A 230,686-nucleotide genomic window follows, 5' to 3' on the forward strand; every position below is an offset into this window, starting at 1 on the left:
AGAAGTAGTATCCGTCGTTCTTTATATATATGGAATCTATGGACTGATTTATTATGCATTAAGAGCACGAATTCATAGATTGTTTTACAAATCCTTAGCTGTCATTTCATTTGCTTCCTTAGGTGTAACCATTTTATTTTCTGTTGCCTATATCATAAGTCGATTTGGTGGAAATGAAGGGATTACTATTCCTTTCATGCTTCAATTTCATGGTATAACGAATAGTGTCTTTTTTGCTTTATGTGGTTGCTTAGCTTGGTTTTTTATCCGACCCCAAAGTCGTTTTGTTAAGCATAATATCCCATTGAGTCATGTGAGAGGTGGCATGATGGTTGGTGAAGAAGTTTTAACTAAAGTGAAAGACAATAGAAAAGTAGAGGGACTTGTTGAAGAACTACAAAGTTATTCATCCCGTTCGATTCCAAAACCATACCGAGATTTTTATGAACATACGGGCGAGTTTCACTTGTATGCAACTGTACATTGGGCTAAATGGTTTAAACCATTTGCTTTCTGTTATTACCAAGTGAGCCGCTTCGTTAAACAAATCCATTTACCCCTCCATAGCAATAAAATAGAAATGAACGGTGAGTTGGTATCGGTCTCATCTAAAGTCGATGGGCGAACAAATCCCCGAGCGTGGGTGAGAAAAATAAACAATGACGTTTGCTTTATTGCTTTATATGCAGCACATGAACATTTAGGGAAAAAATATATGAATATAAGTCTACCCCTTCCTTTCTCTGCTATGACCGGTATTCTTTCACTGAAGATGGATAAAGAGAACTTAGTATTAACTAGTTTTCAAGAAAATGAGCAGTCGCATGAAGGGATATATTTTCAATGGAGAAATCACTTCTTCCGTTTGCCATTAAATGAAAAATTTACGATGTTTGTTTCAAAAGATGGCAAGTTAATGGCGAATCATCATATGTGGATATTCGGAATCTCTTTTCTATTTATCTCCTATGAGATTGAAAATAGGCAGGAAAAAAATACTTAGAGTAGAACTATATTAGCATGATTAAATGATAGGTTGCTAAGGAGTGCCTTAAATGGGAAAGATGTTAATAAAAGGATTTCGTATGTTAGATGGGAAGAAATTTTATATACGACATGCTGAAAGCTCGGATGCCAATGAGTTGCTACTGTTTACTAAGGATGTCATAGAGCAATCTCCTTATTTATTGATTGAGCCCAATGAATATCAGCTTTCCTTCAAACAGCAACAGCAAAAAGTTCAGCAAATACTTGAAGGTCCAAGTAAGTTATTGTTAATTGCTGTTTTTGGAGAGGAGATTATTGGCAGGTTAGATTTTAGTGTAGCCAGTCGAAAGAAAATTGCGCATACAGGAACTTTCGGGATGAGTGTGAGTCAATCTTTTCGTGGAAAAGGGGTAGGAAAAGCGTTACTTTCAAGTTTACTTTTATGGGGTAGACAACATCCAAAAATAGAAAAAATAGAGTTAGAAGTGCTGGCTGAAAATAAAGCTGCTATCCACTTGTATGAGAGTGCGGGTTTTGCAGTCGAAGGTGTTAAAAGGCAGGCAGTGAAAAATCGTTATAATGAGTATGATGATCTCATCTTAATGAGTTATTTTTTCGATAATAGCAGAATGTAAAGAAGAAAAAAGGTGATGAAAGGAATCATCACCTTTTTTCTTACTTTTGTTTGTTAAAAGCTTCCTTCACATCGCCGAACTTTTCTTTAACTGTTCCTTTCACTTGATCCATCTTACCTTCAGATTTTTTTGATGTATTATTTGTACTATTACCATATTCTTCTTTCATTTTTCCTTTTACTTTATCTTTAAGACCATCCATCTGCTCTTTATTCATTTGTACCACTCCTTTTGAAGTTTGTTACATTTATTCCCTTTATCAAAAAACTGAAACCTTTTTCTTCGATTATTCGTTTATGAAACTGATAAACTATTGAAAAGAGACAACTTTGTGTGGGGGAAAAGAAAAGGTGAAGATGGTGAAAGTTTTTAGGGCGTTTGTATTTGTGCTCATATTAATTATTATTCTATTATTATTTATCCAATATTTATTTGGTTCATTATTTAAGTATAAAGATGTACCTTTACCAGTTGAGGTTCATCCCGAAGTAAGAGCTAAGACAGAACAGCTAATCACATCATTAGAAGACAAAGGAATCACTATATTGATTACAGATGATTATCGCAGTTTACATGAACAAGATGAGCTGTATGCAAAAGGGCGAAATGAAGAAGGACAGATTGTCACACATGCCAAAGGTGGAGAATCTTATCATAATTATGGGTTAGCTGTTGATTTTGCACTAGTCACAAAAGGTGGAGAGGTTGTATGGGATATGACATATGATGGGAATGGAAATGGCCAAGCTGACTGGGATGAAGTAGTTGCAGAAGCGAAAAAGTTAGGATTTGAATGGGGTGGGGATTGGCAGCATTTTAAAGATTACCCGCATCTGCAATATGACTTTGGTTTATCGATTAATGAATTACAAAGGGGGAAAAGACCACCAGAAGAAGAATAATTATCGTTAAGGGAGGGATTGAGTGTGTTGGATATTGCTGCTGTAACTAAAGAGGAAGGTTTTGATCTGCATTTGCATACGACTGCCTCAGATGGTGAACTAACACCTCTTGAGTTAATGCAATATGCTGTTGAAAAAAGATTAAAGACTATCAGTATTACAGATCACGATACGATTAATGGTGTGGAAGAGGCATATAGCATCTCCCACAATCTCCCTATTCAACTTATTAGAGGGATTGAGCTATCATCATCATATAAAGACAGAAGAATTGATATATTAGGTTACGGTATTCACCCAACTAATCATCTTAAAAAAAAGCTTGCATTAATTTTTGAAAATCGGTTAGATCGTGCCAACAAGATGTTAAAACTGTTAAACTCTTATGGCGTGCATATTAATATGAGAGATATTAGAAAACAGATGGTAGGAGAGCTTATTTGTCGTCCCCATATTGCCATGGCTATAGTTGAAAAGGGCTATGCATCGTGTAAGATTGATGCTTTTCGGCGATACATCAGTGATGATAGCCCAACACATGTTCCACTCGATACGATGTCTGCGGAAGAGGCGATTGCCACTATTCATGAGGCTGGTGGACATGCTGTGCTAGCTCATCCCCGGCTCATAAAAGATGACCAATTAGTGTTAGAATTACTGCATTTAGGTCTCGATGGTATTGAAGTTTGGCATCGCAGGCATACGAGTAAAGATGTGAAAAAATACAAAAGAATGGCAAAAAAATATGAGATTCTGCAAACAGGCGGATCAGATTTTCATACATACGCCCACTATTTGGGTGAATTTGGTTATAAACGATAATGGAATTATGGAGGTTTGTCATGCCTATTTGTCAACATTGCCATCACAAGTGGAGTTGGATGCAAACATTTAAAAGGCTATTTACTATTAGAAGGGCAATAAAGTGTATGTATTGCGGTGAAAATCAATATCAAAGTGTAAGGTCAAGAAAAGTTACTTTCTTTTTACCGCTCGTTTCCTCATTTATGATCGCTTTTATTTATCTTTTTAACCCTTCGCAAACCATTGTATATCTATTCAGTGGCTTCGTATTTATCCTTATTTGTCTTGTCATGCCTTTTTTTATCCGATTCATTAAGGATGATTATGTAATGTAGTGAACTAATGAAGAACTAAAATTTTGCTTGCTATGATGATATGGTAAATACCATTGCATCATAGCTTTTTTTCATTATATATACTCCACTGCCTTCGCCCCTTTTAGGTATATGTTTCAATTTTATCTTTCAAAGACTTGCCTATAGCAAAGTCGAGATACAAGCATAAATTAATATTAGATAAAAAAAGTGCTATGGTCTAGTAATGGAAAGGAAAGGGAGTGAAGGGATGAAGATCATGACAATTTTGGGGACAAGGCCAGAAATTATTCGCTTAAGTTTAATCATAAAAAAACTCGATCAATTAATTGATGAACATCTTATTGTACACACTGGTCAGAATTTTACAAACGAATTAAGCGATATCTTTTTTAAAGAACTAGGCTTAAGACAACCTGATTATATATTAGCATCAAAACAGCAATCACTAGGGAAACAATTAGCCAAAATGTATAGCGAGCTAGAAGGTATATTACAAGATGAGGCACCAGATAAAATTCTCGTATTAGGAGACACCAATAGTGGACTCAGTGCTATTTTAGCTGAGCGCATGGGAATTCCAGTATACCATATGGAGGCAGGGAATCGTTGTTATGATTTAGAAGTGCCTGAAGAGAAAAACCGCCGTGTAATTGATGCGATTTCAACAGTTAACCTTCCTTATACACCAGGAAGTAAAGAAAACCTATTAAGAGAAGGGATTGCCCCACAAAGAATTTATACTTCAGGCAATCCGATTAATGAAGTCATCCAACACTATTCGGTCCAAATTAATCAAAGTAATATCTTAACCTCATTATCACTACAAAAAGGAAATTATTTGTTACTTACTGCACATAGAGCTGAAAATGTCGACCATCAAGAAAGGCTGCTTGAGATATTAAATGGCGTTAATCAAGTAGCTGACCATTTTAATAAACGTGTCATTTGCAGTATTCATCCCCGCACAAAATCCAAAATCGATCACCTTACCGATTTCGTTTTACATCCATTAGTCGAATTCCATCAGCCATTTGGTTTTTTTGATTTTGTACAGCTTGAGAAAAATGCTTTCTGTGTATTAACGGATAGTGGAACAGTCCAAGAGGAGTGCTGTTTATTCTATATTCCAACTGTAACGATCCGCCATACAACAGAAAGACCTGAAACATTAGCCTGTGGAAGTAATATGATTTCTGGTATTGATGCAGAAAGAATACTTTCCTGTGCAAAAATAATGACGAGTCAGCCGACAAGTTGGAAATTGCCTGAAGGCTACGAAGCAGAGGATGTTTCAGATAAAGTAATCAAACTACTATTAGGGGGACTGACAGTTGTTTAAAGATAAAATCATCTTAGTAACCGGCGGAACAGGGTCATGGGGCTATGAACTCGTCGAGCAATTACTTTTCTTACAACCGAAAGAGATAAGAATACTATCTAGAAATGAGTCTAATCAATTTTCAATGAAAGAAGCATTTGATCATCATCCTTCATTACATTTTTTAATTGGAGATATAAAAGAAAAAGATGCAATGATTGAAGCAACACAAGGAGTACATTATGTTTTCCATCTTGCGGCACTTAAGCATGTTCCTGTATGTGAAGACCAACCGATTGAGGCATTAAAATCCAATGTAATTGGAACACAAAATGTCATAGATGCAGCGATTATTAATAAAGTAGAAAGAGTTGTATATATATCCACAGATAAAGCTTCTAACCCGTCGAACTTCTACGGTTTATCTAAAGCGATGGGGGAGAAATTGATTATCCATGCCAATACATTAAACTCGGCTACAAAGTTTGTTTGTATAAGAGGCGGAAACGTACTTGGTACAAATGGAAGTGTCATTCATGTGTTTAAGAGACAAATACAAGAAAAGGGAAAGGTAGGTATCACCGATCCAAGAATGACAAGATTTTTCTTAACAGTAGAGGAAGCAATTAAATTGGTATTTAAAGCAACTTTTGAAAGTATCGGTGGTGAAACATTTGTAATGAAAATGCCTGCATGCAAAATTACTGATCTCGCTGACTTATTAATTGAGGCATCAGGAAAACCGAATATTGGAACAGAAATTCTTGGAGTAAGACCAGGAGAAAAAATCCATGAACTTTTACTATCAGATTATGAAAGTACAATGACCGTCACTTATGATGATGAATACTATGTTATCCTACCCTCTATTCATATCGATGGTTTGAAGGCTTATTATAAAGATTATCAACCGATTAATCTAGAAGAATATAATTCTGGTCAATCGTTAATGGATAAAGAGGAGCTGAGGAAGATGTTGAAGAAGGGCGGGTTTATTTAAAATGAAATTATTAATTTTGGGAGGGAAGGGCATGGCAGGTCACATGCTTGCCTCCTATTTTCATGCGTATTCAACCTTTGACGTCTACACAACTTCAAGAGGACATTCAGAAAGTGATCATCAACTATATTTAGATGTGACCCGTACAACAGATGTCGAAGCGGTTATAGATAAAGTACAACCAGATATCGTTATAAATTGTGTTGGTATCTTAAACGAGCATGCGAGCGCTAATACAAAGCTTGCCTTTCAAGTGAATAGTCTGCTGCCACAAGCGTTGGCAGGTATTATGGAAAAAAGGGGCGGTCGTCTCATCCATATTAGTACTGACTGTGTGTTTTTAGGCGATAAGGGTGGATATACTGAAGAAGACATAACAGATGGTACATCTATTTATGCGCAATCGAAACAATTAGGTGAAGTATCTTCACCTCCCCATTTAACTGTAAGAACATCAATTATAGGTCCGGAGTTAAAGCAGGACGGTATTGGCCTATTCTTATGGTTTATGGAACAAACAGGTACCATAAAAGGTTTCAGTAATGTGTATTGGAATGGCGTAACAACTTTAGAATTAGCGAAAGCGATTCATCAAATGATCCAGGAGGATATACAAGGACTGTATCATTTAGGTATGCCTCAAGCTGTTTCAAAATATGAGCTCTTATCTTTAATAAAAGAAGTATTTCACAAAGATGATATATCGATTATCTCTGATGATGTAGAAAAGTTAGATCGTACAGTGCAAACGGTAAGGAAAGATTTTTCCTATCTATTCCCAACATATAAAGAAATGCTTATTGAGCTTAAAGCAGAGATGGAAAGAATGAAGGAAAGAGAATAATTGTCATCAACTATAAGGAAAAACTGCACCTCTGATGGTTAGACGCATGACCTAACAATTGGAGGTGCAGTTCTTTCTTAAATTATTCGCATTTAGATTTTTAGCGAATCAAACCGGATTGATCGTTTTTTTAATTCAATTATTCATCTGTTTTTTCTGTATCGCCTGATGATAGAGGGGGAGTACTAGTTTAATGGCGTTAGCTAACGACCAGTGACTAGTAGCAAACTCAAATGCTTTCGTACCTATACTTCTTCTGACCATATCCTCATGTAGTAAGAAAGCCATTTTTTCGGCTAGTTTCTTTGAGTCTCCTATCGGTGTAAGAAATCCTGTTACGCCATCTTCAATCATTTCAGGTATGCCTCCTACATCACTAGCGATAATAGCTAATCCTGATAGTTGTGCTTCGATAATTGATAAAGGCTGGTTTTCTGAGAGTGTTGGTAAAATGAATAGATCAGCTTGTTGTAATAGAGAGGGGACATCATTTCTTTCTCCTAAAAAGAGAATTTGATTTCTTAAATGATAATCATTCGTTAGTTTTTGTAGATGCTGTTTTTCTTCGCCATCACCAATGATCCAACAAACCCAGTCATTATTTTGTTCTTTCAAATATGACAACGCGGTGATCAAATACTGTACACCTTTTGCTTTAATGAGTCTACCTGTATATATGAATAGTTTCTGTCTTTTTTTTCTTTTTCTAATATGGTTTGCAGGTTTTGCAGCTCGTAATAAGAAATCATCAATATCAAACCCATAGTGAAGGACAGTTAGTTGATGACTCTCGATGTGAATATCATTACATAAAATATTTTTCATCCATTCATTAGCTACAATAGTGGTATAACCTGCCATTCCACCGATGTATTCTAAATTCTTAAAATACGATAAATTCTCCAGTTTTGATGAAGGGTCTTGGAAAAACTGTTCTTTTATTTCTTTTGTCAGGGATCCATGTATAGTTGTAATGAGAGCAGGGTGTTTGAGTTTTAAGTGATCAATTGCCCGGGCTGCAATAACGTCTTGTGCATGTATGATATGATATGCTTCCAAATCCAATTGAGCAGCTGCCTTCTCATATTCCTTGCTTTGATAAGCGGTATATTTAACAATTAATTCATCAGGCGGAAGTTCTGTATGAGGAAACGTTGTAATCGGAATACTAATATCTTTATTAATAATAATGACATGACGGTTTTGTGTATTAAACCCCATTAGATCTACCTCATGACCTTGTGCCTCAAGCCCTTTTCTTAACTGAATCATATAATTCCACACTCCCCCTAAGTGAGGAATCGCCCAATACGTAGCTAATAGAATCTTCATAAAAAAGCTCCTTTACATTAAGTTAGCTTTTGTTTTTCATAAATTGATAGGTTTGTAGTAAGCCCTCGTCGATAGAATGGTTTGGTATCCAATTGAGTTTCTGTTTGATTTTTTCTCGGGAAAGGCAGCTATCTTTTATATCTCCTTGGCGACTTGTAACATATTGTTTCTTTATCGGCTTGGAATGAATATGCGAGAGTTTTTCAATGATTTGATTAACTGAAGTCTTTAAACCTGTGCTCACATGAAAGGTATCATTTGAGACTTGTTTACTAGCAGACACATTTGCCAGAACGATATCGTCAACAAATATAAAATCTCGCGTTTGTTCACCATTACCATGGATATTAAGTGATTCTCCGGATAAAATCTTTTGAAGGAAAACAGCAATAACACCACCTTCTCCTTTTGGTGTTTGTCTAGGACCATACACATTGCCATAGCGTAATATCGTATAGGGTAATTGATATAAATGGTGGTAGAGGCGGATATAATTTTCTGCTGCATATTTTGACATACCGTAGTAGGAGATTGGTTGAGTGGAATCTGTTTCGTGAATAATATCCTCTGATGATTCTCCGTAAACAGCTGAGGTAGAGGAGAATATAAATTGTTTTACTTTTGCTTGTACACTAGCTTCTAGTAGATTGATTGTACCAACGATATTAATATCTGCATCTGCAGTTGGATATTTGATAGATTTTGTTACATCTGCTTGAGCAGCAAGATGGAAAACAAGATCGGGTTTTATGTTAGAAAAATGTTGCTTTATTTTGTCACTTCTTATATCACAATCAAGAACGATTGACTCAGGGTGGATATTTTTATTTGTGCTAGATGAGAAGTTATCAATCACATATACTTTAGCTCCTTCTTTTACAAAATAGTCTACTAAATGTGAACCAATAAATCCTGCTCCTCCACTAATAACAATATTCATGCTTCTTCCTCCCTATGTTTGCTTTGTCTTCAAGGCTTTTTCGTAAACGGCAATAACACAATCAATGGCTGGGGCTAAACGCCAGTAATCATGTGCGAAATGTTTGGCACGCATACCGAGATTATTCAAGAATGCTGGCTCTTGTAAGAGATAAGCAATCGTTTCATAAAGGGGGTAGGCGTTTTTTGGAGGTACTAGCATGCCTGTCATTCCATGTTGAATCATCTCGGGGACACCACCGACTTGACTAGCGATAATGGCTTTCCCAGAAATTTGTGCTTCAATAACTGATAAAGGCTGGTTCTCAATTAACGTTGGTAAAATAAGCATATCTGACTGTTGCAGTAAGGCAGGGACATCGTCTCGTTGCCCTAGAAAGACAATATCTTTCTCTAATCGTGCTTCTTTAACAAGTTTTTTCAATTCGTTCTCTTCAGGACCGTTCCCTACCAGCCAACATACCCAATCACGTCTTTTTTTCTTAAGCATTGAAAGTGCTTCAATAAGAAACCTCACTCCCTTGAATGGTGTGAACCTCCCTGTGAAAATAATCACTTTTTTATTCCGTGGTTTTTTTATATTGGTTGTTTCCTTAGCGCTAGCAGTAAAAGCTTCAATATCATAGCCATAGTGTAAAATGTTTAATTGCTGACTCGATACACCGAATTGGGAGATCAACTTTTCATACATCCATTGGTTTGCCACAATCGTACAATCGCTTGCTTCGGCTCCTTGTTTTTCAAGTTGACAGAAATATTGAACACCTTCGATGGAGCGATTTTCTATTTGCCCATGATAATGGGCATCAATAATTTCTTGAGCTACACATCCATGCATTGTAGTAACTGATGCAGTGTGAGGGTGTTTTAATCGATTGACTGCGATAGAAGAGAAAATATCTTGGGCATGTATGACATTATATTCGCTAAGGTCAATTTGTTTGAAACAATTTATATATATGTCTAATAAGGAAGAATAAGAGCCAATAATTGGATCATTACTCTCAGCCATAGGTGGTTGTCCAGCGGGTGTAGGGATAAAAATATTACGATTAATGACCGCAAGTGCTTTATGACCTTGAGTAAAGCCAATGATATCTACTGTATGACCAAGTAGTTCATATCTATTCTTTAGTTGGTTCATATATTTCCATACGCCACCAACATGCGGAATTTGCCAAAAGGTTGCAAATAAAATCCTCATATGTTCCTCTCCTTTTTGATTGTCCACATACTATGTATATGCAGTGCGCTATAATCGGTTATAGACGGGTATACCTGCTAAATATCATAAATAGAATAGCTCTGTTCAAATTAAAACGCGGACAAAACATGTTAAAAACATATATTGTCCGTGTTTTGCGTCATTCAAGAATTAATCAGAATAGGCAGGTGCATAAAATGTTTCTGGTCCTGTTCGTGTTGGAAATAACACTACCCCGCCTCCTACATTGATTGTTGCGCGATAAATTGGAAAAGTCGTTGAATCAATTGGGTTGTAATCAGCACCATTGAAAGATAATACAGTAGTTGAAGCTACTCCGAGACCTGCAACTGCTAATGATTGTGTGGCTGAATAAATGAGGCTTGGGGTACCGTTCACCACACGATATACGTTGACGACAATCGGTGTTAACACTGTAGCTAATGAAGTGAAGGCGGCACTGATAGAAAATGTTACACGTGGATTAGCACCAGCACCTGCTAAATTCAAGCCTAATGTACCGAATAATGCTGGTGTAGCTGTTACAGGTATACTAATCTGACCATTAGCTGTTGAGTTTTGTGAACTTTGTGAATCTAAAAATGTTCCCATAATGTTCACCTCCTTTGCTTGTCAGTTAGTAATACATTATGTGAATGAAGTGTAAGGTGCTTGGACAAGTTTCACCATTTTTTTAACGAATTGAGCCCGAAACAAATAGACAAACTCTTCATATGCTATTTAGTAAGTTGTTCGAATTGGAGAGTGAGAGGGGCAATATGGGTAAAGGGAAAACAATCCTTATTACTGGTGCTGGTGGGTTTACGGGTCGGCATGCATGTGATTTCTTTCATAAACAAGGTTATCAAGTATATGCATTAATGAGGAATCAACCAATATTATCATTACCATATAATATAATTATTTGTGATTTATTATCGCTTGAACAAATTGAAGAAGCAGTAAATGTCAGTAAGCCTGATTATATTTTACATTTAGCTGGGAGATGTAGCGTTTCTGATTCATGGGAACATCCAGTAGATGTATTAAGTGTTAATACGATGGCAACAGCCAAATTAATAGACGAAGCTAGAAAGCATGTGAAACACTGTCGCATTCTTATACCGGGTTCTGCCTTAGAGTTTGAACCCAATCAAATAGACACACTGAAAAACCCTTATAGTCTTAGCAAAACGATACAAGTCATACTGGCAAAGTCCTGGATTCAGCTCTTTGAAAGCCAAGTCATCTTAGCTAAACCTACGAATTTAATTGGGCCAGGAAATTCGACGGGGATTTGTGCCATTTTAGGTCAACGAATTGCAGAAATAGAAACAAAGCATTCTTATAATAAGGAAGAAGCGGTAGAGATTTCTGTCAATGCTAAAAGAGATTTTCTCGATGTAAGAGATGCAATAAAAGCTTACGAATTGTTGTTAAGAAAAGGAAAAGTTGGAGAAGTGTACGAGATTTGTTCTGAAACATCTTACACACTCCTTGAAGTGATGGCTATTTACAAATCTCTTACAAATGAAAATATTCATATCGAAGAAGTGGAAGAGTTACGACCATCTTATGTAGCATCAATGAGTGCACAAAGATTAAGAGAATTAGGTTGGGTGAGAGACTACACGTTAAAAGAATCTTTAAATGATGTGTTAACTCACTTTAGGAATAAGATAAAGAAGGATGTGTAAATATGGAGCCACTAGTTTCGGTCGTTATTCCTTTTTATAATTGCCAATATGTCGATCAAGCAATTGAAAGTGTATTACAACAAACGTATCAAAATATTGAATTAATTGTTGTCGATGATGGTTCAACTGAATACGTACATTTAGTGCAAGCGTATAAAGATAAACTAACCTATCTTTCTCAAAGAAATAAAGGGACAGCAGCTGCGTTAAATACGGGAATAAAAGCTGCTAAAGGTAAATATATTGCCTGGTTAAGTGCCGATGATTTATTTGAACATGATAAGATTGAAAAACAAGTAGATTTTATGGAAGATCGTCTAGTGGATATGAGTTTTACAAACTATGATATCATCAATGAAAATAATGAAGTTTTGATGAAAAACTTAACGATTAATTTTCTATCTACCGGTCATATTTATGAAACATTTTTATACTACAATCCTGTAAACGGGTGCACAGTTATGATAAAAAAAGATGTATTTAATGAAGTGGGCTATTTTAATCCTCAATATAAATATACCCAAGACTATGATATGTGGTTAAGAGTGGTCCTTGCCAAAACTTCAATAGCATTTATTAATGAAAGTCTAACAAAATATCGCTCTCATAGTAATTCAACATCAGCTAAAAATCAGCCGGCAATGAAACTGGAAATACGTAAACTCGAAGCTATTTATCGTAAAAAATTAAGGAAACACTTAAAAAAGTGGATATGAAATGATACTAGTTTTTATGAATAGTGACCTAGATGAATACATGCCAAATGAACACTCCGAAAATGGAGTGTTTTCTTTTTTGCATAAAACTTTGTGCGTTCTAATTGTTCAACTGATAGAGATGCTAAAAAAATGATTGCCGATTAGGTAAACTAAAAAAGACGAATACATCAATGGAAGTTAAGATTCCAAGTTATACCAATCGAGTAAAAACAGAATTGAGCAGTGTAGTGTACTGCTCAATTCATTTCCTAATGTATGATTTATTACAATCTACTTGTTTCAATTCCTTAAAGAGGCTACTGAATAAATAAAATAGTTAAATGAGTAGTTGCAACGTATACCTTATAAGATGACATGACGTTTCAATTAGAAAAAAACAGCATAGTAAGAGATTTGCTATGAGAATTTTTTAGTTGTTTTTCCGTCATAGAACATATTTCAGTTACTTACTGGTAATGTACTTGTCATCATTTTCTTGAAATTCTGAGCATAAAGCGAGGGGGCAAAGTTCGTTTTTACATGGGATACTGCGTTATTAATAATTGTCTGTCTGAGCGTCTGGTTTTGAATTAGCTCTATTCCTTCTTTAACAGCTTCTTTTGGGTTGCCAATATCATAGTATTTACCGGTAACATTATGAGTGACAGCTGTTCTTATACCGCTAGAATCAGTTGTGAGTATTGGGCATCTACAGCTCATCGCTTCTAATGCTGTTAAGGGGGCACCTTCTATTTTGGAGGTCGAACAAAGAAATCCACCAGAATCACTAATCATGGAAAAGTAGTCAGCCATTTTCTCATTAGGAATATTCGGTAATAAATTGATGTTTTTTTCTAAATGGTACTTTTTCAACGTCTTTAAAAAATTTTCTCTATCTTTAGGGAAAGATAATGTTGGATCTTCAAAAAGGTAGACTTGTAGCTGATTACGTAGTTTCCTTTTTAGTAGAAAACAAATGTTCAAAAATTCCTGCCAGTTTTTATTATCCTCGATCCGACCAACCCAACCAATAATTGGTTGGACAAAACTTTTGCCAGTCGCTTTATAGTTAAAGTGACTGCAGTCAAAGCAATTATTAAATTCATACTTAGGAACATTTGGGAACATCTCACTTAATAATGTGGAAATATGGGGAGTTCTTGGATTAAGAAAACCATCAATATCTTTCTCTGCTAATGTTTTACCGATAGAAAAGCCATATCTTGTTTGTTGTATCGACCCATAACCTTGGATTTCAACAAAGATTTTACCTTTGTACCCACTTTTTTTGATAGCTGGCACCATTTTAAAATCGGAAGTAATAACAATGGCGTCATATTGATGTTTCTTTATAAGGTTAATAATTTCTTCTTCATCACTTTTAATAAATACAGGATTATAGTGTTCATTTATATAATTTCTACGGTTTTCATAATATAGAAAATGACAAGTGATTCCTACCTCCTTTAAAGCAATACTTCTTTGTCGATTTAAGGTTTCAACTCCTCCACTTGGTACATAGAATATAAATAATACTTTCAAGATGTACTCCTCCTATCACATTTATCCTCTAATATTATAAATATGCTTAAGTCTCACATGTGGTTTGGACAATACGTCTAGAAAGAAAGAACGGAGTGCATTTAATTTATGGATAAAGTTTCAGTAGTCATCCCTTTTTATAATTGCCGGTATATTGATGAGGCAATTGAAAGTCTGCTTGCACAGACACATGGAAATATCGAAATTATTGTCATCGATGATGGGTCCACATTACATCTAGATAAACTTGAACCATATAAAAAACAGGTTACTTATGTAAGGAAGGAAAATGGAGGCACAGCTACAGCTCTCAATGCTGGAATTCAAATCGCAACAGGTAAATATTTTTGTTGGCTTAGCGCCGATGATAGCTATAAGCCAACAAAAATAGAAAAACAAGTAAAGTATATGGAAACATATGGCGTAAGAGCTTGTTATACCGGCTGTGAGACAATTGGGAAGAGTGATTCACAGATAGATGCTTATTTTAATCAAACCTATTCATTGAGAAGCCACTTTTTAAAAGCTTTATTAAATATAAGTTTTATTCACGGTTGTACAGTTATGCTGCGTATGGATTTATTACGCGAAGTTGGTCCATTTGATGTTAGTTACCGATATACACATGATTATGAGATGTGGCTGCGGGTTGGCCTAAGTGAGGAATTTCACTATCTTACTGAAAAGTTAGTGAATTATCGTGTGCATGAAGAAATGGGGACAGTGCATCATCAAAGAGAAATAAAGCAAGAGGTTCTCTTCATAAAGAGACAGTATCGAAATCATGTATTTAAAAAAATCTCAGAGTTAAGAAAGGGTGGGGATTAGGAAGAAAATATACCTGCCGTCAAACAATATGTTATGGCAGGTATGGTTATATCAATTACACTCAGGATTGATCCTTTAACCAACTAGTTCTGACAGTAAATAATAATAAAGTAAGTCGTAAGTTTGGCGCATACTCTTTTCATGCGTGCGCTCAAAAGCGTGGGAGGAATCGATTCCTGGTCCGATTAATCCGTGAATAATATCAAATCCAGCTCTAATAGCGGCAGATGCATCGGAACCGTAGTATGGATAAATATCCACTTTATAACCGATTTGATGTTCTTCTGCGAGAGAGACTAAATGTTTACGCAATTGATAATGATAAGGCCCACTAGAATCCTTCGCACATATAGAAACCGTATATTCATCAGTTGCCTGTCCATCACCAATCGCTCCCATATCCACAGCTAAATATTCTACTGTTTCGTCAGTGATATTTGAATTGCCTCCATAACCAATTTCTTCATTATTTGAAATGAGGAAATGAGTTGTATAAGGTAATTCAATACGAGCAGTAGCGATATCTTTCATTAACTGCAGTAAAATAGCTACACTTGCTTTATCATCTAAATGTCTAGATTTGATAAATCCAGCGTTGGTTATTTCCACTCGTGGATCAAATGAAACAAAATCTCCTACGGCAATTCCTAGTTTTTTAACGTCTTCAATGGAGTGTATTTCTTCATCTAAACGTACTTCCATATTATTTATATTTCTTTCCGCTGTACCGGCATCTTTATATACGTGAACAGAGGTCTGATGCATGAGAATCGTCCCAGTATATTTTTTTCCATCTGACGTTTCTATTTGACAGTACTCACCTTCAATAGAGTTATAACGAAACCCACCGATTAGATCAATTTTTAATCTGCCACTCGGCTTAATTTCCTTTACAATGGCTCCTAATGTATCCACATGTGCAGTTAACATCCTATGTTGGGAATCGTCTTTGCCAGTAATTGTTGCGATAAGAGCACCTTTGCGATTTTTTCTTGTTTGTACGCCAAGTTCATGCAAATATTCCTCAACGAATGAAATTACTTCATATGTATTCCCTGATGGACTAGGGATGGAAACTAAATCTTTTAATAATTGCAGTGTTTCTTTCGTTTGAAAGTTAGTCAAATTTTGTGTGCCTCCTATATGTTTAATTGTCTATTATTATACGCCTTTTTTGTGTGTCTGAACATGCCAGGCTGCTTATTGTTTAAGTGATTGAGATTCTCTTTTTTTAAGCTCTTGTATGGCAAGTATTTTTAGTGAAAGAATTTCTTCATCACTAAAATGCTTATTAACGGTGTCCATTAATTCTTCCTTATCTTTCTCCGTTAACCCTTGTTTTAGTTTTGTAGAAAGATCCTTGATGTCTTGATTGCTGAAGGTTTGTGTTACTTTGGTCATGGCTTCTGATCTCGTTTTGATCGGTAAGTCCGTTTTACTTAAGTTCATTGTTGCAATCTCGTCTTTTTCATTGATATATGACTGGATTGTAGGGTCGTTTAATAATTTTTGCATGTCTTCTTCTTGCAGCGTGTCAGCCAGTTTTGAAGCTGCTTGATAAGTGACTCCCTCTAGCACCGCAAAACAAATAAGTATAGCGGTGAAAACCGTTGTTAAACTCATGAAAGAAATAAATATGATTTTCTTTCTAGACATGGAGAGCTTGCACCTCCTTTTTTTCTTTTAGCATATTTTAACATTAATTGAGGATGTTCACGTACAAATTAGTTAAATCTTTTGTGATTTTCGCAATGTTAAAATCTTTTAATAATGCTTGACGAATTTCTTTCATTTCTACAAGTTTTTTTTCATGAGTCATCAATTGGAAGATGTCATTTTTGATATTCCGTTGATGAATAGGTTGATCTGCATGATGATCAGCAAAATGACCATATTTCATTTTTTCCCAGTTTTCTTTTGTCACAATTCCACTATAACCTTTTGCTCCTGCTGTTATAACAGGAACTTCGCAGCATATCGCTTCCATTGCTGTTCTTCCGGTTCCTACAACCGCATTAACGGAATAGTAAAAGGGGCGTAAATCTTGTTGTGAGCCTAATAAATGAACGTACGGTGTTGCTCTTTTCCGATTCATCGCTTTAATCATATTATGAATTTGTTTCGTTCTAAAACCTTCCCCAGCAACAAGTGCATATAGGTTTGGTTGTCTCAATTCTTCAATGGCTTTTAACAGACGCATGCAAATATCTGCTTTATCAAATTCGAGCCGGCTGGCATAAAAGACAACAAATCCTGTTTCTGGGATATGAAGGTTTTTTCTTACAGTTAGATCAGATTGATAAAAATAATCATTTCCATCAATGCCATTGGGAATGAAGGTAGATGACAGATTATATTGATGAACCAATTGCTCTTGAACGAATTGGCTAACAGTAATGATTTGGTTACATTTTGGAAGTATTTTTAATAACTCTTCTTTTCGGTTATAGAGGCCATGAAGGGTGTAGACATAGGGGATGTTATGTTTTTGTGCCATATGAAGTAATAAAATACCTGAATATACTTGATGACAATGAATGAGATCAATTTGATGGTTATGAATGATTTCTTCTATTTTTGCTTGTAATTCTTTAGATTTTTTGTCAAAGGTGGTCGGAATATTAACTTCATAGACAGGAATGTTCTCATGCTTAAAATTGTCCCCTAATACGCCGGGTCTCCCGATGACAATAATCGTATAACCCATGGCTTTTAATGCTTTACTAATTGTAAATATATAAGTTACTGTTCCGTTTGCTCCTAAGTGATCAGCTACCATTAATATGGATTTCATCGAACTCACTTCCAATCATGTTTTTTTACATTATATGTGGATTGTTTATGGAATTGTTAGAAAAAAGGCGTTTGTACTGGGAAACTCGTCCATTCAGTTTGAGGAAAACGACATAAGATAGTTAGTGATTAAGGAGTGAAGGGAGGGTATTACAATATGTTATGTACTGACTCTAAGAAGAAAAATCGTTACCAAGGTGGTAAGGAAAAAGAATGGTTAGAGGGTTGTGAAAAACCATCTCATAACAATGACTGTGGTGATGACTTCTGTAATTTTGAAGGACTAAGAAATGAATTAAAACGCTTAGTCGGCACTTTTGTAGAAATTGAAACAACAGGTGGTCCAGTAGAAGGTGTATTAGCAGCAGTGAGAAAAGACTATGTTGTTGTTACTGATGGTACTTCAACTTTCTTTGTTCCATTTAGAAATATTCAATCAGTTATTAATTTAGGATAAGGAGGGTTTATATTGTCTAGAGGGTTTTCTGGATTAGCACCAACTATTGCAGAAGAGCTAGAAGGTTACATCGGACGTACAATCACTGTAGTAAGTAACTTTTCTTCTCAAACAGGCGTCCTTTTACGCGTAGATGAAGGTTCACTTGTGTTAGCACGTGTCGTATCTGGTTATTATTCAAATGAAACGGACGAGATTATTATCCCGTTATGTAATGTGAGTTATGTAGAGTTACCAGTAGTTTAATGATGACTTAAAGCCTTCGAAGGTCTTTACCTTTGAAGGCTTTCTCATTTTTATTTGTGTAGCAGAACGATATTAAAAAAGCTGCATTTTGAAACTTTATTATTTTTGTCTTCGTCTTCAATAGGAGCAAGCTTATATCATATTACATTTTTATTTATAAAAGAACGTGAAAGAGGTTTTATCATGGAAGAAAGTAACAATAAATATATTTCATTTCATACGATTTTTCTCATTGCATTAAGTAGTTTTGTTATGAAGCTCTTGATTACATATAACACACAGTTTGGAATGGATATTGAGCTGGGAACGCAAATGATTATATTAGCTACACATATTTTAAGTTCTGTTAGCTTATTTTTTATCTTGTATATATTTAATAAACGTAAACAAATGATTTATTTACTGATCATGGATCTTCTTTTAACCATTCTTCTTTATGCAAATGTTGTATACTATCGATTCTTCAATGATTTCATTACACTACCAGTCTTAATGCAAACAAGAACAAATGGGGGGCAATTAAGTAATAGTGCCTTAGCTCTCATGCAGCCAATAGATATTCTCTTTTTTATAGATTTAATCGTGTTGGTCGTCCTTTTGACCGTATTTAAAGTTAAGGTTGTTGGAAATCGAAGCATGAAAATGGCATTGATAGGCCTTTTCATAGGAGTAATGATGGTTATAGGAAATGTCATTTTAGCAGAAAATGATCGACCGGGGTTATTTCAGCGCTCATTTGATCGCGCCTATTTAGTCAAGTATTTAGGGGTATACAATTTCACACTTTTTGACATTTATCAAAATATACATGCGACGAGTGAAAGAGCAATGGCTGATAGCGAAGATTAAAAAAGAAATTCAAGATCGCTATGTTTCGCCCTCTAAGGACTATTTTCAATTGGCGCAAAATCGCAATGTGATAGTAGTCTCAATGGAATCATTACAAGATTTTGTAATCAATATGAAAATAGAAGGGAAGGAAGTCACACCTTTTCTCAATTCTTTAGTAGAAAATGAGGAGACGTTTTATTTCGATCAAATCTATAATCAAACGGGTCAAGGTAAAACATCGGATGCTGAGTTCATTCTTGATAATTCTTTATATGGCATGCCGCAAGGGTCGGCCTATGTAAATAAAACGCAAAATACCTTTCAATCTACACCAGGAATATTAAAGGAATATGGTTATACATCTGCTTCCTTTCATGGGAATTATAAAACATTTTGGAATCGGAATGAAATGTATCGTTCTCAAGGCTATGACCGTTTCTATGATGCATCATATTATGATATGAATGAGAGAAATACGAAGAATTATGGATTGAAAGATAAACCTTTTTTTGAAGAGTCGATGCCAATATTAGAGGAATTACCTGAACCTTTTTACGCAAAATTTATTACATTATCCAATCATTTTCCTTTTGAAATGGACGAATGGGATACAAATTTCCCACAAGCTAATACAAATGATAAGGTTGTTAATCAGTATTTCCAATCGGCAAATTACCTAGATTCCGCATTATCTAAGTTTTTCACAGATTTGAAAAAGAGTGGTCTATATGACCGTTCTATTATTGTCCTTTATGGTGATCACTACGGAATTTCAGAGAATCATAATGAAGCGATGGCAGAGATTATCGGCAAAGAAATTACACCAATCGAAAGTCTAAAACTACAACAAGTCCCCGTTTTTATTCATATCCCTGGAGTGAAAACAGGAGATTATCCTCAACCTATCGGCGGACAATTAGATATTAGGCCTACACTTCTACATTTATTAGGAGTTGAAACCAATCATTATTTAGGTTTAGGAACAGTTTTATTAGCCAAAGGTCATATCGAACTTACACCATTGCGAAATGGTGACTTTGTTTCGAATGATATAAGTATGATTAATCGCCGTTTTTATGATAGTAAAAGCGGGAAAATGATACCGTATGAGGAGGAATTTGATCAACTGACACAAGCTGCAAGAGAAAAACTTGATCTTTCAGATGAAATATTAACAAAAGATTTATTAAGGTTTTATCATCCAGCTGGGTTTACCCCTATCAATCGTGAGGACTATCACTATGTTCAAGAAGGTGAAGTGGAAAGTTAAAGTATTGAATGTGGACTTCGGGTTAAAATATAGCAAACAACTTATAATCAATGTTATACTTCATACATTAAGAAATTGATTAAGGGGGATAAAAGATGAGCGAATGCAAATTAGATCACACAATGACTGATGTAAAAAATAAGTATATAGATCAGCAATCGTATTTGCCTAAGGATTTGCATGCAAAGTTCGACCTTTTTTTCCAAGAAGAACATAGCCAAGAAATCCTAAACGATGTATTTCACTTATTAAAGAAATACGATTTAGCTGATGAAGAGGAGCAAGAAACGAGAAATAATCGTCTTCATTTGGTCTTAAGAAATGTTTGATGATAAAGCGAGAGGACTTTTGTTCTTTCGCTTTTCATTTGTTGTTGGGCAGATGCGTGTAAAATGAAAAAACTCTTAGTGGTGATATTGATTTAAAGCATTTCAATGTCGCACTCATAGAATTAGCCCAAGCTGAGAGCTTCACAAAAAATAAAGAAATCAGGTCTCCACAAGGCTATATTATCTCCTTCAGAGAAGAGTCCAAAACGATGAGTTGTCAATAGGAAAGGCAAATGCCCTCTTCTTTCTCAAGCGAAAGAGGGTATAATCTCCTGTCTTTTAAACTTGCACAAAGGTATTTTAGACTTGCGGATTTTTATTTGTTCTTAGTTTATCGTACTTTTGAACGTTATTACAAAAAAATTGTATGCATTAAAAAAATATTTTAATTATAGTTTATGTGTGTTATGATGATTAGGATTTGAAATACAACCATTTTGAAAACGGTTTCATTCGAAGAGTATAGGATGTGACAAAGATGAAAAAGAAGGATCAACATATATTTGACTTTGCTATTAGAACGGCTGATATGCTTGTGAAAATGTTTGGCCCTCATTGTGAAGTAGGTGTTCATGATTTCTCAGATTTTAAGAAATCGCTTATACATCTTGCCGGTAATGTAACTGGTCGTTCAATTGGTGCTCCAATTACGGATTTAGTTTTGAACGAATTAGCAAAGGGTAACCATGAAGCAGAGGATCTTGCCAACTATAAAACGCAGACACCAAAAGGAAATGTAATGAAATCATCGACCGTTTTCTTACGTGATGAACATAATAAAATTATTGGCGCGCTATGTATGAACTATGACATAAGCTTGATGATGCAATTTGGTGGTGTCCTTGAAACGTTAACAAACTTTAATGAAGAAGATACAAAGGATGAAACTTTCTTTACATCCGTACAGGATATTGTTCACGAAATGGTGGAACAAGTCCTTCAACCGTATAAAAAAGCACCTGCAAGTATGACGATTGATGAAAAAATTGAGGCAGTGAAAAAGTTAGAGGAAAAAGGGACCTTCTTAATTAAAGGAGCCAATGAATATGTTGCTTCTATTTTAGGAGTTTCTAAGTTTACTATTTATAATTATTTACAAAAAATAAAAGTGATGAATGAGAATGAGAACGAAAACACGCATGAGTATGTTTAAGATAAAGAGTCAGTTAATGATAAAGGAGCATAATATATGAAATATAGATCAGCATTTGATATTATCGGCCCAGTTATGATCGGACCTTCTAGCTCACATACAGCTGGGGCTGCTCGGATTGGAAGGGTAGCTCGGACCTTATTTGGCAGGCAGCCAACGAAGGCGGAAATATATCTTTATGGTTCATTTGCGAAAACGTATAAGGGACATGGAACAGATGTGGCAATTGTAGGGGGAATTCTTGATTACGATACGTTTGATGAACGCATCCCTGGATCGCTTCAATTAGCCGAGCAACTGGGAATGGAAATCGTGTTTTCTGTAGAAGAAGCAGTTGTTGATCATCCAAATACTGTGCGCATTAAATTGTTTGATGATGATAAAGAAATGGAACTCGTTGGTATTTCCATTGGTGGAGGCTCTATTGAAATAATTGAATTAAATTCATTTGCGCTCAAACTTACAGGTGAACATCCTGCTATCTTAGTGGTCCATAATGACCAATTTGGTGTAATTTCAAAAGTTACTTACCTTTTAGCACAACATGAAATAAACATCGGTCATATGGAAGTGTCAAGAAAAGAAAAAGGGAAAATGGCATTAATGGTCATTGAAGTAGACCAAAATATTGATCAAAACTTAATGGACGAAATTGCTCAGTTACCACATATCACTCAAGTCATCAAGATGGTGGATTAATGACAGCATGTAGGAGGGATGTATATGTTATTTAAAAACGCGGCAGAATTAGTAGAATTAGCAGAAAGAGAGCAAATCAAAATTGCAGAAGTGATGATTCGCCAAGAAGTTAAAGTATCTGGGCGCACACGTGAAGATATTATTGCCCAAATGGATCGTAATCTTACCGTTATGGAACAAGCAGTAGAGAGAGGTTTAAATGGTGTAACTTCTGTTTCTGGGTTAACAGGAGGAGACGCGGTTCTATTACAAAAATATATAAAAAGTGGAAAAGCACTTTCTGGTCATACACTGCTAGATGCTGTTAGCAAAGCTGTTGCTACAAATGAAGTAAATGCAGCAATGGGAACTATTTGTGCCACACCAACAGCGGGTTCCGCAGGCGTTGTACCTGGAACGCTGTTTGCCGTTAAGGATGTACTTAATCCAACAAGAGAGGAAATGATTGAATTCTTATTTACATCCGCAGCTTTTGGCTTTATTGTTGCCAATAATGCATCCATTTCCGGAGCAGCTGGTGGCTGCCAAGCAGAGGTGGGGTCAGCGAGTGGGATGGCAGCTGCAGCTATTACAGAAATGGCAGGCGGTTCACCTTCTCAAGCAGCACATGCGATGGCGATTACTTTAAAAAATATGCTCGGTTTAGTATGTGATCCTGTAGCTGGATTGGTAGAAGTCCCTTGTGTGAAAAGAAACGCAATGGGTGCTTCAAATGCGATGACAGCAGCAGACATGGCATTAGCAGGGATCACAAGTAGAATTCCATGTGATGAAGTGATTGATGCCATGTACCGAATTGGTCAAACGATGCCTTCTGCGTTAAGAGAAACGGCTGAAGGTGGGTTAGCGGCCACACCAACAGGTAGAAGATTAGAAAAAGAGATTTTTGGGAACAAAGCTAAAGCAGTTAAATAATATGATAGAGCACTTTAAATAAACATTCTTGTCTCGTGTCTATACGATTCAAGAGTGTTTATTTTTTTGTTTGTTTAGCAGCAGTATGGCTAATAAGGAATGAGATGTGGGAGAAAGAAGTAGAGCAAAGATCGCTAGGTACTCTTTTTATCAAAATCAAATGAAAAAGTCTTAGGAGTGCTTATCATTCAATACGATATTCGTACCCATGTTCCTCTTTTGCACAGATTACAATGAAGTACAGGCATAGATAGCATAAGAGAAGACCACTACAAAAGTGGTCTAATGTAAAATGGGTCACAAAGGTGGTTGATGCCGGTGTATTTTGTCTATTATCCTCGTTCCCAAAACCTTTGTTTACCTACATTTTGTATATAAGTTTTAAAAGGGCCGTTTGTGATTGTTACTCCAGGTTTATTAATAATTCCAACTTCTTGGATTAAGTACATGCCACTTCGAGAAGAGCCAATCGGTTTATAATGATTAAATTGTTCAATTATATAGCTCTTTGCTTTTTGATTAAAGTGAGGTGTAGCTCCTCTTCCAGATACGACAAATAGGCTGTCATAAACCAGGGGAGAACCTGTTAAAAAGGAATCGTCGACTTGAAGCGTACTACCATCAGTTCCATTCAATGTTTCCTGTGTTTCACTAATAATGAACGGGCGAGTTTTTGCAGCGAGCAGCTGTTGTAATAATGGACGTACAATAGCTGCATCATATTGGTCAGCTACGATGATTCCCACCTTTAACGTAGCTGGAGAAAAAGTGGTGTTTGCCATACTAAGTGCTTTAGAGGACGCAGTTTCCGATGATTCTTTCACATTTGGTGGCTCAACACCAATTTTATGTGCCACGGATGTGGCAAGATCGTGGCTAATATGACCAATGAGGTTGACTACATTTTGTCTGACCATTTTACTTTTTACTTTACCTAATTCAAAGCTAAAAGCTAAGAAAATATGATTCCTTTCAACATCACTCATACTATTCCAAAATAACCTCGCCTGAGAAAAGTGGTCTGTAAAACTTGGAGCAGTTTTTCGAACTTTCATGCCTTCAACTTGAGAAGGATATGTGAGGAATCCTCCTCTTGCTGGGGGTACTTCATAAGGTGTATTGTTTTGCAAGGAATTATTGTGATAAGCGACTTTATCCTTATCGATAATATATCTGGCTGCTCCATCTCGTTGGTTGTTATGAAATGGACAAACAGGACGATTAATAGGAATTTGCTGAAAATTTGTTCCTACACGATATATTTGTGTATCTGAATAGGAAAAAATACGCGTTTGTAGTAGGGGGTCATTAGAGAAGTCAATGCCACGAACAATACTACCAGGGTGAAGAGCAACTTGTTCTGTTTCGGCAAATACATTATCTACATTTCGATTCAATGTCATTTTACCTATTTTCCGTACGGGAACAAGCTCTTCTGGCCATAATTTAGTCGCATCTAGAATATCAAAGCCGAAATTAAATTCGTCTTCTTCATTTATGACTTGTATGCCTAATTCATACTCAGCAAAGTGACCTTCTTCGATATTTTCCCATAAATCTCTGCGGTGAAAATCGGCATCAGCTCCGCCAAGTTTTTGTGCTTCATCCCAAATTAACGAGTGCAGGCCGAGTACAGGCTTCCAATGAAATTTAACAAATCTCGCTTCGTTATTTTTATTAACCAGTCTAAATGTATGGACGCCGAAGCCCTCCATCGTTCTAAAGCTACGGGGAATTGTCCGGTCAGACATAATCCACATCATCATTGCTGCAGATTCTTCATTGCTAGAAATGAAGTCCCAAAAAGTGTCGTGAGCTGTTTGACCTTGTGGAATTTCATTATGCGGTTCAGGTTTTACTGCATGAATGAGATCTGGAAATTTAATACCGTCTTGAATAAAGAAGATGGGAATATTATTCCCTACCAGGTCAAAATTACCTTCTTCTGTATAAAATTTTGTTGCAAATCCCCGTACATCTCGGTTCGTTTCATTTACCCCTCTAGAGCCCGCCACCTGAGAAAAACGGACGAATACTGGTGTTTCTAAACTAGGATCTTGAAGAAAATGAGCCATTGTTATATCTTCTAACGATTCATATACACGAAAAACCCCATGGGCAGCAAATCCCCTCGCGTGAACTACTCTCTCAGGAATACGCTCTCTATCAAAATGAGCCATTTTATCCTGAAATATAAAATCCTCCATCAAGGTGGGACCGCGTTCACCAGCTGTTAGAGTATTTTCGTCATTCGCAATTTTTACCCCTTCATTAGTTGTTAACGGTTGATTTTTATTTTCACGAATGAATGCTTCTAATTGTTTCGTTTTTTTATTTTCTGGCTTTTTGCCTTCTCGCTCCACTACAGTCACCTCCATTATCAAAGGTATGATGACGGTAAAAAAGTATGTATAAAATTTTATGATATACGCTTTTGATGGTCTTTCACGGCAATTAATATCCCTTTATTAATCCAATAATTGAAGTTTTCTGGCGGGAAAACGCCACGTTTTTGTGAAGACCCCATTTCAATAATAATACTACTATCACTTACATCCAAAACCTTCAAAGATTTTGACAAACATAAGTTCGGTAAAAAACCATCTTTAATTTTAAACTCCATATTCTTTTTAATAGCCATGTAGATTCGCCTCCATTTGAAATGATGCATTAATGCGATAGACTAGGCTTTCATTCGCCTAATCTTTTAGATAATACAGAACTTATATAAATCGTATCTTAAAAACCTTTTAAATGTTTATTTTCCTTTGCTGTTTACTTGGATTGTTCAATTATAATGTAACCAATTTTCATGAGGTTTATCCTTTTATAAGAGTATTTCAGCAATGATGAAGAATAATAGAAAGAACAATGTTGTTGGTTTAAATATTGAAAGGGGCAATAAGAGATGGAATTTCCCGTCATACATACAAATTTTTGGGATGCTATGATCGCCATTCCCATCGTGATTATCTTTACGCAAATGTTAAAATATTTTCTAGGGATTAGTAAACCTTTTGTACCAACAGTGGCTATACTTATTGGGTTAATTGTATCGATTTTTATTAGTCATAGAGGTGATCTCATTGCAGGGGTCTTTATGGGTTATTTTTATGGTTATGGGGCTATTGGTAGTTACGCTTCCCTTAAAACATCTTTGCTTTATTTTAGAAATAAAAAATAATTCAAAAGGGTATAGAGTTTATTAAAACGAAAAAACACGAACAAATTTCCATTTGTCCGCGTTTTATAAAGGGTATCATTCCGATTTACTTGGCGTATGAGTCACAAATTGCATCCTTTCATTAAACATTGTTGGATACGATAGGAATCCAAGTATAATACTCGTGATAACAGCAGATGAAAGCAACATAAATAGAATCAACAATTGAAACATGACAGCCTGAACAGGATCAGCGCCTGCAATTATTTGTCCACTCATCATCCCAGGTAGTTGTACAAGACCAATCGTTTTTTGACTCTCAATTGTTGGTATTGTACTTGCGCGAATACTAGTCATTAACTGGCGATGGATGGCTTGTTTCGGTGTACCCCCCAATGATAGAAAAAGTTCTACTTCTCCTGTTCTGTTTTCAATTTCCGCGGTAAACCGATTAAGAAATAATATTGATAATACCATCGCATTACCAATAATCATTCCACTAATGGGAATCATATATTGCGCAGTTGCTGGAATAATTTTAAGACTAATAAGGACACTTTGGGTCAACACTTCAATAAAGCAGTATGTAAGAATTAGTTTCCATGTAATGCCTTTAATCATCACACCTTTTTTTCTTGCATTATGTACGGCAGCAGTAATAATGAGAATAATCATTAAAAAGATATAGAAAAAGCTTTCTGAATCAAAAACGAATTGCAACACGTAACCGACCGCAAGAAGTTGGATGATTGAGCGAATGGTCGCAATCAAGACATCCTTTTCAAGACCTAGCTTGAATGTTTTAGATAAGAGAATAGGAATAAGAACAAATATTAATGTCAGAGATAATTGGAAAAAAGTCATTTTTCCTCACCACCTTCAAAAAACTGCTTGACCTTATCATTAGAGGATGAAACAATTTCAGAACTTTTTCCATGTGCCGCTAGTTTGCCATCTATAATTACCCACGTCTCATCCCCTATACGTAGTGCTTGATCAAGATTATGAGTAATCCAAACAATGGTTGTTTTCCTCTTTTGATTAATGGATGTAATTAGTTGCTCAACTTCCCTTTGTGAAGTTTGGTCAAGGGCTGATGTAACTTCGTCTAACAATAATATTACTGGTTCATTCAATAATGTCCGCGCGATAGACACCCTTTGTTGTTGCCCTCCAGAAAGGTCTGTTGCTTTGCGGTGAAGAAATTCTTCATTCAATCCAATCAAATTAAGCATTTCAATCGCCTTTTCTTTTGACAACTTTTCTCCATTGAGGGTTAGCGGCAACGATAAATTATCATAGACATCCCCGTCTATCATAATGGCTTTTTGCAGAACTATTCCTACATTACGACGTAAAACTGTTGGTGTAATGGTCAAAATATCCTCACCATGAATGAAAATGTCTCCAGATGAGGCTGATTTCATCCCATTACATAAATGAAATAGTGTAGATTTGCCCGAGCCTGATGGACCGACAACGGTCGTTATATTCCCCGATGAAATAGTACCAGTTATGTCTTTAATAATTGATAATGAATCAGTGTGATAATGTACATTTTGAAATGAAATTGCTGTATGCAAAGTGAAACCACCTTTAAATAGGATTCTTTTCTTTTATAAAGTGAAATTCATAATATATGTAGAAACATCCTTAGTATATCCTATAAATAATTGATATGAGTACATTTACCAACGAAATTAATATAAGCGTATTAACTATTATCTTTAAACAAGTTTGTAATTGTTAGCATTCACAAAAAGATGGTAATAGGTTAATTCCAAAAAATAACATTATATAACCCTCTAAGTGTAGAAATTCCTCTTTTATTTAATCATACGTATTTCCATCTTTTTATTCCATTTAGGTTACATAAGCAAGTTAGTATACTCGCACAAGATTTTCTTAAGGAATTGAATATAATATATGGATTGGAGGATGGGTAAATGGTTACAGTGAATACTTATGCTGAATTAGTTAGTGCTATTAATGCTTTAGAGGATGATATTACTATTGCAAGTAATATCATTTTTTCGAACACAATTAATATAAATTATTCGGTAACAATATATGGAAGTAATAGTGCTATCGTATTAAATAAGGTAGCTGGTTTTACAGGGTCTATATTCATTATTGGTTTAAATGGAGCTCTAAACATTAGCGATCTAGTATTTGAAGGAGATAATAATGTATCTTCACCTTTTATTTATAATAATGCTTCTGTCATTGTTGATAATTGTATATTTCGAAATATATCCTCAAATATAAATGGAAGTGCTTTATTTACGACTAATAATGGTGTTGTGATTGCAACAAATACTTCATTTATTAACAATAGTTCTACGAATGTAGGAGGAGCACTTTTTTCAAATAATGGTACAACCACTACTATAGAGAATTGTCATTTTGAAGAAAATTCGGCCAGAGAGGGTGGAGCGGTGTATATTAACGCCTCTTCAACAATTACTGTCATAAATAGTACTTATGCAAATAATGAAGCTATAAGCAATGGAGGTGGCATTTTTGTAGGTGGTTTTTCAAATGGAAATATTTCAGGATCGACTTTTAATAATCAGGTAGCAGAATTCGGGGGAGGGGTGTTTCTTAATCATGATGTCAATGCCCAATTAAGTAATAATACCTTTGAGATAAACAATGTATCGATAGATGGGGGAGGTGTTTACGCAAATAATAATTCAAGTGTGACAAATGAACAATCTCGATTTATCTTAAATACAGCTGGAAGAGATGGAGCAGGTCTATACTTAAATCCAACGATCAACTCTGTTGTTACTGAGTGTTTGTTTGATAGAAATATAGCACAAAATGGTGGGGGAGTCTTTATTAATCAGGGAACGGCAGAAATGTCCAATTGTACTTTTGTAAATAATCAAGTGAGTGTAGCTGGTGGAGGCGTATTTATTAATTTCAATACAGTTATTGATGTTAATAATATTCTTATACAGTCAAATTATGCCAATTTGGATGGAGGTGGCATGTTTATAAATAATGCAGAAGTACAGTTATCAGCAATCCATTTTCTAAGGAATACTTGTGATAATAATGGGGGTGCTCTTTACTTAAATGATGCTATCACATCAAGTACACCTGTTTTTACTAATTGCTTATTTGAAGAGAATTATGCTAAAAATGGTGGAGGGATTTTTTCAAACGCCGGAACGATAGAAGCTACACACAACACATTTAATTACAATCAGGCATCAGAGAACGGCGGAGGAATTTTTGTCAATTTCAGTCAATTCACACTATCAACCATTCAATTTTTAGCTAATTCAAGTACTACAATAGGTAATGGAGGAGCATTATTTGTAAACTCTTATTCAGGTACAGTTCTAAATGATAGTTCATTTGTAGAAAATATTGCGGGTTATGGAGGCGCGATATTTACGAATCTGAATGGCGTTGTCAGCTTAATTGATAGTTTGGTAGAGGAAAATGAAGCTAGTATAGTAGGCGGTGCCGTCTTTAATGAAGGTCAACTATCATTAACAGGGATAAATATCATTCGCAACAATCGTACAAATATAACTGGATCAGCCTCAGGAATATATAATGGCGGATTATTTTATATTCAGGATTATCTTATTGATGCCAATGGCTTATATATTGCCGATCGTCCTAATGTTGCTTATATAACAGCACCACTAATAGAGAGAACGGTTATACAATTAGATTTGACAAATTATGTGACACCGAACATTGAGGGAAACCCCATCGTTGTAGGAGAGTCTACATCTTCTTACCCTGTGTTAGTTCAACAGGATGCAAATGCTTTTGTTAAACCTACGACAGAATTTGAAGATTGGGAAATTCAACTAAGTAATGATTCTTCACAGGTATTATTAGTTAAACTATTAACAAATACAATTACTTATAATAATTTATTAGGTGCTACTAATCCTAATCCACAAACATATAACGAATCTGATTTGCCCATCATATTAAGCCCTCCTGGTCCCGTCAGAGGTTATAGATTTCTTAATTGGTACGACCTGAATGGAAAACTTGTAACTGAAATCCCGCCACTAACAAATGGTGAATTAATATTATATGCAAGGTGGGTCCCTGCTCCAGAGACCCTTTAATTAATAAGACAAAATAAACTTAAATATTCGTAGGTAATTTATTATTAGTGGTTATTTTTCTACCGTAAATAATGTGAAAATATCTCAATATGTCTGTTAAAGGTTGGGGATGGGATAAAACTAAATGACCTAACTTAAAATAACGAACAATAAAAAATTATAATCTATAAAACTCAAAAAGAGTCCGTTCAATTGCATTACAGACACTCGCTGCCCCTCTATTTTCTGCAGGAATCGAGTGTCTTCTGCTCCATTCCACCATTCTTTTCATATAAGCATATAATTCACACAAAATAACGAATGACTAGATGTTTTATGCTCCTTATCATTCGGTTAAATCCTCTAGTGAGAATGCTTATGTCCCAGCTTTTTTCGTATGTCTGTGAATTGGGCAGGTGCAATTATGTGAATATCTGCATTTGTTAAAACCTTTGTTCATATCATTTTAAATTACACTTATTCTCTTTATCTGCGGAGTGAACAGGATTTATAGGTATGAGTAAAGAAAAAGAAGAGGAGGTAAGAATTACAACAAAGAGGAGGAAATTAACAATGAAAACATATCAACTAGCAGTAATTCCTGGAGATGGTATAGGGAAAGAGGTTGTACCTTCTGCCGTAAAAGTGCTCCAAACAGCAGCGACTTTACATGGTGGTATTCAATTAGAGACAACTGAATTTCCATGGGGGTGCGACTATTATCTCAAACATGGCAAAATGATGAGTGATGACGGTCTAGAGCGACTGAAGAATTTTGATGCAATTTTTTTAGGGGCAGTTGGAGATCCGAACAAAGTCCCCGATCATATTTCATTATGGGGGTTACTCATTCACATTAGGAGAGAATTTGAGCAGACCATTAATATCCGACCAGCCAAATTATTCAAAGGGCTAACCTCCCCTCTCGTTGATCCAGGGGCATTTAATTTTCTAGTTGTACGTGAAAATAGTGAGGGCGAGTATAGTGAATCTGGTGGGAGAATACATAAAGAAACAGATGAAATCGCTATTCAAAACGCCATTTTTACCAGAAAAGCAACGGAAAGAGTAATGGATTATGCGTTTAAGCAAGCTGTTCTTCGTAAGGGTCATGTCACTTCAGCTACGAAATCTAACGGTATTGTCCATTCGATGCCATTTTGGGATGAAGTGTTTAATGATGTGAGTAAGCGCTATACAGGAGTGCGTACATCATCTGTGCATATTGATGCACTAGCTGCTTTTTTTGTTACCAAACCGAGCGATTTCGATGTCATCGTTGCTAGTAATCTTTTTGGAGATATTTTAACTGATATTGGTGGAGCGATTATGGGGAGTATTGGTATAGCCCCTGCAGGAAACATCAATATAAATGGGAAATATCCGTCCATGTTTGAGCCTGTACATGGTTCAGCGCCAGATATTTATGGTAAAGGAATAGCCAATCCAATCGGGCAAATATGGACGGCTGCGTTAATGTTAGATCATTTAGGTGAAATCGCACTAGCTAGAGAGGTCTTACGAGCAATGGAAGAAGTTACTGATGCAGGGATAAAGACGAGAGATATTGGCGGAAATGCTACGACTGATGAAGTGACAAATAAAATTTGTCTTCAATTACAAAATAATATTGGCTGAATGTAGGAGGTTGAGGATATTTGATGAATCAAATGTTTAGTTTTTTATTCGTACCTGCGATTTCTACCAAGATGGTAAATAAGGCTTTAACAATTAATCAATCGGCCACCATACTAGACTTAGAGGATTCTGTTGCCCATTCCAAAAAGCATGTAGCCAGAGAGAAGGTCTCTGGTTATATGAGTGAACTTAATGAATGGGATAGGCAAAGGGTATATATTAGGATTAATGATAGTGAAAGTCCGTATTTTTATCATGATCTCCAATTAGTTAAAGTATGTAAGCCACGAGGACTATTTATCCCAAAAGCAGAAGATAAAAACATGATAAAGGAGATAGCAACTTATTTGGCAGATGAATCGATAGCTCTTATTCCCTTAATCGAAACGGCAAAAGGGATACATTATTCATTTGACATTGCCACTGCAACAGAAACCGTTGAAAGACTGGCTTTTGGTGCGGTTGATTATTGTTTAGATACAAATATTGAGGTAGGAGAGGGGAGGGAAGAGTTATTATACGCACGTTCACAATTAGTAAACGCTTCAGCAGCAGCTAAAATACTACCCCCTATTGATTCTGTGTTCCTTCATTTAGAGAATAGCAATGATCTCATTAAAGAAACAACCCATGGCAGGAAAATAGGCTTTGCTGGTAAATTAGCGATTCATCCAAATCAAGTCGTACGAATCAATGATGTGTATCATCAAGAGAATAACAACCGTATTCATGAAGCGAAAGAAGTGATTAGACTGTTTGAAGACGCTGAGAAAGAGGGAAAAGCATCAATTAATGTGAATGGGCGTTTAGTGGATTATCCCGTTTATAAACAGGCTAAGAAATTACTACAGATAAATAGTGAGTGTAATGAATCAAGGTGATGACACTTTCATATTGTGAACTGTAAAATGTTTGATACGCTAGTATTAGCTGACCCCTTTTCGGCGAACACTTAGTTTTACTACTCTTTAAATAAATTTCAGAAAAGTATAGACAATTTTAATTGGATTTTGTATCCTGTTTTAAAAGGGAGTAAAGGGTGAGTGATCATTGACGATTGATGTTGATTTGAAATTAGATAATCGCGATACACTGCATTTAAAAGTATGTAACGTTCTCCGAGAAGCAATTATAAAAGGTCAGTTTAAACCTGGTGAACGATTAAAACAATCAGATTTAGCAGAAAAACTTGGTGTCAGTAGAATGCCGATTAGAGAAGCATTGAGAAAATTAGAATCTGAAGGTTTAATTACCCTAGTACCACATAAAGGAGCTATTGTTAAAACGATTCATTTATCAGATTTACAAGAGGTGTACACCTTAAGAGCACAGTTAGAGAAGATGGCTTTTATCCAAAGTGCAAAGCTGCTTACAGATACTGAAATCACGAGATTAATAGATCTTGTACATTTGATGGAAGATAGTGAAGATGTAGATGAATTTATTGAAAGAAATATAGAATTCCATCAATTATTATTAAAGCACTGCCATTGGGAGAGATTAAATGGTTTTATTGACACACTATGGAATGGGCTACCACAACAAACACCACATTTTATTACAGGTCAGACGGCTACATCAAATGAAGAGCATCGGGAGATTATCAAAGCGATAAGAGAGAAAAGATTTGAGCATGCAGGGGAGATTTTGTCTCATCATATTTTAAGAACAGGTGAATCACTTATTCATAGTTTAAAAAATGAAAGAATGAAATAAATATTGATTCATCAGGAAGGCAGCACGAATTTTTCAGAGCTGCCTTATCTTTTGCAAACGTTTACTTTAACGAAGGAAGGATGAATGGACAATGGCTTTAACGGATAAAATTTCAGAATATATAGTTAATTTAGACTATCAAGATTTACCAAAAGATGTGATTGAATTCACGAAAGTATGTATTTTAGATTGGTACGGTTCAGCAATAGCAGGCATAGATGAACCACCAGTTGTTGCTTTAAAAGAGACGTTATTTGAAATGGGTGGGAATGAACAGGCAACCCTTATTTCCGGTGAAAGGACTTCTCTTGCAAATGCTGCCATGATTCATAGTGCTGCTAGCCATATAGTGGAGTTAGATGATATTCATAAAGGGTCGATTATTCATGCAGCAACAGTTGTGATTCCTGCTGCTTTATCTGTGTGTGAAGCGTATGACTTATCAATAGAAGAATTAATTACGAGTATCGTCATCGGCTATGAAGTTTGTTATCGTATCGGTGAAGCGGTTACGCCTAGTCATTATTATTATTGGCATAATACTGCAACATGTGGCACTTTCGGAGCAGCAGCTGCAGCAGCAAAGTTATTAGGGCTTAATAAACAACAAATCGTTCATGCTTTGGGGAATGCAGGGACACAGGCAGCGGGGTTATGGGAATTTATTGAAGACGGAGCCAATTCAAAACAGCTTCATACTGCAAAGGCATCCTATAATGGTGTACTTGCAGCACTACTTGCAAAAAAAGGCTTTACAGGTGCCTCAAAGATATTAGAGGGTGATCGTGGTTTTTTCAAGGCAATGAGTGATTCGTACAACGAACAAAAGATTGTTGAAGGACTCGGTAAGCAGTTTAAAATAATGGAAAATGGTTTTAAGCTTTATGCTTCCTGTCGTCATACCCATCCGAGTATGGACTGTGTGCATACATTGATGAACAAACATTCAATAGACTCTACTGAAATTGAAAAAATCCTCATAGAAACCTATCAAACGGTATTAGATATAACGGATAATCCCAAACCTCGTTCCATTTATGCAGCAAAATTTAGTGTACAATTCTGTGTTAGCTTAATTGCCCTTAAAGGCAGCGCTTTTCTACAAGACTTTAATGAAAGAACATTAAATAATAGTGAAATTAGAGAAATGATGAATAAAGTACGAGTAGTATCAACAAAGGATTTTACGGATGCCTATCCAGAACAATGGGGTGCCAAGGTAACTATTGTCTTAAGGAATAAAGAAAGTTATCGTTTCGCGACTGAATTTCCAAAAGGAGACCCAGAGAATCCTGCCAGTAAAAAACAAATGGTTGAGAAGTTCCAGTCATTAGTGGCTCATAAAATTACAGATGTAGATCATAGAGTAGATGATATATACAATATTGAAAATGTAAAAATAAAGGATTGGCTACTGGTAAATAGCCCAATTGTAAATGGAAATGAGGCTTGATGATGAAAGTGATTGCTTATGACCATATAGTGGAACAAGTAGCGAAGCTTTGTCAGGAAGCGAACTTTGACCTTGGCGAAGACGTTATTTCTGCTTTTCGACAAGCGGTAGAAACAGAAAGATCACCAATTGGAAAAGATATACTGTTAGATTTAATTGAAAATGCGAATATCGCTACAGAAAACCGTGTGCCTATGTGTCAGGATACAGGTGTTTCCGTTTTTATAGTTGAATTAGGTCAAGACTGTTTGATTAAAGGTGGAACAATTACAAGTGCCATTAATGAAGGTGTAATGAAAGGATATAAAGACGGATATTTAAGGCATTCTATCGTCAATAATCCCCTGACAAGAGATAAATCTGAAACATATAACAGCCCTGCCATTATTCATATCGAAATGAAAGCCGGAGATCAACTCGTTATCCATATGTCGGCAAAAGGGGGAGGGAGTGAGAATATGAGTGCACTTAAAATGTTAACCCCAGCAGATGGTATCGAAGGCGTAAAAGAGTTCATCTTAACAACCGTTGAAAATGCAGGACCAAATGCTTGTCCACCTCTAGTTGTTGGAATTGGAATTGGTGGGAATTTTGAACGCTGCGCTTATTTAGCTAAAAAATCATTGTTTAGGCCGATTGGTCAACATCATCAGTCTCCAATAGTTGCCCAATTAGAAAAAGATTTAATGAAGAACATGAATGAAATGGGGATTGGTCCTCAAGGATTAGGTGGGGATACAACTGCCATAGATGTAAAGATCGAGTTAGAACCATGTCATATCGCTGCACTTCCTGTGGCTGTTAATTTAAATTGTCATGCGTCAAGACATAAAGAATTGAGAATGTGAGGCTGATAAAATTGGAAAAAAAGCAATTATCACTACCCTTAAAACCAGAAGAGTTGGAAACATTAAGGGCCGGGCAGCAAGTCGAATTAACTGGCTTAATATATACAGCGAGAGACGCAGCCCACAAAAAAATTTATGATCTTTTATCTCAACAAGAAACGGTCCCATTCACGTTAGAAAATGCTTTTATTTATTACGTTGGTCCGACCCCAGCAAAACCTAATCAAGTGATTGGTTCCGCTGGTCCAACTACTAGTAGCAGAATGGATAAATATACACCATTATTATTAGAGCATGGCTTAAAAGGAATGATTGGAAAAGGATATCGAAATGAAGAAGTAAAGGAAAGTATAAAAAGAAACAAAGCGGTTTATTTAGCAGCAATAGGGGGAACCGGTGCACTTCTTTCTACGGCTATTAGAGAGGCTGAGGTTGTGGCATTTCCTGAGTTAGGTCCAGAGGCAGTATATAGGCTCACAGTAGAACATTTTCCAGCTACAGTGATTATCGATTCTTTAGGTAATGACTGGTATATACAAGCAAGAGAGAAGTTTCAACAAGAAAGATCAACTCTTTAATCATTTATTACTATTCTTAAAAAGGACAAAGTCTCACATGTCTATCAATTGTATCCATTATCCCAAACAAATTATCTATTTTATTAATAAAATATTGAATATTATTAATATATATAATAGTATAATTAATGAATTCAGAAAATTCTAATTAGGTGGTGTGGAGAGATGGAGTTCGAATATACAAGTGAAAACCAACAAGTCTTACAAATGGTAAAGGAGTTTGTCCGAAAAGAAGTGTCACCCCATATTAAATATTATGAGAAAAATCAATTATTCCCGAAAGATATTTTTGAAAAAATGGGGAATCTAGGTTTTTTTGGTGCTTGTTTTCCTGAGCAATATGGCGGGTCTGAATTAGGTTTTCTTAATTTAGCTATCATTGCTGAAGAAATCTCGAAAGCACATCCATCGTTAGGTTATGCCTTTAATATGCAAGCAATGACCTGTCCTTTTACAATATTAAATTGGGGAAATAAGCAGCAAATTGAAAAATATGTTCCTTCTCTAATAAAGGCTGAGAAAATTGGTATGTTCGCTCTTACTGAATCTGGTGGTGGCTCAGATCCTGCTGGAGCAATGAAGACAACGGCTGTTTTAGATGGTGATGAGTACGTACTGAACGGATCAAAAATGTGGATTACTTTTGCAAATGAGGCAGATGTAGGTGTGTTGTTTGCGAGAACCAATCCAGAAGCTGGTCATAAGGGCATTTCTGCATTTATTATTGAGACTAATGTACCAGGGTTTTATGCAAAACCAATCGAAATTAGCTCTCTAGGATTTATGACAAGAAGCTGTGAAGTATTTTTAGAGGATTATCGAATCCCCAAAAGTCAATTATTAGGGAAAGAGGGAGAAGGCTTTAAAATTGCGATGAACGCCCTTGATTATGGACGCTTAACGGTTTCTTCACGATTGGTTGGTATTGCTCAAGGTTGTATTGATGAGTCGATATCTTATGCAAACGAACGAGAAGTGAGTGGTGTACCGATTGGTCAATATCAAATGATTCAACATTTGATTGCGGATATGGTAGTAGAAACAGAGGCTGCAAGATTGCTTACGTATAAAAGCGCTTACTTAAAAGATAAAGGCGAAGCGGCGACTAGACAAAGTGCATACGCAAAATATTTTGCTTCCGAAGTAGCTACCAAAGCTGCAAGAAGTGCGTTAGAGATATTTGGTGGCAATGGTATCGCAGATGAATATCCGATTATGAAGTATGTAAACTATGCGAATATGCTTCACTTTGGTGAAGGGTCGGCAAATATTCAACGTATACTGATTGCCAATGATGCCTTAGGGGAAAAGGATGCTAATCGTCATCATATCGAAAGAAAGTATTCTTTAAGTAGTGATATTCAAAAGGTGAGGGTGTAGTCGATGAGTGAAAGGCAACCACTTGAAGGCGTTAAAGTATTGGATTTATCTCGTGTATATGCAGGACCTGGGGGTTCAATGATATTAGCAGATTTAGGTGCTGATGTCATCAGAATAGAGGCACCGAATGGTACTGATAGTATGAGAGATTGGGTCCCTTTCATAGGTGGAGAAAGTACGTATTATTTTACCGCTAATCGTAATAAAAAATCAGTAGAGTTGGATTTGAAAAACCAAAAAGGGAAGGATATCTTTTTAAAGCTCGTACAAGAGGCAGATATTGTCTTAGAAAACTTTAAAACAGGTACTTTGAAAAAGTTAGGTCTCGACCTACAACAACTTAAAAAGGTAAAAAAAGATATTATATTATGTTCGGTTACCGGATATGGGCAAACGGGACCGTATAAAGGGGAACCGGGATTTGATCCTGTTATGCAAGCGATAGGTGGTCTAATGGATGTTACTGGACTTCCAGAGGGAGACGCAACAAGAGTGGGACTTCCACTAGTCGATATTATGACGTCACAATATGTAACAATAGCGATTCTCGCAGCTTTAAGACAAAGAGATCAAACAGGAAAGGAACAATCTATTGATCTATCCCTATTTGAAGTACAATTAAGTGCACTTGCCAATGTAGCAAGTAGTTATTTAAATGCAGGTACAGTTTCAACAAGAGTTGGCAATGATCATAGTTATATTGTTCCTTATCAAGTATTTAAATGCAGTGACCGTCCATTAATGGTTTGTTGTGGTAATGATAAATTATTTGCGAATTTTTGCGTTGTTTTAGATCGTGAAGAATGGATTGGGGACGAGAGGTTTAAAACGAATCAAGCTAGAGTAACTAACCGTGAAGTGTTAACAAATAGAATCGCAGATATGATGATAACCAAAACGGCAGATGAATGGTTCACTCAATTATCACAAGTAGGTGTTCCATCTGGACCAGTAAATAATATCGAACAAGTTTTTCAACATCCTCAAGTTGAGGCGAGAGAGGTTGTAGAAGAAGTTTCCCATGTAAAGCTTGGACATATTAAATTGGTGAAAAGTCCACTTAAAAATTCTACCCTAAATGTTAAAACAAAAGCAGGGCCACCTGTTTTAGGACAGCATACAGAAGAACTTCTACATGCATTAGGGTATCAAAAATTAGAAATTGATCAATTGAGAAAAGAGGGAGTTATTGGTTCGTTAGCCGAGCGGAAAATGTGATTATGAACAATAATGGAGGTGTTTCCAATGAAAAAGGTTCTTCTATTGACTTTATTTTTTGTATGTATTTTATTAAATGGCTGTAGTCAACAGACATCCAATGAAAGCGCTTCCGATGAAGTGTATGTGATGGATATAAATAATTGGCAGCCATCTACACATCACTATGCTTATAATGCGTGGGAGCCATGGAAAAAGATGGTGGAAGAAAAGACGAATGGAAGAGTTAAAGTCAATATTTATCATGGGAGTGCCTTAGGAAAGTCTAGCTCCGTTTACCAAGATATAAAAGGAGGGCTCTATGATGTGAGTCTTCTCGTAACGAACTATTTTTATGATACACCTTTTTTTCCTTATACAATCGGTAGTTTACCTTTTGCATTACAAGGACCTGTTGAGGCAAACAAGGTTTTAAGTAAATTCGAAGATCGATTTGCAGACAAAGGGTTAGATAATGTCATCCTTATGCCACCAACCTCAACAGATGCCTATGATTTATTTTCTACAACTCCTATTCACACAATGGAAGATTTACAGAATAAAAAAATGAGAATGAGCGGAAAAGGCGAAAATGCCTTTATTCAATCATTAGGAGGAACACCCGTATCGATCACATCTGAAGGCATATACGAAGGATTAGAAAAGGGGATGATTGATACCGCATTTTATACACCTATTGGCGGTGAAGCAGTAAGGTATTATGAACCTGCCCCTTATATTACACAAATGTCAGTACTCGTAAACCCACTCATTCCTGTAATGAATAAAAACTTCTATGATCAGCTCCCACCAGATTTACAAAAATTATTTACAGAAGAATTGAATCCTGCATTATCAGAAATGTTTACAAAGAGTTATGTTACAGAGTTAGCTGCTTCTAATGAGCAGCTAGAAAAAGCAGTTGAAAAAAGAGGCGAATATATTAAACTTTCAACAGAAGAAGACATTAAGTACCGTGAAGCAGGTAAAGGTGCTTGGGAGTTATGGATAGAAGATGCAAATAAACGTGGATTTGATGGAGATGAAATGGTAGAAGCTTTTTTTGAAATTCTCCGTGAAGAAGATTACCCTTTACCATTTGAAAATTAAAACAGTTAAGGTGGTGGAATGCATGAGAAAGCTTGAAGAGGTCATACACTTTTTAACTGCAATAACAAAATATATTGCGTTAGCAACGATGACACTGATGATGATATTTATTACCTTTGCTGTGTTTAGTCGGATGTTATTTTCACCCATTATTGGTGATATCGAAATTGTTCAGTTAGGTATGGTAGTGCTAATCATGTGTGGTTTGGCTTATACAGAACAAGTTAACGGACATATTACAATAGATATTATTACAAGCAGACTTTCATATAAGTGGCAACGCGTATTAGAGATATTTGGCGCATTTCTTACATTTATTATTACCCTCCTCTTTGCCTATATTTATCTTCATGTCGGGATCTTTCATCAACTAACAATGCCTATATCTACAACTCTTTTAGAAATTCCTTTTTACCCCTTTGATTATATCATTACAATCGGTTTTCTCATGTGGGGAGCTGAGGCTTTTCTAAGAATGCTCAAGCTCATCCTTTCATTAAATCATGAAAATATAGGAGGTGATGAACATGCCGGTTGAATGGTTTGGTGTTATCGTTATTTTGATCATGTTTGTTTTAATGTTTTTTAAAGTACCCATTGCAATCGCAATGGTCGTACCAGCTGTACTAGGAATCTTTTATTTGAAAGGTTGGACGGCATTAGCCACAGTTATTGAAACAGTGACATGGGATCATAGTTTTAGTTATACGTTAAGCACTATCCCTATGTTTGTTCTAATGGGAGAACTATTATTTATCTGTGGAATTAGTACAGAGCTCTTTAATACTTTCAGACTTTGGCTTAGTAGATTAAGAGGTGGACTTGGGATGGCGACAATTGCATCTTCTGCTGTTTTTGCGGCCGCTTCAGGTTCAAGCCTAGCAAATACTGCCACAATGGGTGTCATTGCATCGAAGGAAATGCTAAAGGCTGGTTATAACAAATCATTAACCGGAGGAACGATTGTCGCAGGAGGAACATTGGGTGTGCTCATTCCACCGAGTACATTGTTTATTCTATATGGGATGATGACTGAACAATCTATCGGACAGCTTTTAGTTGCGGGCATTATACCGGGGATTATTCTTATCATTTTATATATGATCACCGTTTATGTAGTTGTATCTTTAAAGCCAGAATTAGCACCGATGATTCATACAGAGGTGAAATGGAAGGATCGTTTCATCGCATTGAAATCTACAATATGGATTATTTTGTTATTTGGCATTGTGATTGGGGGTATGTATATCGGATGGTTTAACCCAACTGAAGCAGCAGGGATTGGGGCATTCTTTACGTTTATTTTTGCATTAATCAGAAGGAAATTAACGATTCAGTCATTTGTTAAAGCATTATCTGCTACTTTAAAAACAACAGGATTTTTATTTGCCATAATTATTATGGCATTTATCTTAAATTACTTCTTAACAATTACAAGATTGCCTTTTCTATTAGCGGATATTTTCGAATCTATCTCAGTTCCCCCTTTTCTATTATTTGTGCTTATTATTCTTATGTACATTTTATTAGGAATGGTAATGGATGCTCTTGCTATGGTTGTTGTTACATTACCGATTATTCTACCGATCATTCTAGCGATGGATATGAATTTAATTTGGTTCGGTGTCATTATTGTTTTGGTGATGGAAATGGCAATGATCACACCTCCTGTTGGGATGAATTGTTTTGTGCTAAGAGGATCAGCCCCAGACCTTACTTTAGAACAAATTTTTAAAGGAACAAGTTTATTTTTAATTCCCATTTTCCTATTAATTATTATTCTTTATCTTTTTCCTGATATTGCTCTGTTTCTACCTAAAAATATGTATTAAGAGGAAGGTGAAAATATGTTTACGAGTGACGACCTTAAACCAATGTTAGAACCAAACGCAGTAGCTATTATAGGAGCTAGTGGAGACAAAACGAAAATCAGCTATAAACCAATAGCGAATTTAAAAGAGGTAGGCTATCAAGGTGAAGTTTATCTTGTAAATCCAAAATATGAAGAGATATTAGGTTTTCCATGCTATCAGAAGATAGAAGAACTACCTGAATATATTGACTTAGCATTGATTTGTGTAGCTGCTAAAAGTGTATTATCTATTATTAAACAATTACATGCGAAGAAGGTAAAAAGTATTTTGATTTTTAGTTCTGGATTTACAGAAATAGGTGGAGAAGGAGTGAAGTTAGAGGAAGAGATAAGGGAGTATTCAAAAGGAAACCATTTGCCGATTTGCGGTCCAAATTCTCTCGGGTTATTTAACTTAAATAAGCAGATGATTGCTTCCTTTTCCAGTTTAAAAGCATGTGATGCTGCAGCGATTGCATTTGTTACACAAAGCGGAGCAATGGGTTCTTTAACTCATACATTAGCAACTGAAATGGGTATCGGATTTCAAGCTTTTGTATCTAGCGGAAATGAAAGCACGGTTGATTTCTTTGAGTATATTGATTATTTTGCTAAAAGTCCTGACATAAAAGTCATTGGTGGATATTTAGAGGGAGCAAGAAATATAACTAAAATGAATCGTGCAATAAAGGCTAGTCATGAAAATAATAAACCAATAGTATTAATGAAAGTTGGTACGTCAGTTATCGGGGCGGATGCGGCTAGTTCGCATACTGCATCATTAGCAGGTAATGCGAAGATTTATCAATCTTATTTTGCTGCAAACAATGTGGTTCTTGTTGATGATGAGGAAGAATTAATTGATACATTATCACTGTTTCATTATGCTAAAAATATCTCTAAAGACGGAGGGGCGGTTATCGTCACACAATCAGGTGGTGCAGGCATAATGATGGCTGACCAATGTGAACGTAAAGGAATGAAACTTGCCACTTTAGAAGCAGAAACGAAAGAGAGATTATCACAAACTCTTCCAGCTTTTGCTTCTATTAAAAACCCAGTTGATATGACGGCACAAGTGAATCAAAATCCTCAACAAATACTTGATACTCTATCTGTGCTAGTTGAAGCAATTGAAGTGCAAACCATCGTGCTTTATATTCAAATGACGGATCATTTATTTACACCTATTATCGACAAACTCAGTAAGTTGATTAAACAAGCTAATAAGCCCGTTGTTGTTTGTTGGTCTGGAATACAGGAAGAAACAAAAAAGGCAGTCTTTAAGGAAAAAAGTATTCCTTGGATTCCTACACCAACACGGACCATTAATGCCCTAGCACATGTCGTAAATTACTATACGGCAGAAAAGCAAGCTTACGATCAAACGAGAAAAGAAATTCGTAAGCAGACACCCATGATCGTAAATGAAAAACTAAATGAATGGGAAGGAAAGCAACTATTACAATCGATTGGTATAAAAGTGCCTAAAGGTTCTTTTGTTCGTAATCAAGAAGGTCTGCATGAGCATAGTCTTCCTTTTCCTCTTGTCTTAAAAGGAGTTTCGAAGGAGATCACTCATAAATCAGACTATCAGTTGGTTCAAACAAACATCAACAGTCAACAAGAGTTACTGCAATTTTATGAAGGGATGATTAATAGGATAAAGCATCATCATATCGAACATCTTATCGAAGGGATGATGATTGAAGAAATGGCAGATGAGGGAATTGAGGTGATTATTGGAGCAATTGACGACCCTACATTTGGACCGACAATCATGTTTGGTATCGGTGGGGTATTTACGGAAGTGCTTGAGGATGTTGTTTTCTTGCCTGCACCAATTACAGAGAGCCAAGCGTTACAAATGATTGCTTCTATTAAGGCATTTCCACTTCTAAATGGAGTGAGGGGAAAACCTAAGTCAGATATAAAAGCATTGGCATTAACGATACAAACTTTATCCGAATTTTGTTTATCTCATCAAGGGGAATGGAGAGAAATGGAATTTAATCCGATCCTTGTCCATAAAGAAGGTAATGGTGTTACCACGGTTGACGCCGTCATTGTTGGGAAAAAACAAGCAGAGATATATAGTTGATTCACTTACCCTTATTAATGAGACAAAGTGCAGAGACCTCATTAATAAGGGGGTTTATATACTTAAATCAAATAGGGCTTCTGTTCAGTTACAAACGATAAAAACTTCTGTATTCCTCCAGCAATTACGGTATCTTGATGGTAAACAAGGTGAGAGTGACGATACAAATGCAGGTTATCACTTATTGGAATGATTTGGAGCTTACCATTTTCAATCTCTTCTTGTACCGAAATACTTGGCAAGAAAGAAATCCCGAGATTGATCTCGATCATTTTTTTCGTTGCATTGATGTCGTTAAGCTCCATTCCTGTTTTCATATGGAAACCATAGGAAAAAAGCTTTTGTTCAATTTGTGCCCAGTAGTTTGACTCTTTCCCATAAACAATGAAGGTTTCATCAGCTAAGTCACTTAAATGAGGACTTGGAATATTTGTTAAACGATTGCTAGCTGAGGCAACGAGTACAATGGGATCTTGTCCAATATGATGGCTGACTAAATCTTCTTCTATAAACTCTTTTTGAGCGGAACGTGCAATGGCGAAATGCACTTCACGATGATAAAGCATATCGATCATTTTAGGTGTAAAAGCGGTATGTAGTATGATTTCAATTGTAGGATAGGAAATATGAAAGCTTTCTAAAATTTTTGGTAAGATCCAGTAACAAAATGAATCGGAAGTCACTAGAGAGAGGGAACCTTTATACCCTTCTTTATATTGAGTGAGTGATTTTTCGGCTTCTTTTACTAATGAAAGAATTTGTGTGGAATAGGGATAAAGAATCTTTCCGGCATCTGTTAAGTTACCTAATGATTTATTTTTACGATTGAATAATTGCAGCCCTAATTGGTCTTCTAAAGATTTGATTTGAGAGCTAACTGTTGGTTGTGAGATACATAGTTCCTCAGCAGCTTTAGAAAAGTTATTATGTTTATATACTGATAGAAATACTTCTAATTGTTTAATATCCATTCTATTAACGCTCCTCACATCTTTTCCTGCTCCCACTATTTTACCATATAGATATCAGATAATTTATATCATTCAAAAAAACAATCTTTATTTCATTGACAAAAAAATTTTTTGTATATAAAATTACTGAAAAAAGGATAATGAAGGGGTAGAAAAGATGGATGAGCATGTAAAGAAGGCGAAAAGAAAATATAATGTACCTGCAGTTGACAGTGCATTTAAAATCCTTACATTATTGAGTCGAAAAAAGTTTAGTAAAAGTAACTTAACTGAAATTGCAAATGCCTTATCATTAACCCCAACCACATGTTACCGCATACTGCAAAAGTTAGAAGAGCTATCCGTTGTACGTTATGATCAAAGCTCTAAAAGATATAGTCTTGGCCCCTATTTAGTTGTTTTAGGAGAAAGAGCGAAAGAGAATATTCTAGATTTATCTGTTATAATGCCGTACTTGGAAAGATTAACAGAAGAAACTGGATTAACGAGTTTCCTAGTCAATCGAATTGGTGAGAAAAAATCGACCATTATTGCTAAGGTAGAAGCAGAACAATTTGGTATAAATGTATCAGTAGGTAGACATTTCTCAATTGTAGATGGGGCTTATGGTAAGTGTTTGTTAGCTAATCTAAGGCGAGAAGAAGCAAAACGTTTAATTGATTATAATGATGGTCTTCGTCCTTTAACGGAAAAAGAAATGAAAGAATTATTAGCAGAGTTAGAAATGATAAAAATAAAGGGATTTGCCATTTCACATGGAGAATATATTGATGGTTTAATTGGCATTGCTGCACCAATTTTTAATAATACAAATACAGTGGAGATGTCCATTTCTTTAGTCGGCTTAACCAGTCAGTTGCAAGGAGCGGAAGCGGAAAGAATTGGTGAACTAATAAAGGGAATTGCGAATGAAATTACAATTAAATTAGGCGGAGAACGCCCATTAGTATAATTAGAAAAGACATTATTATTCAATCAGAAAATAGGGAGTAATAATGTCTTTTTTGCTGAGAATAATCGAATATAGTTAAATAATCTTAATTTTCTAATTTTTTATTGACAAAAAATTTTTTAATATATAAAATCTTAATTAATATCATATTTTTGAAATGGAGGTAGTTTCATGGATTTAAAGAATAAAGTAGCGATAGTTACTGGCGCTGGGAAGGGAATCGGTAGAGAGATTAGTCTTTTATTAGCTCAACATGGCGCCCAAATAGTCGTTGGTGACTTGAATGTAGAGGCATGTGAATCTGTCGTGAATGAAATTGAAAAGGTTGGATCAAGGGGATTAGCAGTTAAAGTAGATGTTGCCAAAAAAGAAAGTGTTGACGAGCTTTTCTCTAAGACAATTAGTCATTTTGGTGATATAGATGTGCTTGTTAATAATGCAGGAATTACACGTGATGCAATGCTTCATAAAATGACAGAAGAGCAATTTGACCAAGTGATTCAAGTACATATGAAAGGGACATTCTTATGTATGCAAGCTGCTGCACTTCATATGAGAAAACAAGAAAAGGGGAAGATTGTTAATATCTCATCCATTGCCGGTAAGGTTGGTAATATGGGGCAAGTGAATTATGCTGGCGCTAAGGCTGGAATTGTTGGCATGACGAAAGCTGCAGCAAAAGAATTAGCTAAATTCCAGGTCAATGTGAACGCCATTCAACCTGGTTTTATTGAAACAGATATGACCAAAGCCATTCCTGACAAGTTAAAGGAGTTGAAAATAGCAGAAATACCGATGCAAAAAGTAGGTCAACCGCTTGATATCGCTAAAGCTGTCGTTTTCTTAAGCTCTAATTATGCTGACTATATCACTGGGAACGTAATTGAAGTAACTGGTGGCAGATATATGTAAGCGATTGCAAAATATGAAAAATATATCGATTCATTTTTAATCTCTCTTCTAAAATCTACAAAATGATCTAACAACATCCTCAACCAAGATACATCCTGAAATACTCGCTGTTAACTTCTTTGTAAAAGACCAAACCCAATAAAAAATATATTTCTACCAATCTATTAGGTATTACTGCTTTCATAAGGATTTCTACAAATAAATGCATATGGAGGGTTATCATGTCAATTAAAAACGCTGCTGCCATTGTCGGAGTAGGTGATATTGAGCTTGAGGAAGGAAAAGTAAAAGACGGTTTATCTGTCTTGCAAATTCAAGCAATCGCAGCAAAACGAGCACTAGATGATGCAGGTTTAACAAAGTCTGATGTAGATGGTCTGTTTGTTGCTGGTCTATGGGGATTACCTGGTGTTGGTACATTTCCTTCTGTTGTAATGGGGGAATATTTAGGGATTGAGCCGAACTATACAGATTCTACACAGATAGGCGGTTCTTCATTTGAAGCTCATATTGGCCATGCTGCAGCTGCCATTCAAGCAGGGCTTTGTGAAGTAGCATTAATTTTATATGGAAGTACACAGAAGTCAGAGAGGTCGCGATCTTTAGCAGGAAGACCACCTACGTTTACTGCACAATATGAAACACCTTTTGGCTTACCTTCACCAGCTGGTGCTTACGCGATGGCGGCACATCGTCATATGCATCAATACGGAACCACGAATGAAGACCTAGCAGAAATAGCAGTGGCAACAAGAAAGTGGGCTCAATTAAATCCATATGCGACAAAAAGGGATACGATATCCATTGAGGATGTGCTGCAATCGCCAATGATTACTGATCCTCTTCATATACTAGATTGCTGTCTCGTAACAGATGGAGCAGGGGCAGTAGTGCTTGTATCACCCGAACGGGCGAAGGATTGTCGGAAAAAACCGGTCTGGATCCTTGGCCAAGGTGAGGCACATAGTCATTGGTCTATTCAAGCGATGCCTGACTTAACCATGACATCTGCTGCGCAATCAGGTAAACGAGCGTTTGAGATGGCTGGAGTTGGCCATGATGACATTGATTTCGTTGAAATCTATGACTCTTTCACGATTACGGTGTTGCTCACATTAGAATCTTTAGGCTTTTGTAAACGTGGTGAAGGTGGCGATTTTGTGAAAAATCAACGTACAGCTCCAGGCGGTGATTTTCCGATGAATACGAACGGCGGGGGCCTTTCATATGCACATCCAGGTATGTACGGGATTTTTTTAATTATTGAAGCGGTTAGGCAACTAAGAGGTGAGTGTGGAGAGAGACAAGTGAAAGAAGCAAAAATAGGACTTGTAAATGGAACAGGGGGAACACTTTCCTCAACATCAGTCGTCATTTTAGGGAGGGACTAAACAGATGGATAAGATAATGAAGCCATTACCAATTATTGATAATGATTCGAAGTTTTTTTGGGAAGGGTGTGAGAAAGGAAAATTATTCATACAACAATGTCAAAGTTGCTCTTTGCATATCTTTTACCCACGTATTCTATGTCCTCACTGTGGAGAGGAAAACGTTACTTGGGTAGAAGCAAGCGGAGAGGGGACGATTTATTCTTATACAATTGCGCGAAGGGCTGGTGGACCTGCGTTTAAAGAAGATTTGCCGTATTGTGTTGCCCTCATCGATCTAAAAGAAGGGGTTAGGATGATGACGAACATTATTGATACGGATATGGAAGCAATTCATTGCGATCAACAAGTAAAAGTCGTCTTTCAAAAAGTCGGAGAGATGACGCTACCCATGTTTACGCCTGTATAACTTTGTTTTCATTGGCCATATCTGGATGGGAGGTTATTACATGAATAAAGGGAATAAAATGCTTCCATTAGTACTGCTGCTATTACTATGTTTTCTTTTAGCTGGATGTAACTCTGCTCCTCAAGCTTCGTTGCTCGCAGATGAATCGGGCCTAGCTGAGCAAATGACGTGGAGTGTATATGATGTAGGCTCTGGTGGTTATGCAGAAATGTCGGCTATTGCGAATGTGTTGACAGAAAAATATGATACAAAGGTGAGAATGCTTCCATCTGCAAGTGGTGTTGGAAGAATGGTGCCTTTAAGGCGTGAAATTGCTTCTGTAGGTAAAGTTGGAGATGAAATTCAACTGGCATTCGAAGGAAAGGAAGAATTCACTTCAAAAAAATGGGGACCTCAAAATGTTCGAGCTTATTGGGCACCCATTAGTCAATTCGGATTTGCTGTAAGAGAAAACTCAGATATACAAACTCTCAAAGATCTAAGGGGAAAGAAAATTCCAATAATAGCTGGAAACACTTCCGTCAATTTAAAAAATGAAGCAATGCTTGCTTTCGCCGGCTTAACTTGGAATGATGTGGAGCCAGTAAAAATCACTTCCTATTCAGGACAAGGAGAAGCACTTATCCAAGGGCAAATTGATGTTGCCGGTATTAATCCGACTGCATCTACAATGTTTGAAGCCCATAGTAAAGGTGGGATTCGTTGGTTAGAAATGGATAAAGATGACAACGGGGGATGGGGAAGAGTAGAGGAAGTGGCTGCGTGGTTATTTCCTATTAATACAAAACAAGGAGCAGGTATGGAAACAGGTATGGATGTTATGGGACATGGCTATTTAATTGGTGGATACGCAGATCAAAGTGAAGAGGCAATCTATCAGTTTATTAAATCGTTAAATGATTCTTTCCATTTATATGGCGATGCCCTACCTAATTTAGCTCTATATAGTAAGGATGAAGTCTTAACAGAGCCAAAAGGGATTCCGTTTCATGAGGGCACAATTCGTTTCTTTAAAGAAGAAGGCTTATGGAGTGAAGAAAAACAACAAAAAAATGATCAATTAATAGAACGGTACGAAGCGTTAAATGAAGTATGGGAAAAAACGGTTGCCTTCGCTGAAAAAGAAGAATTAACAGATGAGGAATTTGAAGCGCTCTGGTTACGGGAACGGGAATCTGTAAATTAAAAATGAGAGAATCATAACCATCCATTCTGATAAATGTGAGGTGAGGTTAGTCTATGGTGCAATCACGTTTAAACACTTTTTGGAAAACGATTATTATTAGCTCCACTTTAATAGGCATTTTCTTATCTGTAAACATGTTATTCTATCTTGAATTATTTGGCATAAATCCGATTCAAAATGCTTACATGATTTTATTATTAGCCTGTTTTCTCCCTTGTGCCTATCTTATGTTTCCCGCAAAGAAAACGGATCTTTCGATTAAATGGTATGATATCGCCTGTTTTTTATTATCCATGATCATTGCTATAGCCATTGGTTTGAATGGTGAACGAATTATTATTGAGGGATGGGATTGGGAGGCTCCAGTTTTACCGACAATTGCAAGTATTCTTCTATGGGGGTTAATTATTGAAGCTTTAAGAAGAACAGCTGGTCTTGTTTTAGCGATGATCTGTCTAGTAATCTCACTGTATCCCCTTATTGCTGGAATTATACCGATAGAATTGCTCCAAGGACAGTCTTATGATTTTCTTACCTTAGCGAGAAATCACATCATGAGTTCTAATAGCGTGTTTGGTATTGCTTATACAACGATTGGGAATTTATTACTAGGATTTTTAGTATTTGGTGTAGTCATTACGAAAACTGGTGGTGGTGACTTTTTCTTCAACCTCGCTCTTTCTATCTTTGGCAGAACGAGGGGTGGCTCTGCGAAGGTTGCCGTTGTAGGGAGTGCATTTTTTGGCATGTTGAGTGGTAGTGCCGTTTCAAATGCAGTGACAATAGGTGCAATGACCATACCGGCAATGAAGAAAACAGGCTATAAACCCCATTATGCAGCAGCTATTGAAGCGACAGCGTCTACAGGTGGTACCATTACGCCACCGATTATGGGTTCGGCAGCCTTTATCATGGCCTCTTTTTTAGCGGTCCCTTATTATGAAATCGCTTTAGCAGCTGCAGTCCCAGCATTTCTTTATTATCTTGGCTTATTTATTCAAATTGATGGGTATGCTGCCAAAAATGGATTGAAAGGGATGGCTGCTAAGGAAATACCATCATTCTGGAAAACGTTAAAAGAGGGTTGGTATTATATTTTTTCAATCGTAGTCATGATTTTCTTCTTAGCAGTACTAAACTCAGAAGGGCAAGCCCCTTATTATGCAAGTGCTGTATTGTTACTCATTGCCATGATAAAGAAATCAACGAGGATGTCAGCTAAAGATCTAGCAAATATGGTCGTGAATATAGGAAAGGTCTTAACTGATATCGTTGTTATTATTGCTGGGGTAGGCTTTATTGTTGGTGCGTTGTCTGCTACAGGTGTATCGTTTTCATTTTCTCGTGAATTAGTGGCTGCTGCTGGAGATAATACTTTCTTAATCCTAATTGGTGGAGCACTTACCTGCTTTATTTTAGGGATGGGTATGACTGTATCCGCTGTATATGTATTTTTAGCAGTTATTATGGCACCGGCACTTGTTGCTGTTGGTGTGGATCCAATAGCAGCACATTTATACGTTGTTTATTGGGCAACTGTCTCCTATATTACGCCACCAGTAGCATTAGCTGCCTTTTCGACAGCAAGTATAGCAGGAGCAAGTCCGATGAAAACAGCTTTTCAATCTGTCCAGTTAGGATCCGTCAAGTTTATCGTCCCTTTCTTCATGATTTATAATCCTTCCATATTAATTGGTCGCGGAGATCCGTGGGATACGGTCCTTAGTATAGTTGTTGCCGTCATAGGAATTGCTTGCATTTCCTTTTCATTAGAAGGATATCTTGTGGGAGCTGGTACTTTAGCCATAGTAGAGCGAATCATTTTATTTATCGCAGGATTGATGATGTTTGTCCCAATGTGGCCGTTTATTATCGGTGGTATCGTGATTGCATTATGTCTTTATTTACTTAAATGGCGAAGAAAAAGAAGTAATTATAATCAAGGCAATGAACTGGAGGTATAACGAATGGATAAAAATGAAGCGATACAAAAATTTCTTCACCCAGAATCAATCGCCATTGTAGGCGTATCAAAAGATTTCACATCCATTAGTGGTAAACCGATCAAAAACCTTATTCAGCATCAATATAAAGGCAATATTTATCCTGTTAACCCTAAATATGAAGAAATTGGTGGTTATAAGTGTTACCCTTCTTTGGTTGATATTCCTGACTCCGTTGATGTCGCATTAATTGCTGTTTCAGCTAAAAGAATGTTATCTATCATCGATCAATGTAAACAAAAAGCGATTAGAAGTATCGTACTTTTTGGCTCAGGTTTTGCAGAAATAGGAGAAGAAGGTTCAAATCTACAGAATGAAGTGTTAGAAAAGGCTAAGGAAGCGAATATTCATATTCTTGGTCCCAACTGTGTCGGTTTATTAAATGTTCATTTATCACTACCAATGGGGTTTGCTACCTCGTTTGAAACAGATCGGCCCTTTATTTCTGGACCAGTCGGGTTTGCTTCTCAAAGTGGAGCGATTGGCTTTTCATTATTCGGGATGGCACAAGAAGAGAATATAGGATTTTCCTATGTCGTGAATACGGGAAATCAGATGGATATTACGACACTTGATGTCATGAATTATATGGTAAAGGATGAGCAGACATCAATCATTACTGGTTATTTAGAAAGTATTCCAGACGGGGAACAATTTATTCGATTAGCGAAAGCCGCAAAAGAAAAAGATAAACCACTCATCATGTTGAAGGCTGGAAGGTCAAAATTAGGACAGAAAGCGGCTTTATCGCATACAGCCTCAATGACTGGTTCTGACGAAACGTATCAAGCAATCGCCAAACAATATGGCATTATTACAGTGAATGATATTGATGACTTAATCACAACAGTCAAAGTCTTTTTAAATCAAAAAAGGGCAGCTGGAAATAAAGTGGTAACGATTTCTAATTCTGGAGCTGCAGGTATTGCAATGGCTGATTATAGTGAAGATTTGCAGCTTAATATGATTACGTTGACTGAAGAAACGAAGAGAAAAGTGGCAGATTTAATCCCTACTTACGGATCTGCGATGAATCCGATTGATGTGACTGCGCAAAGTTTAAAAGAACAACATATTCTAACCGATACATTGAAAGTATTATTAGAAGATACAACAATAGACAGCATTGTTTTTCAAACGACATTTGGAGGCGAATTAGGCTTTAATATTTGCAAAGCAATAGCGGAAATAGACGCGAAAACAGATAAACCGATACTCGTGACGATTACTGGCACAGATGAATTAACAGGCAAAGGAAGAAGGTATTTACAACAAAATAATATCCCAGTATATAAAACATCTTATGAAACGATGGTTGCACTAAGTTTACTAGTACAATATTCAACAAAGACTGTTAATGATGTTCAGGTAGCTGGTGAAAACATTTATCATACTGATGAAATAAAAGAACGAATTTGGACTGAAGTGAAGGTTAAACATTTATTAACAAACTTTGGCATCCGTACACCTAAAGGAGTACTCATCAATAAGGTAGATGAGATAGAGACTATGAAAGTAGACTGGGATATTCCTAAGGTGTGCAAAGTCATTTCTTCCGATATTCTTCATAAAACGGATGCAGGTGGTGTTATTGTTAATATACAGAATGAACAAGAATTAGCGTTAGCGGTTAAGGAGATAACAGAAAGTGTAAAGAAATATAATAAAGAAGCACAGATAGATGGCTTTCTTGTGGAAGAGATGGTTAAGCAAGAAGGTGTAGAATTTTTCATTGGCGTGAAAGAGGATCCTCAATTTGGTGCGATTATTGTCTGTGGGCTAGGAGGGATATTTATTGAAGTATTTAAAGATGTATCGCTAAGAAAAGCTCCAGTCAGTGAGGAAGACGCAATTGAGATGCTAATGGAATTAAAAGGTTATGCCGTTTTGCAAGGAGTTAGGGGAAAAGGCAGTCATGACATTCAGGCATTAGCTCGAGCGATAGAGAAGATATCACATTTTGCTGCTAATCAAAATGGTAGATTAAAAGAGATGGATATCAATCCTCTGATTGTGCTTGAAGAAGGAGAAGGTGTGCTTGCCCTAGACGGTGTCATCGTTTGGGATGAAAAAATTGATCATTTAATAGAATCCTTATGAATGGAGAAGTCTCTATTATGAAGAATGAATACTTACAATGGCTAGAAAAGGAGTTTAATACATCTCCTTATTGGCAGCTTCTTGGTATTACAATGGATGAATTGGAAGCAGGGAGAGCGCGCATTAAGATGTCAGTACAAAAACAACATTTAAACTCTAATGGTGTGGTTCATGGAGGCGCAACTGCCTCCTTATTGGATTCGGTTATAGGTGTCACTATTCGGTCAATGAAAGATGTTAAAGTTGCGACGATTTCATTAACAACTCAATTTCTCGCCCCTGTTAAAGAAGGGATTTTGTATGCAGAAGCGAAAATGATACATGAAGGAAGAAGAATCCAATATGTTGAGTCTATCCTTACTCAGGAAGATGGAAGTGTTGTTGCCAAAGCGCTAGGTACCTTTTCTATTAAACAGCGGATAAGTTAGGAGGTGGATTTATGGATGAGTCTATTAAAGTACCTCAACCGGAACCGATAAAAGGTGGCATGCCAGAACCGACAGAAATCAATTATTTCTTATCAGATCCCCATATTCATTTTTTATTAGCACACTATGTAAATGATGATTATCAATTAGTTAAAGATAAGTTAATTGAGTTAGGGGATAGAGCAAATAATGAAATCGATCCGCTTTCGAGAGAGGCGGACAGACATCCACCAACATTAACAATGTATGATAAGCGTGGACAACGAATAAACGATGTTAATTATCATTCATCCTATTCACGTCTCGAGGAAATCGGTTATGAAGAATTCGGCTTGGTTGCCATGAGTCATCGTAGCGGTGTCATGGGGGCTGAAACGGCTTTTAATAAAGTGATGAAATACACTTTTTGGTATGTATTTGCTCAAGCTGAATTTGGTTTATGTTGTCCGATGAGTATGACAGACTCAGCGGCGAAGATTTTGGAGGATTATGGAAGTGTAAAACTAAAGAAAGAATACTTACCCCAATTAATTAGCACGAAGAGTGATAGAATGACGGCTGCTCAATTTATGACAGAAAAGCAAGGCGGCTCGGATGTGGGTGCCAATTCAGTCAGAGCAGAAGCTAATGGAGATTCATGGTTAATCACGGGGGATAAATGGTTTTGTTCAAATGTTAGTGCTGATGTAGCACTTGTATTAGCGAGACCAACAGGTGCAAAAGAAGGAACAAAAGGGTTGGCCATGTTCTTAGTACCAAGAATCTTGCCTAGTGGAGAAAGAAATCATTATACGATCAATAAATTAAAAGATAAATTAGGGACAAAAGGAATGGCTTCAGGAGAAGTAACTTTTGAGCGGGCGACTGGTTACTTAGTTGGGGAACTTGATCATGGGTTTAAACAAATGATGTCAATGGTCAACGCTTCAAGGTTATCAAATAGTGTCCGTTCTACAGGTCTCATCAGGCGCTCTTATTTAGAAGCCTTATACACAACTAGAGGACGTATCGCATATAAAAAACCATTAGCCAAACTTCCTCTCATGCAGAAACAATTATTTGAAATGATGCTAACATCGGAAGTGGCGACATCCATGTCACTATACACGGCACATACCTTTGATTTGACCGAAACTAAAAAGGATGAGAAAGCAAAAACGATGCTAAGATTGTTAACACCTTTGTTAAAAGGTGTAATATGCAAACAAGCAAGAGTGATTGCAGGTGAATCAATGGAAATGAGAGGCGGCAATGGATATATTGAAGAATGGGCAAATGCTAAACTTGTACGTGATGCACATTTAGGGTCAATATGGGAAGGTACGACGAATATTGTTGCGCTGGATGTTTTAAGAGCAATTACAAAAAATAAGGCAAATACTGTGTTAATACAAACAATGAAAACGATTTTAAATGAAGTGACGTTTGTTGATTTTACCCCATTGAGAAAGAAGTTATTAACTAATATGCATCTATTAGAGGAAGATCTTAATCTAATAGGGCAAGTTAGCCCTACAGAAGTAGAAATGGAAGCTATTTCTATCATGCAACGCATTTATTATTTATTAGCGAATTGCTTATTGTTGAAAGAAGCTGAAATTGAAACAAAGGAAACAAGCAGTTATAGAAAATATTTTAATGCTTGTTATTATTATCATCTGCATATCCAAGAAAGTAAGTGTCGGTGTTTTCACCAAAGTGTATGGCAATGGGGAGAAGATGTTATCAATTGGGTGATTATCCCCAAATCAGCGATCTCTCATTTTAATGAGCAATTAAGTAAATAGAAAATTCTAAAAAATATTGCAATTGAAAATTGGATACAGTATCCTATAGATAACCATTTTTATAAGTAGGGTGAAGACGAACGACAACTTGTGAGAAAAAACGTGAAGCTTCGTTGTTACTACTAGCAAACCATTAAAAACATCATTTAAAGGAACCTTTAAGGATTGAATGAATGTTACGATGCATTTCCACAAAGAACATCTACGAACATTTGGCGAAAAATGAGCAGGTATTCGTCTCCACTTCTTTTAATGAATCATACTAAACCAACAAGAATATTAGGAGCAACTATGTCAATGATTGCGTATGGAATAAATGCTCATTTATAGCAAAAAAGGAGGATATAAATGAAAGTTGAGACATATGAAACGATTGACCTAAAAAAAACTCATCATAATCAAATTGCTATCTTACGTTTAAACCGTCCACAATCAATGAATGCATTGAACACCAAAATGGCGAGTGAAATCGTATCAAGTTTAGAAATCTTAAAATATGATCCAGATTTACGAGTCATTATTTTAACTGCAGAGGGGGATAAAAGCTTTTGTGTTGGAGCTGATTTAAAAGAGCGAAACGGAATGAGCCAACGTGACTGGAAAAAACAACATGATATTTTTGAAAGAGTGACTGAATTAATTCGTGAGTTTCCTTTTCCTATTATTTGTGCTGTAAATGGTTATGCGCTAGGCGGTGGTATGGAGATTGCATTAAGCTGTGATATGCGCACGGCAAATGAAAACGCTTCATTCGGTTTACCTGAAGCGAAACTCGGTCTCATACCAGGGATAGGTGGTACACAAATGGCCATAAGAGTATTACCACTTGCAATAGCTAAAGAAATTTTATTTACAGGTAAAAGAATCAGTGCTACAGAAGCTGAGACATATGGACTCGTGAATAAAGTTTGTAGAGAAGAAAGCTTATTAGAAGAGACAATTAAGTTGGCATCAGAAATTGCAGAGAACGCGCCACTTTCATTAAAGGCATTAAAGAAAGTTGTTAATAAAGGAGCAGATTGCGATTTATCTACGGGAATCGCACTAGAATTAGAAGCATATTATCGTTGTGCTAATTCTAACGATCGTTTAGAAGGAATTTATGCTTTTAATGAAAAAAGAAAACCACAATGGCAAGGAAAATAAAGGAGGGTAAAAATGGCACAGACGAAAGTCAATACTGAACATGACATGATTAGAAAAAGTGTGAAAAGTTTATGTGAGAGATTTCCGGAAACATATTGGCAAGAAACGGATGAAAGGGAAGAATATCCAACAAGTTTCGTTCAAGCCTTAACAGATGAGGGGTGGCTTTCAGTTCTTATTCCAGAACAATATGGCGGAGCTGGTTTGGGAATGACAGAAGCGAGTATTGTATTAGAAGAAATTAATCGCTCAGGCGGGAATGCGGGTGCTTGCCACGCACAGATGTATACAATGGGTGCAATATTAAGGCATGGTAGTGAAGAACAAAAACAGAGATTTCTCCCAAAAATCGCCAGTGGTGAAGCAAGACTCCAAGCATTTGGGATTACGGAACCTACAGCTGGCAGTGATACAACTAGTATTGAAACTTTTGCCCAAAAAGAGGGAGAAAAATATATAGTTAACGGACAAAAAATTTGGACATCTAGAGCTGAGCATTCTGATTTGATGCTACTTCTAGCAAGAACAACACCGAAAGAAACTGTAACGAAGAAAACAGATGGCTTAAGTTTATTCATACTAGATATGAAAGAACAACGCGATAAAATAACCATTCGTCCGATTGATACAATGATTAATCATGCGACAACAGAAGTATTCTTTGAAAATGCGGAAATTCCTGTAGAAAACTTAATTGGTGAAGAAGGTAAAGGGTTTAAATATGTTCTTAGTGGAATGAATGCGGAGAGAATATTAATTGCCTCAGAATCTGTTGGAGATGGTTTATACTTTATAGATCGCTCAGTACAGTATGCTAATGAACGTGTAGTATTCAATCGCCCTATTGGAAAGAATCAAGGTGTACAATTTCCAATTGCTAAGGCATTTATGGAAATAGAAGCTGCAAAGCTAATGAGAGATAGGGCGGCTGAATTATTTGATGAGGGAGTCAATTGCGGTGCAGAAGCAAATATGGCTAAATACCTTACTTCCGAAGCGACATGGAATGCTGGAAATGCGGCAATGGATACTTACGGTGGCTATGGTTTTGCCAAAGAATATAATATTGAACGTAAATTTAGAGAAGCGAGATTATTTAAGGTTGCCCCAATTGCCAATAATTTAGTATTAAGCTTTGTCGGACAGCATGTATTAGGATTACCAAGGTCTTATTAACTTGTACCATTTCTTTTACTACAGGGAGGGATAAGGATGACGGGACCTTTAGCAGGCATGAGAGTCGTTGATGTCACAACCAATATTTCTGGTCCAACTTTAACAATGATTCTAGCGGACTTAGGTGCAGAAATTATTAAAATTGAACGTCCGGGTACGGGAGATGACGCCAGAGGAATGGGGCCATTTATGAGTGGAGAAGGTGTATATTTTCTCCATATTAATCGAAATAAAGAGTCGGTTGTCATCGACCTTAAGAAACAAGATGGGAAACAAATCGTTTATGATCTTGTCGAATCGGCAGATGTATTCGTTGAGAACTTCCGACAGGGAAAAGCTGAGCAAATGGGATTAGGTTATGCTAAATTGAAAGCAATAAACAATCAAATCATCTATTGTTCATTATCAGCATATGGCCAAAGTGGGCCGCAAAAATTGCAACCGGGCTATGATGCTATTGCTCAAGCTGAAACAGGTATCATGGGTATCAATGGAGCCAAAGACGCTGAATTAGCGAGAGTACCTGTCTCTATTTTAGATCAAGGAAGTGCAATGTGGGGTGTGATTGGTATTCTATCTGCACTTTTGCATCGAAAGCATACAGGTGAAGGGCAATTTGTTTCTACTTCTTTATATGAAACCGGTTTATTTTGGAGTAGTTATCATATGCTTTCCTTTTTAGCGACAGGAGAAGAACCACAGAAAAACGGCTCTGGTCACACGGCATTTGCTCCTTATGGTGCTTACTTGGCAAGCGATACGTATATCATGATTGGCATTTCTAATCAATCGCTATTTGAAAGATTATGTCGGGTTTTAAATAGTATGGAGTGGCTATCAGATCAGCGATTTAGAGATAATAAAAATCGTGTGGAAAACCAATACATCTTAAAAGAAAAAATAGAACTGATACTTCAAAGGGAAACTGCTGATTATTGGGTGACGGAATTAAGCGCGGCAGGTATCCCAAGTTCCAAAGTGAAAAAAATATCTGAAGTCATTGACGCAAAACAGACAGAAGCCCTCGACATGTGGGAACAAGTAACACATGATACAATTGAAGATTTACGTCTCCCAAGACTACCTTTTCAGCTAAGTAAATCTACACCTAAGGTGAAAACGGCATCGCCAAAACTAGGGGAAAATACGGATTATGTCCTACAATCATTAGGCTATACGCAAGAAAGAATAGCAGAACTTTCATCCAGCCAAGTTATTGCACCTTATGAAAAAGAACTGAAAAACAGATAAAGCATTTATGAGCTCTTCTATTAATGTGGTAAGACATTTATAGGAAGAGCGTTTCTCTTGGTTCAACTAACACGTAAAATAGAACAACTGTTTTTCATCTACAGTATCAAAAAAGTTGAAGAAAAGATGTGTTTGATGAATATTACATATGAAGTGGTAATATTTCATTACTACGATAAATATTTCTTTTCATGAGAAAGATTTCTGCTATAATAGTTGTAATACTGAAACGTTTTAATAGAAGAAAGAGTCAAAATTATAAATGAACGATTGAAAGAGGGCTAGTAAATAGGGATTGGCATGAAAGAGAGTGGAATTTATCAGCTGAAAGATTCCACCATGTTTCAACCTATTGAACCTGCCTCTATAGTCTGGTGAAAACCATCAGCGGTGATTGAGACGTTAACTCATAAAGTGGAATGTTTAAAAGAGAGCATTCAATTAAGGTGGTACCGCGAACCTAACTCGTCCTTATGTATTAAGGCTTGAGTTAGGATTTTTTTATCTTTTAAAAAACTAGACTGAGACATCACTACATGGGTGTTCGTGCTCTTAAAAGGAATGAATCATATGGGGAAGAAAAGAATGATCGTTAAAATTGGCAGCAGTTCATTAACGAATGAAAGGGGAGAGATTGACCGCTATAAATTTACCGATCATATATTAGCAATTGCAAAAATACAGAAGATGGGCCATGAAGTGATTGTCGTATCCTCGGGAGCAGTAGCAGCAGGTTTTAGAAAACTAGGTTATTCTTCCCGTCCCATTACATTAAAAGGGAAACAAGCTGCGGCTGCTATCGGTCAAGGATTATTAATTCAAAGTTACATGGAAGCCTTATTAAAATTTGACACCTTGGCAGCGCAAATTTTACTGACTCGATCCGACTTTAACAATCAAGTCCGCTTTAGAAATGCGTACGATACGATTATGGAACTGTTAGATCGTAAAGTCATACCGATTATTAACGAAAATGACACTGTTTCTATTGAGGAATTGACTTTCGGGGATAATGATATGTTATCAGCACTCGTTAGCGGGCTTGTTCATGCTGATTTACTTGTAATTTTAACAGATATTAATGGCTTATATGATCAAAACCCGTTTAAGTACCCAAATGCCAGCCGAATTGACTTCTTAAATGAAATTACTGATGTGCAAATGAAAGCGACAGACGGTGCGGGCTCTAAAGTTGGTACTGGCGGCATGTACTCAAAGTTGAATGCTGCTAAAACAGCTATGGAATTAAATGTTCCGGTTTTTATCGGTACTGGTAAAGGTGAAGACAAACTTATAAGCATCCTTAATGGAACTGGAGACGGTACATATCTTTCTAATCAGCAAATGAAAAAGATTAATACGAAACGGCAATGGATTGCCCTTCATTCAACGGTCAAAGGAAAAATCTATGTGGATAAAGGTGCCGAAAAAGCACTTGTGCATGGTGGTGGCAGTCTATTATCACCTGGAATTGTTAAAATTGATGGAAGTTTTCTTTCGGGTGAGGTTGTTGAAGTGAGGTTTGAAAGTCAACTAATTGCTAGGGGAGAAGTAAGTTGTTCTAGTCAATATCTTACGCAAACAGCACATAAGAAAAACCGAATTAAAGAAGTGATTCATCGTGATAAATTAGTTTTGGAATCGAATAGGAGTGAAGGGAAATGACAAGTGAAGTATATGAAAAAGGTAAGTTAGCAAAAAAAGCGAGCTATCGTTTAAGTGGAGCTACGACAGCAGAAAAAAATCAAGCATTAAAGGCCATTGCCAATCAATTAATAGAAGATCAAGAGGAGATCCGTTTAGCCAATGAAAAAGATATAAGGATGGCGCGTGGCCACATGAATGACAGTATGATTGATCGTCTTATGTTAGATGAGTCTAGAATAAAAGCAATGGCACAAGCGGTCACTGATATCGCACAACTTGACGATCCTATAGATCGTGTATTGCAGACAATAAAAAAAGAAAATGGTCTACTTATTCAACAAAAGTCAGTCCCACTGGGTGTTATAGGCATGATTTACGAGGCAAGACCTAACGTAACTATTGATGCAGCTTCACTAGCTTTAAAGACAAATAATTGTGTAATTTTACGAGGGAGTAAAACGGCTCTACATAGTAATCGTGCGCTTGTCCAAACTGTTCATCGGGCATTACAATCGACGGAGCTACCAATTGATAGCGTCTTATTAATTGAAGATACGAGTAGAGAAGCTGCCAAAGAATTATTTCATCTTCATACTTTTCTCGATGTGCTTATCCCTAGAGGTGGAAAAGGATTGATTGATACTGTTGTACGTGAGGCATCCGTGCCGGTTATTGAAACAGGCGCAGGCAATTGCCATATGTATATTGATGAGTTTGCGGAATTAGAAATGGCGAAGAAAGTAGTATTAAATGCGAAGAAACAAAGACCTTCTGTTTGCAATAGTATCGAATCTCTTTTGATTCATACTCATTGGTTGGAAAAATACGGGGGAGAATTTTTAGCTTACATGGAGAACGAGGGAATTGAAATGGTTGGTGATCAATATGTGAAAGCCATTCTTCCTCACATCGAATTAGCCACTACAGAAGATTTTCACAGTGAGTTTCTTTGCTTAAAAATGAGCGTTAAAACAGTTGCCTCTGTTGAAGACGCCATTACTCATATTCGTCAATATGGGACAAAGCATTCAGAAGCAATTATAACTGAAAATAATGGTCGTGCAGCAACCTTTATGAATCATGTAGATGCTGCTGCTGTTTATCATAATGCTTCAACAAGATTTACAGATGGATTTGAATTTGGTTTTGGCGCTGAGATTGGCATTAGCACACAAAAAATGCATGTGCGTGGACCAATGGGATTAAAAGCATTAACATCAAGTAAATATTTTATTGAAGGCAATGGACAAATAAGAGAATAATTGTTAGCTAGAAGTTAGAGGAATTTTGCTAGCGTTAGAGAAGTATAAATGAATAAGATGATATTCTTCTAAAAAGGTGTGACTTATACATGGAAACTATTCCTAAGCCAGCGGCGACAGTCTTATTAATCAATCCACAAGGACAAGTATATATGACGAAACGCCCAGCAACAATGAAATTTCTTGCTGGGCATTATGTTTTTCCTGGTGGCGCAGTGGATGAGAAAGACTCGCTGCTAACTAATAGATTAATTGCTCCAACAGATCAGGCAAATATCCCTTTAGCTTATTATGTTGCTGCCGCAAGAGAAGTCTATGAAGAAATTGGAGTTTTCCTTGGATGTGATAGAACAGGGGAGCCGCTCTCATTTCAAAGAGAAGAAAGTTTGAACGATAGGAAAAGGCTCTTAAAAAAGGAAATAAGTTTTATCGAGTTATTAAAAGAAAAAGAAGCCGCGCTAGATTGTCGCTGCTTCACATATATCGGCCATAAAACGACACCAGCAAAAAGTCCAATACGTTTTGATACACGTTTCTTTATTACGCGTCTTCCAAAACGGCAACAACCAATTCCTGATCCTTATGAAGTGGCAGAAGCCAGGTGGATATATCCAAAAGATGCTTTGCATGCATATGAGAAGGGTGAAATTAAACTCATACACCCGACTATCCGTTCACTTGAAAAAGCAATTTGTTGGTTAGATGCTACTTCATGAATAACTTGAGTAAGCATTTCTGTTCTGTATAACCTTTCTTTCTTCTATCAACTTAATTAAATGAGCTTCTGTTGTTTTTTCTGCCACTACTTTGTTTGAGGGGTGAATATGACCAGCGTATATCTTATTCGTAATTTCGTGTAATAACAGGGGCTCATTCTCTTTTAAAATTTGTAAAATTTGTTCTTCTCTCTGTATCCTTCTATTCAGTACATAATCAATATGTTCGTATGGATTATTAATCCAATCGCCATGACCAGGACCAACCATTGTTAAGGATAATGATTTTATTTTTTCTAATGTGATGAAATAATCTTTCATATTCCCATCTGGTGTACCAATCCAAGAAGTTCCCTTTTCTATTAAATTGTCACCTGCCAGTAAAATCTTCTTAGAAGGTAAATAAAAGCTTAAATGGCCTGAAGAATGCCCTGGGAGATGTAATGCGATCAGAGATTCATCGCCTATAGATATTTCTTCGTGATCAGAAAGGTAATGGAGGTGATCAATTTGAACATTCCTTCTGATTTCCGGCTCCTCAAGTGGATGAGCAAATATAGGTATTTGCCAATCAAGAAGTTGTTTCACTCCAGGTGAATGATCTTTATGTCCATGGGTGAGAAGAATCGCTTTCGGAATGGGAAGCTCATGTTTTTTTAGTGCTGTATGTAGTGTTTCTCTTGTAATGGGTTGATTATAACCAGTGTCAATGATTAGAGTTTCCTCTTTATTACCAATGATGTAGCTATTTGTTGTTGTATATGGCCAAAGAGTGGGAGTAGGAATAGGTATTCGTAAAACACTAATATCAGATTTCATTATGTCCACCTTTTATAAATAATTTGAATATTATGAATATTTTTTAGCTATTGATACTTACTAAAAAATTATGCTATGATACATAAGTATGGCTGTTTTTTATTATTGTGTAAAAGTATCCAATATAATAATAACAAAAATATTGAGATGTGTCAACTAATTTTTTATCGAGGAGTGATTCTATGCAAGAGCGACAAGAAGAGCAAAAAAGGGTTGATAGAATAATACATGAAGTGATTAAGAAGCAAGTCGCTTATATAGAAAATCGCGACCACGTACAAAAGGATGTAAAGCAATTAAAAACAGGATTTTGGGATGATGTGACAGTCAACCTAGAGGAAATGGACGATGTAATTGAGACATTTCAAAGTGTAAAGCAGCAAGCAGAATTATTAGGGGAAAGAGAACGGCGAATGGGAATGCTCGATCAATATGTCAACATATTGTCGAAACAAAAAGACTCACCCTATTTTGGCAGAATTGATTTTAAGGAAGATGGGGAAGAAAAGGAATCCATATATATTGGTGTTGCCTCATTAATGGATGAAAACGATGAGCAGTTTCTTATTTATGATTGGCGGTCACCTGTTGCGAGTATGTATTACGATTACACACCTGGAAAAGCAAAATATGACACCCCTTATGAAACAATTATGGGAGAAATGTTATTAAAGCGTCAATTTATTATAAAAAAGGGGAAAATTGAAGGGTTATTTGATACGGGTTTAACGATTGGCGATAGTGTGCTGCAGGAAGTGTTAGGTGGACACGCAAATGCACAGATGAAAAGTATTGTTGCTACGATTCAAAAGCAACAAAATGCAATTATTCGCAATGTGAAAGACGATTTGATTATTGTTCAAGGAGTGGCAGGTAGTGGGAAAACATCAGCAGCATTACAAAGAATCGCTTACCTACTATATCATTATAGGAAATCATTACATGCTGAAAATATCATGCTATTCTCGCCAAATCCGCTATTTAATAGTTATGTTTCTCAAGTGTTACCAGAATTGGGTGAGAAAAATATGAAGCAGGATACTTTTTGGCACTTCATTCAAAGTAAGTATGATGCAAAGCTTACGATAGAAACACCGCTTGATCAATTAGAATTTCTTCTTCAAGAAAATGATTCAAGTGAAAAAAGAGTCCAGGAAATTGAAAATAAGTCCTCTTTATCCTATAAATCTTCTATGGATCAATATATTAGCCATTTATTAATAGAAGGGATGATTTTCCGTGATATCACCTTTCATAATGAAAAATGGCTGACTGTCGATGAAATCGGTGAGAAATTTTATTCTTACGAAAGTAATATCTCAATCGCGAACAGACTGCAACTTATACAAGAATGGATCCTTTCTATAATAAAGAAAAAGGAGAAAGCAGAACGGAAAAAGGCATGGGTTGAGAATGAAGTAGAATTACTTGATAAAGAAGATTATTTACAAGCATATAAAAAGGCACAGCAAATAGATAATGATGGCTTTATGCAACCAGAAGTTGAGCAAGCGTATTTGATGAAAATGGTTGTAAAAAGGAGACTTAAGCCACTTCGGAAACAAATCAAATCTTTCTATTTTGTTGATATACTTGCAATGTACGTTGAGTTTTTACGTACAAGTAACAAAGATGATTCGGGATTAGAGGCAACTGTATCTGGTGATATGCTGTATGAAGATGTGGTACCCTATTTATATTTAAAACAACAATTACTAAAGGAAGATGGTCATACGTCTGTACGTCATATTTTTATTGACGAAGCACAGGATTATTCACCCTTTCACTTTGCCTATTTAAAAGAGTTATTCCCGCATAGTAAGTGGACGTTATTGGGAGATGTGAATCAAACTATTCACTTTCACGCTGACAATCAGTCTGTCCTTTTTAGTAATGAAAAAGCTACAGTTTATCAATTAAGACAAAGTTATCGTTCAACAAAAGAGATTACGACATTTACTTCAAGTCTACTTTTGAATAATGAAGATATCATTCCTTTTAACCGAAGTGGCGAAAAGCCCGTTATCAAAAATGTGGATGAGAAAGAAGCGCTAACGATACTCATAGATGTCGTTCGTCGATCCGTCTCGCTAGGCCATGAAACCATTGCGATCATTGCTAGGAGTGCGAGTCAAAGTGAGGAGTGTTACCGTCAATTATTTCCTCATTTTAACAATGTGAACCTTATCCATCAAAAAACAACGGAATTTCAAAAAGGAATTACCATTATTCCATCTTATTTAGCAAAGGGGATTGAATTTGATGCTGTTGTTATCCCCGATGGTGAACAATATAAAAAAGAGAGGGACCGCTTTTTATTCTATACTGTGTGTACGAGGGCAATGCATCAATTAGTCATCCTGCAAAAATCGCAAACGAATCCGTTTATAAATGGAGCAAATGTGCACACATATGAATCTATATTATAATGATTGTTTTAGGTATGTAGGATATTATTCGTATCTTGCATACTTTTTTTATATCTTTTGATGTGTTTTTACAAATTAAAGGAGGAAAAGGGGATTTCTTGCATAACCCTTTTAAGGGAGCAATTTTTGCTTTCAACCTGATTAGAGGGAGGAATGTGAAGTGAAAAAAATGGTCGCTTGTATTGCCATCGTCACGCTATTTATGTTAACAACCTCTCAAGTATTTGCTGCTAAAACGATTACGCCTCAAGGAAAGCTTAAGCCACCAGGAGAAGTATTCACGCCGGGAGAATGGTTTCTCGGAAGTGTACCACCGAATTTAGATACAAGTAAACCCCCGATTGTCTTTGTTCAAGGAAAAAATGGTAGTTCAACTAGTTGGTATGAAGAAACGGAATATCATGGTGTAAATGATATGTATACAAAAGCGTATGAATATGGTTATCAAACTGTGTTTTTACAATTGCATGATGCGGCAGGGGAAGGTTCGGCAAGCCAATTTGATAACGGTGAACTTCTCGCTTCGATGCTTGCTGATATTTCCGCGCATTTTCAAGGGAGAAAATTAAATATTGTCGCTCACAGTAAAGGTGGGCCAGATACACAAGCGGCCCTCATTCATTATGGTGCACACGCATATGTTGGTCGAGTCATTACATTAGGTTCCCCTCATCATGGTTCACATTTGGCTGACCTTGCTTATAGTTGGTGGGCAGGGTGGTTAGGTACGTTGTTAGGGCAAAAGGATGATGGGACCTTTTCTTTACAGGTAGGTGAAATGGCTCACTTTCGCTCAATAACTGATCATCATTCTAATGCAACGAAGAATAAGTATTACACTGTTTCCGGGACAAATAAGGGACCGTCAATGTCCGCTTTATGGATGGGTGGCCAATACTTATCCTCTGAAGGTGAAAATGATGGTTTAGTTAATGATTGGAGTACAAGATTACCATATGGTACACATCTCTTTAATGACACCTCTCTCGATCATGATAAAATTCGTATGGGCTCCGCTGTATTTTCTAGAATTGAACCATATTTGCGTACATCATCTGTAGCCGGATTGAAAACGGATGATGTAAAAAGTAGCGACACATTTATGTCTGAAGATATTTCCTCCTATACCCACGGTGGCGAATGGCAAGGGAATGCCCTTTATAAACAATCCTTTCATGTGGATGAACAACTTAAAAACATACAAATCTGGACATCAACGAAGGATGTTAAAGTTAGATTAATCTCGCCAACTGGAAAAGAGTATCAAAGTTACGCTTCATCACCTAAAAGTGCAGAAATATTTAATGGGGCAGCAGCACATAGTTTTACTGGCATTATATCTGAAACAGGCCGTTGGCAAGTGCAACTAACATCTAATAAGAAAGATAATGCCTATGTGATGAATGTTACCCATGAAGGGAAAAATAATCTAGAACTAAAGATGAATCCACTTTTCTCAAAGGATCCAGTTGCTTTCTCCCTACAATCAAACAACAATATACAATCTATCACAATGAATACGAAATTAGTGGATAAGAACGGCAATACAGTAGTGGCACCTTTAGATGTACAAAACACTTCGCGTAATGGGTCAATTGGCCAATTTAATGCTAAGTTAAGTAGTGGTGTTTATAATATGACTATTGATATAAAAGGTAAAACACTTCAAGGGGCCCCTTATGAAAGAACAGTTATTCGCTCGTTTTATGTACAATAGTAGTGTTTGATTTATCGTTTGATTGATGACTGAGGTGCTGATACTGGCATCTCTTTTTCTTTTTAACTAAAATAAAGGCAAGTCAATTGAATTAGATGGGGTGAGATGTGAATGAAGTTTATAAATAAAACAGTTATTGTCACTGGTGCAGGAAATGGAATTGGTCAAGGGGTTGCACTCGCTTATAGGCGGGAAGGTGCCAATGTAGTAGTGGCTGATTGGGATGATTCTAACTTTGCTGCGCTTGAAGCAAAGGGGCTTGATTGCCTTCAGATAAATGTCCAAGAAGAAGCAGACATTCAACGATTATTAGAACAAACAATCGAGAAGTATGGACAAGTAGATATTCTCATTAATAATGCTGGTGTATCTGTCTTTAAACCTTTGTTCGAATTAACATTAGACGAATGGGATCGTGTCATCAATACAAATGTAAGAAGCGTATTTCTAGCCACGAAAGAAGCGGCGAAATATATGAAAAATAACGAAACTGGTGGAGCGGTTGTAAATATGGCTTCTACTCGTTCGATGATGTCTGAAGTCAATTCAGAAGCCTATGCTGCTTCAAAAGGTGGCATAGTTAGTTTAACTCATGCATTAGCTCTTTCCCTAGCAGATTATCACATTACGGTTAATTGTATTTCGCCAGGGTGGATTGAGACGAATGAGAAGGCGGAACTGCGAGAAGTTGATCATCATCAGCACCCTTCAAGGAGAGTCGGGACGGTAGCTGATATAGCTAAAGCCTGTCTTTACTTAACAGATCCAGAAAATAACTTTGTGAACGGAGAGAATATTACTGTAGATGGTGGTATGACGAAGAAAATGATATATGAAGAATAAATAAATGATAAAAAGCAAGGTTCCTCTAGTAAAGAATAAAGGAACCTTGCTTGTTCATATTTCTATTTCATTGCGTCTGACCACTCTTCTACATTCCACACTTTTGTGACCCAATCTTCGTAAAAATCGGGTTCGTGGCAAACGAGGACAATGGTGCCTTTGTATGCTTTTAAGGCTCTTTTTAATTCTTCTTTCGCAGTAATATCTAAGTGGTTTGTTGGTTCGTCAAACAGCAGCCAATTGCTTTCGTTCATCATTAACTTGCAAAGACGTACTTTCGCTTGTTCTCCCCCACTTAGTTGGTTCATTGGTCTTGAAATATGTTCATTTTTTAGCCCGCATTTAGCGAGAGCTGCACGTACCTGATGCTGATCCATCGCTGGGAACTCGTTCCATACATCATCTATGGGTGTAATTTGCTCGCCTTTCACTTCCTGTTCGAAATAGGAAGGGTAGAGGAAGTCACCTCTTTCAATTTTTCCGCTAATCGCTGGGATTTTTCCAAGCATTGTTTTTAAGAGGGTAGATTTTCCGACACCGTTACAACCAACTATGGCAATGCGATCCCCTTTTTCAATCGTAATTGACATTTTTGGCAATAGGGCATGTGTATAACCAATTTCAAAATTCTCGCCTTCAAACACATAACGGCTACTAGCCCTCGACTCTTTAAATTCGAAAGTAGGTTTAGCGGCTGTTTCAGGACGATCAATTCTCTCCATCCGGTTTAATTGCTTTTGCCTACTTTTTGCACGACCTGTGGTTGAATATCTCGCCTTGTTTTTTGCGATAAAATCTTCTTGTTTCTTGATGAATTCCTGTTGCTTTTCATATGCTTGGATATGTTGATTTTTATTGATTTCTGCCAGTTCTAAGAATTTTTCATAACTAGCCGTATAGCGAGTAAGTTTAGAGAATTCTAGATGAAAAATAACATTTGAGACACCGTTCATAAATTCAGTATCATGCGAGATTAAAATGAAGGCATACGGATATTCTTTTAAATAGTTGGATAACCAGTCTATATGTTCAACATCTAAATAGTTTGTTGGTTCATCTAAGAGTAAAACTTGAGGTTGCTCAAGCAATAGTTTAGCAAGTAAGACTTTTGTTCTTTGCCCACCGCTAAGTGCTGCGACATCTCTATCCAAACCTATTGCATCTAATCCCAATCCTCTTGCGGCATCGTCTATTTTTAAGTCGATTGAATAAAATCCGCCTGCTTCTAGTGTATCTTGAATTTCTCCCATTTGCTCTAGCAAAACTTCTAATTCTTCTGGTGTGGCATCTGCCATCTTCGCTGTGACTTCATTTAATTCTTCTTCTTTTTTATATAATGGTAGAAAGGCATCTCTTAATGCATCGCGCATCGTTTTTCCAGGGGTTAAAACAGTATGTTGATCCAGATACCCATATTGAACATTAGGTGTCCATTCCACTTTGCCCCCATCGTGAATAAGTTGCCCTGTAATAATATTCATTAAAGTAGATTTACCTACCCCGTTCGCTCCAACTAACCCTACGTGATCTTCTGCTAATAAACGAAAAGACACGTCCTTAAATAATGTTCGATCGCCAAAAGTATGACTAAGATGATCAACTGTAAGTAAACTCATTTTGTAATCCTCATTTCTTCATAATCATTTAATAATCATACTAGATTTCTCGATGTTTAACTAGGGGAGAGGCGATATTTATCTATAAAAGAAAAATTCCTTTTGAGGAATGGCTGGTGGTATAATATGGTTTAAATACATATAAAAGGGGGATTGTTATGCAATTAACGATTCATGCAAAAGGAGAAGGAGCGAATGTCCTTTCTTTTTTATTGGCTAAACACCCTGAACGTCTTTATGAAAGAGATCATAAAGGGCATAAAGTACGTCTCTTTTATCAATCCTTTACTCCCAATGAGGTGAAAGTAACGATATACGTCGTTTTGGATGCTATAAGTTTATTAAGGGATAGTGGAGAGAAGTTAGATATTACACATTATATTAATGACCGTGAATTTGCAGTTAGTAGTGTGTTTTTATCGCTCATACGCTCTCCTCTTGCGACAGCTCTAAATGGCTTACCTAAGGAAGAATATTTATCATATGTGGGGCAGGTATTTCAATTTTCTTATTCATTTGGTCCAGTAAATACAGACCTTTCTGTAGAGAATCTTCGGGAGTTGTTTTCACCGCTTGGATTTAGCTTATCTGTGCAATCTGAAACGAAAAACAGTCCTCTTTATGTAACTGTTACAGGTGAGACAACGTTACAAAAGGGGTTAAGGCAGTTATTTATTCTCATTCCAGTTATTGATAATTATAAGCACTATTATATTGATGAAAAAGAGGCGGAAAAGCTTCAGCGTTTCGGAGAAGGTTGGCTAGATGATCATCCTCAAAAAGACTGGATTTATAAACGTGCCTTAAAGTATAAAGGGCTCTTAGGCGACAATATAACCGAACACACAAAGGTTGAAAAGGAAAAGAAGCAAAAATGACTAAACCAACTACGTTATGAAAAGATAATCGAGATCATTCAATCTAAACCTCATCTTAGAAAGATAATAGACATGGGGAGTGGAGAAGGAAAACTTAGTACTAGATTAGGTTTTTTACCAAATGTGAGTGAAATAATCGCAGTTGAACCAAGTGAACGAGAAACTGTAAAGGCGACAAAAAGATATGCAAAAGCTGCCGAAAATCCGGGCTTCTTAATGCCAATGCAAAAATGGGGTTCGGTATTTTATTATGATGATGGACTAAAGAATAAAGACGTCTTTATTTTATGTGAAGTGATTGAACATATTGCCGAAGAAAAATTGCAAACGGCCATGCAACTTATTTTTCAAGAGTATAAGCCTGCGGTTTGTATTATTACAACACCGAATAAAGAATATAATACACTTTATCAACTTGGTGAATCCATGCGCCATTATGATCATCGCTTTGAATGGACAAGAGCAGAATTACATGCATGGGTTGAGAAGATGACTGCTATGTATGCATATAAGGCAAGCATTTCTAGTATAGGTGATATAGATCATGAACGAGGTGCGCCGACTCAAATAGTCGTTTTCGAAAAAGAGGTGATGGTATGAGGAGAAGAATCACAATTCCTAACGCTGGTGTCATTTTACTTGTTGGGCCTTCTGGTAGTGGTAAAACAACATTATTGCAGAACTGGATCGATAGCGGACAAATAAGAGACTCAGAAGTTTTAAGTTCAGATAAATATAGAAAAATAGTTGCAGATCAAGAGTACACCTCAGTTGAAAGCAGTAATAACAAGGTGGGGCAGATCTTATTTGAACAGTATCAAATGATTTCTAAAGAGGCATTTGAACTACTAGAATCAACCCTACAAGCAAGATGTCGTTTAAATAAATGTAGTTTCATTGATGCGACTAATATAAATAGTGATGATCGCAAAAAATTGATTTCCATTGCACATCGCCATCATTTACCGATAAGCGCAATTGTGCTAGATATCGATTTAGATACATTATTAATGAGAGATAACGAACGAATATTCCCAAGGGGTTCAAAGCGCATTAAACAACAAATGAAAAGGTTCCAATATAATAAGCGTTATTTAAAAACAGAAGGTTATCATCAACTTCATATGATAAAAGAATTGAATCACTCTGTTGAAATAGCACGAATGGATGAAGTTCCTCCTATTGATGTGGGAGCAGGAATTGATATCATTGGTGATATTCATGGTTGTTATACTGAGCTATTACAATTATTAGAGAAGTTAGGTTATGAAGAAAATGAACAAGGGCTCTATACTCATCCCTTTGGGAGAAAGTTTTTATCACTAGGTGATATTATGAGTCGAGGACCGCGCTCTTTAGAAACGCTTTTATTTTTTAAAAATCATGTCAATAATAACTTAGCTTATATGATTGATAGTAATCATGGTTGGAAAATCTACAGATGGTTAAAAGGAAATCAAGTCACTTTGCAACATGGTGACGAATTGACGGCTAAAGAAATCAATCAATGGTTAGCTACCTATTCAGAAGAAGAGCAAAAACGACTGAAGGATGAGTTCATTCAGTTTTTAGGAAATGCTCCGGCACATTATATAATCGAGGATGAAGGTGTGCCGATGCTTGTATGCACGCATGCAGGGATTAAAGATGAGTATATAGGCAAGAAATCCCAACAAATATCGGATTATTGTCGATACGGTGAATCATCAAGTCGCATGAAAGATGGTATTCCCATAAGAGATGAATGGTATCATCATCATACAGGTCATATGACCATTATATGGGGGCATGATCCGAGACCATATCCGACTACTATCAACTCTACGATTAATATTGATCAAGGTGTCGTATTTGGAGGGAAATTAACAGCCTATCGATATCCCGAGAAGTCATTTGTCGCGGTGGATGCTCTCAAAAATTATAACGGTGTAGAGCATAACCCAATAATAGAATGGAAGAGCAAGAGGTTGCAACCCCCTAATATACAAGCGCTTATTGAAGGTTATCGCATACAAATGGAAGAATTCGAAGATGTAAGTGTGAAAGGTAAGTATGTCAAACCAGTCATTGGTTCGTTATCTACAGCCGATACCCATTTTGGTCAACTGGTTTATCTCCCTCCTACTATGAGTCCTGTTCCTATTCCGAGTCAGTTGCCAGATTATTTAGAACATCCAGTAGAGGCTTTTAAATATTATCGGGATTATGGTGTTAATCAACTTATTGTTGAGAAAAAGCATATGGGTTCACGGGGGATTTTACTCATTTTTAAGAATGAGGAAGTAGCATTAAACTATACTGGGATTAGTAATTTAGGTGCGATATATTCAAGAAGTGGGAAGCGCTTTTTTAAAAAGGATATAGAAGAGCGAATATTAACGGTTATTCAATCTAGTTTAAAGAAAAATGACTATTTTGATAAGTACGAAACAGACTTTGTATTACTGGATTGTGAGATCATGCCGTGGAATTTAAAGGCACAAGATTTAATCAATAAACAATATAATCTTGTAGCTGAAAGTGCAATCTTAGACCGAAAAATCTTGGATAAAGCACTAAGCGAAGCATTGGTTGAGAACCAGTGGTTAAAAGAAAATGAAGAGAAGTTAGAACGTGCAGAAAGTTTTCAAAAAGTGTATGAAAAGTATTGCTGGGAGGTTTCTGACATAGATCGCATTGTGATAGCTCCATTTCATATCCTAGCACATAGTGGAAGAGTATATCACGAAAAACCCCATACATGGCATATGACTCATGTGGAAGAACTATCCAACGTATGTAGTATTTTTAGGCCTACTGAATATTTGCTAATTGAAGATGAATCGGATTGGGAGCAAGTAATTAGTTGGTGGAAAGAAATGACAGAAGAAGGGCATGAAGGAATGGTTGTTAAACCCAACCAGTTTACCGTATGGGAAAAAGGGAAGCTGTTACAACCGGCGTTAAAGGTAAGGGGAAGAAAGTATTTACAAATCATATATGGCATGGATTATTTAGAAGAGAAATACTTAGAGCGGTTGAAGAAAAGAAACACGAAACGTAAACAAAAATTAGCTTTACAAGAATTTTCCTTAGGGATAGAGGCGTTAAACCGCTTTGTAAAGCAAGAAGAAATAGGTCGAATTCATGAATGTATTGTCGCTATACTTGCCCTCGAAGGAGATGAAGTCGACCCGAGATTATAGTCGTCATAGAGAAAAGTCATCTATATTGATGGCTTTTTTATGATGGAATTTTATCTTTCATAATCTTATTACCACAAGCGCAAATTGTACTATGCTTTAATTTAATCAATTTTGTTTTACATACTGGGCAAATTTTATCTTCTTTTTTCATCGGAATCATCCTTTCTCTATGCATTCTTGGCATTTCCCATACACTTCCATATTGTGATTATTGACGGAAAAACCTGTAAGATTAGCTACCATTTCTTCAATTTCTGTAAGTTCCGGATAGTTAATATCTGCAATTTTTCCACATAATTCACAGATAACGTGATAATGATTGGACTGACTAAATTCAAAACGACTTAATCCATTGCCATAAGGTAGCTCATTAATGATTCCTAATTCAACAAATAGTTTTAAGTTATTGTAAATGGTAGCGAGACTAATGATAGGGATTCTTTTTTGAATGTCTTCAGCTGTTGGATGTCCATTCATGTCAATCAGTGTCGTTAAAATTTGTATTCTTTGTGGTGTAACCCTTAAATTTTTTTCTTTTAATAAGGGAATTAAGCTTTCTATTTGGTCTTTGTTCATGCTATAACCCTCATTTATAATGATGTAATTGTAGAGAATGCCTTTAAGTAGAACTTAAAGGCATATGAGAAAAAGTGAAAAATAAACGAAATATGAGAATGACTAACATATTAACGATATATATTAATAATAACACTTCTCATTCGAAAATCAATACTTTTTTATAATAATTATAAATAAGGATTGTGTATAAATATAGTTTCGACATTTCCGGTAATATACCTTCGTTGAGTGTGTAATAATTTTAGTTTTTTAATCACCACTATACTAATATGTTACATGATATCAATGTGTGAAAGAATATTGAAAACGGAAGGGGATTATCAATTACACTTTGAATAGGGATTCTAGTTGATAAAAGAGTTTGAATTTTATACAAATATAAAATCCGTAATGTCTCAAAAACATTAGCGTTGTTTGGGACATTACGGATTTTTATATGTTTAATCTAATAATGGAAGTGAATGTTATTTTACTTTTTCTGACCAGTTAATAAAATTGATTACAACCTGATCTAAGAAATCTAAAGTTTGTTCGTGTACAAGTTCTCCTTGTTCATTTACTTTATCAAGGACGGTACCGATAAAAACTTCATTTCCTGGAAGCGTGATAGCGCCGACTCCAGCTGAGTTGAGTATTTGACGCAAGTGCATTTGCGCTTTTACTGTTCCCATTGCACCAGGCGTTGCACCAACAATCATTGCAGGTTTATTGACCATAACTTTTTCCACTCTTGAAAACCAATCAATGGCGTTCTTTAAAAAGGCAGGAATGGAGTGATTATATTCAGGGGTTAAAAATAATAACCCATCACTATCCTTAATTCTTTGGCGAATTTCTAAAACGGACGCTGGCGGTGTAAGTTCATCATCTTGATTATACATCGGTAATACTTCAAGAGGGAGGATATCTATCTCGAGCTCTTCTTTATAACGTTCTTTCATTAATAAAGCTAACTTTTTATTAATTGATTCTTTGCGATTGCTTCCGACAAATGCAGCTATTTTCATAATAAATGCCTCCATTATGTAATAATTAATGTTTCCATCATAGCATAGACCTATTTGAAATCTGTTATAAATGCTCAGAAAATCTAAACGTTTCCATTAAATTTGAACATTTTTTAAGTAAGATGGGTAAATTAACTAATAAAGTTCTTTTGAAAATATGTCCTCTATATGTGTACAATTATTTAAAATGTGGTAAAGTATAATTTGTAAAACCTATACATAGCAAATGTATAACTAGAAAATAGTTGTATTTTCACAGAGGACAGTTGTCTATTTTGAAAAGAAAATGAAGATGAAACACTAGGAGGAAAAGGAATATGTCAAGCAATATTCTTAATCAATTTTTAAGTGAAAATCTTGAGGATTTAAAGGATAAAGGATTATATAACGAAATTGACCCGTTAGAAAGTGCGAATGGTCCAATTATTAAAATTAACGGGAAAGAGTTAATTAACTTATCTTCGAACAATTATTTAGGTTTAGCAACAAATGATACGTTAAGAACAATTGCTAAAGAAGCGATTGATAAATATGGTGTTGGTGCAGGGGCAGTTAGGACGATTAATGGTACGTTGCAAATCCATGTAGAGCTTGAAGAAACACTTGCAAAATTCAAGCATACAGAGGCAGCAATTGCTTATCAATCTGGATTCAATTGTAATATGGCGGCGATTTCTGCAGTTATGGATAAAAATGATGCCATCCTTTCAGATGAGCTTAATCATGCTTCAATTATTGACGGTTGCCGTTTATCCAAAGCAAAAATCATTCGATTTAATCATTCTGATATGGACGATCTTAGAGCAAAAGCAAAGGAAGCAACAGAATCTGGGCAATACAATAAAGTAATGGTCATTACAGATGGCGTATTTTCAATGGATGGTGATATTGCTAAATTACCAGAAATCGTTAAAATCGCTGAAGAGTTTGATCTAATAACATATGTAGATGATGCTCACGGTTCTGGTGTATTAGGTAAAGGTGCTGGCACGGTAAAACATTTTGGTCTTTCTGATAAAGTGGATTTCCAAATTGGTACATTATCGAAGGCAATCGGAGTAGTTGGTGGTTATGTAGCTGGTAAACAACAATTAATCGATTGGTTAAAGGTGAGAAGTAGACCTTTCTTATTTTCTACATCTGTTACACCTGCTGATGCTGCTGCAAGTAAAAAAGCGATTGAGATGTTAATGGAGAGCACAGCGCTCAATGAAAAGTTATGGGAAAACAGTGAATACTTAAAAGCAGGCTTAAAGAAATTAGGCTTTAATATCGGTGAAAGTGAAACACCGATTACACCTTGTATCATTGGGGATGAAGTGAAGACGCAAGAATTTAGTAAGAAACTTAATGAAGCTGGAGTGTATGCAAAGTCCATCGTATTCCCAACGGTACCAAGAGGAACAGGCCGTGTACGTAATATGCCATCTGCTGCACATACGAAAGAAATGCTAGATCAAGCATTAACTATATATGAAACGGTAGGAAAAGAATTAGAGATTATATAAAATCAGCCCTTTAGAGAGGGTTGAAAAGGGTAGGAGAAAAAATGAAAAAAATTATGATTACTGGTGCACTTGGCCAGATTGGCTCAGAGTTAACACTGAAATTGAGAGAAATCTATGGAACGGACCATGTCATTGCAACAGATATTAGAAGCAATGACTCAGAGGCAGCTACATCAGGACCTTTTGAAATGGTAGACGTTACAGATGGAAAAACGATGTTAGAAGTGGCGAAAAAGCATCAAGTTGATTCTATTATTCATATGGCTGCCTTATTATCAGCAACAGCTGAAGCAAATCCAGTGTTTGCTTGGAATTTAAATATGGGTGGATTGATGAACGCACTTGAAGCAGCAAGAGAAACGGGTGCGCAATTCTTTACACCAAGTTCCATTGGCGCTTTTGGACCTTCTACACCAAAAGACCTTACACCACAAGATACGATTTGCCGACCAACAACAATGTACGGCGTAAATAAAGTTTCTGGAGAGCTCCTTTCTGATTATTACTATCATAAATTTGGTGTGGATACACGCGGTTTACGATTCCCAGGATTAGTTTCTTACGTAACACCTCCAGGAGGCGGAACGACCGATTATGCTGTGGAGATTTATTACGAAGCGATGAAAAACAAAGCGTATACTTCTTATATTGCAAAAGGTACCTATATGGATATGATGTATATGCCTGATGCCTTAAATGCGATAGTCAACCTTATGGAGGCTGATCCAGCAAAATTATTACATCGTAATTCATTTAATGTGACAGCAATGAGTTTTGAACCGGAGCAAATCGCTGCTGAAATCCGTAAGCATATACCAGAATTCGTCTTAACGTATGATGTCGATCCAGTTCGCCAATCAATCGCTGATAGTTGGCCAAATGCCATTGACGCTTCAGCCGCAAAAGAAGAATGGGGATTTAAAGCAGAGTATGATCTCGCAAGAATGACTGAGGATATGTTAAATAAACTAAAATAAAGATAAAGAAAAACGCCCTTTTGTTACGCGGGCGTTTTTCTTTAAGTTAAAATAGATTTTAGTATATCCATGCAGGAGTTATCATATTGTAAATTTGTTTATTTTAGTTCGAATCCTGAGACGATAATAGGTTCGCATAATTTTATTATGTCAACTAAATATTGCATCATTATTTGTCTATGAAAATTTCCAAAATAGAATGCTGGTGAACGATTCGTAGTGGAGTTGTAATATGAGGAAGCATAAGTTTTCTGCTATATGTTGCACCATCACTTTTTGCAACAGCACTGATAATAAGCTCATCTCCCGTTGGTATAACTTGCACATGATGATAACGATCCTCTTCAATTAAGGCTTCAATTATATAAGCTGATTCTGTATCAAATACATCGATACGAAAGATAGACTCGTCTAAAAAAGATGTTAACGGATCAAGAAACATGCTTTCAAACCAACTCTGCCACTCCATATTCATACATATCACCCCAGTATGATAATGTATGCGTATACACAAATAATGTGAATCGTACAATCGATTTTTTTAAATGTTAATGTGGAAATTATATTTTCTTCCAAAATTGATGATAACTGTACAAGAACTACAGTTTATAAAATATATTTGTATGAAGCTACTTAATCAAGTTAAGGAAATGAATGATGTATTATTTTTATTAATAACAGTCCGGGGATAAGGTAAAATGAGTCCGATACAATACCGAACTCATTTCAAGAATGCAGAGTTATTTCATTAAGGTTTTTATTTTGATCATTTATTCAATTGTATCGAACAAACTTCTACATATCATGATGAGAGTGATTCTTTTGTCTTGAATGATTTCTATTCTTTACTTTCTTAGAGCCACTTAAAGGCTCAGGTTGTCCTGGGTTATCCCCTTTTGGAGCGTTTTTTCTCATATCTTTACCATCATTTTTATTCATTTTTTCATTTCCCTCCTTTTGTTTATAGGATGAAAGAATCCCCATTTTTTATACGGTATATTTTATCCTCACTCTGAACAATTTAATTGTAAGAAAAGCAAAAGAGGTGAAAACAAGTTATGCCATATCATAAAAATAAACAGCAAGCATTTCAAGCAGCCCAACAAAGTATGGAAGATGTAGAAGAACAGTATCATGTAATAGATAAACATGCTAGTACGTATGGCCAACAACTCAAACATCTGTCTCAAGAAATAGCAGAAACTTATGAACAAATCCAAAATGCTTTAGAAGTTGCATCTGAGCATCAAAAAGAGCAATTGCTTAAATTTCAAACGGATTTGGATGCCATCACAAGCCAAGTGCAATCAGAAAAATAAAAATAGGGCTAAAAAAGTCGAAAAAAGTCAATTAAACGCGATTGGTTTATTTTCTTAATATAATAATTAAATGAAGTGTATTTCACACCGTAATTGATAACCTCTCTCAATTGCGGTGTTTTTATGTTTATCATATCATTTATTAGAAATACCATAAGAAAAACTTATCAATAACAATAACTTTCTTGTTATTTACTTATGTTGAATGTTGTATTATTATAGGAATTGTGAGAAAAGTGAGGATGGGTAAAAATTCAAACTTTTCGACTGATTACCATTAAGTGGTATTATAGTACTTTGTAGTTCGAATTAGGGGGTAATACTATGGCGAAAAATGATGTGTTTAATTCCCGTAAATCATTTGATGTAGATGGGAAACGTTATCATTACTATGACTTAGCAGCACTTGAAAATGCAGGTATAGGACAGGTATCTAAATTACCATATTCTATTAAAGTCCTACTTGAATCTGTACTACGTCAATATGACGGTCGTGTAATTACAAAAGAGCATGTTGAAAACTTAGCAAAATGGGGAACAGCAGATGTGAAGGAAGTGGATGTACCATTTAAACCTTCACGTGTTATCCTTCAAGACTTTACAGGTGTACCAGCAGTTGTAGACTTAGCTTCTTTAAGAAAAGCTATGGCTGATATGGGTGGAGATCCAGATATGATCAACCCTGAAAAACCAGTTGATCTTGTTATTGACCACTCTGTACAAGTTGATAAATATGGCACACCAGATGCACTAGATGCAAATATGGTTTTAGAATTTGAAAGAAACGCAGAACGTTACCAATTCTTAAGTTGGGCACAAAAAGCATTTGATAACTATCGTGCTGTTCCACCTGCGACAGGTATCGTTCACCAAGTAAACTTAGAATATCTTGCTGATGTTGTAATTGCAAATGAAACAACAGAAGGAGATTTTGAAGCATTCCCTGATACACTTGTTGGTACTGACTCTCATACAACGATGATTAATGGTATCGGTGTACTTGGTTGGGGTGTTGGTGGTATTGAGGCGGAAGCTGGGATGCTTGGACAGCCTTCATATTTCCCAGTTCCTGAAGTTGTTGGGGTGAAACTTGTTGGTGAGCTACCTAATGGAGCAACAGCTACTGACCTTGCCTTAAAAGTAACACAAGTTTTACGTACACACGGTGTTGTAGGTAAATTTGTGGAATTCTTCGGACCAGGTGTTCCTGCACTTCCACTAGCTGATCGTGCAACAATCGCGAACATGGCACCTGAATATGGTGCAACATGTGGGTTCTTCCCAGTTGATGGTGAATCTTTAGAATACATGCGTCTAACTGGACGTAAAGAAGAACAAATCAAAGTTGTTGAAGCTTATTCTAAAGCAAATGGCTTATTCTTCGATCCTTCATTAGAACCAGTTTATACAGATGTAGTAGAAATTAACTTAGCTGATATTGAACCGAACCTTTCCGGTCCAAAACGTCCGCAAGATTTAATTCCGCTTTCTGCTATGAAAAAAGAATTTAATAAAGCTGTTACTGCTCCTCAAGGTAACCAAGGTTTTGGTTATGATGAGAAAGAGTTTGATAAAACAGCAACAGTTAACTTCAAAAATGGCGATTCTACGACAATGAAAACGGGTGCAGTTGCAATTGCTGCAATCACTAGCTGTACAAACACATCTAATCCTTATGTATTAGTTGGTGCAGGTCTTGTTGCGAAAAAAGCAGTAGAACTTGGTTTGGAAGTTCCTAAATATGTGAAAACATCTTTAGCACCAGGTTCAAAAGTTGTAACTGGGTACTTAAATAACTCTGGTTTACTTCCTTATTTAGAGCAATTAGGATTTAACCTAGTAGGTTATGGATGTACAACATGTATCGGTAACTCTGGTCCTTTAAAAGAAGAAATTGAAGAAGCGATTGCTGACAGTGATTTACTTGTTACTTCTGTTCTTTCTGGTAACCGTAACTTTGAAGGTCGTATCCATCCATTAGTGAAAGGTAACTACCTTGCTTCACCACCGTTAGTAGTTGCATACGCTCTAGCTGGAACAGTTGATGTTGATCTTCAACATGATGTTCTTGGTCAAGATAAAGATGGGAACGATGTATTCTTTAAAGACATCTGGCCAACAACAGAGGAAATCAATGCAGTCGTTAAACAAACGGTTACACCTGATTTATTCCGTGCTGAATATGAGCGTGTATTCGATGATAATGAGCGTTGGAATGAAATTAAAACAAGTAATGAACCATTATATACTTTCGATGAGTCATCTACTTATATCCAAAACCCACCATTCTTTGAAGGTTTAAAACCAGATCCAGAAGAAGTAAAACCATTAAATGGTTTACGTGTAGTTGGTAAATTTGGTGATTCTGTTACAACTGACCATATTTCTCCTGCAGGTGCAATCGGTAAAGATACACCAGCTGGTAAATACCTTCGCGAAAATGGCGTAGAAGTTCGTGACTTTAACTCTTATGGTTCTCGTCGTGGTAACCATGAAGTTATGATGCGTGGTACATTTGCTAATATCCGTATCCGTAACCAAATTGCACCAGGTACTGAAGGTGGATTCACAACGTACTGGCCAACTGGTGAAGTGACATCCATTTATGATGCATGTATGCAATATAAAGAAGATGGCACTGGATTAGTTGTACTTGCTGGTAAGGATTACGGAATGGGATCATCTCGTGACTGGGCAGCAAAAGGAACAAATTTACTCGGTATTAAAACAGTTATTGCCGAAAGCTATGAGCGTATTCACCGTTCTAACCTTGTGTTAATGGGCGTTCTACCACTTCAATTTAAAGCTGGTGAGAGTGCTGATACACTAGGATTAACTGGTAAGGAAACAATTAGTGTTGAAATTGGAGAAGACGTGAGACCTCGCGACTTTGTAAAAGTGACAGCAATTGCAGAAGATGGCACTATAACTACTTTTGAAGCACTTGTTCGTTTCGACTCTGAAGTGGAAATTGATTACTATCGTCATGGTGGTATCTTGCAAATGGTTCTTCGTAATCGATTGAAGAAATAATTGTAGCTTTCCTGCCCTCTACACCTCTAGATGTGTAGAGGGTTTTTAGTTTCCAAACTTCAACAAACTTCACCCTTTAGGAAGGAATTTGCCTTCGTTCAATACACATAGAATCACGATGTGAAAGTTTAAAAAAACCTTAGAACTAAATGAAATGAGTAAAAATGATTGAGCATAGTAAAACAAAAGGAGATAACAATTGAAAGCATGGATGATTGGTCCGTTTTTAATTACTGTGAATCAGTTAAGTCTTGCGATAGCGTTTGTAATCACATATTTTCTTTTAAAAACTTTGTTTAGAGTTGATGGGAAGATAAAAGATGAAGTTAGTTCTAGTCTGGTGACTGGTCTAATTATTTTTCTCCTATGTTATAAAGGGCTGCCACTAATAATGAGGTTTACAGATGTAATAAAAAACCCTCTTATAATTGTTTATTCAAATAGTGGACTGAAAGGTCTATTCTTCGCTTTAGTTATCATGGTAATTTATTTATTTATTAAAGCCTATCACTCGCATTTCCCTATGATTCAATGGATGCGTATCGCTTTTGTTTATTTATTTACATATTTTCTTTCATTTTGGATGATCAGAACACTATATTTTCTTTTCTATTAGGAACAATAATGAAAGGAAGGAGTGTTCTAGTTGAAAAAAACCTTATTATTCCTTTGTTGCCTTTTACTATTTATCCCGCTAGAAACTGCAGCAGAAGATCAATTACCTGGTTTGAAGATCGGCACAAAAGCACCCGAATTTAAGCTTCAGACTATTGAAGGTAAAAATGTCAGTTTAACGGAATTTCGCGGAAAAAAAGTGATGCTCAATTTTTGGGCTACTTGGTGTGCGCCATGTAAACAAGAAATGCGTGATTTCCAATCATTTTATCAAAATAAAAAGGATACTAATATAGAGATCATTGCCATTAACATTGATACAAAAAGTAATGTCAGCAAATATGTTGAGCGATTAGGTATTACTTTTCCGGTTTTATTAGACGAGAATGATCAAGTAAATGAAATTTATCAAGTGATGGTAATACCAACTACTTATTTCATTGATGAAAAGGGCGTCATAAGGGATAAATACTATAGTGCTATGCCTTTATCATTAATTAAAGAAAAGTTAAAACAGTTTTAATCTATCTCTTTTATAATTCAATAACTAAGCCCATTATTAAATTTTCTAAAATTTGTAATAACTTTCTATTGAATGGGGCATACTGCTTATAAAATAGAAAGAAATGGTGGGTGAAGAATTTTATGAGAAAACCTAAAAGAAGAACGTTTGCTGATCTGGTATTAGAGAATAAGCTTCAATTAATGAAAGATCAGTCTGCAATGGATAAAATAGAAATGCGATTAGAAGAAAAACATGCTAGTCACCTAAAGGCAGAGTAGATTTTTACCTGACTATTTCACTTAACTTCCGAACATAATAAAATGAAGGAGGGATAAGTGATGGGTAATCCAAAAAAGAACAGTAAAGCTTTTGTCCCCAATCACCTTGGTACACAATCAAGAGGTTTTGGTGGCAATAAAGGTAAACAAATGCAGGATAAAACAGGCAAACAACCTGATGTGATTCAAACAAAAGGTGAATAAATGTCAAAAGGATGCTTAGGTAAGCCGTACCTAAGCATCCTTTTGTATGTAAGCGGCTTTACTTCAATATGAAGAAAAAAATATGGTATAGTTAGTTTAAACCATTGAATAAAGTGATGTGAATAGAATGAAACAAAAGAAAAAAACAGATATTGATAAAAATGGTTCCCAGCAAGTACATACTGAAAGAAATATATTTGAACAAATCTCTCGTTTAGATGAAAAAACGGATGCTGAACAATTATCAGAGTTGCTAACAGAAGCAGCGCAATTGTCTGCTATAAGGGACAAAACAGATGTTCAATTGCCAGTTGCATGGTTACAAAAGGCGATTGAATTATCACCGCAGAATCTCAGAGCAAAAGAAGCGCTCGCAGAAACAAAATGGATGATTAACAAAGAATTCATGGATCAACTTCAATATCCTATTATTCGTGAAACTGATAATCGTGCAACAAAAAAATATGCTGCAGAAGAAATGATAGCCATCACAAACCGTTTTATGCAACAAACTCATAAAGCAAAAGAACATTTAAAACGACAAAAAGAGGAACTACGTAAGTATAAAAATGATCAATTGAGTCCTTTTGTAAACGATTTATATGCTATCCTCGAAGACGCTCTATCCATTGGCGGTGAATTAGTTGAGGTTGCCGAAGCATATGAGCAGTCGATATCTGGCGTATTTCATACAGCGATACATTATGATGAAGTAAAGAGAAAAATTGAGCAACTTTTGAAAGTGAAAGAAAAGTGGCAACAAAGAATTGAAGCCTACGAAATACAGAAAAAGCAACATGTGACTCCTTTAAATGAACTTGATGAAATGGTTGGTATGATAAATGTAAAGAAGAGAATTAAAGCTTATTATCAATTTTTACAGTATCAACATAGACGTCGTACTTTAGGTTTTAACCAGCGAGATCAAATGAGTCTCAATATGGTGATTACAGGGAATCCTGGAACAGGTAAAACAACTTTAGCGAGAACACTTGCGCGTATATACAATCATTTGGGTGTCTTACCAAGGGAGAATGTCATAGAAACTAATCGTTCACAATTAGTTGGTGCATATGTTGGGCAAACCGAAGAGAATGTTGGACAATTAGTCGAAAAAGCGCTAGGTGGAGTATTATTTATCGATGAGGCTTATACATTGAATCGATCAGATCAATCAAAGGACGATTATGGACAAGTAGCAATTGATACCCTTGTTTCGTTAATGACAAGTGAAAAGTATAGTGGACGATTGGCAGTAATATTGGCAGGCTATCCTGATGAAATGCGACAGTTTCTTGAAGTAAACCCGGGATTACGCAGTCGTTTCCCGCAAGCAAACCATCTCCATCTTTCAGATTACAATGACTACGAGTTGTTAGAGATAGGAAAGCGAATCGCTTTAAATAATGATTATGTGCTAACTAGTTCAGGAGAAAGGGCGTTGTTAAAGAGAATAGAAAGAGAGCGTGTTGATGATACCTTTGGTAACGCAAGAGCTGTACATGATGTCATTCTCGATGCGATATTTTCTAAAGGTATTAAGGGTGATCAAGCAGATATTAGAGAACTAACCATATTAGAAGAAGATGATTTTACCATCGATGAGGAAGAGTCTATTGATCAACCGCAGAAGCAACTGGATGAAATGATTGGATTGGAGCATGTTAAAGAAGAAGTAAAGACTTTAGTGTCATTTGTACAAGTACAGCATATGCGAGGGCAACAAGGATTACCGGCCATTCCTGTGCAGCTACACTCAGTTTTTACAGGGAATCCAGGTACTGGGAAAACGACGATAGCGAAAATCTTCGCACAATTATTAAAAGAATGCGGCTTGCTCAAACGGGGCCATCTTATTGTTTCGAGTAGAGCCGACTTTGTTGCTGGTTATATTGGCCAGACAGCATTAAAAACAAGAAAACTTATTCGCCAAGCATTAGGTGGTGTTTTGTTTATTGATGAAGCGTATTCTCTTTTATCTGATATCACTACTGATTTCGGAAAAGAAGTGATAGATACGCTTGTAGATGAAATGACTAAGCATAACGAAAACTTGGTAGTGATATTAGCAGGCTATCCAGTGGAAATGGAAAAGCTATTGGCAAGTAATCCTGGACTAAGGTCGCGTTTTAAAAAGTTTTTACATTTTCCGGACTATACTGCTGAAGAGATGCTGAAGATGATGAAAGCATTTTTAACAAGATATGAAATGAGTTTAACGAAGGCGGCCGAACAATTACTGCTGGAGTATTTTACGACTACAGTAACAGAAGGGAATGGTCGTTTAGTTGTGAATCTTGCTGAAGGGGCTATTCAGAATCAAGCAAGAAGAATTATGGAAGATTCACATACAAGTGAGTCATCGTTATCCACATTAACAGAGAGAGATTTTATAAATACAATTGGTCCGAATAGAAAGGAAGACAAGACTAGTGCTAGTTTCAACGAAAGAGATAGAAGTTAGATATGCGGAAACAGATCAAATGGGTGTGGTTTATCATGCCAATTATATTATTTGGATGGAACTAGGTCGAACGCAATTCGTAAAAGACCTAGGTTTTAATTATGCGGCATTAGAAGAACAAGGTGTATTATCACCTGTACTTGACATACAAGCATCTTATAAAAAACCTCTCCATTATGGAGAGACAGCTACAGTCAAGACTTGGGTAGAGGATTATGATGGTTTAAGGACAACTTATGGATATGAAATATATAACCAAGAAGGCATTCTCGCTGTTAGTGGGTCTTCATTACACACTTGTGTGAAGAAGGATAGTTTTCGACCGATTTCACTTCGGAGGAAGTTTCCAGATTGGCATGAAGCATACGAAAAAGCAAAGAAATAAAGAAAGAAGGCTTAAAAATGGCGTTCGGTATTACTAGGGTTGATGTAAGAAAGTGGAAATCTGATATAGATGCTGGAAAGATCGCCTTTCTTACTCATTATTGGCTTGATGATCGTTTTCCCACGTGTAAGACGGTCACGAAGGTGGGAGCGTCCGATTTGAATCAGCTCATTTTATGGGGGAAGAAGTACGGATTGAAGCCGGAGTGGATTCATCATCGTAAAGACGGATACTCTCATTTTGATTTATTAGGAGATAAACAAATTGAAATTATGAAGTTAGAGGGAAAAGAAGAGCATATTTGGAGATAATAAACATCACCCCTAGTTTTATAGAGCTAGGGGTGATGTTTATTTTTCATATTTATACTGCGGTTCGTTTAAGTCCTCGTCATATTGCACAATCAAATGATGATTATCGAAGTACCACAAGTCTTTTTCCTCGATAAAAAACTGGATACCGTCAGATTCTTTCGTAACGACAGGATTGACCGGTTCTTCATTAGAAATACCTAAAGAAAATCCTTGTTGTATCGGGCTTGAACCTCCATACCGGGCAAAAAAACGAACGTAATCTCCGGCAGTTAAAAGCATCTCATCTTTAAACCAGTTAATGGCTTTGTCACTCAATCGAATGTCCAAGGTCCCCACTCCTTTTATCTTTATAAGACTATTGTATACGAAAGCGAAACACACTGCTAAGATTTTGATTGGAAAGAGAAGGGAACCTTATTTATGCTCAGAAAAATATTCATTGATGGCACGAATCCAATTGATTCTTGTTACATCAGAGGCTGTTTGTTTGTCACCTGCTTCTAGCGCTTGTATGATCCGTTCATGCTCGTCGATAGATGATTCTGTTAAGATAATGGCTTTGTAATAGTAAAGTCTCATAACGTGAGGTTGGAGACCTTCAATCGCCTGAGTTATATAAGGGTTTTTTGTTTCATCTACTATTAATTGATGGAACTCTTCGTCATATTTAAGAGCAGAGAATGAATCCTCAGTTTTAATAGCTTCAGCAAATTTCTGATTAATTTCTTTTAAACGATTAATTACCTCTTGCCCCAGATTGCCTGCTACTAATTCAGAAGACAATGCTTGCAGGACACTTAATGGAGGAAGGATTTTCGTTATATCTTCGTGATTTACTGCAGTAACTTGTGTCCCTACACCCGGATACATTTCTACAAATCCTTGGGAATTTAATAATTGTAATGCTTCTCTAATGGGTGTTCTGCTGACTCCTAAAGCTTCCGCAAGATCAGCATCATTCAGCTTTTCTTTTGGTTTTAACGTGCCATCAATAATCCATTCTTGAATTTGCAAGAATGCTCGTTTTTTAGCTGAAAGTCGTTGTGGAGTTGAAAAATTACTTGGAATTGGCATAATAAACCACCTTTGCGTATCAAATATCTGTAAATTACTCTGTTAGTATAGTGTGATTTTTCAAAATTGCTGAAAGAAATCCGGAAATATTCTATCCATATTAGTAATATATAGAAAAAATTATATAATAATATAGTTTTTAATGCAATATATCACCTTTTCCGTTAGTTTCTTAAGATAATTTATTGTGTTCATTATAGTGATATGTTATCTTATTAATGCAATATATTAACGGGAATTAGATAAGTGACAGAATTTTTAAAAATTATTTCAGAATATTTAATTTTATGAAGAATAAATATTCTGAAAAATACTAGCGGTGAAAAAATCATCTGCTAGTTGTAATTGAGAGGGGTAAACTTGTAAATATGAATCAAAAATCTTCAAATTCTTATGTGGTTGTATTAGGTTTAATGTTATTCTCTTTGTTCTTTGGAGCGGGTAATTTAATATTCCCGATTATGATGGGGCAAGAAGCGGGTACAAATGTTTGGGCAGCGACAGCTGGGTTTATTATAACTGGTGTGGGACTGCCATTATTAGCTGTTGTTGCTCTTGGCTTTTCAGGTAAGAGTGATTTGCAATCGCTTGCAAGTCGAGTGAATCCAACATTTGGACTGATTTTCGCTATTATATTGTATTTAGCTATTGGTCCATTATTTGCCATTCCGAGAGCAGGAAGTGTTTCATTTGAAATTGGAATTCGACCATTATTGCCAGAATCTTCACTGACGATTGGTTTATTAATATTCTCAATCTGCTTCTTTGGTGTTGCGACGATATTATCATTAAATTCATCAAAGATTGTTGATATTGTTGGTAAATATTTAACGCCTATTAAAATTAGCTTTATACTACTATTAATTCTTGTTGCTGTTTTTAATCCTCTAGGATCTTTTGGGGAGCCAACAGAAGCTTATTCACAACACTCATTCTTTAATGGCTTCTCAGAAGGCTATTTAACTATGGATGTACTGGCTGCATTTGTCTTTGGTGTAATTGTTATTAATGCACTGCGGGCAAAAGGTATAGAGTCAAATCGCTCTATTATGTTTGCTACGATGAAGGCTGGTTTGATTGCTGCGGTTTTATTAGCATTCTTTTATAGTGCGATGGCTTATATGGGTGCTAGTAGTGTTGCGGAATTAGGTATCCTTGAAAATGGTGGAGCTGTTCTCTCGGGTGTTGCCTATGCATATTTTGGCTCTTATGGAGGAATCGTTCTAAGTGCTGTTATGATTATTGCTTGTATGACAACAAGTGTAGGTTTGATCAGTTCATGTGCTAGCTATTTTAATAAGATCATGCCTAAATTTTCCTATAAGACATATGTAATTGCATTTGCTATTTTCAGTACTGCAGTTGCGAACTTTGGTTTAACAGAGTTAATAGCTATTTCTGTTCCAGTACTTACAGCGATTTATCCTTTGGCGATTTTATTATTAATTTTAACATTTTTCCATCAGTTTTTTAATGGGAAGAAGACTGTCTATCAAGTAAGTATGATTTTAACGTTTATTGTTAGTGTTTTTGACGGTTTAAAAGAAGCAGGAGTTCAAATAGAGCCTGTTTATCATTTATTCGCAAACATTCTTCCGTTGTATGAAGTGGGATTAGGTTGGATTGTACCAGCTATCATTGGTGTGATTTTAGGTATTGTAATAGATCTGTTTAAAAGAGAGACAAAGATAAAAGAGAATGAAGAAGTAATTTAACTGTTTTTTACCCTTACAAAAGATTTTCCTTTTGTAAGGGTTTTTTTATGTAACCTATAATAATATTCACTATTTTTTTGATAACTAGAAGGATTATTCTTAGTCATTCCAATCAAGAATGTAAAATTATCGAGGTCTCTACTAGTAAATTAAGTAAGAATAATTCTATTAATATATTACATATGACTATATTTTTTTAAAATAATATATTGCATTCATTACATGGATATGTTACTTTAATAATGCAATATATTGCTTGAATTTTTTCAGAGATTGTAATTCATACAATATTATATTTAAATATGAATTTTCTGAAGAATTAGTAAATTATAGTAATTGAAGATTGTTAACTACAACAGTAGAGGCAGAAGGGGGTAGAAGATATGAATCAAAAGGTTCCGTCTTCTTATATTATTGCAGTAGGATTTATGTTATTTTCATTATTTTTCGGTGCTGGGAACTTAATTTTTCCAGTAATGATGGGTCAAGAAGCAGGAACGAACGTATGGGCCGCAGTAGCGGGCTTTATTATAACAGGTGTTGGTCTTCCTTTATTGGGTGTAATCGCTTTAGGTTATTCTGGTAAAAGTGACTTGCAATCGCTTGCAAGTCGTGTAAGTCCACTCTTTGGTCTACTTTTTACAGTTGTTCTATATTTATCTATCGGACCATTATTTGCGATACCAAGAACTGGTACGGTCTCTTATGAAATTGGTATTAGACCATTCATTTCTGATGAATGGAGTACGATTGGATTAGTTATCTTCTCTATCATCTTCTTTGGAATTACCGCATTCTTCTCTCTGAATGCATCGAAAATTGTTGATATTGTTGGTAAAGTTTTAACACCTATTCTACTATTATTTATTTTAATTTTAATTGTAGTAGCATTTGTTAATCCACTAGGATCTCTACAAGCACCAAGTGATGGATATACTATTAACTCTTTCTTTAACGGCTTTACTGAAGGTTACTTAACAATGGATGCCCTTGCTGCTTTCGTATTCGGAATTATCGTAATTGATGCCATTCGTTCTAAAGGCGTTCAATCAACTAAAGTAGTGATGCTTTCAGTGATTAAAGCAGGATTAATTTCAGCCGGTTTGCTTGCTGTGATTTATGGCTCACTTTCTTATATTGGTGCTAGTAGTGTTTCTCAATTAGGTATATTAGGAAACGGTGGGGCGGTTTTATCTCAAGTTTCCGGGCATTATTTCGGCTCATTTGGAGGAGTTATACTAAGTGTGATTGTCATTGCCGCATGCTTAACGACTAGTATTGGTTTAATCTCTTCATGTGCAGCTTATTTTAGTAAAATCATGCCTAAAGTCTCCTATAATACGTTTGTTATTGTTTTCTCAGTATTTAGTGCAGCGATTGCTAATTTTGGATTAAGTCAATTGATTGCTATTTCAGTACCGGTATTAACAGCTATTTATCCATTAGCGATTGTATTATTAATCCTTACGTTTTTACACCCGTTGTTTAATGGTAAGAAATCTGTTTACCAAATGAGTATGTTATTTACGTTTATTATTGGTATCTTTGATGGCTTTAAAGCAGCAGGATATACGATTACCTCAGTAGATAATCTATTCACTAGTATTCTTCCATTATATGATGTAGGGTTAGGTTGGTTAGTACCTGCATTTTTAGGAGCGGTTCTAGGAATAATCATTGGTTTATTTCAAAATAAAAAGGTTGAGGATGAAAAAGAACAATTAATTTAATAAGAAAAAAAGCCTCCGACTAAAACGGAGGCTTCTTTTTTTTGCTATAAAACGATGCCAGATCATTCGGATATGTGAAGTTAATCTCTCAATTGCTGTATGTATTTTCTTTATCTAGCGGTAAAGTAATCTTAATCGTTGTACCAACATTCATTTCAGATGAAATGTTAATCCAGCCATTATGTTGTTCGATAATTCTTTTACAAATGGATAACCCAATGCCTGTGCCCGTCGATTTAGTAGAATAAAAAGGTTGAAAAAGCTTTTCTAATGTCTCTTCATTCATTCCGAAACCAGTATCCTTTATAACGATTAAACATGTTTCAGCTGTCCTTCTAACAGAGATATTAATCGTATTTTCTTGATGCTGCTCTTGTGTATCAAATGATTCCAGTGCATTTTTAATTAAGTTGACTAGTACTTGTTTTAATTGTTTGGCATTACCATAAATATATGGATCGTCTTTTGATAATTGGAAGGAGAGTGCAGTATTCTTTAAAATCGCTTCACTCTGAAACAACAGGAAAGTATCGTGAACAAGTTTATTAATAGAAATACGTTCTTTAATATTGTCTGTTGGCTTTGCTGCATTTAGAAACTCATGAATAATATCATTGGCACGATTAATCTCATCTAGAGCAATATCAACATATTGATTTTTCCCTGACTCATTGAGATAGGGTTTTAACAATTGTAAAAAACCTTTAACTGTTGTAAGCGGGTTACGTATTTCATGTGCCATCGATGCTGCAAGTGTACTTAAATTTTGTGCGTACTCATTTGTGAAATTAGCTTCATTAATCTGAGACGCAGTTTCATGAATGATTTTCTTTTTTTCATTTAGTTCTAAGCTAAATCTGAGGAGTTTTTGCTCTAATTGTTGTGTTTGATAATTATGATCAGTAGATAATGAATGAAATAAGGGGTAGCAAAATAAATGACATGATTCTTCCTCAGGAATCGTATAGACGCGATAATTGTGATAACCGTTTCCGAAAAATAGCTGTAAATTAAGAACTGCTTTTTTCTTGCGTATTTCATTAAATTGTTCGACATCTTCGTAATTCATTAATTGTGTGAATGGGGTACCAATGATTGTATGCTGATTAACTATAGATGTTGAAACCACGTGATTATTGTTGTCAATTAAGAAGTATGGAAATGGTAGTTCTTTTAAGACAATCTCAGTTAATTTCATTTCTTATCATCCTTACCATTGTTTGTCATGTGGAAGTAGTATCTAATGTCATTCTCTTTTATTCTATTAGAAGAAATTGCATTATATGTTAGAAAAACATGTATATTGAGAAAAAAACACGAATCATCTCTACTTTTCTTGTTATGTATATGAGTTAAAATGTCATATTTTTAATTAAATCGCAATGATGGACTTATTAATCTTATCATACCAAAGTCATTCAATGGCTTTCAATCACCGTTTTCATTCGTTAAAGGAATTTTTTAGGAATTGTAAAAAAGATAGATTACTAGAAAAAATTATAGCTTCGATCTACCTAGTATAGAAATGAATAAATAAGAAAAGACAGCATTCTATAACGCTGTCTTTTGAATGTTAACTTTTCTTTTTAAATAAATTGACTTTTGGTTCAGTTTTATTGATAATCCTTTTAATATTTGTACGATGTCGATAAATGATGAACAATGTCATTAAGGCAATCACTATGATTAAAATTGGATCACCAAGAATGAGTGAATAAATCAATCCTGCAATACCAGCAATCATTGATGATAATGAAACATATTTAGTAGTGAGAAGTGAGATGAAAAATACAGCTAATATTACCACAAACATGACGGGCACGAACGCCAGCACAACACCTGCAGATGTAGCAACAGCTTTACCACCTTTGAATCCTGCAAATATCGGGTACATATGGCCAATAACAGCAAAAATTCCTATAATTACTGTATGTATATCTATATCAAAGAAGATTGGTAATAATCCAGCAGCTATGGTACCTTTCAGGATATCGGCCAGTGTAACGGTAAAACCTGCTTTTTTTCCTAGCGTTCGGAAAGTGTTTGTCCCACCAAGATTACCACTACCATGCTCACGAATATCAATGCCATAAAACACTTTACCAATGATTAATCCAGATGGAATGGAACCAATTAAATAAGCAATAAGAAAAACGATGATTACTTCAAATGTCATAAACTCTCCCCCACGGAATAAAAATACAGTTCTTATATTGTACCACGTAAATAAGTGAATGTACTATGTTGCTTTTAAAATATCTTTTCAATTGCAAAGATTACCCTAGTATGAAACGAATGTTAAATAGATATATGATTAAAATTAGTAGAAAAGAACTTTTTTGTTAAGTGGATTACGTGATATTTAGCGAAAAGGAAAGCTTTATAAAAAAGATGAAGCTGTATGTCAGAAAGAACAGCATTGCGATCTATTCGCATTTATACTTTAATTCAGATAAAATAGTGTAGAGTTCAAAATAAGAGGTGAATGTATTGAGTATAGAAAACCCATCAAGAACTGAAATCGGAAAGATGTTAAAACAAGCAAAGAGGATTGCCGTCGTAGGTTTAAGTGATAAACCTAATCGTACATCCTATATGGTAAGTGAAGCCATGCAAAAAAGTGGTTACGAAATCATCCCTGTTAATCCCAAAGTTAAGGAAGTATTAGGTGTAAAAGCGGTTGCATCATTAGCTGAAATAGAAGGCAAAGTGGATATTGTTAATGTCTTTAGACGTTCGGAATATTTGCCAAGTCTTGCGAGTGAATTTCAAAATATTGATTGTCCCATTTTTTGGACTCAGCTAGGTGTTGTAGATGAAGACGTATTTCAGCAGTTAAGTGATGCTGGTTATACCGTGATCATGGATCGATGCATTAAAGTAGAGCATGCGCTAACAAAATAACATTTGTAGCATGGGATCATGACATTGATTTCATGCTTTTTCTTTCATATGCGGTTTAGACGTATAAATATGATATAATGATTAGAACGTTTGTTCTTATTCACCTCTTGCAACAGTATATACATGACCTTAATCATGTTACAATGGGGAACATATATGCATACGACTCGCATGATAAGAAGGAATATAGTGAATAAGAATGGAATAATAAACCGATATCTATTGTAGAGAGGTGCATAAAGGCGCGGTTATGATATAATCAAACTCTATTGCCGACTCGGATTGATAGACAATAGATGGTTTTTGAAGATGAAAGGGGAATGCTTGTGGCAAAAAATCAGGAAGTATTTGACTATAATGATGATGCCATACAAGTACTTGAGGGATTAGAAGCTGTTAGAAAACGTCCCGGAATGTACATTGGAAGTACGGATGCAAGAGGGCTACACCATCTTGTATACGAAATAGTCGATAACGCTGTAGATGAAGCACTTGCAGGTTTCGGCGATCATATCATTGTCAAAATACATAAAGACAATTCAATTAGTGTTCAAGATAAAGGTCGAGGAATGCCGACCGGAATGCACAAGATGGGCAAACCTACAACCGAAGTCATATTGACTGTGTTGCACGCTGGAGGAAAGTTTGGCCAAGGTGGATACAAAACAAGTGGTGGACTTCATGGTGTAGGTGCTTCAGTTGTTAACGCCTTATCACAATGGTTAGTCGTTAAAATTAAACGCGATGGACTTGTTTATGAACAGCGGTTTGAAAACGGCGGAAAGCCAGTAACCACGCTTGAGAAGGTTGGTAAAACGAATCAAGTAGGGACAACGATCCACTTTAAACCAGATCCGACAATTTTCTCAACAACTACATATAATTTTGAAGTGCTAAGTGAACGATTACGTGAATCCGCTTTTCTCTTAAAAGGGATGAAAATCGAGATAACGGATGAACGTCATGATCTTAAAGAGATTTATCATTATGAAAATGGGATTGAAGCATTTGTTCAGTACCTAAATGAAGAAAAAGATACGCTCCATCCAGTAGTTAGTTTTGAAGGGGAGCATAATGGTATTGAAGTTGATTTTGCCTTCCAATTTAATGATGGTTTTTCAGAAAATGTCCTTTCTTTTGTCAATAATGTTCGTACGAAAGATGGAGGGACACATGAAGCTGGAGCTAAAACAGCGATGACTAGGGTGTTCAATGAATATGCCCGTAAAGTTCAGCTTCTAAAAGAGAAAGATAAGAACTTAGAAGGAACTGATTTACGAGAAGGTTTTGCGGCGATTGTCTCAGTACGTGTACCCGAAGAACTGTTACAATTTGAAGGACAAACAAAGGGCAAGCTCGGAACAAGCGAAGCGCGTTCAGCTGTCGATGCTGTTGTATCAGAGTATCTCTCTTACTTCCTTGAAGAAAATCCAGATACAAGCTCTTTATTAATTAAGAAAGCAATTAGAGCTTTTCAAGCAAGAGAAGCAGCACGTAAAGCAAGGGAAGACGCTAGAGGCGGAAAGAAGAAGAAACGGGCTGAAGCGGTTCTGTCAGGGAAATTGACACCTGCTCAATCACGTAACCCAGAAAGAAACGAATTATATTTAGTAGAAGGTGACTCTGCGGGTGGTTCAGCAAAGCAGGGGCGCGATAGAAGGTTTCAAGCAGTATTGCCATTAAGAGGTAAAGTAATAAATACTGAAAAGGCAAAGCTCGCAGATATCTTTAAAAATGAAGAGATAAACACGATTATACACGCTGTTGGAGCGGGTGTCGGTGGTGACTTTACGATTGAAGATATTAATTACGATAAAGTGATTATTATGACGGATGCTGATACCGATGGAGCCCATATTCAAGTGCTCTTACTGACCTTCTTCTACCGCTATATGAAGCCGTTACTAGAAGCAGGTAGAGTCTATATTGCTTTACCACCATTGTATAAAGTGAGTAAAGGTTCTGGAAAGAAAGAAGTAATAGAGTATGCATGGAGTGATGAAGAGCTTCCTGATACGATTAAAAAGGTTGGTAAAGGCTATATTATTCAGCGTTATAAAGGACTTGGTGAGATGAATGCTGACCAATTATGGGAAACAACGATGGATCCAGAAACGAGAACGCTCATCCGTGTGAAAATTGATGACGCTGCGAGAGCGGAACGTAGAATTACCACTTTAATGGGTGATAAAGTTGAACCACGGAGGAAATGGATTGAAACAAATGTCGCATTCGGATTAGAGGAAGATGGCAGCATTTTAGAAAATGAAAACATTTCGACGCTTGAGGAGTTAGATTCATGAACAAAGCAGAACAATTTCGTGATCTGCCGTTAGAAGATGTCCTTGGTGACCGATTTGGCAGATATAGTAAATATATTATACAAGATAGAGCATTACCTGATGCGAGAGACGGGCTTAAGCCCGTGCAGCGTCGTATCTTATATGCCATGCATGTTGAAGGTAATACGCATGATAAAGGTTTTAGAAAATCGGCAAAAACGGTCGGTAATGTGATTGGTAATTTTCACCCACATGGTGACTCCTCTGTATATGATGCCATGGTGCGTATGAGTCAAGATTGGAAGTTGCGCAAGCTTCTTATTGAAATGCACGGCAATAATGGTAGTATCGATAATGATCCACCTGCTGCGATGAGGTATACAGAGGCGAGATTATCTTCTATTTCTTCTGCACTCTTAAATGATATTGAAAAAAGAACGGTTGATTTTATTCCGAACTTTGATGATACTTCGAATGAACCAACCGTTTTACCAGCTAGTTATCCCAACTTACTTGTAAATGGATCAACAGGGATTTCTGCCGGATATGCAACGGAAATCCCACCTCATCATCTTGGAGAAGTTATTGATGCTGTTATTCATCGTATGGATCGTCCACAAAGTACTGTCGATGATTTAATGCAGTATATAAAAGGACCTGATTTTCCTACCGGTGGAATCATACAAGGTGTAGAAGGCATTAAGAAAGCCTATGAAACGGGCAAAGGTAAAATTATTATCCGTGGTAAAGTAGATTTCGAGGATATTCGTGGTGGTAGAAAGCAAATAGTCATTACTGAAATCCCTTATGAAGTAAATAAAGCGAACTTAGTGAAGAAAATGGATGAATTTCGCTTCGATCGTAAAATCGAAGGAATCGCTGAAGTCCGTGATGAAACGGATCGTACAGGGCTAAGAATTGTCGTTGAATTAAAGAAGGATGCTGACCCACAAGGGGTTTTACATTATTTATATAAATATACTGATCTGCAAATCCCGTATAACTTTAATATGGTGGCTATTCATAACCGTCATCCGAAAACGATGGGTCTAGTCCCCTTACTAGATGCCTACATTGACCATCGAAAAGAGGTTGTCACACGTAGAACACAATTCGATTTAGAAAAGGCTCAAACACGTCAGCATATCGTTGAAGGCCTAATCAAGGCATTATCTATATTAGACGAAGTCATTGCGACGATTCGTGCTTCAAAAGATAAGCGTGACGCGAAAGAGAATTTAATGAGAGAGTATCAATTTACAGAGCCTCAAGCAGAAGCGATCGTCTCATTACAACTATATCGTTTGACGAATACAGATATCACTGCATTGCGTGCAGAAGCAGAGGAATTAGCGGCCAAAGTAGAGGAACTCACATCGATTCTTGCCAGTGACAAGAAACTCGCATCAGTGATTAAAAAAGAACTTCGTGAAGTGAAGAAGAAATTTGAAGACAATAGAAGAACAGTAATTGAAGCAGAAATAGAAGAAATTAAAATTAACCTAGAAGTTCTTGTAGCAAATGAAGATGTGATTGTTACTGTCACAAGAGATGGGTATATTAAGCGGACAAGCCAGCGTTCTTATTCAGCTTCAAATGGACAAGATTTAGCGATGAAGGAATCCGACCGTTTATTAACAAAGCTAGAGATGAATACAACGGATGTTCTACTTCTATTTACGAATAAAGGCAGCTACTTATATTGTCCTGTGCACCAATTACCTGACATCCGCTGGAAGGATATGGGTCAACATATTGCCAATATCATTGCCATCGATCGTGATGAATGTATCATTCACGCAATCCCTATTACTGATTTTGAACAAGAGAATGCAACATTATTATTTATTACGAAAAACGGTATGGTGAAGAAAACCGAATTAAAATCATATAAAGCTCAACGCTTTTCAAAAGCGCTCGTTGCACTTAACCTAAAAGGTGATGATGAGGTTGTCGATGTTCACCTAACACATGGCGAGCATGATGTGTTTCTCACAACTCATTTAGGTTATGGTCTCAGGTTTCATGAGAAAGAAGTAAACTTAGTAGGCCCAAGAGCTGCGGGTGTAAAAGGAATCAATCTAAAAGATGATGACTATGTTGTTTCTGGAAAAATGATTAGTAATGAGAAAGAAGAAGCAGTTGTCATTGCGACGCAACGCGGGGCAGTGAAAAAAATGAAACTGCAAGAGTTTGAACAAACATCAAGGGCAAAACGAGGTGTAGTGATGTTACGCGAATTGAAAAAACATCCGCATCGCATTGTTGGTATGGTTATAACAAATAATCATGAAACAGCATTTGTTGAAAGTGAAAAAGGGACAATTGAGTCCATAGCAATGAATGAACTTAGATACAATGATCGCTACTCCAACGGATCGTTTATATTAGATGAAGAAGAAAATGGTGCAATTATTCATTTATGGACTGAGACAAAGGAACAAACATAAACGATTTCTTCAAAAAGTTGAAAGGTTGTATTTAACTTAATGACACATTATTAAAAAAGTACACACTCATAAAAGTGATGTACTTTTTTAATGTGCATTATCATTCTTTTAGTTGATCATTTTAGTATTGAAAAAACACTGAAGGCATCCCTCTAACGTTTCTTGGTCAACAGGGAAGATTACTGTGTAAAGTAAATAATTTTTTTATTAATGTTAAGTCTTCTAGTTATCTAATCTTCATGATTAATGAACGGAAATAGACAGAACTTCTGTTCATTTAATCGTAGTTACTTCAAAATTTTAGATAGAATTTTTTTATGGGTGTTCGACAATTTTAACAAATTAAAGTTTCCAGCTCTAACTAAACTTTTAATGATTTTTACTTCTTTCCAAGCTAAATCATATAGAGGTTGATTAATAATACTATTTTTTAGCGCATCTTCAAGTTCGTCGTCATCCAAAACATATAATTCCCCGGTTGGTAATATAACAATATCTAAGAATAAATCGTCCATCCATGGAATATTATTGTCTATTCCATAATGGAGGCATATGTCTATATACCACTGAATGATATTCCCTTTAGAATCGAACATCGTAGTTACTGTATGGTTTTTTCTTAAAGGAAATTGTTGAAGCCACATATATCCATCATCCACTATACATAATTTCTTTCTCCCATAACTTACACATAATGGTGATGTAACGGATAGTGCATGTAATAAAGTTATGTGACCCTTAAAGTTTTTGGTATTGAGGAAAGCCTGTGAATATTTCCTTTTATCAATTCTTTTCCAATCTGAACGATCTCCGAACTTCCTCTTTAGCATCATCATCCCCCACGCAAGTTTTTATGCGAATTATAGCATTTGATTGTAACGAGTTTACTTATATTAAACAAAATTATTGGATGAAATTCTAAATTAAAGATTTATTCAACATATCATCACTTTTATTTGAAATATTAGATACTACCGAAGATATTTCATAAGTAATGCTGTTACCTCTAAAATTAATATGCTTCCTTTTACTGAGCTATATTAGTGAGAAAAAATTTAATTGAGGATAGAGGAATTTTACAATAGGAGGTCTAATACTATTAATAGTCAGAATATTTTACCTATAAAATGTAAGCGCAATCATTTAAGTAGAAAGGTGTGAGTAATTGATGGACAATCACAATCATCAAGATTTCCCTTCCTATGATGCAATCATTGTTGGTGCTGGGTTTTCTGGCATGTATATGCTCTACAGATTACGAGAACGTGGCTTAAGTGTCCGAGTGTTTGAAAAGGGAGCTGGTGTAGGGGGAGCTTGGTATTGGAGCCGCTACCCTGGTGCGAGGTGTGACTCAGAGAGCCATACGTATAATTTTACCTTTTCTGAAACGTTATATGAAGAATGGTCTTGGCGTTCTCGTTATCCGACTCAACCAGAAATTCTCGAATACTTAAACTTTGTAGCAGATCGCTTACAACTGAGAGAGGATATTGAGTTAGAAACAGAAATAAGAGCGGCTCATTTTGATGAAGAAATTACACAATGGAGAGTGTATTTACAAGATGGTCGACAATTGATATGTAAATATTTCATTACAGCTGTCGGTTGTCTGTCAGCACATGCGAAGAATATCCCGAAAATACCAGGTTATAGTCAGTATAAAGGTGAAAGCTATCACACAGGTACTTGGCCACATCACGAAGTAGATTTTCATGGCAAGAAAGTAGGGATTATTGGTAATGGTTCAAGTGGAATTCAAAGTTTACCGGTTATTGCAGAAACAGCAGCGGAAGTATATAGCTTCCAAAGAACTCCTCAATATGCGATTCCCGCACAAAATCACCCTTACACAGAAGAAGAAATCAATGAATATAAAGCAAATCGATTAGATACAAGAAAGAAAATGTTTCAATCTCATACTGGTTATCCCTTTTTTTCACGACCGATTTCTGCCTTAGAGGAAAATCAATTTAAACGGCAGGAAATTTATGAAACAGCATGGAAGAAAGGTGGCTTTGAGATAAGTGCCACTTATAATGATTTATTAATTAATGAAACCTCTAATGAAACACTTAGTCAATTTGTTCGAGATAAGATAAAACAAGTTGTTAAGGATCAATCGTTAGCAGAAAAATTGTTACCCACTTATCCAATTGCCACTAAACGTCTAGTTCTTGATACAAATTATTATGAATCATTTAATTTGCCACATGTCCATTTTGTCGATGTAAAATCTGCGCCTATAACACAATTCAGTGAAAAGGGTATTTGCACAACAGGCAGAGAGTATCCCTTAGATATGGTTGTGTTCGCTACAGGTTATGATGGAATGACCGGACCATTATTAACGATGGATATTAAAGGACGTGGAGGAGAATCACTTAAGGAGAAATGGGAACATGGAGCTAATGTATCAACTTATTTAGGTGTTGCCACTAACCTCTTCCCGAATATGTTTATGATTACTGGACCACAAAGTCCATCTGTAGCAACAAATATGCCGACAAGTATTGAACAGCATGTGGATTGGATTGACCGTTTTATTGCTTATATAGAGGCAGAGGGAATCGAAATGGTAGAAGCTAATGCGCAACAAGAAGAAACATGGCGTATCCACTGTGAAGAAGTATATAGACAAACATTATATAGTAAAACCCCTTCTTGGTATTCTGGAGCAAATGTAGAAGGAAAGCCTGAAGCATTTTTAATTTATCTAGGTGGGCTAGGACAATACGGGAAAATCCTCGAGAATTGTGCTACTAGTGAGTATAGTGGGTTTGACCAACATTCTTCCATCACAAAAAGTATGTAAAGGAGTGCTATTAATGGATTTTATCAGTAGAGTAGCAGAAGAAATAAGAGAAATCTGTGAGGTTTTCCCACCATTTAAGTTACCAGAGGGATTAGAAGCAGCAAGGCAGGCTGCATTCGTCCCAGTCGAAACATCCCCTTATGTAAGAATCAATCAGTTATCTATTCAAGGTGGAGATAAACAAAGAATGTTAGTGAAGATCTATGAACCTTCTAATAGAAATGAAGAGGCACTTCCAGCTGTTCTTTTCATACATGGAGGAGGGTATGTAACTGGTCATCCAGATGGTAGTGATGCTATTTGTCAAGCGTTTGTAAAAGAAGCTGAATGTGTGGTTGTGTCAGTCGATTATCGGTTAGCTCCAGAGCATCGCTATCCTTGTGCAATAGAAGATTGCTATGCTGCCTTGTTATGGATGCATGAGAGCTGTGAAGAATTAAAGATTGATAGAAGTAGAATCGCAGTAGCTGGTCAGAGTGCGGGCGGAGGATTAACAGCTGCCCTCTCATTGTTAGCACGAGATAGAAGCGGTCCGAAAATAGCCTTTCAAATGCCACTTTATCCAATGATAGATGATCGTAATACGACTGCATCAAGCTATGAAATCACCGATGAAAAAGCGATATGGAATCGTGGCAATAACCTAGCAGCATGGAGGATGTATTTAGGTAAAAATATCAATGGTGAGATTTCACCGTATGCTGCGCCGGCAAGAGCAAAAAATTATTCTGGCCTACCACCAACCTATACATGTGTGGGTCAATTGGATCCATTTAGGGATGAAACAATTGAATATGTCTCGAGACTTGCGAAAGATGGAGTCGATGTAGAGTTTCATATTTATCCTGGCGCTTATCATGCCTTTGAATTATTAAATCCAACTTCTGATTTGGGTAGTGCAGCCATTCACAACTATATACAAGCATTAAAGAAAGCGCTTAATCCAAAAGTAAAAATCATGAAATAAAAAAATGAGCTGCGAGATTGAATCGCAGCTTATTTTCACGAAAAATAATATTGTTAATTTAGAAATATCTGATATTTAATTGACGGGTAACAGAAATATGGGTTAAATTGGACATATAGAAAACAGATGTAAATAAGTGTTACCGTTTTCATTCGTTCTTTGAAGGGAGAAAAGAAAATGTCTCGTTTACCAAAACAATTTCAGCAATTACAGTTACCGGTCATTGGATCACCACTTTTTATTATTAGTAACCCAAAGCTAGTTATTGAACAATGTAAAGCTGGTATCGTTGGATCAATGCCAGCATTAAATGCCAGACCTTCTTCTCAGTTAGATGAATGGTTAGCGCAGATTACAGAAGAGCTTGCTGATTATAATGCACAAAACCCGGATAAACCGGCTGCACCCTTTGCAATTAATCAAATCGTACATAAATCAAATCAAAGATTAGAAAAAGATATGGAGCTATGCGTGAAATATAAAGTGCCAATTATAATTACCTCTCTAGGAGCGAGAGAGGAAGTATTCTCCGCTACTCATAGTTATGGTGGTATTGCACTCCATGATGTAATCAATAATACTTTTGCACATAAAGCGATAGAAAAAGGCGCAGATGGTTTAATTGCTGTTGCTGCAGGAGCGGGTGGCCATGCTGGTGATAAAAGTCCGTTTGCGCTCATTCAAGAAATTAGACAATGGTTTGATGGAACATTAGCGCTATCTGGCTCTATTGCGAACGGACAAGCCATTTTAGCTGCGCAAGCGATGGGAGCAGACTTAGCCTATATCGGCTCGCCATTTATCGCTACAGAGGAAGCTAGAGCCTCAGAAGAGTATAAACAAGCTATTGTTGATGGTTCATCCGATGATATTGTTTATAGTAATCTATTTACTGGGGTTCATGGTAACTATTTAAAACCATCCATAAAAGCTGCTGGTTTGGATCCTGATAATCTACCAGATAGTGATCCAAGCAAAATGAATTTTGGGGAAAATCGAGTAAAAGCATGGAAAGATGTTTGGGGAAGTGGACAAGGTATTGCTGCTATTTCCGCGGTGACAACTACCGCTAATTATGTCAATAAACTAAAACAGGAATATAAACAAGCACAAGAAGACTTGTTCGCTTATAGCAAACAATTTACGTGAACAATGAATCTTTTAGCCACCTTTTAGGTGGCTTTTTTAATGTTCGAAGTTATAAGCATACAAAAATTAACGAAAATAATTCTAACAGAACTATGTTCCAAATATTCAATAGATAAAGAAAAAACAAAAAATGCGATTAAGTAAGAAAAGGCCGAAAGTATAAAAAGTGACTTATTGCAATATACAGTTAGACTGTATATAATTGAACTATATAGTTTAACTGTATATATAGTGTCGGGGTGATTCAATGGACATAAATAAATATTCTCCATTAACCGAAACAACCTATTACATTCTATTATCATTAATTGAACCTTCCCATGGATATGTCATGATGCAAAAAGTGGAGGAATTAAGTGACAACAAAGTGAAAATAGCGGCAGGAACGATGTACGGAGCAATAGAAAATTTAGTGAAACAACGGTTAATACAATCTGTGGAAAGTGATGATAAACGTAGAAAAACGTATGTGATCACAGAGAAAGGAATTGAGGTACTAAGACAAGATTATAAAAGGATGAGCCATATGATTCACATTACTGATAACTTATTCTCTAATACAGATATTTAGTGGAGGGGAGAAGATGCGCAAATTCAAGGTTTTTATTGACTTTGATAAAGAGGAACAATGGTTAGAGAGAATGGCGAGTGAAGGGTACCAATTAGAAAGCACTTATTTCGGCTACAAATTTCGGTTAGTTGAGGCAAAAGAGAAGAAAATTAAAATAGATTTCAGAAAGTTCAAGCATTCAGCAGACTTTTTGGATTATATTACATTGTTCGAGGATAGTGGTTGGAGACATATTGCTGGATCAAAATATTCAGGGATTCAATATTTTGAGAAAATCGATGATCAAGCCACAGATGATATTTTTTCTGATAATGTTTCAAAGGCAAAAAGGTATAAACGTTACGCTCATTCTTCTCTCATGCTTGCCATTGGTAACTTCCCACTAATAGTCTTTCTTTATTATACAGGCATCATTGATCCAGCCTATTTCATTCGACCAAGTGAACTTTACTTAACTCCGGGGCTATGGGACAAAAGTGGAATGTCATTTTGGTTTTCGTTTATTTTTGAGACACCTTTTGCCTTGTTAAGAGGGGCAGCTTGGACATTCATTCCACTATCTGTTCTATCCTATTTATTCTTTAGTTATAAAGCAAATAAACGGTATATTCAATCAATGATAAAAAAATAACATGATTCTTCATAGCAAAGGTAGGAGAGAACAATGGAATCAGAATTAAAGAGGGGCTTTCTTGTAAGACAAAGAGCATTTTTGAAGTTATATTTACTAAAAATGATTGAAGCGAATAAGCGTTATGGTACTCAGTTTTTAGATGATCTTAGAACCGAATTTAAACCATATGGATATCATCCTACTCATTCCGAAATCTATAAAACATTACATGAATTAACGAGAGAGGGATGGGTGAGAAGAGAAAAAAAGTTACTTGGTGAACCTGGTGTAGATTTTCAAGAAATTATTATTTATCATCTTACGGATAAGGGGAAGCAAGAATACGAGCTATATAGAAAGCAAATGAAAGTGGAGTTTGACCGTTGTTTAGGACTGCTAAATCAGGCCATGAGTGATCATTATGGACCAATAAAAAGAAAATAAATTTTTCAAGTCTCTTTTTGCATTATTCTTCCAATAAAGGGCATCCTTATAATAATGTTAGGAGGGTCTTTATAATGAAGAAAGAAGTGCTTGTCGCATTAACTGCCTTTTTCTTGATGAGTTTATCCACGATGACCGCTGTATATGCCGGTGTAGACAAGAATGAAGAGCAAAAAACAGTCATTACCCAAGAAGCAGAGCTTTCTGGAAAAGAGATAAAAGAGACGATAAAGATTAAAGGTATCCGTTATGAAGAAGAAGCTGGTTTTTTTAAAGAATTATCATTAGAAGTAGAAGATGATCTTAAAAAAACTGTCAAAGTAGATTTAGAACCAGGGTTTGACCCACGATTAAAAATAATTGATTTTAATGATGATGGTAATAAGGAATTGCTAGTGAAAATCAACAGCGAAGATAGTGGAGAAAATGCTTCATTCTATCTTTATAGTTATCAAGATGGAAAACTAATTAACTTAGGTGTACCTGATCCAGTCACTTCTACTGCGCAATTAGAGGATAATTACGAAGCTGTTATCGCAGTAGAAAATGAAAATAGAGAAGTAACTTTTGATTTGGCTGAGAATGCAAAAGCATATGAAAAACTCGGTTTATATCATAAAGGAAAATTAAACGAACCTTTTGAACTAACTGTTAACTCATACAATATGCTTACTCCTTTTGAAAATACAAAGGGGGAAAAGGGCTTGAAGGGAATGCAAAGGGTCACAGGTATAGACCAAAATGATACTATAGCTTATTTGCAATCTTTTTGGAAAAGAGAAGATGAAAAATGGCAATTAGTGAACGTAGAAATTTTAGATGTAAGAAACAAATAAGCGGTTATTGCTAAAATGCTTATAGTTTATCTTCTTTTAAAGATAAACTATAAGCTATTTTTTATGATAAGGGCAGCTCAAGGAGCATTGAGTTTTCTTCTTTATGGTAAGAATGAGGTACAAATCTCTAGCTAGCACAACTTTAGTTAATGGGCATATGATGGATGTATAGAAGTAACAATCTTTTAATGAAGGGGAAGGATTCAATGAATCAAGAATTAGATTTAACAAAATTAAAGGTTGATATTCTTGCTCCTGCTACAAATGTTAAGCCAGTTGAATATAGAAATTATTACTTTCGACAGCCTTATGGAGATGAACAAGCTTATTTAAGCATTTCTATTGAGAGCGTAAAAGGCAATGAGAACAATCATTCTGACGCGCTTCAGGCACAGTGGATACCGCAAATGGGGCAATATGTATTGTTCTGCCGATTTCAAATTAGCAAAGGAGAATATACCGAACCGTATGCTAAGATACGATATCTTATTTATGAAAGAGAAATCAATAATTGGTTAACAGCGCTGGTTTTTGGAGATCAACAATTTTTACAGCATTATCCATGGTTACTTGATTCTCCAATCTACGTACAGTTTCAATCTGATTATCCTGCGTTTAATAAGATACAATATTACGGAAATGTAAGACAGTTTTTAAGCAAAGCTTTACAAAGACAATAATATTATTATGTAAACTAAAAGTTATAAATCATAGCATGGTTTATAACTTTTTCTATTTAAAATTCATAAAGAAGAAATATGTTGCAGTTAATTAAATTCGTGAATAATCTTAGTGATCAAGGAGTTATTTTTATATCATGCAGAAAGACATGATAATAGATAAAGCAATTTTTCTGTTACATCCAAACTTAATTATGAGCATTCAGCAGCTGGCAATGCTGGAGCAAGAGCCAGAGTACGATTAGAGGAAAAATAGAAAAGGTAGCTTAGAAAGAGCTAATACGATATTCTAATCGTATACAACATAGCTAGAGCAAGAACGTAAATAAAATTATTGAGTTAACTGGATTTTTTTATTGGATAATAGATTTATAAATACACTAAAACTTGAATCATATGCGAATCAATCATTTTGTTATATTTATTAAAGATGACATATTGATTTGCAATTTATCGCAGAATAAGATCAGAATCATAAAATTTTATTTTGTCTCAATGTTTTAAGTATACTTGGATATTGAGACAAAAATGATTATAATTATTTAACTTCCTATAATATATATTATGTAAACTAGATAAAAATGATAAGAATAGTAGTTACTTTCATTTCATTGAGATTTCTCGCCTACGACTTCACCTCCATCTAACCGAAAAATAGCAACTCTATGTTTATTTTTTTTATGCCAGTTCTTTAAACTTTCATAATCCTTATTCTTTTGAATGCTCTGGATTATCAACTAATAATTTGTTTTAGATACTGAGGTACCTTAATCATCTCTATTTTTTTCTAAAGCTAAAAACCAGTCATCTATAGTGTTGATGACTGGTTTTTGAATTTCACTAACTTTTGCTATTAATTGATAGCAACCTCGCTTTGATATTTTAAGTCCCCTGCCGCTTTTACTCTTACTCTCGTTGCATTTCCTGGCAAGTAGGCCAAGGGGACATCCTCAATATCTACAATTTCTACACTACTTGGTTCGGCTCCAGCTTGCACAGCTTCTTTTATTGCTTGTTCTTTTGCGCTTTGTAACGCAGCAGCTCTGCCAATCTCATCTAAAACAAATATCTTTTCCACTTGCCCGCTCACTTGAGCAATGGCTGAGCCAATAGCATTTGCTACTCCTGAATGGTTCGGGCGGATAACATGTGAGGCACCTTTAAGGGTTTCTGGTAGTAAAATACTACCTCCTCCAACAAGAATAACGGGAACTGGATCAGCACTTGTTTTCATTCTGTCTATTGCTTCTTCGACCATCTCAACCATTCTTACGTATATTTTTTCTAATAAATTTTTATCAAGATGTGACACTTTTTTAACGTCTCCTAAATTACTTTTCCCAAGTGCCACAACAACATCAGTAGTAGTTAATGTATCTCCACCGAAGACCAATCCTTTCTCTGGTAATCGATATCCCACACTTTCAGGACCGATTGTAAAAGAGTGTTCGTCTTCTATCTTTATAATTGTTCCGCCCCCTAAGCCTATAGAAACTAAATCCGGCATACGGAAGTTCGTTCTTGCTCCACCAATCTCAACTGCAAGAGAAGATTCTCGTGGAAATGATTGCACTAGCACACCTACATCAGATGTTGTTCCTCCAACATCTACGACTATGGCATCCGATAATTCACTTAAATATGAAGCTCCTCTCAAAGAATTAGTAGGTCCGCATGCAACTGTGAAAATAGGATATTTCATAGCGTATTTTACAGACATCAATGTTCCGTCATTTTGTCCAAAGAATACTTTCGCTTGAATCCCTTCATTTTTTAATGCATCGATAAACCCTTCTGCAGCCATCTTTGCGACATTAATAACTGAAGCGTTTAATATGGTCGCATTCTCCCTTTCTAAAAGCCCTACAGAACCAATCTCAGAAGATAACGATAATGCGATAGAGTCTCCCAATACTTCTTGAAAAATCTCTGCTGCTCTTTCTTCATGTGCCTTTGATACTGGAGAGAAAACAGAAGTAATTGCTATGGAATCCACTTTTTCCTTTAATTCATTTGCGATTTCATATAAGTGATTTTCATCAAGTTCAACTATTTCTCTTCCATCAAATTCATGACCCCCTCGCACTAAGAAGACATGTTCACCTAGTAATTCTCTAAGGTCATTTGGGACACCTATTAAAGGTTTGACTGCCAGTGTCGCTGGCGCACCAATTCGTACTACCGCCACTTGATTTAGTCTCTTTCTTTCAACAATCGCATTCGTGCAATGAGTTGTTCCTAGCATTGCATATTTTATATTTTCTTTTGGCACATTCGCATGAGAAACAATTTTGTGCATTGCGTGATATATGCCTGTAGCTACATCTTCAGTAGTTGAAGCTTTTGTTTCTGATATGACTTCATTCTTGTCATTTAACAAGACCGCGTCAGTATGAGTACCACCTACATCAATTCCAATTCTATATGTTGCCATCATTGTGTCACTCCTTTTTTTACAAGTTCCTCTACAGGTGTATATGCCATATCATAGCCAAAGTAGTTTGGTCCTACTGTTGCTATGCCTTTTTCTGTTCTCCATTTTGGATGACAAGGGATGCCAATTACAACACATCTAGATCCATAGCGTATGCCTTCTGTTGTTATAGGTAAACCTGTTTCTGAATCGAGTACAGCTATTAAATCCGGCGTCATACATAAAACCTTTTCATTCGTTTGAGCAATAAGATGTTCATTTTGAAAGCGGAGTTTTAAATTTTCACCTTTATTTTGTTCAAGCCCCTCGAAAGTAGCGACACCCTTTGCAAAACCTGATTCAGTTTTCCTATCTATATCAATGACTTTCCCTTTAAATAACTCAAAGCCATTGACTGTTTCTAAAATTTTTTCTATAGGATTCACATTATTTATTTTAGCTAATCTAATACTTTTACCAATTTCCTCTTCAAGCTTAAGAATATTTGTAATCCCACTTTTCTTAAGGTCTTTAGCTTTCATTGAATACATCGCACACATGACTGAACCACCCATTTGTATAGTTGCAGATCTAGCAATCCGCTCTGTCCATACATTATCAATTGTAGACAATAGCGCCGTATTTCCCTTTTCATCAGCTATTATTGCAGGAGTTGCTGATATCCCGTCTAAATAAAAGGTTACCATTTGGAGTTCTGGAAATGCTCGTCCCATCCCATCAGCATCTATTACTGGAATTCCTAATCTTGCAGCTAATGCAAAAGGTAACATGCTATTTACACCACCCGCTTCAATAGGAAAAGTCCCGTATATCTTTTCACCTAAATATTCCTCTAATTGATTAAAAGCACGAATAGCCTCCTCACCACTTGGTGCTTTTTCTAACATAACAGTGGGTGCACCCATCATTGATGATGGGACAACCAATGCATCGTCTGGTACTTCCTCTGGGTCTAATAATATTACTTCTCCATATTCTTCAATTGCTTGAAGCGCCATTAGCTTCCCGATGTACGGATCTCCACCTCCGCCCGTTCCAAGTAAAGCTGCACCAATTGCCATATCCTCAATTTCTTGTTTTCCTATTTTTCTCATTTCGCGCACTCCTTTGAAGTTTCTAAATATTTATGCTACATCTGCATGAATATCAGTTTTATATAATCGCTCCATTTTTTTTGCAACATAATAAATGACCGCACTAATCACTAACGAGTTAATAGACGGTATACCTATTGTAATAAAATAACCAGCTAATCCTCCGCATCCCCAGGCTAAAATCGTAGGCCAGCCAAGTTTCTCGGTATTTGCAGGTAATTGGCCCTTCTGGCGACTTTCGTCTAGTATTTTCCTATGTGTCTTTAAAATGAAATAGTCAATAACCATAATTCCCGCAACAGGTGGAACAAGTATCCCAAGTAAAACGAGAAAATCAGTGAAACGTTCTAGTATCCCTAATACAGATAATAGCGTCCCAATAATACCAATAAGTAACGTAACCATTCCACGATTTAATTGAATTCGAAATAATGAGTCAAAAATATTAGTAAAACCGAGGGATGATGAGTACAAGTTTAAATTATTGATTTTAACTGTGGAAAGGACCACAACCAAAACCCCTAACCAGCCAACTGTTGTCATCATAATATTAGCTACATCATTTGTTCTTGCTGCTAAAGCCATTAAGACAGCAATCATATTAATCCCTAACTCTCCAACTAATAATCCGATGGTAGTCATCCAGAAAACATCTTTTCCACTCTTAGCAAACCTACTAAAATCCGGGGTAATCACGGCACCTATGATAAATCCACCCGCAACCATCGTCGCAGCAACGCCAATTGATAAAGGCTCACCTGCTGGCTGTGTTGCTAGTAAATCAGAAAAACTCTGTCCTTTTAGTGTTTGATAAATTCCTATACTGACAGCTATTAGAAATAAAGGTACAGTGATAGAAGCAATAATACTTAAAAGTTTAAAACCGAAAATAACCAAAATTGTTACGCCAATTCCTGTTAATGTTGCTGCTAAGGGTAAAGAAATCGCTCCATTTGTAGATTGTACAATTCCTTCAGCGAACACGGAATTTTGTACTCCAAACCAACCAATACAAGAAATAGCTATAACTGCACCAATTATACTCGAACCATGGCGCCCAAACCCTGTCCACCTAGCTAGAAGGCTTGTAGATAACCCTTCTTTCGCGCCTGCATACCCTAAAAGGAAACCAACCACTTGAAGAATCACACTACCTAGAAACGTAGCCCAAAATGCCTGCCAGAAAGTCATACCGTATCCTAAAGATGCTCCTAAAATAAATTGTGAAATGGTTGCTAATGCCCCGACACGAATGATCGTAATACTCCACAGTGATTGCCTAGCCTCCTGAGGCACCCTTGTTAATGAATAATCGTCCCCAATAGTAGAATGATTTGCCAACGTCCTATCCCTCCATTCAATTCGTATTCATCACTCTTTGTTTACTTGGCGGCTTCATATAAGTAATGCGACTTTGCTTCACTCCCATGCTTATTGTTGCTTCTAATAATTTAGTTGCAGCAAAGCCAGGATCTACAACTGGAATGTCATAGCCTTTTTCAGTTAGCTTCATTTGGAGTTCGCTAGCTACCCCCATAAATCCAGTACAGCCCAAAATTAGTGCTTCTGCTTGGTCTTCTTTAATCGCTTTTAACATTTCGTCTAAAAGGGCACTCTTTAACTTCTCTTTCTCATGTACTTCTAAAACGGGGATGTTTACATAACGAATAGAGGCAAGATTATGATAAACACCTGTTACTTTACTAATGTTACTAATCATTGAAACGACATTGGGGAGAACAGTTACAACAGAGAAACGTTTTGCCAGTGTGCTTGTAAACAGCATAGAAGCCTCGCAAGGGCCTATCACTGGAATATCAACGACCTCTCTAGCTGGCTTCACTCCTGGATCTCCAAAACAATTACTAATCACACCGTCGTACCCGTCTGCTTCCGCTTGTTTTACTTTTTCGATAAAATCAGGTACACATAAGGCTTCATCGTACTCACTTTCTATTGAAGCAGGCCCGTAATCTAGGTTTGTTACATCAATGGTTGTTTGAGGATAGGAAAATCCAGTAAATTCTTTTTTCATTTCATCCATAAATGTGTCTGAGATAATAGGTGCAATCACTTTAATTTTCATATTTCGCCCTCTCTTTTTTAAAATAAGATTATAAATCACCAAATGCCATTATTTTCAAACGAAACATTTCACCTTTTAAATAATCGAATGGAAATTCCTCCACTCTATTAATTTTGATCGTTTCAGGTTTTGCTCCTTTATGAATTAACTCTTTAATTACTCTCTCTTTCTCTCTTTCTACAATTTCTTCTTTTGTGCGATCATTTAGCCAAAAAACTTTGTCTAGACTTGAGCTTAGAGGAGCATAACAAGCCCCTACCGCATTACATATTTGATAACCTACAGGCTGGATAGCTTTATCAAATTTAGTGAAAATATTATTTAGAAGTAAAGGACTTCCACCCCCAACTAGAACGAGTGGGATGTATTGATCTTTAGGTTGTAATTGTCTGATTTTTTCTCTTATCCTGCTTGATACCGTATTTACTACTTTTAAACAATCTTCTGTTGAAATACCTTCTAGATTTTCATATTTAATGTGTTTATCCTTGAATGAATGAGGAAAGATTTTTAAAAACGAGTCGGATATTGTCCATTGCTCTCCTCCCCATGCAAGCCCATCTTTTGTTATATCACTTGCAATTGTATCTTCAATTAATAAATTCCCTTTATGAGTATTGACCAAATTGCCTCCACCTGTTGAAAGTGAATGTACTTTTGGAAGCCTAACATTTACTGGTATATCCAATACTTTTACAGGCCCTTCTTCTGTTTGTGGATGACCATGACTTACCATACCAATATCAATTGTGCTGCCTCCAACATCAATCGCTATGAAGTTCTTTAAACCAGTAAGTTTGGAAGCGCCGCGTAAACTATTAGTTATGCCAGAACCGATTGTGAAAATAGGTAACTTAATCGCTTCTTCTACTTTCATCAATGATCCATCATTTTGGGTTATCCAATAAGGGCAATGCAGACCTAAGTTTTTTAAGATATCATTAATGGAGCTTAAAGCATCCTTCATCACAAATGACAACATTGAGTTAAGCAAAGAGGCATTCTCACGATCTAAAAAGCCTATACTTCCTATTTCATTAGATACAGTGACAGAAAGAGAAGGCATATGAGAGGCGATCACTTTTTTTAAGTTATTTTCTTCATCCTCATAAAAGGAAGAAAAGGCGCCTACTATACATACAGCATCTACTTTTGCTTTTTCTATTTCCTTCATTATCTTCAATACACTTTCATGATCGATTTCATAATGAGGTATTTGCCTTGTAAAATCATATCTTGTTTCTAAATGAAACTCTTTTATAATGTATTTACTTAAATGACTTGGCCAAAATAAACCTGGTTTGATTTTCGATGGTTTCTTAGTTAAGCGAATCAAAGCTGTCTTGGCTAAATTTTTTGGATAATACAATTCATTTAGTACATGTGTAGTGCCTAAGAAGACCCCTTTTATCGATTCTGACTTTACATTGGCCTCATTTAATACTACTTTTGCGGTTTTATAGATGGTTTCTCCCAAGTTACTTGTCGTCAATTGCTTTGACCAGGCCTTTATATTGTCTGATTCATCAATGATAACTGCATCAGTATTTGTTCCACCTACATCAATTCCTAACCTCATTGGTCTTCCTCTTTCTTTAATAGTTGATAGGATTCTTTCATGTGTATGAGTGTTAACATATCTGTAGTATGCAATATGTTAGGAGCAGGTATAACTAAAACTATGACTGATTGAGCCTTTTGAATGTCTACAACACTGATTGGTTCAAGTGAATCTATATGGAGAAACACAATTAAATCTGGCACACGATAAATGTTTTCGCCATTATGAATGAAAAAAAATTCATTCATAAATTGGATTTCAATTTTCTGGTCATGTTGTTTTGTATAGCTTTCAATGAATAGTTTTCCAACAATCCCTTCATTTTCAAACCAACGAGAGACTTCTGTTACATATCCTTTAATCACAAAAGATAATTCTCCGTAGATAGAATTTTCAAATGCGTTCATTATTTGTCTTAATCGGGTCATTCCGTCGCCATAAGACGCAATAATTTTCCCTAAACGATAAGCTAAATAAAGTGTCCCTGACAACATGGAAGTTTTGATCTCATCTCCACTAGCACCATAGCCAACTAAGTGACTATGCCCTCCATTATTCTTAGCAAATGATTTCGCTTCATCTACTGCCTGATCGGAAGTGTATGAAGAAGGAATGAACTTCATATTTTCTTGCGTGACTAGTGAAAGAGGGGCAAGTGGAATACCATTTAAATGCAAAGTAGTCATATAAAGCTCTGGAAAGGCTCTTCCCATTCCATCTCCATCAATCACAGGAAGGTGCCGCTTTAGAGCAAGTAAAAGGGGAGCCAAAGCATTCACACCGCCTATTTCAATAGAAATGAGGGCATCTACATTTTTGTTAAATTCCTTTTCATATAAACTAAGTGCTGTTTCCACTTCTTCGCCTGTCGGTAAATCTTCATTAAAGAGGACTGTTGAACCCATAATTCCAATAGCAGTTACCCACCAATCATCCTTCACTTCATGAATGGGTATCACCTCTATCACATCATCGTCTTTCATCACAGACAAAATTAAAGCTTCAATTGATCTTGTATTACCACCACCTCCACAAGATAATATTCTTGCCCCAAGGGAAATGAATCGAATGTCTTCTTTAGTTATTTTCCAAGGCATTTCTTTATCTCCTTTCTTTACTAATTGCAAGTTCTGTACCAAAATTCAAAAAAATAAAATAATAACTTAAAAAACCACGAATCTCGTAACTTTATGTATCTAGATTAAACGTGAAAATCCTCTCAAGTGAGAGGATTTTTAAATATTTACTTGAGAATGATAATTGAGAAAAACAGGTTAAATACATTGATTTCTTATTTTTTCTCAACTTTTCTCTTTGTTTCTCAAATTACTTAATTCTTAATTTATTCAGTTTGCGGTATAAGGTTGGTAAACTTATATTCAAAGATTTTGCTACTCTTTTTTTACCCAAGGTATCCCTTCCGAATTCATCTAATAGTCGGAGGATTTCCTCTTTGTTTTCATTGGATTGTTTTCTATATAAACGCTTTTGATTTGGTTGTAATTGTATTTGAGATTGTATTTCATCTTTAAGATACGTTGGCAAACTTTTTTGAGTCACTAATTCACCGATTTCTAATTGAACAAAGTGGTGAACGACATTTTGTAACTCTCTAATATTGCCGCTCCAATTGTTTTTCAATAAAATCTCCAATACTTCTTTAGAAATTCTTTTCGGTTTTTTTCCAGCTTGTTTTGATAAGTTTTTCATAAAATATTCAATCAATATCGGGATATCCTCCCTTCTATCTCTTAAAGGTGGGATGACAATCGGTATAACATTTAAACGGTAATATAAATCTTTTCTGAACTTACCTACTTGAACCAATTGCTCCAAGTTTTGATGAGTAGCAGTAATGATTCTTACATCAACTGGGGTTGATTGATTATCACCTACTTTTTCTATTCTTCTTTCTTGAACAACCCTTAATAACTTCGCTTGAAGAGAAGGAGATAAATCACCAATCTCATCTAAAAAAAGCGTACCGCCATTTGCGAGCTCAAAGCGCCCAACCCTTGTGGTATGTGAACCAGTAAATGCACCTTTTACATGGCCAAATAATTCACTTTCTAATAATGATTCCGGTATGGCCGCACAATTTAGTGCAATAAATGGCCTTTTACTTCGATTGCTTCCATGGTGAATAGCTTGGGCAAAAATTTCCTTTCCCGTACCACTTTCACCTCTTAATAGAATAGATGAGTCACTATTAGCTACTCTCTGTGCTTTTTCAATCGTTTTTTGAATACTATGACTAGTCCCTTTAATTTGTTGAAAAGTATAGAGCGTTTGTTTAGCAATCGGTTTTTTCACAGTTCCTTTATCCATTAATATTTGTATTAAATAGGAGATTGTTACATCATTTGATTTGATTGTTCTTAAAGAAACCGTAGCTTTTCCTTTGTTCACTAATAATTCAACCTCTTCAATGACTTTATCCTTTTTGAGTCTTTCCCAATCTTTACTGTACATTAAAGTCGAAATATTTAAGCCTACTACATTTAATCTTTCCTCATTAATAGATGAGAATGTTTGACTGGTCGTTTCAATGATGTCTTCTTTGTTAATTAGGACAAATACATCGCTTGTAGTTTGTAAAAAGATTTGCAGTTCATCTAACGTTTCATGATAAAGACGTTCTAGTTCTAGACTTTGTAATTTTATTTCGATCGTCGATTTACATAAGTCCAATTGAGAGTCAATGAGTTCTAATGTTTCATATCGCTGTTCATTTTTCATACCATTTTGAATAACAAGATATGCCACTATTTGATCCGCTATCCTAATTGGGGTCATACTTATTTCTTCATCTGGGTATTCAGTTAATGTACATAAGTCAGTACAAATGCTACATGATTCTTTAAATAATTGTCCAATATGGTTCCTCGTTTTCCGGAGTTTTTCTTCAATAAGGACACTAAAGGTTGAATTCTCCCTATCACAATTCTCAAAATAGATATGTATCTTACAAGAATAGTGGCGAAAGAACCTTATAGCAATTGTCGTTATTTCACTTTTGTATAATTCAGATAACAACAGGATCACCACTTTTACTGAGATTAAAGTTATTATAACAAATAATCTAGATTTCCCATTGGTATATTGACGCATTTAGATCAATGTTACTTTAAATGATCTTATGAAAAATAAACCTTAGTTTAAATAATTCCATTCATATAAAGGTGAATTAAGGTCGCGCCTCCCAAGGCTTAAGTGTGCCAATGATGGTGAAATCCCTCTCTGATTGCATACTGTCAATTGTACCAGCTGATATTTCTTCGTGTGTGAGCCACCTGGAAGATGTTCCGTTATATTTGAAGCCTAGTTGGATGATTTTAAGCTTACATTGGTCTTGGTAGTTTTGTTGGGAGGATTTGATACTTTCGATGTCTGAACTGCTGCCTTTTACAAGATAGAGTGTCCAAGGTTCATTTTGTAATTGCTCTATTTGTTTGTTCATTATAGGAATAGCGTTGGGGGCTGTATTGTGAATCCATGCTAAAACAGTGTGAATGGGACCGCCATCTTTGTGAGCAAGGGTAATCTCTTCAATAAGTTTGTCAGTATCTGTGTAATCTAAAAGGCGATAAGTTGTATTTGAATGCTCTAGGGATTTGCTCTTTCTTCCATAGATTCTTGTTTGAGTCGTGCGATCAATTAACCATTTTGTTGTTTCCTTTAACATACCTGTTCCTCCAAAAATGAGCGTATGTCCAAAGTTTTTCATACTGCTTCTCCCTCCTTCTAATTAGCTGCGATGTTACTGCGAGCGCATACATAAAACTTCCATTTATCAGCGATTAAACCCTCTTTTTCACAAAATTTCATTGAAGAATTTTGACGGTTTAAAGAACTTGCTTCTTGTATTGGAAATATTTCTTTTCTAATTTTGCAGAAGTTGCAAAGATATATTGGTAGCTTTGCTGAATAAGTTGAATTAAATCATTTAGTTGCACATTCGATTCATTCACTACTTCTTCTCTCATCTCTTTAAGTGATTGATGAAAGCCTTTAATGTCTTCATATTCCATAATGTCATAGAGTGTTTCCATATCTTCATATGATGTATAGATGAACCGTTTCATTAGTTCGTGTAATCTTTTTGCTTTCAGATGGTAATCAATGTCTAAATTAAAAACATTAGAGTATAGTAATGCTTCATTAGCAATCTCTTTATATTTAGGTTCAATCTTCGTCGTTATTAAAAGTAGTTTTGAGGTGGCGGTTGAGAGAAAGATTTCCTTATCACGATGCCAAATGGTTACTCTAACACCGTAGAAGGTAATCATTCCGCCAATAATCGCTCCAACAAATCCGATCAAACCAGCTATAATGGTCAAGTCCCATTCAAACATGATATGTAAACAAGCCCCTAGAATCAATGTAATACATAATAGTAATAGAGTAATGATGATTGATTATTAAGAAGCTGTTTTCCTTTTGATGAATCATTGCCTTCCCCACCTATTTAAAAGGATTATTAAGAAAGATTATATTAATCAAAGGCTAATACTTTCCATTTTAGTTACTTTCATTTACAATAAAAGATAAATAGTCAGATTTTTCTATCTTTATTTTATGACCTCTATTAACTGATAATACCTTTTACTGATTTATTTTCATTTACATATTAATTTTATCAATTTCATTTGCGTTTTCTCATATCCTCCTTCTCTTTTTACTATTTTACAAGAATAAAAGGACCCTAATATTCCATTATTTATCCTCTTAGAATATAATTTTCTCGTAAATTTCATCTTTTCCCTTTACTTTTTTTATTATATTTTATTATAATCATTATATAATAATTATTATTATCTGAGATTGATTAGTAGATGATGATAATTACCTCACTTCACAATAAAGGAGAATCAGTATGAGCGAAAATAATATTATTTCTGAAGCAAACCATTCAGGCGGAGGTGGCTGCCCTTTTCATCATGGAAGTGTAACGAAGCAGCAATCTGAAGCAACGACTAACAAAGATTGGTGGCCCAATCAATTAAACTTAAATATTCTTCACCAACATGATAAAAAGTCTAATCCAATGGGTGAAGATTTCGATTATACTGAAGAATTTACTAAACTAGATTACTATGCTTTAAAGCAAGATCTTCATAAATTAATGACGGATAGCCAAGATTGGTGGCCAGCAGACTTCGGTCATTACGGACCACAGTTTATTCGTATGGCTTGGCATTCTGCAGGTACTTACCGTACAGGTGATGGCCGCGGGGGTGGCGGTACAGGTTCACAACGGTTTGCCCCTCTTAATAGTTGGGCAGACAATGCCAACATTGATAAATCTCGTCGTCTTTTATGGCCTATTAAACAAAAGTACGGTAACAAAATTTCTTGGGCAGATCTCATTCTATTAGCAGGAAACGTTGCCATCGAATCGATGGGTGGTAAAACATTTGGTTTCGGTGGTGGCCGAGCAGATATTTGGCACCCTGAAGAAGATGTATACTGGGGTAATGAAAAAGAAATGCTTGGTGATAACCGCTACTCAGGAGATCGTGAATTGGAAAATCCTTTAGCGGCTGTACAAATGGGTCTGATTTATGTGAACCCTGAAGGTCCAAATGGGAAACCAGATCCTGTAGCAAGTGGTAAAGATATTCGGGAAACATTTGCACGTATGGGTATGAATGATGAAGAAACAGTTGCCCTTGTTGCAGGTGGACATACTTTCGGTAAAGCACATGGTGCTGGAGATGCTGCGCAAGTTGGCCCAGAACCAGAAGCAGCGCCAATTGAAGCGCAAGGACTTGGTTGGATCAGCTCACATGGTAGTGGTAAAGGTCGTGACACAATTACAAGTGGAATTGAAGGTGCATGGACTGCAAACCCTACTCAGTGGGATAACGGTTTCTTCGAACAATTATTTGGATATGAGTGGGAATTAACAAAAAGCCCTGCCGGTGCGTATCAATGGCAAGCAGTAGGTCAAGATGAAGCACATATGGCGCCTGATGCCGCAGATAGCTCTGTCCGTGTAAAAACAATGATGACAACTGCTGATATGGCGCTACGTATGGACCCTGCTTATGAGAAGATCTCTCGTAGGTTCTATGAGAATCCAGAAGAATTCGCCGATGCTTTTGCACGTGCTTGGTTTAAACTTCTGCACCGTGATATGGGTCCACGTGATCGTTATTTAGGCCCAGAAGTACCAGAAGAAGAATTAGTATGGCAAGACCCCATCCCTAGAGTAGACTATGAACTAACAGATGCTGAAGTGTCTGAGTTAAAAGCCAAAATTTTAGATTCAGGTTTATCAATAAGTGAGCTTGTTACAACTGCATGGGCATCAGCTAGTACATTCCGTGGTTCTGACAATCGTGGAGGTGCAAATGGTGCGCGAATCCGTTTTGCTCCACAGAAGGACTGGGAAGTGAATCAACCTGAACAACTTTCTAAAGTACTTCATACATTAGAAGGTTTACAAGCTGGATTAAATAAAAAAGTCAGCTTAGCTGATTTAATTGTACTTGGTGGTAGTGCGGCGATTGAACAAGCAGCAAAAAATGCTGGTTTTGACGTCACTGTTCCATTCTCAGCAGGTCGTGGAGATGCCACAGAAGATCAGACGGATGTAGAAAACTTCGAAGTATTAGAACCAATTGCTGATGGTTTCCGTAATTATCAAAAGCAAGAGTACAGTGTAGCTTCTGAGGAGTTATTGGTAGATAAAGCACAACTACTAAACTTAACTGCTCCTGAAATGACTGTGTTAATTGGCGGTATGCGTGTATTAGGTACAAATCATGGTGGCACAAGCCATGGCGTATTTACTGAAAATGTAGGCACACTATCCAATGATTTCTTTACGAACTTACTTGATATGAGTGTAGAATGGAAACCAGTTCAAGGCGGTATTTTTGAAGGCCGTAATCGCCAAACAGGTGAAGTTGTTCGTACCGCTTCAAGAGTGGACTTAGTATTTGGTTCTAACTCTGTATTACGTTCGATCGCTGAAGTATATGCACAAGAAGATAATAAAGAGAAATTTGTTAAAGACTTTATCTCCGCTTGGGTTAAAGTAATGAATGCCGATCGTTTTGATTTAAAAATCAAGGATGCCGTATTAAGCAAGTAATATTATTCTAAAAAGAAACGCCGCTACTTATGTAGACGGCGTTCTTCTTATTTGCTTCTGCGTGCGGCTTGTTGCACTGGGTCCCATACCCCGTTGAAAGGTGGCGCATACGATAAATCTAAATCCATTAAGTCATCGATAGACATTTGATTGTATAACGCAGTGGCAAGAACGTCTATTCGCTTATCTACCCCGTACTCTCCAATTATTTGTCCCCCAAGTAATGTGCGATATTTCTTATGGTATAAAAGTTTAACCTTCATTCTTTTTGCATCTGGGTAATACCCAGCAATATCGTGAGCGTCTGTTACGACAAACTCGTAAGGAATATTTAGTTCTTTAGCTTCCTTTTCAGAAATACCTGTTCTTCCTAATGTTAAGTTAAAAAATTTAATGACAGATGATCCTACGATTCCTTTAAACGGCTTAGGAATTCCTAATAGGCTCAGACCTGCAATTTGTCCCTGTTTATTTGCGTGTGTGCCCAAAGGAATATGATCATCTAACGCTTTAATTCGATGATATTGCGTAGCACAATCTCCTGCTGCATATACATCTTTTATACTGGTTTGCATATAATTGTTCACCCGTATTGCCCCGTGCTGACTGAGTGAAATATCTTTTTTTTTGAGAAATGCTACGTTTGGCTTGACACCAATTGCCACTAAGACAAGATTTGTCTTGTATGACCCTTTATCAGTCGTAATGCTTTCGACAAAAGCCTTTCCTGAAAAGGATTGAACTTCTTCACCTAATTTTAAAGTTACTTGATGCTCTTTAGCCTTTTGATGGATTAGCTGTGCCATATCTTCATCAAAAATGGTAGCAAGTTGTTTATTCCGCTCGATAATGGTTACCCTTTTCCCTAACCTCACAAAGCTTTCAGCCATTTCCAAACCAATGTATCCACCACCAATAATCGTCACATGTTTAATCGTTCGATTATTCATTTCCTGGATTATTTCATTTGCGTCAGGTATGGTTTTTAAAGTGAATATTCCTGGAAGATCAATCCCCTCCCAATCAGGCATAACAGGACTAACTCCAGTGGCAATCAATAATTTATCGTATGTAAGTTGAAATGGTTGTTGATCAATATAGTTATATCCCTCAACGATTTTCGTATCTGTATTAATATTAGAGACTTCATGTTGTACTTTGGCATCAATTCCATATTTCTCGCGGAAAGTTGTTACAGAACGGGCAATTAAGTCTTCTTTTTGAGGAATTACCCCACTAATATAATAGGGAAGACCACATTGTCCATAAGAATAAATCGTTCCTTTTTCTAATACAGTAATTTCGTGATTTTCCTTGCTGTTGCGAATGATTTGCATCGCTGCACTCATCCCGGCAGCATCGCCACCAATAATAATTATTTTCATCTTTCATTCCTCCCTTCACTAGTTTTGCTCAACAATGTGTTTTTCACACAATGATTCGTTTATTACCTACAATTAAACGATTGAACGAAGTTAAATGAGGGTTAACGTTATCGTTTCTTATCCTCTTCCAGCACTTGTGAATTTCTTAATTGAATACCCTTTAGTTCATTTTAAGAAACCATAATGATTGCTTGAGTAATTTATACTCATTGATGGGGCCCAGTAGCAAAACGCAAACTTGTTCACTTATATCATCAGAAATGCTAACAAACGCTAACATTGGTTCTGATGTAAGCTATGCTCATCCTCTTAACCACATTCTTTTACTATCTTACAAAATTGCTTGGCATTAATGTCGATACAGGGATGTCTTTATGTTTCACTTTTCATTTCCTTTTTTAGCCTGCTTCCTTATCTAAATAACAATAGATAGTTCTACGAAGAAATCCCCCCATTTAAGCAACATCCTTTATAGGGAGGCCGTTTGCCAAATTTGTTTTCTGCATTACTATTTCTTCCTTTCTAATTTTACTGATTTTCAGCCTCATCTACCTCTAACCTTCGCTGCTATCCTTCAGCTTGCTGAATGTTCTTGAATAAGGTTTCGTTCCGGAGAGATTCCTCAAATCCTTTTCTTTACTCTTTTAATCCACTCATTTGTCAGTTAAGATTTCTTCACAACCATGACTTTTTAAAGCTCTATTGCAAGTCCAACTTCTGAAGACCAGTTGATAGACAAGCTAACTATTTTCATAGAGAACCATCATTTCTAATTATTCCTAAAAATAATTGTACCATAACTTGATGCAATGGTATTAAGGAAACATAGATTTATTAACAGAGTTAATGTGAATTATTTGCAATAAAATATAGAAAACTAGATTACAAAATATTTTCTACAGAAAAAGATGACTTTCCGGACTGAACTCAATAATAAAATAATCTTCTATTTGTATATTTCATTTTCTCTTTTCGGTAATTTATCTCTCTTTATATGAATGAACAAAACCCCAAATAGCGTTAAGATTCATCCTATAACAGAAACGGTAGTCGGTACCTCTCCAAGCCAAACCCAAGCGATCACAAATGTAAGAGCTGGTGTTAAGTAAAGGGAGCTTGTCGCCTCTGAAGCTCCTACCCGAGATGTTACATAAACTAATGCAAGATAAGGAATAACCGTAGGAAAGAGACCTAAGTACAAAAATGCTATAGGGAGGATCTTATTATTTCCTGACCCAGTCCCGGGAGATAGAAAAGCATAAAAAATGTACCTGCCAAATCGTATATGTAGTAAAAGCAAGAAATCCATACTTTATTAAATACCGCTTTTGAAAAACGAAGTATAAACTTTCTGAAAAGGATGCTAAGATAATCATTCGTGAATTAGTAAAGTGTTAATAAAAAATCCTCTTCCAATAGAAAATTGGTTGAGGATTTTTGTTTACGCTTCCTGTTCTGTTGATTATTGAAAAAATGATGAAGTCTTTATGAGGGTATTTTCCTCAATCTTTTTATAACATTTACAATTAAACAGATTCTGGTGTTGCTATTATTGTTATTGTTCCATTTCAAGTAGGTTGAGATCAAATGATATCTTTTTCGACCATTGTCAATACAATCTGGACTGAATTCCAAGCAGCCCCTTTTAATAAATTATCTGATACAATCCAGAGGTGGAAACCATATGGATTGTCAGGGTCTTTTCGAACTCTTCCAACAAACGTTTCTGTTTTTCCGACCGCGTAAATAGGCATTGGATATAGTTGATTACTTGGAGAATCCTGCAAAACAACGCCCGGTGCCGAAGATAATACTTCTCTCATTTCATCAACAGTTGCTACTCGTTCTAATTCAATATAAACAGATTCAGAGTGTCCTGTTACAACTGGCACTCTGACACAAGTGGCAGCCATTTTTAGGTTAGAATCTTCGAATATCTTCTTGGTTTCTTGAATTATCTTTACCTCTTCAAAGGTGTAATCATTTTCAGTAAATACATCTACTTGCGGGATTACATTATAAGCAATTGGATAATGTTTCTTATCTTTTTTTGCAGGCATTATAGAAGCGGTAGCCTCTTCACCCGCGAGTAAACTCATTGATTGATCTTTTAACTCATTGATGGCATGTATTCCAGTTCCTGATACAGCTTGATATGTAGAGACAATAATTCTTTCTAAACCAAATAATCTTCTAATTGGCTGAAGTGCTGTCACCATTTGTAAAGCAGAACAATTGGGTACTGCAATAATCCCCTTGTGTCTAATAAGAGTATGTGCATTCACTTCTGGAACAACAAGTGGGACTTCACTTGACATACGATATTCGCTAGTATTATCAATCACCACTGCGCCACTTTCGACCGCGAATCTTACTAATTGTCTGGAAACTTCTCCGCCAGCACTAAAAAATGCAATATCAACATCCTTAAAGCTTGCTTCATCCGCTTCCTTAATGATGATTTCTTGACCTTTAAAAGAAATTTTCTTACCAGCAGATCGCTTCGATGAAAGAAGAGTGATTTCGTTTATATTAAATTCAGTTATTTGCTCCAGTAAGTTAATAATTTTCTGGCCAACTGTACCAGTAGCACCCACAACAGCGATATGATAGCTCTTTTTCCTCATATTATTCTCCTCCGTTAATTAATTTTAAGAAGTGGAATAGGTCCATTTTTTTATTCCTACTTTTACTATAATGGAAGAGTTATTATTTGATAAATTGAAATATATGATATAATCATTCATAAATTATGATACTAAAAAGAGGTTTAGCTATGGAAATGAGACATGTTAAGACTTTCTGTGCTGTTGTTAAATATGGTGGATTCTCAAAAGCAGCGCGTGAATTAGATTATGCACAATCCACTGTAACAACGCATATTAAAGCTTTGGAGAACGACTTACAATCTCCACTTTTCGATCGGTTAGGGAAAAAAGTACTTTTAACAAAATCAGGGCATCATTTTCATCCTTATGCGTTAGAGTTACTTGCGATTTACGAAAAAGCACAAGAAATCCCAAAAGATAGCAACCATCCTGAAGGTACGCTTACGATTACTGCGAATGAATCTTTAGCTGTTTATCGATTACCAAATATCCTACAAAAATATAAACAGATAAATCCTAAAGTGAATATTGTTCTTGAGACGGGAACAAATGAACAAGCAATTAAGAAGCTGAGAGATGGAGAAACAGATATCATTTTTTTGATTGGACAATCAATGGAGTACGATGAGCTCATTACGACTCCTTTGTTTGATGAGACCTTAGGTTGGGTTTTACCGGCTGACTTAGCTTCATGTGAAAATCCATTAAAGATATTAAAGGATTATCAGTTTATCTATACAGAGAGAAATTGTGGGTACAGATCCATGGTGGATAATTACATACGTATGAGTGGACAGATGCCTGACAGAACATTTGAAAGTTCAAGTATTGAAGTTATTAAACAATCAGTTTTGTGTGGGTTGGGCCTTGCTATTCTTCCTTATATTGTTGTGAAAGAAAATTGTAACAATAACGAATTAATCTTTAAGCCAATTGAAGCATCACAACTTATTAAAAGTAATGTGATTTATCATAAATCCAGATGGATCTCTCCAGTACTACAATCTTTTCTTAGTATATTAGAAAAGTAGAGCAATTTAATGTATGATTAAATACTATTATTTTTTCAAACATTTAGTAACGATTTTTAAAGAGCCTTACTATGTATAAAATGTAGTAGGGCTCTTTAAAATCGTTAAATTAAATAACCAAAATCGACTTTTTTAATATCAAATTTGCTTAGCGTATGTTTTCCGCGTATTGCTACCAGGCCCCCTTGATTTGGATGAGACCAATGTCCTCTAATATATAATGAACTCGTACTCAAAAAAATCAGTAATATGATAATAATTAGCCCAATCTACTTCAGAGTATGTAAAATTACTCTCATCTATAATCACTATAATTATTTTTCTTTCTATATCTAATGATTTAAACACTTCGTTCGGAGCAACTCCACTATTAATAATAACAGTATCATTCATCTACTTTGAAAATTATTGTATCTTGATCAATATTAGTTACTATAAAATTATTATGTAAACTAATCCTCCTTCAGATTGTCATGTATACAAAAAATTATTACAGTGAAGCAAATAAGGATAAATTACCGGATTAGGTGTAAATTTTGTATAATAATAAATTTTATTAGATGATAGCCCCGATAATTTTCTAATAATATCCTTTTAAAAGTATAATTATGCATCGTGATTTTCCATTAACAAAGGATTATACTTGCTTTTTTCAACATGTGTTGTAGTAATATCTTTAATATCAGTTTACAATTTACACTTATTGCAAAAGGAGGAGTCAAACTGAATAAAATATATCCTCTAAAGTATTTAAGCCATTTTTATAGTATTATAGTCTAAAAGGTTTGCCGCTTACATAAAGTGGATATGTCATAAGAAAGGAGAATTTACATGAAGACGATAGAGATAAAAAGATTTTCTGTTGGTAGTGTTGTAAAAAGCACATTGTACTTATTATTTATCCCCATTATTGGGATGATTATTTTCGGATTATTTTCTTCCTTATTATTGTTTACCGAAGATGGTGTCATCGCCTTTACTGGCATTTTATTTATGCTTTTATTATCTCTATTGTATGCGGCCATTTATTTTGGCATACTTGCACTCATGACCGTTATTTATAATTGGTTAGCTGGAAAGTTTGGTGGCTTGACGATGGTAATTGAAGAGAAAGAGTAAAGAAACTAGGCTGGGATCATTTCATCCCAGCCTTACTGGTGTTTTAAGAGTTTAAATGTAGCATTTTTTTATGGTAGATTCGAATGATTGTAAAGATAATTGCTGTTACCCATATGAGTGCGACAGCACTATACACAATGGGATGAATCTCTTCATTACTAATCCATGTTTGTACAATTGTTTGAATGTTAATGAGAATGATGAATCCTCCAACAAGCACCCCCATTAATTGTGGATTTAATTTCTGTACAAGCCAAGCAGCGATAGGTGCTGCAATCACACCCCCTACCATGAGTGCTCCCACCCAAAGCCAATTTACCTCGTTCCATCCTAAAGAAATAAGAAAACCAATGGATGCAGAAAGGGCAATCGCAAATTCACTTGTGTCAACAGTCCCAACAACTTTCCTTGGGCTTACCCCTTTTTTTGAAAGCAATACTGGTGTTGTAACTGGACCCCAACCGCCACCACCTGTGGCATCAGCAAATCCGGCTATAAAACCTAAAGGAATCGATTGCTTTTTACTGAGATTGATCGATGACTTGTGGCTACTTTCCTTATATTTAAATAAAAATCGTATAAAGATAAAAACACCTAATAGTAAAAGGAAAAGGGCAATATATGGCTTAGCTAAATCACCTGGGATATTACTTAAAAATGTGGCACCTAAGAACGCACCAATGGAACCAGGGATGATTAACTTAAATACTGTTTGTTTATCTACATTGCCAAATTTAATATGTGAGATACCTGAAGCGGCAGTAGTGACAACTTCAGCAAGATGTACCGATGCGGAAGCAACGGCAGGTACAATGCCAAAAGCAAGTAAAAGCGATGTAGAAGTCACTCCGTATGCCATTCCAAGAGCACCATCAATTAACTGTGCGAATAAACCAATAAAAATAAAAAGCAATAAATTTTTCATGGGTAACACCTCTTTCGTTAAATAAAAAAAGACAAAATCTATTTTCTAGATTTTGCCTTCGGTTGACCGAACAGCAGCTATATGTAATGCTTCTAAGCTCTCTCTTTGTTGTTTATTATTTACACGGAATTCATCTGCTAGTACCTCTTGTAAATAGTCATTTTTTTCAATCTTACTTATAGGCAATTTTTTAACCAACTGCCTATATTCGGCAAGAAACGCTGTATACTCCGTCCAACTTTCATCAAATTGTTTACTTAATTGTTGTTTTAATGCTCTTGTTAACTTTGGACTACTGCCATTTGAAGTAACCGCTACTTGCAGATGCCCTCTCGTTACAGTAGCGGGGAAGATTGTATTGCCATCCGTTAATTCATCTACTACACAAACTAACTTTTGCTGGGTTAATATTTCGCCAAAATGGTTATTAATCGCTCGATTATTGGTGGCGAGAATACAAAGAAACGCATCCTCGAAATCAGCCAATTCGACCTCTCTTTCTATGCATTGAAAATGATTTTGTTGCGCTAATTTCAAGACTTCATTTGAAAATGCAGGTGCGATAAAAGTAATATTGGCTCCTTGTTCTAATAAAACTTTCGCTTTGCGTGCGGCAATCTTCCCACCTCCCGCAATGACAATTGCCTTATTACTTAAATCAATAACGAGTGGTTGCAATCTTCTGGGCCCCCTTTATTTAAATATTGCATCAATCGAAGTTGTATGTTGGAGATGCGACTTAACGGTTCAATGATGAAAGTTTGATCTCCTAAAGCTCTTTTTTGTTCGGTGAATTGCTGCAATTCATCTAGTAATAACCCTGAAAATAATAAGTAAGGGATAATAATTACTCTATTATTTGTACGATTCTGTGATAAATGGTAGCCCTCTTCAAGTCGAGGAGTGGCTGCAGCAAGAAAGCAGGAGGTTACGTTATTCACAGCTAACCTTTCCTTTAACCCAGTTGTAATTAAGTGGAAATCCTTATAAATGTTCATATCGCTACTTCCACGTCCTACTACAAGTAAATGATCTGTTTCGGTAATGGGAGAATATTTTTCGTTTATTAAATCAGTTATTCCGTCTAAAATATAGCTCTGGACGCCAAAAGGTGGATGCAAATTGATTTTAATAGCTGAAAAGCGCTTCTTCAATAATAGTAGAAGGCCAGGAATATCCTTCTTGTAATGCCCTCCTTTTAATAAAAGTAACGGAATGACATCAATTTCCCGTGCTCCTTGATGAACACAAGCTTCTATTCCTTGCTCAATCGTTGGGGCACATATTTCTAAATAGGACCATTCTTGTATAGGGACATTTACTTGTTTCATGATGGTCTGCAAAAAACCTTCTACTTCCCGTATCCCTTTTTTTGACCTTGTGCCGTGAGCAATATAAAGGATGGCTTTCATTCGCTATGTACCTTCTGAAGGGCTGAGCCATTTTCAATATACCAGTTCAGTTCGTCTCGTAGTTTAACGACCTCCCCAATAATAATCATACTTGGATTGATGATTGCTTCTTCTTCCGCTAAGTTTACAATCGATTTTAAATTTCCAGTTATCGTCCGTTGTTTTAATGTTGTTCCCCACTCCACAATAGCAATTGGGGTATCACTATTTTTTCCGCTTTTAATAAGATGATCGACAATGACAGGCAATTGTGAAACACCCATATATATACAAAGTGTATCAACCCCATGTGCTAAGTGATGCCATTTTTGGTCAGCAACTGAGTCACCCGCTTGATGACCGGTAATAAATGCAAAGCTTTGACTGATTTGCCGATGGGTGACAGGAATGCCGGCATAGCTCGCAGCGCCAATGCCAGCAGTAATCCCAGGAATCACTTCAAATGGAACACGATGTTTCACACATTCAAGGGCCTCTTCTCCTCCACGACCAAACACGAAGGGGTCCCCACCTTTTAGGCGAACAACTGCTAATCCTTTTTTTGCATATTTCACGAGGAAATTGTTGATCGTTTCTTGTTTCATCGTATGATAATGAGGAAGCTTCCCACAATAAATCAATTGTGCCTCTTCTCTCGCAAATGATAAAATTTCCTGATTGACTAGTCGGTCATATAAAATTACATCCGCTTGCTGAATTTTTTTTATTGCTTTTAATGTAAGTAATTCAGGATCACCACAGCCTGCACCAACAAGGTAAACATAACCCTTCATTTATCCGCCTCCATTATTCATCTAATATAAAACCGATTTTTTTCGTTATTCGTTTCTTTTCTCTTAACGTGACCTCGTCTATTTCTGGCAATTTTAAATAATATTTTTCTAGTTCAATATCTAATTGGGTAAATGCTTCATCATCAGAATCAGCTACAATGACTGCTGGAATTTCCTTATTTACCAATGACAATTCAAACCTATATAGAAAGGCCATCTTTATGATTCTCCAATACAATATTTAGTTGATCTTGCAAAGATTGTGTGCCATTTCTTTGTACAAAAGTATAAAAGTTCTCACCTGCCATTTTTTCTTTATTAAAAAAATGTAGTAGATGTTCAAGTGTATCTGTGAGGAAGTTGGCTGGTACTTTTCCTTTTAACTTTTTGTTAAACTCTCCGCCAGATTCTAACGTTCCTCCAACATACACTTCATAAGCTTCTTCCATTTCCTTATTCTTGTTTCGTACCATCACACCTTGTAAACCGATATCGGCTATTTGCCGTTGACCGCAGGAATTCGGACAACCGATCATATGCATGCGTACCGGAACATCAACAGTTAAGCGACGATCGAGTTCTTCTGCAATTTGGCGCATTCTTTCCTTTGTCTCAACTAAGGCTAAGTTACAAAATTGGATACCTGTGCAAGAAACGGAATGTCCGATGAAAGAATTCGGATTCACTGTAATTCTATTAAAAATGGGCTCGGCTAGTAGCGATTCTACATGTTCTTCTGGGATATGTGGAATAATCAAGTTCTGTGAATTACATGTTCTAATTTCACCTTGACCATATTGATCAGAGATTCGAACAAGTTCAAATACTTCATCAGCTGTTAAACGGCCGACAGGTACATTAAAACCGATGAACTTAAGCCCTGATTGTTTCTGATCATGGACGCCATAGAAATACCCTGCATTCCATTTCTTCACGGGTTCAACTCCTTTAGAAGGCAATTCCCCTGTATATTCTTCAAGTTTTTCTTTAAATTTCTCTACACCCCAGTCAGCAATTAAAAACTTTAATCTAGCACGATGACGTTTATCTCGATAACCGTAATCTCTAAATATTGTCGTTACGGCAATAGCAATCTGCAACACTTGCTCTTTTTCTACAAATATATCAACGGTTTCTGCCAGAAAAGGCTTAGCAGATAGGCCTCCCCCTACTTTTAAATGAAAGCCTTGTTTTACTTCACCATCAATGTTTTTTTCAGCCGGTGTAAAAGAGACACAGTTAATTTCTGCATTAGCGGCGTTGTGTAAGTTTGTACTGATAGACATCTTATATTTTCTTGGTAAATTCGAAAATTCCTCATTAAATTGAAAATACTCATACACTTCTTTGACAATATCTCTCGTATCAAATAATTCGTCAGGGTCGATGCCTGCAATCGGATTTCCGACTATATTCCTCGTTATATCCCCACATGCACCAGCACTGGAAAGGCCAACACTTTCTAGTCTTGTAAAAATATCAGGGATTTCCTCAATTGTTAACCAATGAAATTGAATCGCTTGTCGCGTCGTAATGTCGAAAATCCCGCGACCATAATCTTTGGCAATACCAGCAAGAATATTCGCTTGTTCCTTCGTTAAAATTCCTGAAGGTACATTTACGCGCATCATAAAATAACCTGCTTCTTTAGGCTTTTGCAAATACAAGCCTGCCCATTTGAAAAGATCCCATTGGTCTTTAGGAATAGACGAGAAGCCATTCTTTGCATAATGTGGAATGTCTTCATAAATTTTCAGTCCATCTTTTTCGAGTTTAGCTATTTCGCTTTTGTTTAGTTTTTCATTATTTGACCAATGCTTTGTATAAGCCATTGCCTACAACTCCTTAATGATTTGTTGTTGTTGCAAAAACGATAGTATTTCAGTTATTGCTTCCTCAACTGATAACCGGTCGGACCTAATAGTTAAATCCGGATGTTTAGGAGGCTCATAAGGTGAATCGATTCCGGTGAAGTTTTTTATTTCACCTCTTCGCGCTTTCTCGTATAATTTCTTCGGGTCTCTTTTCTCACATTCTGCTAACGGGCAGTCAATAAATATTTCAAAAAATTCATTGGAAGCAAACTGTTCACGTACACAATCACGGTCTGCAGAAAATGGTGAGATGAATGCCGTAACAACAATTGTTCCACTATCAACAAACAGTTTAGCTACTTCCCCAATACGGCGGATATTTTCTGTACGATCTTTTTCAGTAAAGCCTAAGTCTGCATTTAGACCATGTCTGATATTATCTCCATCAAGCACATATTCCTTTATGCCCTTCTCAAATAGTTTGGCTGATAAGGCATTCGCTAAAGTTGATTTACCAGAACCTGATAATCCTGTAAACCATAATGTGCAACTGCTATGTTGCTGTTTACTACGGCGCTCGTCTTTTGTAATCACGGCATCATGCCAAGTAAGGTTACGATTCGTCATATTCATTCACCCTCTCGTAACCGTTGCATCTGACTTTAATCCGTTAATCAATACATCAATCACTTCTTTACGACTAAATGTGGAAGGTGGCTGTTCACCCTTACTTAATAGCTCTCGTACTTTTGTACCGGATAAAATTACATGATCTTCCATTTCATGAGGACAAGTTTTATCTGAAGCCATTCCCTCGCAACGGTGACAATAGAAACTATGTTCAAAGAACAACGGTGTAATACCCAGCTCTTCTTTCGTAAAGTTGTGGAAAATTTCTTGGGCATCGTATGTACCATAATAATTGCCAACACCAGCATGGTCTCGCCCAACAATAAAATGTGTACACCCGAAGTTTTTTCTAGCGATAGCGTGAAAGATGGCTTCCCTCGGCCCAGCATATCTCATTGCTGCTGGGTATACACCGAGGTGAACACGTTCACGAGGGAAATATTCTTTTAAAAGAATGCGATAACTTTCTAAACGAATAGTTGCCGGGATATCATCTGCTTTCGTTTCACCGACTAAAGGGTTCACAAATAAGCCATCGACAGTCTCAAGGGCGGCCTTTTGAATATACTCATGGGCACGATGAATCGGGTTACGTGTTTGAAAGCCAACAATCGATTGCCAACCTTTTTCTACAAACAAAGCCCTAGTGTCTTTTGGCTCTAACCAAACATCTGTAAAGTCTTTTTTCTCAGGTTTTCTTATAAGGGTGATCTCACCAGCTACGTAATGATTGCCTCTTTCAAAAAGTCGTTTCACACCTGGATGCGCATGGTCGTTAGTTTGATAAACATGATGTGCCTCTATCTCTAAATCTGGTCTAAACCATTCCGACACTGTGATGACTCCATAAGTTGTATTCTCGAAATCCAAGCGATATTGTTCCCCTTTATCGAGTTGTTCTGCAACCGATAGATCAACAGGTAATGTAATGGGAAGTGACCAAACCGTGCCATCACTTAATCTCATTTTTTTCACGACAGATTCATAATCTTCTTTGCCTAAGAAACCGGTTAGTGGGCTAAATAGGCCAATAGCAATCAACTCTAAATCACTTAATGCAATTCGGTCGATTGCGATTGTTTTTGTCACTTTAGCTAGATCGAATTGTGGTTCATATTTTTGAATTAATGTTCCTCCATGTGGACTAGGTAAGCTCATTTGTTTACTCCTTTTTATGAATTAGTATGCAAGCCGCATTCTGTTTTCGTTAAGCCTTGCCAACGACCCGCGCGGGAATCAGCGTCTTCATTTGTTGGTTGCGTGCAAGGAAAACACCCAATACTCGGATAGTTCACATCATGTAAAGCATTATAGGGTAATTGTTTTTCTTTGATATAATCCCAGACATCTTTCGTGCGCCAATGAATAAGTGGACAAATTTTGATGTTTGTGAATTTCTCATCCTTGTTCACAAAATTAGTATGCTTTCTTGTGGGTGACTGTTCGCGCCTAAGACCTGAAATCCACGCTTTTTTTCCCACCATTGCTTCTTGTAAAGGCAGTATTTTACGTATTTGACAGCATTGATTCGGATCTTTTTTCCACAATGCCGACTCGTAACGAGCGGCTTGTTCATCTAATGTTAAATGAGGTTTTTTCATTTCAACTTGAAGCGCTGGAAAACGTTTTTTTATATCTTCAATCACTTGATAAGTTTCTGGAAAGTGTAAATCCGTATCAAGAAAAACCAACTTAGCCTCTCTTTTGATTTGCGTAATTAAGTCGATAAGAACGATGGCTTCGGCACCAAAACTAGAAGCATACACAATTTCGTCCTCGTTGTACGTGTGATAGGCCCACTCTAGAACAGACAAAGCGCCTTTCGAGTGATCATCGGTAGTAAAGCTTGCAGAAATATCCTGCCAGTTCTCATAAGTAATCGCCTGTTGCATTTCATCCCTCCTTTTCCGATAAAAAAAGACGGCATTTCCCCATTGAAGGAAAATGTCCGCCTTTAGTTGTCTAATCAGCGAATGACTATTATTTTTTAAGAATCACCTCTTATACAAAAAACACCTTTTCAATAAGAAAAGGTGTGAGATAACGATTCATGACACCTTATCTTTCAAAATGAATCAACATTTTGCTGGAATTAGCACCTTGCATTAAGCAGGTTGCCGGGTTTCATCGGGCCAGTCCCTCCACCTCTCTGGATAAGAAAATATTGGATAAGATAAATCCTAACATACTATCAATAAAAGTCAATACAAAAATCTAATTTTTATGATTTGTCAGAATCATACTCCTATATCGCAATAATTTCCCGCTGAAAACAACTAGGTAAATAAAATACCTATTAAAAAAAGATAATTTCGTCTGAGGGCGATTCTCAAGCATCCTAATTACTGGAAAAATATAATTTTATTTTCATAGATTTCTATGATAATATATAAGTAAAGATAATTACGCATTATCTTTACTATACATAATATAATTATTGTTAATTATAAAGGAGTTCCTTCTTATGGATGAATTAATTTTATTACATACCATTTCAAATGAAGATTATTTACTGCAATTACAAAATCGGCTAGCATCTAGTAACTTACTAGATTCCAATCGAAATCTCAGCTTAAAAAATGCCAGTGATCAAGAATTACTTGAAATGTTTTTTGTCGTAAAGATTTTTACAAGTAATAAAGAGTTATCTCCCCATACTTTGAAAGCTTATCGTACAGATGCAAAAACATTATTAATTTTTATGAATGATCATCAGCTTGGATTTAGAGATATCGGTTTTCCAGAAGTGAAAGCCTATAATCATTATATTAATGAAAAATATGCACCAAAATCGGCAATTAGAAAATTAGAATTTTTTCGGAGAATATTAGACTTTGGCTATGAGACACAATTTTATGTCGCACATTTATCTACGTGGGTTTCGAAACCTTCTAGTAAAAAAGGGCATTTTGCCCAACCGGATAGCGGTCAAGTACGAGAACTAACACCTCATGATGCTGAACATTTGATAGCCTGCTTTCCCCAAGTTGTAAAAGCAAAGAAAAATCGAGAGGCCTTGCAAAATCGCAACTTATTAATTGGATATTTACTTTATACAACCGGTATGCGTGCCAGTGAGTTATTAAGCTTGAACTGGGGAAGTTTTCGTATTAACCGTAGAGGAGCACTTTATGCTGATGTGTTAGGAAAAGGAAAAAAGCATCGTTCCATACCCATTCGAGGAGAAGTAAAAGAAGTTCTCTTTACTTATCGAGAAAGTATTTGTGCACCGATAGAATGGAATAGCAATGATACAACGCCTCTCTTCTTCTCCCTCTACAATAAAAATGATATTGAGACAGATCCAAAGCGCTTGTCCTATCCTGCCTTGTATAAAATTGTAAAAGAAGCCGTTACCTTAGCAGGAAAACAATCAAATATCTCCCCGCATTGGTTCAGACATACATTTGTTACGATGTTGCTCGAAAACGATGTCCCCCTTGCCGTTGTCAAAGATTGGGCTGGACATGCAGATATATCGACTACCAATATCTACTTGGAAAGGATTAATCAAGATGATTCATTTAAACATTTACAAAAAGTGTCTATATTTCAATAATACCCCTATAAAGTTTGTTTTGCATGCCATCCCCTTTTGAATGTTTGAGGCAATGGCTTCGGACTATTCGCCTGTTTATCTTTAAATTGGTGAATAGTCATATCTATCAAGAAAAGAATATAAGCTTTTTCTCTATCACTCTGCATTCGTTTGTCGTTTGCTACCTTTAGATTTCATGTCAGTCCGTACCCTTTAGTTAGCTCATTACAATTTTTACCTTTGCTTATGTGGGAGTACTCAATAAAGGGGCTGGGTAATCACTAAATGAGCTAACCTTAAAAACAATCAGTAACAAATGATGATCTTAAGAACATCATTTGCAAAAAAGTCCTTACCATTGTGCTACAGACACTCGCTTTCCGAGATAAGGGGCTGAGCTTCCACGGCATTGCTTGCGGGGTCGCAGCTTTCCCATTTCACTATTTACATCATATAAGGAAATCATTACAAAAAATCCGAATGATTAGATGTTAGATACGCCTAATCACTCGGATCAATCCTTAGCTAGAATACTTATGTCCCAACCTCTTTTGAAAATATGATGATGTCTAACAATAAGATGAAAATAAGCGCTACTACATGCGGAGATAGGCTGTTTGATTTTGAGTAATCGCTATCTTCTTATTGAGTCTCTTCCTATTTAATATATTGTGTTTTAGATAATGCTTGATTCATATAAGCCAGTTCACTGGCTAAGTTTTTCACTCTTAATAAGACATCTTTATCAATTAGTTCGTTCTTATGATTGAAATGATCAATATGTGCGTACACATAGCTTGGAGATACATATGCACGAAAATAGCCTGCAATCGGTTTTAATTGATTTTCAATTACGAGATAATGTTGATATGTTCCTCCTGTCGCAATAAATCCCATGACTTTGTTACGAAATACATCTGGAGGAACTAAATCAAACAAATTTTTAAGTACGCCTGTTATCGATCCTTGAAAAATAGGTGATCCGATAACATAAAAATCAGCGTAAGTGATGGTTTCAATCACTTTTTTTGTATCATCATTGTAATCAGAAGGATGTCTGCCATCACAAAATTGCAGGTCAAAATTCTTTAAGTCTAGTAACTCTACTTCTATTTCAGGGTGAATTGATTTTAATTCATCTAATACTTTATTTACTACGACTAACGTTTTCGAGCCTGTTATTGTTCCAGAAATCCCTAATAATCGCATCCTTAATCTCCCCTTTATTTAGCATTGTTAATATAAGATTAAGTTGCAATATTTATGCCAATTTAAAAAGTAGTGATTAGATGACACAGCTTATTTTATATGTATCATATTCGAACCAATATGATGAATTTTGCAACATTGGGAGCGTTAAGATTCGACGATGATTATATTCAAATTAATTCTTCTTCATTTAACTTCCGCCATAATGTACTTCTGCTGATCCCTAGTAATTTTGCTGCCTCACTTTTGTTCCCATTTGTTTTATTTAGCACATCTTTGATTGTACTCATCTCTGCCTTTTTTATTAGATCTTGATATGACGTATTTTCGGCATAAAGGTCAGCACTTAATTGTGAAAAGTCATTATCCTCTAATGTTTCAATTAAATAATTCATTAACTCTTTTCTAGTCAACTTTATTGGTGACTCTAAGTAGGCAAATAATCGTTCAAGATTGTTTTCCAATTCCCTGATATTTCCCTGCCACTGGTACTCTGCTAATAGTTCTGTCATTTCATAAATGTGCTCATTTATCGTATGTGAAAAATGAGGATATCGCTTGGCAGTATAAGATAAAACCAAATCTTCCAAATCTTCTTTGCGTTGATTTAATGTCGGTAAAATAAGATTTAATACACTAATACGATAAAATAAATCTAAACGAAACTCACCTTTCCTCACTTTTTCAAGCAAGTTCACATTTGTAGCAGCAATAATTCTCACGTCTATTGGGATAATCGAAGCACTTCCCACACGTCTAACGACTTTTTCTTGAAGAATTCTTAATAATTTTGATTGCATGCTTAATGGGATTTCTCCTAATTCATCTAAAAATACAGTACCTTTATGAGCAAGTTCGAATAAACCTGCTTTTCCCCCTTTTTTTGCGCCTGTAAAAGCACCTTCTGTATAACCAAAAAACTCTGATTCAATTAAGTTTTCCGGGATTGCTGCACAATTGATTGCAATAAAAGGTTCAGATGAGCGAGAGCTTTCATTATGTATACTTTGTGCAAAAAGCTCTTTCCCAGTTCCTGATTCTCCAATGATTAAAACATTTGCATCGGTTTTCGCAAACTTTCTGGCCTTTAACTTTGTCTTTTGAATCGCTGTACTCTTACCGACAATATCATGAAAGTCGTAAATGGCGCGATTGGATTGATCATATAACTTTTTTCTTATTTTCTTTTCATGTTTTTGTATCTCGTCCGTGTCCGAAATAATGATAACCGTTCCGTCAAAAATATCTTTAACATAGATTGGGAAGGAGTTTAAAAATAAAGTTTTGTTTTTATAATCAAGTAATTTCCCCTTGATAAGAACATTTTGTTTTGAGCTTTTAGAAATAAAACCAAACTCCCCAATTTCATTGATTGAAATCCCTTTCAAATCTCGATATTTTTGTAGATCTAACAATTCGATTGCTTTTTGATTGATTTGAAGGATTCTGTTTGTTACGTTTAAACTAATGACACCTTCATTAAAGTGTTCTAATATATATTCTTGACGTTTTAAATTACTTTGCTCTTCAAATCTCCCGGCTAATACATTGAATGCAATATCGACTGCCTGTTTTACACTTTCTCTTCCATACCAAATGAACCCGCTTAATCCTTTTTTAATAGCTTTAGAGACAATTAAGCCAGAACCTATGACACTTTTTTGTTTGTTCGCAACAAGCTTATCTATTAAATCATCAATGGACTCTACATTCGGATAAGAGTATTGGTTAATCTTTATATTCAATAAATTTTCTAAATCCGACAAATCTTCCTTAAAAAACTTTTCTTTATAATTAATAATATTAATTTCATTTCCAAGTCGTACGGCTTGATTTAATGCTTTTAGAAATTCATTCGTTTGTACGCGAAATGGAATCAAATGCCCTCTAACATGACGCTTCTTAAACTCTTCATAAATGGTAGCACCACAAATTAATACATCATCATTTTGTATATAGGTAGGGTTTTTCAAAATATCTTTTGCTTCTAATTTTTGCACTACTAATTCTTGGAAATTTTGTTTCCTTATTGAGATTTCTTCTTCGACAAACACATCCAAAGGTGAAAAACCAGTTACAAATAACTTCATCCTCATCCCCCCTTATCTAACGATATTAATGAAACATTTGGGTATGTTGATTTTCAATTAATTTAACCATGTTTTCACATTTTCATAGAGCATCGTATGGATTTGTTCTTCACTTACCCCATCAGCTATCAACATAGGAACCACTTTATCTAATAAAAATGTCATTGACCAATCGGGGTATACTTCCTTTTTTAAACTTTCAGGTTTATATCTATCTGTCGTACAACAATAATCTTGTGATAAAAACATTCTATTAGTGTATCCTTTTTGAATAAGCGCGTTTATTGTCGCATTTCGTCTTTCTGTTGATAAAGTAGAGGTAAGACCATAGCGGTCCATTCCGATATAAACCCCTTTATCTAACAATCTTTCGAGATAACCCAGTTGGTCAGTGTCCCCACAATGACCGATTAGGACTTTATTCAATTGAACGCCTTCCTCTTCAAAAATTTCAATTTGAGTGAGGCCATTTTCTTTGGAGGGTACTGAATGAGTCATGATAGGTACTCCTGTGCGGAGGTGTGCCCGAGCGACTGCTCTTAAAACTTTTTCTACTTGAGGAGTAAGACCAGGAACATCCGTTGCACATTTTAAAAAGCCTGCTTTGATCTCACTATTTTGAACGCCTACTTCAATATCCCTTACAAATTGTTCTACCATAAAGTCGATGTCATTGAACATAAAGCGTGTCGGTAAATAATGAAATGTAAAGATACCTGTAGCAGCAATGATATTTACTCCTGATGCCCTAGAAACCCTTTGCATAAATCTGACGTCACGATCTAGTCCCATTACACTTGGATCAAAAATAGTCTGTACCCCTTGTTTCTTAACACCAAGCACTTGTTCTAAAGCTAATTGATATTCTTCATCATGATTGTATAAATGGGGGAATTGAACAGCGACTTCTTCTGCTCTTGTCCTTAAATGTTCATGGATAAGTGTTTTACCTAGTTTGTTGACTTCAATTGGCCCGGTAACCGAATGAATTACTTTCATATATTCAACCTCCATTCATTTTTTAATTATTTCATAAATTTATAATTTTGAATACAAATGAAGGGAGAAGATAGATGTAGTAAACGTTTTCATTTTCACCTTCTCCCTGATTGAAGCAAGTTGGATGTACTTTTGAAGAAAATTGAATCACCTTACGTAATTCGGTAGAAATAGGGCGATTTCAGGGAAAATATATAACAATATTATTAATGATAGAATTGGAATCATGAACAATAGTGCGCCTTTAAATATGGATTGAAGGTCAAGGTCGTCCACGACGCCCTTCAACACAAAACAATTCATCCCAACTGGTGGTGAAATTAAGGCCATCTCTACGAGGAGAACAATAATTACGCCAAACCAAATCAAATCAAATTCAAGCGCTTGAATGATTGGCATGATGATTGGGATTGTGACGACAATCATTGCCATTGTATCCATAATGGCTCCTAAAATTAAATACATAAGCACAATGAGTAAAAAAATCATTGTTGGTGATAATTCTTTACTAAATAAAAAGTCGGCTAATAGATTCGGTACTCTCGTAATCGTCAAAATAAAGTTTAAGAGAAATGCCCCCATCACAATAGCGAAAATAAAACCAGTCGTTTTTACTGTACTAAAAATCGCTTCACGAAATCGAGCGAATGTCAGTTTTTTTCTTAATAAGGCAACAAGTAAAGCACCTAATGCCCCAAAACCAGCTGCTTCTGTAGCGGTGAAAAATCCGATATATATTCCACCCATAACTAGGATAAATAGTAAAATAATCCATATATTCGTTTTTAAAGATTTAACTTTTTCACTCCAAGGTACGTTGTTCTCATAAGTCCCCGAAACTAAACTAGGCTTAATCAATATACTAATCCATATCGTTAGCATAAAAAAAAGCGTCAATAAAATTCCAGGTACAATGCCTGCCATTAGTAACTTACCTATAGATTGCTCGGTCATCATGCCATAAAGAATGAACATGGTACTTGGAGGGATAAGTATACCTAATGTTCCTCCTGCGACAATCGATCCACCTGTTAAGCTTTTAGCATAGCCCGCTTTGAGCATTTCTTTTGATGCGACGACTCCAATGGTTCCTGTTGTTGCTAAACTTGAACCTGAGGAAGCGGCAAACATAGCCGATGCCCCAATGGTTGCTATACCTAAGCCGCCTTTAAGCTTGCCGAACCAATTCTTGAATGCGGTGAATAATTCGTCACTAAATCCAGCAACATATAAAAATTGTCCCATTAATACAAATAGAGGAATGGTACTTAATGTATAGCTATAACTATGGTGCCAAATGATGCTTTCAATAGCAGTAAACAATGCATTTTCACTTTTTAAGACTAAAATACCTATACAGGCAGGTACCGCCATTGCTACTACAATCGGAATTCTTAAAAACATTAAAATAAACACAAAAACTAAAACAATTACACCTATAGCAGTTACATCCAAACGAATCCCCTCCCTACTTTCCTTGTGTGAGCAACTTAATGTGACCAACTATCTGCTTGATTGATTCAAATCCCCAGCCGATGAAACCAAATATTAATAGGGCTTTAAAGTAGAAAAAAGGTATCCTGAGAATGATAGAGGCTTCGGCGAGATCAAATTTGATGAAAAAAACATAAGCAACTAAAAAAGCGAAAATCGTAATTAATATAGAAGAAATTAAATCAATCACATATTGAACTTTGATTGGGAAATGATCTGCTAGGATCCCTACCGAAATATGAGCTCTTTGATTTTCAGTATACGAAAGGGCACCGACGATCAATGTAACCATTGTTAATTGAACAAGCTCAACATCACCGACAATCGGACTGCCTAAACCTCTTGATATAGCTGAAAAGGCAACAATTATCATCATTACAATCAATGAGAGGAATGCCAACCATTTATTGAGTTGAGTACATTTCGAAATTATTTTCGCCCACATCTTTAACCCTCCAATCACAAATGATCACTACTATTAAAATATGTCGGGGCTCATTTAGTAGCCCCTTTTCATTATTCTGGAATGATAATCCCTTTATCTTCAAGTAGACTTGTAAAGTACGCCATCATTTCTTCGCCAGGATAGCCTCTCTTATTTGCAATTTCTACCCATTGATCCATTACAATTTTTGCAGGTTTTCTAAACGTAGCTAGTTCTTCTTCAGTAGGAATGATAACTTCGCCACCATCTTCTTTTACATTCATTTCAAAAGTATTTATCGCCTTGTCGGCACTTTGAGTGTAAAGGTCTGTAATCAAACTAGCGTATGCAGGGCCAAATTTTTCATAAAACATCTCTTTTATCTCTTCAGGTAAGCTTTCTAAAAAGTCTTGATTCATCATAAACATTTGTGTCGCCACACCAATATCTACTTTCGTCATATAAGGGCTCACTTCTTCTAATTTGAATCCATTTGCACCGACTGCAGTGTAAGCAACGGAATCGACTATGCCTTTTTCAACAGATTCATATAATTCTGTATTATTCAAAGATACTGGTATGGCGTCTAACTCTTTGAATAACTCGATTCTTTCAAGAACGGAATCGGCTATCTTTAGTTTCTTCAAATCCTTCATCGTACGAATTGGTTGAGTACTATATAATTGATAAGCGTCAGTAGAAGAAATTGACATAAATTGTCCTTCTTTAAAAGTATCTTTCATATACTTATCTTTGAATTGAGAAAGGACAGATTCTGCGATTGCGGGGTCATCAATTAGAAAAGGCAAATCACCAATAGTTAACGGGAAAAGGTCTGTATCTATATGTCTACCTGGTGATACAATCCCAGCTTCATAAAGACCTGATTTTATATCTTCATAGGCAGAAGAAAGCTCTCCTAAAGCAGCGCTAGGGAAAATATTAACTTGAACAATCCCATTCGTCTCTTCTTCAACCATTTCTGCCCACGGCTCTGCTACTTGTTTGGTAAAAGGATGTACAGGTCCGGCTGAAACATTTAAGTTTAATTGATATATTTTTTCGCCGGAAGCTGTTTTTTGAGAAGAACAAGCTGATAAAAACAAGAGTGAAATGAACAGTGTAACTATTACTGCCTTGTATCTCATAAAGTTCCCCCCTTTTTAGTAAACGTTTTCATTACGACGCATTAGCGAATGGAATGTTCTGTCTGCGAAAAATATGGCATCACTTTTTCTGAGAACAACTTCATCGACTTTAACACTTGCCGTTGTGGTTGACCGCCAATATTCATCCAAAGAATCATATTATTTAAACCTGTAATTCTCTTGTATTCTTGTATATCATGTATTACTTTTTCTGGTGATCCAACTAATGTATTCTCCGATTGTAAAAAACGTTGGTAATCTATATTTCTTTCTCTATCAATCACACCAAATGTTGGTCGGTTATCCCTTTCACTCATATACCATTCAAGCCCTTTTCTATATTCCTCTTGTGCTTGTTCAGTTGTTTCTGCAACATAGCAGAAAAGTAACTTTCCAGATCGAGCAACCGCATTTTCAACATATTCATGAGTTAAACCTGATTCAAGTGCAGACTTTTTATACAATGCAATCTTGTGATTCGTATCTTCATTCGTTATTCCTCCTAGAACAAATGAATGCCCCTGTTTTGCTGCATTAATGATAGAAGAATCATTACCGGATACCATTACAAATATCGGTGGTCCTGAACGACGGACGGGTCTTGGGTAAACAGGAATGTCTTTAATATCAAAGAATTTTCCTTCATAAGTAACCTTCTCATTTTTCAATGCGGTTGTAAGAATATCTAATGACTCTAAGTATTTTTCATGACGTTGATCAAAGTCAATATTATATGCTTCATATTCTAAGGCATCGTAGCCTTTACCAACGCCTAAATACAATCTACCATTACTGATAATATCAACTAATGCCATATCTTCAGCTAATTGTAATGGATGATGGAGAGGTAATCTAGAAACGGCAGAGCCCAGCATAATTGTATTCGTTTGTGCGGCTGCAGCTGCCAGATAAACAGATGTAGAACTAACAACACCATAAGCACGAGCATTATGTTCAGCAATCCATGCTGAATGAAATCCTAATTGATCAGCACCCTTTATTTGTTCTAATCCATCACGTAACTCTTCTGCATCCGTTTTCCATGGGGCTACCGAATTCAAGAAGAACAGTCCAAATGTCATATCTTTTCCTAAAATAGGCATTATCCAACACTCCATTTCATTTGATTTTCAACTTTTGACTAAAAATTACAATTTAAATAGAGACTATTTATTGTATCTATAGAATTCCTTAAATCTAAGGACTTCTTTTTATATTTCTGAAAGCGCTTCTTCCAAAATGGGCAAGCTTATATGAAAAGTACTACTGCCTTGTGTACTGACAATTTTTATAATTTCCATTATCTCTTCAAAGCTAGCTCCATACTTCAATGCATTTCTTATATGAATTCGAATCCCATTCTCGAATAAATGTGTTGTAGAGCTATCGATTGCAATATAAATAAATTCTTTTAGCTTTGCACTGATGATGTCTTTTTCCCAAGGGTTTGTTAAAACTTTAAGATAACTTTCAAAAAATGGCTCATCATTAACTAGAAGTATGTCACGAAAACGATTCCAATAGCCCATTTTCTTTATAAACTGATCTTTTTGTTCCTTTTGCCTTTCGTTCAACTGTACAGGCATAGAATCGTTTGAGTACGCATTATATTCATCTACTAAAATCGGTACTCCTACTGCACAAGTATGCATGCCTAGCACACTAACGAGTTTAAGAACCTCGAAGATTTCCTCTTTTTTTGCCCCGTGATTGATTGCGTTTTTCATATGCATTTCTAGTTTGCTTTGGCAAAGGTTTGTCGGAGAAGCGTTTATTGCGATATGAATCAGCTCAATTGTTTTTGCATCAAAAATACTATTTGTATAAGGAGTACATAAGAAGTCTTTGTATATATGATAAAAGTCAGTATCGAAAGTCGATATATAATCCATTATCGAATCCCAATAACCCATTTCTTTTAGTTGATCTTTTGCGATGGTTTTTTTAGTATTGCCGTTAGTTTCCAACGATAAAACCTCCTTCCGTAGGACGAAGAGATGGATTGATCCGTCAAGTAAAACTGGTGACTTAACTTGTTCTACATGATCAATTTTTCTATCCCCTTTTATAGTCTGTTAACTATTTGGAGCTCCTGATACATAGATGATTTGCCCTGTAACGTAATCGGATTTTTCTGTTGCCAAAAATTCAATTACATTTGCCACATCTTCTGGTTGACCAATTCTTCTTATTGGATTCCGATTGAGTATCGCTCGCTTCATTTGATTGAAATTTTCAATTCCTCTCTTATGTGCATCGGCTTCAGACACTTTACTCATCTGTGTTTCGATATAGCCGGGGGCAACCGCATTAACATGGATGCCGTGGGGACCAAGTTCAATGGCTAAAGATTTTGTCAGTCCTTGAATGCCTGCTTTTGCAGCAGCATAGTTGACTCTTCCTTGTGTACCTAGAGCTGCGACGGATGAAATTAAGATGATCTTTCCTTGTTGCTGTCTCTTCATATAAGGTGTAACCGCTCTACAACAATTAAAGGAACCTTTTAAATTTACATCAATGACTGTATCCCACTCATGATCCAACATATCATCAATTAGATGATCTTTTAATATTCCAGCACAATTGATCAAAATATCAATGCGATTAAACTTTTTATATACACTCTTTACAGCTTCTTCAACCTCTCTTCTATTCCTAATATCTACTTTTATTTCCTCAATATCGTCTTGATAGCCCTGCCATTTTCCTTGTTGTAAATCAAAAACAACTACTTTTGCTTCCTCACTCAACAATTTCTTCACTGTTGCTTCGCCTATTCCCCCTGCACCGCCTGTAATAATAGCCACTTTCCCTCTGAACATCCTGATAGGCATCCATTCCTCCTTTTAAATTTCTTGTTCATTAAACCATTGAATGGTTGGCTTAAGGCCCAATTCATTTATTTTCTCTCTAATTGATTGAATCCCTTCAGTCGTATGGATAATTGCATCCTGTTCTGGACCAAACATTACACTCGTTCTAAATCCTTGAATGTCCATTACGCGATTATGTGCTTGCTTCTTTAACTTCAAGATATCAAGAGGTGTTTTTGCAATTCCTTTAGCAATTTCTAATGTTTTATCTTCTAATTCAGCTTCTTTAAAACAACGAGCGGCAAATCCATACTCTGTTGCTTCAATACCTGTTATTCTACTTCCAGCTGTTAAGTCTAGTAATTTTGCTCGTTGATGCCCAATATGCCACCCCCAATAAATCCCGACAAATCCTCCTCCAAGAGGCAGAGAGGGAAAGCCAAATTGGGCATTCTCCGCTGTGATGACAAAGTCACATGAAGCTAATAGCTGTGTACCCCCTGCCAATGCATAACCATGCACTTGAGCAATGATTGGTTTGGGAAAGGCCCATATTCTTAACCATCTTTTCGTAAATTCCTCTAATTTATCTCGATCTTCAGTGACAGTCGGATGACTGTACTTACCAACATCGTAGCCTACACTAATAGAATCATCTTGTTCAATTTCGTTTAGCGCTTGATCAAGTTCTGTTAACAGCTGGTTATTTAAAGCATTTAATTTTTCTGGGCGATTCAATATGATATAGGCTATTCTTCCTTTTTTTTCTTGTAATACTGATAATTCTGACATCTGATGACCTCCCATATATATTTTTTTAAAACCCACCACCACTAACATCCAATGTTACACCTGTAATATAAGATGCATCGTCTGAGCTTAAGAATGTAACAGCAGCAGCTTGCTCATGAGGTGCGGATGGTCTGCCGATTGGAACATTTCTTAATGTAGATCCAACATCTCGGTTCTTCCATATTTTCTGCATTCTCTCACCACTAACACAATAGCCTGGAGCAATTGCATTAATCCTAAATCCTGATGGGGAAAACTCTTTTGACATATGCTTAGTTAAACCTATAACAGCCGCCTTTGCTGCACTATAATGTGGCCTCATCGAATTATTTGGGTTGATTGCTGCTTGTGAAGCCATATTGACAATTGTTCCTTGTGTCCCTTTTTCAACATGATTTCTAATAAACGATTGAGATACGAGGAAAATACTTTTTGTATTTAAATCAAATACACGATTCCACATGTCTTCTGTTAGTTCCAATAGATGAATGGGGTGTTCCATACAACCTCCACCCGCATTATTTATTAAAATATCGATAGTACCTAGTTGTTTCCAACAATCTTTGATGACATTGTTCACTTGATTACTCGATGTGACGTCACAAATCTTCGGTAGGCAAGAACCAGGAACTTGATGATTGATTTCATTACAAGTGACATGTAAAGATTGTTCGTCTATATCTAATACAATCACGCGAGCTTCTTCTTGAACAAAACGCTCGACAATTGATCTGCCAATTCCTGAGCCTCCTCCAGTGACGAGCGCAATCTTGTTTTTTAGTTTCCCCATTTCAGCTCCCCCTTGTAATAATCCTTCTGTTTAATTAAAGTTCAAGTCACCTTTTAATAGGCTTCTAGCTATTGTTCGTCTATGGATTTCTGATGTACCATCAGGGATTCGCAGGATTCTGGCATAACGGTATCCTGCTTCAAGCTTTAATTAATTTGAAACGCCGACTCCTCCATGAACCTGGATGACTTTATCATATACACGCCCTAACATTTCCGTACAGTAAGCTTTTACCATCGAGATTTCTTTCACCGGTTGTTTTTTCGTGTTTTCAATTTTCCATGCGCAATGTAAAGCCATATTCCTAGCAGCATAGATATCCATGGCAGATTCTGCGATCATATTTTGAATAGTTTGGTGCTCACCTATTGTTTTTCCAAACGTTTTTCGCATATTTGCATAATCTATTGCCTGTTTCAATGCCCATTGAGCAGAACCGATACATTTCCCGCTCATCCCTAATCTGCCATTATTAATCCCGTGCATAGCCTTTGTAAAGCCTTGATCTAATTCTCCAATAATATTTTCTTCTGGAACTCTTAATTGATCGATGCTAATAATTCCAGCATCCCCCCCTAATTCCCCCATAACTGGAATGACTGAATCTACGTTGAAGCCTGTGCTATTTGTTTCAACAAAGAAACAAGTAATTCCACCTTTTCTCTTCGCATGTAATTCGGGATTTGTCACTGCAAATAACATACAGTAATCCGCATAAGGTGCATTCGTTATCCACTGCTTTGTTCCATTTATTACCCATTCATTGTTCACTTTAACAGCCTTTGTTTTAATCCCCCAAACATCAGAACCGGCATCTGGTTCAGTTAAGCCAAAGCATAATGTTTTCTCTCCCTTTCTTATCCCATCTAGATACTCATCTTTTAGTTCTTGTTTCAACCCTCTCAGTACTGGTGTAATTCCATTGGTAAACGGAGAGGGAATCACTATAGGGTCGATTAGTTTTCGATTAGGATAGTTTTTTGCAATCGCTTCTTGCGTTAATAATGCCGTAATAGGTCCAAGCTCCTCTCCACCTAGTTCTTTATCCCCGAACATTGTATAAAAGCCAGCTTCTGCTGAAGCCACTCTTACTTCTTTTCTTAAGCTCTCAACCTTTGGATGACGTTTACCATTTTCTAGATAATAATTCCTTTCATTGTAGAGTAATCCTGCGTTTTCTTCTTCTAAAGGAATGACCTTTTTATCAATAAATTGTTTTAAGCCGTTTATAATTTCTAAAGTTTCTTCTGGTACAGTAAAATTCATGCATAATCCTCCTTCATTATTTATTTAACTTAATTTCATCAATGCGTCTGCAACCTTTACACCTTTCCTACCTTCAAACACCATAATAGGGTTAAGGTCAACTTCCTCTAAAACGCCTTCTTGCATACTGATTACAAAACTAAACTGTGAAATGAGATTACATAATGAGTCAACATCGTACTGAGTTTTTCCTCGAAACCCTTTTAAAATCTGGCTTGCTTTTAATTCCTCTACCATTTCTTTCGCAACTTTTGGCGATACCGGCGCTTTTCTCATTGAGACATCTTTAAAAACCTCTATAAAAATGCCTCCTAAACCGACAAGTATCATTTGGCCAAAAATAGGGTATCTCTTTGCACCGACATACATTTCTATCGAATGATCGTTTATCATTTCCTGTATTAACACGCCATCAAATGCTGCCTCTTCTTCGTTTTGAATAATCGTTTTAAGTTGATTGAAAACTTCTTTTACTTCTTGGTCACTGTTAATATTTAATTGCACTAGTCCCTTTTCAGTTTTATGTAATATTTGTGGTGACATGCCTTTTAACACTACTGGATACCCTATTGAATTTGCCGATTCCACCGCTTCTGTTGGAGATAGTGCCAATTGCTCTACTGTTATAGGAATCTTGTAATGACTTACTATTTGTTTGCTTTGAAATTCTGTTAACGCTTTTTTACTAGAGTATGAAATGAATTGATTGATTCGATCAAGCGGTACCCTCACACCCTCGTCAGCAGACATTTCTTCTAGATGGTTTTTAGATTTTCTCAATTCATTCATTGCGGAAAGAATCTTTACAGCTCTAGTTGGGTCTTCATTTAAGACCATTCCCGATTCATGGATTAATTTTTTTGCTTCGGGATTACATAATGTAACCATGACACAAGGAGTATCAGGAAATTGTTGTTTCATATGCATCAGAGATGTAAGCTTTGTAGCTAATGAATCCGGTTTCAATCCTGAAAAGCCTAAGAACACTATTGCTGCATCATATTGCCCACTCTCTAAAACCGCTTTCATAAAATCTTCTAATAATGTCGGCATGTAAGAGACTTGTGCTGTAGTATCGAGGGGGTTTTTCACTCCAGCAATAGGAATAATTGATTTTAAATGTCTTTGAACTTCTTTAGGCGTTTCTGGTAAAGTGAGTCCGTTTTCTATTACTTGGTCGGAAAGCATAATGCCTACACCTCCAGAGACCGTAAAAATGGCTACGCGGTCCCCTTTCATCCGCGGTAATTGTGCGAATGCGTTTGCTACATCAATAAACTCATCGATCGTCTCTGCCCTGTAGACGCCGTACTGTTTAAAAATCGTGTCATATACCGAATCAGAGCCGACCATTGAACAGGTATGTGACATAGCCGCCTGCATACCTACATCTGACTTTCCTACTTTTAGTAAGACGATTGGCTTTTTCTTTTGCGCAGCTAACTTAATCATATTGATTAATTTTTTTCCATCTTTTGCTCCTTCAAGATAACAGGCAATCACACTTGTTTTATCATCATGTACCAAATACTCGATGCAATCTGCCACATCAATATCACTTTCATTTCCAGTGGCAACAAAGTGACTAAAACCGATATGATGTTGTCTTGCTAAAGTAAAAACATGTGATCCAAATGCCCCACTTTGACTGACGAAACCAATTTTCCCTTCAGTTAATGGTTCTTCGTTTTCTAATATGGTGGAAAAGGTAGCATACATTCTTTTACTTGAATTAAATAACCCTAAACAATTCGGCCCTAATACTCTAATATGATGTTTTTTGGCAAGGGCAGTAATTTGCTCTTGGTCTTTTTTGCCATCTTCCCCTAATTCTGAGAAGCCAGCACTAAAAATAACAACAGACTTCACATTCTTTTTGATACAAGCTAGAAATGTATGGAGAACTAATTTTTGTGGCAACGCAATAATTGCTAGATCAATCTCACTTGGAACATGCATAATGGTCTCATAACACTGCATGTCTTCGATCATTTCATAATTAGGATTAACTGGAAAAATGCTTCCTAAGAATCCATATTTCAATAAATAATCTAACGGTCTGCCACCAATTTTTTTTTTGTCAGGGGAACAGCCTATAATGGCAATACTTTCAGGCTCAAATAGAGATTTTAATTCATTCCGCATAAAAGACTCCTTTCATGAAGTAATTATTAACCTTGTTGCAATTTGTGTGCCGAAAAATTTAGAATAATTAAAATAATGGAGATAACTATTCTTGTTATAGAGAATCTTAAGTGACGGAGGGTGAAATTCAAATATCAAAACGATGAATGTGTTTCAAAATAAAATACTAGCTTTTTAAAATGAAACAAATAAAAGATTTCATACTGTTATTTCGGAACATCATTTTCATGAATGTTAGTCTTATTAAACGCATAGTTAGTTTTTTAACTGAGCAGGTTTGAATTACACTGGATAAATGGGGCGGCGGTTAGGTTGGATGCTAGCTTTTTTAATTGAAAAATCCCTCCTGCAAGCAGAGGGATCCTCAATCATAAACGCTATTGTTTCTTACTTTTTAATACATAAGTTGCTCTCCCTGTTGCTAATAGCTTTCCATCTTCATCAAATATATCTGCTACACCAACTACAAGGGTCCCTCCTTTATGAATAATTTTGCCTTCTGCTTTTATCACGCCTTTTGAAACTGGGCGGAAATAATTAATATTCATTTCAGCTGTCATAGCATTATGATGGTCTGTGAGAATGGTTCTAACAGCTGTCCCAATGACAGAGTCGATTAAAACTGATATTACGCCTCCATGAACAACTAGATTCGGTTGAAGTAATTTCTTACTTACCGGTAGAATAAGTGTCGCCTTACCATCATCAATTTCTTCCAACTTCACCCCGATTAGTTGACGAAAATGATTGTTTTTCATCCGGTGTATTTCTTTATCCCATAGCTCATTTTTCAACGAAATCTCCCCTTCCTCACATAGGTATCTAAACAATTATGTATCATGCAAATTATATGCCTATCTCAACAAGTAAAGATTCTCCCAAATACTTTGTTAACTATTAACTGATGAAAAGCTGGTTGCCTTCATTGGATTGTTTGAATAGAAATATGAAAAAGACAGCCTGGGCGAGCTGTCTTTTTCTCCGTTTGAGGTGAATCAGTTTTTCAGAAGGATTACTATACTATATGTACAAGCAGGGAATGTGGACAAGGACAATGGTCTAATTTTTAAAATTTGGGCTACACTTAAATTTGATACTCTTTATTTAATTCCTTTAATTTTCGTGCGAGTGAGCTAATCTTTAAACCCTCTTCGTGACTTTGTGCCACTTCCTTCATTTCTTAGTCATGATCTCTTTATATTGTATAAAATGGTTATTCGTTTCTTCAGATTCAAAAAGTGTTCTAGATGAGATGTCTTTCATTGAAATAATATTATCTTTGACTAGTTCAACAGCTTGTGCTGATTTTTCTGCCAAAGCCCCGACTTCAGTTGCCACTACTGCAAAACCGCGCCCTGATTCCCCTGCTCGCGCTGCTTCTATGGAAGCATTTAAAGCTAGCAGCTTTGTTTGAGTTGAAATATCTTGTATAACTGAGGTCACCTTTTCAATAGAAGAAAAATAGTTATTCATTTGGGCAACAGTGTGAGTCATTTTTGAAAATGAAGTTGAAAAAGATTCAAATGTGGCGATGACTTTACTTATACTCTCTTCACCATCTACCGCAGTACCTTCCATTGTATATGCTTTTTTCATCATACTATCCATACTATCAAATAATTTATTGGTTTTTTCTTTCATAGATTGAAACTTCTTAATACTCTCTTCAGAACTAATGGCAGTTTGCTCTGCTCCCTGTTTTACTACTTGAATACCGACTAATAATTCTTCATTTTCTAATTTTACTTTATGAGAAATATGATCAAGACTATTGCCTGATTGGGATAAATTGTCTGTAGCATCCATTATATTTGTTAATAAATTCCTCATATGAGCAATCATTGTTTGATAACTATTAATAAGTGAGACAATTTCAGGTGTTGTACTTTCCATTTTTATATCATTTATTAGTTGTCCTTTACTAGCCTGTCTCATCATTATTGTTAACTTTGAAATAGGGTTGGTCAAATTTCTTACTAAAAGAATGACAATCACTCCAGTTACTAACAAACATAAAAGGACTGTTACACCAATAAACTGGCTCATTTCTGTTAATGTTTGTAGATACTGTGATTGAGGTATAGCAATAGTGTAGATTCCCTTTAATTCTTGAATGTTACGAAATGCTATCGTGTAGGTTTCCCCATTCATGTCACGCTCAATGATTCCATTTTGTTGTTGAGTAATAGTTTCAACAACGTTATCAGGAAAGTTAATTGGTCGATTTTCACTGACAGAAAAAGGGTCTGCTCTGTTTTGATTAATCAAAAAGAAATATGCACTGAATCCATCTTGGGCTAATTGTGATTCCTGTCTTCTGATCACTTGATTCAGTTTTGTTGTATACTCACTCTCGTCACCTATGTATATGAGTAATAAATTTTGGGCAATTTCATAAATATAACTCGTTTCCTTATCAAGTCTTTGTTCCATAAAGCCAATAATAGTTTCTTTTGATTTACTAATAGAAATCATTGTCACTATCGTTGCTGAAAAAAGCAGAATAGTAATAACAATAATCAAGAGTCTTGCTTGTAAAGAAAGTTTTCCAACAATCCCTTTGATTGCGTCTAAAACATTTTCCATATCTCTCCCCCTTGTTCTCATTATGAGGGTGAAATATAAAGAGAATGTAAATAATGAGTTATAATTGTTTTAATTCTTTATACCCATCACTAAAGTAGTGAGAATGAAAAGTTGTGCACTCATTCTTAATACATTGAATAATGCAATTTCTGTCATTTTTTAATATTCATTTGACATCAGATGTCATACTACCTTATCATCAATACTATTGGAGAAAACTTTTTAAGGGGAGACATCATGGTAAATATTTTAATAGGAATTTTAGGTTTTTTTCTCGTTCTCGGCTTAGCATACCTTATTTCCAATGATAAAAAAAATATCAACTATAAAGCGATTGCTATTATGGTTGTCTTACAGATTATCATTACTTTATTCATGTTCCAAACAACCATTGGTTTAAAGTTAGTTGAATGGATTTCTAATGGCGTTACAACTGTTTTAAATTTTGGTTATGAAGGTATTGATTTTGTATTAGGTGGCTTGGTGCAAGAAGGACAAACAGTCTTCTTTATGAATGTACTTATGCTCATTATTTTCACTTCAGCATTATTATCCATTCTTACTTATATTAGAGTTTTACCACTCGCTATTAAGTATATTGGTGGGTTTTTAGCGAAAATTACCGGTTTGTCAACAGTAGTTACATTCAATAGTATTAACTCCATTTTCTTTGGCCAAAGTGAAGCACTATTGGCGATTAAATCACATTTAGCAAGAATGAGTGATAACAAACTATTTATTATTAGTACATCAGCAATGGGGAGTGTATCAGCTAGTATTATGGGCTCTTACATGACAATGGTTCCTCCTCAATATGTTTTAATAGCGATGATTTTGAATTCGCTTTCAGGCTTGATTATCGCGACGATGATGGCTCCGATCAAAAACAATGAAAAAGAAGAAATTGATGTAAAAGACGTAACGGGGTCAAAATCATTATTCGAAGCTATTTCTAACGGTGCACTTGATGGTGGTAAAGTAGCTTTAATCGTTGCAGCTATGCTTGTTGCCTATATTGCGTTAATGGCTTTACTTAATGCCATGTTTGATGGAATATTCGGTATGGATCTAACAACAATACTAGGTTATATATTTGCTCCTGTTGCTTGGTTGATGGGTATACCATCAAATGAAATTATTACAGCAGGATCCATTATGGGAACAAAACTTGCTACAAACGAATTTGTTGCAATGTTACAATTCCAACCACTTATTGGAGAGCTTTCAGAGAAAACAGTTGCGATTATTTCAACATTCTTGATCTCTTTCGCTAACTTTAGTTCAATTGGTATTATTAGTGGTTCGATTCAAGCTATTAATGGTGAAAAAGCGGCAGTCGTTGCTAAATTTGGTTTGAAGATTCTATTAGCAGCAACATTGGCGTCTACCTTAACATCCATTATGGTCGGTTTATTTAGTTAAACACAAAAAAAGGCATATATCTCTATGCCTTTTTTTCGTGTTAAAATCATGAGTTTGTTCGACTGAACTTATACTTACTTTGATTAAATCTAAAGTCACCGCCCTAAGATCTTATGATAAAAAGATAAAATTGACCAGATGAATATAGGTAGCACAAAAGCACCTATAAGCATATAAGCGAGCGTTTTAATTGCATCATTTGGGCCGCTTCCATAAAACAGAAAAATTGTCAATGTAGCTAAAAATAATATGATTATTGTATTTATGAAAAATACACTTCTTTGTTTCCCTTGAACTTTCCATTTATTTGATTGAATTTTAATCGCTGTCCAAACAGCTGGGATTGCTATGATTGTTAATATTACTGCTACAATTGTGAGTATATTTGCTATCATTCCAGTTGTAAATATTGTACCCGTCCAAGAACTTACTGCAAACAACACTAATGCTCCTATTCCCCATCTTGCCGTGTTACTTAAAGATTCTTCATGTTTTTGGGCAAGTGTTTCCTTATCTGAATAAATTGGTTCAGTACCAGGATCGGCGCGAAATAAATGAATACCTGCTTCTGAGAAAACGTGGTTCCAACCTGCGTCTTCAAAATAGCTTAAATATTCCTCTTCCTCATTTTCTTCTACTGTACGGTAATCAATGCTGTATATATACTCTTTTTTCTCACCTTTCACCAATGTATAACCCATGAAACTTAGCTTTTTAACATGCCACCCTTTAAGAGACTGCTGCCTCAGTTTCTCCATATCTTTGCTTTCTGCAAATGCTAATCCACCAGACATCATATACTTTGATTTACTCATTGTCCATTCCACCCAATCCTTCTTCAGCTAATTGAACCATTAGCTTTCTCACATTCATTTCATCTTTTAAAACCACTTTACCTTGTTTAGTCAATTCATATACTTTTCTTCTTGAATCTGAACCGTCCTGCAAATAAATCCATTCTTGTTTTAAGAGCTTCTTTATAATCGTATACATCGAGGCTGGTCCAATGGCTATTCTCCCCTGTGTAGTCACTTCGATCAAAGACATAATTGCATATCCATGCCTTGGACGGGTTAGTGCTGTCATAATATAAAACATAGAATCGGTTATCTGCACTTCTGATTTCAATTTACATCATCCTTAATGTATCCTTTTTTTGATATATCACAAACGGATATATTAAGAATATATCACTTTATGATATAAGTGTCTATAGTTATATCATAAAGTGATATAAATTTTTATAAAAAAAAGCTTCCTTCAACATAAAGAAGCTTCCTAGTGAATATTAACGGCGAACATATCTTTGCAATTTTAATTTATTTTACTCAAACATTGCGCACTACTTCAAAGAATATACCATCAACCAATGACTATCCTTATTTATTTTTCTCATTTTCGTAAACCCAACTTTTTCATAACAAGCAATAGCACGATGATTGTTTGTCGCAGTATCTAAAATAACCATCTTTGCTTCAGTTCTTTGCGCAATGTATTCAACAAATAGTTTCACCATTCTTGTTCCAATACCTTTTCCGAAAAGCATTGGTTCACCGATGAACTGATCGATTCCATAAATCAGTTCATTGTCCCCAAATCCAAAATATTCATTATCTACCTGATAATACTGCATAAATCCAATCGGTTGATCTTTGAGTTCTACGATAAATGGTGGGACATTGATTTCGCCGTCTATACGAGGACCGTATTTCTCTTTCACCATTTCTAGAGAAAAAGGTTCATTAACATCTCCGTAGAATGTCAACACTTCTTTCGTACTTAACCATTTATTCATATACTGATAGTCATTTTCACACATTTTTCTTATAAATAAATCATTTTCCTTCAACACGAACTCTCCTGTTCAAGATATAGAGTGACCTCTCGCACGAATAAAAGCAGATTGATTGAACGTCCAACCTACCGAATAAGAAAAGTCTCCCCTTGGAAAAATAATCGTATCTTAACTGTTCCAAAGAGAAACAACTGAAATTCCGAATATTTATTCACATGTTTATCCATACACATACCTGCTTAATAGGACTGAATTTTCAGTTAATTAATTACACACTATTTCTTAAAGTCCTTATCTATTAAAGGTTTACCATCTGAATCAACCATAACAGTTAATCCACTGACCGGACCTGCATAATGGAACATATACATCACTCCGGTTTCATTATCTCGAATAATCTTAAAAATTTCTATTTTCCCTTGAGAATAAATTGTTTCAAAACGTTTATTATCCATCATTCAACGCTCCCTACATCTTTTTTAATGAAGTTCCTCTGAGGTAATATAGCTGTATATAAGTTTCATTAACTTATTTTTACCATAAAACCATCTCTTGAACAATGCACATTTCAAAGCATTTCTCTTTTAGAGATTAAATCGAAAATTTTCATAAACAATTCTTAAAAATAAAATTTACTACATTAAAGTGATATAGCAGACTAAATTATTATATTCCATTCAAGTTAAAGTCCTCTCAACGCCTGTATTGAGTGAAACTAAAAATCACCTAAATAAAAGCTTGTTAACTTCAAAAGCTAACAAGCCAAAAATGATCTTATTCTGGTTTTCTTTTTTGATCTTTGTTTCGTTTATTTCCCTTACTATTATCACCACTTATTGCGCTTTGAGTTCCTTGCGGTGAGCTTTGGTTCTTACTGCCGTTATTAGGTACTTTCGTCAAACTGCTTCACTCCCTTCTATTAAGGAGTATTGTGGACCGTTCGAGAAAATTCTATACAAGCCCTCTTCTTATCAAATCACGAGGCGAGTAATTCCATCCATATTGCTCTATTGTTTTTTTGAATGATAACCAGTGGTTTCTTCCTCAGAGCAAGAAAAACAAATCATTTTACCATCAGCTTCAAGAACACCACCTAAAAATCCGCCATGACAATAAATCCCCTCACCACAACCACGACATTGACCAAGATACTCTTTTTCCATATATCCTCCTTTAAAAATAAGTGCTCTTTTTACTTCAGACCTTAAAATACTTCATATGTTCTTTTGTAGAATTGAGTCCGATCAAATGAATCTCAAAATTAATTTAGGTTATATATATATTTAGACAACCAGAAAACATATTCCCTCTAGTTTGAAGCCATTTGATGAGAATTTTTGGTAAACTTAAAAGGTACTTTGAGTTTTTAAAAAGGAAGAAACACGTAAAATACAAGTGCAAGTTGTAATAAGAGACTTTCTTTTATCATATAGCTACAAATGTTTTTCAAAATTAAGGGGGAATTTATAATTATGTAGTAGAGAAAAATATGTATATTACTACAAAGTAGACGAAATTATTGCAGGTATAAGCGTGCTAAGAAATTATTTAAAAACTACCTGGAATGCTAGATTCCACGTAGTTAATAGATTTTACGATTTCATTCTACTGTTTCGCGTAACAATCAAAAATAACTTTGTAACGTCTCATCCCCAATCTCAGAGATGTGTGAAAGTTTTATCATGTTTTATGACCCGTACTTTTAATATTTTTAAAATCTCTGGGCTTGCCAATTACATTGTTCGTCTATTACAAAGTTAATTATAGTAATAGCCTTAAAAAATAATAAGTAAGAAACCTCATTATCTAAAATGAAGTTTCTTTACTTAACTATAATTAAATGCTCATTACGCCACCTTTTGATGCATTTGTTACTAGTTTGGAGTACCTTCCCAACCAGCCATTTTTAATCTTTGGTTCAAATGGTTGTAATGATTTTTTTCGGTTAGCTAATTCTTCATCAGATAATTTTACGTTCATCGTTCTGTTAGGTAAGTCGATCACAATGATATCTCCATTTTCAATAAGTGCGATTGGGCCACCCTCAGCAGCTTCTGGAGAAATATGACCAATGGAAATTCCGCGTGATGCTCCGGAAAAACGACCGTCTGTTAGCAAAGCAACTGAACTACCTAATCCTCGACCCATAATGGCTGAAGTTGGTGCTAGCATTTCCGGCATTCCTGGACCACCTTTAGGTCCCTCATACCTGATGACAACAACATGACCTTCTCTTACAGCTCCATTATCGATTGCTTGTTGTGCTTCTTCTTGTGACTCAAAAACAATTGCTTCTCCTTCAAACTCTTGAATCGTTGGGTCCACTGCGCCGACTTTGATGACAGCACCTTCAGGGGCGATATTTCCATATAAGATGGAAAGGCCACCAACTGGGCTATAGGGATTATCTTTAGGACGAATGACTTGTTCATTAGTAATGTCATGTCCACTTACTAACTCACCCATTGTTTTACCTGTAATCGTTATTCTCTCTGGATGAATGGCATTTGGAATTTTCGTTAATTCATTAATGATTGCACTAATGCCCCCAGCTTTATTAATATCATCCATTGAATAATCTGACGCTGGCATAATTTTTGCTAAATATGGTACACGGGCAGCGATTTTATTAATATCTTCAAGATTATAATCAATACCAGCTTCATTTGCGATTGCCAAAGTGTGAAGCACTGTATTAGTCGAACCACCCATCGCCATATCTAAAGCAAAGGCATCATCAATGGCTTCTTTCGTAATGATGTCACGTGGTTTCACATCTTCTTCAATCATGCGAACTAAATGTTTAGCAGCTTCATAGATTAACTCTTTCCGTTTTGCACTTGTTGCGACAATCGATCCGTTACCAGGAAGAGCGACACCTAGCATTTCCATTAAGCAGTTCATTGAATTAGCTGTAAACATCCCTGAACAAGACCCACATGTTGGACACGCATTATTTTCAATATCATTGAACTCTTCTTCTGTCATTTTTCCTGACTTAAAAGCTCCTACTCCTTCGAAAACAGATGTTAATGAAAGTTGTTTTCCGCTCGCACTTGTTCCTGCTTCCATCGGTCCACCTGAAACAAAAACGGAAGGGACATTTGTACGCGCCGCTGCCATTAACATACCAGGAGTGATCTTGTCACAGTTTGGAATATAAAAAACGCCATCAAACCAGTGGGCATTAATAACGGTTTCCGCACTATCAGCAATTAACTCTCTGCTAGGTAAGGAATAACGCATACCAATATGCCCCATGGCTATTCCATCATCAACACCGATTGTATTAAATTCAAAGGGAATGCCACCTGCTTCAATGATTGCTTCTTTAACCACATCTGCAAATTCTCGTAAATGAACATGTCCAGGAATAATGTCAATATATGAATTACATACACCAATAAATGGTTTCTCTAAATCTTTTGCTTTAACTTTTCCTGTCGCATATAAAAGACTACGGTGAGGAGCTCTATCTACTCCAAGTTTAATCGTATCGCTTCTTCTCATTTACAACCACACCTTCAATTTTCATTATTTTGATTATTTGTATAATGTATTGTAAAACGTATGTTGTCTGCTGTCAATAACGTTGTTAGACAAAAAAGAGCATCTTTTATAAAAAGATGCTCTTTTTTGCTTTTTTATTCAATTCCTAATTCACTCATTGCATGTAATATATGAATTTTCATCGCACTTCTTGCTCCCTCAGGGTTACGATTCTTCATAAAATCCATAATCATTTGATGATCATTCAATGTATCTTTAATTGCAACTTCTTTTTCGACTGATAAAATCACACCTTTATCGATGGCTTGATAAATGACAGGCATGAGCTTTTCCATAAATTCATTATGGGTCGCTTTAACAATTGATTGATGAAATTTCTGCTCTTCAGCCGTTCGATCTTGCTTCTTTTTAATCTTCTCTTCAATTTGTAATCCATAATCGATAATTCTTTTCATTTCTTGGTCACTTGCACGAATGGTCGCATAGTATGCAGCTTCTGGTTCAAATATTAAGCGCATTTCATACAAATCTTTCGCATTAATTTTTGCATCTGTAAGCAATCCGAAATGTTGCATATGGTCAATATCCAAAGCTTCTTTTATAAAAGTCCCTCTACCTCTTTTGATTTCGACAATGCCATTTGTAACAAGGATTCTAATCGCTTCTCTTAAAGTAGTTCGACTAATATTCAATTCTTCCGATAATACATTTTCGTTAGGTAGCTTATCTCCAGGTTGAAAACGTTTCTCAATGACAATCATAGAGATAATGTCATCAGCGATGGAATCGGATAATCTTTTTTGAGTCATATATTTGTCCACACCTTATTTAGTATTAATATAGAATATAGTGTAAACGATCATTTATGTAAATGCTTATCTTTTGCGAAATGAAAAACCATGAATGCTGTTGGGTTATAAAAAAGTTTGATCAAATGCACGTCTTATTATGTTAATTTCCCAAATATAAAAGAGCCTGTTTTTGAAAAAAAGTTTGATAAAAACAGGCTCTTTAAACATTTTACGAAGACGATTTTTATAAAAAAAGTTTGATCATTTTCTACCTTTGTTGCTCAACAATCGCGTCCTATTGCGGAATATCACTAGGTAAAGTAGCTGAATTGTTGATAGTTACTTTCCATGAAATTATTGTTGTACTATCACGTACATTATTTTCCTTAATTTCTTCTAATAATCTTTTAACACCATATTGATTGGTTATCCCTTCGAAGGTATTAAATATTTCAAATGGGTTGTCAAAATTAGTATTTGGGCACTCAATAAGCCCATCTGTTGTTAAGAAAATATGATTTTCTCCTTTACGTAATTCTTTCCTTCCAGAACTGTAACAAGGTACAGCTAAATTAAAAGTATTCTTTTGTCCTACCCACTCATAAAAACTTCTATGATTCTGTTGAAATTCTCCAGTGCTTTAAGTTCAGGATGAAACAAATAAAGAATGCAATCTCCTATCGATAGCCACCAAAGGAATTTTCCTTTCCTAACAACAAATAGGCAAGCAGTTTCTCCTTGGACATTTTGATTAGCTTCTCGAAAGCTTTGACCCTTAAAAATATTTAGAATGAAGGTGGATATGGTGTCGAAAGCTTCTACTGTCTGCATCTTTAAGATTTGTTGCACTGAGTCTCTTTCTTTTTCAAAGGTTTTAAGAACTAATTCTGCACTTTGTGCTGTATTATGAGCATCAAGAATAATAACAAACTCCCAATCTTCTTCTTGATTAACCCAAATTAAACATCCATCTTCATTCTTAAATTGCCCAGTTGAAGAGTTACCACCAAAATGACCTATTACAATATCGTTGTTCAACAATTCAGTGTGAACTTCATCTACATAATGTTTTTGGCTTCCTACCCATTGATAACCACTCATGATTAATCACCTTGTATTCATATTGGTCAACTATTTTTTAATATACAAAAGAAAATAAAACGATTTATAACCTAAGAAAAGCACCCTTTTCATGCAGAATAGCTGCCAATTCCTTATTTCGGAAATATAATTTCGTTATTTATCCAACTTTACTTGCTATTAAAATATCTGTTATCTCGTCAACACAATTAACAATATGTGTAGGGTTAGTATCACTTAATTCTTTAAATGAACCATATCCATAAGTTACTCCGATAAAGTCAATACCAATATTATTTGCACCAATCATATCGTGTTTTCTGTCACCAATCATAATAAAATCATCTAACCTATGCTCATTGTACTTATCAAGTATGTATTGAATAATTTCAGTTTTTGATGTTCGTGTTCCGTCTAGATTACTTCCAACAACAAGATCAAAATAATGGTCAATGTTAAAATACTTTAGTATTTGTTCAGAAAATACAGTAGGCTTTGAAGTTGCAACAACTAAAATATATTGTTGTTCTTTTAATGATTTTAGTAGAAAAGGAATTTCCGAATATAGGTCATTCTCAAACATACCCTTATCCTTGAACCTTTCCCTGTAAAAATGAATTGCCTTTTGTGTACTTCCTTCATCAAAGTCGTAATATTCAGCAAATGACACTTGAAGTGGTGGACCGATAAAACATTCAAGTTTATTGATATTAGGTTCATCAATGTCCATTTTCTTTAACGCATATTGAACAGATTTAGTTATACCTATTTTTGGGTCTGAAAGTGTTCCATCTAAATCAAATAAAATTATCTTATATTTGTTCATATAAAGCTTCCTTTCTGTATCAATTACCTTCCTCATTTCACCATAGAAAATTCAGAATTATTTAAATTTATTATCAAACTGTCCCGTTTACTCGATAATTCTTGCTCCATTAAATGGCCCTTAACATAAAGAAGGAGCCTAATTCTTGCTGCAGAATTGCTCCCGATTGCTTAATTAGGTTTTAGGGATTATTATCTTTTTCTTCTCCTAGAGGAAATCCTTCAAATAAACGCCCACCGTACGGATCCAAAACCTTATCTACTAATTGAACAACCTTATTTTTCTCACCTGTTTTATAAAAAACATTAAAGGCTTCTACGAACTCTTCGGTAAATTTCTCATCATGTTGATTCAAAGCACGAATAATCCATTTCGAAGAGCCAACCCACTGACGATTAGTTCTTAATACAAATTCGTGAACAAGATCAGCTAATGTGTTAGTTATAAATATTTCTTCAGCTCGGTTATTACTTCCTAAAAAATCATCAAGTGCATCAGTTATAAAGTATCGCTTTGTACTAACAATTTCTTCAGACCATATTTCAGGTCCCTTCTCTAATATATCTTTCGCTTCTTTTTTTATAGATTCTAAGATTCCTTCATCTCTTAAAATAATCCCTTCAGAAATCATTCTTGGCATAGAAGGCTTTGCAGCTTTGCAGTCCATTTCGATAAAGTATTTGTATGAAGTTAAATTATGGGCAAAAACCTCTATTGCCCATCCAAAGTCAAACATAGACTCTCTATATGATGAAGTAAGTCTTTTATCAGTAATGACAATATCAAGATCAGAAGTTTCTGTTGCCTCTCCCCTAACTACACTTCCTGCTAATAAAGCCCCTTGGCAATTTGAAAAGTGCTTATCAATAAGGTTGTTAGAGGTGAAGTGAATGAAAAGGTTTGATCCAGTTGTAGCAACGAAAGGCGTTTTTTCTTATTGAAGAAACGCGCCCGATTGCTGAAGATTGTATTTGACATTAAAAAAATGCTGTTCAAGCAGCCACTTTTTAAAACACTAATGCTTTTTTTGTTCAGTCCAATCCGAAAGGATTTCTTTAATCATTTCTGAAAGGACATCAACGGTTCTATATTCCTCATCCAAAGTGTTTTCAGGACCACCAATTTCTAACAAAACAGAGTTACCAAAAAGGTCTTGATTATAAGTTTTTTGATTTGGTGGAGTGTCTTTAACAAAGACACCTCTTGATAAATGAGGATATTTTTCTTCAATATAACTGTGGAGTAATTCAGCGAACTTTAAATTCACTTCGTAATTGACACTTGATTTGGATATTATAAATGCAATTCTAGGATAATCTTTTCCACCTAAATTAATTGTGGTCTCACTTCTTTTTCGTGAATCTCTGTGTATATCAAAAACCATTTCAATCGACTTATTATTCGCTAAGGCTTTTTTCAGTGGCTCTCTAGAAACTTTATATGACTCACTGAATGGTAAGTTTTTTTCTTTTAGAATTTCCATTATATTAGTGTTATCATGGATGGAATTAATACCCCTATTTTTTAATGATTGGCTTAATCTCTCACCAACTAATGTAATATTTTTTGTATAGTGTAACGCTTCATTAGGGTCATTCGTGTTAGATTCCGGGAAAAATGATTCTAAATTGTGTGATTGATAAATATAAACTAAAGGGTCTTGGTTGTTTACAGTTGTTGTGGATGCGGAATTTCTTTCTTGAATGGTGTTATGATTGTTGATAATTACATCTTTTCCTCCATAAAAGAATATCCATGAAATTGCTATAACACATAATAATAATCCACTAGAAGCAGCCCCTAACCGTTTAAAGTACCTTTTTCTATTTACCTTTCTTGCAGTTTGTCTAAGCTTAACTTCCGTATCTGAAACAAAATCTGCTTTAGGGTTAAGAGGATACGTTTCTTTAATTAAGTCAAACAAATCCTTATCACTTGGCATTCCCTATAACCTCCCCTGTATCAACATTTAATTTCTTTTTAAGTTCTTTTAAAGCTCTGTGATAATCTACTTTAACTTTGGTTTCACTGCATTGCAGAATTTCAGAGGTTTCTTTTATTGATAATTCGTTGATACCTCTTAGAATTACTACAGCTCTAAAATTTGGTTTTAACTTTGTGATAGCTGTATGAACAGATCTTTTCAATTCATTTTGTTCAACTAGCTCATTCGGCTCCTTTGCAGTTGAAACCATCTGATTAAAGAACCCATCCTTAAATATAGAAACAAATCTTTTTTTACGATAATGATCAATAGCTGTATGCTTTGCTATAGAAAAAATCCAAGTCTTTAAATTTCCACCATTAAAATTAGCTAAATTGTTCAACACACGAATGAACACTTCTTGAGTCAGGTCCTCTGCATCGTTTTGATTTCCAGAAAAACAAATAAGGAACCTATACACATCTAAATAATAGTGCCTATAGATTTTACTAATGCTTTCCTCTAAACGCTCTAAATCGTTCAAATGCTTCCCCCCTCAAATATGGATTTACTTATTAATCGAATGAGCTTTATGAAAAGTTACAAGAATTTATTTTTTTATAAGTTAAAAAAAGACCGTCTTTCGACGGACTCTATATAGCAGTAGCATCAGGCAAAAGCGATATACAGATATACAACTATAAGGAAATTCCATATTAAAAAGCCCAATTCCTCTTTAAAATAGAGAAATTAGGCTCTTTTTTCATTGCTGCAGAAACGCCCCCGTTTGTTGAGCAAAGTTTAATACTATTTAATCTTTTTTATCTTGATTAAGTGTTTTAATTACTTCAGTAAGTTTCTCGTTTCTTTCACGGTCTAATTTGGTCTTTTCATTCATGAACTTAATTACTTTAATTACAAAATAAATGGCAAAAACAATAGCAATTAGAAAAAAAACAATAGGTAAAAAAGTTAAAAGAGCAAACATACTATCTGATGCAAACAATGTATGACCCACATCCATATTAATCCCTCCTAAACAGTTAGCTAGATATTAAATATCATACAGTATCTTCTTCACAAAATGGCCCTAAAATGAAAAATGAGCGCTTATCCTTGTGCTAGAATAGCGCCCGATTCTAGAATAAGTGTATTGAATGGATGGAACGCTCACTAGTAAAATAACACTTTTATATTTTTTTATCTGTTTTACTATTCCAGATAAAAAGTCTGATAATTCCACCTAAAATATACCCTATTATTGTTATAATGAAAACGGTCAAAAAAGTTATTGGGATGTTTTTAGTAAATATAATTATCCAGCCAATAAACATTACTGAAAGCTCCCATACATCATTCCAAATCCTTTTTAAAAATCTTTTCACAATATTCAACTCCTAAAATAAATACTCTATTACCTAAGTATTCATTTTGGTAACGATTAATTCTTGTTTAATCCTGTCCCATTTGTATAAAACAATCATTTTTCTTAAAGAATTGCGGAGAAAAAAAGTTACTTTTCTTTATCCATACAATCCGTACAAAAAATTTCACTTTCTTTTTTTAAGTAGGCTTTAATCTCAACCATAATCGTATTCTTCGGAGCCTTCATCTTCGCATAGATTTCTTCTCCATCTTGAATTTCTCGATTGCAATTAGAGCAATATAGCGTGCGTTTAAACATTTGAACATCTCCTTTGTTTTTGCAGAATCTAGCCCTTATATGCAATATGAGCGCTACCTCTTTATTAAGGAATAGCGCCCGATTGATGAAGATAATACTTGTCCTTATTTTACACCATGGAAAATAAATGATTTTGTTTCTACAGTTGCTTGTTTAATCTCCCAATCTCCATAAGCTTGAATTTGTGAAAAACCTACTTTTTGTAATGATTCATGAATTTCTTCCTGGGTTCGGAATTTTAATTGCATTTTTTCATGAATAACTACTTCATCCGTCCGTACATTTTTCACGGTTTCATAAAACGTAAAAATATCTTCAACGAACCCCTCGTATTCTGTCCAAACTTCAAGTGGCTCACCACTTAACTGATCCATTGCAACCTCAGGAGTTTTGTCTTTTTCCCACTGTTCCCACGGTTTCGCTAAAGGATTCCGTGTATCAAAAATAAAGTGACCACCCGTTTTTAATGCACGAAATGCATCCGAAATGGTTTTCTTCCAACTATCCTCTGTAAGAAATACTTGCGCGACATTCGCAGTCATAATTACAGCGTCAAACGCATTTGTTTGTAAATTTGTACTATCACCAACAATCCAAGTCACTTCGTCTTGATACTTCTTACTTTTCGCATATTCAATCGCTTCCTCATTCGGGTCAATAGCTGTTACCTGATAGCCCGCTTTTGCAAAATGAGTTGTCAATCTTCCCGTTCCACAACCCACATCCGCTATTTTTTTAACGTTTATCTTATTTAACAGCGATAAAAAGAATTCATCGTCTTTGCCCCAGCGGTTAATTTGGTCATATACTAATGGAATCATTTAATTACCTACTTTCTAAAACACACATGTTTTTCTTTTATATATTCCGCAAAATGGACCGATTCCGGCATACGTTTGCTCCATTAAAGCGCCCTTTTCATGAAGACTTGATTTCAAGATAATATTATTTACGATTTTCCATATTTTCCACCTTTTGTTGAACAAATGAATGCTAAATTAGCATTCATAAGCCATTCTCAGAAATTCATATGAGCTGCCATTTGTATCTTGCATAAATGTATCAATTTCTTTAAACCCAACTTTTTTGTATACTTTTATAGCTCTTTGATTAAAAGTTGCCACTGATAATGTAATTTATCTGGTGTAAATCTTGATTGGACAAAATCAATACCTGCATTTAGAAATACTAACCCTCTGCCATTGCCAGTCAAATCTGGTCTCATTCCTAAACCTATATCATAGGTATTAGTAGCTACTTTGCTAACACTGAAGAAACCAATAATTTCATCCTCTATAGAAACTGCAAAAATAGAGTCACCTCTTGTTTTAGGGTCTAAAAATTCTGCTAAATCTTCTTCATCAGCTTCCATATCATAAAAAGAATATTCTCCATCATAGTGCCAATTATGTGCAATATCCTCAGCTTGTTCCTGAGTCATAACCTCAAACCTATAAGTCATAAATATCCCCTCTCAACTCTCATCCTGTTCTCCTTGTTCTGCAATCCCCACTCCCTTAATACCAATTATTTCAAAAATTCCTAATTCATTCAATGATTTTTAAGAACAAGAAAAAACGCGATGTTCAATCATCGCGCCCGATAACAGAAGAACTTCAAAAAGCTATTTTTATCCTTCTCGAGATTTTGATATATAATAATTTAATGGTCCTGCAAAAATTAATCCCGCGACAACTGTCCCCAAGAAGACTGCCGAATATGAGAATAATTCAATATCACGATCAAAAAAGTAATCCGTAATAATGCGGAGTATAGTAATAATAACTGGAAATCCAAGTGACCAAAATAACATTTTTTTTAAACCTTTAGACATTACTTTTTCTCCCTTCCCTAAGAAAACTTATTCAACTAAATGGCCGGATTCTGACACAACTTATGCATTAAATCGCCCTTATACGGAATAGAAAGGTTAGGCTTTGATAACAAATTTTTTAGTAATTTTACCAAGCAGAAACGCAATTAAAATATAAATAATCAAAGGAATAAGGAAATTTTCAAAAGTAGCATTGAATTGTGTGTAGGTATAAATGAAAAATGATCCAAATATAAGAGAAACTACAATAACTGGGACAAAAGTTTTTCTGAATAGTAAAGTGAGCAAAACGCTAATAATAGCTAACCCAATTGGAAAATATACAAATAGCATATTTAAAAAACCCATTCCACCGAAATAATCCCAAAATGCTTGCACACTAACCCCCCTAGTATTTTTTTCCATTTTACCACAAATTTCTTTTAATTACCTAGTTGTTCCCCCCCTCAAATACCTTCTTCAAATATCTGTCTGAAATATAAAAAGGGCGCTTATTCATATTAATGAATCGCGCCCGATTATGGAACAAGGAAGGATTAGGTGTTTAGTTCTTTTTTTAATGCATTTATTCCATGAATTACTTTTTTTACATTTTCATCATTATTCAATTTGTTTCTTGCATGGAGTAAAACTGGTCTAACGGATTCCACCGAACGTCCAAAATCGTACATCCATTCATACCGGGGAACCATCCAAGTATGAAAATGGTGAGTAGTATCTTCATTGTAAAAGTAATAAACATATTCTATTCCTAATACTTCCCTTTGAGCTTTTCTAATCTTAGATAATAAGTTTATGTAATCAACCTTTTCTTCTTCATTTAATTCATCAAAACACTTAATATGGCGTTTCGATGCTAAAATAACTAATCCTTCAATGGGATATGCAACATCTTGGTGAGCATGAAAATATTTAGTTTCAACTATTACACCACCATCCGGTTCTATTTCCCCACTTGTTAATGCACAACTTAAACATTCAACTTCAACAGTTTTTCCATTAGACAAAGTGATTTTTCTCATAATTCCCTCCCAAAAACAAAACTTCTTAGATATTCGATTTACTTTCTAATAATTCCTTCCTTTACTCCACAATATGGCCCGATTGCGGAATGAAAAATTCCTGCATTGATACAGGAATTTTAATCAAACTTTATTATAAATTATCGAACTTTTTTACAAATTATCAGACTTTATTTTAAATCAACAATACAAACGAAAACTCTCATACGTTATGGTATCAAAAAGGTAAATCATCCTCTGGCATAATCGGATATATACTTTTAACTACCTCTGTAATATCATTTTCTTCATTCCAAGTCACTTGAATAATTTCCGTTTTTCTCCCTCCGTACTCAGCAATTTGTTGTTGAATCCATTCATACGCTTTAATCCCTATATACCAATCAGGATTTTTCTTAAATTCATAGTCGCTAATGAAAAAGCTACCTCGCCTCAAACCCACGCTTCCTTCGGTATTTAACTTTGTCATTATCACTACTTTCATTTAAATTCTGCTTTTTATCTTCATGTAAAATAAAGGTATAATTAACCTACCAAAATAATACTATCGATGTTCTTATGATAGCTATCTATTTATCTATAAAATATACGAGGTGAATCCATTTTGAAAAGTACAGGAATTGTAAGAAAAGTAGACGAGTTAGGAAGAGTTGTAATACCGATTGAATTAAGAAGAGTAATGGATATTAACATTAAAGACCCCCTAGAAATTTTCGTTGATACAGATAAGATAATCCTTCGTAAATATTCACATGCGCGTGCTTGTATGATCTCGGGCCATATAAGCGATAGCAACGTTGAACTTGCTAACGGGAAGATTGTTTTAAGTCGTGAAGTACTTCAATTACTACATAAAGAATTGGAACAATATACGACTGCGAAATAAGGGCATCTTGATTGATGTCCTTTTTAAGTTAATTAATTTTATATTTTTCCAACAGCCCCTTTTGTTCTTTTTAAAAAAAATAAAATTCTTTATAAGGATTTTTAGTAATTTTCAAGGAATATATAGTGTTATTAAAAAGAAAAGAGGGATAAGTGTGAAGAATTTAGTTAACTTTAGGTTGTTAGCGTATTTGGTAGTATTCATGTTAATTGGGGGACTGTTTCCTCATTTATCTAATGCAGAGGAATTTGATAATGAAGAGGAATTAAAACAATATGAAATAGATATTGAGAAGATGATTAGCGAAGTTGAACCCTATGTAACCGTAACTAATCAGGGGCGTTTCTTACTTAATCCATTTACGCCCAAAGCATTAAGAGATAAATATGACTTAGATAATTTAGAAGTACGATTAAATGAGTTGAATCAAGAAGCTGAACAAGGAATTATAACTATTTTATCGGATAAAACAATAATTCAAAATGTAGAAGTACAAGGAGTAACAAAAACTGTTAAACACTGGTGGGGATATACACGATATTTAAATAATAAGGATACTATAAACGCAATAGATCAATTAAGAGAGTTTGATAAAGATGTAAAATCCAGTTCGACTATTTTGAAAATATTAAAAATACCTGTACTTGGTTTTGTTGCAAGTGTAGTAAGTAACTACGGGAAATTGGTGGCAAGTAGACTTGAAAAGAATAATAAAGGAAACGGTACAATCCTGAGCATAACCTGGGCAATGGTGTTTAATGTGAAAGCTCAATAAAATTGATTAAGTTTCTACTTTTTTTTGTTATTTTTCAAAAAACCCCTTATTGATAAAAGACCATCCAATATTGTTGCTACGACTTCTAAAATCCAAATCATATGTTTTTTCTCCTCTAGTAATCTTAATTGGATGGTTATTTTTTATAATAAACTCGTATTAATCCAATTAGAGTGGAATAAAATGATAATATTATAATTCTTAGGAGGAACTATTTTTGGATTCTACATTTAAACAAAGTCGTTTACCCATGATATTAGGAGTAACGTCTATATTATTACCATATATCGGGGTTATAGTTGGAGTATTCGGGATTTTAACTTCTTCAAAGGTAATTAAAGACAGGGAATACATTGGAGAAACTAAATGGGCATCAAGAGGTAGAATCCTTAGTATAATCGGAGTTTGTATTCAAATTATCCTTATTATTTTATTATGTTTATCGATTATATTTTATTACATTTTACATAGCATCTGATTCTAAATGAATAAGAGTTTTTCTTGACAAATAAATATACATTTCTCATACATTCTAGTAGACATAACTATTTATTTATCGGCAATTGTAAAAAGCCAGAACCCTTGTGGGAACTGGCTTTTCATTTGCGCTTTTGTTGACCAAGTATTATACATATTAAGAAACAGTGATAAAGCACGATTTGTTCTTTTTAAAGAATGAGTAAAGAGGTGTATAAATCCCTTGCTAATCCGCTCATTGACTGCCTTTTTCTTAAGAAAAAAACCACCTTAAGGTGGCGGTCGTTAACGAAAAGATTCTGCTTCATTTGTCTTTTTTTGTTTTCTTCTTTCTTAATGGAATTCCATGTTTTTTACTATTTTCAATTATTTTCTTCGCCAACTCTTCTGCTCTCTTCCCCAGGGTTGGCAAGGCATAAAATTATCCTTATATTTAAGCTTCATTACTTTAGAAAAGAATTCTTCATACTGCGTATCTGTTCTTTCACGAATTATATCTTTAAAATTATACTCATAAAAAGCCTTAGATAAATCATCCATCACAGTTCCTCCCACTTTGAGTATATTCTATCTTGGTAATTAATTTTAAATCTAATAAGTATATTATACCTAAAAAACCATTTAATGGTTGTTTTATATTTTGAATATGTAACGATTAAGTTACTTAAAATACGATTACTTTCTTACCTTCTTATTCCACAATCTGGCCCGATTGCTGAACAAAAAGTCCTGCATCAATACAGGACTTTTGATCAAACTTTATTATAAGTTATCAATCTTTTTTATAAATTATCGAACTTTATAACAACTTATATATTTTATTTTAAATCAACAAATGCGAGAACATTCGTGGAAAGAATTTATTCATTATTGGTTGTTACTAGTGGCGCGTTTTCGTCTTGCACCCATTCTGTCATGGAACCATCGTATACAGCGACATCTTTACGGCCTAGTGTATATAGAATGAAAGCATTCCATGTAGCAGCAATCCCACCGCCACAATAAGTGATGACTTTTTTAGATTGATCAAATACACCGGTCGGCTCAAAAATTTCACGTAATTTTTCTTCATCTTTAATGAGAAGTGATTCATCATCTGATAAGTCGGCAAAGAAGACATTTTTACTATTAGGGATATGACCGGGACGGCCGTAAGTGTTTTTCTTACCACTAAAGACATCTGGTGATAAACAATTCATAATAATCATGTTGGGATCATCAATCGCTTTTTTGACATCTTCTTTTGTAGCTAATAATTCCCGTCTTCTTCTACCATTAAAAGTTGCTTTTGGATAATATTCAATTCCAGACTTAATTTCTCTACCTTCTTCTTTCCATTTTCTAAACCCGCCGTTTAAGATTGAGACATTATCAAACCCTTCGAAGCGAAGTTGCCACCAAACACGTGATGCCCAATCAGACGCGGCATTTGGGGAGCCGACTTCAGCGATTTTGTCATAAATAATTACATGCGTACCATCACCGACACCCAATTTTTCAATCCCTTCTACGAACCTTTCTCGGGATGGCAATGTAAATGCTTTTGGATCATCTGGGTTTGCTAATTCGTTTACTACATCTGCATGCACAGCACCTGGAATATGCTCTTCTTTATAAGCGTCTCGTCCGTTCGTTACAGAGTAAAGTCCATCACCATCTGGTAACTTTAAGAAAGTCGTCGCGTCTAGTATGCGGATATTTTCATCATTTAAATGTTCCTCTAACCATTGGGTTGAAACAATTGGTGGAATAGTTTTGGTCATACTTTTCTCTCCTCTTTCGATTTTTGATTAATATAACATTATACCCATCTGTTTACAAGGAATTAGGTTTGCAATGTTCATTTTTATGAAACAAACCATTATATTTTCATATTCCCTATTTACAAAGGTTAGAAACATTGATAAAAGCTTTATCATAGAAAACATTATTTATGAAAGCTTTCGAGCAAAAAACAATCTCCCGAAACCTGTTCATTGAATGGAGAGAATGAAATGAAGTAAAGACATTCGACATTCATACCAATAATTATAAGAAAATATCTTTTCGATTCGTCTCTACATTACAACTCAATCTTGCTACATAAGGCCCTCCTTTATGGAGGAAAGAAACAACGGGAAAAAAACCGATTCTTATTTTAATCGGTTTTTAAAATAATTTCCTATTAATAGAGGGTGCCTTCTGCTTCTTTTGTATAAATTTTCACCTGATCAAGTGCCCCATCTTTTAACTTAGTTACCCATTCTGGATCTGCAAGTAGGGCACGACCGATTGCCACGTAATCATATTCACCAGCATTCATTTTTTCATCGACAATTTTAAGATTTTTTTCAATGGTGATTTGTGCATTGTCTTCACTACTTAAATATGCGCGATTAATGCCAATGGATCCAACTGCAATTGTTGGTTTTTGTGTGATTTTCTTTGTCCAAGCAGCCAAGTTATATGTAGGGTGTTCATCTACAAATTCTGGTTCCCATATGCGTCTTGTTGAACAATGAAAAATATCTACACCCGCTTCAACTAAAGGTAATAATATGGTCGCAAGCTCCTTACTATTATTCGCTAACTTGGCTTTGTAATCTGTACCCTTCCATTGAGAATAGCGGAAAACAATTGGAAAATCGGGACCAACACTTTGTCTGCATGCCTTAACGACCTCTGCTGCAAATGTAGAGCGTTCCTGTAGGTCTCCACCATACTGATCTGTCCGTTTATTAGTCAGTTCCCAGAAAAATTGATCAATTAGATAACCGTGAGCTCCGTGTAATTCGATGCCATCAAATCCAATCTCTTTGGCAGATTTAGCAGCCTTTGCATACGCATCAACTAGGTCATGTATATCTTCTTCTGTAAGTACCTTGATCTGATCAATTTTCTTTCCTTTTAACGTGATGCCTGAAGGACTGACAGGCGGTGAATCGATGTTAGGTAGACTCCCGGCTTTTCTTGCTGCACCAACATGCCATAATTGTGGAATAATCTTCCCGCCGGCTTCATGTACTTGAGCTACTACATTTGCCCAACCTTTTAGTGCATCCTCGCCATAAAAAAGGGGAATTGTTTCACCAGCAACTGCTGATGGATGATCAATCGCTGTGCCTTCAGTAATAATAAGGCCTACACCATTTTCTGCTCTCCTGCGATAATATTGTGCTACCTTTTCATCTGGTACACCATTTGGTGAGAACCCTCTTGTCATTGGTGCCATTACTACCCTGCTTTTTAATTGCCCATTTCCAAATGACACCTTTTCCAATAAACTATGCCCTGCAATTTTTTCTACCATCTTTATCACTCCTTGCTTTCATTTTACAAAGAATGATAACAAATACAAGTAAAATGCTTTCAATTAACAGAATATTTTATTCATTTATCACTGCATAAAAAAACATTTCAACAAAAGGGATTGAAATGTTTTCTCTTTATTAGGAATCAGCTCTTTTAATTTCTTCAGGTTTAAAGCCATAAATAACAGAAACACCTAAATATAAAGAAAAGAAATCCAAGAACCAATTATTATTCCTTTCCTTTGTGTGAAGACAACGAAAGATCTCTTGGAACTGCATGCTTTCATTTGCCTTCACCACGGGGGTGATTCCGAAATATTTAATTACCGTATCTAAATTTAAATGTTTTGCAATCTTCAAAACATCCTCTAATAGTGAATAATAGATTGCGATTTCCTTTTCCTGAAATAGTTTAATCATTTGCGTATTTAAGTTAGTTAATAATAACCGTCCTTCTTCTTCATTCACAACAGGAACTTGATTTAACATTTCTTTTATATCGATTTTAATCACCTATTTTTCCAATTTTAATCATCTTAAAGAGTTGAGAGTTATACTTGCAAAGGTTTATCAAAAACATAAATCGTCATCGCAATATCTTTTTCCAAATCAATATCAGTAAAAATATTGATTAATTGAGCACCAACGAGTACTTCAAGTTTTTCAACCTTTTCTTTATCGCTATATAATTGTTTGATAAGGGTTGTTCGAGCTTCATGGACTACTTGGTAGCCTTTCGTTGATTCAATCATGAACTTCTCGACATTTGTTAAGTTCCCTTTCATTTCCGTAATCGCCCAACAGCCTGTAAATTTTGTAGTCATTTCTCTTGGTCCATTGCCTACATGTTTTTTTCGAATTTCTCTTATAATCATATTGAATTGATGTTCGATATTCATTAAAAGCGTCCTCCAATAATAAAGTCACAGTTTTTCCAAGGTAAGTGTATAGTGAAAATGTAATCTTATGGTCCTCATGTGCCCATTTGTTAAACCTATTTCTCTATGCATAAAATAAGCCCGCCATAAAATAGTTTGTTTTCATAAACTATTTTATGGCGGGCTAATAGCAAAGCAGCAGAAGCTACTCGTTATCCATCTCACCATTCACCTATTATTATATAGTAATAGGCAATCTCTTTACCTATTAGCCATATATTACTTATATAAGTATAATTTCTTTCTCAAAAAATATCAATATTATAGAAAAAAATTGCTTTCTCTTCTATTTGATATGGTAATAAGCTCATGCCCTTGCTGTTTCGTTTGATTTTCGTTAAGAGTTAGCTTACTTTTTTTGAAAGAATCCCTCAACATGTTGAGATGTAAAATCGGATAATTGTGCAAAGTCATATTGGGGATTGCGGTCTTTGTCAATGACCACAGACCGTACACCTTCATAAAAGTCACTATGGCTTAAAAAATTTCTAGCAAGTATGAAGTCTGTTTCTAAGCAAGTTGTGAGAGATTGTTCTTCACCGTCAATCAGTTGCTTAAGTGTGACTTTAAGTGATGAAGGTGATTTAGATAATAAGATATCACTTGTCGTTGTAGCGAAATCACTAGGATGTTGACGAAGAGAGTGTAGAATCTCTTCTAATGTTTGAAAAGAAAAGTGCAAATCAATTTCTTCTTGGAATTGTGATAACTTACTTTCTCCCCTTTCGTTATTAGCGTACTGGTTGAGTAAATCATTCAAATTATAATCGAGATTTACATCTAACCAATTCATATTCTCTAGATTTTCTAAGAGGGAGTTAAATTGTTCACTCTTGATGAAATAATCAGCTCCTCCTATGTAGAGAACATCAGATGCATGTATCGTCTCTGCCGTCAACGCTAAATAACGGCCAATATAGCCTGGAGCTTTGTTAAGGAAATAGGCTGCACCGACATCAGGAAAGAAGCCAATATTCATTTCAGGCATGGCCCACTTCGTCCGTTCAGTTACGATACGATAGTTTGCCCCATAAGTCAGTCCAACTCCCCCTCCCATTACAATACCATCAAGATAAGCGATAATGGGCTTTGGATAGTCATAAATTAATTGATCTAATTCATACTCCTCTTTAAAAAATTGCATTGCCAGACTTTTATTTTTTTCATTCAAGCGGGCATCGTATAAAGCTTTTATATCTCCACCTGCACACAAGCCTTTTTCTCCTGCTCCTTTGATCAGAATTATCTGTATGTGATTATTGTTTTTCCATCGCAGTAATTTTTCTTTAAGTGGTTGAACCATTGCTAAAGAAAGTGAGTTTAGCGCTTTAGGACGGTTGAGTGTAATCACACCTAACCCTTTATCATTTACTGTGAAGAGTACTTCATCTGTCATACAATCTCTCCTTCCATTTTTTTTAAAACCAACGTTCAGTTACGACTTTCTTTCTTGTATAAAATTGAACACCATCTTTTCCGTTAGTTCCTAAATCCCCATAAAATGATGATTTGTTACCAGCAAAAGAGAAAAAGGCCATAGGAGCAGGTACATTCACATTTACACCAATCATGCCTGCATCAATCTTCTCCCTGAAAATTTGTGCTTCTTTACCACTAGATGTATAAATAACAGCTCCGTTGGCAAATTTTGATTGGTTCGTTAAGGCGATACCATCTTCAAATGTTTTTACTCTAACGACACTTAAGACCGGTGCAAAAATCTCATCTTGCCAAATTTTCATATCGGATGTTACATTGTCAAATATTGTCGCACCTACATAATAACCATCTTCTGTCGTCTCTGTATCCCTACCATCTACGATTAAATGGGCCCCTTCAGATACCCCTGAGGCGATATATTGTAACACACGGGATTTATGAGTGTCACGAATGAGTGGTCCAACAAAATGCTCTTCAAACCGGCCATCCCCGACAGTAAGTTTTTTCGTTTCTGCTACAAGTAGGTTCATAAAATCATCTGCTATATCTTCTACAACGGCTACCACAGAACAAGCCATACATCGTTCCCCACTACTTCCAAACGCTGCGCCAATAACACCTTGAACCGTTTTTTCTAGATGACAACTAGATGTTACAACTGCGTGATTTTTCGCACCAGCTAATGCTTGTACTCTCTTTCCGTGAGCGGTGCCAGTTTGATAAACATGTTTGGCGACCGGCTCTGACCCAACAAATGAAATGGCACGAATTTCTGGATGATCTAATAAGCGATTAACCACGTCTTTTCCTCCATGTACAAGGTTTAGTACCCCTTTAGGAAAACCTGCCTCATAGAATAACTCTACGAGTCTACCAGCCAAGATTGGCGTTCTTTCTGAAGCTTTCAGTATAAATGTATTCCCACAGGCGATTGCCAGAGGAAACATCCATAAAGGAACCATCATTGGAAAGTTAAAAGGGGAAATCCCAGCAACAACACCAAGCGGATAGCGCCAAATTGAGCCATCTATCCCTTCGGCAATACTAGGAAGTGCATCTCCCATCATTAAATTAGGAGTGGAGGTTGCGAGTTCAACGACTTCAATTCCTCTTTGTACCTCACCACGCGCATCCTTTAATGTTTTTCCATTTTCCTCTGTAATAATTTGAGCGAGGTTTTCTTTTTCCTCTTTTAACAAATGAAGATATTGGTAAAGCAGACGCGCTCTATTTGGGACGGGTACTTCAGCCCACTTAGGATAGACCGCAGCAGCAGCTTTGACAGCTAAATCAACATCTTCTTTACCAGAAAGGGGGACGTAAGCAATAATTGTCCCATTCGCCGGGTTCGGTACGGCTTCCACTTCCTTACTGCTTGAATCAACCCATTCACCATTAATATGGTTTTTCATTGTTGGAATTTCTGTTTTAATCATTCCTTCATCCCCGTTTCTTTCGCATTTTTTGTTTGATCATTTTTCACTTTTTCATAAAGAACAGCCATATCTTGGCTACCATAACCCTCGTTTTCAGCATTTTTGTATATATTTAATAGTAATTCACTAACTGGCAATTGCAATTCGTGTTCCTTGGCTAAATCAAGCGCGAAACCAAGATCTTTATTTAATAGCTGCAAGGTAAAACCAGGACGATAATCTTCGTTCGCGATAAAACTTTTATAGTTTCTTTCATATATCCGACTTTGGCCGTAGCTCACATTCAACATCTCAAATAATTGTGCTAAATTAATGTTGCTTTTTTCTGCCAGATTTAAGGCTTCGCTTACACCAGCAGTATAAAAACCGATAAGTAAGTTATTGATTAATTTGACTGCAGTTCCGCTTTCAATTCGTTCATTCACATGAAAAATATTCTCTCCAAGAATATTTAACAATGGTTGGGATTGCTCGAAAGCTTGTTTAGGACCACCGACCATAATGGTTAAAGTACGATTTTCAGCACCGATTACACCCCCACTGACAGGAGCAGCAAGAAAATGAATGCTCTTCTTTTTTGCTTCTTCTGCTAATTTTTGATTCAAGCTAGGAGCAACCGTACTTGTATCAATCAGGACAATGCCTTCACGTGCTTTTGTAATCAATCCTTCCTCACCTAAATAGATTTCTTCCACCGCTTTCATTGAAGGTAAGCTTGTGAAAATAAAATTTACTTGCTTTATGATATTATTGATAGATAATCCAATCACACCTCCCGACCTTAGCAATGCCGCTTCAGCATCTTTGTTGAGGTCGACGCCGTACACTTCATTGCCTTCTGATAATAAGCTTTGCGCCATCGGTAAACCCATATTCCCTAATCCAATAAAACCGATTTTCTCACCCATCATTTAAGCTCCCTTCATTTCAGTAATTTTGGTTGATCAATAAGTATTTGTGCTAATTGCCTTTTTTTCAATAACAGATTGCTGTAGAGTGGGATTTGGTAATTTTCAATGTTTGCGAATGCAACGAATCGTTCTTTTTCATCAAGTATCGCTGCTGAAATCAGGCTAATCGTTTGTTGTTTCAAATATTGAAAGCATTGTTCGCATATAATATCAGTCGCTAAATCTTTCCACTTTTGATTTTGTTTTCGATGTTGCAGTTTTGATGTCCGCATATAAGTCGATTCCATTGTGTATAGTTCTGTGATGATATTAGCTAAAAGACGTGCATACTGCTGTTCCCTATTTATATCAATCTTTGCATTTGAAACCGCTTCCAAAGACAGCGATAACAGTTCTTTTCCAAACTCAATAAATTGGCTGTTTCTATCTTGGTGTAATGGTGTAGGGGTATTGATTGTGATATCTTTAGATGAGTGTTTGTGAAGTAAGTTTTTTGCTATGGTTAAGCGATTGATTTCGTTTGTTCCTTCAAAGATACGACTGATTCGAGCATCCCTATATAGTCGCTCAACATCGTAATCTCTCATATAACCGTATCCACCGTGAATTTGAACGGCCTCATCTGTTACATGCCCAAGCATTTCAGAGCATCGTACTTTGTTTATGGCACATTCCATTGCGAATGCTTTTAAAGAGGTGATTCCTTCATCTGTTGGAGCTTGATCAATCATATCTGCTGTGCGATAAGCGGCACTTTCACTTGCATAAATAGATGTCACCATTTCAGCTAATTTTTCTTGTATCAACGTAAATTTAACCAGCGCTCTATCAAATTGTTGTCTCTCTTTCGCATAGCTAAGAGAAAAGTTGAAGGCTTGTTTAGCTGTGCCAATATTCGAGAAAGCTAGCTTCAATCTAGCAAGATTTAATATATTCATGGCAACTTGATGACCTTTTCCTTTTTCTCCTAGTATATTAGCGGATGGCACAACGACATCTTCCAATATAAGAGTAGCTGTTGATGATCCATGAATACCCATCTTTTCTTCTTCTGCACCAATAGATACGCCTGCTATGTCTTTTTCAACAATAAAAGCAGTCATCCCGTCATTTGTTTGGCAAAACACAACAAACACATTTGCTATGTGAGCATTGGTAATCCATTGTTTTTCCCCATTTATTATCCAACTATCACTCTTGCTGTTGTAAATAGCTCTTGTTTTCGGTGAAAGTGCGTCCGATCCAGCTCCTGCTTCCGTTAAGGCATAAGCACCAATCCAATCCCCGGAGATGAGTTGTGGTAAATACTTTTGTTTTTGTGCTTCTGAACCAAAATAAACATACGGTAATGTGCCAACACCTACATGAATATTATACGAAACACTAAAAGCCCCACCGTATCCTATCTTTTCAGCTATAAGCCCGGATAATTTTTTACCAAGTGCAAACCCGCCATAATCCTCAGGTACATCAATAGCTAGTAGACCTAGTTCCCCTGATTTTTGAAACAGATTCTTAGCCACTTCATAGTTCTTTTTTTCTAATGAATCTATTTGGGGCAACACTTCATTCTTAATAAATAATTCTGCCGTTTGTGCAATGAGTTGTTCCTCTTCAAGAAAATCTTCAGGAGAAAAAATATCTCCCTTTTCTTCTAGCGTTTTTTTTAGCTTCGCCATCGTGCACTCCCTTTACATCTTTCTATCTCCTTTGATTGAGCGCTTGCTCAAATCAGTAGCAAGAAGCAAACCACCTTCAAACAAAAAACAACTCCTGTTAAAAGAAGTTGTCAAGTAACGAGTGGACAAACAAATAAACATGTGTTGAGTAATATACATGTTCTTCTATCCGCACTTAACACCCCCTATCCGCGTAGGTAATGATGTTGGCTAAAACAGGCAGGTCTCCTGGCTTATGGTCGTGGCGGATTTGTTCCTTCCCTATTCAATAATGAATAAGTGGTTATGTACAATCCGCTCGCAAATACAGTTGCGGGACAGCACCGGAGTCTAACCGGTTTCCCTTTTAAGCTTGATGAACAAGCACCTGTTTATTTAGCTTATTTAGTTTTCACACTAACAATATATCAATTTTTCGGAAAATTTACAATTTATTTTTTAGAATATGTATTCTCAGCTTAAAATGATGAAAAAGTTAGGCTCTTTATCATTTTTCTTCCAACCACAATATAAGCTAGAGTCATTGATTAAATCCACTCCTACAATCCGAGTAGAAGAAAGCCTAATTCTTCATTTTGACCGATCGTTTGATGTAACATGAAAGGTTTATATAAATTTACCACCAAAAAGAGAAACACGCCTCCTAGATTGCAGTGGCGTGTTTTTCAAGTTTACTTAAATAAGTTAAGAAGTTTCTCGAAGAATCCTACTTTATCTTTTGTTTCTTTTACATCTTCTTTGTTATCTTTTATTTTAATCTTATCTGTTTGGATGACAAATTGGACTAGTTCCAACTTTTCATTATTTTTATCTGATACAAAAGAAATTGGCTCATAATCAGATTTATCATATTGCGATATCATTTCATCCACTTCTTTTGTCACCTCATCAGGAATGTCTTTAGTTGCATCATGTAATTGTCCAGTTCCATTATGAAGCGAGCCAGCTCCTCTCGTTAGTTGCTCAGCTCCAGATAGAGAACCGCTAATTCCTTCATGGATGTCACTATATGATGTACTTAATTCAGAAACACCGCCTGTATAAGCAAGTAACCCTTGGTGGAATTGATTATAGTTAGATACCATTTCTTCAACACCAGATGTCAATTGTTTTAACCCTTCATCAATGTCAATTTGAAGAATAGATTCGTCTATATTAGATGATATTGCACGAAGGTTACCTGCTGCTTCTCTCATTGATTGACTAAAGGTTGATAGCGGTTCAACCATGTCTGTAAGGTTATCTTTGGCTAGTAGTAGAACTTCTTGAGCAGCTTTTGTCCCTCTATAGGTTTCTACCAATTGATCAATTACCTCTTTATCCGCATTACTTTCATATAATTTATTTATCTCTTTATCTGAAATTTGGTTATCTGGTATCTGCTCCAGAGCACGATTGATTTGTGTTTTTACCTCATTATAATTAACAACTACTTGGTCTACATCATTTGCTGCTTGTTCTAGATTATCCGCTACCTCAGGCAGATCGATTGTTACATTCTCGAGTTCCCCAATACCACTTACGCCACTGGCTTGTTTCATCTCATCTTTAATCAAAGATAAAGTATTATTTATTTGTGCTGATCCTTCTGTTAATTGGTTACCAGACTGACTTAATTCATTTAGTCCTTTTTTATATTGTGCAGACCCACCCTCTAAAGACCGTAAGCCTGATGATAGTTCATTCATTCCTATTGCTAAGTCTCCGACACCATGATGAATGTCACCAATTGCCTCAGTTAATGAGTGAAACTCACTCGTCAATTCTTCAGTATCTGGGCTTTCAATGGCAAGTGAAGCAGGTAAAGCAGATATTTGCACACCTTCTGTTTCAAAATGATTTGTTTCTGCCTCAATCGTAAATACTTCTTCCTGCTCCGGCATAACGGTAAAAGTGAGCTGCTTATCTTTGCCGGATTGTGCAACAGTGGCATTCTCGGCTTTTATCTCCTTGAATTTTTCAGTGTTCAGCGGTACGCTAATTTGCAGCATATAATTTTCAGAGAATGAAGAACGCTTACCTTCATTCGCTTCTACAGCAATTTCCATTTTTATATCGCCCGATTTACCAGCTAAATTTTCTGGTTCAACCTTTTTATTATTAAGGTAATAATTAATTGTAAAACGCCAAGGTAACTCAAAGTTATTTGGTAAGTTTCCTTGATAATAGTAATTTTCTTCTTTTGCTTGTAATGTGATTTGATCATTTTCTTTGCTAATTTTTGATGTGTCAGTTAGATTTTTAACCTTTTGGTAATTCCCAAAATCTTCTATCACACCAGGTTCTATCAGTTCAAACGAATTGACAACATATAATTCGGTTAGGTTACCGTCTGCTAGCAAGTTAGCATAAATCACTTCATTTTTGTTTGCTACTTTCCCTTTACTCATTCCGCCTTTAACTGTTTGTGATTCAGCATGTATATTCATCACAGGAAAGAAAAATAGGGAAGCAGTGATAAGCATCCATTTAATGATCTTCATGTTTTTCCTCCTTGTTACTAAAGTCCATTTGTAGAGATGTTTTTTGAATCAATTTATCACATAGTAATAATAACGCAGGTAGAAAAAGGATAACGAGTAAAAACGCGAGCAATGCTCCTCTACCTAATAATAATCCAATAGAACCGACGATTGGATTTGAAGAAGTTAGCCATAATATAAATCCGACACTAGATAAAATGGAGGCAGACACGATAATGGAAAATAATTTCTCATCAATTGTTTTTCTCATCGCTTGTTTTGGAGAAAGTTTTCCACGATTATGCTTATAAGTCTCTGTTAATAAAATGGCATAATCGACCGTTGCTGCAAGCTGTACAGTGCTAACGATGAGATAACCAATAAATACTAATGACGTATCGGTAAAATAGGGTATGGCGAGATTAATCCAAACAGAAGATTGTATTGTTAATAATAAGATAATCGGTAATGATAATGATTTGAATGTGACAAGTAACACGAATCCAACCGCGATAACGGTTAAAGTATTTACTAAAGAATTATCTTCTGTAACCGTTGATTTCATATCATAAAGTGCAACACTTTCGCCTAAAGTTAACGCTTGATTACCAAAATACTTAGTACCTATTTCCCTTATCTCTTCTACTAATTGAAAAGGAATATCTCCTTCTGTTCCTGCATCAGTATTAATGATGATTCGACTGTAATTATTAGATAAGAATTGTTCCTTTGCTTCCTCCTCTAAATATTCTTGCGGAATAGTCGAACCAACCATATTCGTGTAGCCAATTACATTTGAGACATGGTCAACCTCTTCAATAGATGCAATCATTTCTTTTTCTTTACCTATTTCATTATTAGGTACCAATAATACTACAGCGGTTGATTCGCCAAATATTTCTTCTACTTTTTGGATGTCTTGCCCTAACCTAGTACTGTCAGGTTGATCCCCCATTCCATAAGTAAATGAGGTTTCTTTTTGTGCTAAAAAGCTAGGTATAACGAGAAGTAAGACGAAAATCAAGACCGGAAACCTTAACTTTAATGTTTTTTTTCCAATACCTTTAAAATTTGGTATTAATGATTTGTGCTGTGTTTTTTCAATCCAATGATGGAATAATAATGTAAGTGCTGGAAGGAATACCATCACACTTATAAAACTTAAAATTATCCCTTTAACAAGGTTTAAACCTAGGTCTGATCCAATCTCAAAATCCATAAACAATAATGCAATAAAACCAAATAGAGTTGTAGATGCGCTCGAGGCAATGACACTAAACGATTCTTTCATAGCTAGTTTCATAGCTTCATTTGGCTCATGCCCTTGTTTACGATAATCTTGAAAACTATGTAATAAAAAGATAGCGTAATCCAAGGAAACAGCTAACTGCAAAATGGGTGCGACTGATTGTGTCACAAAGGACACTTCTCCTATAAAAACATTACTCCCTAAATTAATAATTACCGATACACCGATAGCCGTTAAGAAAAAGAGCGGTTCAACCCAAGAGTTTGTCGAGAGAACTAGTATAATGATAATAATGGGAATAAGTATCCCTGCAGCGAGTAACGTTTCTTGCCCTGTCATTTTCTGCTGCGTAGCTGTATTTGCAGCTTCGCCAATAAGTGATCCCTTCTCACCAATTATTTGATATATATCTTCTGTTGCTTCGACCTCTTTTCCACTCTCAATGGTGACAGAATAAAGAGCGTGATTATTTTTGTAGTAATTTTCTATTGTGCCTTGGTCTCCGGTTTCTATTGGTGTTCTTATGTCCATCGCATCATCTAACCACATCACATCAGTTACACCTTGAACCTTATTTAATTTCTCTTTGATAACGAGCGCTTCTTGGATTGTTACATTCTCAACCATTACGCTTGTATTTGGAATGCCACTAGTAAACTCCTCTTCCATCACTTCTAAAGCAACGGTAGATTCAGCTTCTGCTGGGATATAATCTTTCATATTATAATTAACATTCACAAACAGAAAGCCAATAGCAGAAAGCACTGATAACAAAAAGAAAATGATTGTTACAGATTTTTTATAACGAATAATAAACTCAATCATTATTGGTTTCCCCACTTCTTGATGTTGAAATTCTTTTACAGTAACATTATACATACCACTGTGTTAGATAAACAACAAACAGTTGTGTAAAAAATGTTTAACATCCAACATTTAAGCGTACTTTGTTGGATTTCTTTAAAAAAGTGAGGGTTTGTATGATGAACAAAAAATTGGATCGTCGGAAACAATATACTCGTATGGTGTTAAAGGAAAGTTTAATGGAATTATTAAGAGAAAAAGTAATCTCCTCCATTACCATTAAAGAATTATGTCAAAAAGCAGATATCAATCGTTCTACTTTTTATAGTCATTATCGTGATCAATTTGATTTACTCCAGCATATTGAAGATGAGATTTTGTTAGAATTACAAGTCACTTTAAAACAGTACAACCATAATGAGACAAATGAAACTTTTGCAATGACAAAGTATTTATTAGATTATGTTTATAAACGTAGTGCTGATTTTCTTATTTTATTTAGTGACCATGGTAACAAAGCTTTTCAAACGAGAGTAATTGATACTGCACAATCAATCATTATTAATAGTTTAAAGGAAGAACAGCAGGTCATAAATCTAGATAAATCAAAATATATGATTTACTTTGTAATTAGTGGATGTATTTATGTAATTGAAAAATGGTTAATGAACGGGATGAAAGAATCTCCGGAAGAAATGACAACCATTATTACTGAAATAAGTAATCGGGTTATTCTTCATTCTAAATAGGATGCGAATATATCAACATTCTTCACATCAATATTTTATTCACCTCTACTGTATTGAAATTTAAATTGTCTTCCCTACTCATTTGCATCATTTTACGTATCAATTAATATATTGTATTTATCGCTACTACATTATCAATTGACAAGTATTGGTTTACAGATAATGATTTTTTGCTTATGATAGGATAGACGAACAAATAAATATATCGAATGCGCTAGGGGAGCTATATTTAATGGCTGAGAAGGCAAGTGCCTGACCCTTATAACCCGATCTAGATAATACTAGCGTGGGGAAGTGCAGTTGGTCAGTGTATTCTCTTTTTTTCTGCATAGCCAAACTGCATTCCATCGGGGTGCAGTTTTTTTGTTCAAAAAATGTTAAAAGGAGATTTTTATATGAATCAATTATGTGGAACAAGTAGTATCGTAGGTTGTCAGTTTACGCTTTCTGCAATGAGTGAGAGGTATGTGGACATCATCTTATTTGCCCTTAAAGAAGTGAACATGTCAAAGGTGTGGGCTGAAACTGATGATGTATCTACTTGTATCCGTGGTAAGCAAATTCATGTTTTTGATGTAGTGAGGGCAATCTTTTTACACGCAGCTAAAACAGGAGAACACATCGCTATGAGTGGTACCTTTTCGATTGGTTGTCCAGGAGATTCAGCAGCAGATGTATACATGGACGAAACTGACATTGCCTTGAACAAGGACTATACAAAAGAAATAGACCAGCTTGCAGGTTGTAAATTTGCCCTCTATCCCTTAGGGAGGGAAGATTATATGGAAAAAATTTATGAGCAAATTGATTGGTCCAAGGAGACTGAAGTAAACGTAAGCCATAGCCATTATGCCACAAGGCTTGATGGCAAGGTGAATGATATTTTTAACTTGTTACAGAACGTTTTCGATCAGACCAAGCAAGATGTATCTCATGTGACAATGACATTCACATTATCAGCTAACAGCCCTACTGGAAAAGCTAAAGAAGTGAAAGTCTCATGATAAAATCATGGCGTCTGAAAGATATTGTTCTCATGTCAGTCCTGGGTGTAGTATTTGGCTTTATTTATTTAGGTTTTTTTGGGGTCGGTAAAGTTCTTGTTGCCATCCTTACCCCGTTTGGATTTGGACCCATTGGTTATGAATTGATTTATGGCATATGGTTTATTGTATCAATCATAGCTGCTTACATTATCAGAAAGCCAGGCGTTGCTTTTACAGCAGAAACCATTGCTGCTATTACCGAGGTACTTGTCGGCTCAACATCTGGACCCACTTTAATTCTTTCAGGGATGGTGCAAGGGTTAGGGGCGGAAATCGCTTTTGCACTGACAAAATGGAAAAATTACCAACCTCGAATTCTCGTTTTCTCAGGTGCTAGCGCAGCATTTATTAGTTTTCCTTACCATTTCTTTGTATCAGGTTTTCATGCCTATGAATCCTGGCTTATTATGACAATGTTTGTTATACGTCTCTTAAGTGGAGCCATCATTGCTGGTTATTTAGGAAAAATGTTAGCGGATCAACTAGCGAAAACTGGTGTGTTAAATGGGTACCCGATTGGGAAGGAGGTAATAGCAAGGCATGAAAAATCATCAACCAATTTTTGAACTAGACTCTTTCTCATTTTCCTTTGATAAACACGATGAACCTTCTGTAAATAATGTAAGCTGTAAGTTATATGCAGAGGAAGTGACTTTATTACTTGGAGCAAGTGGTTCTGGCAAAAGTACACTTACACTATGTTTAAATGGTCTATATCCTGAGGCGATTGATGGTTTTACTTCAGGGGACCTTTTATATAAAGGAAGAAATATCTCCTCCTACCCTAAAGGAGTAATAAACCAAGAAATAGGCATTGTCTTTCAAGATCCAGAAAGTCAGTTTTGCATGGTTCGTGTAGAAGATGAATTAGCATTTGTGTTAGAAAACTTGTCTATTCCCAGATGCCAAATGAAACAAAGAATAGAACATGTGCTAGATATTGTAGGATTATCACAATATATGAAACATAACATTCACCATCTTTCAGGAGGACAAAAACAAAAGGTTGCGCTAGCTTCTATCCTTTTAATGGACCCTCAATATTTAATTTTAGATGAACCTACAGCAAATTTAGATCCGATATCTAGCCTCGAGTTTATCGAGACAATTATTAAGATTCAAAAACAACAAAGATTTGGTTTGCTTGTAATTGAACACGAAATCGATGACTGGGAACCATACGCTCATCGGTTGGTTGCGCTTAATAACAAAGGAGAATTACTTTTAGATAGTACGCCGAAGGAAGGTTTTCAAAATCATTTACATAAGTTGACGAAGAATCGTATAAGAGTACCTAAAAGGTATGAAAATAGAAAAATGCCTATTCGACCATCAAGTGAGAAAGAAAGTACAGAAGTAATCGTTAATCTTAAAGATATACAATTTAACTATAAAAATAAGCAAATCCTAAATGAGCTTTCCTTTTCAATCAAAAAAGGGGACTTTTGCGCAATAGTTGGCGAAAATGGTGCTGGTAAATCTACGTTATTACAGTTAATAGCCAAATTAATTAAGCCCGTCTCAGGCTCGATCGATTTTTTAAACACTCCATTAAGTAATTGGCATGAAAACGAATTGTATAAGAATATGGGCTATGTATTTCAAAATCCTGAGCATCAATTTATTAACCAAACTGTATACGATGAAGTGTGTTTTGGTATCAAGCTACGTGGCTATTCTAGAGTAGAAACAGAAAGAATGGCTCATCATTTATTAACCGACTTTGATCTCTTATCTGATAAGTGGAAAAACCCATTTTCATTAAGTGGTGGCCAAAAAAGAAGGCTGAGTGTAGCAACGATGTTACATTCCAAACCTGATTTACTTCTATTCGATGAACCAACATTTGGACAAGATGCCTATACGACCTCTCAATTTATGCGTATAGTCACGCACCTAAATGATAAAGGGGTAACCATCGTTTTCGTTACACATGACATGGATTTAGTTGATTCATACTGTAATAATGTCTTGGTTATGCAACAAGGAAAGATCGTTTATGATGGTACACCTAAAGCACTTTGGCGAAAAACTGAGCTTCTAGAAAAAGCCAGATTAAGGATACCTTACCGCTTACGGTTGATCAATGAAGAGATGACAATATGATACACTCATTAAATCCAACCATGAAAGCTATTACGGTTATCTTACCTGCCATTCTGTTGAGCTTTTCCTTTGATATTATTACACCAGCGATTATGTTTATTTATATCCTGATACTTACCTTTTTCTTCAGTAAACTGAACATAAAGAAATGGTTGTTTCACTTTATACCTATGTCCTTTTTTGCGCTCGGATTAGCTTGGATGACAATGCTATATACGGATGATAAGTACGCAACTGGTCCTATTGTTTTTTCGTTCTTTTCTTTTGATATCAGGATGGGTAGCATTATAGTTAGTATGAGTTTAGCACTAAGGTCATTGTGTTTTATAGGGTTATCTTTACTCTTTGCTTTTACAACTGATCCCACAAAATTTATGTTAAGTTTAATGCAGCAAGTTCGCCTTTCACCTAAGTTAACTTATGGTATTTTGGCTGGGTATCGCTTTGTTCCAACCTTCAAACACGAATTAGACTTGTTAAAGAAAGCTCATCGTATTCGGGGCCTTGGTCGTGCGAAAGGATGGAGAAATCGCGTGGAACATATGAGACAATATTTTATTCCCCTATTAGCTGGTGCCATTCGGAAGGCTGAAAGAGTCGCAATTGCAATGGAATCAAAAGGTTTTACAGGGTCAAAAGATCGAACCTATTATACTGTAATGAAAATCAAGGCCACTGATTACCTATTTATTATCATCATGCTTATCATTTTAATAATCGCCTATTACGTCTCTTATCGATTGGGCACCCTTAACATATTTGGCCATCGGATAATGCCCTAACTTTACTTCCTTCAATCTTTCTAAGTAATATTAACAACGAACAAGTTCAGTTATATGATTAAGAATTTGTTCGTTGTTGATTAACTTATTGTACTTGTTTGTAATTATTTCTTCTTAAGTCAAGCAAGATATATCTAATCAATATCATCCATTCCCCATGCTTTGAACAATGCCTTCAAGCTGTGTTCCAATTGTTCTTCACGAATACCTGCAAAGCCTAATATGATTTGCGGTTCTTTATCCTCTCTTCTAATTATGGAGTAATTAGATAATGGATAAATTTTCAAGCGCTCTCTTTTTGCGCGTGCTACGAGTTCGCTTTCATTCATTCCGTTCTTGACAATCAATACGACATGTAATCCAGAGCTTTCTCCCATAACTTCTAATTGCGGAAAGGACTTGAGTACGTTTAGAACTATTTCTACCTTTCTTCTATAAACTTTTTTCATCCGGTTTAAATGCTTTTCAAACTCTCCGTCTTTCATAAATCCACTTAAGGCATTTTGGTCTATTCTCGAAACCGTGCAATGATAAAAAGATAATTTTTCTTTATAAGATTTAACAAGGGGTTTCGGCAAAACCATATAACTAATGCGCAATGATGGAATAAAAGATTTAGAAAAAGAGCCTAAATAAATAACCTTTTCCCCTCTGTCCATACTTTGCAGAGACGGTATCGTTTTTCCGTTATAGCGAAACTCGCTGTCATAATCATCTTCAATAATGTAGCGATCATTCTTCTCTGCTGCCCAATTCAACAATTGTTGTCTTCGTTGAATCGGTAAAACGGTTCCATAAGGGAAATGGTGTGAAGGCGTCGTATACAGGATATCTATAGGCGATTTTTTTATGGCGTGGATGTCGACTCCTTGTCTATCGACTAACAGTGGATACACTTCATATCCGTAATTATGTAGTATCTTCATCATTAAATGGTAGCCTGGGTCTTCCACCCCATAGACCGTATTTTTATCAAACAGAAAAATCAGCTGTTGTAAAAGAACTTCTACACCTGCGCCAATTACAATTTGTTCTGGCTTGCAAGTTACGCCACGGGAATGATATAAGTACTGCGCAATTTCCTGCCTTAAATCAAGTTCCCCTTGGTTTTCACCAAGCAGTAATGAGGACTGATGAACCGGTTCAATATATTGTTTCACATACTTTCGCCATTTATCAAATGGAAAGTGAACTGTATCAATTTGGCTCGGGTGAAAATCATAAATGGCTGTTTGTTCTTTAGGATAAACACCCACTGTTGAACTTTCATTCTTCATTTTACTTTCGATATATTCTAAGTCTGTTAATGGTAATATAAAGTAGCCTCTGCGCGCTTGTACTTCAATATAACCTTCCGCTTCAAGCTGTTCATACGCTGTTTGAATGGTATTTTGACTTATTTTTAACAAGGTGGCTAATTTTCGTTTAGATGGAAGCTTATCTCCTTCTCGTAATCTTCCCACTGTTATTTCGCCCTTAATATAGTCATATAATTGCTCATATAAAGGCACATCACTGTCTCTTAACAACTCACAAGCTAAGTAATCCATCTAACTGCCCCCTCTAACTGATACTATAAAATTATCAAAAACTGATACTTACAATCATATCAGTTCCTTTTTATACTAATAAACAAATCTGAAAAATGCAATGGAGGAATGAAAATGAGTCAATTAGTAGGTACAGAAACAGTAAAACGCGGGATGGCACAAATGCAAAAAGGCGGTGTCATTATGGATGTCGTCAATGCTGAGCAAGCAAAGGTCGCTGAAGCAGCAGGCGCAGTTGCTGTTATGGCATTAGAGCGCGTGCCTTCAGATATTCGTGCAGCTGGAGGAGTCGCTCGCATGGCGGATCCAAGAATTGTTGAAGAAGTGATGCAGGCAGTGTCTATTCCTGTCATGGCCAAAGCTAGAATTGGACATATTGTTGAAGCAAGAGTGTTAGAAGCAATGGGTGTTGATTACATAGATGAGAGTGAAGTATTAACCCCTGCGGATGAAGAGTACCATATTTTAAAAAGTGAGTTTACGGTTCCATTTGTGTGTGGATGTCGTGATTTAGGTGAAGCAGCAAGAAGAATTGGTGAAGGTGCATCCATGTTAAGAACGAAAGGTGAACCGGGTACAGGTAATATTGTTGAAGCTGTAAGGCATATGAGAAAAGTTCAAGCACAAATTCGGAAAATCACTTTGATGAATGATGATGAACTCATGACAGAAGCTAAACTCTTAGGTGCACCATATGAAATCCTTCGTGAAATTAAGAAAAGTGGCAAATTACCAGTAGTAAACTTTGCTGCAGGTGGGATTGCCACGCCAGCAGACGCTGCTCTCATGATGGAACTTGGTTCTGATGGTGTCTTTGTAGGTTCGGGTATTTTCAAATCTGAAAATCCAGAAAAGTTTGCTCATAGCATTGTGCAAGCAACAACGCACTATAAGGACTACGATTTAATCGGAAAGCTTTCGCAAGAACTCGGTGCTGCAATGAAAGGATTAGATATTTCTAAATTATCCTTAGAAGAAAGAATGCAGGAGCGTGGTTGGTAATGTTAAAAATTGGCGTACTCGCCTTGCAAGGAGCCGTTTCTGAGCACATAAAACAAATCGAGTCAGCCGGGCAAGTCGCTGTAGCCGTAAAAAAAGCAAGTGAACTACCGTCACTTGATGCTTTAATTATTCCTGGTGGAGAAAGTACGGCAATAAGAAAACTAATTGATTATTATGAATTCAAAGCACCAATTCAACAGTTTTCAGCAGAAAAGAAACCGATTTTTGGTACTTGTGCGGGTTTAGTATTACTAGCTAATGAGTTAGCTGATGGTAGTGAAGCGCATTTACGGTTAATGGATATAAGTGTAAAGCGAAATGCCTTCGGTCGACAAAAGGATAGTTTTGAAACAATGTTACAAGTAAAGGGATTCACAGACAATGTTCCAGCAGTATTTATTAGAGCCCCAATTATTACAGAAGTAACAGAGCATGTGGAAGTGTTAGCTACATATGATAACCAAATTGTAGCTGCCAAACAAGGTCATCTACTTGTTACCTCCTTCCACCCTGAATTAACAGAGGATAATCGTTGGATGAAATTATTTATCGAGATGGTAAAACAGGCACATCAAATGTCTACCATTCATTAAATCACAAAAAGAGCCTTGCTACAGATAATTTAAAAAGAAATGCCCGGAAAAGAGCTGTTTCCTAATAGGAATTTTTCCGGGTTCTCTATGTATTTATTTACTCTCCTTTTCCTAACCTGCAAATCTATTTCTTATCGCGAGAAGTTATATATGGCAAGATGACGAAACACACTTGCTTACTTCGGTCAAAATACGCTCCTTCTTCGAGTCCGTTTAGCTGTTTAGAAGAACAGCAGTAACCATTTTATTTATAAAGTTTCACTGCCCCCTCCAAAAACTTTACATATTTCACAATAAATGCTTTAGGTTTTAAAATCTTAACTTTATTACCAAATCCGGCCAAAAATTGATAAGCATATTGATTCTCAGGCAATTCAATTGTTGCAACGTAACTTGTTCCAGCTTCTTTCTTAACGGCATCTTTCCCATATCTATCGATAAATTGATCCCTTACAGCAACATCTATTGATAGATGTACATTAACCATTGTTTTTTCTTTATTGTGTTGTCTTTCATGTTTGTATTCCTGATTAATTCTTGCATCAAAATAACCGCCTTTTTGGATATTTAATATCCTCGTCAACTTAAATGTTCGATAGTCTTTCCGTTCTAAGTTATAGCCAAATAGATACCAATGCATTTCACTTAAATGTAGTCTATAAGGTTCTACCACTCTATAAGTTATGTTTCCTATTTGGTCAACATACTCAAACTTTAATAACCGATTATTATTAATTGCTTGCTTAATAAATAAAATATCTGCTTTAGATTGCCTTCTCCCAACCCAATCATAGAAAGATAGATTAAGATTTGGAGAAATATCTGTGCTGGTCATTCCTCTAATTTTTTGAATAGTCGTTTGAATTTCTTGATTTGTAATCAGTCCCTCAAAGCCTGCTAAAGCTATAAGTATATTTTCTATATCCTTGTGATTTAGTAAACGTTTATCAAATTTATACTCTTCCATTAGCGCATATCCCCCTTCAACACCATATTTCGCATAAATAGGGATTTTTGCATAACTTAATGTTTCCATATCACGTTGAATCGTTCTTCTCGTCACATGAAAAAGCTGACTAAATTCTGAAGCCGATACAACTTCCTTTTGTAACAAAATCATTACTATCGAGATAAGTCGCTCAATTTTTTTCATATTCTCCTCCGTTATACGACATACATATGTCGCTTATGTACTATTATACTTCAAATATGAAATGGAGGAATAAAATATGAAAGCAATAAATTATCTACAATTTGATGGAAAAGCAGAAGAAGCATTGGCCTTTTATGCAAAGGCATTATCAGCAACTAGCAAAAAAATAGTAAAATTTGGCGACTTCGGTCAAAATCCCAATGCCCCATTAACAAAAAAAGAACAAAATATGATTATGGAATCTCGTATGGAGTTTTCGGAGAATATTTTAATGATCTCTGATGTTCCGCCTTTTATGCAATCTGTCACAGGTGATATCACAAATGGTAATACCCTCTTAATTAGTATTATTGACGCTGATCCCGAAATAAATGAACAATATTTCGAAAGCCTTTCAGAAGGTGGTACTGTGATTATGCCGATTTCTTCTACGCCATGGTCAGCAAGTTTTGGAATGTTAGTCGATAGATTTGGGGTAATGTGGAAGTTTAATAGTGAGGCAAGTAAATTTATAGATGGTTATGTAGATTAATCTTCTATTATTGGGGATTTGTCCAACCTTTTTGGCGTAACACCCAGACTAAACAGAATAGACTAACTAGCCTCTGAGATTTCCTATATTATTTGGAAATTTCGGGGCTTGTTTTATTTCTATGATTAGATATTTAATAAGAAATATTGATATAAAAGAAAATTGGTAATCTCTTTTAAAAAATTCCGATAAATATTTTTCTTTTTCTCCTCTTCTTTAATCAAAACAATCCCCTCATTTCGTTAGTTTGCTTTAAGACAGTGTCATAGTGTCTTATAGAGATAGAGAAGAGTATGTTTAAACAGATTCATTGATGGCCAAACTTTTAGTAAAAGAGATTTGGGGAGGAAAAGCTGAATGAAATTGACCAAAAAAGAAGCGGAATGACCGCCACTTTAAGGTAGTTTTTCCCTTTAATGAAACCTTTCCTACAATTGTTTCGTAATAATTATAAAAGGCTTGTTACTGTTAAAACGTAGATTTCTCAATGGCTTTGCGGAAAATGAGTAAACAATCAGGGCGGTTTCCAAAAAGGAGGGGTACTGAATGGCTTATATTGGAGTAGCATTTGCTTTAGCCGTAGCTATTTGGATAGGTTGGAAAGAAGACAAAAAGAGAAAAGATTGAATAATAATGATAAACAAATGGGGGCTTGGCAATTAATAGAAGTTTTTCATTTGTATTTAGTGAAAATCACCCCAAACGACTGTTAGTTGATTAACCACCTTAAGGTGGCTTTTTTTTAAGAAAAAAGGCAGTAAATGGGGGAGGTTGACCAAGGTTTTATTTATGTTTTCATTCGTTGTTTAAAAAGAACGAATCGTGCTTTTTCACTGTTTCTTAATATGTATAATATACTAGGCCAACAAAAGTGCAAAGAAAAAGCCAGATTCCACATGGGTTCTGGTTTTTGTAACTGCCAATATTGTGACGTTATGTCTACTAGATTGTATAGGTGCTGTATATTTATTTGTCAAGAAATACTCTTGTTTTATTAGAATCAGATGCTATGTAAAATGTAATAAAATATAATCGATAAACATAATAAAATAATAAGGATAATTTGAATGCAACCTCCAATTATACTAAGGATTCTACCCCTTGATGCCCATTTAGTTTCTTCAATGTATTCCCTGTCTTTCATTACCTTTGAAGAAGTCAAAATCCCGAATACTCCAACTATAATCCCGATATATGGTAATAATATAGACGTTACTCCTAATATCATGGGTAAACGACTTTGTTTAAATGTAGAATCCAAAAATAGTTCCTCCTATAGAATAATAATTTTATTCATTTTATTCCACTCTAATTGGATTAATACGAGTTTATTATAAAAAGTAACCATCCAATTAAGATTACTAGAGGAGAAAAAATCATATGATTTGGATTTTAGAAGTCGTAGCAACAATATTGGATGGTCTTTTATCAATAAGGGATTTTTTGAAAAATAACAAAAAAAAGTAGAAACTTAATCAATTTTATTGAGCTTTCACATTAAACACCATTGCCCAGGTTATGCTCAGGATGGTACCGTTTCCTTTATTATTCTTTTCAAGTCTACTTGCCACCAATTTTCCGTAGTTACTTACTACACTTGCAACAAAATCAAGTACAGGTATTTTTAAGATTCTCAAAATAGTTGAACTAGATTTTACATCTTTATCAAACTCCCTTAATTGATCTATTGCATTTACAGTATCCCTATTATTTAAATATCGTGTATATCCCCCACCAGTGTTTAACAGTTTTTGTTACTCCTTGTACTTCTACATTTTGAATTATTGTTTATCCGATAAAATAGTTATAATTCCTTGTTCAGCTTCTTGATTCAATTCATTTAAGCGTACTTCTGAATTATCTAAGTTATATTATTGTAATTAAATGGATTTTTTAAGCTCATATAAAAAAAGAGCATGTACTAAGATGCTCTACTTATTGAGGCGTTATGTCTACTAAAATGTATGAGCTTTGTTATATATATTTATCAAGTTGGAATTCTAATTTAAGGTAGGTTTTTTGCTTTAGAGTTGCTGTTCTGTTCGCTTTACTTCTCTTTTATCTTCTTCTTCTAACGCTTTCCCCTTTTTTGAATCAATAATTTTTTGAATCAATAAAATGATAATAGTGAAGATAATTATACAAAATACAATACCGATGTTCGAAAATGAGATACCGTCTAATCTATTATCCAATCATAAAATATAAGCAGAAAATAAAATATCGTTAATGAAGGTGCCTATTAAATGAAAGAACTCGTTGCTTTTGAATTTTCTATACGAATATCATATAGAAATGAGATCCATTCATAAAGGAATAACCATAAAAAGAATACATACGGAACTTTTGAACTTGATATGGTTTAGCTGCTACTTATTAAATTAAAAGTCTCTTAAATCATTATTTCAATTAGTAGTAAAAACCAGCTAATTCCTAGACAGTACATTAGCTGGTTTTTGTTATAAATACATAGATGTAAAAAGAGCACACTCCTTCCTCCGAAAAAGCGCCTTATTCTCTAATAAGAACTAAATTTATCAATTGTTATTTTTAATTAAAATTTGATTGTGAATATGGTGTTCCATATGCGAAAGATAATCTTGAATAAGCCACTCGAGTGTCTTATGTTGATTATTGCCTATGTCACAAAGTTTAGATAGGCTTTCGCTAGGAACATTTTTAACAATAGTGAGAATTTGCTTATTTAATGTCTGAAAAAGGTTTATTATTTCACCCAGCGGTCTATCTTGATAATTCTGAACCTTTACCCATTGATCTTGATTATATGATTGAATAACATACACTTGTTCTTCATACTGAATTTTTATAAACCTTTCAATATTATTTATCGCAGAGTCACATAAATGTCCTAAAATTTCTTTTTTAGACCATTTATTTGGTAATGGTCGATTAGAAATTTCTAATTCTGACATAGAATTGTACTCATTTGGCAATGTTTTTATCCAACGATTGATCCCCTCAACTACCTTTTGCATATTTCTCTTCCCCCTAAAATTTTTATAAGACGAATTCAACTGTACTGGAGGTCTATCCTTTTGAAGTTACCCGTATATAATATCCATCTGGGTCAATGACTCTAAAATCAGTTGCCCCCCAACTTTGGTGTTTAATAGGAGATTCTATGACTTTTGGTGCGACTTTTGTGATTTGCTCGTAATGATCATTGACGTCATCCACACTTAGAATCAACTCAACGCCCACTCCCTTATTTGCTAAATTCCTTTTTCTGAAGTAATGGTCCTCGTCTAGAATGGATTCTCCTGTGAGTAAGAGAAAAGTATCCTCATTCTTAAACAAGGCACTATTCTCCCCTTGTTTCATAAGGCTACATCCTAATATTTCTTGATAAAAATGAATCGACTGGTGCAAGTCTATGACAAATAATTCAATTTTGAAAGCCATCAAATACCTCCTTTATTCACTAGCAATGGTTGAATCAGTCTTATGACATCTTGATAAAACGAAGGCGGATGCGGAACAAAGTGTGCTTGAGTGATATTAGTGTTCAGCTCATCACTTTGCCTAGGATCTAAGATAGATCGGTCTATAATAGGAATCGTATCTTGTTCCCCCACCCATAATCGGCAAAAATCAGTCCATTTCACTTTAACCAAGCCGGCTACTTCTTCTTCTTGAAGAGAAAATTGATCCCAGTTGAATAATCCACGATATAAAAAAACATGTGCATGCTCTCTATCTTTCATCTTTTCGGTTTCTATCGCATAGCGAAGCATACCAATTGAGGAAAGTTGTTTTATAGAGACATTGATGCCTAGCTCTTCCTCTACTTCCCTAACTCCATCTTCAATGGTTTCATCCGCTAATAAATGCCCTGCAGCAGTAATATCTAGCAAATTAGGATAATCTTTCTTTTGCGCACTTCTGATCTGTAAAATGAGGTAGGCTGTCTCTCCTTCCTGACTTAGTAGCCAACAATGAAAGACTTCATGCCAATAGCCATTGTCGTGCGCGTCGTCTCTTGTTGCTATACCAATTTCGTTATAATGTTCATCAAAGATTTTCAAGAATTCTTTAGTCATGTATGCCATCCTTTCCTACAACCAATCTTCTAGTACACTCCAAGTAATAGTGGGTTTGCCGTTGTCTGATTTCATTGTGCCGGTATAGATTAATTCATTTTCCAGGTGTTCATTATAATGACTGGCAATGGCCCTCGACGTTTCAGAAACGTTTTCTTTTTCCAAATTTTTCATCCTGATCCAGCACAATTCTCCCTCCTCACCTGAAATAATTGGTCCATTCTCCTTTAAGCTTGCAAAGAAGACATATTGAACCCTTATCTCATTTTCATCTGCTTTTAATCTATGGACAATATACTTTAACTGTAGTTTTTCTAAAATAAGTCCAGTCTCTTCCTGCACTTCTCTTATAATCGCTCGTTCGGGGTCATTTAGCTCATCTGGCTCCATATGACCACCGATTGGAACGAGTTTCCCTGGAAGAAATGCGTGCGTGGAAGGTTTTTGTAATAGTAAAACTTCACCATTTCGATTGGTTAAAAACGCAACGGCCATTTGCCTAAACCTCACTCAGTAATCACTTCACTTCCCAATTGACTTTTATTCTCCCCTTTAAATCTGAACCGGTTACGAAAACACGATATTGACCTGTTGTATCTGCTGTAAAATAGATTCGAAAATTGTTCACGTCTTGATCGATTGCCTCTATCATCTGATAAGACACATCTTGATTTTTTTCGTCTAAAATATAATAACCATAGTCACCCTCATTTTCAGGTAAAAATTGAATGGTTATGTAGACTATCTCACCACGGGCAAGTGAAATAGGAATAGGTTGCATACCATTAAAATGAGTAAATTGAGCAGAAAATGAGTTTTCTGACCTTTGATCATGCCAGTCTTTCTTCTCTGTATAATCTATGGTGGATAATACAACTAACATGGGAAGAAGTAGAACAATTCCCCATAGCTTTTTATGATAGTGTTTCACGATTTTATAGCAAAAGAAAAAGATAACAGCTATAAATGCAGCGAATATACCTGCGAAAAAGGTAAAAAAGCTGATTCCCGTAAAAGGAAAGAAAGCTATAAATCCAGCGACTGTATAAATTATGGCCTGAGCTGATATGGATAAAGATAATTTAATCGAAAACCCGTCAATGACCACAGCAGCAAGTAGAGCATAAATGATGCAGTAAAGATAAACCCATGACTGATATGACTGCTTCCATTCATATAAATCAAAACCAACACTACTTAGAAGGAAAACATTTAGTAGAATAAGTAAGCAAGTGAGTGTAGTTAATAGATTCATTATATATGATAGAATGGATTGGTTTTTATCCGTGTTCATATGAACAACTCCTATGAAGCAAAAGATTTTATTGAAAGATTTGTAATTTCTGCTGATTATTAATGGCAATAATGCCCATCCATTGTTGTTTAGCTACAGCAAAATGCAACTGATCGTCTCCCCAATCCCAAGAAGGGTTCCATACCCCCTCCGTTGTAATTGTTTTATGTAAGTAAACAATATTTTCTTCTACAAGATTGCGATATTGATGATATAGAAGGTCCTCTTGATTATGAATTAAATCTAGTGGTAGTGCGCCATAACTTTTCCCCCATGTATCTGGTAATTTGTTCATCGCTCGCTCTGCTAGTTGATGGATTTTAGCAAGCACTTTTTTGGAATCACCCATTTTGTCCTGTAATAAGTTAGCTGCCTTCTGATAATTATTAATCTCATAAAATCCCATGTCTTCCGCTTGCTGCAGATAGGTGAAGGCTTTTTCAATTACTTGCCATCCCAACTTATTTGCTTCACTCTCCTCGTTCGACCAATGTATCAAATAGGCAGCTAATTCAACTGATGGATTATACATCCACGCAGATTGAACATCTTTTGTATATTGCCAATGAGGGGCATGGGGATAAAGGTTATGTTCTGGTGTTACTGTGAGCCAAAGTTCCGCTTCTCTATTATAAGAAAGTAATAAATAGTTGACGAGATTCCTTACTATCTTTTCATCCTTAGTCGCATTCACTTCTATTAATTGTTGGCACGCTGACCATGTAGCAATAGCCGAAGAATCTGGCATCCAGAAATCGGGTTCCAATCCATTACCGAAACCTCCATCTTCATTTTGGTAAGATGCTAAATACTGAATGACCCTTTCTCGCGACCCTCCATCAAATAGGTATTCCCATCGTGCCAATTCAAGTGGTCGAGCATTACGCTGCATCCAAATCTTCGTTTTTTTATTCATCCTGTCTCCTCCTTAATCATAGCGTCTTGAATAGAGCTCGTTAGTCAAGATTAGAAAACTGACCACGGCTACTGGCATATCTTGATGAGAGCTGTTTAAACTTTGTTCACCGTTTTCTATTGCCTCTTTTCCTTCTGCCATTGTTTCATCTAAGGAACTAGATGAAGAATCATTATATTCACTAAACGCGTCAGCAATATATCGTGAATAATGAAAGCATCACTAATATTCGATATCATTTTGCGCCTTATCATTCATTCTATTGCTTAAGCTTCATAGATAGTAGAAACCTTCCATATAATTATAGAAGAATACATTCTAACTTAGGAGGTCTATTAGCAATGGATTTGTTAGGTATGATTACTTTTCTCTTATTAATTATTGCTGTTGATTATTTTAACTTTGATAGGGATAGAAAAAGATGGGGTTGGTTGAAAGGTGCAAGTCGCGCAAAGAAAGCAATTTGCATATCCTCTATCCTTCTACTTTCTATCATATCTTATCTAGGTTTAAGAATGTGATATTCCCTCTGAAAATTCTTATAATTTTTGTTACTTTTGTAATAAAAGAACAGGCATTTTTTCCTCTTTAATATGAAAAGAATGGCTAATCTCTTGTTTTGCTGGTATCATATGTAAATAGTTAAAATTTTTATTGATTTTTCAATTTGATTACATCTCATAATTGGAGGGTCTATTGGTTTCTTTTTAGCCAAACATACTATATAATGCGCACTAGATGATTTTAATCAAAAAATCATTCTGCTTGCAGGAAGGAGATTGATTATGAAGAAATGGACAGTTTTATTAATGACAAGTTTGATGGTGCTTTTCTTAGCCGCTTGTGGAGGAGACGAAGAAGCAAAAGATGCTGAGAAGAAGGACGAAGAGCAAAACACTGAATTATCTGCTGAAGATAAGAAAAAACAAGAAGAAATGCAGAAGAAATTAGACGAACAAATGGTTGAGGATGATTCAACTGTTGCTGTAGTGAATGATGAAAAAATCTTAGGTGTTGATTATAATTTGACACTTACTACACTACAAGGGCAAATGCAACAAATGGGTCAAGATCCAACTACTAAAGAAACATCTGAACAAATGAAGACTCAAGTAATTGATAGCCTTGTTGGACAAGCACTTATCCTTCAAGAAGCAGATAAAAAAGGGATTAAAGCTTCTGAAGAAGATATCAATGAACAATTTGAGCAGACAAAAGGTCAATTTGAAGATGAAAAAGCCTTTGCAGCTGCTCTAGAGCAATCTAAATTAGATGAAAAAGAATTAAAAGCACAAATCGCTGATAGCATTCAATTCAACCAATACGTTGAAAAAGAAGTACCTACTGGCGAAGTATCAGAAGATGAAATCAAAAAAGCGTATGAAGAAGTAAAAACACAAAGTGAAGGTGCCGATCAAGAAGTGCCAAAACTTGAAGATGTAAAAGAACAAATTAAAGCATCTATCCAACAGCAAAAACAACAAGAAGTACTTGCTCAACATGTTGATGACTTGAAAGAAAAAGGGAAAGTTGATATTAAGATTTAAAATGGTATCTCATCCCGAAACGAAGGGGCATCAATATGTTAGATACAGTTATATTATTAGGCATTTGGGTAAAATGAGTTCGGTACACTACCGAACTCATTTTTCATTTAAGACTTTTACAGTCAAATGGCAATAGGGCTGGACACGTTTAATACATATTTTCCTTCAATCGCTCAGTAATTGATTGTTTTGTCATTTTTTTGTAGGTTAGCAATGGAACTGTCACACAAATAATGACTACGACTAATGACACAAGTACCATTGGGATGACTGGGAACTGATAGACTGCATATTTTGAGACTGAATTAAATAAAGTGAAAAATCCATAAGCTATTCCATTTCCTAATGTCCATACTAATCCCAAGGAAATCATAGCATAATATGCGCCTTCAATCGCAACCATCTTTTTCACTTGCTTCCTTGTCATGCCAATACTTTCTAATACAGATAACTCTTGTTTTCGGTTGATTATTCCGGTAAACATGATATTAATAAAGTTCACAATGCCTATTAAGGCGAGTAGAACAGAAAATCCACCACCAATAAGTGAGATAGCAATTTTTGATAGCTGCAGATTATCACGTATGGCTTCTTTTGTTTCGATTTGGAAATCACCGTATTTCTCAGATATCTGTTGGATTTGTTGATGGACTTCCTTGTCTTTTCCTTTTTCGACGGACACATATACCGACCCGATCTCTGGTTGAACTTTACCATTGAAGGTATCCATAAATTTTTCAGGTACTATTAGGGTCGGTGCCCAGTGATTAATCCCGGATGATCTTAGAGAGATTGGTAGGTAGCCTCCGAAATTAACTTTATATTCTTTACCCGTGATTGGATGAGTGATAACAAAATGACTGGGAAGCTCGTAGGTTCCCTCCAGTGATTGACTTAAATAGACCGTATTTGGCTTGGATAAATCTATATTGCTATTTATTTCACTGGTCTGAATACTAAATAAACGTTCAAAGTCCTCACTTTCTAAGCTAATAATTTCACCCTCAAATCGCTTTGCCAGATCTGCTTTTGAAATACTATCCTTAGCCCAATTATAATAAGATGAAAATTCATCCGAAAATTCCGCTTTATATTTAGATTCGTACTGCGGCATAACAGCAGTAACTCCAGGAATTGCTTTAACTTCATTGATTAGTTTGCTCGATAAATTGTAAGCCGGTTCAAATTCCCCTTCATCACCAATCATATAGCTATTACGCATTTCAATATCGCTTACCATCGTTCTGGTCACATAATTCTCAATATCCAAGCTTTCAACAATTGTAAAAACCGATAAAAATGTGGTTAAACCAAAGAATAAGGACATAAAAACTACAGTGGTCCTTTTACCATGTCGGAAAATGTTTCTCCATGCCATTTTCCCTATTTTCCCACCATTGCTTGTTAACTTCGTTTTTTTACTTTGAACTTTTATATCTGTATAACGAGTTGCTTCTACTGGTGATATCTTCCCAACCTTTCGGGCTGGTTTCCATACACTAATAAAAACAGTCATAAATGCGAAGAAACTACTTAATATAATGAGTACTAACTGTAATTGCCAATATCTAAAGAAATTGGGTAGACCGCCATATAAAGCAAAACCAAAAGCTAAAGCGATGGCTATGGCACTACCAATTGGAATACCAATGACAGAAAGGCTCAATGCTTGTCCTCTAATAATTTGTTGAAGCTGTTTAGCAGTAGTTCCAATTGTTTTCAAAAGTCCATATGACCGAATATCATGAGAAATAGATAGATAAAAGATATTATAAATAAGTAAGTATCCACTAAACATAATGAGGAGGACAACCATTCCAATACCTGCAAGCATCAACATCTGATCACTTGATTTAGATAAATTAAAGTATGTTGCAAATGTTTGAGAATCAAGTGTTTTCATTTGCTGTTCTAACCGTTCTACTTCATCTAATGGGGTTATTCCTCTTTTAAACTGAACATCTGCATACCCGTTATTTTCTATGGTGTGATTTGTACTTTCTAAGTAGGCTTTTGAAACAAACCCAATACTGGTTAATGGATCAGTTGAAGCTAGTGGATCATTAAACCACCCTGTAAGAATAAATTCCTGCGTAATCTGATTCCCGTGCTCATCAGAAATCGGTAATTCAATTTTCAATCCCTTTTTCGGTGCTGAACCAGTTAAATGGATAACTGCTTCATCCAAGAGCATGATTTCATTTTTCTTTTTCGGGTATTCTCCCTTAATTGGATATAATGCATCTTGTTTCATATGAAATGCTTCTTTTGATAAGTAACTTAATTCAATACGATCATCATCCGTTTCGCTACTTGCAGCTTGTGTAATTTGACCTATTCGTTCAACCGAAGATGATTTATCTAAAGTGGATAACTGTAATTCTGTCGGATTGGTTAAATATGCATCAGCTGCTGTTCCAGCAGATTGAATCCAGTTTATTTCATTGAACCGATAAGCATTCATACCAAAAAGAATCAAGGCACTCAACATAAAACTTGTTAAAATAATCGCCAGTAAAGCTACTTTATTTCTAGACTTATTTTCTTTCAGTAAACGTTTTGATAATGTCTGAATGACCTTTCGATTATTAACCTTTAGCATAACCCATACCACCTACGATCTGACCATCCTCTATTCGTATGGTGCGATCCGCCATTTGTGCGATTTCTTCGTTGTGTGTAATCATAATAATCGTCTGCTTAAAACGATCACTTGTTACTTTTAATAAGCCAATCACATCTAAGCTCGTTTTACTATCTAAATTTCCTGTAGGCTCATCTGCAAGTATAATTGAGGGTTTTGTTGCCAGTGCTCTTGCTATAGCAACACGCTGCTGTTGTCCTCCTGAAAGTTGATGAGGAAGATTGTATACTTTATCCTTCAACCCTAATAATGTAATAATCTCCTGGACATATTCCTCATCCACTTGATTACCATCTAATTCTATTGGCAAAACAATATTTTCATAACATTTAGGACCGGGATTAAATTAAATTGTTGAAAAATAAAACCGATTTTACGTCTGCGAAAAATAGTTAATTCATCAGGACTTAAGGTAAATAGAGATTGGCCATCAACGATTACCTCACCTGAATCTGGATAATCCAAACCACCAAGCATATGGAGTAAAGTGGATTTCCCACTACCTGATGTCCCGATTATCGTTACAAATTCTCCATGCTCAATTTCTAAGGTAACATGATCTAATGCTTTTACTATATTCGTTCCACTGCCATAGATTTTTTTTAAAGCGTTTGCTGTAACTATGTTCATATGTCTCTCCTCCAAAATACTTGTTTGTTAACAATGTGATTGTAAAAATTAAATCTTTCTATGTTCTTTCTGAAATCTGTCACAATTGAAAGAAATGAAAAGTATTTATGATTTTGGAAGAAAAACTGAAAACAACGATCCTTGATTTTGCTTAGAGACAACTTTAATATAACCACCTTGGAGCATAATAATTTCTCTTGTCAAAAACAAGCCTATCCCTACACCTTCCATATGATACACCTCTTTAGAACGGTAAAACCGAATAAAAATCTTGTTTATTTCTGATTCTTTTATTCCAATGCCTGAGTCCTGGATGTCTATCCTACAGAAGCTTTCATATTCAAGTACTTTAATTGTTATTTCTCCTGCTTCTTTCGTATATTTATTAGCATTATCAACAATGTTTAATAATGCCTCTTTTGTCCATTTATAATCAAAACTAGCTTGTTCTAGCCCACATTGAAGATGAATACTTTGTTGCTTTTCGTTAAACATGGGCTGCAAATCTTTAATAATATCTTCTAGTAAAGGTCTCAATAACTGTCGTTTTGGCGTCACATGGATCATACCGGTTTCTAATCGCGAGGTATTTACTAAGGCTTGTACTAAAAAGCTTAATTTTGTCGTTTGATGGTTTAATTGATTAATATAAGTTTTTCCATTCACTGATAAGCCTTCCTCATCTAACAGTTGCCCATAAAGCATAATATTGGATATGGGTGTTTTAGTTTGATGAGCTATATCAGATATTAATGTCTTTATCTCGTCACGTTCTTTTGAAAGCTGTTCTTTAGATGTCCCACTTTCTAAGAGATACTGCCTCATCTTTGTTTCTATCGCGGATAATTTTGACTCATCATACGTCGACTCTCTGAATTGTCCGTTCTTAGCTGATTCAATCATCTCAGATAAGCGATTTAACATTCGGCTCATTTTTCGCTCATAATACCAATTTCCAAATAGCCATGTGCTTATAATAGATACAATCATCACCAACAAAACAGCTATTTTTTCCATGAGTAGCCTATCCCGTATACTGTTTCAATTCTATTCTCTACCCCTAACTTATCTCTCAGCCTTTTAATAGCAACCGAAAGAGCATTCTTCTCAACAAATGCTGATTCATCCAACCATACCTTATCTATCAACAATTCTCGTTGTAGAGTTTGCCCTCTATTGACGATTAATAAGCGCAACAATTTTTGTTCCGTTTTGCTTAATTCTATTGGCAGTGATTGATTCAAAAATTGCATTTTTTCGAAGTTGAAATAAAAATTTCCAATTTGATAAATATCTGTATTCTGATGAGATTGTTGTCTACGGAACACTGCTGAAACTCTTGCCCGTAAGATCATTAAACTGAATGGTTTCGTTATATAGTCATCGGCACCAAGTTCTAACCCTCTCACAATATCGACTTCAAGATCATTTGCTGTCAGAAAGATGAAAGGACACAAGTCATTCTTCATCATAGCTTGAATCCATTCAACACCATTTCCATCTGGCAAATTAATATCTACAAGCATCAAGTCATATATATCCTTATGTAAAGCAACAGTCGCTTCTTCTAATGTATATACTTGAGTAAATGAATAATTATCTTGTTTCAAACTCAGAGTAATGCCTTGATTCAGTGAAATATCATCTTCTATTACTAAAACTTTTTTCAACCTTACGCTTCCTTCCTAGGGACAATTGACATAAATCTGTCCCCCTTTTATTAATCCTTTCAATACTAGACGTTTGTAAAAATTTATTCACTGTCTGTTCGTAAAACTACAAGTTGGGACCTCAATCAGGTAAATTCATCTTCTTTACATATTAAGTACTTCTTAGAGTTTGTGCAAACAACATGAGCTATTAACGATTGAATACGCTTCCATTGATATTGAACTTTCAGTGATTGTTTACCATAGCTTTGGAATTTCCTTGATTAATGATAAAAGCTTCATTTTTTAAACATAATTAATATACATTCATAACAAATTCATGGTATAAACAGGTGTAGGAAGAAAATAATAGTAGATATCCATATAAAAGGGAGCGCTGATGATGACTTATATTTTATTACTTGTTGGATTCGCATTATTGATTAAAGGGGCTGATCTTTTTGTTGACGGTTCTTCCAATATTGCTAGGTTGTTAAGAGTCCCGCCCATCTTAATTGGGTTAACGATTGTGGCATTTGGTACAAGTTCACCTGAGGCTACTGTCAGTATTATTGCGGCACTAGAAGGAAGTGCAGATGTTTCACTAGGGAATGTGCTGGGAAGCAATATCTTTAACATCACACTTGTGGTAGGGGTTACAGCCTTTTTATATCCATTGAAAGTACAAAGTGAAACCATAAAAAAAGAAATCCCTTTCACATTACTTGCAAGTGTTACTTTGCTCATTCTTATGAGTGATATAGCATTGCAGGGTTTTGACAGTAATTTACTTACTCGTAGTGATGGGCTTGTCTTTTTATTATTTTTATCTATATTTATGTACTATGTCATTGAAATTGGCCTTAAAAGTCGGCAAAATAAAGAAAATATATCTACTCCTAAAGACATTACGTGGGGGAAAAATATATTCATTTCGATTATAGGTCTAGCGGCCATTATTTTTGGTGGGAATTTGGTCGTTAACAACGGGACAGAAATTGCATACTCCCTCGGTATGAGTGAAACATTAGTAGGGTTAACAATTGTTGCAATAGGTACCTCTCTACCAGAACTAGTAACTTCAATTACTGCAGCGTTAAAAAAAGAGAGCGAAATCGCTTTGGGTAATATTGTAGGTAGTAATATTTTTAATATTTTATTTGTACTTGGTGCCTCGGCAACCATCTCACCATTAGCCGTAAATGATAAAGTCTTTATTGATGTCATTCTTATGATAATCCTAACGATTGTTCTATTTATATTCTCGCGGACCAGTTTTAAAATCGGCAAAAGAGAAGGGTTCATTCTCGCTGTCGCATACATTATTTATTTGGTTTATATTATTATTCGTAATTAAAAAATGCTATAAAATAATTGAATGTGCATGATAAAAAAAGACTTCCATTTCTAGTTTGAAAGTCTTTTTTTTGTTTGTTTGCCCTATATGTTTGGCTTACGACATTTGATAATAAAGCTAGTCGGTAATAGACTGGCTTTATCAGGTGAATACCAGCCATTACTATGTCTATCTTTATCTTCTTCTGTTATACAGACCTCTTCGATCATTTGCTCAATATGAAAGCCAGAAGCAGTAAGTAAATTGATATATGTACTTAATTTATATTGTTGCATTGTTGCTGGTTCCTGCCATGCATGATGATCATAAGCACCTTCCTCATGATAGCTTTTAGTCATAACGAGTTGTCCATTTTGGCGGCTCATTCTATTATATAGTGGGTGCTCCCAACTAAAGATAAATAAACCACCATCATTTAAATATTGAAAGACATTGGCCAATGTCTTGCTTAAATTCGTCGACCATCCGATCGCGTATATTGAAAAGACAATATCAAAATACGCACTTGGAATACCAGGATTCTCTTCCATTGGAGACTCAAATAATTGAATCGATGTATTACTTTCTGCTAATAAATGCTTAGCTGTTTGAATTTGCACATGAGATAAATCAAGCCCCCATAACTCACTAGGAGATTTTCCATCTAAATATTTGATTGAATGACCACTCCCACATCCTAATTCCAATATCCTCTTTCCTTTCACCTCACCGAATAACTGTAAATCATCTTCAGTAGGTGCGAACGGACCATATTCAGGTAGCGGGTTTCTAGCAAAAAAACGCTCTGCGGCTTTATCCCAACTTTTTTTGTTTTGTATTAACGTTACATTATTCATACTCTCACCTCTTAAGAACATATATTCTTCTCTTGGGTGATGATGTCCTCCTTTTTGAGAAAAAACTAGGGTGATCATACTTCAATTTTGTGTCATAATACAGTACCGTTAAGCACTCCTGTTTGTGATACTTTTATAATTTTAAATATATTAGTTGCAGCGGATTTTATTAATATGACTAATAAAATAAGCTATATTCCCCTCTTTTCAGCCATTTAGCTATTAATTAGTTATTTATTAAAAATAAAAGATTCATATTGACAAAACTTAAAAAACATTATACTCTTTAAAACGTAATCGTTACGATTAACCAATAAAGATCTGCCCTGAAGAAATCATACTCTATACATATTGATCAACCTTCTAAAAGTATATTCTTTAAAACGTAATCGTTACGATTAAATTAACGCGAAAGGGTGTTTATTTTGAAAAAACCGTACTTATATTTAAGTGTAGTGGCTTTAAGTTTAGCATTAGTAGCTTGTCAAAATTCAGAAGAAACAGCAACTACTAACAGTACTTCATCAGAAGAAGGGAAATCTACAAATGATAATACAACTTCAGTAGAATCAGCAACTATTGCAATCGATGGCTTAGGTGACCACTATCACACTGGGGATACCATTGAGTTGGCTGCTGTATTAAGTGAAGAGGCTGATTATGATCACTGGCATTGGTATACAAGAGAAAGTGGCCAATCAGAATGGGAGGTTGCATCTGGTCAAGAAGGTGACACCTTCTCAGGCGAAGCAAGCGTCGATCGTTTAGAAATTAAAGCAGCTCTTTACAACGATAATCATGAGGTATTTGCTGAATCAGAACCGGTAACTATTGTTATTGATGATCATCATGGGCATGATGAAGAAAGCAAACAGATTTATCAAGGGTATTTTGATGATGATCAAGTAGCAGATCGTGAATTAACAGACTGGGAAGGCGATTGGCAGTCTGTCTACCCTTACCTTTTAAATGGTGATTTAGATGAAGTCTTTGCACATAAAGCTGAAGAAGGTGACATGACTGCGGAAGAATACAAAGACTATTATACAGAAGGTTATGTAACAGACGTCGAGCGTATTGTTATTGATAATGGTAATGTAACGTTTTACAAGGACGGAGAAGAGTTTTCTGGAGACTACGAATATGATGGCTATGAAATTCTGACTTATGAAAAAGGAAATCGTGGTGTTCGTTTTATCTATAAACTTGCAGAAAAATCTAATGAGATGCCTCAATACATTCAATTTAGTGACCATATTATATCCCCTCAGGAATCTAGTCATTTTCATCTTTATTGGGGAAATGATCGCGAAAAATTATTGGATGAAGTAACTCACTGGCCGACTTATTATCCATCTAACTTAGACGGCGATGATATTGTCCGTGATCAATTAGCTCATTAATACTTTGGAGAAGAGATGGATTGGTCCTCTCTTCTCTCTACTTTTGCAACACATTCTAACAAGGAGATTCATAGATAAAATGAAAAAATACCAAACTATATTCATATGTTTTACCGTGATAGCATTTCTTTTTGGTTGTCAGTCTCTAAATTCAAAAGTTGCTGGAAATAAGGATGAATCTGAAATAACTGTTGTCGCTTCCTTCTTACCGATGTATGAATTCACCAAGCAAGTGGCTGGTGATCGAGCAAATGTTCAACTTATGGTTTCAGAAGGTCAAGATACCCATCACTACGAACCTAGTGCCCAAGATGTAGCAGCTGTCAGTCAAGCAGATGTGTTTGTCTACAGTAGTGAAGAAATGGAGTATTGGGTAAAGAGCCTACTTAATACGGTAGAGAACAACAATCTCGTTATAGCACGTGCTGCAGACGGTCTCGATGAAACAAAACATGACAATGTGCATGATGAACACGACTCAACTGGAACAGAACAAGTGAAGATCAATGGGGTAGCAGATCATTACCATACGGGTGATGATATTCAACTTTCAGCTGAATTAACAGGAAATGCTAATTATAATCACTGGCATTGGTATCAGCAGTTAGATGAGAGTGAAGAATGGGAAGCTATTTCTGAGCAAAGTACTGAAACGTTGACAATGGTTGCTCCAGAGAAAAGTTTAAACATTCGTGCAGTTATTTATGATGATAATCATAATAAATATGCAGAATCAGAGCCAGTAAAAATTAATATTGATAACCATGATAACCAGGTAGACACTGAACACGCTGAACATAACCATTCCAAGAAGGAAGCGGAAATAAACATTAAAGGGTTAGCAGATCATTATCATACAGGTGATGTTGTTACACTAGAAGCTGAGCCGAATGATTCATTCAATCATAATCATTGGCATTGGATGATGAGAGAAGATGCTAACCAAGAATGGAAAGCAGTACCAAAACAAGTAACCGATCATTTTGAGTACAAAACAACTGGAAAAAGCTTCGAATTGAAGGCTGTTCTTTATGATGATAAACATCATATTCAGGCAGAATCTAACCCTGTATCTGTGTTAATTGATGATCATGAAGCACAAGATCCTCACATATGGCTTGATCCAGTTTTAGCACAAAATCAAATCAAAGCGATTCGTGATGCCTTAATTGAGGCAGATCCGGGTGGAGAAGAAATATATGAGAAGAATGCTGAATCCTTTATGAATGAACTTAAGGATCTAGATGAGGAATTTCAAACTACATTAAAAGATGCGAAAAATCGTGTTTTTGTCGTGCAACACCAGGCATTTGGCCATCTGGCGAAACGTTACAACCTAGAACAAGTTGCGATTGGGGGATTATCTACAGAAGTTGAGCCCAGTCCTTCACGTATTGCTGAAATCGGTCATTTAGTCGAAGAGAATAACGTACCTGTGATTTATTATCAACAAGGAGCGAGCTCCTCCATTGCTCAAACCGTTGCATCAGAGACAGGAACAGACACAGCTGTATTGTATGATTTAGAGGTACTTTCTGATGAATTATTAGAAAATAACTTAGGTTATATTGAAGCTATGCGTCATAACCTTAAAGCATTGCAACTTAGTGTACATTAGGATCAATTGGTGAAGGCGGTTATTTAAAAAAAGGCTAACTAACCAAGGTTTGGGTTTGCATCATTCTAGTTAGCCCATCTGGTTAATTTAACTTCTATCTATTAGATAAAGAATCAGATAGACGATCCTGCAATCCTTCCACCTTATTTTTGGAAAATGAAGAAAGGTAGATGAAAAAGTGTTCTATATAAAAGTAGATGATCTCTCTTTCCACTACGAAAAAGAACCCGTCTTAACAAATATTTCATTTGAGCTAAACCCGGGTGATTTTGTCATGTTAACCGGTGAAAATGGCGCCGCAAAAACAACTTTGTTACGTAATATTTTAGGATTGCTTAAGCCTACTATGGGGGAAGTTACGCAGTCTCCTACTAATCGATATGGTGAGAAGTTAGTGGTTGGATATGTTCCCCAACAAGTATCTTCATTTAATATTGGTTTTCCTAGTACAGTCTTAGAATTAGTTCAATCAGGACTCTATCAAAGGGGCAAGTGGTTTAAAAAGTTGACTGAAGCGGATAAAGATCAAGTGAAACGATCCCTTGAATCTGTAGGATTATGGGAATTGCGTCATAAAAAAATTGGTGAATTATCAGGAGGCCAAAAACAACGAATATCGATCGCACGTGTATTTGCTACAGATCCGGACTTATTTGTTCTAGATGAACCTACTACGGGAATGGATAAAAAATCAAGGGAGGAATTCTACCAATTATTGCGACATCAAAGTGAAATACACGAAAAAGCAATTCTGATGGTGTCGCACGACCACGACGAATTACGAAATTATTGTAATAAACATATTGAACTTGTTCGAAAGGAGGAATTGCCTTGGAGATGTTTCTCTATGAATTCATGCAGAGAGCTTTCCAAGCCTCGATTCTCATCTCTTTAATTGCCCCTATGCTAGGCTTGTTTCTCATACTACGGAGACAGTCTCTGATGGCAGATACTCTAGCTCATGTTTCTTTAGCTGGTGTAGCACTTGGATTATTAGTTAGTATCAATCCGACTTGGACGAACATTATCATGGTGGTGATCATTGCGATCTTACTGGAATACTTACGTATGTTATATCGCACCTATTCAGAAGTTTCAATTGCTATTTTAATGTCTGGCGGGATGGCCTTAGCATTGTTTTTAATGAGTTTGAACCAAGGTGGAACGACACTTAATATCAATCAGTTTTTATTTGGTTCTATCGTAACAATTAGCACACAACAAGTATGGATGCTCTACCTCTTAGCGGGAATCATCGTCATACTGTATATCATTTTCCGTAAGGCGATGTACGTTTTAATATTTGATGAAGAAACAGCGTTTACTGCTGGATTACCAATCAAAACGATGTCGATTGCTTTTAATGTATTGACCGGAGTAACGATTGCTATTATTATGCCTATAGTTGGCTCCCTGCTCGTATCCGCCATTTTAATTCTTCCTGCAGCCATTTCTATGCGATTGAGCCGTAGCTCTGCAAGCACAATTCTATTAGGGATACCTATTGCGTTGACTGGTATGTTAAGTGGTTTATTTACATCTTATGAGTATGGTACGCCTCCGGGTGCCACTATCACTTTAATCTTATTGGCCCTATTTGTGATAGCAATCATAGTAAAAAAAGTGATGAAACAAAACCAAAAGGAAAAAATTACTTTGAAAGAACAGCAGTAAATGGTACAACATCATAAAATCAAGCTTCATAAGGTTCTGGTTCTATGTCTTGTTAGGGTGGGGATACTATTTCCACCCTTAATTTATCTTATGGATACTTTTATTTAGCGTATTTAAATTCAGAGGTTAAGTAGTTTTTTAACTCTCCACTTAAATCTTGTTCTATTTCCTTTTACATCTAAATAAGTTTCACATTCATATAAAATATTTTTCAAGTATCATAATATCTTATCTGTTTGAAATAGCGTTCCGTACATATCGAACATTTATGTATACTCTCGATGAATAACGTTCATGGCCTCGTCTATCCCTTCAACAACCTTATCCAACTCAATGTCTTTGAGTCTCTCCTGGTGCTCTTTTAATGTTTGCTCTCCTGCCCCAGTTTTGACTAAGATTTTCATTGCACCTACTTTTGAAGCGGCAACCATATCACTCCAGCGGTCGCCAATTACGACGGTTCGAGCTAGGGAAAGCTTATAATCTTCTGCTGCTTGCTGGAGCATTTCAGTATTTGGTTTGCGACATTTACATTCCGCTTCAGGGGCATGAGGGCAAATATACACTTGATCGAATCCGAAAGAAAGTAATTCGTGAATAAATGCCGTTTTTGTCGTTAATCCTTTCGCAATTCCAGGTTGGTTCGTGAAAGCAAAAACCTTTATTCCCTTTTCCTGTAACTTGCTTATATTTTCTTTTACTCCGGGGAAGAGTCTAAATTCCCCAGGATAATGGATGGTGTCATCGCCACCAATTGTGCCATCTCTATCTAAGAAAACAGCTTGTAATTTATTGTTTTTCTTCATGGTGACCTTTCCCCCAAAGGCGATTAACCGTTAGCAGTTTCTCTTCAGCAAATATCATCTCATAAATATCAGGTTTAGTCGTTTGTTGAAAAAATTGAAAATCATACTGTTTTTGAAAGTAATTCATTATAATCGTCATGATATTTCCATGTGTTCCAATGACAATGGATTCTCCCATGTAATTGTTTAAAATCTCTTTTATGACTGGGATAGAACGTTCTTGCGCAGCAACTGTGGATTCTCCTCCAACTAAACAGTAATTTTCGTCTTTAAATGACTGCTCAATGGCGGATAATAATTCCTTTTCTTCTGCATGGTAATCGAGCCCCTTAATTGGTCTTTCTCTTAGATTTTCATATGTTTTGATTTGTAGTTGCCTATTTTCTGCAACCTCTCGAACAGTCTCGATTGCGCGTGTATATGGACTAGAGATGACTCTATCAATCTTTTTATCCTTTAAAACCTCAGTGACCTTAATTGCTGCTTCTCTTCCCCTTGGCGATAAACCTCTCGTTTTCTCCTCACCAAATATAAACGGTGATTCTGCATGTCTAACCATATATATTGTCGTTACCATAGATTTCCCCCTATCATTCTCTATAAGACTCGAAAAAAATTCCGATAATTTCGAGTCTTATAGTTAACGTAAATCCAAATATATAAAATTCTTTATACAATCTCCACTTTTCTTTTTACGCTAAGAATAGAGCACAATGACATTCTTTATTCTGCACCACCCTCATGTTTCTCTTGACCTAGGGAAAAGCCTGCAAATAATCTCCCACCATATGGAAGCAACACCTCATAAGTAAGTGCGATTAACCCTGCTTTGCTGTTTTTCTTATAATATTCTTCTAAACTGTCGGTTAGTTTGGAAGCAAAATGAGGGTCATAGGTTTTTAATGCTCGAAATAACCATTTTGAATCGCCTATCCATTGCCCTTTCGTTCGTAAATAGAATTCTCCTAATCTTTCAACCAATGTTTGCACAATGAATACACCTTCTGCTCTATCCTTACAACCAGATAAATCGTCTAATACATCTGTTAAAAAGTAGCGTTTCATTATCGTATTTGCATCCCATAATGCTGGTCCAAGGCATAACAAGTCAGCAGCTTCTTTTTTAATTTTTTTAAACATTCCATCTTCTTTCAAGATGATTCCCTCCATTATCGTTTTTGCTAAGGAAGGTTTTGCTCGTTCATAATCACTTTGGAGAAATGCACGATAGGAGTTGTAATTATGGACGAATATCTCGATAGGCCAACCATCTTTTATACAAGAATAACGATAAGACTCTCGACATGTTGTAAAAATTACAATATCCAAATCAGAAGTTGCTGTCGCTTCTCCTCTGACAACACTTCCAGCTAATACTGCACTTGCACATCGAGGGAAAGATGCTTCAATGAAATTCTCAGCTGTTTCTATAGCTGTTTGCTTAATCAATAATATCACCCATCTCTGATTTTATTGACAAAAATGTTACAGAGCATAATAAGGACCAAAAAAATGAAGTACGAGATATCTATACCCCTTAATTTATAGTAGTTGAGAGGGTTAAAAATGGGGAACTATAAATTTGCGAAAGGCATGGTGTGAAACATCCAACATGCCTTTTCTTTTTTTATTTAATCTTTATCATACTTATATTAGATTCGGTTTTACAGAAACTTCTCATAACAAAAACATTCATATGCTCGCTTATACTGTGATTTCACTTCTTCTTTGTTATCACCGACATAATGCGCGAAGGTTGTCGTTGGTAGGATATTTTTATCTTTGCTAAAAATGACATCACTACCCTCTTCTTCATTGATATAAAGATGAAGATAGGAGTAATCACTAGTAAATCCGTTTTGCTGGTACCAACTGTTGACTCCATTATCGTCTCTCGTCCACGCTTCTAACCGATGGATGTTTTTTTTACGAGCTATTCGCTCAGCTTTTGTCAGTAATGCGCGCGCAATCCCTTGTCTTCGGTAATCTGGATGGACAGCGATATGCCATATCATGCCACCGAGTCCACTCCCCTGGAAACAAATACTTCTTTCTTCATTTTCATATTCTACATCGATCAAACCGACAACTGTTTGGTCCGTGATAGCTATAAGTTCAATCGCTTGATTTTCGTAATGCTCTTTTGCAGTTAAAACATTGTCATAATAAGCTGAATCCAAAAAGGCAAGTACTCTACATCTCACCCAACCTATTTCATCCTCTGGTCTATAAGCTCTTATTTCCATTTACTCTCTCCTTAAGTAAAAGAATCCCCTAAACACCTACATGCAATTTTTGTTAGATTCATTGTGAAAATGGCAATCACTCCTTTCAATATGAAAGTCTTTATGATTAAAGATAAAAGGCATTAAATAAACAAACGAGAAGTCCAGTTTCTATGGATATAGAACCAACACACTTTGCTAATTGGTCTCACATCCCATTCTATAGAACAAGATTGGCAGAAACAGTGCCTTTTTTGTAAAACGAAATAGCCGATTACTATTATTTTGATATTGCTTGGCATGAATATCTTTCTTTCGAGATTTCAGTTATCCATTTGAAAATAAAAAGAGCACGCTCTTTTTTTCCATAATTTACTTTACATTTCGATTGCAATAAAAAAACAGATGGAAATTTGATACAGATGATTATCTGGTCAGTTTATAAATTGGAGCCTAATTTATTTTCTGTATTTCCTAATTTTTCTTGCAATTGATCAACTTCCTTTTACTTTTTTTGCTATAATTAATAGTATCATATTTTGGAAAAAATGTAATTTTGTAAGAGGAGTGAAATGATTTTGTTCCAGTTCTTTCAATACAATTGGCAAGTGAGAGATGAATGGTTGACACTGTTGAAAGACATCCCTTCTGAAGAACTATTAAAGGAGAGGGTCGGTGGTGTCAGGAGTATTCTTTATACTTTCTTCCATATCATTGATGTGGAGTATAGCTGGCTACGGTGTATCAATGGAAAAGAGGATGTCCTATTTGATTATAGTGACTATCAGACACTTGATCGTATTCAATATCTATCAAATCAACTAAGAACTGAAATAAGCGCTACCTTTCCTCATGATGTACCTATAGATAAACAAGTTTTTATTCCTTGGGACTCTGGTCACCAAAATGTGACTGCGATTCTTCATCATATGATTGCCCATGAAATTCATCATATCGGCCAGTTGTCTATTTGGGCGAGAGAAATGAATTTACACCCTGTCTCTGCTAGCTACATTGGGCGGAAATTTTAATCGGAGGTATCTATGCGTTTTACTTATTTTTGTCTTAGCTTAACAGTGTTGTTTTTATTATGCGGGTGTTCTGAAATGAGTAGGAATGAAAAATTAGAAACGAACTGGTCTTTCCAAACTGAAAACGGACAATCATTTAATATTGTAGAAATCCAACATTTAATGGAAAGGTACATAAAAGATCATGATGAAGAAGATGCTATATTCGCAGATTATAAAGAAGCGGTCATTGATCCTATTTATAATGATTGCTTTCTTGACGGCGAATTTCTTCATATCGCTGAAGATGTATTGTCACATAACCCGGAGAATTTCGACAAACTACAAAGAGCCATCGAACGGATGAATAGTAAGGAAGTAAAAGATAGCTTATCCGAAGCATTAGAGCTTTCTGCTGCTGCCTTACCGATAGAAAAGGAAATCAATGTCTGCTTACTTCCTGTTTCCTACCCTGGTTTTGGAATGGCAGTAGGATCAGATAAGATTCTCATTTTGTTTGACGAGTACCTTTCCATCGATCGTTTTAAGGTTACACTCGCTCATGAATATCATCATAGTGCCTGGCAAGCTGCATATAGAGAGCCATCTGAGAAATGGACTGTCCTAGATAATATGGTTTTTGAAGGAAAGGCAGTGATGTTTCAAGAGATCATTTACCCTAATCAACAAATGATCAATACAAATGAGATTTATGACCAAGAGGCATGGGATTATGCTTCACCTCATTTCGAAAAAGGAACACTCGAGCACTCTAATGAGATTCTTTATGGCGGATTTGATCCACTGCCACCATTGTATGGCTATTCTGAAGGCTACCGAATGGTGAAAAATTACATTGAGAAAAATCCGAAAATGAGTATTCCGGAATGGACAAAACAAGACGCTGCCACTATTTTTAAAGAAGGTAATCATGAGGAAAACTATGATTAAGATAGGAGAGCTCTTATGCAACATGGAAATGTATTAATTCCTTCAAAAAAGGGACTGTTTCTCTATAAAAACACCTTTCAACAAGAAAGCTTATTACGCTCAGATGCTTCGTATAAATTGATATATGCTCTAAACGGACCCATTCATTACGATCTATCACAAAGAGTGGAAAAACTAAAGGTTAATCAATTTATTATGGTTGATCCATTTACACCTCATCAGCAATTATTTGTTGAAAAGCAAAAATTTCTCATTGAAATCAATCCTTCTTTTTTAAAAGATGTGAATGAATCTTTTGGTGTTGAACCTATTGATATTGCATTTGCAGCGGTTATTCAGCTCAATCCAATGATCACGAAATGGATTGAGCTGGTCATTGAAATGATGACACTAGAAGAAGAACGATCAACAGCCGATGTTTCGCTTATTCCTTGAGAACAGCTACACACAGCTAGCGATCCTTCTATTAAAACACAACAATACATACGAATAACCATCAGCTACCAACAGAGCACAATACGAGGCCTACGGTTGGTCTTAAACTCTCACACATTAGGTAAATCATATTAGTTATTAGGTTACCCTATAGCCTTCCTCACCAATTTCACCAACAATTTCCTCTAGAACATCCTCCATTGTGACAATACCAACAGCTTGATTTTCTTCATTATGAATAAGTGCCATATGCTTTCTTGTTTTTTGCATTGTTAGTAAAGCTTCCTTAATTGGAGAAGTCTCTAGAAAGTTTGGAATTTCATGAATAAGATCAATGATAGATACATCTTGATCCACTAGACTTTTCGTTAATAATTCCTTTGCATTTATATAACCTTTAATCCTTCCATCTATCTTGTCTTTAACAGGATAACGAGTAAAAGCGTGTTTTTCTAAAATATCTAATAAGACGGCAAGGCTCATGTTTTTTTCAAGTGTAATGATACTTGCTTTAGGAATCATGATATCTTTTAGTTTTCGTTCATCAAAACTAAAAATATTTTCTAAATAAGTAAGTTCTGCTTGGTTAATCTCACCACTTTCAAAGCTTTGTGTGGCAATCAACTTTATTTCTTCTTCTGTATGCGCTGTTTCATGTTTCGACGGTTCGACACCAAACAATCTTAGAAGACTTTGCGAAGCTCCATTTAAGAATTTTATAAACGGTTTTGTTATTTTCCCAAACCAATATAATGGAGGAGCAAGTAACAATGTCATCTTCTCTGAATATTGGATCGCCAATGTCTTTGGAGCTAATTCTCCAAAGACAACGTGGAAAAACGTGACAATCGCTAAAGCAATGAAATACGACAATAAAGTGGCTGTTGCTTTAGATACTTCGAATCGTTCAAAAACAGGATGTAAAATTTTTTCTACTGTTGGCTCACCCAATGCACCGAGTACGAGGGCGGTAACAGTAATTCCTAATTGGCATGCCGATAAATGATAATCGAGCCCCACAACCACTTTTTTCGATATTTTAGCCTTTTTATTTCCTTCTTCAATCAGTTGGTCAATTCGTGACATTCGCACCTTAAGAATAGCGAACTCTGCACCAACAAAAAACGCGGTTAAAATAATAAACACAACAACAAGAAATAGATTTAAAATAATCATACCGTCCATTCTCAATCCCCTTTGGGTTCACCTCCAATATGAAGTCCTTCTAATTGTACTCTTTGGATTTGTAGTTGTTTTACTTTCATTACTGTCCAAGTGAGACCGTTTTCTTCCACGACATCTCCCTTTTTTGCCATGCCCGCTAATTTTTGATGAATCCAACCACCTAATGTATCAATTTGATCACTATTTGCGAATGTCATCCCGAATTTTTCTTCTAAATCAGCCAATAAAACGCGTCCAGAGATACAGTATTTGTTAGGTGCACGATACTCAATTTCTTCGACTTCCTCTTCGTCAAATTCATCGCGAATTTCACCAACAATTTCTTCTAAAATATCTTCTATCGTAAGTAAACCAGAGGTACCACCGTATTCATCCACAACTATCGCCATGTGAACACCGATTTTTTGCATTTTGATGAATGCGTCGTATATTTTTGTTGTTTCTAAAATAAACGGAATAGGTTGAATAAAATCAGCCAAGTGATATTCCCTTTTGCCTGCCATCTTGGTCAACATTTTTTTAACATTAACGATGCCGATCACTTGATCCTTTGTGTCTTCTATCACAGGATATCTTGTAAAATGATGCTCAATCATCATTTGCGCAATTTCTTCCCTTGTCATGTTCTGCTCGAACACAGCCATATTAATTCTGGGAACCATGATATCTTTGGCCACCCTTTCATCAAAGGAGAAAATATTTTCCATATACTCGAGTTCGGTTTGGTTGATTTCACCGCCTTTATAACTTTGGGTCATGACAATTTTCAATTCTTCTTCCGTATATGAGTCTTCTTTTGCTTTTGCCGGCACGCCAAACATACGTAATATCACACGTGATGTTCCATTGAGTAACCAAATGAAAGGAAACATGATTTTTCCGAACCAGTAAAGAGGGGGCGCTAATAATAAGCTCATTTTTTCGGCAAATTGAATCGCTAAGGTCTTAGGTGCCATTTCACCGACAACTACATGTAGAATTGTTACTAAAATAAAGGCAATGGCATATGAAAGAACTGATGATAATGATTGTGAAATATTTAACCAATCAAAAACAGGATATAATATCTTCTCAACGGTTGGCTTACCGAGGGAACCAAGTCCTAAAGCTGTTACGGTAATCCCCAGTTGGCAAGCTGATAAATTATAATCTAAGTTATCTGCTACCCTCTTGACAGTAATTGCTTTTTTATTCCCCTCATCAATAAGCTGATCAATCCGTGACATTCTTAGTTTGACAACAGCAAATTCAGCTGCCAGGCCTAGTGACAGGGTTCCTGCTGTAGACCGCAAAGTAAAATTGAAGAAATAATAAAACGCGCCCTATTTTTTTATTTCTTCAAGCCTTCTTCTGTTGACTGCTCTATATAAGGAACCTTGAGATATTCCAGTTGCTGAGACTATCTCCTTTATAGAATATTCTTCACTATCATACATCCTTAGCGCAACAGTAAGCTTCTCTTTATCCAACTTGGGTCTACCTAAAGTTTTTCCACGCCTTTTACTTGCTTCGAGTCCTTCCTTTACTCTCTCAGCAATAAGGTTTCTTTCTAATTCAGCAATGACACACATCATTTGGAACATGGCTTTGCCCGTAGAGGTTCTTGTATCCATATTTTCTTTTAAAGAAATGAATTGCACCCCCATCTCTTCCAATTGCTGAATAATGTTGAGGATATCCAATGTTTTACGCCCTAAACGTGAAATACTTTCCACTACAACTGAATCTCCTTGTCTGATTACATCAAACAGTTGGTGAAGTCCTTTTCGATCTTTAATCGTACCTGTAAATTTCTCTTTTATTATTTTTTCACATCCATATTCAGTAAGAATGTTAATTTGCCGATCTAAGTTTTGGTCAACAGTAGATACTCGAGCATAACCATAATCATTTGTAACCTCCAATAAAATTGTATATTTTTATTTTACTAGAGGGCCACTTATTGTAAAGGTATTTGGTAATACTTTTGGTAATTATTTTTGGTAACTGTTAATCTTAATAAAATCAAAGGACATTAGGGCGATGGGCGTACATTACAAAAACACTGGTTTTTGGTAATAGCATGTATTAACATGTAGATAGGTTATTCAGCAATCGGGCCATTTAATTGAATGAACTAGGTTAAAATTGAATCAATTTAAAAGCAAAAGAAAGGGGGATTATAATATGGGTTTAGCATTGGATATTGCGCGTTCCATATTGCCTCTTGTAATAGTGGGTGGGATTGCAGTATTTGTAATTCTGAGAATGAAGCATAAATATGAGAAAGGCACCCTGGGTAAGAAAAAAACGAAAGACGCTCAAAATTTATTGGATAGCTTAATACCATTCGGAATGATGATTGGTTTTGCTATTGCTATATTTTTAAGTATATTTTCACCAATTTCCTTACTATCTGCAATGACTTGGGGACCTGGAATAGGTTTTTTATTTGGATATTTTGCGTATGAAATTTATAGCAAAAAAGAAGAGAGTCATTCGTAATAACTGTCTTCCTGAAAAGGGTGCAGTTTTGGAATAACCTGTATAACATGAATACTTTTTAGTCAGATGTTCTGATACGAAAGGAGGTCTATGACTTGAGTAAATATGTCAAATACTCAGTAGTTATTGGTATCATAGCTTTTGTTTTGGCTTTGGTCTTATTCTTAACAATCGATTCTCCGTACCCATACCTTGGTGGTCTTGTTGTAGCGTTTATTATATTTGAAATCAGTTTTTTTCACTTATTTGGAAAGGAAAGACAAAAGAATAAACTGTAAAATGACTCTAGGGACATTTAAGCAAACGGGCGCTTATCCGGAACAAGGAACAGGGCTCATTTTTCATTTAAGGGCCAGATTGTTGAATATCGAATAATGGACAAAGACCTGGCTAGCGGTATTAGAAACAATAAAAAGGGATGACTATTCATTTTGTTAAGTAAGCAAAACAATTAAGTTTTCCATGTTTTAAATATACTCATTTTAATGTTTATAATATATATTTTGTTCAATCTGAATCCTTACTTCAATGTGTTCTAAAGATCCCTTATCAATCGAATTAATTGTACTTACATCCCATTCTTTTAGGTGATATCGATATGCGTTTTCGCTTATATTTAATAGATCTGCATTTATTTCTTCACTTTTCTCCATTGTGTTTAATAGTTCATTTTTAATTTTCTTTTCTAATTCTTTTTTTATTTTATCTAAACTAATATCCTCCTCATTTTGGACCAATACTGCATTGGCTTTAATAATTAAGTGATAAGCAGGTTTATAGCCATTTACTACTTTAATCGTTCTTTTTGGATTCTGTATAATTACACTCACTTTTTCTTCAAAGAGGGAGAGAGGGATGTTAGTAGCTTTTTTTGATAACCATTTTAATCCAGACAGGTCTTTTTTATCTGCCCATCCTTTGTATTGCTGCTGTGAAGTAACAAAGCCTCCCGTAATGACAGCAATATTTTTCTTTTTTTTATCCTCTGAAAAACTTGCTTTATTTACATCTAAAGAAGGAATGAGCTGAGTACCAACTGCCTGGTAATAGGTCGAGATAAATTTATTATACTGTTCAATAGGAATGAAAAAATTGTTTTTAGTTAAGGATTTGGGATCATGGATGATTGTATATAAAGATGGGAAATTAAAAAAGCTCTCACTTGTTAAAATTTCTTTAATATCTTGTTCTGTACCAAAAAGCCATATATTGTATCTCAGTAAAGAATTTTGTCCAATAAATTCGATGACGGACTTCATTTGCTCCTTGATAACATTTTCACTTAATAGAACGGTTTCGATATGTCCGTAATAAAGAGGCAGTGCCACCTTTTGTTCTAATTTGCTTAAAGCTGACTGAATGTTTTTTCCTTTGCCTTCCCCAATAAAAATAGGGGATGCTTCCTGCAAAGCCGAAGCGCCTTCTTGCTTCCCTATATTGACAAAATTCAAAGCCTGAATATAGACTGTAAATTCTCCTTCCGCGTAATCTAGTCCTATAGCTGTAATATAAGTTTGACTTTGTAATTCTTTTGCACCCCAGCACCCAGTCAGGAAAAAGATCTGACTGCTTATTATGATAATCAATAATATCCTTTTCATAAATTACTCCTTTTGACTATCGCTATCAATAGGTCGGTATGCTTGATTTCGCTTCTTCATAAATCGATAAGGCAGCTTCAAAATATTTTTTATGATGTCTGCTGCATTGGGTCTGGATAAATACGACATATATGGCTGACCAAAGCTTTCTAATGAAACCACGGCTGTTAGGATGAGAAAAAAGGAAATAAAGAAGCCATATAATCCAAATAGTGATGAAAAGGCTAAAACAAGAAAGCGCAGAATCACGACATTGCCTGCCATGGTTTGGTTACTCAAGATATAACCTGATATTACTGAAACTGCAACAATGACCAGACAGGCTGGAGATGTTAACCCTGCTCGAATAGCAGCATCACCTATAAATAATCCGCCTAAAACAGCGACAGTCTGTCCAACAGCCTTAGGCAGGCGTACCCCAGCTTCTTTAAATAATTCAAATAAAACAAGCATAATAAAGACTTCCATAGGTGTAGATAAAGGCAAGCCAATTCTAGAAGCAGATATTGTTGCGATAAGTGAATAAGGAATTTGATCCAGTTGAAAGGTTGTTAACGAAATATAAAAACCAGGTAAGTATATCGTCGTAATTATGGCCAAAAACCGCAGAATTCGGACCATACTAACGTAAAAAAAACTATCATGTGAGTCTTCAGGTGAATATAATATTTGATTTAAATTTGCGGGACCTATTAAGCAAGTCGGATTTCCGTCCACTAAGAGCACAAATCTTCCTTGTGTTAAGGATTGAACAGCGAAGTCTGGTCTGCCTGAATTCTCCATCAAAGGAAATAAAGTAAAGGTTTTGTCGTATAGGAATTCCTCAATTTCGTAACTGCTGGCGACACTATCCACCTTTATGGAATCTAATCGCTTTTTTACAGTTTCCAGAATTGAAGGATTCATAATATCATCTATATAGAGTAATAAGGTTTTTGTTCTGCTTCTTTCGCCAAGTGTATATTCAATACTTTTTAATGATGACGTTTTTAATCTCTGACGGATTAATGCCATATTATCTGATACATTTTCTACTAATCCATCCCTTGGCCCTCTAATTGAGGATTCCATATTGGATTCTTCCGGACCTCTTTTGGGAGGATTAGATACGGGTATAAAGAAAAGCTCCTTTGAATCCTGACAAAAAATGAGTAATTCACCTGAAAATAATTTTTGCTCTATCTCTTCTTTCATGTTATTTAAATCTTTAAGCTTACTGACCTCTAAAACATTATTTAACAATTCATAATTTAAATGACCATTCTTTTCTATCACATCATGAATGGCAGGAAAAATAACCTCACTAATAAATTTCATATCCACTAAATTAGGACAATATAGGAAATCAATTGTATAACTGTGGTAAGTCCTTGTTTTTATTGCGATATCTGAAGAACCTTCGACCCACATTTTTAATTGGTCAATGCTGATGCCTTTTTTGTTAGTTTGAACTTTCTTCATGATGATCACCTTTTAAATGAATAATTAATAAAAAAAGAAGCATCGTGCAAATTTGAAAAATAAGGTTAATAGGGAAAAAATACTTTTGCAAAAAGTAAAAAAATGAGATGGCATCCCAAGGAATACATGCACCAATGATTAATATTATATAAAGGATAGGAAGAACCCATTTTCTCTTTTTGTTAAACCCAAAAATTTTGTCGGCAATAAATAATGATAAGCTTATCCGAACAAACGCTCCAGAAAGCCATTGGAAGATCGAAAGAAAATCGAGACGAGTAATATGTTCGCCAATTTTCAACAGCTTCCACTGCTCATAAGCTGGATTCCTCAATTTTGCTGCTTCTTCCAGACCAAATTCTGAGATGGCACCTACTAGTGGACCTAAGATTAAAAACACAAGAATGATCCCAGCCAATATAAGCCATTTAACCTTTAGTCTGTCTTTAATATAGGACGTTAAAAACAAAAGAAAGATAATTTCAAACAATCCGGAACAAGTATAAACCAACCCTTGAATAACATCTTTGTATCCATTCTCAAATATCGGAAACAGCAGTTCATAATTTTTATTTGGCGAATTTCCGATTCCTACTAAAAATCCAAAAAATGAAACAATAGGAAGCACTAAAAATGCGATCGTACTTATTGTCCGTATACCTTTTGCAGACGCATACAAGCAAATGAGAGCAAATAACAATACAATGACAAAATTAGGGATCTCAAAAGTATAATTAGCATTTGCCCAAAAAAAAGTGTACTTAAGAGTAATAAAGGCATTT

At 35.7% G+C, this 230,686-nt stretch carries 214 protein-coding genes, 7 pseudogenes and 3 riboswitches (2 of these 224 only partly in view); of the genes and pseudogenes, 105 read left to right on the forward strand and 116 right to left on the reverse strand.

Features of this window, described 5'->3' with window-relative positions; translation table 11 throughout:
* Together MKX83_RS11500 and MKX83_RS11505 are read left to right on the forward strand one after the other, a co-directional pair.
* On the forward strand, window positions 1-1,003 hold the 3' portion of the coding sequence (locus MKX83_RS11500) for a YndJ family protein (RefSeq protein ID WP_341055407.1). 605 nt of this gene lie to the left of the window's left edge; 1,003 of the gene's 1,608 nt are visible here — the last part of the coding sequence; its start codon lies off the left edge, out of view; it ends in the stop codon at window positions 1,001-1,003.
* A gap of 52 nt (window positions 1,004-1,055) precedes the next feature.
* Complete coding sequence (locus MKX83_RS11505; protein ID WP_341055409.1) at window positions 1,056-1,622, forward strand: GNAT family N-acetyltransferase; 567 nt, start codon at window positions 1,056-1,058, stop codon at window positions 1,620-1,622.
* A gap of 40 nt (window positions 1,623-1,662) precedes the next feature.
* Here MKX83_RS11505 and MKX83_RS11510 read toward each other — a convergent pair whose 3' ends face one another.
* Window positions 1,663-1,839, reverse strand: coding sequence for a CsbD family protein (locus MKX83_RS11510; protein WP_341055411.1), 177 nt, complete (start codon window positions 1,837-1,839; stop codon window positions 1,663-1,665).
* Between the two features lie 139 nt (window positions 1,840-1,978).
* On the opposite strand from MKX83_RS11510, the gene MKX83_RS11515 reads away from it, so the two are divergent.
* The 6 genes from MKX83_RS11515 to MKX83_RS11535 all read left to right on the forward strand — a co-directional run bounded on the left by MKX83_RS11515 (window position 1,979) and on the right by MKX83_RS11535 (window position 6,807).
* Entirely contained in the window at window positions 1,979-2,524 is a 546-nt protein-coding gene (locus tag MKX83_RS11515; protein ID WP_341058614.1) for a M15 family metallopeptidase, read from the forward strand.
* A gap of 24 nt (window positions 2,525-2,548) precedes the next feature.
* The gene (locus MKX83_RS11520) at window positions 2,549-3,346 is read left to right on the forward strand and encodes a PHP domain-containing protein (protein ID WP_157733994.1); all 798 of its coding nucleotides are present in this window, start codon (window positions 2,549-2,551) and stop codon (window positions 3,344-3,346) included.
* A 20-nt stretch (window positions 3,347-3,366) separates the two neighbouring features.
* Window positions 3,367-3,663, forward strand: a complete 297-nt coding sequence (locus MKX83_RS24635) for a TIGR04104 family putative zinc finger protein (protein ID WP_445293162.1) — start codon at window positions 3,367-3,369, stop codon at window positions 3,661-3,663.
* Window positions 3,664-3,892: 229 nt separating this feature from the next.
* Window positions 3,893-4,984, forward strand: coding sequence for a non-hydrolyzing UDP-N-acetylglucosamine 2-epimerase (wecB, locus tag MKX83_RS11525; protein ID WP_307314169.1), 1,092 nt, complete (start codon window positions 3,893-3,895; stop codon window positions 4,982-4,984).
* Window positions 4,977-5,963 (forward strand): polysaccharide biosynthesis protein, encoded by a 987-nt coding sequence (locus MKX83_RS11530; protein ID WP_095373400.1) that lies wholly within the window; start codon window positions 4,977-4,979, stop codon window positions 5,961-5,963. Before wecB ends, MKX83_RS11530 begins: the two co-directional genes overlap by 8 nt.
* A gap of 1 nt (window position 5,964) precedes the next feature.
* Window positions 5,965-6,807, forward strand: coding sequence for a dTDP-4-dehydrorhamnose reductase family protein (locus tag MKX83_RS11535; RefSeq protein ID WP_095373399.1), 843 nt, complete (start codon window positions 5,965-5,967; stop codon window positions 6,805-6,807).
* Between the two features lie 135 nt (window positions 6,808-6,942).
* On the opposite strand, the gene MKX83_RS11540 is transcribed toward MKX83_RS11535, so the two are convergent.
* The 4 genes from MKX83_RS11540 to MKX83_RS11555 all read right to left on the reverse strand — a co-directional run bounded on the left by MKX83_RS11540 (window position 6,943) and on the right by MKX83_RS11555 (window position 10,894).
* Window positions 6,943-8,139, reverse strand: coding sequence for a glycosyltransferase family 4 protein (locus tag MKX83_RS11540; protein ID WP_341055414.1), 1,197 nt, complete (start codon window positions 8,137-8,139; stop codon window positions 6,943-6,945).
* 22 nt (window positions 8,140-8,161) lie between these two features.
* The gene (locus tag MKX83_RS11545; RefSeq protein ID WP_095373397.1) at window positions 8,162-9,079 is read right to left on the reverse strand and encodes an NAD-dependent epimerase/dehydratase family protein; all 918 of its coding nucleotides are present in this window, start codon (window positions 9,077-9,079) and stop codon (window positions 8,162-8,164) included.
* 12 nt (window positions 9,080-9,091) lie between these two features.
* Entirely contained in the window at window positions 9,092-10,282 is a 1,191-nt protein-coding gene (locus MKX83_RS11550) for a glycosyltransferase family 4 protein (RefSeq protein WP_095373396.1), read from the reverse strand.
* Window positions 10,283-10,453: 171 nt separating this feature from the next.
* Window positions 10,454-10,894 carry a hypothetical protein gene (locus MKX83_RS11555; RefSeq protein WP_341055418.1) on the reverse strand — a complete coding sequence of 147 codons (441 nt, stop codon included), beginning with the start codon at window positions 10,892-10,894 and terminating at the stop codon, window positions 10,454-10,456.
* Window positions 10,895-11,061: 167 nt separating this feature from the next.
* Here MKX83_RS11555 and MKX83_RS11560 point away from each other — a divergent pair, with 167 nt between their 5' ends.
* Together MKX83_RS11560 and MKX83_RS11565 are read left to right on the forward strand one after the other, a co-directional pair.
* Window positions 11,062-11,979: an NAD-dependent epimerase/dehydratase family protein gene (locus MKX83_RS11560; protein ID WP_341055421.1), complete on the forward strand. Its 918-nt coding sequence runs from the start codon at window positions 11,062-11,064 to the stop codon at window positions 11,977-11,979.
* Between the two features lie 2 nt (window positions 11,980-11,981).
* Entirely contained in the window at window positions 11,982-12,695 is a 714-nt protein-coding gene (locus MKX83_RS11565) for a glycosyltransferase (protein ID WP_341055425.1), read from the forward strand.
* A 441-nt stretch (window positions 12,696-13,136) separates the two neighbouring features.
* Here the strand turns inward: MKX83_RS11565 and MKX83_RS11570 are convergent, their stop codons facing one another.
* Window positions 13,137-14,219 carry a glycosyltransferase family 4 protein gene (locus tag MKX83_RS11570; protein WP_341055428.1) on the reverse strand — a complete coding sequence of 361 codons (1,083 nt, stop codon included), beginning with the start codon at window positions 14,217-14,219 and terminating at the stop codon, window positions 13,137-13,139.
* Window positions 14,220-14,327: 108 nt separating this feature from the next.
* On the opposite strand from MKX83_RS11570, the gene MKX83_RS11575 reads away from it, so the two are divergent.
* Window positions 14,328-15,047 carry a glycosyltransferase family 2 protein gene (locus tag MKX83_RS11575; RefSeq protein WP_341055431.1) on the forward strand — a complete coding sequence of 240 codons (720 nt, stop codon included), beginning with the start codon at window positions 14,328-14,330 and terminating at the stop codon, window positions 15,045-15,047.
* Window positions 15,048-15,122: 75 nt separating this feature from the next.
* Here MKX83_RS11575 and MKX83_RS11580 read toward each other — a convergent pair whose 3' ends face one another.
* From MKX83_RS11580 to MKX83_RS11590, 3 genes are all read right to left on the reverse strand, one after another.
* Window positions 15,123-16,145, reverse strand: a complete 1,023-nt coding sequence (locus tag MKX83_RS11580) for a M42 family metallopeptidase (protein WP_445293183.1) — start codon at window positions 16,143-16,145, stop codon at window positions 15,123-15,125.
* Between the two features lie 102 nt (window positions 16,146-16,247).
* Window positions 16,248-16,703, reverse strand: a complete 456-nt coding sequence (locus MKX83_RS11585) for a hypothetical protein (protein ID WP_341055438.1) — start codon at window positions 16,701-16,703, stop codon at window positions 16,248-16,250.
* Window positions 16,704-16,746: 43 nt separating this feature from the next.
* The gene (locus MKX83_RS11590; protein ID WP_341055440.1) at window positions 16,747-17,841 is read right to left on the reverse strand and encodes a glycosyltransferase; all 1,095 of its coding nucleotides are present in this window, start codon (window positions 17,839-17,841) and stop codon (window positions 16,747-16,749) included.
* 156 nt (window positions 17,842-17,997) lie between these two features.
* Here MKX83_RS11590 and MKX83_RS11595 point away from each other — a divergent pair, with 156 nt between their 5' ends.
* The 7 genes and pseudogenes from MKX83_RS11595 (at window position 17,998) to sdaAA (ending at window position 23,740) form a co-directional block, all read left to right on the forward strand.
* On the forward strand, window positions 17,998-18,297 hold the full coding sequence (locus MKX83_RS11595; protein ID WP_281202457.1) for a DUF2642 domain-containing protein: 300 nt from the start codon (window positions 17,998-18,000) through the stop codon (window positions 18,295-18,297).
* A gap of 12 nt (window positions 18,298-18,309) precedes the next feature.
* Window positions 18,310-18,543: a hypothetical protein gene (locus tag MKX83_RS11600; RefSeq protein WP_224936353.1), complete on the forward strand. Its 234-nt coding sequence runs from the start codon at window positions 18,310-18,312 to the stop codon at window positions 18,541-18,543.
* Window positions 18,544-18,726: 183 nt separating this feature from the next.
* Window positions 18,727-20,644, forward strand: a pseudogene (locus MKX83_RS11605) (LTA synthase family protein).
* A gap of 95 nt (window positions 20,645-20,739) precedes the next feature.
* Entirely contained in the window at window positions 20,740-20,973 is a 234-nt protein-coding gene (locus MKX83_RS11610; protein WP_224936355.1) for a group-specific protein, read from the forward strand.
* Between the two features lie 478 nt (window positions 20,974-21,451).
* Window positions 21,452-22,126, forward strand: coding sequence for a helix-turn-helix transcriptional regulator (locus MKX83_RS11615; protein WP_289433634.1), 675 nt, complete (start codon window positions 21,452-21,454; stop codon window positions 22,124-22,126).
* Between the two features lie 36 nt (window positions 22,127-22,162).
* Window positions 22,163-22,825, forward strand: coding sequence for an L-serine ammonia-lyase, iron-sulfur-dependent subunit beta (gene sdaAB / locus MKX83_RS11620; protein WP_224936357.1), 663 nt, complete (start codon window positions 22,163-22,165; stop codon window positions 22,823-22,825).
* 24 nt (window positions 22,826-22,849) lie between these two features.
* Entirely contained in the window at window positions 22,850-23,740 is an 891-nt protein-coding gene (gene sdaAA, locus MKX83_RS11625) for an L-serine ammonia-lyase, iron-sulfur-dependent, subunit alpha (RefSeq protein WP_224936358.1), read from the forward strand.
* 332 nt (window positions 23,741-24,072) lie between these two features.
* Here sdaAA and MKX83_RS11630 read toward each other — a convergent pair whose 3' ends face one another.
* Both MKX83_RS11630 and MKX83_RS11635 read right to left on the reverse strand, forming a co-directional pair.
* Window positions 24,073-26,103: a catalase gene (locus MKX83_RS11630; protein WP_341055454.1), complete on the reverse strand. Its 2,031-nt coding sequence runs from the start codon at window positions 26,101-26,103 to the stop codon at window positions 24,073-24,075.
* Window positions 26,104-26,159: 56 nt separating this feature from the next.
* Window positions 26,160-26,381 (reverse strand): hypothetical protein, encoded by a 222-nt coding sequence (locus tag MKX83_RS11635; RefSeq protein ID WP_341055456.1) that lies wholly within the window; start codon window positions 26,379-26,381, stop codon window positions 26,160-26,162.
* A gap of 267 nt (window positions 26,382-26,648) precedes the next feature.
* Here MKX83_RS11635 and MKX83_RS11640 point away from each other — a divergent pair, with 267 nt between their 5' ends.
* Window positions 26,649-26,924 (forward strand): hypothetical protein, encoded by a 276-nt coding sequence (locus MKX83_RS11640; RefSeq protein WP_095373378.1) that lies wholly within the window; start codon window positions 26,649-26,651, stop codon window positions 26,922-26,924.
* Window positions 26,925-26,999: 75 nt separating this feature from the next.
* Here the strand turns inward: MKX83_RS11640 and MKX83_RS11645 are convergent, their stop codons facing one another.
* Together MKX83_RS11645 and MKX83_RS11650 are read right to left on the reverse strand one after the other, a co-directional pair.
* A complete protein-coding gene (locus MKX83_RS11645; protein ID WP_095373377.1) occupies window positions 27,000-27,767 on the reverse strand; it encodes an ABC transporter permease in 768 nt (255 codons plus the stop codon).
* Window positions 27,764-28,486, reverse strand: coding sequence for an ABC transporter ATP-binding protein (locus MKX83_RS11650; RefSeq protein WP_340974756.1), 723 nt, complete (start codon window positions 28,484-28,486; stop codon window positions 27,764-27,766). Before MKX83_RS11650 ends, MKX83_RS11645 begins: the two co-directional genes overlap by 4 nt.
* 363 nt (window positions 28,487-28,849) lie before the next feature.
* Between MKX83_RS11650 and MKX83_RS11655 the strand changes: the two genes are divergently transcribed.
* From MKX83_RS11655 to MKX83_RS11715, 13 genes are all read left to right on the forward strand, one after another.
* The gene (locus MKX83_RS11655; protein WP_341055458.1) at window positions 28,850-31,009 is read left to right on the forward strand and encodes a hypothetical protein; all 2,160 of its coding nucleotides are present in this window, start codon (window positions 28,850-28,852) and stop codon (window positions 31,007-31,009) included.
* A gap of 552 nt (window positions 31,010-31,561) precedes the next feature.
* Window positions 31,562-32,626 carry a tartrate dehydrogenase gene (locus MKX83_RS11660; RefSeq protein ID WP_341058616.1) on the forward strand — a complete coding sequence of 355 codons (1,065 nt, stop codon included), beginning with the start codon at window positions 31,562-31,564 and terminating at the stop codon, window positions 32,624-32,626.
* 23 nt (window positions 32,627-32,649) lie between these two features.
* Window positions 32,650-33,507 carry an HpcH/HpaI aldolase/citrate lyase family protein gene (locus MKX83_RS11665; protein ID WP_341058618.1) on the forward strand — a complete coding sequence of 286 codons (858 nt, stop codon included), beginning with the start codon at window positions 32,650-32,652 and terminating at the stop codon, window positions 33,505-33,507.
* 169 nt (window positions 33,508-33,676) lie between these two features.
* The gene (locus tag MKX83_RS11670) at window positions 33,677-34,342 is read left to right on the forward strand and encodes a GntR family transcriptional regulator (protein WP_095373373.1); all 666 of its coding nucleotides are present in this window, start codon (window positions 33,677-33,679) and stop codon (window positions 34,340-34,342) included.
* A 91-nt stretch (window positions 34,343-34,433) separates the two neighbouring features.
* Window positions 34,434-35,795 (forward strand): MmgE/PrpD family protein, encoded by a 1,362-nt coding sequence (locus MKX83_RS11675; RefSeq protein WP_341055464.1) that lies wholly within the window; start codon window positions 34,434-34,436, stop codon window positions 35,793-35,795.
* A 2-nt stretch (window positions 35,796-35,797) separates the two neighbouring features.
* Entirely contained in the window at window positions 35,798-36,643 is an 846-nt protein-coding gene (locus MKX83_RS11680; RefSeq protein ID WP_224936367.1) for a fumarate hydratase, read from the forward strand.
* 11 nt (window positions 36,644-36,654) lie between these two features.
* Window positions 36,655-37,221 (forward strand): Fe-S-containing hydro-lyase, encoded by a 567-nt coding sequence (locus MKX83_RS11685; protein WP_251161550.1) that lies wholly within the window; start codon window positions 36,655-36,657, stop codon window positions 37,219-37,221.
* A 165-nt stretch (window positions 37,222-37,386) separates the two neighbouring features.
* A complete protein-coding gene (locus tag MKX83_RS11690; RefSeq protein WP_224936369.1) occupies window positions 37,387-38,601 on the forward strand; it encodes an acyl-CoA dehydrogenase family protein in 1,215 nt (404 codons plus the stop codon).
* Window positions 38,602-38,604: 3 nt separating this feature from the next.
* Window positions 38,605-39,819: a CaiB/BaiF CoA transferase family protein gene (locus MKX83_RS11695; RefSeq protein WP_341055467.1), complete on the forward strand. Its 1,215-nt coding sequence runs from the start codon at window positions 38,605-38,607 to the stop codon at window positions 39,817-39,819.
* Window positions 39,820-39,846: 27 nt separating this feature from the next.
* Complete coding sequence (locus MKX83_RS11700) at window positions 39,847-40,908, forward strand: TRAP transporter substrate-binding protein (RefSeq protein ID WP_233435258.1); 1,062 nt, start codon at window positions 39,847-39,849, stop codon at window positions 40,906-40,908.
* A 22-nt stretch (window positions 40,909-40,930) separates the two neighbouring features.
* A complete protein-coding gene (locus MKX83_RS11705; RefSeq protein ID WP_341055470.1) occupies window positions 40,931-41,446 on the forward strand; it encodes a TRAP transporter small permease in 516 nt (171 codons plus the stop codon).
* Window positions 41,436-42,740, forward strand: coding sequence for a TRAP transporter large permease (locus MKX83_RS11710; RefSeq protein ID WP_341055472.1), 1,305 nt, complete (start codon window positions 41,436-41,438; stop codon window positions 42,738-42,740). The genes MKX83_RS11705 and MKX83_RS11710 overlap by 11 nt, the downstream gene beginning before the upstream one ends.
* A 15-nt stretch (window positions 42,741-42,755) precedes the next feature.
* Window positions 42,756-44,861 carry an acetate--CoA ligase family protein gene (locus MKX83_RS11715; RefSeq protein WP_341055474.1) on the forward strand — a complete coding sequence of 702 codons (2,106 nt, stop codon included), beginning with the start codon at window positions 42,756-42,758 and terminating at the stop codon, window positions 44,859-44,861.
* A gap of 62 nt (window positions 44,862-44,923) precedes the next feature.
* Here the strand turns inward: MKX83_RS11715 and MKX83_RS11720 are convergent, their stop codons facing one another.
* Window positions 44,924-45,832: a LysR family transcriptional regulator gene (locus tag MKX83_RS11720; RefSeq protein ID WP_095373362.1), complete on the reverse strand. Its 909-nt coding sequence runs from the start codon at window positions 45,830-45,832 to the stop codon at window positions 44,924-44,926.
* 157 nt (window positions 45,833-45,989) lie between these two features.
* On the opposite strand from MKX83_RS11720, the gene MKX83_RS11725 reads away from it, so the two are divergent.
* From MKX83_RS11725 to MKX83_RS11795, 15 genes are all read left to right on the forward strand, one after another.
* Window positions 45,990-46,784, forward strand: a complete 795-nt coding sequence (locus tag MKX83_RS11725) for an IclR family transcriptional regulator (RefSeq protein ID WP_095373361.1) — start codon at window positions 45,990-45,992, stop codon at window positions 46,782-46,784.
* 171 nt (window positions 46,785-46,955) lie between these two features.
* Window positions 46,956-47,696 (forward strand): 3-oxoacyl-ACP reductase FabG, encoded by a 741-nt coding sequence (fabG, locus tag MKX83_RS11730; protein WP_095373360.1) that lies wholly within the window; start codon window positions 46,956-46,958, stop codon window positions 47,694-47,696.
* A 221-nt stretch (window positions 47,697-47,917) separates the two neighbouring features.
* Window positions 47,918-49,087: an acetyl-CoA acetyltransferase gene (locus MKX83_RS11735; protein WP_341055477.1), complete on the forward strand. Its 1,170-nt coding sequence runs from the start codon at window positions 47,918-47,920 to the stop codon at window positions 49,085-49,087.
* Window positions 49,088-49,091: 4 nt separating this feature from the next.
* The gene (locus tag MKX83_RS11740; RefSeq protein ID WP_095373358.1) at window positions 49,092-49,496 is read left to right on the forward strand and encodes a Zn-ribbon domain-containing OB-fold protein; all 405 of its coding nucleotides are present in this window, start codon (window positions 49,092-49,094) and stop codon (window positions 49,494-49,496) included.
* 40 nt (window positions 49,497-49,536) lie between these two features.
* A complete protein-coding gene (locus MKX83_RS11745) occupies window positions 49,537-50,682 on the forward strand; it encodes a TAXI family TRAP transporter solute-binding subunit (RefSeq protein ID WP_307314098.1) in 1,146 nt (381 codons plus the stop codon).
* A 53-nt stretch (window positions 50,683-50,735) separates the two neighbouring features.
* Window positions 50,736-52,646: a TRAP transporter permease gene (locus tag MKX83_RS11750; protein ID WP_341055480.1), complete on the forward strand. Its 1,911-nt coding sequence runs from the start codon at window positions 50,736-50,738 to the stop codon at window positions 52,644-52,646.
* Between the two features lie 3 nt (window positions 52,647-52,649).
* Window positions 52,650-54,785: an acetate--CoA ligase family protein gene (locus MKX83_RS11755; RefSeq protein ID WP_341055483.1), complete on the forward strand. Its 2,136-nt coding sequence runs from the start codon at window positions 52,650-52,652 to the stop codon at window positions 54,783-54,785.
* A 17-nt stretch (window positions 54,786-54,802) separates the two neighbouring features.
* On the forward strand, window positions 54,803-55,213 hold the full coding sequence (locus MKX83_RS11760; RefSeq protein ID WP_180316969.1) for a PaaI family thioesterase: 411 nt from the start codon (window positions 54,803-54,805) through the stop codon (window positions 55,211-55,213).
* 11 nt (window positions 55,214-55,224) lie between these two features.
* Entirely contained in the window at window positions 55,225-57,000 is a 1,776-nt protein-coding gene (locus MKX83_RS11765; RefSeq protein WP_341055485.1) for an acyl-CoA dehydrogenase family protein, read from the forward strand.
* 348 nt (window positions 57,001-57,348) lie between these two features.
* Complete coding sequence (locus MKX83_RS11770; RefSeq protein ID WP_307314088.1) at window positions 57,349-58,146, forward strand: enoyl-CoA hydratase/isomerase family protein; 798 nt, start codon at window positions 57,349-57,351, stop codon at window positions 58,144-58,146.
* A gap of 12 nt (window positions 58,147-58,158) precedes the next feature.
* The gene (locus tag MKX83_RS11775) at window positions 58,159-59,322 is read left to right on the forward strand and encodes an acyl-CoA dehydrogenase family protein (RefSeq protein WP_233435257.1); all 1,164 of its coding nucleotides are present in this window, start codon (window positions 58,159-58,161) and stop codon (window positions 59,320-59,322) included.
* Window positions 59,323-59,358: 36 nt separating this feature from the next.
* A complete protein-coding gene (locus MKX83_RS11780; protein WP_095373351.1) occupies window positions 59,359-60,573 on the forward strand; it encodes a CaiB/BaiF CoA transferase family protein in 1,215 nt (404 codons plus the stop codon).
* Window positions 60,574-61,143: 570 nt separating this feature from the next.
* Entirely contained in the window at window positions 61,144-62,238 is a 1,095-nt protein-coding gene (gene proB / locus MKX83_RS11785) for a glutamate 5-kinase (RefSeq protein ID WP_322909304.1), read from the forward strand.
* Window positions 62,235-63,482 (forward strand): glutamate-5-semialdehyde dehydrogenase, encoded by a 1,248-nt coding sequence (locus tag MKX83_RS11790; protein WP_341055487.1) that lies wholly within the window; start codon window positions 62,235-62,237, stop codon window positions 63,480-63,482. Before proB ends, MKX83_RS11790 begins: the two co-directional genes overlap by 4 nt.
* An 89-nt stretch (window positions 63,483-63,571) precedes the next feature.
* Window positions 63,572-64,198, forward strand: coding sequence for an NUDIX hydrolase (locus MKX83_RS11795; protein WP_341055489.1), 627 nt, complete (start codon window positions 63,572-63,574; stop codon window positions 64,196-64,198).
* Here MKX83_RS11795 and MKX83_RS11800 read toward each other — a convergent pair.
* Window positions 64,193-65,017, reverse strand: coding sequence for an MBL fold metallo-hydrolase (locus tag MKX83_RS11800; RefSeq protein WP_095373347.1), 825 nt, complete (start codon window positions 65,015-65,017; stop codon window positions 64,193-64,195). The genes MKX83_RS11795 and MKX83_RS11800 overlap by 6 nt on opposite strands.
* Before the next feature lie 182 nt (window positions 65,018-65,199).
* Here MKX83_RS11800 and helD point away from each other — a divergent pair, with 182 nt between their 5' ends.
* From helD to MKX83_RS11815, 3 genes are all read left to right on the forward strand, one after another.
* The gene (gene helD, locus MKX83_RS11805; protein ID WP_095373346.1) at window positions 65,200-67,446 is read left to right on the forward strand and encodes an RNA polymerase recycling motor HelD; all 2,247 of its coding nucleotides are present in this window, start codon (window positions 65,200-65,202) and stop codon (window positions 67,444-67,446) included.
* Between the two features lie 169 nt (window positions 67,447-67,615).
* A complete protein-coding gene (locus tag MKX83_RS11810) occupies window positions 67,616-69,163 on the forward strand; it encodes an esterase/lipase family protein (RefSeq protein ID WP_341058619.1) in 1,548 nt (515 codons plus the stop codon).
* Between the two features lie 111 nt (window positions 69,164-69,274).
* A complete protein-coding gene (locus tag MKX83_RS11815; protein ID WP_095373345.1) occupies window positions 69,275-70,006 on the forward strand; it encodes an SDR family NAD(P)-dependent oxidoreductase in 732 nt (243 codons plus the stop codon).
* Between the two features lie 62 nt (window positions 70,007-70,068).
* On the opposite strand, the gene MKX83_RS11820 is transcribed toward MKX83_RS11815, so the two are convergent.
* The gene (locus MKX83_RS11820) at window positions 70,069-71,622 is read right to left on the reverse strand and encodes an ABC-F family ATP-binding cassette domain-containing protein (RefSeq protein ID WP_095373344.1); all 1,554 of its coding nucleotides are present in this window, start codon (window positions 71,620-71,622) and stop codon (window positions 70,069-70,071) included.
* A 158-nt stretch (window positions 71,623-71,780) separates the two neighbouring features.
* On the opposite strand from MKX83_RS11820, the gene MKX83_RS11825 reads away from it, so the two are divergent.
* The 3 genes from MKX83_RS11825 (at window position 71,781) to MKX83_RS11835 (ending at window position 75,685) form a co-directional block, all read left to right on the forward strand.
* Entirely contained in the window at window positions 71,781-72,500 is a 720-nt protein-coding gene (locus MKX83_RS11825) for a hypothetical protein (protein ID WP_341055491.1), read from the forward strand.
* A gap of 72 nt (window positions 72,501-72,572) precedes the next feature.
* A complete protein-coding gene (locus MKX83_RS11830) occupies window positions 72,573-73,100 on the forward strand; it encodes a hypothetical protein (RefSeq protein ID WP_341055493.1) in 528 nt (175 codons plus the stop codon).
* Window positions 73,097-75,685, forward strand: a complete 2,589-nt coding sequence (locus MKX83_RS11835) for an AAA family ATPase (protein WP_341055495.1) — start codon at window positions 73,097-73,099, stop codon at window positions 75,683-75,685. The genes MKX83_RS11830 and MKX83_RS11835 overlap by 4 nt, the downstream gene beginning before the upstream one ends.
* A 156-nt stretch (window positions 75,686-75,841) precedes the next feature.
* On the opposite strand, the gene MKX83_RS11840 is transcribed toward MKX83_RS11835, so the two are convergent.
* Together MKX83_RS11840 and MKX83_RS11845 are read right to left on the reverse strand one after the other, a co-directional pair.
* Complete coding sequence (locus MKX83_RS11840) at window positions 75,842-76,261, reverse strand: Fur family transcriptional regulator (protein ID WP_322909307.1); 420 nt, start codon at window positions 76,259-76,261, stop codon at window positions 75,842-75,844.
* A gap of 467 nt (window positions 76,262-76,728) precedes the next feature.
* Window positions 76,729-77,271, reverse strand: coding sequence for an NADPH-dependent FMN reductase (locus MKX83_RS11845; RefSeq protein ID WP_341055496.1), 543 nt, complete (start codon window positions 77,269-77,271; stop codon window positions 76,729-76,731).
* Between the two features lie 317 nt (window positions 77,272-77,588).
* Here MKX83_RS11845 and MKX83_RS11850 point away from each other — a divergent pair, with 317 nt between their 5' ends.
* Window positions 77,589-78,779 (forward strand): glycine C-acetyltransferase, encoded by a 1,191-nt coding sequence (locus tag MKX83_RS11850; protein ID WP_095373339.1) that lies wholly within the window; start codon window positions 77,589-77,591, stop codon window positions 78,777-78,779.
* A 41-nt stretch (window positions 78,780-78,820) separates the two neighbouring features.
* Entirely contained in the window at window positions 78,821-79,756 is a 936-nt protein-coding gene (locus tag MKX83_RS11855) for an L-threonine 3-dehydrogenase (protein WP_307314061.1), read from the forward strand.
* A gap of 169 nt (window positions 79,757-79,925) precedes the next feature.
* Here MKX83_RS11855 and MKX83_RS11860 read toward each other — a convergent pair whose 3' ends face one another.
* Both MKX83_RS11860 and MKX83_RS11865 read right to left on the reverse strand, forming a co-directional pair.
* Window positions 79,926-80,231, reverse strand: coding sequence for a heat-shock protein Hsp20 (locus MKX83_RS11860; RefSeq protein ID WP_095373337.1), 306 nt, complete (start codon window positions 80,229-80,231; stop codon window positions 79,926-79,928).
* Window positions 80,232-80,551: 320 nt separating this feature from the next.
* On the reverse strand, window positions 80,552-80,695 hold the full coding sequence (locus tag MKX83_RS11865; RefSeq protein ID WP_224936401.1) for a small acid-soluble spore protein P: 144 nt from the start codon (window positions 80,693-80,695) through the stop codon (window positions 80,552-80,554).
* 119 nt (window positions 80,696-80,814) lie between these two features.
* Between MKX83_RS11865 and MKX83_RS11870 the strand changes: the two genes are divergently transcribed.
* From MKX83_RS11870 to MKX83_RS11910, 9 genes are all read left to right on the forward strand, one after another.
* Window positions 80,815-81,075, forward strand: a complete 261-nt coding sequence (locus MKX83_RS11870) for a hypothetical protein (RefSeq protein ID WP_095373336.1) — start codon at window positions 80,815-80,817, stop codon at window positions 81,073-81,075.
* A 324-nt stretch (window positions 81,076-81,399) separates the two neighbouring features.
* Window positions 81,400-84,108: an aconitate hydratase AcnA gene (acnA, locus tag MKX83_RS11875; protein ID WP_095373335.1), complete on the forward strand. Its 2,709-nt coding sequence runs from the start codon at window positions 81,400-81,402 to the stop codon at window positions 84,106-84,108.
* A 199-nt stretch (window positions 84,109-84,307) separates the two neighbouring features.
* Complete coding sequence (locus MKX83_RS11880; protein WP_322909308.1) at window positions 84,308-84,724, forward strand: hypothetical protein; 417 nt, start codon at window positions 84,308-84,310, stop codon at window positions 84,722-84,724.
* A gap of 30 nt (window positions 84,725-84,754) precedes the next feature.
* Window positions 84,755-85,246, forward strand: a complete 492-nt coding sequence (locus tag MKX83_RS11885) for a TlpA disulfide reductase family protein (protein ID WP_095373333.1) — start codon at window positions 84,755-84,757, stop codon at window positions 85,244-85,246.
* Window positions 85,247-85,368: 122 nt separating this feature from the next.
* A complete protein-coding gene (locus MKX83_RS11890; protein ID WP_095373332.1) occupies window positions 85,369-85,506 on the forward strand; it encodes an FbpB family small basic protein in 138 nt (45 codons plus the stop codon).
* A 60-nt stretch (window positions 85,507-85,566) separates the two neighbouring features.
* Window positions 85,567-85,710, forward strand: coding sequence for an acid-soluble spore protein N (locus MKX83_RS11895; protein ID WP_095373331.1), 144 nt, complete (start codon window positions 85,567-85,569; stop codon window positions 85,708-85,710).
* 127 nt (window positions 85,711-85,837) lie between these two features.
* The gene (locus MKX83_RS11900) at window positions 85,838-88,174 is read left to right on the forward strand and encodes an AAA family ATPase (RefSeq protein WP_322909310.1); all 2,337 of its coding nucleotides are present in this window, start codon (window positions 85,838-85,840) and stop codon (window positions 88,172-88,174) included.
* Window positions 88,143-88,559 (forward strand): acyl-CoA thioesterase, encoded by a 417-nt coding sequence (locus tag MKX83_RS11905; RefSeq protein ID WP_095373329.1) that lies wholly within the window; start codon window positions 88,143-88,145, stop codon window positions 88,557-88,559. Before MKX83_RS11900 ends, MKX83_RS11905 begins: the two co-directional genes overlap by 32 nt.
* Window positions 88,560-88,576: 17 nt before the next feature.
* Window positions 88,577-88,870, forward strand: coding sequence for a hypothetical protein (locus MKX83_RS11910; RefSeq protein WP_307314047.1), 294 nt, complete (start codon window positions 88,577-88,579; stop codon window positions 88,868-88,870).
* Window positions 88,871-88,909: 39 nt separating this feature from the next.
* Here the strand turns inward: MKX83_RS11910 and MKX83_RS11915 are convergent, their stop codons facing one another.
* Both MKX83_RS11915 and MKX83_RS11920 read right to left on the reverse strand, forming a co-directional pair.
* Entirely contained in the window at window positions 88,910-89,200 is a 291-nt protein-coding gene (locus tag MKX83_RS11915) for a HesB/YadR/YfhF family protein (RefSeq protein WP_307314045.1), read from the reverse strand.
* A gap of 87 nt (window positions 89,201-89,287) precedes the next feature.
* Entirely contained in the window at window positions 89,288-89,947 is a 660-nt protein-coding gene (locus tag MKX83_RS11920) for a GntR family transcriptional regulator (RefSeq protein WP_095373327.1), read from the reverse strand.
* Between the two features lie 368 nt (window positions 89,948-90,315).
* On the opposite strand from MKX83_RS11920, the gene brnQ (MKX83_RS11925) reads away from it, so the two are divergent.
* A complete protein-coding gene (gene brnQ, locus MKX83_RS11925) occupies window positions 90,316-91,662 on the forward strand; it encodes a branched-chain amino acid transport system II carrier protein (RefSeq protein ID WP_095373326.1) in 1,347 nt (448 codons plus the stop codon).
* 383 nt (window positions 91,663-92,045) lie between these two features.
* Window positions 92,046-93,392, forward strand: coding sequence for a branched-chain amino acid transport system II carrier protein (gene brnQ, locus MKX83_RS11930; protein ID WP_341055502.1), 1,347 nt, complete (start codon window positions 92,046-92,048; stop codon window positions 93,390-93,392).
* A gap of 88 nt (window positions 93,393-93,480) precedes the next feature.
* Here the strand turns inward: brnQ (MKX83_RS11930) and MKX83_RS11935 are convergent, their stop codons facing one another.
* Both MKX83_RS11935 and plsY read right to left on the reverse strand, forming a co-directional pair.
* Complete coding sequence (locus MKX83_RS11935) at window positions 93,481-94,590, reverse strand: ATP-binding protein (RefSeq protein ID WP_095373324.1); 1,110 nt, start codon at window positions 94,588-94,590, stop codon at window positions 93,481-93,483.
* A gap of 375 nt (window positions 94,591-94,965) precedes the next feature.
* On the reverse strand, window positions 94,966-95,568 hold the full coding sequence (plsY, locus tag MKX83_RS11940; RefSeq protein ID WP_095373323.1) for a glycerol-3-phosphate 1-O-acyltransferase PlsY: 603 nt from the start codon (window positions 95,566-95,568) through the stop codon (window positions 94,966-94,968).
* Window positions 95,569-95,882: 314 nt separating this feature from the next.
* On the opposite strand from plsY, the gene MKX83_RS11945 reads away from it, so the two are divergent.
* From MKX83_RS11945 to parC, 3 genes are all read left to right on the forward strand, one after another.
* Window positions 95,883-96,296 carry a CoA-binding protein gene (locus MKX83_RS11945; protein ID WP_095373322.1) on the forward strand — a complete coding sequence of 138 codons (414 nt, stop codon included), beginning with the start codon at window positions 95,883-95,885 and terminating at the stop codon, window positions 96,294-96,296.
* A gap of 326 nt (window positions 96,297-96,622) precedes the next feature.
* Window positions 96,623-98,599, forward strand: a complete 1,977-nt coding sequence (gene parE / locus MKX83_RS11950; protein WP_307314041.1) for a DNA topoisomerase IV subunit B — start codon at window positions 96,623-96,625, stop codon at window positions 98,597-98,599.
* Window positions 98,596-101,028 carry a DNA topoisomerase IV subunit A gene (gene parC / locus MKX83_RS11955; RefSeq protein ID WP_307314039.1) on the forward strand — a complete coding sequence of 811 codons (2,433 nt, stop codon included), beginning with the start codon at window positions 98,596-98,598 and terminating at the stop codon, window positions 101,026-101,028. The genes parE and parC overlap by 4 nt, the downstream gene beginning before the upstream one ends.
* A 287-nt stretch (window positions 101,029-101,315) precedes the next feature.
* Here the strand turns inward: parC and MKX83_RS11960 are convergent, their stop codons facing one another.
* The gene (locus MKX83_RS11960; RefSeq protein WP_341055504.1) at window positions 101,316-101,858 is read right to left on the reverse strand and encodes a DUF402 domain-containing protein; all 543 of its coding nucleotides are present in this window, start codon (window positions 101,856-101,858) and stop codon (window positions 101,316-101,318) included.
* Between the two features lie 338 nt (window positions 101,859-102,196).
* Between MKX83_RS11960 and MKX83_RS11965 the strand changes: the two genes are divergently transcribed.
* From MKX83_RS11965 to MKX83_RS12000, 8 genes are all read left to right on the forward strand, one after another.
* Window positions 102,197-103,840: a flavin-containing monooxygenase gene (locus tag MKX83_RS11965; RefSeq protein WP_095373320.1), complete on the forward strand. Its 1,644-nt coding sequence runs from the start codon at window positions 102,197-102,199 to the stop codon at window positions 103,838-103,840.
* Between the two features lie 13 nt (window positions 103,841-103,853).
* Window positions 103,854-104,807 (forward strand): alpha/beta hydrolase, encoded by a 954-nt coding sequence (locus MKX83_RS11970; RefSeq protein ID WP_322909314.1) that lies wholly within the window; start codon window positions 103,854-103,856, stop codon window positions 104,805-104,807.
* A gap of 177 nt (window positions 104,808-104,984) precedes the next feature.
* Window positions 104,985-105,956: an NAD(P)H-dependent flavin oxidoreductase gene (locus tag MKX83_RS11975; protein ID WP_095373318.1), complete on the forward strand. Its 972-nt coding sequence runs from the start codon at window positions 104,985-104,987 to the stop codon at window positions 105,954-105,956.
* Between the two features lie 247 nt (window positions 105,957-106,203).
* Window positions 106,204-106,527: a PadR family transcriptional regulator gene (locus MKX83_RS11980; protein WP_095373317.1), complete on the forward strand. Its 324-nt coding sequence runs from the start codon at window positions 106,204-106,206 to the stop codon at window positions 106,525-106,527.
* 13 nt (window positions 106,528-106,540) lie between these two features.
* Window positions 106,541-107,158 carry a DUF2812 domain-containing protein gene (locus MKX83_RS11985; protein ID WP_095373316.1) on the forward strand — a complete coding sequence of 206 codons (618 nt, stop codon included), beginning with the start codon at window positions 106,541-106,543 and terminating at the stop codon, window positions 107,156-107,158.
* A 33-nt stretch (window positions 107,159-107,191) separates the two neighbouring features.
* The gene (locus MKX83_RS11990) at window positions 107,192-107,584 is read left to right on the forward strand and encodes a helix-turn-helix transcriptional regulator (RefSeq protein ID WP_095373315.1); all 393 of its coding nucleotides are present in this window, start codon (window positions 107,192-107,194) and stop codon (window positions 107,582-107,584) included.
* Between the two features lie 74 nt (window positions 107,585-107,658).
* A complete protein-coding gene (locus MKX83_RS11995; RefSeq protein WP_095373314.1) occupies window positions 107,659-108,420 on the forward strand; it encodes a hypothetical protein in 762 nt (253 codons plus the stop codon).
* 206 nt (window positions 108,421-108,626) lie between these two features.
* Entirely contained in the window at window positions 108,627-109,100 is a 474-nt protein-coding gene (locus MKX83_RS12000; RefSeq protein WP_180316968.1) for a staygreen family protein, read from the forward strand.
* Between the two features lie 853 nt (window positions 109,101-109,953).
* Here MKX83_RS12000 and MKX83_RS12005 read toward each other — a convergent pair.
* The 9 genes from MKX83_RS12005 to MKX83_RS12045 form a co-directional block, all read right to left on the reverse strand.
* Entirely contained in the window at window positions 109,954-111,534 is a 1,581-nt protein-coding gene (locus MKX83_RS12005; protein ID WP_095373693.1) for a hydantoinase/oxoprolinase N-terminal domain-containing protein, read from the reverse strand.
* Window positions 111,534-112,628 carry a DUF917 domain-containing protein gene (locus tag MKX83_RS12010; RefSeq protein ID WP_307314022.1) on the reverse strand — a complete coding sequence of 365 codons (1,095 nt, stop codon included), beginning with the start codon at window positions 112,626-112,628 and terminating at the stop codon, window positions 111,534-111,536. The genes MKX83_RS12005 and MKX83_RS12010 overlap by 1 nt, the downstream gene beginning before the upstream one ends.
* A gap of 30 nt (window positions 112,629-112,658) precedes the next feature.
* A complete protein-coding gene (locus tag MKX83_RS12015) occupies window positions 112,659-113,969 on the reverse strand; it encodes a purine-cytosine permease family protein (protein WP_341055509.1) in 1,311 nt (436 codons plus the stop codon).
* A 16-nt stretch (window positions 113,970-113,985) separates the two neighbouring features.
* Window positions 113,986-114,714, reverse strand: a complete 729-nt coding sequence (locus tag MKX83_RS12020) for an aspartate/glutamate racemase family protein (RefSeq protein ID WP_095373692.1) — start codon at window positions 114,712-114,714, stop codon at window positions 113,986-113,988.
* Window positions 114,715-114,742: 28 nt separating this feature from the next.
* Window positions 114,743-116,293 carry a hydantoinase/oxoprolinase N-terminal domain-containing protein gene (locus MKX83_RS12025; protein WP_095373310.1) on the reverse strand — a complete coding sequence of 517 codons (1,551 nt, stop codon included), beginning with the start codon at window positions 116,291-116,293 and terminating at the stop codon, window positions 114,743-114,745.
* Window positions 116,290-117,372 carry a DUF917 domain-containing protein gene (locus MKX83_RS12030; RefSeq protein ID WP_341055512.1) on the reverse strand — a complete coding sequence of 361 codons (1,083 nt, stop codon included), beginning with the start codon at window positions 117,370-117,372 and terminating at the stop codon, window positions 116,290-116,292. The genes MKX83_RS12025 and MKX83_RS12030 overlap by 4 nt, the downstream gene beginning before the upstream one ends.
* Before the next feature lie 229 nt (window positions 117,373-117,601).
* Window positions 117,602-119,311: a sigma-54 interaction domain-containing protein gene (locus tag MKX83_RS12035; protein WP_157733987.1), complete on the reverse strand. Its 1,710-nt coding sequence runs from the start codon at window positions 119,309-119,311 to the stop codon at window positions 117,602-117,604.
* 151 nt (window positions 119,312-119,462) lie between these two features.
* On the reverse strand, window positions 119,463-120,002 hold the full coding sequence (locus MKX83_RS12040; protein WP_322909320.1) for a short-chain dehydrogenase: 540 nt from the start codon (window positions 120,000-120,002) through the stop codon (window positions 119,463-119,465).
* Between the two features lie 118 nt (window positions 120,003-120,120).
* On the reverse strand, window positions 120,121-120,630 hold the full coding sequence (locus MKX83_RS12045) for a hypothetical protein (RefSeq protein WP_341055515.1): 510 nt from the start codon (window positions 120,628-120,630) through the stop codon (window positions 120,121-120,123).
* A 521-nt stretch (window positions 120,631-121,151) separates the two neighbouring features.
* Between MKX83_RS12045 and katG the strand changes: the two genes are divergently transcribed.
* Window positions 121,152-123,377 (forward strand): catalase/peroxidase HPI, encoded by a 2,226-nt coding sequence (gene katG, locus MKX83_RS12050; protein ID WP_341055518.1) that lies wholly within the window; start codon window positions 121,152-121,154, stop codon window positions 123,375-123,377.
* Window positions 123,378-123,424: 47 nt separating this feature from the next.
* Here the strand turns inward: katG and MKX83_RS12055 are convergent, their stop codons facing one another.
* From MKX83_RS12055 to MKX83_RS12065, 3 genes and pseudogenes are all read right to left on the reverse strand, one after another.
* Window positions 123,425-124,762, reverse strand: a complete 1,338-nt coding sequence (locus MKX83_RS12055) for an FAD-dependent oxidoreductase (protein ID WP_341055520.1) — start codon at window positions 124,760-124,762, stop codon at window positions 123,425-123,427.
* A 946-nt stretch (window positions 124,763-125,708) separates the two neighbouring features.
* Window positions 125,709-126,138, reverse strand: a pseudogene (locus MKX83_RS12060) (DMT family transporter); the annotation flags it as partial.
* 207 nt (window positions 126,139-126,345) lie between these two features.
* Window positions 126,346-127,389, reverse strand: a complete 1,044-nt coding sequence (locus MKX83_RS12065) for an aspartate-semialdehyde dehydrogenase (protein ID WP_341055522.1) — start codon at window positions 127,387-127,389, stop codon at window positions 126,346-126,348.
* A gap of 125 nt (window positions 127,390-127,514) precedes the next feature.
* Here MKX83_RS12065 and MKX83_RS12070 point away from each other — a divergent pair, with 125 nt between their 5' ends.
* Both MKX83_RS12070 and MKX83_RS12075 read left to right on the forward strand, forming a co-directional pair.
* Window positions 127,515-128,402, forward strand: coding sequence for a LysR family transcriptional regulator (locus MKX83_RS12070; RefSeq protein ID WP_095373302.1), 888 nt, complete (start codon window positions 127,515-127,517; stop codon window positions 128,400-128,402).
* A gap of 831 nt (window positions 128,403-129,233) precedes the next feature.
* Window positions 129,234-129,521, forward strand: coding sequence for a hypothetical protein (locus tag MKX83_RS12075; RefSeq protein ID WP_341055524.1), 288 nt, complete (start codon window positions 129,234-129,236; stop codon window positions 129,519-129,521).
* A gap of 43 nt (window positions 129,522-129,564) precedes the next feature.
* On the opposite strand, the gene MKX83_RS12080 is transcribed toward MKX83_RS12075, so the two are convergent.
* The 9 genes from MKX83_RS12080 to MKX83_RS12120 are packed head-to-tail and all read right to left on the reverse strand — an operon-like array spanning window position 129,565 to window position 136,967.
* The gene (locus tag MKX83_RS12080) at window positions 129,565-130,446 is read right to left on the reverse strand and encodes a sulfite exporter TauE/SafE family protein (protein ID WP_341055526.1); all 882 of its coding nucleotides are present in this window, start codon (window positions 130,444-130,446) and stop codon (window positions 129,565-129,567) included.
* A gap of 45 nt (window positions 130,447-130,491) precedes the next feature.
* Window positions 130,492-131,124 (reverse strand): NAD(P)-dependent oxidoreductase, encoded by a 633-nt coding sequence (locus MKX83_RS12085; protein WP_322909325.1) that lies wholly within the window; start codon window positions 131,122-131,124, stop codon window positions 130,492-130,494.
* Window positions 131,100-131,858 (reverse strand): sirohydrochlorin chelatase, encoded by a 759-nt coding sequence (locus MKX83_RS12090; protein ID WP_095373298.1) that lies wholly within the window; start codon window positions 131,856-131,858, stop codon window positions 131,100-131,102. Before MKX83_RS12090 ends, MKX83_RS12085 begins: the two co-directional genes overlap by 25 nt.
* Entirely contained in the window at window positions 131,855-132,631 is a 777-nt protein-coding gene (gene cobA / locus MKX83_RS12095; protein WP_095373297.1) for a uroporphyrinogen-III C-methyltransferase, read from the reverse strand. The genes MKX83_RS12090 and cobA overlap by 4 nt, the downstream gene beginning before the upstream one ends.
* A 13-nt stretch (window positions 132,632-132,644) precedes the next feature.
* Window positions 132,645-132,848 carry a DUF3906 family protein gene (locus MKX83_RS12100; RefSeq protein WP_095373296.1) on the reverse strand — a complete coding sequence of 68 codons (204 nt, stop codon included), beginning with the start codon at window positions 132,846-132,848 and terminating at the stop codon, window positions 132,645-132,647.
* Window positions 132,832-134,463, reverse strand: coding sequence for a nitrite/sulfite reductase (locus MKX83_RS12105; RefSeq protein WP_095373295.1), 1,632 nt, complete (start codon window positions 134,461-134,463; stop codon window positions 132,832-132,834). Before MKX83_RS12105 ends, MKX83_RS12100 begins: the two co-directional genes overlap by 17 nt.
* Window positions 134,464-134,466: 3 nt before the next feature.
* Complete coding sequence (gene cysC, locus MKX83_RS12110; RefSeq protein ID WP_322909326.1) at window positions 134,467-135,072, reverse strand: adenylyl-sulfate kinase; 606 nt, start codon at window positions 135,070-135,072, stop codon at window positions 134,467-134,469.
* 6 nt (window positions 135,073-135,078) lie between these two features.
* Window positions 135,079-136,233, reverse strand: coding sequence for a sulfate adenylyltransferase (sat, locus tag MKX83_RS12115; RefSeq protein WP_341055531.1), 1,155 nt, complete (start codon window positions 136,231-136,233; stop codon window positions 135,079-135,081).
* A gap of 14 nt (window positions 136,234-136,247) precedes the next feature.
* A complete protein-coding gene (locus MKX83_RS12120) occupies window positions 136,248-136,967 on the reverse strand; it encodes a phosphoadenylyl-sulfate reductase (protein WP_322909328.1) in 720 nt (239 codons plus the stop codon).
* Between the two features lie 163 nt (window positions 136,968-137,130).
* Window positions 137,131-137,235, reverse strand: a riboswitch (SAM riboswitch).
* 304 nt (window positions 137,236-137,539) lie between these two features.
* On the opposite strand from MKX83_RS12120, the gene MKX83_RS12125 reads away from it, so the two are divergent.
* Window positions 137,540-138,634, forward strand: a complete 1,095-nt coding sequence (locus MKX83_RS12125) for a tyrosine-type recombinase/integrase (protein ID WP_341055533.1) — start codon at window positions 137,540-137,542, stop codon at window positions 138,632-138,634.
* 636 nt (window positions 138,635-139,270) lie between these two features.
* Here MKX83_RS12125 and MKX83_RS12130 read toward each other — a convergent pair.
* The 15 genes and pseudogenes from MKX83_RS12130 to MKX83_RS12200 form a co-directional block, all read right to left on the reverse strand.
* Window positions 139,271-139,822: an NADPH-dependent FMN reductase gene (locus MKX83_RS12130; RefSeq protein WP_340974886.1), complete on the reverse strand. Its 552-nt coding sequence runs from the start codon at window positions 139,820-139,822 to the stop codon at window positions 139,271-139,273.
* A gap of 170 nt (window positions 139,823-139,992) precedes the next feature.
* Window positions 139,993-141,912 (reverse strand): sigma 54-interacting transcriptional regulator, encoded by a 1,920-nt coding sequence (locus MKX83_RS12135; protein ID WP_340974888.1) that lies wholly within the window; start codon window positions 141,910-141,912, stop codon window positions 139,993-139,995.
* Between the two features lie 57 nt (window positions 141,913-141,969).
* Complete coding sequence (locus MKX83_RS12140) at window positions 141,970-142,911, reverse strand: phosphotriesterase family protein (protein ID WP_095373289.1); 942 nt, start codon at window positions 142,909-142,911, stop codon at window positions 141,970-141,972.
* A gap of 147 nt (window positions 142,912-143,058) precedes the next feature.
* Entirely contained in the window at window positions 143,059-144,366 is a 1,308-nt protein-coding gene (locus MKX83_RS12145) for a TRAP transporter large permease (RefSeq protein ID WP_307313921.1), read from the reverse strand.
* A gap of 13 nt (window positions 144,367-144,379) precedes the next feature.
* On the reverse strand, window positions 144,380-144,850 hold the full coding sequence (locus MKX83_RS12150) for a TRAP transporter small permease (RefSeq protein WP_307313920.1): 471 nt from the start codon (window positions 144,848-144,850) through the stop codon (window positions 144,380-144,382).
* Between the two features lie 71 nt (window positions 144,851-144,921).
* Complete coding sequence (locus MKX83_RS12155) at window positions 144,922-145,977, reverse strand: TRAP transporter substrate-binding protein (protein WP_341055538.1); 1,056 nt, start codon at window positions 145,975-145,977, stop codon at window positions 144,922-144,924.
* Between the two features lie 41 nt (window positions 145,978-146,018).
* A complete protein-coding gene (locus MKX83_RS12160) occupies window positions 146,019-147,080 on the reverse strand; it encodes an LLM class flavin-dependent oxidoreductase (protein WP_341055541.1) in 1,062 nt (353 codons plus the stop codon).
* Window positions 147,081-147,188: 108 nt separating this feature from the next.
* Window positions 147,189-147,944: a carboxymuconolactone decarboxylase family protein gene (locus MKX83_RS12165; protein ID WP_341055543.1), complete on the reverse strand. Its 756-nt coding sequence runs from the start codon at window positions 147,942-147,944 to the stop codon at window positions 147,189-147,191.
* Window positions 147,945-148,052: 108 nt separating this feature from the next.
* The gene (locus tag MKX83_RS12170) at window positions 148,053-148,811 is read right to left on the reverse strand and encodes an SDR family NAD(P)-dependent oxidoreductase (protein ID WP_341055545.1); all 759 of its coding nucleotides are present in this window, start codon (window positions 148,809-148,811) and stop codon (window positions 148,053-148,055) included.
* A 12-nt stretch (window positions 148,812-148,823) separates the two neighbouring features.
* Window positions 148,824-149,582 (reverse strand): enoyl-CoA hydratase-related protein, encoded by a 759-nt coding sequence (locus MKX83_RS12175; RefSeq protein ID WP_341055548.1) that lies wholly within the window; start codon window positions 149,580-149,582, stop codon window positions 148,824-148,826.
* Between the two features lie 25 nt (window positions 149,583-149,607).
* Window positions 149,608-150,372, reverse strand: coding sequence for an SDR family NAD(P)-dependent oxidoreductase (locus tag MKX83_RS12180; protein ID WP_340974906.1), 765 nt, complete (start codon window positions 150,370-150,372; stop codon window positions 149,608-149,610).
* 30 nt (window positions 150,373-150,402) lie between these two features.
* A pseudogene (locus tag MKX83_RS12185) lies at window positions 150,403-151,638 on the reverse strand (acyl-CoA dehydrogenase family protein).
* 24 nt (window positions 151,639-151,662) lie between these two features.
* Complete coding sequence (locus MKX83_RS12190; RefSeq protein ID WP_341055551.1) at window positions 151,663-153,783, reverse strand: acetate--CoA ligase family protein; 2,121 nt, start codon at window positions 153,781-153,783, stop codon at window positions 151,663-151,665.
* A gap of 377 nt (window positions 153,784-154,160) precedes the next feature.
* On the reverse strand, window positions 154,161-154,577 hold the full coding sequence (locus MKX83_RS12195) for a PaaI family thioesterase (RefSeq protein WP_340974911.1): 417 nt from the start codon (window positions 154,575-154,577) through the stop codon (window positions 154,161-154,163).
* 379 nt (window positions 154,578-154,956) lie between these two features.
* Complete coding sequence (locus tag MKX83_RS12200) at window positions 154,957-156,369, reverse strand: methyl-accepting chemotaxis protein (RefSeq protein WP_341055552.1); 1,413 nt, start codon at window positions 156,367-156,369, stop codon at window positions 154,957-154,959.
* 237 nt (window positions 156,370-156,606) lie between these two features.
* Between MKX83_RS12200 and MKX83_RS12205 the strand changes: the two genes are divergently transcribed.
* Complete coding sequence (locus tag MKX83_RS12205; RefSeq protein ID WP_095373276.1) at window positions 156,607-157,791, forward strand: NupC/NupG family nucleoside CNT transporter; 1,185 nt, start codon at window positions 156,607-156,609, stop codon at window positions 157,789-157,791.
* 95 nt (window positions 157,792-157,886) lie between these two features.
* Here MKX83_RS12205 and MKX83_RS12210 read toward each other — a convergent pair whose 3' ends face one another.
* From MKX83_RS12210 to MKX83_RS12310, 21 genes and pseudogenes are all read right to left on the reverse strand, one after another.
* Complete coding sequence (locus MKX83_RS12210; protein ID WP_095373275.1) at window positions 157,887-158,606, reverse strand: DUF2812 domain-containing protein; 720 nt, start codon at window positions 158,604-158,606, stop codon at window positions 157,887-157,889.
* Complete coding sequence (locus MKX83_RS12215) at window positions 158,599-158,919, reverse strand: PadR family transcriptional regulator (protein WP_341055557.1); 321 nt, start codon at window positions 158,917-158,919, stop codon at window positions 158,599-158,601. Before MKX83_RS12215 ends, MKX83_RS12210 begins: the two co-directional genes overlap by 8 nt.
* A gap of 214 nt (window positions 158,920-159,133) precedes the next feature.
* Window positions 159,134-159,640, reverse strand: a complete 507-nt coding sequence (locus MKX83_RS12220; RefSeq protein ID WP_341055559.1) for a GNAT family N-acetyltransferase — start codon at window positions 159,638-159,640, stop codon at window positions 159,134-159,136.
* Window positions 159,641-159,861: 221 nt separating this feature from the next.
* Window positions 159,862-160,041 carry a DUF6440 family protein gene (locus tag MKX83_RS12225; protein WP_307313880.1) on the reverse strand — a complete coding sequence of 60 codons (180 nt, stop codon included), beginning with the start codon at window positions 160,039-160,041 and terminating at the stop codon, window positions 159,862-159,864.
* A 319-nt stretch (window positions 160,042-160,360) separates the two neighbouring features.
* Window positions 160,361-160,486 carry a hypothetical protein gene (locus MKX83_RS12230; protein ID WP_281203241.1) on the reverse strand — a complete coding sequence of 42 codons (126 nt, stop codon included), beginning with the start codon at window positions 160,484-160,486 and terminating at the stop codon, window positions 160,361-160,363.
* 107 nt (window positions 160,487-160,593) lie between these two features.
* Window positions 160,594-160,749: a hypothetical protein gene (locus MKX83_RS12235; RefSeq protein ID WP_341055566.1), complete on the reverse strand. Its 156-nt coding sequence runs from the start codon at window positions 160,747-160,749 to the stop codon at window positions 160,594-160,596.
* A 673-nt stretch (window positions 160,750-161,422) separates the two neighbouring features.
* Window positions 161,423-163,096: a dihydroxy-acid dehydratase gene (gene ilvD, locus MKX83_RS12240; protein ID WP_307313873.1), complete on the reverse strand. Its 1,674-nt coding sequence runs from the start codon at window positions 163,094-163,096 to the stop codon at window positions 161,423-161,425.
* 134 nt (window positions 163,097-163,230) lie between these two features.
* On the reverse strand, window positions 163,231-163,905 hold the full coding sequence (locus MKX83_RS12245) for a FadR/GntR family transcriptional regulator (protein WP_224936463.1): 675 nt from the start codon (window positions 163,903-163,905) through the stop codon (window positions 163,231-163,233).
* 573 nt (window positions 163,906-164,478) lie between these two features.
* The gene (locus tag MKX83_RS12250) at window positions 164,479-164,988 is read right to left on the reverse strand and encodes a protein phosphatase 2C domain-containing protein (protein WP_341055570.1); all 510 of its coding nucleotides are present in this window, start codon (window positions 164,986-164,988) and stop codon (window positions 164,479-164,481) included.
* A 139-nt stretch (window positions 164,989-165,127) separates the two neighbouring features.
* Window positions 165,128-165,793: an HAD family hydrolase gene (locus MKX83_RS12255; RefSeq protein ID WP_341055572.1), complete on the reverse strand. Its 666-nt coding sequence runs from the start codon at window positions 165,791-165,793 to the stop codon at window positions 165,128-165,130.
* A gap of 181 nt (window positions 165,794-165,974) precedes the next feature.
* Window positions 165,975-166,685: a nucleotidyltransferase domain-containing protein gene (locus MKX83_RS12260; protein WP_341058620.1), complete on the reverse strand. Its 711-nt coding sequence runs from the start codon at window positions 166,683-166,685 to the stop codon at window positions 165,975-165,977.
* 123 nt (window positions 166,686-166,808) lie between these two features.
* The gene (gene spoIIP / locus MKX83_RS12265) at window positions 166,809-167,735 is read right to left on the reverse strand and encodes a stage II sporulation protein P (RefSeq protein WP_341055574.1); all 927 of its coding nucleotides are present in this window, start codon (window positions 167,733-167,735) and stop codon (window positions 166,809-166,811) included.
* Window positions 167,725-168,261, reverse strand: coding sequence for an RNA polymerase sigma factor (locus tag MKX83_RS12270; RefSeq protein WP_341055577.1), 537 nt, complete (start codon window positions 168,259-168,261; stop codon window positions 167,725-167,727). Before MKX83_RS12270 ends, spoIIP begins: the two co-directional genes overlap by 11 nt.
* A gap of 267 nt (window positions 168,262-168,528) precedes the next feature.
* Window positions 168,529-168,741 carry a hypothetical protein gene (locus tag MKX83_RS12275; protein ID WP_341055579.1) on the reverse strand — a complete coding sequence of 71 codons (213 nt, stop codon included), beginning with the start codon at window positions 168,739-168,741 and terminating at the stop codon, window positions 168,529-168,531.
* 489 nt (window positions 168,742-169,230) lie between these two features.
* The gene (locus tag MKX83_RS12280; RefSeq protein WP_224936471.1) at window positions 169,231-169,401 is read right to left on the reverse strand and encodes a Fe3+ hydroxamate ABC transporter substrate-binding protein; all 171 of its coding nucleotides are present in this window, start codon (window positions 169,399-169,401) and stop codon (window positions 169,231-169,233) included.
* Between the two features lie 104 nt (window positions 169,402-169,505).
* Entirely contained in the window at window positions 169,506-170,222 is a 717-nt protein-coding gene (locus tag MKX83_RS12285; protein ID WP_341055582.1) for a class I SAM-dependent methyltransferase, read from the reverse strand.
* 177 nt (window positions 170,223-170,399) lie between these two features.
* Window positions 170,400-170,863, reverse strand: a pseudogene (locus tag MKX83_RS12290) (GNAT family N-acetyltransferase).
* Between the two features lie 168 nt (window positions 170,864-171,031).
* Window positions 171,032-171,235 carry a hypothetical protein gene (locus MKX83_RS12295; RefSeq protein WP_307316908.1) on the reverse strand — a complete coding sequence of 68 codons (204 nt, stop codon included), beginning with the start codon at window positions 171,233-171,235 and terminating at the stop codon, window positions 171,032-171,034.
* Between the two features lie 96 nt (window positions 171,236-171,331).
* Window positions 171,332-171,613 carry a hypothetical protein gene (locus MKX83_RS12300; protein WP_341055585.1) on the reverse strand — a complete coding sequence of 94 codons (282 nt, stop codon included), beginning with the start codon at window positions 171,611-171,613 and terminating at the stop codon, window positions 171,332-171,334.
* Window positions 171,614-171,771: 158 nt separating this feature from the next.
* Window positions 171,772-172,257 (reverse strand): HIT family protein, encoded by a 486-nt coding sequence (locus tag MKX83_RS12305; protein WP_251284952.1) that lies wholly within the window; start codon window positions 172,255-172,257, stop codon window positions 171,772-171,774.
* Between the two features lie 217 nt (window positions 172,258-172,474).
* Window positions 172,475-172,741, reverse strand: coding sequence for a hypothetical protein (locus MKX83_RS12310; RefSeq protein WP_341055588.1), 267 nt, complete (start codon window positions 172,739-172,741; stop codon window positions 172,475-172,477).
* A gap of 120 nt (window positions 172,742-172,861) precedes the next feature.
* Between MKX83_RS12310 and MKX83_RS12315 the strand changes: the two genes are divergently transcribed.
* Together MKX83_RS12315 and MKX83_RS12320 are read left to right on the forward strand one after the other, a co-directional pair.
* Window positions 172,862-173,143, forward strand: a complete 282-nt coding sequence (locus MKX83_RS12315) for an AbrB/MazE/SpoVT family DNA-binding domain-containing protein (RefSeq protein ID WP_341055590.1) — start codon at window positions 172,862-172,864, stop codon at window positions 173,141-173,143.
* 154 nt (window positions 173,144-173,297) lie between these two features.
* Window positions 173,298-173,918, forward strand: coding sequence for a hypothetical protein (locus MKX83_RS12320; RefSeq protein WP_341055592.1), 621 nt, complete (start codon window positions 173,298-173,300; stop codon window positions 173,916-173,918).
* A gap of 843 nt (window positions 173,919-174,761) precedes the next feature.
* On the opposite strand, the gene MKX83_RS12325 is transcribed toward MKX83_RS12320, so the two are convergent.
* The 11 genes from MKX83_RS12325 to MKX83_RS12375 all read right to left on the reverse strand — a co-directional run bounded on the left by MKX83_RS12325 (window position 174,762) and on the right by MKX83_RS12375 (window position 188,625).
* Window positions 174,762-174,935 carry a hypothetical protein gene (locus MKX83_RS12325; RefSeq protein ID WP_341055594.1) on the reverse strand — a complete coding sequence of 58 codons (174 nt, stop codon included), beginning with the start codon at window positions 174,933-174,935 and terminating at the stop codon, window positions 174,762-174,764.
* A gap of 320 nt (window positions 174,936-175,255) precedes the next feature.
* Window positions 175,256-176,158, reverse strand: coding sequence for a sulfurtransferase (locus MKX83_RS12330; RefSeq protein ID WP_340974964.1), 903 nt, complete (start codon window positions 176,156-176,158; stop codon window positions 175,256-175,258).
* 401 nt (window positions 176,159-176,559) lie between these two features.
* Window positions 176,560-177,684, reverse strand: a complete 1,125-nt coding sequence (locus MKX83_RS12335) for an NADH:flavin oxidoreductase (RefSeq protein ID WP_224936478.1) — start codon at window positions 177,682-177,684, stop codon at window positions 176,560-176,562.
* A gap of 139 nt (window positions 177,685-177,823) precedes the next feature.
* Window positions 177,824-178,198, reverse strand: coding sequence for a hypothetical protein (locus tag MKX83_RS12340; RefSeq protein WP_224936479.1), 375 nt, complete (start codon window positions 178,196-178,198; stop codon window positions 177,824-177,826).
* A 38-nt stretch (window positions 178,199-178,236) separates the two neighbouring features.
* A complete protein-coding gene (locus MKX83_RS12345) occupies window positions 178,237-178,584 on the reverse strand; it encodes a DUF2294 domain-containing protein (protein ID WP_340974967.1) in 348 nt (115 codons plus the stop codon).
* A 388-nt stretch (window positions 178,585-178,972) separates the two neighbouring features.
* Complete coding sequence (locus MKX83_RS12350) at window positions 178,973-180,019, reverse strand: enoyl-CoA hydratase/isomerase family protein (protein WP_341055597.1); 1,047 nt, start codon at window positions 180,017-180,019, stop codon at window positions 178,973-178,975.
* Window positions 180,020-180,041: 22 nt separating this feature from the next.
* Window positions 180,042-181,499 carry a CoA-acylating methylmalonate-semialdehyde dehydrogenase gene (locus MKX83_RS12355; RefSeq protein ID WP_340974969.1) on the reverse strand — a complete coding sequence of 486 codons (1,458 nt, stop codon included), beginning with the start codon at window positions 181,497-181,499 and terminating at the stop codon, window positions 180,042-180,044.
* Window positions 181,496-182,407 (reverse strand): NAD(P)-dependent oxidoreductase, encoded by a 912-nt coding sequence (locus MKX83_RS12360; protein WP_341055599.1) that lies wholly within the window; start codon window positions 182,405-182,407, stop codon window positions 181,496-181,498. Before MKX83_RS12360 ends, MKX83_RS12355 begins: the two co-directional genes overlap by 4 nt.
* Window positions 182,408-182,421: 14 nt before the next feature.
* The gene (locus MKX83_RS12365; protein WP_341055602.1) at window positions 182,422-184,089 is read right to left on the reverse strand and encodes an acyl-CoA dehydrogenase family protein; all 1,668 of its coding nucleotides are present in this window, start codon (window positions 184,087-184,089) and stop codon (window positions 182,422-182,424) included.
* Window positions 184,090-184,290: 201 nt separating this feature from the next.
* Window positions 184,291-184,475: riboswitch (cobalamin riboswitch) on the reverse strand.
* Between the two features lie 285 nt (window positions 184,476-184,760).
* Complete coding sequence (locus MKX83_RS12370; protein ID WP_341055604.1) at window positions 184,761-186,572, reverse strand: YhgE/Pip domain-containing protein; 1,812 nt, start codon at window positions 186,570-186,572, stop codon at window positions 184,761-184,763.
* On the reverse strand, window positions 186,559-188,625 hold the full coding sequence (locus MKX83_RS12375) for an efflux RND transporter permease subunit (RefSeq protein WP_341055606.1): 2,067 nt from the start codon (window positions 188,623-188,625) through the stop codon (window positions 186,559-186,561). Before MKX83_RS12375 ends, MKX83_RS12370 begins: the two co-directional genes overlap by 14 nt.
* Before the next feature lie 158 nt (window positions 188,626-188,783).
* Here MKX83_RS12375 and MKX83_RS12380 point away from each other — a divergent pair, with 158 nt between their 5' ends.
* The 6 genes and pseudogenes from MKX83_RS12380 to MKX83_RS12400 all read left to right on the forward strand — a co-directional run bounded on the left by MKX83_RS12380 (window position 188,784) and on the right by MKX83_RS12400 (window position 193,287).
* Window positions 188,784-189,353 (forward strand): TetR/AcrR family transcriptional regulator, encoded by a 570-nt coding sequence (locus MKX83_RS12380; protein ID WP_341055608.1) that lies wholly within the window; start codon window positions 188,784-188,786, stop codon window positions 189,351-189,353.
* Window positions 189,354-189,559: 206 nt separating this feature from the next.
* A riboswitch (TPP riboswitch) is annotated at window positions 189,560-189,663 on the forward strand.
* Window positions 189,664-189,748: 85 nt separating this feature from the next.
* Window positions 189,749-190,357 (forward strand): YkoF family thiamine/hydroxymethylpyrimidine-binding protein, encoded by a 609-nt coding sequence (locus MKX83_RS12385; protein WP_341055610.1) that lies wholly within the window; start codon window positions 189,749-189,751, stop codon window positions 190,355-190,357.
* A complete protein-coding gene (locus MKX83_RS12390) occupies window positions 190,357-190,965 on the forward strand; it encodes an ECF transporter S component (protein WP_281203053.1) in 609 nt (202 codons plus the stop codon). Before MKX83_RS12385 ends, MKX83_RS12390 begins: the two co-directional genes overlap by 1 nt.
* Window positions 190,940-191,617: pseudogene (locus MKX83_RS24640) on the forward strand (ABC transporter ATP-binding protein); the annotation flags it as partial. The gene MKX83_RS12390 and the pseudogene MKX83_RS24640, both read left to right, overlap by 26 nt.
* A gap of 141 nt (window positions 191,618-191,758) precedes the next feature.
* Window positions 191,759-192,505 (forward strand): annotated as a pseudogene (locus tag MKX83_RS24645) (energy-coupling factor ABC transporter ATP-binding protein); the annotation flags it as partial.
* Entirely contained in the window at window positions 192,502-193,287 is a 786-nt protein-coding gene (locus MKX83_RS12400) for an energy-coupling factor transporter transmembrane component T family protein (protein ID WP_341055612.1), read from the forward strand. The pseudogene MKX83_RS24645 and the gene MKX83_RS12400, both read left to right, overlap by 4 nt.
* 134 nt (window positions 193,288-193,421) lie before the next feature.
* On the opposite strand, the gene pdxR is transcribed toward MKX83_RS12400, so the two are convergent.
* A complete protein-coding gene (gene pdxR, locus MKX83_RS12405) occupies window positions 193,422-194,837 on the reverse strand; it encodes a MocR-like pyridoxine biosynthesis transcription factor PdxR (protein ID WP_289433775.1) in 1,416 nt (471 codons plus the stop codon).
* Between the two features lie 114 nt (window positions 194,838-194,951).
* Here pdxR and pdxS point away from each other — a divergent pair, with 114 nt between their 5' ends.
* Both pdxS and pdxT read left to right on the forward strand, forming a co-directional pair.
* A complete protein-coding gene (pdxS, locus tag MKX83_RS12410; RefSeq protein ID WP_281203023.1) occupies window positions 194,952-195,839 on the forward strand; it encodes a pyridoxal 5'-phosphate synthase lyase subunit PdxS in 888 nt (295 codons plus the stop codon).
* The gene (gene pdxT / locus MKX83_RS12415) at window positions 195,839-196,432 is read left to right on the forward strand and encodes a pyridoxal 5'-phosphate synthase glutaminase subunit PdxT (RefSeq protein ID WP_281203024.1); all 594 of its coding nucleotides are present in this window, start codon (window positions 195,839-195,841) and stop codon (window positions 196,430-196,432) included. The genes pdxS and pdxT overlap by 1 nt, the downstream gene beginning before the upstream one ends.
* Window positions 196,433-196,676: 244 nt before the next feature.
* Here pdxT and MKX83_RS12420 read toward each other — a convergent pair whose 3' ends face one another.
* Window positions 196,677-197,585 (reverse strand): helix-turn-helix transcriptional regulator, encoded by a 909-nt coding sequence (locus tag MKX83_RS12420; protein WP_281203025.1) that lies wholly within the window; start codon window positions 197,583-197,585, stop codon window positions 196,677-196,679.
* 76 nt (window positions 197,586-197,661) lie between these two features.
* Here MKX83_RS12420 and MKX83_RS12425 point away from each other — a divergent pair, with 76 nt between their 5' ends.
* Window positions 197,662-198,117: a VOC family protein gene (locus MKX83_RS12425; protein WP_224936497.1), complete on the forward strand. Its 456-nt coding sequence runs from the start codon at window positions 197,662-197,664 to the stop codon at window positions 198,115-198,117.
* 2,537 nt (window positions 198,118-200,654) lie between these two features.
* Here the strand turns inward: MKX83_RS12425 and MKX83_RS12430 are convergent.
* From MKX83_RS12430 to MKX83_RS12455, 6 genes are read right to left on the reverse strand one after another with little or no spacing between them, the layout of a single operon-like run.
* Complete coding sequence (locus tag MKX83_RS12430; RefSeq protein ID WP_341055621.1) at window positions 200,655-201,113, reverse strand: DinB family protein; 459 nt, start codon at window positions 201,111-201,113, stop codon at window positions 200,655-200,657.
* A 52-nt stretch (window positions 201,114-201,165) separates the two neighbouring features.
* Complete coding sequence (locus MKX83_RS12435; protein ID WP_289433786.1) at window positions 201,166-201,540, reverse strand: VOC family protein; 375 nt, start codon at window positions 201,538-201,540, stop codon at window positions 201,166-201,168.
* A complete protein-coding gene (locus MKX83_RS12440) occupies window positions 201,540-202,178 on the reverse strand; it encodes an NUDIX hydrolase (RefSeq protein WP_341055624.1) in 639 nt (212 codons plus the stop codon). Before MKX83_RS12440 ends, MKX83_RS12435 begins: the two co-directional genes overlap by 1 nt.
* A 15-nt stretch (window positions 202,179-202,193) precedes the next feature.
* Window positions 202,194-202,673 carry an NUDIX domain-containing protein gene (locus MKX83_RS12445; protein WP_341055626.1) on the reverse strand — a complete coding sequence of 160 codons (480 nt, stop codon included), beginning with the start codon at window positions 202,671-202,673 and terminating at the stop codon, window positions 202,194-202,196.
* 22 nt (window positions 202,674-202,695) lie between these two features.
* Window positions 202,696-203,472 (reverse strand): hypothetical protein, encoded by a 777-nt coding sequence (locus MKX83_RS12450; protein ID WP_341055628.1) that lies wholly within the window; start codon window positions 203,470-203,472, stop codon window positions 202,696-202,698.
* 28 nt (window positions 203,473-203,500) lie between these two features.
* A complete protein-coding gene (locus tag MKX83_RS12455) occupies window positions 203,501-204,388 on the reverse strand; it encodes a hypothetical protein (protein ID WP_341055630.1) in 888 nt (295 codons plus the stop codon).
* A gap of 341 nt (window positions 204,389-204,729) precedes the next feature.
* Here MKX83_RS12455 and MKX83_RS12460 point away from each other — a divergent pair, with 341 nt between their 5' ends.
* Together MKX83_RS12460 and MKX83_RS12465 are read left to right on the forward strand one after the other, a co-directional pair.
* Entirely contained in the window at window positions 204,730-204,909 is a 180-nt protein-coding gene (locus MKX83_RS12460) for a hypothetical protein (protein WP_341055633.1), read from the forward strand.
* 264 nt (window positions 204,910-205,173) lie between these two features.
* Complete coding sequence (locus MKX83_RS12465; RefSeq protein WP_341055634.1) at window positions 205,174-205,935, forward strand: SurA N-terminal domain-containing protein; 762 nt, start codon at window positions 205,174-205,176, stop codon at window positions 205,933-205,935.
* Between the two features lie 148 nt (window positions 205,936-206,083).
* On the opposite strand, the gene MKX83_RS12470 is transcribed toward MKX83_RS12465, so the two are convergent.
* The 4 genes and pseudogenes from MKX83_RS12470 to MKX83_RS12485 form a co-directional block, all read right to left on the reverse strand.
* Complete coding sequence (locus MKX83_RS12470; RefSeq protein ID WP_341055637.1) at window positions 206,084-208,537, reverse strand: ABC transporter permease; 2,454 nt, start codon at window positions 208,535-208,537, stop codon at window positions 206,084-206,086.
* Window positions 208,524-209,209: pseudogene (locus MKX83_RS12475) on the reverse strand (ABC transporter ATP-binding protein). The gene MKX83_RS12470 and the pseudogene MKX83_RS12475 overlap by 14 nt, the downstream one beginning before the upstream one ends.
* Window positions 209,210-209,314: 105 nt before the next feature.
* On the reverse strand, window positions 209,315-210,226 hold the full coding sequence (locus tag MKX83_RS12480) for a sensor histidine kinase (protein ID WP_341055639.1): 912 nt from the start codon (window positions 210,224-210,226) through the stop codon (window positions 209,315-209,317).
* On the reverse strand, window positions 210,214-210,879 hold the full coding sequence (locus MKX83_RS12485; RefSeq protein ID WP_341055640.1) for a response regulator transcription factor: 666 nt from the start codon (window positions 210,877-210,879) through the stop codon (window positions 210,214-210,216). The genes MKX83_RS12480 and MKX83_RS12485 overlap by 13 nt, the downstream gene beginning before the upstream one ends.
* A gap of 382 nt (window positions 210,880-211,261) precedes the next feature.
* On the opposite strand from MKX83_RS12485, the gene MKX83_RS12490 reads away from it, so the two are divergent.
* Window positions 211,262-212,215, forward strand: coding sequence for a calcium/sodium antiporter (locus MKX83_RS12490; RefSeq protein WP_224936508.1), 954 nt, complete (start codon window positions 211,262-211,264; stop codon window positions 212,213-212,215).
* An 83-nt stretch (window positions 212,216-212,298) separates the two neighbouring features.
* On the opposite strand, the gene MKX83_RS12495 is transcribed toward MKX83_RS12490, so the two are convergent.
* Window positions 212,299-213,051 carry a class I SAM-dependent methyltransferase gene (locus MKX83_RS12495; protein WP_341055644.1) on the reverse strand — a complete coding sequence of 251 codons (753 nt, stop codon included), beginning with the start codon at window positions 213,049-213,051 and terminating at the stop codon, window positions 212,299-212,301.
* A gap of 425 nt (window positions 213,052-213,476) precedes the next feature.
* Between MKX83_RS12495 and MKX83_RS12500 the strand changes: the two genes are divergently transcribed.
* From MKX83_RS12500 to MKX83_RS12515, 4 genes are all read left to right on the forward strand, one after another.
* Complete coding sequence (locus MKX83_RS12500; protein ID WP_341055645.1) at window positions 213,477-214,454, forward strand: ZinT family metal-binding protein; 978 nt, start codon at window positions 213,477-213,479, stop codon at window positions 214,452-214,454.
* Between the two features lie 79 nt (window positions 214,455-214,533).
* Window positions 214,534-216,072, forward strand: a complete 1,539-nt coding sequence (locus tag MKX83_RS12505; RefSeq protein WP_289433799.1) for a metal ABC transporter solute-binding protein, Zn/Mn family — start codon at window positions 214,534-214,536, stop codon at window positions 216,070-216,072.
* A 178-nt stretch (window positions 216,073-216,250) separates the two neighbouring features.
* Window positions 216,251-216,967, forward strand: a complete 717-nt coding sequence (locus MKX83_RS12510; protein WP_289433800.1) for a metal ABC transporter ATP-binding protein — start codon at window positions 216,251-216,253, stop codon at window positions 216,965-216,967.
* Entirely contained in the window at window positions 216,904-217,746 is an 843-nt protein-coding gene (locus tag MKX83_RS12515; RefSeq protein ID WP_341055651.1) for a metal ABC transporter permease, read from the forward strand. The genes MKX83_RS12510 and MKX83_RS12515 overlap by 64 nt, the downstream gene beginning before the upstream one ends.
* Window positions 217,747-218,012: 266 nt before the next feature.
* Here MKX83_RS12515 and MKX83_RS12520 read toward each other — a convergent pair whose 3' ends face one another.
* From MKX83_RS12520 to MKX83_RS12535, 4 genes are all read right to left on the reverse strand, one after another.
* Window positions 218,013-218,552 (reverse strand): HAD-IIIA family hydrolase, encoded by a 540-nt coding sequence (locus MKX83_RS12520; RefSeq protein WP_341055653.1) that lies wholly within the window; start codon window positions 218,550-218,552, stop codon window positions 218,013-218,015.
* Window positions 218,536-219,129, reverse strand: coding sequence for a histidine phosphatase family protein (locus MKX83_RS12525; protein ID WP_289433802.1), 594 nt, complete (start codon window positions 219,127-219,129; stop codon window positions 218,536-218,538). Before MKX83_RS12525 ends, MKX83_RS12520 begins: the two co-directional genes overlap by 17 nt.
* 146 nt (window positions 219,130-219,275) lie before the next feature.
* Entirely contained in the window at window positions 219,276-220,001 is a 726-nt protein-coding gene (locus tag MKX83_RS12530) for a nucleotidyltransferase domain-containing protein (RefSeq protein ID WP_341055657.1), read from the reverse strand.
* Between the two features lie 215 nt (window positions 220,002-220,216).
* Complete coding sequence (locus tag MKX83_RS12535; protein ID WP_289433805.1) at window positions 220,217-220,798, reverse strand: GNAT family N-acetyltransferase; 582 nt, start codon at window positions 220,796-220,798, stop codon at window positions 220,217-220,219.
* A 557-nt stretch (window positions 220,799-221,355) separates the two neighbouring features.
* Between MKX83_RS12535 and MKX83_RS12540 the strand changes: the two genes are divergently transcribed.
* The 3 genes from MKX83_RS12540 (at window position 221,356) to MKX83_RS12550 (ending at window position 223,173) form a co-directional block, all read left to right on the forward strand.
* Complete coding sequence (locus MKX83_RS12540; RefSeq protein ID WP_289435167.1) at window positions 221,356-221,808, forward strand: DinB family protein; 453 nt, start codon at window positions 221,356-221,358, stop codon at window positions 221,806-221,808.
* A gap of 75 nt (window positions 221,809-221,883) precedes the next feature.
* The gene (locus MKX83_RS12545) at window positions 221,884-222,738 is read left to right on the forward strand and encodes a DUF2268 domain-containing putative Zn-dependent protease (RefSeq protein WP_289433806.1); all 855 of its coding nucleotides are present in this window, start codon (window positions 221,884-221,886) and stop codon (window positions 222,736-222,738) included.
* A gap of 15 nt (window positions 222,739-222,753) precedes the next feature.
* Window positions 222,754-223,173, forward strand: coding sequence for a hypothetical protein (locus MKX83_RS12550; protein WP_341055661.1), 420 nt, complete (start codon window positions 222,754-222,756; stop codon window positions 223,171-223,173).
* 138 nt (window positions 223,174-223,311) lie between these two features.
* Here the strand turns inward: MKX83_RS12550 and MKX83_RS12555 are convergent, their stop codons facing one another.
* From MKX83_RS12555 to MKX83_RS12565, 3 genes are read right to left on the reverse strand one after another with little or no spacing between them, the layout of a single operon-like run.
* Complete coding sequence (locus MKX83_RS12555) at window positions 223,312-224,358, reverse strand: hemolysin family protein (protein ID WP_341055663.1); 1,047 nt, start codon at window positions 224,356-224,358, stop codon at window positions 223,312-223,314.
* Between the two features lie 2 nt (window positions 224,359-224,360).
* Entirely contained in the window at window positions 224,361-225,650 is a 1,290-nt protein-coding gene (locus MKX83_RS12560; protein ID WP_341055666.1) for a hemolysin family protein, read from the reverse strand.
* A 30-nt stretch (window positions 225,651-225,680) separates the two neighbouring features.
* Window positions 225,681-226,262 (reverse strand): recombinase family protein, encoded by a 582-nt coding sequence (locus MKX83_RS12565; RefSeq protein ID WP_341055668.1) that lies wholly within the window; start codon window positions 226,260-226,262, stop codon window positions 225,681-225,683.
* A gap of 262 nt (window positions 226,263-226,524) precedes the next feature.
* Between MKX83_RS12565 and MKX83_RS12570 the strand changes: the two genes are divergently transcribed.
* Both MKX83_RS12570 and MKX83_RS12575 read left to right on the forward strand, forming a co-directional pair.
* Entirely contained in the window at window positions 226,525-226,842 is a 318-nt protein-coding gene (locus tag MKX83_RS12570; RefSeq protein ID WP_066194366.1) for a hypothetical protein, read from the forward strand.
* Window positions 226,843-226,937: 95 nt separating this feature from the next.
* Window positions 226,938-227,120 carry a hypothetical protein gene (locus tag MKX83_RS12575; protein ID WP_066194368.1) on the forward strand — a complete coding sequence of 61 codons (183 nt, stop codon included), beginning with the start codon at window positions 226,938-226,940 and terminating at the stop codon, window positions 227,118-227,120.
* Window positions 227,121-227,324: 204 nt separating this feature from the next.
* Here MKX83_RS12575 and MKX83_RS12580 read toward each other — a convergent pair whose 3' ends face one another.
* The 3 genes in view from MKX83_RS12580 to MKX83_RS12590 are tightly spaced (at most 3 nt apart) and all read right to left on the reverse strand, a layout consistent with a single transcriptional unit that may run on beyond the window.
* Window positions 227,325-228,443, reverse strand: coding sequence for a Ger(x)C family spore germination protein (locus tag MKX83_RS12580; protein ID WP_341054793.1), 1,119 nt, complete (start codon window positions 228,441-228,443; stop codon window positions 227,325-227,327).
* A gap of 3 nt (window positions 228,444-228,446) precedes the next feature.
* Complete coding sequence (locus tag MKX83_RS12585) at window positions 228,447-229,904, reverse strand: spore germination protein (protein ID WP_101226413.1); 1,458 nt, start codon at window positions 229,902-229,904, stop codon at window positions 228,447-228,449.
* A protein-coding gene (locus MKX83_RS12590; RefSeq protein ID WP_066194373.1) for a GerAB/ArcD/ProY family transporter crosses the window boundary here: on the reverse strand, window positions 229,885-230,686 show its 3' portion. 290 nt of this gene lie beyond the right edge of the window; only the last 802 of its 1,092 coding nucleotides appear in the window; its start codon lies off the right edge, out of view; it ends in the stop codon at window positions 229,885-229,887. The genes MKX83_RS12585 and MKX83_RS12590 overlap by 20 nt, the downstream gene beginning before the upstream one ends.

The sequence above is a fragment of the Cytobacillus sp. FSL M8-0252 genome, assembly GCF_038007345.1.
In the GTDB taxonomy this organism is placed as follows: domain Bacteria; phylum Bacillota; class Bacilli; order Bacillales; family Cytobacillaceae; genus Cytobacillus; species Cytobacillus kochii.

What these genes read in the sequence shown, in the direction of transcription:
- MKX83_RS11505 (WP_341055409.1), top strand. Translation starts at nt 1,056, where the DNA reads ATGGGAAAGATGTTAATAAAAGGATTTCGTATGTTAGATGGGAAGAAA.
- MKX83_RS12180 (WP_340974906.1), bottom strand. Translation starts at nt 150,372, where the DNA reads ATGGGGAAACTAAAAAACAAGATTGCGCTCGTCACTGGAGGAGGCTCA.
- MKX83_RS11870 (WP_095373336.1), top strand. Translation starts at nt 80,815, where the DNA reads ATGCCATATCATAAAAATAAACAGCAAGCATTTCAAGCAGCCCAACAA.
- MKX83_RS12070 (WP_095373302.1), top strand. Translation starts at nt 127,515, where the DNA reads ATGATACTAAAAAGAGGTTTAGCTATGGAAATGAGACATGTTAAGACT.
- parC (WP_307314039.1), top strand. Translation starts at nt 98,596, where the DNA reads ATGAACAAAGCAGAACAATTTCGTGATCTGCCGTTAGAAGATGTCCTT.
- MKX83_RS12535 (WP_289433805.1), bottom strand. Translation starts at nt 220,798, where the DNA reads ATGGAAATAAGAGCTTATAGACCAGAGGATGAAATAGGTTGGGTGAGA.
- MKX83_RS11995 (WP_095373314.1), top strand. Translation starts at nt 107,659, where the DNA reads ATGAAGAAAGAAGTGCTTGTCGCATTAACTGCCTTTTTCTTGATGAGT.
- MKX83_RS11595 (WP_281202457.1), top strand. Translation starts at nt 17,998, where the DNA reads ATGTTATGTACTGACTCTAAGAAGAAAAATCGTTACCAAGGTGGTAAG.
- MKX83_RS12375 (WP_341055606.1), bottom strand. Translation starts at nt 188,625, where the DNA reads ATGATTGAGTTTATTATTCGTTATAAAAAATCTGTAACAATCATTTTC.
- MKX83_RS12370 (WP_341055604.1), bottom strand. Translation starts at nt 186,572, where the DNA reads ATGAAGATCATTAAATGGATGCTTATCACTGCTTCCCTATTTTTCTTT.
- MKX83_RS12010 (WP_307314022.1), bottom strand. Translation starts at nt 112,628, where the DNA reads ATGAGAAAAATAGGAAAACAAGAAATTGAGGATATGGCAATTGGTGCA.
- MKX83_RS11850 (WP_095373339.1), top strand. Translation starts at nt 77,589, where the DNA reads ATGTCAAGCAATATTCTTAATCAATTTTTAAGTGAAAATCTTGAGGAT.
- MKX83_RS11640 (WP_095373378.1), top strand. Translation starts at nt 26,649, where the DNA reads ATGGAATTTCCCGTCATACATACAAATTTTTGGGATGCTATGATCGCC.
- MKX83_RS12000 (WP_180316968.1), top strand. Translation starts at nt 108,627, where the DNA reads ATGAATCAAGAATTAGATTTAACAAAATTAAAGGTTGATATTCTTGCT.
- MKX83_RS11855 (WP_307314061.1), top strand. Translation starts at nt 78,821, where the DNA reads ATGAAAAAAATTATGATTACTGGTGCACTTGGCCAGATTGGCTCAGAG.
- MKX83_RS12490 (WP_224936508.1), top strand. Translation starts at nt 211,262, where the DNA reads ATGACTTATATTTTATTACTTGTTGGATTCGCATTATTGATTAAAGGG.
- MKX83_RS11755 (WP_341055483.1), top strand. Translation starts at nt 52,650, where the DNA reads ATGGATAAAAATGAAGCGATACAAAAATTTCTTCACCCAGAATCAATC.
- MKX83_RS12345 (WP_340974967.1), bottom strand. Translation starts at nt 178,584, where the DNA reads ATGAATATCGAACATCAATTCAATATGATTATAAGAGAAATTCGAAAA.
- MKX83_RS12245 (WP_224936463.1), bottom strand. Translation starts at nt 163,905, where the DNA reads ATGACTCAAAAAAGATTATCCGATTCCATCGCTGATGACATTATCTCT.
- MKX83_RS11935 (WP_095373324.1), bottom strand. Translation starts at nt 94,590, where the DNA reads ATGAAATTAACTGAGATTGTCTTAAAAGAACTACCATTTCCATACTTC.
- MKX83_RS12400 (WP_341055612.1), top strand. Translation starts at nt 192,502, where the DNA reads ATGATACACTCATTAAATCCAACCATGAAAGCTATTACGGTTATCTTA.
- MKX83_RS12020 (WP_095373692.1), bottom strand. Translation starts at nt 114,714, where the DNA reads ATGAAAATTAAAGTGATTGCACCTATTATCTCAGACACATTTATGGAT.
- MKX83_RS12525 (WP_289433802.1), bottom strand. Translation starts at nt 219,129, where the DNA reads ATGGTAACGACAATATATATGGTTAGACATGCAGAATCACCGTTTATA.
- MKX83_RS12190 (WP_341055551.1), bottom strand. Translation starts at nt 153,783, where the DNA reads ATGCGGAATGAATTAAAATCTCTATTTGAGCCTGAAAGTATTGCCATT.
- MKX83_RS11815 (WP_095373345.1), top strand. Translation starts at nt 69,275, where the DNA reads ATGAAGTTTATAAATAAAACAGTTATTGTCACTGGTGCAGGAAATGGA.
- MKX83_RS11515 (WP_341058614.1), top strand. Translation starts at nt 1,979, where the DNA reads ATGGTGAAAGTTTTTAGGGCGTTTGTATTTGTGCTCATATTAATTATT.
- MKX83_RS12170 (WP_341055545.1), bottom strand. Translation starts at nt 148,811, where the DNA reads ATGCCTATCAGGATGTTCAGAGGGAAAGTGGCTATTATTACAGGCGGT.
- MKX83_RS11735 (WP_341055477.1), top strand. Translation starts at nt 47,918, where the DNA reads ATGTCAATTAAAAACGCTGCTGCCATTGTCGGAGTAGGTGATATTGAG.
- MKX83_RS12360 (WP_341055599.1), bottom strand. Translation starts at nt 182,407, where the DNA reads ATGGGTGAGAAAATCGGTTTTATTGGATTAGGGAATATGGGTTTACCG.
- acnA (WP_095373335.1), top strand. Translation starts at nt 81,400, where the DNA reads ATGGCGAAAAATGATGTGTTTAATTCCCGTAAATCATTTGATGTAGAT.
- helD (WP_095373346.1), top strand. Translation starts at nt 65,200, where the DNA reads ATGCAAGAGCGACAAGAAGAGCAAAAAAGGGTTGATAGAATAATACAT.
- MKX83_RS24635 (WP_445293162.1), top strand. Translation starts at nt 3,367, where the DNA reads ATGCCTATTTGTCAACATTGCCATCACAAGTGGAGTTGGATGCAAACA.
- MKX83_RS11965 (WP_095373320.1), top strand. Translation starts at nt 102,197, where the DNA reads ATGGACAATCACAATCATCAAGATTTCCCTTCCTATGATGCAATCATT.
- plsY (WP_095373323.1), bottom strand. Translation starts at nt 95,568, where the DNA reads ATGACATTTGAAGTAATCATCGTTTTTCTTATTGCTTATTTAATTGGT.
- MKX83_RS11695 (WP_341055467.1), top strand. Translation starts at nt 38,605, where the DNA reads ATGAGTGAAAGGCAACCACTTGAAGGCGTTAAAGTATTGGATTTATCT.
- MKX83_RS12120 (WP_322909328.1), bottom strand. Translation starts at nt 136,967, where the DNA reads ATGCAACAGGCGATTACTTATGAGAACTGGCAGGATATTTCTGCAAGC.
- MKX83_RS12150 (WP_307313920.1), bottom strand. Translation starts at nt 144,850, where the DNA reads ATGTGGGCGAAAATAATTTCGAAATGTACTCAACTCAATAAATGGTTG.
- MKX83_RS12385 (WP_341055610.1), top strand. Translation starts at nt 189,749, where the DNA reads ATGAATCAATTATGTGGAACAAGTAGTATCGTAGGTTGTCAGTTTACG.
- MKX83_RS11510 (WP_341055411.1), bottom strand. Translation starts at nt 1,839, where the DNA reads ATGAATAAAGAGCAGATGGATGGTCTTAAAGATAAAGTAAAAGGAAAA.
- MKX83_RS11555 (WP_341055418.1), bottom strand. Translation starts at nt 10,894, where the DNA reads ATGGGAACATTTTTAGATTCACAAAGTTCACAAAACTCAACAGCTAAT.
- wecB (WP_307314169.1), top strand. Translation starts at nt 3,893, where the DNA reads ATGAAGATCATGACAATTTTGGGGACAAGGCCAGAAATTATTCGCTTA.
- MKX83_RS12125 (WP_341055533.1), top strand. Translation starts at nt 137,540, where the DNA reads ATGGATGAATTAATTTTATTACATACCATTTCAAATGAAGATTATTTA.
- MKX83_RS12380 (WP_341055608.1), top strand. Translation starts at nt 188,784, where the DNA reads ATGAACAAAAAATTGGATCGTCGGAAACAATATACTCGTATGGTGTTA.
- brnQ (WP_341055502.1), top strand. Translation starts at nt 92,046, where the DNA reads ATGAATCAAAAGGTTCCGTCTTCTTATATTATTGCAGTAGGATTTATG.
- MKX83_RS12225 (WP_307313880.1), bottom strand. Translation starts at nt 160,041, where the DNA reads ATGGATAATAAACGTTTTGAAACAATTTATTCTCAAGGGAAAATAGAA.
- MKX83_RS11960 (WP_341055504.1), bottom strand. Translation starts at nt 101,858, where the DNA reads ATGCTAAAGAGGAAGTTCGGAGATCGTTCAGATTGGAAAAGAATTGAT.
- MKX83_RS11585 (WP_341055438.1), bottom strand. Translation starts at nt 16,703, where the DNA reads ATGTCTAGAAAGAAAATCATATTTATTTCTTTCATGAGTTTAACAACG.
- MKX83_RS12105 (WP_095373295.1), bottom strand. Translation starts at nt 134,463, where the DNA reads ATGGCTTATACAAAGCATTGGTCAAATAATGAAAAACTAAACAAAAGC.
- MKX83_RS12135 (WP_340974888.1), bottom strand. Translation starts at nt 141,912, where the DNA reads ATGAAGTTATTTGTAACTGGTTTTTCACCTTTGGATGTGTTTGTCGAA.
- MKX83_RS11765 (WP_341055485.1), top strand. Translation starts at nt 55,225, where the DNA reads ATGGATGAGTCTATTAAAGTACCTCAACCGGAACCGATAAAAGGTGGC.
- MKX83_RS11740 (WP_095373358.1), top strand. Translation starts at nt 49,092, where the DNA reads ATGGATAAGATAATGAAGCCATTACCAATTATTGATAATGATTCGAAG.
- MKX83_RS11535 (WP_095373399.1), top strand. Translation starts at nt 5,965, where the DNA reads ATGAAATTATTAATTTTGGGAGGGAAGGGCATGGCAGGTCACATGCTT.
- MKX83_RS12440 (WP_341055624.1), bottom strand. Translation starts at nt 202,178, where the DNA reads ATGACTAAAGAATTCTTGAAAATCTTTGATGAACATTATAACGAAATT.
- MKX83_RS11710 (WP_341055472.1), top strand. Translation starts at nt 41,436, where the DNA reads ATGCCGGTTGAATGGTTTGGTGTTATCGTTATTTTGATCATGTTTGTT.
- cobA (WP_095373297.1), bottom strand. Translation starts at nt 132,631, where the DNA reads ATGAAGGGTTATGTTTACCTTGTTGGTGCAGGCTGTGGTGATCCTGAA.
- MKX83_RS12580 (WP_341054793.1), bottom strand. Translation starts at nt 228,443, where the DNA reads ATGAAAAGGATATTATTGATTATCATAATAAGCAGTCAGATCTTTTTC.
- MKX83_RS11690 (WP_224936369.1), top strand. Translation starts at nt 37,387, where the DNA reads ATGGAGTTCGAATATACAAGTGAAAACCAACAAGTCTTACAAATGGTA.
- spoIIP (WP_341055574.1), bottom strand. Translation starts at nt 167,735, where the DNA reads ATGCCAAGTGATAAGGATTTGTTTGACTTAATTAAAGAAACGTATCCT.
- MKX83_RS12080 (WP_341055526.1), bottom strand. Translation starts at nt 130,446, where the DNA reads ATGAAAAATTTATTGCTTTTTATTTTTATTGGTTTATTCGCACAGTTA.
- MKX83_RS11890 (WP_095373332.1), top strand. Translation starts at nt 85,369, where the DNA reads ATGAGAAAACCTAAAAGAAGAACGTTTGCTGATCTGGTATTAGAGAAT.
- MKX83_RS11810 (WP_341058619.1), top strand. Translation starts at nt 67,616, where the DNA reads ATGGTCGCTTGTATTGCCATCGTCACGCTATTTATGTTAACAACCTCT.
- MKX83_RS12550 (WP_341055661.1), top strand. Translation starts at nt 222,754, where the DNA reads ATGCAACATGGAAATGTATTAATTCCTTCAAAAAAGGGACTGTTTCTC.
- cysC (WP_322909326.1), bottom strand. Translation starts at nt 135,072, where the DNA reads ATGACGAATCGTAACCTTACTTGGCATGATGCCGTGATTACAAAAGAC.
- MKX83_RS11655 (WP_341055458.1), top strand. Translation starts at nt 28,850, where the DNA reads ATGGTTACAGTGAATACTTATGCTGAATTAGTTAGTGCTATTAATGCT.
- MKX83_RS11865 (WP_224936401.1), bottom strand. Translation starts at nt 80,695, where the DNA reads ATGAATAAAAATGATGGTAAAGATATGAGAAAAAACGCTCCAAAAGGG.
- MKX83_RS12445 (WP_341055626.1), bottom strand. Translation starts at nt 202,673, where the DNA reads ATGGCCGTTGCGTTTTTAACCAATCGAAATGGTGAAGTTTTACTATTA.
- MKX83_RS12055 (WP_341055520.1), bottom strand. Translation starts at nt 124,762, where the DNA reads ATGAAAATAATTATTATTGGTGGCGATGCTGCCGGGATGAGTGCAGCG.
- MKX83_RS12210 (WP_095373275.1), bottom strand. Translation starts at nt 158,606, where the DNA reads ATGAGTAAATCAAAGTATATGATGTCTGGTGGATTAGCATTTGCAGAA.
- MKX83_RS12065 (WP_341055522.1), bottom strand. Translation starts at nt 127,389, where the DNA reads ATGAGGAAAAAGAGCTATCATATCGCTGTTGTGGGTGCTACTGGTACA.
- MKX83_RS12470 (WP_341055637.1), bottom strand. Translation starts at nt 208,537, where the DNA reads ATGCTAAAGGTTAATAATCGAAAGGTCATTCAGACATTATCAAAACGT.
- MKX83_RS12335 (WP_224936478.1), bottom strand. Translation starts at nt 177,684, where the DNA reads ATGGTAGAAAAAATTGCAGGGCATAGTTTATTGGAAAAGGTGTCATTT.
- MKX83_RS12255 (WP_341055572.1), bottom strand. Translation starts at nt 165,793, where the DNA reads ATGAACAAATATAAGATAATTTTATTTGATTTAGATGGAACACTTTCA.
- fabG (WP_095373360.1), top strand. Translation starts at nt 46,956, where the DNA reads ATGGATTTAAAGAATAAAGTAGCGATAGTTACTGGCGCTGGGAAGGGA.
- MKX83_RS12075 (WP_341055524.1), top strand. Translation starts at nt 129,234, where the DNA reads ATGAAGACGATAGAGATAAAAAGATTTTCTGTTGGTAGTGTTGTAAAA.
- MKX83_RS12495 (WP_341055644.1), bottom strand. Translation starts at nt 213,051, where the DNA reads ATGAATAATGTAACGTTAATACAAAACAAAAAAAGTTGGGATAAAGCC.
- MKX83_RS12460 (WP_341055633.1), top strand. Translation starts at nt 204,730, where the DNA reads ATGGATTTGTTAGGTATGATTACTTTTCTCTTATTAATTATTGCTGTT.
- MKX83_RS12310 (WP_341055588.1), bottom strand. Translation starts at nt 172,741, where the DNA reads ATGAAAGTAGTGATAATGACAAAGTTAAATACCGAAGGAAGCGTGGGT.
- MKX83_RS11700 (WP_233435258.1), top strand. Translation starts at nt 39,847, where the DNA reads ATGAAAAAGGTTCTTCTATTGACTTTATTTTTTGTATGTATTTTATTA.
- MKX83_RS11550 (WP_095373396.1), bottom strand. Translation starts at nt 10,282, where the DNA reads ATGAGGATTTTATTTGCAACCTTTTGGCAAATTCCGCATGTTGGTGGC.
- MKX83_RS12465 (WP_341055634.1), top strand. Translation starts at nt 205,174, where the DNA reads ATGAAGAAATGGACAGTTTTATTAATGACAAGTTTGATGGTGCTTTTC.
- MKX83_RS11720 (WP_095373362.1), bottom strand. Translation starts at nt 45,832, where the DNA reads ATGGATATTAAACAATTAGAAGTATTTCTATCAGTATATAAACATAAT.
- MKX83_RS12350 (WP_341055597.1), bottom strand. Translation starts at nt 180,019, where the DNA reads ATGACAGATGAAGTACTCTTCACAGTAAATGATAAAGGGTTAGGTGTG.
- MKX83_RS11615 (WP_289433634.1), top strand. Translation starts at nt 21,452, where the DNA reads ATGAAAAAGAAGGATCAACATATATTTGACTTTGCTATTAGAACGGCT.
- MKX83_RS12450 (WP_341055628.1), bottom strand. Translation starts at nt 203,472, where the DNA reads ATGAACACGGATAAAAACCAATCCATTCTATCATATATAATGAATCTA.
- MKX83_RS11820 (WP_095373344.1), bottom strand. Translation starts at nt 71,622, where the DNA reads ATGAGTTTACTTACAGTTGATCATCTTAGTCATACTTTTGGCGATCGA.
- sdaAA (WP_224936358.1), top strand. Translation starts at nt 22,850, where the DNA reads ATGTTATTTAAAAACGCGGCAGAATTAGTAGAATTAGCAGAAAGAGAG.
- MKX83_RS12480 (WP_341055639.1), bottom strand. Translation starts at nt 210,226, where the DNA reads ATGGAAAAAATAGCTGTTTTGTTGGTGATGATTGTATCTATTATAAGC.
- MKX83_RS12160 (WP_341055541.1), bottom strand. Translation starts at nt 147,080, where the DNA reads ATGCCTATTTTAGGAAAAGATATGACATTTGGACTGTTCTTCTTGAAT.
- MKX83_RS11715 (WP_341055474.1), top strand. Translation starts at nt 42,756, where the DNA reads ATGTTTACGAGTGACGACCTTAAACCAATGTTAGAACCAAACGCAGTA.
- MKX83_RS11680 (WP_224936367.1), top strand. Translation starts at nt 35,798, where the DNA reads ATGAAAGTGATTGCTTATGACCATATAGTGGAACAAGTAGCGAAGCTT.
- MKX83_RS12045 (WP_341055515.1), bottom strand. Translation starts at nt 120,630, where the DNA reads ATGTTTGAATGGGACTTGACCATTATAGCTGGTTTGATCGGATTTGTT.
- MKX83_RS12040 (WP_322909320.1), bottom strand. Translation starts at nt 120,002, where the DNA reads ATGAAAAACTTTGGACATACGCTCATTTTTGGAGGAACAGGTATGTTA.
- MKX83_RS12430 (WP_341055621.1), bottom strand. Translation starts at nt 201,113, where the DNA reads ATGCAAAAGGTAGTTGAGGGGATCAATCGTTGGATAAAAACATTGCCA.
- MKX83_RS11980 (WP_095373317.1), top strand. Translation starts at nt 106,204, where the DNA reads ATGGACATAAATAAATATTCTCCATTAACCGAAACAACCTATTACATT.
- MKX83_RS12305 (WP_251284952.1), bottom strand. Translation starts at nt 172,257, where the DNA reads ATGAGAAAAATCACTTTGTCTAATGGAAAAACTGTTGAAGTTGAATGT.
- pdxS (WP_281203023.1), top strand. Translation starts at nt 194,952, where the DNA reads ATGAGTCAATTAGTAGGTACAGAAACAGTAAAACGCGGGATGGCACAA.
- MKX83_RS12505 (WP_289433799.1), top strand. Translation starts at nt 214,534, where the DNA reads ATGAAAAAATACCAAACTATATTCATATGTTTTACCGTGATAGCATTT.
- MKX83_RS12250 (WP_341055570.1), bottom strand. Translation starts at nt 164,988, where the DNA reads ATGAGTGGTTATCAATGGGTAGGAAGCCAAAAACATTATGTAGATGAA.
- MKX83_RS11770 (WP_307314088.1), top strand. Translation starts at nt 57,349, where the DNA reads ATGAAAGTTGAGACATATGAAACGATTGACCTAAAAAAAACTCATCAT.
- MKX83_RS12520 (WP_341055653.1), bottom strand. Translation starts at nt 218,552, where the DNA reads ATGAAGAAAAACAATAAATTACAAGCTGTTTTCTTAGATAGAGATGGC.
- MKX83_RS11860 (WP_095373337.1), bottom strand. Translation starts at nt 80,231, where the DNA reads ATGAATATGGAGTGGCAGAGTTGGTTTGAAAGCATGTTTCTTGATCCG.
- brnQ (WP_095373326.1), top strand. Translation starts at nt 90,316, where the DNA reads ATGAATCAAAAATCTTCAAATTCTTATGTGGTTGTATTAGGTTTAATG.
- MKX83_RS11780 (WP_095373351.1), top strand. Translation starts at nt 59,359, where the DNA reads ATGACGGGACCTTTAGCAGGCATGAGAGTCGTTGATGTCACAACCAAT.
- MKX83_RS11790 (WP_341055487.1), top strand. Translation starts at nt 62,235, where the DNA reads ATGACAAGTGAAGTATATGAAAAAGGTAAGTTAGCAAAAAAAGCGAGC.
- MKX83_RS12090 (WP_095373298.1), bottom strand. Translation starts at nt 131,858, where the DNA reads ATGAAAGCCATCCTTTATATTGCTCACGGCACAAGGTCAAAAAAAGGG.
- MKX83_RS12325 (WP_341055594.1), bottom strand. Translation starts at nt 174,935, where the DNA reads ATGGATGATTTATCTAAGGCTTTTTATGAGTATAATTTTAAAGATATA.
- MKX83_RS11660 (WP_341058616.1), top strand. Translation starts at nt 31,562, where the DNA reads ATGAAAACATATCAACTAGCAGTAATTCCTGGAGATGGTATAGGGAAA.
- MKX83_RS11900 (WP_322909310.1), top strand. Translation starts at nt 85,838, where the DNA reads ATGAAACAAAAGAAAAAAACAGATATTGATAAAAATGGTTCCCAGCAA.
- MKX83_RS11920 (WP_095373327.1), bottom strand. Translation starts at nt 89,947, where the DNA reads ATGCCAATTCCAAGTAATTTTTCAACTCCACAACGACTTTCAGCTAAA.
- MKX83_RS12295 (WP_307316908.1), bottom strand. Translation starts at nt 171,235, where the DNA reads ATGTCTAAAGGTTTAAAAAAAATGTTATTTTGGTCACTTGGATTTCCA.
- MKX83_RS11645 (WP_095373377.1), bottom strand. Translation starts at nt 27,767, where the DNA reads ATGACTTTTTTCCAATTATCTCTGACATTAATATTTGTTCTTATTCCT.
- sat (WP_341055531.1), bottom strand. Translation starts at nt 136,233, where the DNA reads ATGAGCTTACCTAGTCCACATGGAGGAACATTAATTCAAAAATATGAA.
- MKX83_RS12030 (WP_341055512.1), bottom strand. Translation starts at nt 117,372, where the DNA reads ATGCCTTGGAAAATAACTAAAGAAGACATTCGATTCATTTCCCTTGGG.
- MKX83_RS12435 (WP_289433786.1), bottom strand. Translation starts at nt 201,540, where the DNA reads ATGGCTTTCAAAATTGAATTATTTGTCATAGACTTGCACCAGTCGATT.
- MKX83_RS12155 (WP_341055538.1), bottom strand. Translation starts at nt 145,977, where the DNA reads ATGAGATACAAGGCAGTAATAGTTACACTGTTCATTTCACTCTTGTTT.
- ilvD (WP_307313873.1), bottom strand. Translation starts at nt 163,096, where the DNA reads ATGAGAAGAAGCGATACGATTAAACTTGGAGTAGATAGAGCTCCTCAC.
- sdaAB (WP_224936357.1), top strand. Translation starts at nt 22,163, where the DNA reads ATGAAATATAGATCAGCATTTGATATTATCGGCCCAGTTATGATCGGA.
- MKX83_RS12140 (WP_095373289.1), bottom strand. Translation starts at nt 142,911, where the DNA reads ATGAAAGTAATTCATTCGGTTACCGGGCCAATTGAAGTCAACAAACTA.
- MKX83_RS12005 (WP_095373693.1), bottom strand. Translation starts at nt 111,534, where the DNA reads ATGGCAACATATAGAATTGGAATTGATGTAGGTGGTACTCATACTGAC.
- MKX83_RS11540 (WP_341055414.1), bottom strand. Translation starts at nt 8,139, where the DNA reads ATGAAGATTCTATTAGCTACGTATTGGGCGATTCCTCACTTAGGGGGA.
- MKX83_RS11990 (WP_095373315.1), top strand. Translation starts at nt 107,192, where the DNA reads ATGGAATCAGAATTAAAGAGGGGCTTTCTTGTAAGACAAAGAGCATTT.
- MKX83_RS11985 (WP_095373316.1), top strand. Translation starts at nt 106,541, where the DNA reads ATGCGCAAATTCAAGGTTTTTATTGACTTTGATAAAGAGGAACAATGG.
- MKX83_RS12025 (WP_095373310.1), bottom strand. Translation starts at nt 116,293, where the DNA reads ATGAGGTTAGGAATTGATGTAGGTGGAACAAATACTGATGCAGTTATC.
- MKX83_RS11910 (WP_307314047.1), top strand. Translation starts at nt 88,577, where the DNA reads ATGGCGTTCGGTATTACTAGGGTTGATGTAAGAAAGTGGAAATCTGAT.
- MKX83_RS11825 (WP_341055491.1), top strand. Translation starts at nt 71,781, where the DNA reads ATGCAATTAACGATTCATGCAAAAGGAGAAGGAGCGAATGTCCTTTCT.
- MKX83_RS12570 (WP_066194366.1), top strand. Translation starts at nt 226,525, where the DNA reads ATGGGTTTAGCATTGGATATTGCGCGTTCCATATTGCCTCTTGTAATA.
- MKX83_RS11575 (WP_341055431.1), top strand. Translation starts at nt 14,328, where the DNA reads ATGGATAAAGTTTCAGTAGTCATCCCTTTTTATAATTGCCGGTATATT.
- MKX83_RS12365 (WP_341055602.1), bottom strand. Translation starts at nt 184,089, where the DNA reads ATGGCGAAGCTAAAAAAAACGCTAGAAGAAAAGGGAGATATTTTTTCT.
- MKX83_RS11760 (WP_180316969.1), top strand. Translation starts at nt 54,803, where the DNA reads ATGAAGAATGAATACTTACAATGGCTAGAAAAGGAGTTTAATACATCT.
- MKX83_RS12545 (WP_289433806.1), top strand. Translation starts at nt 221,884, where the DNA reads ATGAGTAGGAATGAAAAATTAGAAACGAACTGGTCTTTCCAAACTGAA.
- MKX83_RS11635 (WP_341055456.1), bottom strand. Translation starts at nt 26,381, where the DNA reads ATGGCTATTAAAAAGAATATGGAGTTTAAAATTAAAGATGGTTTTTTA.
- katG (WP_341055518.1), top strand. Translation starts at nt 121,152, where the DNA reads ATGAGCGAAAATAATATTATTTCTGAAGCAAACCATTCAGGCGGAGGT.
- MKX83_RS11970 (WP_322909314.1), top strand. Translation starts at nt 103,854, where the DNA reads ATGGATTTTATCAGTAGAGTAGCAGAAGAAATAAGAGAAATCTGTGAG.
- MKX83_RS12130 (WP_340974886.1), bottom strand. Translation starts at nt 139,822, where the DNA reads ATGCGATTATTAGGGATTTCTGGAACAATAACAGGCTCGAAAACGTTA.
- MKX83_RS11975 (WP_095373318.1), top strand. Translation starts at nt 104,985, where the DNA reads ATGTCTCGTTTACCAAAACAATTTCAGCAATTACAGTTACCGGTCATT.
- MKX83_RS12235 (WP_341055566.1), bottom strand. Translation starts at nt 160,749, where the DNA reads ATGGAAAAAGAGTATCTTGGTCAATGTCGTGGTTGTGGTGAGGGGATT.
- MKX83_RS12355 (WP_340974969.1), bottom strand. Translation starts at nt 181,499, where the DNA reads ATGATTAAAACAGAAATTCCAACAATGAAAAACCATATTAATGGTGAA.
- MKX83_RS11800 (WP_095373347.1), bottom strand. Translation starts at nt 65,017, where the DNA reads ATGAAATCTGATATTAGTGTTTTACGAATACCTATTCCTACTCCCACT.
- MKX83_RS12200 (WP_341055552.1), bottom strand. Translation starts at nt 156,369, where the DNA reads ATGGAAAATGTTTTAGACGCAATCAAAGGGATTGTTGGAAAACTTTCT.
- MKX83_RS11750 (WP_341055480.1), top strand. Translation starts at nt 50,736, where the DNA reads ATGGTGCAATCACGTTTAAACACTTTTTGGAAAACGATTATTATTAGC.
- MKX83_RS11830 (WP_341055493.1), top strand. Translation starts at nt 72,573, where the DNA reads ATGGGGAGTGGAGAAGGAAAACTTAGTACTAGATTAGGTTTTTTACCA.
- MKX83_RS11895 (WP_095373331.1), top strand. Translation starts at nt 85,567, where the DNA reads ATGGGTAATCCAAAAAAGAACAGTAAAGCTTTTGTCCCCAATCACCTT.
- MKX83_RS11775 (WP_233435257.1), top strand. Translation starts at nt 58,159, where the DNA reads ATGGCACAGACGAAAGTCAATACTGAACATGACATGATTAGAAAAAGT.
- MKX83_RS11565 (WP_341055425.1), top strand. Translation starts at nt 11,982, where the DNA reads ATGGAGCCACTAGTTTCGGTCGTTATTCCTTTTTATAATTGCCAATAT.
- MKX83_RS12205 (WP_095373276.1), top strand. Translation starts at nt 156,607, where the DNA reads ATGGTAAATATTTTAATAGGAATTTTAGGTTTTTTTCTCGTTCTCGGC.
- MKX83_RS11845 (WP_341055496.1), bottom strand. Translation starts at nt 77,271, where the DNA reads ATGAAAATAGCTGCATTTGTCGGAAGCAATCGCAAAGAATCAATTAAT.
- MKX83_RS12280 (WP_224936471.1), bottom strand. Translation starts at nt 169,401, where the DNA reads ATGTTTAAACGCACGCTATATTGCTCTAATTGCAATCGAGAAATTCAA.
- pdxR (WP_289433775.1), bottom strand. Translation starts at nt 194,837, where the DNA reads ATGGATTACTTAGCTTGTGAGTTGTTAAGAGACAGTGATGTGCCTTTA.
- MKX83_RS11560 (WP_341055421.1), top strand. Translation starts at nt 11,062, where the DNA reads ATGGGTAAAGGGAAAACAATCCTTATTACTGGTGCTGGTGGGTTTACG.
- MKX83_RS12275 (WP_341055579.1), bottom strand. Translation starts at nt 168,741, where the DNA reads ATGGATGTGGGTCATACATTGTTTGCATCAGATAGTATGTTTGCTCTT.
- MKX83_RS12285 (WP_341055582.1), bottom strand. Translation starts at nt 170,222, where the DNA reads ATGATTCCATTAGTATATGACCAAATTAACCGCTGGGGCAAAGACGAT.
- MKX83_RS11795 (WP_341055489.1), top strand. Translation starts at nt 63,572, where the DNA reads ATGGAAACTATTCCTAAGCCAGCGGCGACAGTCTTATTAATCAATCCA.
- MKX83_RS12100 (WP_095373296.1), bottom strand. Translation starts at nt 132,848, where the DNA reads ATGGCCTTTCTATATAGGTTTGAATTGTCATTGGTAAATAAGGAAATT.
- MKX83_RS11675 (WP_341055464.1), top strand. Translation starts at nt 34,434, where the DNA reads ATGGCTTTAACGGATAAAATTTCAGAATATATAGTTAATTTAGACTAT.
- MKX83_RS12585 (WP_101226413.1), bottom strand. Translation starts at nt 229,904, where the DNA reads ATGAAGAAAGTTCAAACTAACAAAAAAGGCATCAGCATTGACCAATTA.
- MKX83_RS12330 (WP_340974964.1), bottom strand. Translation starts at nt 176,158, where the DNA reads ATGACCAAAACTATTCCACCAATTGTTTCAACCCAATGGTTAGAGGAA.
- MKX83_RS11665 (WP_341058618.1), top strand. Translation starts at nt 32,650, where the DNA reads ATGAATCAAATGTTTAGTTTTTTATTCGTACCTGCGATTTCTACCAAG.
- MKX83_RS11590 (WP_341055440.1), bottom strand. Translation starts at nt 17,841, where the DNA reads ATGAAATCCATATTAATGGTAGCTGATCACTTAGGAGCAAACGGAACA.
- MKX83_RS11835 (WP_341055495.1), top strand. Translation starts at nt 73,097, where the DNA reads ATGAGGAGAAGAATCACAATTCCTAACGCTGGTGTCATTTTACTTGTT.
- MKX83_RS12455 (WP_341055630.1), bottom strand. Translation starts at nt 204,388, where the DNA reads ATGAATAAAAAAACGAAGATTTGGATGCAGCGTAATGCTCGACCACTT.
- proB (WP_322909304.1), top strand. Translation starts at nt 61,144, where the DNA reads ATGGGGAAGAAAAGAATGATCGTTAAAATTGGCAGCAGTTCATTAACG.
- MKX83_RS12420 (WP_281203025.1), bottom strand. Translation starts at nt 197,585, where the DNA reads ATGAAAAAAATTGAGCGACTTATCTCGATAGTAATGATTTTGTTACAA.
- MKX83_RS11545 (WP_095373397.1), bottom strand. Translation starts at nt 9,079, where the DNA reads ATGAATATTGTTATTAGTGGAGGAGCAGGATTTATTGGTTCACATTTA.
- MKX83_RS11610 (WP_224936355.1), top strand. Translation starts at nt 20,740, where the DNA reads ATGAGCGAATGCAAATTAGATCACACAATGACTGATGTAAAAAATAAG.
- MKX83_RS11705 (WP_341055470.1), top strand. Translation starts at nt 40,931, where the DNA reads ATGAGAAAGCTTGAAGAGGTCATACACTTTTTAACTGCAATAACAAAA.
- MKX83_RS12555 (WP_341055663.1), bottom strand. Translation starts at nt 224,358, where the DNA reads ATGGACGGTATGATTATTTTAAATCTATTTCTTGTTGTTGTGTTTATT.
- MKX83_RS11745 (WP_307314098.1), top strand. Translation starts at nt 49,537, where the DNA reads ATGAATAAAGGGAATAAAATGCTTCCATTAGTACTGCTGCTATTACTA.
- MKX83_RS11840 (WP_322909307.1), bottom strand. Translation starts at nt 76,261, where the DNA reads ATGAACAAAGACCAAATAGAAAGCTTAATTCCCTTATTAAAAGAAAAA.
- MKX83_RS12175 (WP_341055548.1), bottom strand. Translation starts at nt 149,582, where the DNA reads ATGTCAGAATTATCAGTATTACAAGAAAAAAAAGGAAGAATAGCCTAT.
- MKX83_RS12425 (WP_224936497.1), top strand. Translation starts at nt 197,662, where the DNA reads ATGAAAGCAATAAATTATCTACAATTTGATGGAAAAGCAGAAGAAGCA.
- pdxT (WP_281203024.1), top strand. Translation starts at nt 195,839, where the DNA reads ATGTTAAAAATTGGCGTACTCGCCTTGCAAGGAGCCGTTTCTGAGCAC.
- MKX83_RS11725 (WP_095373361.1), top strand. Translation starts at nt 45,990, where the DNA reads ATGGATGAGCATGTAAAGAAGGCGAAAAGAAAATATAATGTACCTGCA.